193 protein-coding genes, 2 tRNA genes and 7 pseudogenes (2 of these 202 only partly in view) are annotated in these 230,686 nt (G+C 46.4%); 113 read left to right on the plus strand and 89 right to left on the minus strand.

Translation table 11 applies throughout. From position 1 onward, the window contains the following. The 3 genes from D0A37_RS04565 to D0A37_RS04575 form a co-directional block, all read left to right on the plus strand. Window positions 1–399, plus strand: partial view of a class I SAM-dependent methyltransferase gene (locus D0A37_RS04565; RefSeq protein ID WP_242721654.1) — the 3' portion only. It extends 501 nt beyond the left edge of the window; 399 of the gene's 900 nt are visible here — the last part of the coding sequence; the start codon falls outside the window, past its left edge; the stop codon is at window positions 397–399. A 113-nt stretch (window positions 400–512) separates the two neighbouring features. After that, window positions 513–1,241 (plus strand): HAD family hydrolase, encoded by a 729-nt coding sequence (locus D0A37_RS04570; protein WP_242721657.1) that lies wholly within the window; start codon window positions 513–515, stop codon window positions 1,239–1,241. A gap of 120 nt (window positions 1,242–1,361) precedes the next feature. Further along, a tRNA-Ala gene (locus D0A37_RS04575) sits at window positions 1,362–1,434 on the plus strand. A gap of 68 nt (window positions 1,435–1,502) precedes the next feature. Here the strand turns inward: D0A37_RS04575 and D0A37_RS04580 are convergent. From D0A37_RS04580 to D0A37_RS29300, 3 genes are all read right to left on the minus strand, one after another. Further along, a complete protein-coding gene (locus D0A37_RS04580) occupies window positions 1,503–3,410 on the minus strand; it encodes a sensor histidine kinase (RefSeq protein ID WP_242721660.1) in 1,908 nt (635 codons plus the stop codon). A gap of 148 nt (window positions 3,411–3,558) precedes the next feature. After that, window positions 3,559–4,449: a phosphate/phosphite/phosphonate ABC transporter substrate-binding protein gene (locus tag D0A37_RS04585; RefSeq protein WP_242721664.1), complete on the minus strand. Its 891-nt coding sequence runs from the start codon at window positions 4,447–4,449 to the stop codon at window positions 3,559–3,561. A 255-nt stretch (window positions 4,450–4,704) separates the two neighbouring features. Further along, on the minus strand, window positions 4,705–4,965 hold the full coding sequence (locus D0A37_RS29300; RefSeq protein WP_445242535.1) for a 7-cyano-7-deazaguanine synthase: 261 nt from the start codon (window positions 4,963–4,965) through the stop codon (window positions 4,705–4,707). Between D0A37_RS29300 and D0A37_RS29305 the strand changes: the two genes are divergently transcribed. The 8 genes from D0A37_RS29305 to urtE all read left to right on the plus strand — a co-directional run bounded on the left by D0A37_RS29305 (window position 4,898) and on the right by urtE (window position 12,338). Beyond that, window positions 4,898–5,053, plus strand: a complete 156-nt coding sequence (locus tag D0A37_RS29305) for a hypothetical protein (protein ID WP_445242479.1) — start codon at window positions 4,898–4,900, stop codon at window positions 5,051–5,053. The genes D0A37_RS29300 and D0A37_RS29305 overlap by 68 nt on opposite strands. A gap of 572 nt (window positions 5,054–5,625) precedes the next feature. After that, window positions 5,626–6,945, plus strand: coding sequence for an urea ABC transporter substrate-binding protein (gene urtA / locus D0A37_RS04595; protein WP_242721667.1), 1,320 nt, complete (start codon window positions 5,626–5,628; stop codon window positions 6,943–6,945). Window positions 6,946–6,964: 19 nt separating this feature from the next. Further along, the gene (locus tag D0A37_RS04600) at window positions 6,965–7,102 is read left to right on the plus strand and encodes a hypothetical protein (protein WP_242721670.1); all 138 of its coding nucleotides are present in this window, start codon (window positions 6,965–6,967) and stop codon (window positions 7,100–7,102) included. A gap of 265 nt (window positions 7,103–7,367) precedes the next feature. After that, a complete protein-coding gene (locus D0A37_RS04605) occupies window positions 7,368–8,522 on the plus strand; it encodes an ABC transporter permease subunit (protein ID WP_242721673.1) in 1,155 nt (384 codons plus the stop codon). 27 nt (window positions 8,523–8,549) lie between these two features. After that, window positions 8,550–9,692 (plus strand): urea ABC transporter permease subunit UrtC, encoded by a 1,143-nt coding sequence (urtC, locus tag D0A37_RS04610; protein ID WP_242721676.1) that lies wholly within the window; start codon window positions 8,550–8,552, stop codon window positions 9,690–9,692. A 186-nt stretch (window positions 9,693–9,878) separates the two neighbouring features. Then, on the plus strand, window positions 9,879–10,598 hold the full coding sequence (locus D0A37_RS04615; RefSeq protein WP_242721679.1) for a TIGR00266 family protein: 720 nt from the start codon (window positions 9,879–9,881) through the stop codon (window positions 10,596–10,598). Window positions 10,599–10,783: 185 nt separating this feature from the next. Further along, on the plus strand, window positions 10,784–11,530 hold the full coding sequence (urtD, locus tag D0A37_RS04620; protein WP_242721682.1) for an urea ABC transporter ATP-binding protein UrtD: 747 nt from the start codon (window positions 10,784–10,786) through the stop codon (window positions 11,528–11,530). A 109-nt stretch (window positions 11,531–11,639) separates the two neighbouring features. Further along, entirely contained in the window at window positions 11,640–12,338 is a 699-nt protein-coding gene (gene urtE, locus D0A37_RS04625; protein ID WP_242721685.1) for an urea ABC transporter ATP-binding subunit UrtE, read from the plus strand. A 241-nt stretch (window positions 12,339–12,579) separates the two neighbouring features. On the opposite strand, the gene D0A37_RS04630 is transcribed toward urtE, so the two are convergent. From D0A37_RS04630 to D0A37_RS04660, 7 genes are all read right to left on the minus strand, one after another. Further along, window positions 12,580–13,353 carry a pentapeptide repeat-containing protein gene (locus tag D0A37_RS04630; RefSeq protein ID WP_242721688.1) on the minus strand — a complete coding sequence of 258 codons (774 nt, stop codon included), beginning with the start codon at window positions 13,351–13,353 and terminating at the stop codon, window positions 12,580–12,582. 66 nt (window positions 13,354–13,419) lie between these two features. After that, window positions 13,420–13,896 (minus strand): chemotaxis protein CheW, encoded by a 477-nt coding sequence (locus D0A37_RS04635; RefSeq protein ID WP_242721691.1) that lies wholly within the window; start codon window positions 13,894–13,896, stop codon window positions 13,420–13,422. Between the two features lie 259 nt (window positions 13,897–14,155). Next, window positions 14,156–16,033, minus strand: coding sequence for a hybrid sensor histidine kinase/response regulator (locus D0A37_RS04640; RefSeq protein ID WP_242725357.1), 1,878 nt, complete (start codon window positions 16,031–16,033; stop codon window positions 14,156–14,158). A gap of 23 nt (window positions 16,034–16,056) precedes the next feature. Continuing rightward, window positions 16,057–17,052, minus strand: a complete 996-nt coding sequence (locus D0A37_RS04645) for an Hpt domain-containing protein (protein WP_242721694.1) — start codon at window positions 17,050–17,052, stop codon at window positions 16,057–16,059. 273 nt (window positions 17,053–17,325) lie between these two features. Next, window positions 17,326–23,118, minus strand: coding sequence for a methyl-accepting chemotaxis protein (locus D0A37_RS04650; protein WP_242721697.1), 5,793 nt, complete (start codon window positions 23,116–23,118; stop codon window positions 17,326–17,328). Window positions 23,119–23,208: 90 nt separating this feature from the next. Continuing rightward, entirely contained in the window at window positions 23,209–23,712 is a 504-nt protein-coding gene (locus D0A37_RS04655) for a chemotaxis protein CheW (protein WP_242721699.1), read from the minus strand. Between the two features lie 258 nt (window positions 23,713–23,970). Next, entirely contained in the window at window positions 23,971–24,336 is a 366-nt protein-coding gene (locus tag D0A37_RS04660) for a response regulator transcription factor (protein ID WP_242721701.1), read from the minus strand. A gap of 925 nt (window positions 24,337–25,261) precedes the next feature. Here D0A37_RS04660 and D0A37_RS04665 point away from each other — a divergent pair. Beyond that, entirely contained in the window at window positions 25,262–25,996 is a 735-nt protein-coding gene (locus tag D0A37_RS04665; protein ID WP_242721703.1) for a phosphoadenylyl-sulfate reductase, read from the plus strand. Between the two features lie 294 nt (window positions 25,997–26,290). After that, window positions 26,291–27,268 carry a class II fructose-bisphosphate aldolase gene (locus tag D0A37_RS04670; protein ID WP_242721705.1) on the plus strand — a complete coding sequence of 326 codons (978 nt, stop codon included), beginning with the start codon at window positions 26,291–26,293 and terminating at the stop codon, window positions 27,266–27,268. Window positions 27,269–27,323: 55 nt separating this feature from the next. On the opposite strand, the gene D0A37_RS04675 is transcribed toward D0A37_RS04670, so the two are convergent. After that, the gene (locus D0A37_RS04675; RefSeq protein ID WP_242721707.1) at window positions 27,324–28,184 is read right to left on the minus strand and encodes a Uma2 family endonuclease; all 861 of its coding nucleotides are present in this window, start codon (window positions 28,182–28,184) and stop codon (window positions 27,324–27,326) included. Window positions 28,185–28,429: 245 nt separating this feature from the next. On the opposite strand from D0A37_RS04675, the gene D0A37_RS04680 reads away from it, so the two are divergent. Both D0A37_RS04680 and D0A37_RS04685 read left to right on the plus strand, forming a co-directional pair. Further along, a complete protein-coding gene (locus tag D0A37_RS04680; protein ID WP_242721709.1) occupies window positions 28,430–30,640 on the plus strand; it encodes a Tex family protein in 2,211 nt (736 codons plus the stop codon). Window positions 30,641–30,730: 90 nt separating this feature from the next. Beyond that, window positions 30,731–31,303 carry a Uma2 family endonuclease gene (locus tag D0A37_RS04685; protein ID WP_242721711.1) on the plus strand — a complete coding sequence of 191 codons (573 nt, stop codon included), beginning with the start codon at window positions 30,731–30,733 and terminating at the stop codon, window positions 31,301–31,303. A 95-nt stretch (window positions 31,304–31,398) separates the two neighbouring features. Here the strand turns inward: D0A37_RS04685 and D0A37_RS04690 are convergent, their stop codons facing one another. Both D0A37_RS04690 and D0A37_RS04695 read right to left on the minus strand, forming a co-directional pair. Continuing rightward, entirely contained in the window at window positions 31,399–31,584 is a 186-nt protein-coding gene (locus D0A37_RS04690; RefSeq protein WP_242721714.1) for a DUF8622 domain-containing protein, read from the minus strand. Between the two features lie 12 nt (window positions 31,585–31,596). After that, window positions 31,597–32,676 (minus strand): PIN/TRAM domain-containing protein, encoded by a 1,080-nt coding sequence (locus D0A37_RS04695; protein ID WP_242721717.1) that lies wholly within the window; start codon window positions 32,674–32,676, stop codon window positions 31,597–31,599. Between the two features lie 375 nt (window positions 32,677–33,051). Here D0A37_RS04695 and hemW point away from each other — a divergent pair, with 375 nt between their 5' ends. The 4 genes from hemW (at window position 33,052) to D0A37_RS04715 (ending at window position 37,018) form a co-directional block, all read left to right on the plus strand. Further along, on the plus strand, window positions 33,052–34,395 hold the full coding sequence (hemW, locus tag D0A37_RS04700; RefSeq protein WP_242721719.1) for a radical SAM family heme chaperone HemW: 1,344 nt from the start codon (window positions 33,052–33,054) through the stop codon (window positions 34,393–34,395). A 226-nt stretch (window positions 34,396–34,621) separates the two neighbouring features. After that, the gene (locus tag D0A37_RS04705; protein WP_242721722.1) at window positions 34,622–34,882 is read left to right on the plus strand and encodes a hypothetical protein; all 261 of its coding nucleotides are present in this window, start codon (window positions 34,622–34,624) and stop codon (window positions 34,880–34,882) included. A gap of 113 nt (window positions 34,883–34,995) precedes the next feature. Next, the gene (locus tag D0A37_RS04710) at window positions 34,996–35,268 is read left to right on the plus strand and encodes a DUF1830 domain-containing protein (protein WP_242721726.1); all 273 of its coding nucleotides are present in this window, start codon (window positions 34,996–34,998) and stop codon (window positions 35,266–35,268) included. Between the two features lie 184 nt (window positions 35,269–35,452). Next, window positions 35,453–37,018: an FAD-dependent oxidoreductase gene (locus D0A37_RS04715; RefSeq protein ID WP_242721729.1), complete on the plus strand. Its 1,566-nt coding sequence runs from the start codon at window positions 35,453–35,455 to the stop codon at window positions 37,016–37,018. A 173-nt stretch (window positions 37,019–37,191) separates the two neighbouring features. Here the strand turns inward: D0A37_RS04715 and D0A37_RS04720 are convergent, their stop codons facing one another. Beyond that, window positions 37,192–38,061, minus strand: coding sequence for a lipid kinase (locus tag D0A37_RS04720; RefSeq protein WP_242721732.1), 870 nt, complete (start codon window positions 38,059–38,061; stop codon window positions 37,192–37,194). Window positions 38,062–38,285: 224 nt separating this feature from the next. On the opposite strand from D0A37_RS04720, the gene D0A37_RS04725 reads away from it, so the two are divergent. Then, window positions 38,286–39,584, plus strand: coding sequence for a HEAT repeat domain-containing protein (locus D0A37_RS04725; protein WP_242721735.1), 1,299 nt, complete (start codon window positions 38,286–38,288; stop codon window positions 39,582–39,584). 106 nt (window positions 39,585–39,690) lie between these two features. Here D0A37_RS04725 and D0A37_RS04730 read toward each other — a convergent pair whose 3' ends face one another. After that, window positions 39,691–43,092, minus strand: coding sequence for a PAS domain S-box protein (locus D0A37_RS04730; RefSeq protein WP_445242536.1), 3,402 nt, complete (start codon window positions 43,090–43,092; stop codon window positions 39,691–39,693). Between the two features lie 611 nt (window positions 43,093–43,703). Here D0A37_RS04730 and D0A37_RS04735 point away from each other — a divergent pair. The 7 genes from D0A37_RS04735 (at window position 43,704) to D0A37_RS04765 (ending at window position 50,637) form a co-directional block, all read left to right on the plus strand. Next, complete coding sequence (locus D0A37_RS04735) at window positions 43,704–44,678, plus strand: LysR family transcriptional regulator (protein ID WP_242721741.1); 975 nt, start codon at window positions 43,704–43,706, stop codon at window positions 44,676–44,678. 121 nt (window positions 44,679–44,799) lie between these two features. After that, window positions 44,800–45,864: an anthranilate phosphoribosyltransferase family protein gene (locus D0A37_RS04740; protein WP_242721744.1), complete on the plus strand. Its 1,065-nt coding sequence runs from the start codon at window positions 44,800–44,802 to the stop codon at window positions 45,862–45,864. Window positions 45,865–46,058: 194 nt separating this feature from the next. Continuing rightward, on the plus strand, window positions 46,059–46,664 hold the full coding sequence (locus D0A37_RS04745) for a molybdenum cofactor guanylyltransferase (RefSeq protein ID WP_242721747.1): 606 nt from the start codon (window positions 46,059–46,061) through the stop codon (window positions 46,662–46,664). Between the two features lie 56 nt (window positions 46,665–46,720). After that, window positions 46,721–47,896 carry an aminotransferase class V-fold PLP-dependent enzyme gene (locus tag D0A37_RS04750; protein WP_242721750.1) on the plus strand — a complete coding sequence of 392 codons (1,176 nt, stop codon included), beginning with the start codon at window positions 46,721–46,723 and terminating at the stop codon, window positions 47,894–47,896. Between the two features lie 427 nt (window positions 47,897–48,323). Next, window positions 48,324–48,671, plus strand: a complete 348-nt coding sequence (locus D0A37_RS04755; RefSeq protein WP_190661090.1) for a DUF6717 family protein — start codon at window positions 48,324–48,326, stop codon at window positions 48,669–48,671. A gap of 14 nt (window positions 48,672–48,685) precedes the next feature. Continuing rightward, window positions 48,686–50,035, plus strand: a complete 1,350-nt coding sequence (locus D0A37_RS04760; protein WP_242721753.1) for an LCP family protein — start codon at window positions 48,686–48,688, stop codon at window positions 50,033–50,035. Between the two features lie 92 nt (window positions 50,036–50,127). Beyond that, window positions 50,128–50,637: a pentapeptide repeat-containing protein gene (locus D0A37_RS04765; RefSeq protein WP_242721756.1), complete on the plus strand. Its 510-nt coding sequence runs from the start codon at window positions 50,128–50,130 to the stop codon at window positions 50,635–50,637. A 127-nt stretch (window positions 50,638–50,764) separates the two neighbouring features. On the opposite strand, the gene D0A37_RS04770 is transcribed toward D0A37_RS04765, so the two are convergent. Next, window positions 50,765–52,018: an S-layer homology domain-containing protein gene (locus D0A37_RS04770; protein WP_242721758.1), complete on the minus strand. Its 1,254-nt coding sequence runs from the start codon at window positions 52,016–52,018 to the stop codon at window positions 50,765–50,767. Between the two features lie 337 nt (window positions 52,019–52,355). Between D0A37_RS04770 and D0A37_RS04775 the strand changes: the two genes are divergently transcribed. Then, complete coding sequence (locus D0A37_RS04775; protein ID WP_242721761.1) at window positions 52,356–53,843, plus strand: amidase; 1,488 nt, start codon at window positions 52,356–52,358, stop codon at window positions 53,841–53,843. A 207-nt stretch (window positions 53,844–54,050) separates the two neighbouring features. Here the strand turns inward: D0A37_RS04775 and D0A37_RS04780 are convergent, their stop codons facing one another. Both D0A37_RS04780 and D0A37_RS04785 read right to left on the minus strand, forming a co-directional pair. Continuing rightward, the gene (locus tag D0A37_RS04780; protein ID WP_242721763.1) at window positions 54,051–54,743 is read right to left on the minus strand and encodes a GDSL-type esterase/lipase family protein; all 693 of its coding nucleotides are present in this window, start codon (window positions 54,741–54,743) and stop codon (window positions 54,051–54,053) included. A 46-nt stretch (window positions 54,744–54,789) separates the two neighbouring features. Beyond that, window positions 54,790–56,016 (minus strand): RNA-guided endonuclease InsQ/TnpB family protein, encoded by a 1,227-nt coding sequence (locus D0A37_RS04785; RefSeq protein ID WP_242721765.1) that lies wholly within the window; start codon window positions 56,014–56,016, stop codon window positions 54,790–54,792. A 198-nt stretch (window positions 56,017–56,214) separates the two neighbouring features. On the opposite strand from D0A37_RS04785, the gene D0A37_RS04790 reads away from it, so the two are divergent. The 4 genes from D0A37_RS04790 (at window position 56,215) to D0A37_RS04805 (ending at window position 57,965) form a co-directional block, all read left to right on the plus strand. Continuing rightward, entirely contained in the window at window positions 56,215–56,445 is a 231-nt protein-coding gene (locus D0A37_RS04790) for a DNA-directed RNA polymerase subunit omega (protein WP_242721767.1), read from the plus strand. Between the two features lie 251 nt (window positions 56,446–56,696). Then, window positions 56,697–57,344: a hypothetical protein gene (locus D0A37_RS04795; RefSeq protein WP_242721769.1), complete on the plus strand. Its 648-nt coding sequence runs from the start codon at window positions 56,697–56,699 to the stop codon at window positions 57,342–57,344. 141 nt (window positions 57,345–57,485) lie between these two features. After that, on the plus strand, window positions 57,486–57,854 hold the full coding sequence (locus tag D0A37_RS04800) for a DUF1818 family protein (RefSeq protein ID WP_242721772.1): 369 nt from the start codon (window positions 57,486–57,488) through the stop codon (window positions 57,852–57,854). 37 nt (window positions 57,855–57,891) lie between these two features. Continuing rightward, window positions 57,892–57,965 (plus strand) — tRNA-Pro (locus D0A37_RS04805). A gap of 230 nt (window positions 57,966–58,195) precedes the next feature. Here the strand turns inward: D0A37_RS04805 and D0A37_RS04810 are convergent. After that, window positions 58,196–59,872 carry a mechanosensitive ion channel gene (locus tag D0A37_RS04810; protein ID WP_242721774.1) on the minus strand — a complete coding sequence of 559 codons (1,677 nt, stop codon included), beginning with the start codon at window positions 59,870–59,872 and terminating at the stop codon, window positions 58,196–58,198. A gap of 372 nt (window positions 59,873–60,244) precedes the next feature. Next, on the minus strand, window positions 60,245–61,204 hold the full coding sequence (locus tag D0A37_RS04815; protein ID WP_242721776.1) for an RNA-guided endonuclease InsQ/TnpB family protein: 960 nt from the start codon (window positions 61,202–61,204) through the stop codon (window positions 60,245–60,247). 147 nt (window positions 61,205–61,351) lie between these two features. On the opposite strand from D0A37_RS04815, the gene D0A37_RS04820 reads away from it, so the two are divergent. Continuing rightward, window positions 61,352–61,816, plus strand: coding sequence for an SRPBCC family protein (locus tag D0A37_RS04820; protein WP_242721778.1), 465 nt, complete (start codon window positions 61,352–61,354; stop codon window positions 61,814–61,816). A gap of 100 nt (window positions 61,817–61,916) precedes the next feature. Here the strand turns inward: D0A37_RS04820 and D0A37_RS04825 are convergent, their stop codons facing one another. The 7 genes from D0A37_RS04825 to D0A37_RS04855 all read right to left on the minus strand — a co-directional run bounded on the left by D0A37_RS04825 (window position 61,917) and on the right by D0A37_RS04855 (window position 70,759). Beyond that, window positions 61,917–62,603 (minus strand): alpha/beta hydrolase, encoded by a 687-nt coding sequence (locus tag D0A37_RS04825; RefSeq protein WP_242721779.1) that lies wholly within the window; start codon window positions 62,601–62,603, stop codon window positions 61,917–61,919. A 277-nt stretch (window positions 62,604–62,880) separates the two neighbouring features. Beyond that, complete coding sequence (locus D0A37_RS04830; RefSeq protein ID WP_242725358.1) at window positions 62,881–63,705, minus strand: SirB1 family protein; 825 nt, start codon at window positions 63,703–63,705, stop codon at window positions 62,881–62,883. Window positions 63,706–64,100: 395 nt separating this feature from the next. Further along, window positions 64,101–65,978 (minus strand): DNA mismatch repair endonuclease MutL, encoded by a 1,878-nt coding sequence (gene mutL, locus D0A37_RS04835; RefSeq protein WP_242721782.1) that lies wholly within the window; start codon window positions 65,976–65,978, stop codon window positions 64,101–64,103. A gap of 182 nt (window positions 65,979–66,160) precedes the next feature. Continuing rightward, window positions 66,161–67,270, minus strand: a complete 1,110-nt coding sequence (locus D0A37_RS04840; RefSeq protein WP_242721784.1) for an ATP-binding protein — start codon at window positions 67,268–67,270, stop codon at window positions 66,161–66,163. A gap of 336 nt (window positions 67,271–67,606) precedes the next feature. Continuing rightward, entirely contained in the window at window positions 67,607–68,779 is a 1,173-nt protein-coding gene (locus tag D0A37_RS04845; protein ID WP_242721786.1) for a beta-ketoacyl-ACP synthase, read from the minus strand. Window positions 68,780–68,988: 209 nt separating this feature from the next. Next, the gene (locus D0A37_RS04850; RefSeq protein ID WP_445242480.1) at window positions 68,989–69,774 is read right to left on the minus strand and encodes a peptidylprolyl isomerase; all 786 of its coding nucleotides are present in this window, start codon (window positions 69,772–69,774) and stop codon (window positions 68,989–68,991) included. 418 nt (window positions 69,775–70,192) lie between these two features. Continuing rightward, the gene (locus D0A37_RS04855) at window positions 70,193–70,759 is read right to left on the minus strand and encodes a photosystem I assembly protein Ycf4 (RefSeq protein ID WP_242721790.1); all 567 of its coding nucleotides are present in this window, start codon (window positions 70,757–70,759) and stop codon (window positions 70,193–70,195) included. A 203-nt stretch (window positions 70,760–70,962) separates the two neighbouring features. Here D0A37_RS04855 and psbD point away from each other — a divergent pair, with 203 nt between their 5' ends. The 3 genes from psbD to D0A37_RS04870 all read left to right on the plus strand — a co-directional run bounded on the left by psbD (window position 70,963) and on the right by D0A37_RS04870 (window position 77,969). Further along, a complete protein-coding gene (psbD, locus tag D0A37_RS04860) occupies window positions 70,963–72,021 on the plus strand; it encodes a photosystem II D2 protein (photosystem q(a) protein) (protein WP_006635450.1) in 1,059 nt (352 codons plus the stop codon). 157 nt (window positions 72,022–72,178) lie between these two features. After that, the gene (psbC, locus tag D0A37_RS04865; protein ID WP_242721792.1) at window positions 72,179–73,558 is read left to right on the plus strand and encodes a photosystem II reaction center protein CP43; all 1,380 of its coding nucleotides are present in this window, start codon (window positions 72,179–72,181) and stop codon (window positions 73,556–73,558) included. Window positions 73,559–74,111: 553 nt separating this feature from the next. Next, window positions 74,112–77,969: a GAF domain-containing protein gene (locus D0A37_RS04870; RefSeq protein WP_242721795.1), complete on the plus strand. Its 3,858-nt coding sequence runs from the start codon at window positions 74,112–74,114 to the stop codon at window positions 77,967–77,969. A 97-nt stretch (window positions 77,970–78,066) separates the two neighbouring features. Here the strand turns inward: D0A37_RS04870 and D0A37_RS04875 are convergent, their stop codons facing one another. The 3 genes from D0A37_RS04875 to D0A37_RS04885 form a co-directional block, all read right to left on the minus strand. Continuing rightward, window positions 78,067–78,387: a hypothetical protein gene (locus tag D0A37_RS04875; RefSeq protein WP_242721798.1), complete on the minus strand. Its 321-nt coding sequence runs from the start codon at window positions 78,385–78,387 to the stop codon at window positions 78,067–78,069. A 24-nt stretch (window positions 78,388–78,411) separates the two neighbouring features. Next, complete coding sequence (locus D0A37_RS04880) at window positions 78,412–84,435, minus strand: response regulator (RefSeq protein ID WP_445242481.1); 6,024 nt, start codon at window positions 84,433–84,435, stop codon at window positions 78,412–78,414. 232 nt (window positions 84,436–84,667) lie between these two features. Continuing rightward, entirely contained in the window at window positions 84,668–85,681 is a 1,014-nt protein-coding gene (locus D0A37_RS04885) for a GGDEF domain-containing response regulator (RefSeq protein WP_242721804.1), read from the minus strand. 242 nt (window positions 85,682–85,923) lie between these two features. On the opposite strand from D0A37_RS04885, the gene D0A37_RS04890 reads away from it, so the two are divergent. Then, window positions 85,924–86,145, plus strand: a complete 222-nt coding sequence (locus tag D0A37_RS04890; protein WP_242721807.1) for a hypothetical protein — start codon at window positions 85,924–85,926, stop codon at window positions 86,143–86,145. A gap of 52 nt (window positions 86,146–86,197) precedes the next feature. On the opposite strand, the pseudogene D0A37_RS04895 reads toward D0A37_RS04890, so the two are convergent. After that, window positions 86,198–86,352: pseudogene (locus D0A37_RS04895) on the minus strand (IS701 family transposase); the annotation flags it as partial. 194 nt (window positions 86,353–86,546) lie between these two features. On the opposite strand from D0A37_RS04895, the gene D0A37_RS04900 reads away from it, so the two are divergent. The 5 genes from D0A37_RS04900 to folP all read left to right on the plus strand — a co-directional run bounded on the left by D0A37_RS04900 (window position 86,547) and on the right by folP (window position 90,204). Beyond that, window positions 86,547–87,488 (plus strand): hypothetical protein, encoded by a 942-nt coding sequence (locus D0A37_RS04900; protein ID WP_242721810.1) that lies wholly within the window; start codon window positions 86,547–86,549, stop codon window positions 87,486–87,488. 100 nt (window positions 87,489–87,588) lie between these two features. Beyond that, entirely contained in the window at window positions 87,589–87,774 is a 186-nt protein-coding gene (locus D0A37_RS04905; RefSeq protein WP_242721813.1) for a PCP reductase family protein, read from the plus strand. Window positions 87,775–87,849: 75 nt separating this feature from the next. Then, window positions 87,850–88,575, plus strand: coding sequence for a triose-phosphate isomerase (tpiA, locus tag D0A37_RS04910; protein ID WP_242725361.1), 726 nt, complete (start codon window positions 87,850–87,852; stop codon window positions 88,573–88,575). A gap of 108 nt (window positions 88,576–88,683) precedes the next feature. After that, a complete protein-coding gene (locus tag D0A37_RS04915; RefSeq protein ID WP_242721816.1) occupies window positions 88,684–89,202 on the plus strand; it encodes a Uma2 family endonuclease in 519 nt (172 codons plus the stop codon). Between the two features lie 135 nt (window positions 89,203–89,337). Next, entirely contained in the window at window positions 89,338–90,204 is an 867-nt protein-coding gene (folP, locus tag D0A37_RS04920; RefSeq protein WP_242721819.1) for a dihydropteroate synthase, read from the plus strand. Here the strand turns inward: folP and D0A37_RS04925 are convergent. Then, window positions 90,195–91,037 carry an SPFH domain-containing protein gene (locus D0A37_RS04925; protein ID WP_242721822.1) on the minus strand — a complete coding sequence of 281 codons (843 nt, stop codon included), beginning with the start codon at window positions 91,035–91,037 and terminating at the stop codon, window positions 90,195–90,197. The genes folP and D0A37_RS04925 overlap by 10 nt on opposite strands. A 191-nt stretch (window positions 91,038–91,228) precedes the next feature. Between D0A37_RS04925 and D0A37_RS04930 the strand changes: the two genes are divergently transcribed. Continuing rightward, a complete protein-coding gene (locus tag D0A37_RS04930; RefSeq protein ID WP_242721824.1) occupies window positions 91,229–91,984 on the plus strand; it encodes a tetratricopeptide repeat protein in 756 nt (251 codons plus the stop codon). A gap of 96 nt (window positions 91,985–92,080) precedes the next feature. On the opposite strand, the gene aroB is transcribed toward D0A37_RS04930, so the two are convergent. After that, window positions 92,081–93,175, minus strand: a complete 1,095-nt coding sequence (gene aroB / locus D0A37_RS04935; RefSeq protein ID WP_242721827.1) for a 3-dehydroquinate synthase — start codon at window positions 93,173–93,175, stop codon at window positions 92,081–92,083. A gap of 517 nt (window positions 93,176–93,692) precedes the next feature. On the opposite strand from aroB, the gene petL reads away from it, so the two are divergent. The 13 genes and pseudogenes from petL (at window position 93,693) to D0A37_RS05000 (ending at window position 106,796) form a co-directional block, all read left to right on the plus strand. Then, window positions 93,693–93,794: a cytochrome b6-f complex subunit PetL gene (petL, locus tag D0A37_RS04940; protein WP_006633742.1), complete on the plus strand. Its 102-nt coding sequence runs from the start codon at window positions 93,693–93,695 to the stop codon at window positions 93,792–93,794. Window positions 93,795–94,153: 359 nt separating this feature from the next. Beyond that, entirely contained in the window at window positions 94,154–94,423 is a 270-nt protein-coding gene (locus D0A37_RS29310; RefSeq protein ID WP_445242482.1) for a hypothetical protein, read from the plus strand. 167 nt (window positions 94,424–94,590) lie between these two features. After that, entirely contained in the window at window positions 94,591–94,803 is a 213-nt protein-coding gene (locus D0A37_RS04950; protein WP_106148990.1) for a helix-turn-helix domain-containing protein, read from the plus strand. Between the two features lie 125 nt (window positions 94,804–94,928). After that, window positions 94,929–95,465, plus strand: coding sequence for a Uma2 family endonuclease (locus D0A37_RS04955; protein ID WP_242721833.1), 537 nt, complete (start codon window positions 94,929–94,931; stop codon window positions 95,463–95,465). A 123-nt stretch (window positions 95,466–95,588) separates the two neighbouring features. After that, entirely contained in the window at window positions 95,589–96,179 is a 591-nt protein-coding gene (locus D0A37_RS04960; protein WP_242721836.1) for a chromophore lyase CpcT/CpeT, read from the plus strand. A gap of 111 nt (window positions 96,180–96,290) precedes the next feature. Then, window positions 96,291–97,439 (plus strand): NAD-dependent epimerase/dehydratase family protein, encoded by a 1,149-nt coding sequence (locus D0A37_RS04965; RefSeq protein ID WP_242721838.1) that lies wholly within the window; start codon window positions 96,291–96,293, stop codon window positions 97,437–97,439. Between the two features lie 490 nt (window positions 97,440–97,929). Continuing rightward, the gene (locus tag D0A37_RS04970) at window positions 97,930–98,094 is read left to right on the plus strand and encodes a hypothetical protein (protein ID WP_242721841.1); all 165 of its coding nucleotides are present in this window, start codon (window positions 97,930–97,932) and stop codon (window positions 98,092–98,094) included. Between the two features lie 28 nt (window positions 98,095–98,122). Then, entirely contained in the window at window positions 98,123–99,256 is a 1,134-nt protein-coding gene (locus tag D0A37_RS04975; RefSeq protein WP_242721844.1) for a glycosyltransferase, read from the plus strand. 582 nt (window positions 99,257–99,838) lie between these two features. Further along, a pseudogene (locus D0A37_RS04980) lies at window positions 99,839–102,483 on the plus strand (GAF domain-containing protein). A 151-nt stretch (window positions 102,484–102,634) separates the two neighbouring features. Then, window positions 102,635–103,777, plus strand: coding sequence for a hybrid sensor histidine kinase/response regulator (locus D0A37_RS04985; RefSeq protein ID WP_242721847.1), 1,143 nt, complete (start codon window positions 102,635–102,637; stop codon window positions 103,775–103,777). Between the two features lie 150 nt (window positions 103,778–103,927). Further along, window positions 103,928–104,758 (plus strand): GUN4 domain-containing protein, encoded by an 831-nt coding sequence (locus tag D0A37_RS04990; protein WP_242721850.1) that lies wholly within the window; start codon window positions 103,928–103,930, stop codon window positions 104,756–104,758. 736 nt (window positions 104,759–105,494) lie between these two features. Further along, entirely contained in the window at window positions 105,495–106,085 is a 591-nt protein-coding gene (locus D0A37_RS04995) for a YdcF family protein (protein WP_242721853.1), read from the plus strand. 165 nt (window positions 106,086–106,250) lie between these two features. Next, window positions 106,251–106,796, plus strand: a complete 546-nt coding sequence (locus D0A37_RS05000) for a GAF domain-containing protein (protein ID WP_242721855.1) — start codon at window positions 106,251–106,253, stop codon at window positions 106,794–106,796. Window positions 106,797–107,063: 267 nt separating this feature from the next. Here D0A37_RS05000 and D0A37_RS05005 read toward each other — a convergent pair whose 3' ends face one another. The 8 genes from D0A37_RS05005 to plsX all read right to left on the minus strand — a co-directional run bounded on the left by D0A37_RS05005 (window position 107,064) and on the right by plsX (window position 113,989). Then, window positions 107,064–107,597 (minus strand): general stress protein, encoded by a 534-nt coding sequence (locus D0A37_RS05005; protein ID WP_242721858.1) that lies wholly within the window; start codon window positions 107,595–107,597, stop codon window positions 107,064–107,066. 154 nt (window positions 107,598–107,751) lie between these two features. Next, the gene (locus tag D0A37_RS05010; RefSeq protein WP_242721861.1) at window positions 107,752–108,390 is read right to left on the minus strand and encodes a lysophospholipid acyltransferase family protein; all 639 of its coding nucleotides are present in this window, start codon (window positions 108,388–108,390) and stop codon (window positions 107,752–107,754) included. 203 nt (window positions 108,391–108,593) lie between these two features. After that, window positions 108,594–109,535: a phosphate ABC transporter substrate-binding protein gene (locus D0A37_RS05015; RefSeq protein ID WP_242721864.1), complete on the minus strand. Its 942-nt coding sequence runs from the start codon at window positions 109,533–109,535 to the stop codon at window positions 108,594–108,596. A gap of 100 nt (window positions 109,536–109,635) precedes the next feature. Then, entirely contained in the window at window positions 109,636–110,025 is a 390-nt protein-coding gene (locus D0A37_RS05020) for a PspA/IM30 family protein (RefSeq protein ID WP_242721867.1), read from the minus strand. Continuing rightward, on the minus strand, window positions 110,026–110,235 hold the full coding sequence (locus D0A37_RS05025; protein ID WP_242721870.1) for a hypothetical protein: 210 nt from the start codon (window positions 110,233–110,235) through the stop codon (window positions 110,026–110,028). Window positions 110,236–110,501: 266 nt separating this feature from the next. Then, on the minus strand, window positions 110,502–111,383 hold the full coding sequence (gene fabD / locus D0A37_RS05030) for an ACP S-malonyltransferase (protein WP_190733372.1): 882 nt from the start codon (window positions 111,381–111,383) through the stop codon (window positions 110,502–110,504). Window positions 111,384–111,774: 391 nt separating this feature from the next. Continuing rightward, window positions 111,775–112,776: a beta-ketoacyl-ACP synthase III gene (locus tag D0A37_RS05035; protein WP_242721873.1), complete on the minus strand. Its 1,002-nt coding sequence runs from the start codon at window positions 112,774–112,776 to the stop codon at window positions 111,775–111,777. Window positions 112,777–112,939: 163 nt separating this feature from the next. Beyond that, on the minus strand, window positions 112,940–113,989 hold the full coding sequence (gene plsX, locus D0A37_RS05040) for a phosphate acyltransferase PlsX (protein WP_190663641.1): 1,050 nt from the start codon (window positions 113,987–113,989) through the stop codon (window positions 112,940–112,942). A gap of 351 nt (window positions 113,990–114,340) precedes the next feature. On the opposite strand from plsX, the gene D0A37_RS05045 reads away from it, so the two are divergent. The 7 genes and pseudogenes from D0A37_RS05045 to D0A37_RS05075 form a co-directional block, all read left to right on the plus strand. Continuing rightward, complete coding sequence (locus D0A37_RS05045; protein ID WP_242721876.1) at window positions 114,341–115,675, plus strand: D-alanyl-D-alanine carboxypeptidase; 1,335 nt, start codon at window positions 114,341–114,343, stop codon at window positions 115,673–115,675. A gap of 81 nt (window positions 115,676–115,756) precedes the next feature. Then, window positions 115,757–116,041, plus strand: coding sequence for a 30S ribosomal protein S16 (rpsP, locus tag D0A37_RS05050; RefSeq protein WP_242721878.1), 285 nt, complete (start codon window positions 115,757–115,759; stop codon window positions 116,039–116,041). Further along, window positions 116,013–116,540: a KH domain-containing protein gene (locus tag D0A37_RS05055; protein ID WP_242721881.1), complete on the plus strand. Its 528-nt coding sequence runs from the start codon at window positions 116,013–116,015 to the stop codon at window positions 116,538–116,540. The genes rpsP and D0A37_RS05055 overlap by 29 nt, the downstream gene beginning before the upstream one ends. A 374-nt stretch (window positions 116,541–116,914) precedes the next feature. Beyond that, window positions 116,915–117,868 (plus strand): PhoH family protein, encoded by a 954-nt coding sequence (locus D0A37_RS05060; RefSeq protein ID WP_242721883.1) that lies wholly within the window; start codon window positions 116,915–116,917, stop codon window positions 117,866–117,868. Between the two features lie 154 nt (window positions 117,869–118,022). After that, window positions 118,023–118,430, plus strand: coding sequence for a ChuX/HutX family heme-like substrate-binding protein (locus D0A37_RS05065; protein ID WP_242721886.1), 408 nt, complete (start codon window positions 118,023–118,025; stop codon window positions 118,428–118,430). A 247-nt stretch (window positions 118,431–118,677) separates the two neighbouring features. Then, a complete protein-coding gene (locus D0A37_RS05070; RefSeq protein WP_242721888.1) occupies window positions 118,678–119,454 on the plus strand; it encodes a DUF6816 family protein in 777 nt (258 codons plus the stop codon). 24 nt (window positions 119,455–119,478) lie between these two features. Next, window positions 119,479–119,669 (plus strand): annotated as a pseudogene (locus D0A37_RS05075) (photosystem II q(b) protein); the annotation flags it as partial. A gap of 83 nt (window positions 119,670–119,752) precedes the next feature. Here D0A37_RS05075 and D0A37_RS05080 read toward each other — a convergent pair. From D0A37_RS05080 to D0A37_RS05090, 3 genes are all read right to left on the minus strand, one after another. After that, complete coding sequence (locus D0A37_RS05080; RefSeq protein WP_242721890.1) at window positions 119,753–120,646, minus strand: hypothetical protein; 894 nt, start codon at window positions 120,644–120,646, stop codon at window positions 119,753–119,755. A gap of 76 nt (window positions 120,647–120,722) precedes the next feature. Beyond that, complete coding sequence (locus D0A37_RS05085) at window positions 120,723–121,022, minus strand: Uma2 family endonuclease (protein WP_242721892.1); 300 nt, start codon at window positions 121,020–121,022, stop codon at window positions 120,723–120,725. 617 nt (window positions 121,023–121,639) lie between these two features. Then, window positions 121,640–121,819, minus strand: a complete 180-nt coding sequence (locus D0A37_RS05090) for a hypothetical protein (protein WP_242721894.1) — start codon at window positions 121,817–121,819, stop codon at window positions 121,640–121,642. A 141-nt stretch (window positions 121,820–121,960) separates the two neighbouring features. Here D0A37_RS05090 and D0A37_RS28900 point away from each other — a divergent pair, with 141 nt between their 5' ends. After that, on the plus strand, window positions 121,961–122,089 hold the full coding sequence (locus tag D0A37_RS28900; protein ID WP_278187155.1) for a hypothetical protein: 129 nt from the start codon (window positions 121,961–121,963) through the stop codon (window positions 122,087–122,089). Between the two features lie 27 nt (window positions 122,090–122,116). On the opposite strand, the gene D0A37_RS05095 is transcribed toward D0A37_RS28900, so the two are convergent. The 7 genes from D0A37_RS05095 to D0A37_RS05125 all read right to left on the minus strand — a co-directional run bounded on the left by D0A37_RS05095 (window position 122,117) and on the right by D0A37_RS05125 (window position 129,114). Next, window positions 122,117–122,254, minus strand: a complete 138-nt coding sequence (locus D0A37_RS05095; RefSeq protein WP_242721896.1) for a hypothetical protein — start codon at window positions 122,252–122,254, stop codon at window positions 122,117–122,119. Between the two features lie 130 nt (window positions 122,255–122,384). Next, window positions 122,385–122,795, minus strand: a complete 411-nt coding sequence (locus D0A37_RS05100) for a hypothetical protein (RefSeq protein WP_242721898.1) — start codon at window positions 122,793–122,795, stop codon at window positions 122,385–122,387. Window positions 122,796–123,187: 392 nt separating this feature from the next. Continuing rightward, window positions 123,188–123,973 (minus strand): PspA/IM30 family protein, encoded by a 786-nt coding sequence (locus D0A37_RS05105; RefSeq protein WP_006635936.1) that lies wholly within the window; start codon window positions 123,971–123,973, stop codon window positions 123,188–123,190. 199 nt (window positions 123,974–124,172) lie between these two features. Then, window positions 124,173–125,375, minus strand: coding sequence for an RNA-guided endonuclease InsQ/TnpB family protein (locus tag D0A37_RS05110; protein ID WP_242721900.1), 1,203 nt, complete (start codon window positions 125,373–125,375; stop codon window positions 124,173–124,175). Window positions 125,376–125,609: 234 nt separating this feature from the next. Then, window positions 125,610–126,314, minus strand: a complete 705-nt coding sequence (locus D0A37_RS05115) for a PspA/IM30 family protein (protein WP_242721903.1) — start codon at window positions 126,312–126,314, stop codon at window positions 125,610–125,612. A 268-nt stretch (window positions 126,315–126,582) separates the two neighbouring features. Beyond that, window positions 126,583–127,839, minus strand: coding sequence for an SPOR domain-containing protein (locus D0A37_RS05120; RefSeq protein WP_242721905.1), 1,257 nt, complete (start codon window positions 127,837–127,839; stop codon window positions 126,583–126,585). Window positions 127,840–127,899: 60 nt separating this feature from the next. After that, complete coding sequence (locus D0A37_RS05125; RefSeq protein ID WP_242721907.1) at window positions 127,900–129,114, minus strand: RNA-guided endonuclease InsQ/TnpB family protein; 1,215 nt, start codon at window positions 129,112–129,114, stop codon at window positions 127,900–127,902. Between the two features lie 551 nt (window positions 129,115–129,665). Between D0A37_RS05125 and D0A37_RS05130 the strand changes: the two genes are divergently transcribed. After that, entirely contained in the window at window positions 129,666–129,995 is a 330-nt protein-coding gene (locus D0A37_RS05130) for a hypothetical protein (RefSeq protein ID WP_242721909.1), read from the plus strand. 50 nt (window positions 129,996–130,045) lie between these two features. On the opposite strand, the gene D0A37_RS05135 is transcribed toward D0A37_RS05130, so the two are convergent. From D0A37_RS05135 to D0A37_RS05145, 3 genes are all read right to left on the minus strand, one after another. After that, a complete protein-coding gene (locus D0A37_RS05135) occupies window positions 130,046–130,231 on the minus strand; it encodes a hypothetical protein (protein ID WP_242721911.1) in 186 nt (61 codons plus the stop codon). Beyond that, entirely contained in the window at window positions 130,219–131,052 is an 834-nt protein-coding gene (menB, locus tag D0A37_RS05140) for a 1,4-dihydroxy-2-naphthoyl-CoA synthase (RefSeq protein ID WP_242721913.1), read from the minus strand. Before menB ends, D0A37_RS05135 begins: the two co-directional genes overlap by 13 nt. 308 nt (window positions 131,053–131,360) lie before the next feature. After that, complete coding sequence (locus tag D0A37_RS05145) at window positions 131,361–131,957, minus strand: TerB family tellurite resistance protein (RefSeq protein WP_242721915.1); 597 nt, start codon at window positions 131,955–131,957, stop codon at window positions 131,361–131,363. A gap of 78 nt (window positions 131,958–132,035) precedes the next feature. On the opposite strand from D0A37_RS05145, the gene tadA reads away from it, so the two are divergent. The 4 genes from tadA to D0A37_RS05165 all read left to right on the plus strand — a co-directional run bounded on the left by tadA (window position 132,036) and on the right by D0A37_RS05165 (window position 134,273). Next, the gene (gene tadA, locus D0A37_RS05150) at window positions 132,036–132,536 is read left to right on the plus strand and encodes a tRNA adenosine(34) deaminase TadA (protein ID WP_445242483.1); all 501 of its coding nucleotides are present in this window, start codon (window positions 132,036–132,038) and stop codon (window positions 132,534–132,536) included. Between the two features lie 340 nt (window positions 132,537–132,876). Further along, window positions 132,877–133,548, plus strand: coding sequence for a lysophospholipid acyltransferase family protein (locus tag D0A37_RS05155; protein ID WP_242721917.1), 672 nt, complete (start codon window positions 132,877–132,879; stop codon window positions 133,546–133,548). Further along, window positions 133,545–133,892, plus strand: coding sequence for a hypothetical protein (locus D0A37_RS05160; RefSeq protein ID WP_242721920.1), 348 nt, complete (start codon window positions 133,545–133,547; stop codon window positions 133,890–133,892). The genes D0A37_RS05155 and D0A37_RS05160 overlap by 4 nt, the downstream gene beginning before the upstream one ends. A 24-nt stretch (window positions 133,893–133,916) precedes the next feature. Beyond that, window positions 133,917–134,273 (plus strand): hypothetical protein, encoded by a 357-nt coding sequence (locus tag D0A37_RS05165; protein WP_445242484.1) that lies wholly within the window; start codon window positions 133,917–133,919, stop codon window positions 134,271–134,273. A 171-nt stretch (window positions 134,274–134,444) separates the two neighbouring features. Here the strand turns inward: D0A37_RS05165 and D0A37_RS05170 are convergent, their stop codons facing one another. The 3 genes from D0A37_RS05170 to D0A37_RS05180 all read right to left on the minus strand — a co-directional run bounded on the left by D0A37_RS05170 (window position 134,445) and on the right by D0A37_RS05180 (window position 140,631). Next, the gene (locus D0A37_RS05170; RefSeq protein ID WP_242721926.1) at window positions 134,445–135,209 is read right to left on the minus strand and encodes an ABC transporter ATP-binding protein; all 765 of its coding nucleotides are present in this window, start codon (window positions 135,207–135,209) and stop codon (window positions 134,445–134,447) included. 323 nt (window positions 135,210–135,532) lie between these two features. Next, complete coding sequence (locus D0A37_RS05175; protein WP_242721928.1) at window positions 135,533–136,234, minus strand: Uma2 family endonuclease; 702 nt, start codon at window positions 136,232–136,234, stop codon at window positions 135,533–135,535. 113 nt (window positions 136,235–136,347) lie between these two features. Further along, a complete protein-coding gene (locus D0A37_RS05180) occupies window positions 136,348–140,631 on the minus strand; it encodes a HEAT repeat domain-containing protein (protein ID WP_242721931.1) in 4,284 nt (1,427 codons plus the stop codon). 525 nt (window positions 140,632–141,156) lie between these two features. Between D0A37_RS05180 and gor the strand changes: the two genes are divergently transcribed. From gor to D0A37_RS05215, 7 genes are all read left to right on the plus strand, one after another. Further along, a complete protein-coding gene (gor, locus tag D0A37_RS05185) occupies window positions 141,157–142,500 on the plus strand; it encodes a glutathione-disulfide reductase (protein ID WP_242721934.1) in 1,344 nt (447 codons plus the stop codon). A 184-nt stretch (window positions 142,501–142,684) separates the two neighbouring features. Further along, window positions 142,685–143,221, plus strand: a complete 537-nt coding sequence (locus D0A37_RS05190; protein ID WP_242721938.1) for an opioid growth factor receptor-related protein — start codon at window positions 142,685–142,687, stop codon at window positions 143,219–143,221. Between the two features lie 295 nt (window positions 143,222–143,516). Then, on the plus strand, window positions 143,517–144,107 hold the full coding sequence (locus tag D0A37_RS05195; RefSeq protein WP_242721941.1) for a sigma-70 family RNA polymerase sigma factor: 591 nt from the start codon (window positions 143,517–143,519) through the stop codon (window positions 144,105–144,107). Continuing rightward, window positions 144,104–144,550 carry a hypothetical protein gene (locus D0A37_RS05200; protein WP_242721944.1) on the plus strand — a complete coding sequence of 149 codons (447 nt, stop codon included), beginning with the start codon at window positions 144,104–144,106 and terminating at the stop codon, window positions 144,548–144,550. Before D0A37_RS05195 ends, D0A37_RS05200 begins: the two co-directional genes overlap by 4 nt. A 19-nt stretch (window positions 144,551–144,569) precedes the next feature. Continuing rightward, entirely contained in the window at window positions 144,570–145,055 is a 486-nt protein-coding gene (locus D0A37_RS05205; RefSeq protein WP_242721947.1) for a Spy/CpxP family protein refolding chaperone, read from the plus strand. A 345-nt stretch (window positions 145,056–145,400) separates the two neighbouring features. Further along, the gene (locus D0A37_RS05210; protein ID WP_242721950.1) at window positions 145,401–146,093 is read left to right on the plus strand and encodes a YqiA/YcfP family alpha/beta fold hydrolase; all 693 of its coding nucleotides are present in this window, start codon (window positions 145,401–145,403) and stop codon (window positions 146,091–146,093) included. Between the two features lie 32 nt (window positions 146,094–146,125). Continuing rightward, the gene (locus tag D0A37_RS05215; protein ID WP_242721952.1) at window positions 146,126–146,833 is read left to right on the plus strand and encodes an ROK family protein; all 708 of its coding nucleotides are present in this window, start codon (window positions 146,126–146,128) and stop codon (window positions 146,831–146,833) included. 175 nt (window positions 146,834–147,008) lie between these two features. On the opposite strand, the gene D0A37_RS05220 is transcribed toward D0A37_RS05215, so the two are convergent. Next, window positions 147,009–147,296, minus strand: a complete 288-nt coding sequence (locus D0A37_RS05220) for a WGxxGxxG family protein (protein WP_242721954.1) — start codon at window positions 147,294–147,296, stop codon at window positions 147,009–147,011. Between the two features lie 183 nt (window positions 147,297–147,479). Here D0A37_RS05220 and D0A37_RS29315 point away from each other — a divergent pair, with 183 nt between their 5' ends. Together D0A37_RS29315 and D0A37_RS05225 are read left to right on the plus strand one after the other, a co-directional pair. Further along, entirely contained in the window at window positions 147,480–147,827 is a 348-nt protein-coding gene (locus tag D0A37_RS29315) for a hypothetical protein (RefSeq protein ID WP_445242485.1), read from the plus strand. Further along, window positions 147,803–148,669, plus strand: a complete 867-nt coding sequence (locus D0A37_RS05225; protein ID WP_445242486.1) for a histidinol-phosphate transaminase — start codon at window positions 147,803–147,805, stop codon at window positions 148,667–148,669. The genes D0A37_RS29315 and D0A37_RS05225 overlap by 25 nt, the downstream gene beginning before the upstream one ends. A gap of 49 nt (window positions 148,670–148,718) precedes the next feature. Here the strand turns inward: D0A37_RS05225 and D0A37_RS05230 are convergent, their stop codons facing one another. Then, window positions 148,719–149,291 (minus strand): hypothetical protein, encoded by a 573-nt coding sequence (locus D0A37_RS05230; protein WP_242721956.1) that lies wholly within the window; start codon window positions 149,289–149,291, stop codon window positions 148,719–148,721. 58 nt (window positions 149,292–149,349) lie between these two features. On the opposite strand from D0A37_RS05230, the gene D0A37_RS05235 reads away from it, so the two are divergent. Next, window positions 149,350–149,775, plus strand: a complete 426-nt coding sequence (locus tag D0A37_RS05235) for a C6orf136 family protein (protein WP_242725365.1) — start codon at window positions 149,350–149,352, stop codon at window positions 149,773–149,775. A gap of 165 nt (window positions 149,776–149,940) precedes the next feature. Then, window positions 149,941–150,354, plus strand: coding sequence for a fasciclin domain-containing protein (locus tag D0A37_RS05240; RefSeq protein WP_242725368.1), 414 nt, complete (start codon window positions 149,941–149,943; stop codon window positions 150,352–150,354). A gap of 189 nt (window positions 150,355–150,543) precedes the next feature. On the opposite strand, the gene D0A37_RS05245 is transcribed toward D0A37_RS05240, so the two are convergent. Continuing rightward, complete coding sequence (locus tag D0A37_RS05245) at window positions 150,544–152,010, minus strand: glycoside hydrolase family 13 protein (RefSeq protein WP_242721958.1); 1,467 nt, start codon at window positions 152,008–152,010, stop codon at window positions 150,544–150,546. A 764-nt stretch (window positions 152,011–152,774) separates the two neighbouring features. Here D0A37_RS05245 and D0A37_RS05250 point away from each other — a divergent pair. Together D0A37_RS05250 and D0A37_RS05255 are read left to right on the plus strand one after the other, a co-directional pair. After that, window positions 152,775–154,064, plus strand: a complete 1,290-nt coding sequence (locus tag D0A37_RS05250; RefSeq protein WP_242721960.1) for a glucose-1-phosphate adenylyltransferase — start codon at window positions 152,775–152,777, stop codon at window positions 154,062–154,064. A gap of 1,324 nt (window positions 154,065–155,388) precedes the next feature. Continuing rightward, a complete protein-coding gene (locus tag D0A37_RS05255) occupies window positions 155,389–156,393 on the plus strand; it encodes a DnaJ C-terminal domain-containing protein (RefSeq protein WP_242721961.1) in 1,005 nt (334 codons plus the stop codon). A 172-nt stretch (window positions 156,394–156,565) separates the two neighbouring features. On the opposite strand, the gene D0A37_RS05260 is transcribed toward D0A37_RS05255, so the two are convergent. The 5 genes from D0A37_RS05260 to D0A37_RS05280 form a co-directional block, all read right to left on the minus strand. Next, on the minus strand, window positions 156,566–156,841 hold the full coding sequence (locus D0A37_RS05260; RefSeq protein WP_242721964.1) for a DUF1816 domain-containing protein: 276 nt from the start codon (window positions 156,839–156,841) through the stop codon (window positions 156,566–156,568). A gap of 278 nt (window positions 156,842–157,119) precedes the next feature. Further along, a complete protein-coding gene (locus D0A37_RS05265) occupies window positions 157,120–157,410 on the minus strand; it encodes a DUF1816 domain-containing protein (protein ID WP_242721966.1) in 291 nt (96 codons plus the stop codon). Window positions 157,411–157,649: 239 nt separating this feature from the next. After that, window positions 157,650–158,405, minus strand: a complete 756-nt coding sequence (locus D0A37_RS05270) for an LmeA family phospholipid-binding protein (RefSeq protein ID WP_242721969.1) — start codon at window positions 158,403–158,405, stop codon at window positions 157,650–157,652. A gap of 130 nt (window positions 158,406–158,535) precedes the next feature. After that, window positions 158,536–159,126 carry a pentapeptide repeat-containing protein gene (locus D0A37_RS05275; protein ID WP_242721972.1) on the minus strand — a complete coding sequence of 197 codons (591 nt, stop codon included), beginning with the start codon at window positions 159,124–159,126 and terminating at the stop codon, window positions 158,536–158,538. A 94-nt stretch (window positions 159,127–159,220) separates the two neighbouring features. Next, window positions 159,221–160,633, minus strand: coding sequence for an HD domain-containing phosphohydrolase (locus D0A37_RS05280; protein WP_242721975.1), 1,413 nt, complete (start codon window positions 160,631–160,633; stop codon window positions 159,221–159,223). Window positions 160,634–160,908: 275 nt separating this feature from the next. On the opposite strand from D0A37_RS05280, the gene D0A37_RS05285 reads away from it, so the two are divergent. From D0A37_RS05285 to D0A37_RS05310, 6 genes and pseudogenes are all read left to right on the plus strand, one after another. Further along, the gene (locus D0A37_RS05285) at window positions 160,909–161,646 is read left to right on the plus strand and encodes an LmeA family phospholipid-binding protein (protein WP_242721978.1); all 738 of its coding nucleotides are present in this window, start codon (window positions 160,909–160,911) and stop codon (window positions 161,644–161,646) included. 479 nt (window positions 161,647–162,125) lie between these two features. After that, window positions 162,126–162,698 (plus strand): DUF6658 family protein, encoded by a 573-nt coding sequence (locus D0A37_RS05290; RefSeq protein ID WP_242721980.1) that lies wholly within the window; start codon window positions 162,126–162,128, stop codon window positions 162,696–162,698. A 285-nt stretch (window positions 162,699–162,983) separates the two neighbouring features. Beyond that, a pseudogene (locus D0A37_RS05295) lies at window positions 162,984–163,939 on the plus strand (IS630 family transposase). A gap of 922 nt (window positions 163,940–164,861) precedes the next feature. After that, a complete protein-coding gene (locus tag D0A37_RS05300; RefSeq protein ID WP_445242487.1) occupies window positions 164,862–167,051 on the plus strand; it encodes a SpoIIE family protein phosphatase in 2,190 nt (729 codons plus the stop codon). Between the two features lie 284 nt (window positions 167,052–167,335). After that, entirely contained in the window at window positions 167,336–167,800 is a 465-nt protein-coding gene (locus tag D0A37_RS05305; RefSeq protein WP_242721983.1) for an MHYT domain-containing protein, read from the plus strand. A 4-nt stretch (window positions 167,801–167,804) separates the two neighbouring features. Then, window positions 167,805–169,460, plus strand: coding sequence for a PP2C family protein-serine/threonine phosphatase (locus D0A37_RS05310; protein ID WP_242721987.1), 1,656 nt, complete (start codon window positions 167,805–167,807; stop codon window positions 169,458–169,460). A 405-nt stretch (window positions 169,461–169,865) separates the two neighbouring features. Here the strand turns inward: D0A37_RS05310 and psb35 are convergent, their stop codons facing one another. Beyond that, window positions 169,866–170,078 (minus strand): photosystem II assembly protein Psb35, encoded by a 213-nt coding sequence (gene psb35, locus D0A37_RS05315; protein ID WP_242725373.1) that lies wholly within the window; start codon window positions 170,076–170,078, stop codon window positions 169,866–169,868. Between the two features lie 211 nt (window positions 170,079–170,289). On the opposite strand from psb35, the gene D0A37_RS05320 reads away from it, so the two are divergent. Then, window positions 170,290–173,271, plus strand: a complete 2,982-nt coding sequence (locus D0A37_RS05320; RefSeq protein WP_242721992.1) for a glycerol-3-phosphate acyltransferase — start codon at window positions 170,290–170,292, stop codon at window positions 173,269–173,271. 188 nt (window positions 173,272–173,459) lie between these two features. Here the strand turns inward: D0A37_RS05320 and D0A37_RS05325 are convergent, their stop codons facing one another. From D0A37_RS05325 to D0A37_RS05335, 3 genes are all read right to left on the minus strand, one after another. Continuing rightward, window positions 173,460–175,190: a phosphatase PAP2 family protein gene (locus tag D0A37_RS05325; protein ID WP_242721994.1), complete on the minus strand. Its 1,731-nt coding sequence runs from the start codon at window positions 175,188–175,190 to the stop codon at window positions 173,460–173,462. Between the two features lie 326 nt (window positions 175,191–175,516). Then, complete coding sequence (locus D0A37_RS05330) at window positions 175,517–176,737, minus strand: ABC transporter permease (RefSeq protein ID WP_242721995.1); 1,221 nt, start codon at window positions 176,735–176,737, stop codon at window positions 175,517–175,519. Window positions 176,738–176,902: 165 nt separating this feature from the next. Then, window positions 176,903–178,120 (minus strand): ABC transporter permease, encoded by a 1,218-nt coding sequence (locus D0A37_RS05335; RefSeq protein WP_242721997.1) that lies wholly within the window; start codon window positions 178,118–178,120, stop codon window positions 176,903–176,905. A gap of 102 nt (window positions 178,121–178,222) precedes the next feature. Between D0A37_RS05335 and D0A37_RS05340 the strand changes: the two genes are divergently transcribed. Next, window positions 178,223–178,411 carry a hypothetical protein gene (locus D0A37_RS05340; RefSeq protein ID WP_242721999.1) on the plus strand — a complete coding sequence of 63 codons (189 nt, stop codon included), beginning with the start codon at window positions 178,223–178,225 and terminating at the stop codon, window positions 178,409–178,411. Here the strand turns inward: D0A37_RS05340 and D0A37_RS05345 are convergent. Beyond that, window positions 178,395–180,263 carry an efflux RND transporter periplasmic adaptor subunit gene (locus D0A37_RS05345; RefSeq protein WP_242722001.1) on the minus strand — a complete coding sequence of 623 codons (1,869 nt, stop codon included), beginning with the start codon at window positions 180,261–180,263 and terminating at the stop codon, window positions 178,395–178,397. The genes D0A37_RS05340 and D0A37_RS05345 overlap by 17 nt on opposite strands. A gap of 584 nt (window positions 180,264–180,847) precedes the next feature. On the opposite strand from D0A37_RS05345, the gene D0A37_RS05350 reads away from it, so the two are divergent. Then, the gene (locus tag D0A37_RS05350) at window positions 180,848–181,258 is read left to right on the plus strand and encodes a hypothetical protein (RefSeq protein WP_242722004.1); all 411 of its coding nucleotides are present in this window, start codon (window positions 180,848–180,850) and stop codon (window positions 181,256–181,258) included. A gap of 11 nt (window positions 181,259–181,269) precedes the next feature. Here the strand turns inward: D0A37_RS05350 and D0A37_RS05355 are convergent, their stop codons facing one another. The 3 genes from D0A37_RS05355 to D0A37_RS05365 form a co-directional block, all read right to left on the minus strand. Beyond that, window positions 181,270–182,280: an ABC transporter permease gene (locus D0A37_RS05355; RefSeq protein ID WP_242722006.1), complete on the minus strand. Its 1,011-nt coding sequence runs from the start codon at window positions 182,278–182,280 to the stop codon at window positions 181,270–181,272. 334 nt (window positions 182,281–182,614) lie between these two features. Continuing rightward, window positions 182,615–184,273 carry an ABC transporter substrate-binding protein gene (locus tag D0A37_RS05360; RefSeq protein WP_242722008.1) on the minus strand — a complete coding sequence of 553 codons (1,659 nt, stop codon included), beginning with the start codon at window positions 184,271–184,273 and terminating at the stop codon, window positions 182,615–182,617. Between the two features lie 602 nt (window positions 184,274–184,875). Then, window positions 184,876–185,490, minus strand: coding sequence for a hypothetical protein (locus D0A37_RS05365; RefSeq protein WP_242722010.1), 615 nt, complete (start codon window positions 185,488–185,490; stop codon window positions 184,876–184,878). 585 nt (window positions 185,491–186,075) lie between these two features. On the opposite strand from D0A37_RS05365, the gene D0A37_RS05370 reads away from it, so the two are divergent. Continuing rightward, window positions 186,076–186,270, plus strand: a complete 195-nt coding sequence (locus D0A37_RS05370; protein WP_242722012.1) for a hypothetical protein — start codon at window positions 186,076–186,078, stop codon at window positions 186,268–186,270. A gap of 469 nt (window positions 186,271–186,739) precedes the next feature. Then, the gene (locus tag D0A37_RS05375) at window positions 186,740–188,311 is read left to right on the plus strand and encodes a serine/threonine protein kinase (protein WP_242722014.1); all 1,572 of its coding nucleotides are present in this window, start codon (window positions 186,740–186,742) and stop codon (window positions 188,309–188,311) included. Window positions 188,312–188,592: 281 nt separating this feature from the next. On the opposite strand, the gene D0A37_RS05380 is transcribed toward D0A37_RS05375, so the two are convergent. Further along, a complete protein-coding gene (locus tag D0A37_RS05380) occupies window positions 188,593–188,778 on the minus strand; it encodes a hypothetical protein (protein ID WP_242722016.1) in 186 nt (61 codons plus the stop codon). Between the two features lie 52 nt (window positions 188,779–188,830). On the opposite strand from D0A37_RS05380, the gene D0A37_RS05385 reads away from it, so the two are divergent. The 5 genes from D0A37_RS05385 (at window position 188,831) to D0A37_RS05405 (ending at window position 193,978) form a co-directional block, all read left to right on the plus strand. Continuing rightward, window positions 188,831–189,163: a DUF6825 family protein gene (locus D0A37_RS05385; RefSeq protein WP_190660406.1), complete on the plus strand. Its 333-nt coding sequence runs from the start codon at window positions 188,831–188,833 to the stop codon at window positions 189,161–189,163. A gap of 111 nt (window positions 189,164–189,274) precedes the next feature. Beyond that, the gene (locus D0A37_RS05390) at window positions 189,275–191,041 is read left to right on the plus strand and encodes an ABC1 kinase family protein (RefSeq protein ID WP_242722018.1); all 1,767 of its coding nucleotides are present in this window, start codon (window positions 189,275–189,277) and stop codon (window positions 191,039–191,041) included. Between the two features lie 419 nt (window positions 191,042–191,460). Further along, window positions 191,461–192,192, plus strand: coding sequence for a PP2C family protein-serine/threonine phosphatase (locus D0A37_RS05395; RefSeq protein ID WP_242722021.1), 732 nt, complete (start codon window positions 191,461–191,463; stop codon window positions 192,190–192,192). A gap of 53 nt (window positions 192,193–192,245) precedes the next feature. Then, window positions 192,246–193,448 carry an anhydro-N-acetylmuramic acid kinase gene (locus tag D0A37_RS05400; protein ID WP_242722023.1) on the plus strand — a complete coding sequence of 401 codons (1,203 nt, stop codon included), beginning with the start codon at window positions 192,246–192,248 and terminating at the stop codon, window positions 193,446–193,448. A gap of 80 nt (window positions 193,449–193,528) precedes the next feature. Then, window positions 193,529–193,978 carry a hypothetical protein gene (locus D0A37_RS05405; protein ID WP_242722026.1) on the plus strand — a complete coding sequence of 150 codons (450 nt, stop codon included), beginning with the start codon at window positions 193,529–193,531 and terminating at the stop codon, window positions 193,976–193,978. A 433-nt stretch (window positions 193,979–194,411) separates the two neighbouring features. Here the strand turns inward: D0A37_RS05405 and D0A37_RS05410 are convergent, their stop codons facing one another. The 9 genes from D0A37_RS05410 to D0A37_RS28905 all read right to left on the minus strand — a co-directional run bounded on the left by D0A37_RS05410 (window position 194,412) and on the right by D0A37_RS28905 (window position 203,941). Continuing rightward, on the minus strand, window positions 194,412–194,609 hold the full coding sequence (locus tag D0A37_RS05410; RefSeq protein WP_006635253.1) for an NblA/ycf18 family protein: 198 nt from the start codon (window positions 194,607–194,609) through the stop codon (window positions 194,412–194,414). 452 nt (window positions 194,610–195,061) lie between these two features. Next, window positions 195,062–195,787: an ExbD/TolR family protein gene (locus D0A37_RS05415; RefSeq protein ID WP_242722030.1), complete on the minus strand. Its 726-nt coding sequence runs from the start codon at window positions 195,785–195,787 to the stop codon at window positions 195,062–195,064. A 15-nt stretch (window positions 195,788–195,802) separates the two neighbouring features. Further along, a complete protein-coding gene (locus tag D0A37_RS05420; RefSeq protein WP_242722033.1) occupies window positions 195,803–196,588 on the minus strand; it encodes a MotA/TolQ/ExbB proton channel family protein in 786 nt (261 codons plus the stop codon). Between the two features lie 135 nt (window positions 196,589–196,723). Next, window positions 196,724–197,977 (minus strand): ribosome small subunit-dependent GTPase A, encoded by a 1,254-nt coding sequence (gene rsgA / locus D0A37_RS05425; RefSeq protein ID WP_242722036.1) that lies wholly within the window; start codon window positions 197,975–197,977, stop codon window positions 196,724–196,726. Further along, window positions 197,974–198,264, minus strand: coding sequence for a sulfurtransferase TusA family protein (locus D0A37_RS05430; protein ID WP_242722038.1), 291 nt, complete (start codon window positions 198,262–198,264; stop codon window positions 197,974–197,976). Before D0A37_RS05430 ends, rsgA begins: the two co-directional genes overlap by 4 nt. 295 nt (window positions 198,265–198,559) lie before the next feature. Then, a complete protein-coding gene (dnaJ, locus tag D0A37_RS05435; protein WP_242722040.1) occupies window positions 198,560–199,690 on the minus strand; it encodes a molecular chaperone DnaJ in 1,131 nt (376 codons plus the stop codon). A 132-nt stretch (window positions 199,691–199,822) separates the two neighbouring features. Then, window positions 199,823–202,000, minus strand: coding sequence for a molecular chaperone DnaK (gene dnaK, locus D0A37_RS05440; protein WP_242722042.1), 2,178 nt, complete (start codon window positions 201,998–202,000; stop codon window positions 199,823–199,825). 290 nt (window positions 202,001–202,290) lie between these two features. Beyond that, the gene (gene grpE / locus D0A37_RS05445) at window positions 202,291–203,085 is read right to left on the minus strand and encodes a nucleotide exchange factor GrpE (protein ID WP_242722044.1); all 795 of its coding nucleotides are present in this window, start codon (window positions 203,083–203,085) and stop codon (window positions 202,291–202,293) included. Between the two features lie 733 nt (window positions 203,086–203,818). Beyond that, complete coding sequence (locus D0A37_RS28905) at window positions 203,819–203,941, minus strand: hypothetical protein (protein ID WP_278187157.1); 123 nt, start codon at window positions 203,939–203,941, stop codon at window positions 203,819–203,821. Window positions 203,942–204,390: 449 nt separating this feature from the next. Here D0A37_RS28905 and D0A37_RS05450 point away from each other — a divergent pair, with 449 nt between their 5' ends. From D0A37_RS05450 to D0A37_RS05465, 4 genes and pseudogenes are all read left to right on the plus strand, one after another. Beyond that, entirely contained in the window at window positions 204,391–206,397 is a 2,007-nt protein-coding gene (locus tag D0A37_RS05450; RefSeq protein ID WP_242722046.1) for a GspE/PulE family protein, read from the plus strand. A 75-nt stretch (window positions 206,398–206,472) separates the two neighbouring features. Then, complete coding sequence (locus D0A37_RS05455; protein ID WP_242722048.1) at window positions 206,473–207,570, plus strand: type IV pilus twitching motility protein PilT; 1,098 nt, start codon at window positions 206,473–206,475, stop codon at window positions 207,568–207,570. Between the two features lie 226 nt (window positions 207,571–207,796). After that, window positions 207,797–208,086 (plus strand): annotated as a pseudogene (locus tag D0A37_RS05460) (type II secretion system F family protein); the annotation flags it as partial. A gap of 210 nt (window positions 208,087–208,296) precedes the next feature. Next, complete coding sequence (locus tag D0A37_RS05465) at window positions 208,297–208,791, plus strand: type II secretion system F family protein (RefSeq protein ID WP_242725375.1); 495 nt, start codon at window positions 208,297–208,299, stop codon at window positions 208,789–208,791. A 705-nt stretch (window positions 208,792–209,496) separates the two neighbouring features. On the opposite strand, the gene D0A37_RS29320 is transcribed toward D0A37_RS05465, so the two are convergent. Next, window positions 209,497–209,583 (minus strand): hypothetical protein, encoded by an 87-nt coding sequence (locus tag D0A37_RS29320; RefSeq protein WP_445242537.1) that lies wholly within the window; start codon window positions 209,581–209,583, stop codon window positions 209,497–209,499. A 174-nt stretch (window positions 209,584–209,757) separates the two neighbouring features. After that, window positions 209,758–210,821 (minus strand): annotated as a pseudogene (locus D0A37_RS05470) (IS630 family transposase). A gap of 533 nt (window positions 210,822–211,354) precedes the next feature. Here D0A37_RS05470 and D0A37_RS05475 point away from each other — a divergent pair. Beyond that, window positions 211,355–212,476 (plus strand): glycosyltransferase family 4 protein, encoded by a 1,122-nt coding sequence (locus D0A37_RS05475; protein ID WP_242722051.1) that lies wholly within the window; start codon window positions 211,355–211,357, stop codon window positions 212,474–212,476. An 11-nt stretch (window positions 212,477–212,487) separates the two neighbouring features. Beyond that, window positions 212,488–212,721: a hypothetical protein gene (locus D0A37_RS05480; protein ID WP_006635293.1), complete on the plus strand. Its 234-nt coding sequence runs from the start codon at window positions 212,488–212,490 to the stop codon at window positions 212,719–212,721. 123 nt (window positions 212,722–212,844) lie between these two features. Here D0A37_RS05480 and D0A37_RS05485 read toward each other — a convergent pair whose 3' ends face one another. Beyond that, a complete protein-coding gene (locus tag D0A37_RS05485) occupies window positions 212,845–213,780 on the minus strand; it encodes a DHH family phosphoesterase (RefSeq protein WP_242722054.1) in 936 nt (311 codons plus the stop codon). Between the two features lie 66 nt (window positions 213,781–213,846). Between D0A37_RS05485 and bioF the strand changes: the two genes are divergently transcribed. After that, on the plus strand, window positions 213,847–215,019 hold the full coding sequence (gene bioF / locus D0A37_RS05490; RefSeq protein ID WP_242722057.1) for an 8-amino-7-oxononanoate synthase: 1,173 nt from the start codon (window positions 213,847–213,849) through the stop codon (window positions 215,017–215,019). Between the two features lie 23 nt (window positions 215,020–215,042). Here the strand turns inward: bioF and D0A37_RS28910 are convergent, their stop codons facing one another. Further along, window positions 215,043–215,168 (minus strand): hypothetical protein, encoded by a 126-nt coding sequence (locus D0A37_RS28910; RefSeq protein ID WP_278187158.1) that lies wholly within the window; start codon window positions 215,166–215,168, stop codon window positions 215,043–215,045. Window positions 215,169–215,338: 170 nt separating this feature from the next. Here D0A37_RS28910 and pirA point away from each other — a divergent pair, with 170 nt between their 5' ends. After that, window positions 215,339–215,488 carry an arginine synthesis PII-interacting regulator PirA gene (pirA, locus tag D0A37_RS05495; RefSeq protein WP_242722060.1) on the plus strand — a complete coding sequence of 50 codons (150 nt, stop codon included), beginning with the start codon at window positions 215,339–215,341 and terminating at the stop codon, window positions 215,486–215,488. Window positions 215,489–216,192: 704 nt separating this feature from the next. Here pirA and D0A37_RS05500 read toward each other — a convergent pair. Next, window positions 216,193–216,486 (minus strand): hypothetical protein, encoded by a 294-nt coding sequence (locus D0A37_RS05500; RefSeq protein WP_242722063.1) that lies wholly within the window; start codon window positions 216,484–216,486, stop codon window positions 216,193–216,195. Between D0A37_RS05500 and D0A37_RS05505 the strand changes: the two genes are divergently transcribed. The 4 genes from D0A37_RS05505 to D0A37_RS05520 all read left to right on the plus strand — a co-directional run bounded on the left by D0A37_RS05505 (window position 216,473) and on the right by D0A37_RS05520 (window position 222,834). Beyond that, entirely contained in the window at window positions 216,473–219,430 is a 2,958-nt protein-coding gene (locus D0A37_RS05505) for an ATP-binding protein (RefSeq protein WP_242722066.1), read from the plus strand. The two genes, D0A37_RS05500 and D0A37_RS05505, sit on opposite strands and share 14 nt — an antisense overlap. Before the next feature lie 5 nt (window positions 219,431–219,435). Beyond that, window positions 219,436–219,807 (plus strand): response regulator, encoded by a 372-nt coding sequence (locus D0A37_RS05510; protein WP_242722069.1) that lies wholly within the window; start codon window positions 219,436–219,438, stop codon window positions 219,805–219,807. Between the two features lie 143 nt (window positions 219,808–219,950). Beyond that, window positions 219,951–221,285: a hybrid sensor histidine kinase/response regulator gene (locus D0A37_RS05515; RefSeq protein WP_242722073.1), complete on the plus strand. Its 1,335-nt coding sequence runs from the start codon at window positions 219,951–219,953 to the stop codon at window positions 221,283–221,285. 157 nt (window positions 221,286–221,442) lie between these two features. Next, the gene (locus D0A37_RS05520) at window positions 221,443–222,834 is read left to right on the plus strand and encodes a sensor histidine kinase (protein ID WP_242722076.1); all 1,392 of its coding nucleotides are present in this window, start codon (window positions 221,443–221,445) and stop codon (window positions 222,832–222,834) included. Between the two features lie 255 nt (window positions 222,835–223,089). Here D0A37_RS05520 and D0A37_RS05525 read toward each other — a convergent pair. Continuing rightward, window positions 223,090–224,456, minus strand: a pseudogene (locus D0A37_RS05525) (TldD/PmbA family protein). Window positions 224,457–224,909: 453 nt separating this feature from the next. Here D0A37_RS05525 and D0A37_RS05530 point away from each other — a divergent pair. The 3 genes from D0A37_RS05530 to D0A37_RS05540 form a co-directional block, all read left to right on the plus strand. Continuing rightward, on the plus strand, window positions 224,910–229,187 hold the full coding sequence (locus D0A37_RS05530; protein ID WP_242722079.1) for a PAS domain S-box protein: 4,278 nt from the start codon (window positions 224,910–224,912) through the stop codon (window positions 229,185–229,187). A gap of 394 nt (window positions 229,188–229,581) precedes the next feature. Next, window positions 229,582–230,421 carry a DUF1361 domain-containing protein gene (locus tag D0A37_RS05535; RefSeq protein WP_242722082.1) on the plus strand — a complete coding sequence of 280 codons (840 nt, stop codon included), beginning with the start codon at window positions 229,582–229,584 and terminating at the stop codon, window positions 230,419–230,421. A gap of 221 nt (window positions 230,422–230,642) precedes the next feature. Then, a protein-coding gene (locus D0A37_RS05540) for an ABC transporter ATP-binding protein/permease (RefSeq protein ID WP_242722085.1) crosses the window boundary here: on the plus strand, window positions 230,643–230,686 show its 5' portion. The gene runs 1,921 nt beyond the window's last position; 44 of the gene's 1,965 nt are visible here — the first part of the coding sequence; it begins with the start codon at window positions 230,643–230,645; its stop codon lies off the right edge, out of view.

Consider the following 230,686-nt stretch of genomic DNA (forward strand, 5'->3'; position numbering starts at 1 on the left):
TTCGATTTAGTCGCAGCTTCCTTGCTGTTTCACGAGACGCCGCCTGCTGTATCGCGGGCAATTTTGCGAGAAAGCTTCCGACTGCTGAAGGTTGGGGGACAAGTGGCAATTTTGGACGGAAATCAAAAAACTTTGCGCCAGACAGAGTGGCTGACTGATATCTTTGAGGAGCCTTATATTAAGTCTTACGCCGCCGGTAGCCTCGATGCTTGGGCGGGGGCGGCTGGATTCGCGGCGGTGCAAACTCACGAACACTGGTGGGTGAATCAGGTGACGCAGGGGGTGAAACCTTTGCCGGGGGAAGATTTGGAACAGATGCGAGTGGCAAGGGGGTGGAATTTGGGCGATCGAACTCCTGATTTTGATGGCGATTTACCAGGCATTCCAGCTCCTGCTTGATCTATTAACTGTTGATTGTTGACGGTTGACTGTTGACTGTTGACTGTTGACTGACTAATGACTAATGACTAATGACTAATGACTAATGACTCATGACTAATGACTCATGACTAATGACTCTAAAAGCAGTTTTATTTGATTTTAATGGCGTGATTGTTAATGACGAGCCACTTCACGAGAAAATAATCGATCAATTGATGCTCGATGAAAATCTCCAGCTCAAACGTGGGGAGTTTCGAGAAGTTTGTTTGGGAAGGAGCGATCGCGCTTGCATTACCGCACTGCTGGAGCGCCGAGGACGATATCTAACAGAAACATATCTCGATCGGCTGCTGCGGCACAAGGCCCAAGCTTACAAAGCCCAAATAGATACTTTGGAGAAACTGCCGATTTATCCGGGTTTGGCAGAATTTATTGACAAAATTCGGGTCGCTGGACTGAAAATGGCCGTAGTTAGCGGGGCAATGCGATCGGAGATAGAATTGGTGTTAGATCGGGCCGGTTTGGCAGCAAACTTTGAGTTCATTGTCGCAGGCGACGACTTGACGGCGAGCAAACCAGCACCCGACGGCTATCTATTGGCTGTGGAACTTCTCAACCAGAAATATCCCGACTTTAACCTGCAACCGATCGAGTGTTTGGCCGTGGAAGATACTTTTGCGGGGATTGAAGCGGCGAAAAAAGCGGGGATTCAGGTAGCGGGTGTGACTCACACTTACCCGTTTCACATGATCCAGCGCCAAGCTAATTGGACGGTGGACTATTTTGCGGATGTAGAGTTGGACAGAGTGGCGCAAGTTTGCTCGATCGCTCCCACTGAGTCGCCTGCGGAAAAAACTTGACCTTTTTAGCAGTTACGTGCTAGTGTAGGTGACGGTCTGCGAACGTGAGAGCAAGCAAGACCTGTAAGCCTTTTAGATTCGGCAATCCCGCATCTAAAATGCTAAATTAAAACTTAATCAGGGGAATTAGCTCAGTTGGTAGAGCGCTGCGATCGCACCGCAGAGGCCAGCGGTTCGAGTCCGCTATTCTCCATAGGTCAAATAACAAATTATGTGTCATCGTTACCACATTAATGTGGTCATAATAAACAATATCTAGCTTCAAGTTTGAGAGGAGGCAGGAAGTGTGATCGCAAACTCTGCTCCCCCTCCCAAAGATGAAATTACCTCTATTTTCCCCCGATGTTTTTCCACAATCTGGTAGCAAATCGCCAGACCAATACCAGTGCCCTTTCCTGGTGCTTTAGTTGTAAAAAATGGGTCAAATAGCTTGTTTTGGATTGCGAGTGAAATGCCCGGGCCGTTATCGCTAATTCGCACCCGAATTTGGCTACTGTCTAACTTTTGCGTCTGAATTAAAATCTGAGGAATTTTACTTTTTTTAGAGTTATCCCCTGACTCTTCGAGTGCATCTATCGCATTTACTATAATATTCATAAATACTTGATTTAGCTGCGCTGGATAACACTCTATTTCTGGCAATTCTCCATAGTTTTTGATAACTTCAATTCCCTGCTTGAGGCGACTGCTCAAAATCAATAGTGTATTGTCAATGCCTTCATGGATATCAACTAATTTCATTTGAGCTTCATCTAACCGAGAGAAGTTTCGCAAAGACAAAACTATTTGCCGGATGCGTTCTGAACCTATTTTCATAGATTCAAGCAGTTTTAGTAAATCCTCTGTGATAAAGTCTAGTTCGATCTCGGCGATTTCTTCTGCGATCGCCTCTGTGGGTTGCGGGTATTCCTGCTGATAGAGACGAATTAACTTTAGCAAATCTATAATATACTGGTGGGCGTATTCTAGGTTGCCGTGAATAAAGTTAACCGGGTTGTTTATTTCATGGGCTACCCCTGCCACCATCTGCCCTAAACTGGACATTTTTTCGGTTTGAATTAACTGGGTTTGGGTGTGCTTAAGTTGGTAAAGTGCTGCTGTAAGTTCTTCGGTTCTTTCTTCTACTCGCTCTTCCAAAGTTTGGCGAGCCAGCTCTAATTCATGGGTGTATTCTGCTACCCATTGAACTAATTGATTAATGGATTTTGCTAAGGTTCCTACGTCATCTTCTGTAGTGACAGGTACTTGCAAATCAAAATTTGCTTGTTGAGTAATAGTTTTAGCAACCCTGGTTACCGCTTGGAGAGGAAGGGCGATCGCGCGGCTGGTACAGATGGCTAGAAAAATAGCGATCGCGACTGACACTAACATACTCACTACGATGATTTGCACTCGCAAGTCCTCAGCTTTATTAAAATTAATGTAAGCTTCTCTCTGCTGTGCCTTAGCTACTTGTGTCATCAAGCTCAAACTCTCTGACAGCCGCTCAAACTTCACATCGAGCTTAACTGCTTTATTCCCTCTAATTAAATCCAATACTTGCTGCTGTGCATCTTTAACTTCCGCTGGTTTTAGTGAGGAGGTATCTAGTTGTTGCCAAAAAGATTTGAGCAATTGAGAATACGAATCTGTCGCAGTCGTGTAACCGTTTAACAGTTCCTTTAATTCAGCAGAATTTACTGCTAGTTCTGTGGAATGTTCTTCCGTAAAAAAAGCTAGTTCTGCAATATTTGTGTTGACTACATCCACATCTTTCAAGAACTTAGCAGTTTCATATTCAAACCAGATTGAATCTCCCAAAACAGAGATTAAGCGTTTGGGATGTGACTGCACTGTCTGCACGGAATATTCTAAATCCCTGAGCAAATGTTGTTGCTCATCAGCGAAGGTTAGAGCTTGGAAAGCTTGCTTTTGATAATAGTCTCCAAAGAGCATTCCCCCTGTGGTTCCTAGTACGGCTATTCCAATTGCTAGCGAGTAGCCATAAGTAATTTTTTTGGCAATGCTTAAGCGAGAAATTAAGCGGTTAATGGCAGTCAAGGGAGTTTTTCGGATATAATTTTTGATGTCGCGATCGCCTGCCGTGACAGCGGCTTTATTTTTCCGTCTATTTAGGGTAAGATTGTGGAATTTTACGGCCCCATTTTCTCCCTGTTCAAATTTTTGCATATTGGCAACCTGAGCTAAATTTTAACAAATTTATTAGTAAATGCACATAAATAAAGTCTCTTATTCCTGGTAGAACCAATATTCCCTAGATTTTATGGATTAAGAGCTAAATCCCTACTACAAAGTCGGCATTAGATAAAATTTAACCTTAAAAAACATTCCCCTGACCAATGGCTTTATAAACTTCGCGAATCATGTTATAATCACTGTCCCGTACTGGCACCAGTTTAGCTCCTTTATAGGCATTTACATTGCTGACCAAAAGGGCTTCAATCAGTTTATCTTCATTTTTTTCCAGGCGCTCGCGCATTTTTTCAACAAGGGTATTAGGCAGATTGCTACTAGCAACAAATAGGTCATTAGGCAAGGGTTGCCCTGTTGCAATTAGCCGCCACTCACCAGTGTCTGATAAACCCTCGCTATTGAGCAAGTCTTCGTATCTTCTAGTGCCTAATCCTAAGGCATCAACTTCACCATTTTTGAGAGCTTGTAAACCATTTTTACCCAACATTGAGATTTTGATGTCAGTTTGGGGATTTAATCCAGCGTCGAGTAGAATTTTAGTAGGCCCTAAATGACCGCTGGTGGAACCTGCTTCCCACATAGCTATTTTTTTACCTTTCAACTGTGCTGCTGACTTAATCTCGCTATTAGCACGAACAAGAATAAGCGAGTGATAGTTGGGGCGGGTGATGGCAATGATGGGAACAGCATTTGTCCGCGCCCGCATAATCACATATTCAGATGGCCCTGTTAGAGCTAATTTTAGCTGACCGGACTGGAGAGCTACGGCTGCTGCTATATAGTTATCTACTGGGAACAATTCAATTTTTTTCTCCAAAACTTCCCCAAGAACAGTCCGAAATGCTTGATAATTTTGCTGCAAATCTTCTGCTCCCTGAATATCAGTTACGGCAAATTCAAGGGTTTCTGGTTCACTGACGCCCAAATTAGAAAAACTGCGATTAGATTGATTTACTGTTGTAGAACAGCTTGCTACAAACAATAGGGAGAATCCAACAAAATGCCGCCTCTTCATAATTTTTAGGAATTTTAGTGGCAGTTAAAAATTTCATAACTATTATAAGCTATTTGGAATAAGCTTTGATTAAAAGAGATTATCCATTGGTTAAACTTCTCTGCGGAAAAGTCTTTAAGAAAATTTTTATCGACCGGTGTTCGGGTTAGTAGCGTAAGGCAGCGGATATTGTAAACCTAACTCCTTAAACGCTGCCCGTGGTAAGTGACAGGAATCGCAAACGCCACAAGCAACCTCACCGTCGGTGTCACAAGACTAAGTTTTTTCCGAAGGCACTCTCCAATTATTACCTAATTTAATGATTTCTGTCTTGTTTAGCTCAATCAGCGGTGTTGAGATAGAAATTGCTTCGCCTTCTCTTCCTTGTCTTGTCCCTAGCCGCAATACTTCTTGTATGGCTTGAATATAATCGGGGCGACAGTCTCGATAGCGGGAATAGTCTAAAGCGTTGACACAAATGCAAATGCGATCGGGGTTGAGAGTTGCAGCCTTGGCGACGCCAAAACTTAGGAGAATTCTACGGCGGGAGGTAGGTTATCGGGATGCTTTCGGAGATTTGATCGAGGGTGCTCGCGCCAAAAAGCGTCTGGCTTTCCTGCAATGACTTTGAAGGGAGCGATCGCCTTAACGGAGCTCGATCGAGTACAATCTCTTATTACCAGCACACCTGAAAAGGAGTTTGATTCTCTAATCAACATTTTAAGCTGTTTTTTCAAACAATCAAGCTTAATTTGTTAGACGCTGCCGTAATTTTTGCAAGTCTCGTTTTTTAAGAAGCGACACAGAAGTTGTCCAAAGTTTAAATAGCGACAACGAGCCTGTTCAAGTGACTGCTGTAATTTCGGTGTGAGAAAAGCTGCTCTAATCCTTATAGAGCAAGGACTTCAGCTCAGCGTAGTCAGACGACATTAATTTGTTAAAGCGACAAATAATTTGTTATTCGACAATCCGGGTGATTTACACAAGTGCGATCGTACTCAAAGCGCAGTGCGATCGCCACCATTTTGAGAGACTGTACTGTAAATTGTTAAAAATTATCCTTAAACATTAATTTACTTAATAATAAATTTTGTATCCAAAAATACAACTATCTTATTAAGGGAGTCTTAATATCAAGTCGCTATGTGTTATTATTCTCAATCATCTGACTCATCTATTCAAGAGTAACCAGAAAAAATGACAAAGCGATTCGATCGGCGGAAATTTCTTTTATACAGTTCTGCTACCCTCACATCAAGTTTATTTCTCAAAGCTTGTAGAACTCCCACTCCAACAGCAACTCCAGCAGCTTCTCCCACAGCAACAGGAACTACACCAGCCGCAGCCGGGGGCGGAAACACGATCAAAGTAGGAATTTTGCATTCCTTGAGCGGCACGATGTCAATCAGCGAAAAAAGCGTTGTCGATGCCGAACAATTAGCGATCGAAGAAATCAATAAAGCTGGTGGCGTCCTCGGAAGACAAATCGAAGCAGTAATAGAAGATGGCAACTCGGACTGGCCGACTTTTGCCGAAAAAGCCAAAAAATTGATCGATCAAGATAAAGTTGTCGCCGTCTTCGGCTGCTGGACATCCGCCAGTCGCAAAGCAGTATTGCCGGTATTTGAAGAAAAAAATCATATGCTCTGGTATCCCGTACAATACGAGGGTCAAGAGTGTTCCAAAAATATCTTTTATACCGGGGCGGCACCGAACCAACAAATCGAACCAGCAGTTGACTGGCTGCTAGAAAATAAAGGAAAAAGATTCTTCTTAGTCGGGTCTGACTACGTTTTCCCCCGGACGGCAAATACCATTATCAAGGCACAGCTAGCAGCCAAAGGCGGCGAAGTAGTTGGAGAAGATTACATTCCTTTGGGCGGTACAGAAGTCACGCCAATTATTACTAAAATTAAGGCAGCGTTGCCAGACGGGGGCGTCATTTTCAATTCCCTCAACGGCGACAGCAACGTAGCATTTTTCAAACAGTTGCAGGGTGCAGGTTTGGGGCCGGACAGGTATCCGTCAATGTCTGTCAGTATTGCAGAAGAAGAAGTAAAGGCGATCGGCGTAGAATATCTTAAAGGCCATTACGCCGCCTGGAATTACTTCATGACTGTGGATTCTCCGGCTAATACAAAGTTTGTGGAAGCTTTCAAGGCAAAATACGGCAACGATAGAGTCACTAACGACCCGATGGAAGCAGCTTATATCATGGTTTACCTGTGGAAGCAAGCCGTCGAAAAAGCAGGGACAGCCGACGATTTGGAAAAAGTGCGGGCAGCAGCTTTGGGTCAAACCTTTGACGCCCCAGGGGGAACAGTAACGATGGATGTTAACCATCACCTTTCTAAATTTGTGCGGTTGGGCGAAGTGAGAGAAGACGGTTTGTTTAACATCGCTTTTGCTACACCAGCAGCAGTGAAGCCGGTGCCTTGGAATCAGTTTGTCGCTGAAACAAAAGGCTTGGCTTGCGATTGGTCAGACCCCGCAAAAGGTGGAAAATTCAAAGCTTGATAAGTAGGTAATACCAATTTTGTTAACGTTAACAAGGGAGCATCTCACTTTTGCAGCCAAGCTAGAAAGTGGAGTTAGGAGTCAGGAGTCAGGAGCCAGGAGAAAAGAGGAAGAAGTAAGAAGGAAGGAGCCAGAAGAAGTGTTTTTACAAATATGAGATGCTCCCGTTAACAACGTATCTTTTATCCCCCCTTAATAAGGGGGGACAAGAGCGTTATTGCGTCACCCCCTACTCCCTTAATAAGGGGGAACGGGAGTCTTCAAAGTCCCCCTTATTAAGGGGGATTTGGGGGAATCTAAATACTGAATATAAGCATTTTTTATAGAAAAGTTGACGCTTAAGTTGACACCAATGGGGTAAAATCTGCCCCTAATTATCGGCGAACAAAGTTAACCGACTTAATGCAGGAGTAACAACAACAGTGGCGATATTAGACGGTTTATTTAATGGCATTAGCATCGGCGCTGTTTTACTAATTGCTGCCCTGGGATTAGCGATTATTTTCGGGCTGATGGGCGTGATTAATATGGCTCATGGCGAGTTGATGATGCTGGGGGCTTATACAACTTTCGTGGTGCAAAATGTCTTCAAAGGTATGGGAGGATTCGCTTTTGAAACCTATATTTTATTTGCGATTCCCCTAGCTTTTTTAGTAGCTGCATTGGTAGGATTAATTCTCGAACGCGGAGTGATTCGCTATCTTTACGGGCGGCCGCTAGAAACTCTGCTGGCAACTTGGGGCGTAAGTTTAATTTTGCAGCAGTTTGTCCGCAGCGTTAGTTGGGTGCTGGTAATTGGGCTTGCGGTGTTTTGTTTGCTGTTTTTTGGGGGTTTGCGGGTGCTGAAATCTCGCCTGGATTTCGATCGCATTCGTAGCAAAATTATCGCCCTCCTTTTGCCTTTATCTTTGGGTATTTCCTGGGCGGTGAGCGCCTTTTTAGGACAAACTTACAAATTGGCAGTAACTCAACCTTGGTTTGGCGCTCAAAATGTGGACGTAACGGCACCGACATGGTTGCGGGGTGGCATACCGCTGGGCAATTTTCAATTGCCCTATGCCCGAATTTTTATTATTGTGCTGACCGGAATTTGTTTGGCGGGAATTTACCTATTTTTGCAGCGTTCTGTGTGGGGACTTCGCATTCGCGCTGTGACGCAAAATCGCAGCATGAGTGCGTGTTTGGGAATTCCTACCGAACAAGTAGACGCGCTGACTTTTGCTTTGGGTTCAGGGTTGGCCGGTGTCGCTGGGTGCGCGATTAGTTTGATCGGTTCGGTAGGGTCAAACACGGGACAAAATTATATAGTCGATACCTTTATGGTGGTGGTTGTGGGCGGTGTAGGCAAGATTGTGGGGAGTGTAGTTGCTGCGATCGCGATCGGCACTGCCAATTACCTGATTGGTTCGGGAACATTAGCAATAATGTTCGCTCCTGTCAAGCCTTTAGCCGACTTCTTCACATTTTTCGCCACAACCAGTATGGCAAAAGTAATGGTATTCGCTTTAATTATGGCTTTTCTGCAAGTGAAGCCGGGAGGGATTTTCCCGCAAAAAGGACGGACTGTAGAAAATTAAAAATTACAACTGCGAGTGTAGCGAAAAATGCAGAACAAACATCAAAAACCCTGGCTAAAAGAAGCGGTAATTGTCAGCGCGATCGCCCTCACATTCATATTGCTGATCCCAGGAATACTCCCCGACGTTCGGCTCAATCAATTGGGGCGATTTTTAGCACTAGCAATTGCCGCCCTCGGCATAGACTTGATTTGGGGATACACGGGTTTGCTTAGTTTAGGGCATGGGGTGTTTTTTGCGATCGGTGGCTACGCCTTAGCCATGCACCTAAAACTGCAAATTCCCCCAACCGCCAGCAGTCAATTGCCAGAATTTATGAACCTCTACGGCGTTACCGAACTCCCCTGGTTTTGGCAACCATTTTATTCATTTCCCTTCTCAGCATTAGCAGTAGTTCTCATCCCCGCCATCTTGGGCGCACTTTTAGGTTATTTAGTATTCCGCAATCGAATTCGAGGCGTTTACTTTTCAATTCTCACCCAAGCAGCAACCATTGTATTTTTCAACTTCTTTAACGGTCAGCAAAAACTGATTAACGGCACCAACGGACTCACCGACTTTAAAACCCTGTTCGGAGCCCCAGTCAATGACCGAGATACTCAATATATTTTCTACATTCTCACCATCTTATTTTTAGCAGCAACTTATGCCCTCTGCCGCTGGTTGACCAGCGGGCGTTTCGGTCGGCTGCTAGTAGCAATTCGCGACGACGAAGTGCGGCTGCGTTTCTCAGGTTATAATCCCACAGGCTACAAAGTTTTAGTCTTTGCAATTTCCGCCGGTTTAGCCGGGATTGCAGGCGCATTATTTACAGTACAAACCGGAATTATTTCGCCAAAAGCAATGGATATTGCCTTTTCCATTGAAATGGTAATCTGGGTTGCAGTGGGAGGTCGCGCCACATTATCGGGAGCAATATTGGGAACACTGCTAGTCAACTTTGGCAAGAGTTTCTTGAGCGAACAATTCCCCGAAGTTTGGCTGTTTTTCCAAGGTGCGCTATTCCTAATAGTAGTCACAGTGCTACCCGACGGCTTAGTCGGATGGCTGCAACATCAAGGTTTCGGCCAAATCCGCACTCTGTTCAGAAGACCGAAGTACGCATCTACTTACCCCAGCCTGGAACAAGACCCCCAAGTGCAGCTCGAAAAAGAAGAACTTGAACTTTGAGTGCAAAAATATCGTGTAATTTATAAGTAGGTGGAAATAAATCAATTTCACTTGCAAGAGACAAACAAAGCAATCCCAATAGACTTGGGAAAAGCTGTGTTTCTCTCGGAGGAGACGCAATATATATGTCCACCTACTTAGATATCCCTAGCAAACAGCTTCGTTTTTGAACTTGAGGGGAAACATATGGCAGATATTATTGACTACAAAATTTACGGCGACGATTTGCAACTCATCGAAATTGAACTCGACCCCAGAGAAGGCGTCAGGGCTGAAGCTGGAACCATGACATACATGGAAGGCGACATCCAAATGCAAACATCCACAGGCGGTGGCTTATTTCAAGGTTTCAAACGGATGCTGACAGGAGAGGGTTTTTTCATTACCACCTTTGTCAACGCTGGAAATCGTAAGGCCCGCGTCGCTTTTGCCGCCCCCTATCCGGGTAAAGTAATTCCCCTAGATTTAGGCCAACTTGGCGGTAAATTTTTGTGTCAAAAAGACTCATTTCTCTGTGCGGCCAACGGCATTGACATTGAGGTAGCATTCACCAAGCGGCTGGGTGCCGGTTTCTTTGGCGGAGAAGGTTTTATTCTGCAAAAATTGCAGGGTGACGGGCTAGCTTTTGTTCATGCGGGAGGAACAATAGTTGAGAAAAATTTGGGAGTTGGCGAAGTGTTGCGAGTAGACACCGGGTGTTTAGTAGCTTTTGCAGCGAGTGTAGATTACGATATTCAGTTTGTTGGCGGGTTTAAAAATGCTTTATTTGGAGGTGAAGGCTTGTTTTTGGCAAAGATGACTGGGCCGGGAAAAGTATATGTGCAAAGTTTGCCACTCTCGAAGTTAGCTGAACGGATTTTAGCTGCTCCACCTCCTATTCCGAGCAGTTCTAGCAGTTTTAGTTGAGAGTAAAATAACCATTTATGTGCTTGTGTAGGGTGCGTCAACCAGCAGATTTTCCGGCTTACCCAGAGACTGTTAACTGACGCACCTTCTCAGAGAAAATCAGCGCTGTCAGGTGCGTCAGCCAGCAGATTTTCCGGCTTACCCAGAGACTGTTAACTGACGCACCCTACCTGGAAAAATCAGCTATGAATGGCAAAGTATTAGAAATAGAAAACTTGACTGTTAGTTTTGATGGTTTTAAAGCCATTAACGGTTTAAATTTCAGCATGGATGCGGGCGAACTGCGAGTTATCATTGGCCCCAACGGTGCCGGGAAAACCACTTTTCTCGATTCGATTACCGGGAAGGTGCAGCCGACAGAGGGCAGGGTGTTATTTAAGGGACAGAATTTACGCAAGTTGTCGGAAGATAGGATTTCGCGCTTGGGAATTGGCCGCAAGTTTCAGACGCCGCGAGTTTACTTGAATTTAACGCCACGCGAAAATTTGGAATTGTCTTGCAGCCGCCATAAAAATGTTTTTTCTACTTTGTTTAAGCCTGCTTCTGCTGCGGAAAAACGCACGGTTTCCGGTTTGTTAGAAACAATTGGTTTAGTTGCTAAGGCTGATATTTCGGCTGGTTTGCTTTCTCACGGGGAAAAGCAATGGTTGGAAATTGGAATGTTGGTGGCTCAATCTCCTGATTTGTTGTTGGTAGATGAACCTGTGGCGGGTTTGACGGATGAGGAAACGGTGTTAACTGGAGAGTTGCTGATTTCGTTGGCGGAAAGTCATTCGGTGTTGGTAATTGAACACGATATGGAGTTTGTGCGGCAAATTGCGCGGCAGGTTACGGTGTTGCATCAGGGTGCGGTTTTGTGTGAGGGGACTATGGATGAGGTGCAAAATGACGATCGGGTAATTGAGGTATATTTGGGAAAACCGGAAGACTAAGAAGTCATTAGTCATTAGTCATTAGTCATTGGTCAGTTAACTGTTTCCGATTACCAATTACCGATTACTGATTGCCAATTACCAATTATCCATTATCAATCTAAAGAATATGCTGCAAGTTTCTAATTTGAATGTTTATTACGGCGAAAGTCACATTTTGCGCGATGTGGATTTAAGCGTCAGGGCGGGGCAAATGGTTTGCTTAATCGGCCGCAATGGTGTGGGCAAAACTACTATGCTAAAAACCATTATGGGGTTGTTGCAACCGCGCAGTGGGACTATTGCTTTTGGCGGAGAATCTATTGCTTCTAAGTTGACTCACCAGCGGGCTAGATTAGGAATTGGTTATGTGCCTCAAGGACGTGAAATTATTCCACGTTTGACGGTAAAAGAAAATCTATTGTTAGGTTTGGAAGCGAAACCAACCAAAATCAAAAATCCTGAAGTTCCTGATGAAATTTTTGAGTTATTTCCGGTTTTGAAAACTATGCTCGATCGCCTGGGAGGTGATTTGAGCGGGGGACAGCAGCAGCAGTTAGCTATTGCTAGGGCTTTGATGGGTGAGCCGCAGTTGCTGGTTTTGGATGAACCTACGGAGGGGATTCAGCCGTCGATTATTTTAGATATTGAAGCTGCGGTGCGCCGTGTGGTTGCGACTAGGGGAATTTCTGTTTTGTTGGTGGAGCAACATTTGCATTTTGTGCGGCAAGCTGACTGGTATTATGCTATGCAAAAAGGCGGGATTGTGGCTTCGGGAAGCACTAGCGAATTAAGTGATGAGGTGATTCAGAGGTTTTTGGCTGTTTGATTCAGAAGGAAGAGGGAAGAAGGAAGAGGGAAGAGGGAAGAAGGAAGAGGGAAGAGGGAAGAGGGAAACGAGGAAACGAGGCAGAGCCTCTAGATATTTATTCCCAGGCCGAGCCTGGGAACAAGGAATCAAAAAACTTGTATTCAGTCCCCGTAGGCGGACAAAAGTTTGACAATAAGCGATCTCAATTCCCCAGGAAACGAGGCATTTTCCTTCTTCCTTCTTCCTTCCTTCTGCTATATTATTGATTTTTTCGGCCGTCGGGCATTGTGGTGCCGGCCATACTTGCTCGATCGATACTAGCGCCATCTATATTAGCATTGCGGAGGTTGGCATCGGAAAGATTGGCATCTCTCAAGTCGGAAAATCGCAGGTCTGCACCGTCGAGATTGGTCTTTGTCAAGTTAGCTTTTCTGAGGTTAGCGTTGCTGATTCTCGCTCCTACTAATTCGGCTCCGCTTAAGTTTGTGCGAGCTAGATTCGTGTTGACAAAATCTGATATCTCGAAGCGACTACCGCTGAGGTTGGCATCTGATAAATCTGCTCCTGTAAGGATGGGATTTTTTAAGTTAATGTTAACTAAGTTTACGGCTCGGAGGTCGCAGCGGGAGCAGCTTTGAGTTAGCAGCAGCGTTTCGACGTTGGTGTTGATTAGGTCGATTTGTTGCTGGGAGAAATTTTCGGCAAATTCTGGGGAGACGTAGCCGAGGTTTTTGGGGTCTTCTGCTTTTGGTTGGGGTGTTTGTATTGGGGGTGTTTGGATTTGTTGGGGTGTTTGGATGGGTTGGGGTGTTTGTGGTTGGGGCGTTTGTGGTTCGGGTGTTGGGATTGGTTGGGGGGTTGGGATTGGTTGGGGCGTTTGGAGGGGTTGGGGTGTTTGGAGGGGTTGGGGTGTTTGGATGGGTTGGGGTGTTTCTATTTGCCCGATCGCACTTAGTTGCAGCCCCACCTTCGGCAGTTCGAGAGTTCCTGCCAAAATTACTAGGGCGATCGACATGATTGTGAGTTTTTTCATAAATCAATAAGTTTTTGTTTGCAAAAATACCATATAAATGGTATAATACCTCGAAAAGTGAACACCCTACATTTCACTAAATAGATCAAAATTCAGATAAAAAACTTCGGAACCATCAGGTGCGCGAATTAACTTTTCTATTACCGGAGGCAGTTGCTGTTGACGGTACAATTCGGGAATCTCGCAGAAACTTTCTTCGGTAATTTCCAAAATTTTTGGCATATCAGGAAGGGGAATCCCCAACCGATCGCTTTTATTTAAGATACAAATAATCAGGTATTTGCACTCACTAATGTTCGGACTGCTGGGAAATATTTTGGATAAATTAATTATGGTAATCAGTTCTTCTTGGTGCCGCAATAAACTATTGCCGCTAGGTAAAGTACCGTAGGCATTAAAGTTTTTAACAATGCGCTCCACTCGTTCAATAGGAACAGCATAGTAAATATTTCCTAGTTCAAAGGAAACAAATTTTTTAGGGGCAATTCTAACAGTGGCTTGTTTGTTGCTGCGGAATCGGCGATTGTAATTAGCGTGAGTCATTCGATTTTAGATTTTAGATTTTAGATTTTAGATTTTAGATTATTTGATTGAATATTGAAGATTATTTGATTGAATATTGAAGATTATTTGATTTGAGATTAATGAATTATTTGATTGAAGATTGAAGATTGAAGATTATTTGATTTTAGTAGGTGCGTCGGCTGGGTAGCTTCCCCCTATAATTCGCGTACTCAATTACTTTTTGCCTAAGTTTTGTTTGAGAGTAGGGATTATTTGAGTGGAGATTTGAGATTTGGGATTAAATTATTGAGTGGTGGAGGAGTTTGGGAATGGCTTGTAAAAGTTGGGCTTCACTGTAAGGTTTGGTGAAGTATTGATTTGCGCCTAATTCCATTGCCATTTGCCGATGTTTTTCTCCGCTACGGGATGTCAGCATGGCTACGGGAATCTTAGCAAACCGCTCCGTCGATCTGATCGATCGCAACAATTCAAATCCATCCATCCGGGGCATTTCAATATCCACGATCGCCAAACTGCAATCAAGACCATTTTGCAACTTTTCCAGGGCATCCACACCGTCTTTAGCCTGTATCACCCGGTAGCGAGCACGAGTCAGCGTCAGAGACAGCAACTGGCGAATTGTATAGGAATCATCCACTACCAAAATCTGCGGTGACTGACTCGAACTCGGCGGTACCTCCTGCACTTTACCGGAGACAGCGCCGATCGAACTATTTACCCCAGGTTGACCCACCAAATCGTCCACATCCAGAATATTCACCACGCGCCCGTCCCCCAAAATAGTAGTCCCCAAAACGCCGCGAGGCTTGGATAGAGGCGGTGGCAAAGGTTTAACCACAATTTCCTGCTGACCGATCAGCCGTTCGACGGCCACCGCCAGCATTCCTTCGGTAGAAGCCAAAACCAGGACAGGAATTTCGTCTTGGGTCAAAGGATCAGGAGAGGGGGCATCCGGCCCGACGACGCTGTATTCGAGCAAATCTTGCATCCTCACCAAACGAATAAATTCCTCCCGCCACCACAGCATCGGCTGATTGCCGGCAATGTGAACTTCCGAGGCTTTAATGTGCAGAATTTCCTCGACTGCATCCAGTGGCACTGCTATTTTATTGTGATCTGTCTTCACCATCAACGCATCAGTAATCGACAGCAGCAGTGGCAGTTTAATGATAAAACTCGTACCTTTTCCGAGGCGAGAGTCTACCTTCACACTCCCCCGCACAGTCCGCAAATTTGTTCGCACCACGTCGAGCCCGACTCCCCGCCCCGAAAGGTCGCTGACGCCTTCTGTAGTGCTGAAACCCGGCCAAAACAGAAAATCGTAGAGTTCGGCAATGGAAAATTCTTGAGCTTGTTCCTCCGTAGCCAAACCCTTTGTGACAATTTTACGGCGAATCATTTCCGGGTCAATGCCTTTGCCGTCATCGGCGACAGTAATAATAGTTTGGCCGCCTTGGTGGCGGGCTTCTATTTCAATTTGACCGCTGGCCGGCTTGCCGCTTGCTTTCCGAACTTCGGGCATTTCGATGCCGTGGTCGAAAGCGTTTCTCACTAAGTGTATTAAGGGGTCGCGCAAAGCGTCGAGCAAACTTTCGTCAATTTTGGTATCTCTTCCCACTAGCAGCAGGTTGACATCTTTATCGTATGTGAGGCACATCTCCCGGAGCGCTCTGGGCAAGTGATCGACGGCGCGACTGAAACTCACGACTCGCAACTGCATGACGCGACTGCGTAGTTGTTCGGTAATGCGGCGCAGTTGGTCGGTACTGCGCTCGAATTTGATCGCTAAGGTGTCTAATTTGGTGGCGGATTGAGAAATTGCTTGGGCCGTTTCGATGACTTCTGTGGCTGTCGAGTGGAACTCTGTATAACGATCCATCTCTAAGATATCGAAATGAGCATGGACAGGAGAGGATTTGCCGTTAGCAATCATTGGGAATTCTGTTTCTGCTGCTGCAAGTTTTCCCAATCCAGAGTGGCCGTTTACCCCTCTCCACTCTGCAAAACTCAGTCTGTCGTATTCTTCTCGCAACTGACCGCCGAATTGGTTCAAATCTACGATACTGCGACGGATGCGCTTGACTTCGCCGCGCAGTTCGGATTCTTGAAGTTCTAAATTTGTACGGTTGATGACTAATTCGCCGACTAGATTCACCAATTCAGTTAAGCGTTCTAAGTCTACCCGGATTGTCGGCCTTTGCGGATTGGAGACTGGGGGAGAGGGGGAGATTTCGGGGAGAGTCGGGGAGGGAGAGGGAGAGGGGAGGAGAGTCGAGGAGGAAGAGGAGGAGATTTCCGGGGAAGTCGGGGAGTCGGGGAGTCGGGGGGAGTCGGGGGAAGTCGGGGAGTCGGGGAGTCGGGGGGAGTCGGGGGAGTCGGGGAGGGGGAGATTTCGGGGATGTCGATCGGCCTTCCTTCCAATATTTGTTGGCGTGCGGTTTGCAAGTTTTGGGCGATCGCCCAACCCTCGGATTGCAACCGTTGTAGAGTCAAGTCGGGAGAGTCGATCAAAGTGCTGAGGGCTGCGGCGACTTTCCCAAAATCCGGCAATAGCAGCATTCCAGCCAAACCGGAAAGTTGGTAGTAAACCTGGTTGAGGGCGGTGATGCTTTTTGCCAAATCTGCCTCGGAAGCTTGGGAAAGTTCGGTTTCTAAGCGATTGAAGAGTGGCGGCACTTCATGTTCAAAAATCAGTTTCAGGGTCTCCGGGGCGGGCGATTGGCTGGCTACGGGGACGGGCGACGGTTCTGACTTGCCGTACTTAGCCTGCAACTGAGCGAAAATTTGGGCGATTTCCTCCAAGTTGGCCGTTTGATCCGGAGTTGTGACATCGGAGTGTTGAACTGATTCGATCGTAATCTTTTTGAGAGCATCCACCCCCTGCAGCAAAACACTCACAGTAGTCGGTTCCAGAGCCGACAAGTCTGTGCGATCGCGCAAAATGACAAAACAGTCCTCCAGCGTGTGAGCCGCCACAGACACGTTTTGAAAGCCCAACATCGAACCCGCACCTTTAATCGAGTGAGCGGCCCGAAACATTTCTTTAACTGCCGCTTGTCGCTCTTTCAAACCCGCAGTTTCCATCGCCAGGAGGTTCGTCTCCATTAACTGGAGAAACTCTTCGCATTCTGCGGTAAAAGCATCTATTAATTCGTTTAAATCGTCATCATTCATATTAGTTTGTTGTCTGTTGACAGTTGTCTGTTGACAGTTGACTGTTAACTGTTGGCAGTTTTTTTATATATATGTCCCGTTATTTAACTGTAATTGTTGTCAGGGTGGATTCACGATTATCTATAAATTCGCATTCAGGATATTCGTCAACCCGCCCCGACAACAACGATAGTTATTAGTGATTCCTATAACAGTCAACAGTCAACTGTCAACTGTCAACTGTCAACAGTTAACACTCAACAGTCAACTGTCAACTGTCAACAGTCACCTGAACTAACTGCGGAAATTCGCCACCGACTTTTGCAACTGGCCCAGAGAACCAGACAACTCGTCCAAAGATGCTTTGACATCCGCACCTTTTTGTGCGGTCGTATTCGCAATCTCGTTGACTTGCTGCATACTGTTAGCAATTGCCTCAGCCGAAACAGTTTGCTTGGCAGATGCGCTAGTAATATTCTGCACCAAAGCATTCATTTCTCGACTAACTTCGATGATGGCATTGAGGTGAGTTTTAGCTTCGCTTGCTAGCTTAGTGCCTTCCACTACCTCCAGCGTCCCGGATTCCATTGCCTTCATCACCCGGCTGATTTCTTCTTGAATTGTACCGACAATTTCCGAGATTTCCTCAGTAGCGCCGGCGGATCTTTCTGCTAATTTCCGCACTTCTTCGGCCACAACTGCAAAGCCTAAACCTTGTTCGCCGGCTCGCGCCGCCTCAATAGTAGCATTCAGAGCTAATAAATTAGTTTGCGAAGCAAGTTGAGAAATCGAAGTCACAATTTTGCCAATTTGCTGCGAAGATTCGCCCAAACGCTTCATCATTTTCGAGGTAGAGGCGATCGTCAACCGCAGCCCGTTAATGCCTTCGACAGCTCGATCGACAGCCATACCGCCGACTTCAGCCGTGTGAGAAGACTGCTGGGCCACTGTTTCGGCGCGTACCGAAACATCTCGCACGTCGCGGATCGAATTCACAATCCGCTCGATTTCGCGCATGATAGCAGATATTTTTGCTGCTTGAATCTCCGCCTGTTGGGTGAGTTGACTGGTATTGTTAATTGACTCGCCCGTGGCAGATGTTACCTGTTCAGCTAAAGTTTGAATTCCCGTTACCACCTTCCGCAGAGAACCGATTAAGAAGTTGAAAGAGTCGGCGACAGCACCTAAAACGTCGTTAGTCACTTCCGCCCTCACTGTCAAGTCGCCCTGAGCCGCGCCTTTAATTTCTCCCAACAATTTAAGGACTTGCTGCGTCAGAGAATCAGCTTCCGCTTTACGTTCTGCTGCCAATTTTTGTAGTCGTTCTTCTGCCTCTTTGCGCTCGGTGATGTCAAAGCGAATGGCGATATATTTGACTATTGTGCCGGTGGTATCAAAAATGGGGGAGATCGTCGAATCTACCCAGTAAAACGAGCCATCTTTGCGTCGGTTTTTGACTTCCCCTTTCCACACCAAACCGCGAGAAAGTGTCACCCACATTTCTTCAAAAAATGATTTGGGATGGTAGCCGGAATTGACGAGGCGGTGGTTGCGGTGCAGGAGTTCTCCTATGCTGTAACCGGAGATGTCAATGAATCTGTCGTTGACGTAGGTAATCATGCCTTGGACATCAGTTTCGCTGACGATCGCAGCTTCGTCTAGGGCATTTTGCCGCGTTTTGAGTTCTTGCAGCAAGCGTTCCTGTGTCTCGGCCAACTGCTGCATTCGCTCCTGCGATGCTCTTTGTTCGGTGACGTTGCGGCAAACGACTACGCCGCCTTTAAGCGCCCCCCTTTCGTCTTTGAGCGGCCGGCCGTTAACTTTCACCCACAGGCCCTCTGGTTTGCCTGCGTGGCGGGTGAAAAGGTCTACGTCGTCAAAGGCTTCTCCTTGAACCGTGCGCGCTAAAGGTATTTCGGCTGGGGGATAGGGAGTTACCGTATCGGGCAAGAATAAACCGTATTTTGCCGACCATTCGTTGGGAAGATAATCTGTCGCACCCATGCCAAAGATGTCTTGGGCGGCGGGGTTGAACAAAAGAAAATTGTTATTTTCGTCGGCAGCAATTATGCCGTCGCCAATGCTATTTATTAGCAGTTCCAAGAGATTGCTTTGCTGCCGAAATTGGTCTTCGGAACTGGCTAATTGGGCTGTTGTTTTTTCCAGTTGCACCATCGCCTGTTTGCTCTCGGTAACGTCGCGAGCGACTGCATACATGAGCTTTAGTTCGGTTACAGGTCGCACTTTCCACGACAGCCACCTGTAGGAACCGTCTTTGCAGCGGTAGCGATTTTCATAAGACTTTAATTCGGCGCCGCTGGCTACTTTTTCCGCTTGTTCTATGGTTGATTCGTGATCGTCTGGATGGACTAAATCGATATATTTTTGGCCTTCGAGTTCAATCGGCGGGTAGCCGAGCGTGTTTTCCCAAGCGGGATTGAGCCGCTTGAATTTGCCTTCAAAATCTATAATACAAACCAAGTCTAGGGAAAGGGTAAAAAATCGATCGCGCTCTAGTTCTGCTTTTTTGCGATCGGTAATATCGATCGCCACAGACCCGATACCGATGGGTTTGCCGTCAGATCCGGGCAAAGGAAAGTGTGACGCCAGCCAATATTGCAGGACGCCCGGTTCGTTCAAGAATGATCCCGATATCTCAACGTTTAACAACGGTTGGTTGGTGGCGAGAATCTGCTGCAACATCGGCACTTGGGTATCGCTCATTTCGGGTATAACTTCCCCCACCGTCTTACCTAAGTGTTCGGCAACTGAGACGCCGGTGGTTGCCGCTAATTTCTCGTTGACTTGCACGAAGCGCAACTGCTCGTCAAAAATACACATTGAGGTGGGGGCGGCTGTGAAAAATGCGTCAAAGCGACTTTGACGCAAAACTAATTCTCGTTCTAGGGCTTTGCGATCGCTGATGTCGCGACCTTCTGGAATTAGCATCAAGACTTTGCCGTTCTCGTCTTTGATGGGTTTGATGGAGAAGTCAACGGTTGCTACTGCACCGCCTGCAACTAGCACATCCACTTCGTAGCGGACTACCTCGCCGGCGGCGGCAGAGACGATCGCTTCTCGTATCTGTTGCTTGGTTTCTGGAGAAATCTGCCACCACAGGGTTTCGGAAAACTGAGCGCCTATTATTTCTTCGCTCTGCAGGCCTGCGGCGGCCAGGGCTGTTTGGTTGGCTTCCAAAACGGTGCCGTCCGGTTTGAGCAGACCTATGAATTGGAACGATTGGTCAAAAATGGCTCGGAACAGTCTTTCGCGATCGCGCAGCATCTCTTGTGCGCGTTTGCGATCGCTGATGTCGCGAGTAACTGTTGCGAACCCGATAGGCTCGCCGGTTTCTGGGTGTTTGACTGTAAATAGGGTGAAGTCAACCGGAAAGTCTTCGCCGGTTTGAAAGTTCCTCAAGCGGAATTCACCCTGCCAAAAACCGTCTCGCACAGTAGCCGGCACGATTTCTTCTTTGAAAATCTTAGCATCTTCTACTGAGAAGAAGTCATACATACTTTTGCTTTTGACTTCTTCAATATTTTGCAATCCTACTTGTTTAAGTCCAGCGGCATTCAGGTATGTTCCCTGTCCCTCCAGGGTTGCCGTGCCGATAAAATCCGAGCTGCTTTCTACGATCGAAATCAATCTTTGCTTTTCGATTTCGGCTTGCTTGCGCTCCGTGATATCGTTGTTAGTTTCTAAAATTGCTTTGGGTTTTCCCTGTTCGTCTCGCTGCAAATTCCAGCGGCTGAATACGGTGATTTTAGTGTCATAATTGGTAGTGTGAATTATTTCTCCTTCCCAATAATCCTGCTCTTCTAACTGTGCCCATATAGCTGCTAAAGGCTGGGAAAAAGTGCTGTGCAATAGAATATGGGTGAGTTTCCCCAAGGCTTCTTTTTTTGTCCAGCCGTACATCCGTTCGGCTCCCTGATTCCAATAATTAATCGTGCCGTCCATATCGCGAACGATCAAGGCGTCGCTTGCCAGGTCAAGCATTTGCAAGTTCTGCTGCAAGGCTTCTTCTGTGCGCTTGCTTTCTGTAATGTTGCGGGCGATAGTTGACAGAAATTCAATTTCTCCATTCTCGGATTTGTGAGCAATAATTACTTGAGAAACTGGTATTTCTTGGCCGTCTAAAGTTCGCCACATTGCCTCGCCGCTCCACGCCCCCTCCCGGCAAGCTGCGGGGATGCCGACGTTGATAAGAGTGTCGATACTTTTGGGCGATGTCAGGTCGGAAATGCTGAATCCGGCTAAATCTGCGTTTGCGCCAACTCTCAACATTTCTCTGGCTGCGCGGTTGAGATAAATGGTGCGCTGTTGGGTGTCGGCGATGCCTACCCAGTCTGTTGTGGTTTCTAAAATTGCTTTGAACCGCAATAGTTCTTGTTCAGATTTGCGGCGCTGTGTGATGTCGCGTGCGAAGCACAGCATTCCTAAAATGTTGCCTTCTGTATCTTGGAGGGGCAATTTCTGGGTGTCGAAGCTATGTACTTTGCCGTCGGCTAAGGTGGCTAAGTAGTTGGAACCGGGCGCGAGGTGGTTGCCGGCCCGGAAGTTTTGGATTTGGTTCTGGGAATCGGTTTCGGCTTGGAAACTGCCAAAGATTTGATCGACCGATATGCCTATTTCTGCGTCGTCTTTGCCGATAATTTCTGCTTGAGTTTTGCCGAAGGCGGTGGCAAAACCTGCATTTACTAGGGTATAGCGCGAGTTTCTATCTTTGACGAAGATGCAGTCTGGGGTAGCGTCAATGACTGTCCGCAGCAAGTTTTGGGAGCTTTCTACTTCTGCGAGTGTCTGGCGCAGTTGTTCTTCCATTTGCACGCGCGTGGTGATATCTCTAATCGCGGAAACGAGAAATTTCCTGCCGTCGCTATCTACAAAAGTAGATTTTTTGGCGGAGACAAAGCGGGTGTTTCCTGCTGGATCTTTGATGGTTTTTTGGACTTCGGTGCTGGTATTTGTCACGAAAACTAATTCGTCTTTTTCTCGATATCTCTCTGCTTCGTCTGGGGGCAAAAACTGGTCGTAGCATTTGCCAAGTAGTTCTTCTCTGCTGTGACCTATGTATTGACAAAAGGCATCGTTTAATGTTATCCAGCGGTGCTGTTGGTCTTTGACGTAAATCGGGTCGGGGATGCTGTTGAGGATGTTGTTTAAGAATTGTTCTGAAGCTTTTAATTGCTCTTGGACTGCGGTGCGATCGAGAATTTCCTGTTCCAATTGTGTGTTAGTTTGCAGGAGCTGCTCGGTTCTTTCATTCACTCGCTGCTCTAGTTCTGCGCTTAGCTGCTGCAAGGCGGCTTCGGCCTGTTTGCGCTTGGTAATCTCCCGGCCTTCTGCGAGGATTTGAAATACTTCTCCTGTTGCATTTAACAGCGGCTTAAACGACAAGTCAATTACTGTTACCTGATTGTTAGCTCCGGTGATTTCGTATTCTTCCCGGACAAAATTACCGACCGCAACTTGTTGAATGTTCGTTTTTAGGCGCTGCTGGTTTGTTGGGGATGATGCCCAGCCTGGTATCAGCCAAAATTTCAGCCCCTGCACTTCTGATGGTGGGAAATCGCCTAATTTTAGCGCTGTCTGATTGGCTTCGATCAGAGTACCGTCTGCCTCCAATAATGCGATCGCTTGAAAAGCTTGGTCGAAGATTGCGTGAAATCGCTGGGTAGTTTCGCTCAGCGCTTGTTCTGTTTCTTTTTTAGCGTTAAGGATGCGGGTGGAACCTACTAAGAAGCCGTAGCGGTTGGACAAACTCAAAAAAGCGATCGCCGCAATTACAGTGATCCAATCGAACACAGTTTGCACCACCGGAGAGTGCGGCAGTCCTAGGTATTCGGCAGCGTGGCCGCTGTGGCCGAAAGCGCAAGTCCAAAATATGCCTGCTGTGACTGTGGCGAAGATGTCGAACCCGAATTGACGGTTTCGCCACAAACCTAAGCTGATTAGCCAGGCGATCGCAAAGTAACATCCAGAAATGATGACATTAGCCGCCCCAGCTACCAGCGATGGGGACAAGTCAGGCAATGTCAAGGTGAAAGTTGTTGCGATCCAAGTATAGAGAAGTTTGATCATAAGATTAAGGATGGGCAAATCGGATGCGGGCGATCGGTAGTTAAATTTATTGATGCAAAGCCATTGCAGACTTATGTGTAGGGTGGATTTTTACCAGCGTTCGGAATGGGCGATCGCTTCTACATCGACAATCATTAACAAGCGTCCTTCGGAATTGTACAGACCTTTTAAGAATGGAGCTAGGTCGGGACTCACATCTAGGGCTGAGACAATGCGATCGGGATGGAGAGGTAACACTCCTTCGACACGGGAGACGGCTAATCCCACTCGCATTTTAGACAACAATCTCACGTCTCGCCGATCGGGCGCTTCTACAACTAAGATGCGGCTGTTTGGGTGGTAGATGTCAACTGGCTCAATACCGACGAACAGTCCGAAGTCTGCTACTGCTAAGATTTCGCCCCGCAAGTTGGTTAATCCCAGCAAAAATGGCAGGGTGTTGGGAACCAGGGAAATCGGTTGTTCCTTGAGGGAAAGGACTTCCCGCACTGCCTCTAATTCTATGCCGAACAGACTGCCTCCTTGACCGAACAGGAGGAATTGCTTTGTTATACTTGTCTGATTCCCCTCAGCGGGGGGAGCCGTTATTTTCATGGCTTATTTTTAGTTTATAGTGTAGCTTACAAATTAGAATTTTGCTGTGACCCTAAAGTCGATCGCCGATCGAGTTTTTCACAATCAGTTTGGGTGCATCAAATGTTTCGGTTAAATAAATTGCGGGTTGGGCAAATAAACAGGTCGCTATCATTAAACATAAAACTTTTATGGGGTTTAAAAACCCTGTTTATTAAAAAAACGGGGTTGATCGGCATAATGTTTTTTTGGGAAGCTGCCGATGACTTTATATTTTGTTTACACAGAAAGCAGACGCTGCACTATGTGAACGAGTTGCTGAGGTTCAAAGGGTTTGCTAACGTAAGCGTCGGCGCCTAAATCGGTTCCCCAAGCTTTATCGATCTCGGTGTTTTTATGAGTACAAAATACTACGGGCAATTTTGCAGTTGCGCGATCGCCCCGCAATTCTCTGATCACTTCAAACCCGTTCATTCGTGGCATCACTACATCTAAAACGACCAAAGCCGGAAGGGTTTTGCGGATCATGGCGATCGCTTCTTCGCCGTCGCCGGCCCGGATCACATCCAGTCCGGCATCTTGAAGAATGCGGCAGATGATTTCTAGTTCGCTCTTAACATCGTCCACTACTAAAATTTTGGACATGATTCTACACTTCCTTGCTGTTGTTGACGACGGACTACGTTTATTCAAAAGCTACCGCGACTGGTGGCGGTGAGACTATACCGCTTTGCTAGCAAATTAATGTACTTCCAAATACAATATAGCCGATCGCATAGCTGAAGGTTGGTTATCAGCGATAAAAAGCGATAAAAATTTACTTGGCTAACGGAATCGCCCTTAATAAATTAATAGGTAAGTGGTAATTAATCAGGAACCGTTCGCTCTTAAAGCAAACAGTTATTAGAAAAAAATAAGAGTAAATCGATCGAAAACAATATTTATAAACTATTGTTTGAGTCTTATTCCAAATCATGCCGTTCAGGGCATGACACACATGAGTATCGCTGAATTATGTAATTAGTACAAGCAAGAGCTAAATAGCAGTTGGAGCCGCTGCTATTACGAATATTAAGTAAAAATTTTTATAGTTAATTGAAACCACAATTTCGCTGACTAAGCCATAGTGTTTTATTAATCAGAGAAGTCAATTTTAGGAATTATAAAAATGGCATTTAAAGAGTTTTATTCTCTGTAATTTATAATTGGGGGCAGGTTCAATTGACCGCATAGTCGAATTTTACCCAGTAGAGGAGTGTTGGGCTAACCCCAACAGTCACAAGCGCGCGATCGCCATCCTTGAGCTTGATTGTGAACCCAGCCGAAAAGACTGCTGCAAAATGCAGTCAATCGATTTTAGATTTTAGATTTGAGATTTGAGATTTGAAGAAGGGCTCCCACTGATAAATCCGGGGGCGGGTGATGAGCAGTCGGAGCTTTTTTCTCGCTTCACGGATGAATCCGGGTGCCCCGGACGACATTGCTTGATTGTCAAATTAGTCGGTGAGGGAGAGACTGCGATCGGCTATAATAAAGGGCTAGAGGAAAAGAACACCGAAAACCCGAAAATATGGTTGCCATCCAAAGAAATCTCAACATTGCCGCCCTAGAAGCAGAATACAGTCAAAAAACCCCGCGAGACATTCTCAAATTTGCCCTAGAAAATTTTGACAATATCTCCATATCTTTCAGCGGGGCTGAAGATGTAGTTCTGATCGATATGGCCTCAAAAATTACCAAGAACTTCCGCGTTTTCACCCTAGACACCGGACGATTGCACTCAGAAACCTATCAGTTTTTGGATGAAGTCAGAAAACATTACGGCATTAAATTAGAAGTAATGTTTCCCGATGCGGCAGAAGTACAAGCCCTAGTAGAAGAAAAGGGATTGTTTAGTTTTTATCAAGACGGTCACAAAGAATGCTGCGGCGTGCGGAAAGTCAAGCCCCTGCGCCGCAAACTGAATACTCTCGATGCTTGGATTACCGGTCAGCGGAAAGACCAAAGTCCCAGTACCCGCAACGGTATTCCGGTCATTGAATTTGACAGTGCATTCTCAACTCCCGACCATGAATTAATTAAATTTAACCCTTTAGCAAACTGGTCTTCGGCAGAGGTTTGGGAATACATTCGCGCTTTGGGAGTGCCTTACAACAAGTTGCACGAACGCGGTTTTGTAAGCATTGGTTGCGAACCTTGTACGAAGCCGGTATTGCCGAACCAACACGAACGCGAAGGTCGCTGGTGGTGGGAAGAAGCCACCGTAAAAGAGTGCGGTTTGCACGCTGGTAACGCCCACAAATAGTAAATCACTGAGTAGGGTGCGCCTAGCGCACCCTAGTATTTGTTTGGTGCGCTAGGCGCACCTTACCCAAGAATAAATGCACTTCACAACATAAATAGTAGCGGAAGAATTCGCAATTAAAATAAACACAAATTACCTTGAGCTTGCCCTTGAACTTTGATAAAATGATCGACAGTCCGAATAAATAGTAGCGGAAGGATTCGCAATTAAAATAAACAGAAATTACGCTGAGCTTGCCCTTGAACTTTGATAGAATGATCAACATTCAGAAAAGTTTTTAAAGCAGGTACTATTATGCTGGTCTCAACTCGCGAATTGCTGAACACGGCCCGGAGAAAGGCTTATGCGATCGGCGCTTTTAACGTCTACAACCTCGAAGGAGTAAAAGCCGTCATCAATGCGGCCGAAGCGCTGGACAGTCCTGCGATACTGCAACTTCACCCCAGCGCCCTCCTATACGGAAAGTCGCCTTTAGTCGCGCTGTGCGTCAAAGCTGCCCGCACATCTTTAGTGCCGATCGCAGTACACTTAGATCACGGCACCTCAGAAAAAGACATTCACATCGGTCTAGCCGCCGGCATTAAATCAGTTATGGCAGACGGTTCTCCTTTGCCCTACGAACAAAACTTAATATTTACCCGGGAAATGGCTAAATTATCCCACGCTAACGGTGCGGCAGTTGAAGCAGAAATGGGCAGAATTAGTGGCAGGGAAGAAGGTTTGACAATCGAGGAGAAAGCCGCAAGGATGACCGATCCCGTAGCAGCAGTAGAGTTTATCAAAGAAACTAAGGTGGATTTTTTAGCCGTAACAATTGGTAACGTTCACGGCAAATATTTAAGCCAACCAAAACTCGATTTTTCGCGTCTGGCCAAAATCCGGGCTGCTGTTTCAGTGCCATTAGTGATGCACGGAGCTAGCGGTTTGCCGAACTCAATGATTCATCAATGTATTAAATTCGGAATATCTAAATTTAATGTGAATACGGAAGTTCGCGAAGCTTATATGGACGTGTTAAAAAGTAACATTTCTGAGCCACATCCGGATTTGTTGGAAATAATGGAAAAAGCTATCGATGCCATGCAATCGGTCATTGCTGACAAACTGCAACTTTTCGGTTCTGTCGGTAAAGCTTATTTGCATCAATCTTCCTACGCGGATGACTTGACTGCCAAGAGTACCAGCAACAAACCAACAAGCCGCAACCAATCAAGTTTTGATCAAAGGTTAAAGCCTGTGTATAGTGAGGCCTTGAGTCTTATGTTGAAGTAAAAAAAAACTAACGTCCTGACGGCGAACCAGTTTTTAGTCAGGACTTCACTCCTCTCTAACCGTTTAAAAATCGATCGGGATCGATGCCAGATTCCCGCAGCCGCCGAATTAAAGATTGCAATTGAGCTTCTGCTTGTTGAGCCCTAGATTCCGCTGACTCAGCCCGCTGCCGTTCCTGTTCCGCTTCAGTCAGAATCCAATTGCCATCAACATCATACCAGCGCAGCCACAGGCGATCGATTCCCTGAAACTCTCCTTGCCACAAACCCAAACCCAAACTTAGGTCAGCAATCCACACTCGCGAGTCGGGCAATTCTAATTCTTGATAGTGTCCGCCCTTCAATTCAAACACTCGCAACCTGTTAGTATAGCGGCTGAAAACGGCATAAATAGGAACCCGCAAAATTTGCTCGTAAACCTCCCATTTTCTGGGCGGTTGCTCCTTCGTCTCCGGCTCCAAAACTTGCCCGTTACCCGCAGTGTTTCCCGACTGAGGTGGCAACTTTTCCTCATCGGTATTGTCGCCTAAATCTTCTTTTTCGGTTCCCGGCGAAAGCAGTTCTACAATTACAAAAGGATTCACGCCTTCCTGCCAAGTAACATAACTCATCCGCAGTTCGGAGCGATCGTAAAGTCGGGGAACTCCCACAACTCCCAACCAATCCGGCCGCTTGTGCCACAGAGTGTGATGCACGTCATAATAAAGGTTCATGTCGGTGCCGCTAAATATCTCAGAAGCTGGATAATTCCGAGGTCGAAACGTCAGGGTCAACAACTGCGGCTGTAAATCGTGAAATTCGTCACGCAAACCAGGTTCCTCCGGGTCTTCGCTGGGTAAATCGTACATCGTCGGCAGCGTTTCTCTGGGCGATCGCGGCGGATCGGTTTGCGGCACAGGATATTTAAAAGGCAACATATAATATTGAGAAATGACTGCATTTATGCTAACATCATGGCAGCATCCCCAGGAGAGCTTTCACCGGAGTGCAAGCCGGAGAGCTAGAAGCGAGATATATAGGCTTTGCTGTGTGGGATGATCGCACTCCTAGAAAGCGATTTTAACAAAAATGGGATGATTCCCTTTTCCCCTTTTCTTCCTCTCTTCTGTGAAGTTAATCTAAAATCTAAAATCTGAAATCGACTGATCCGAACTTCTGCATTATGATCGACATTCCTCAACTGATTGCTCAAGAACTTTCCATTAATCTGTCTCAAGTCAATAATGCTCTGGAACTTTTCGCAGAGGGAGCAACAATTCCGTTTATTGCCCGCTACCGCAAAGAACGCACGGATTTGCTGAATGAAATTCAGTTGCGGGACATCTCCGATCGCTTCACCTATTTGACGGAAATTGAAGAGCGCAAAAAGTCGATTTTAGAGACGATTAGCTCTCAAGGCAAACTCACTGAAGAACTGCAAGCTAAAATCGAATCGTGTTTGCAAAAAAACGAACTCGAAGACCTTTATCTGCCTTACAAACCCAAGCGGCGGACGCGAGCGACAATTGCTAGGGAAAAAGGTTTGGAACCGCTGGCAGAATTTATCAAAACTCTGAACTTACCGACGGCTAAACCAGCAGATTTTGAGGCGGAAGCAGCTAAATACATTTCGGAAGAAAAGGGAGTGAAAACAGCAGAAGAGGCTCTCAAAGGTGCTGCGGATATTTTGGCAGAAGCGGTTTCGGAAAAAGCTGAATTGCGGGCTTATTTGCGAGAGTGGTTGATGAAAACAGGAGTTTTTGTCTCGAAAATTAAAGATGATTTCCCGGAAGGAAGCACTAAATTTGAAATGTACCGCAATTACCAAGTTGCAGCGAGAAGCGTTCAATCGCACAATATGTTAGCGCTGTTTCGCGGGGAAACGGAAGGGGTTTTAGATTTGGAACTGGCTTTTGATGAATCTGCAGTGATGGCTTATTTGGAAGCTCAGGAAATTAGAACTAGGATACCGGAAGTTAAAGAGTTTTATCGATCGACTTTGAAAGATGCCTTCAACCGACTGATGAAGACTTCGTTAATTACTGAAGTACGATCGCACAACAAAGCCGTCGCTGATATCGAGTCGATCACCACTTTTGAAACAAACCTCCGCGAGTTGCTGCTGTCGGCGCCGGCGGGCATGAAACCGACACTGGCGATCGATCCGGGATTTCGCACGGGCTGCAAAGTTTCCGCCCTTGATGAAACCGGGCAATTTTTAGAATATCAAGCAATTTTCCCGCACCAAGCGGCCGCTCAGCGACAGCAAGCTGGTAAAATTGTCAAGCATTTAATTGAAAAATATAAAATTGAATTAATCGCGATCGGCAACGGTACAGCTTCCCGGGAAACAGACGAATTTGTTTCGGAAGTTTTGGCAGAAATGGAAAGAAAACCGATTAAAGTCATGGTGAATGAATCGGGTGCATCGATTTATTCAGCAAGCGAAGTGGCGATCGCCGAATTTCCCGACCTCGACATCACCGTTCGTGGCGCAGTCAGCATCGGGCGGCGCTTGCAAGACCCCCTCGCCGAACTCGTGAAAATCGACCCGAAATCAATAGGAGTCGGTCAATACCAGCACGATGTTGACCAAAAATTGCTCAAAAAGAAACTCGACGAAACAGTCGAAAGCTGCGTCAACTATGTCGGAGTTGACTTAAACACAGCATCGAAAGAACTGCTGACATTTGTATCGGGAATGACGGCAACAGTTGCCAAAAATATCGTCAATTACCGCAACGAAAATGGCGCATTTAAAAATCGCCGCCAACTCTTGAAAGTTCCCAAACTCGGGCCAAAAGCTTTTGAACAAGCAGCCGGATTTCTCCGCATTCGGGGCGGCGAAAACCCCCTGGACAATACCGCAGTTCATCCCGAAAGTTATCCTGTAGTGCAGGCGATCGCCAAGGATTTAGACTTGCCGCTGACTCAAATAACACAAATTTCGGAAAAAATCAAGACGGTAAACATCAAGAAATATGTCACAGAAAAAGTGGGAGAACCCACACTGCGAGACATTATTTCCGAACTAGAAAAACCTGGAAGAGACCCGCGCGCCGAGTTTAAATATGCGACTTTCCAAGCAGGAATCACAGAAATATCCGACTTGCAAGTTGGGATGGAATTAGAAGGCATAATCACGAATGTAGCTAACTTTGGAGCCTTTGTTGATGTGGGAGTCCACCAAGATGGTTTGGTTCACATTTCTCAATTAGCCGATCGCTTCGTAGATGATCCCAAACAGATTGTTAAAGTCGGACAAGTTGTGAAAGTGCGGGTTTTGGAGGTGAATGAGAAGTTAAAGCGGGTTAGTTTGACGATGAAGCTACAAGAAAAACCGCAACCGCAAAATGGCAATAGTGCGAGGCTTCCGGCCCCGCGCCGACGTTAAAACTAGGGCTGAAAGCTGAAAAAGGGCGATGGCGTCCCGCCCCGCAAGCTACGGCTATAATTGTGTAATCCTCACCAACCTCAAAATTATATGGTTGCAAGTAAAAGCGACACCTACGTCTCTCCTGAAGATTATTTAGCAGCCGAGAAAGTCAGTTTGATCAAACATGAGTACAGGCAAGGGAAAATCTATACAAAAGCAGGAAAAAGCAAACCTCATGTCATTATTATGGGGAACGTATCTGTACTTTTGAAAAATCATCTTCGGGGAAGTGGCTGCATACCTTACATGGCAGATATGAAAGTTCGGGAGGAGACATCTAATTTTTTTTACTATCCCGATGTAGCGGTTAGTTGTGATGAACGAGACAAAAATGCTGATGAAGATTTCATTCGCTACCCGCGCTTAATTGTGGAAGTTTTATCGCCGACAACAGCGGCTTTTGACAGAGGCGATAAATTTGCAGATTACCGAACTTCAGAAAGTTTGCAAGAGTATGTATTAATCAATCAAGAAAGAGTTAGTGTAGAGTGTTTTCGCCGGAATGCAGAGGGTTTGTGGGTGCTTTATCCTTACAGTCAAGGACAAGAGGTTCAGTTTGCTAGCGTTAATTTTAGCTGTGCGATAGAGACATTGTATGAAGATGCGATCGAGATTGGTTGATTTTAATTACTCCTGAATCACTGATATTGATATGATTGAACCGCGAAGACGCTAAGGACGCGAAGGAAGAGAAAAGAAGAAGAAGCTGGTAATTGCTATTTTTTCTTGCTAGCTTTCCAAGTGCCGCCGTAGAAGTAAAAAGGATTGTTTGCACTTACCGATTCCCAACATTTAAGACACAAAAAAAACCACTGCCCCGACTCGTCATACCGGGCGCGGTAGAGAGTCGGGGCAGATTGGGAACAGCGATCGCAATATTTGATTCTGATTGCCCTGGCCATTGTTACTCAGTTTCAAACAATAGCGGACTCTTGAGGGCGGGCGAATATCATGCGGCCAGCGCTAGTTTGCAGGGCGCTGGTGACTACGACTCGGGCTTCGCCGCCGACATAGCTGCTTCCTGCTTCTACGACAACCATTGTGCCGTCATCCAAGTAACCGATTCCCTGAGAGGGTTCTTTGCCTTCTTTACGGATTTTTAGTTCGATCGTATCTCCCGGCAAATAAGTGGGGCGCACCGCATGAGTCAAATCGTTGATATTCAAAACCGGCAGTTTTTGGACGGTAGCTACTTTCGATAAGTTGTAATCGTTGGTGAGCAAAATGCCGTCGATATCCAAAGCAAATCGGACTAATTTCGCATCGACTGTGGCTATATCTTCGTAGTCTGCCGAGTGAATTTGAATCCGTTCTGGATATGTTTCTTTGATGCGGTTTAACACATCTAAGCCGCGGCGCCCGCGCACTCGCTTTTGATCGTTGGCGGAATCAGCTACAAGTTGCAGTTCTTGGAGAACGAATTGCGGCACGATAATTTGACCTTCGAGGAAACCTGTTTCTAGGAGGTTTTCAATCCGGCCGTCAATAATGCAGCTAGTATCGACAACTTTGGCAGTTGCGGGTTTGAAAGTACCTTCGGCTAGCAACACCGTGTCAAAGCTTTTGGGGTTGATCAGTCGCAAGAAAGCGCGGCCGTGGGTGTCGGTCAAACTGACGCCTGTGAAGCCAAATATTACGCTTCCCAAGACGGCGACTAGAGGTTTGATGAAGCCGAACTCGCGGGGAATGGGCAGCAGGAAAAGCGGAGCCAACATTAAGTTTGCTACTAGCAGTCCGATGATTAAGCCGATCGCCCGCGTCAGCAGCATCTCCACTGGCATATCGCGGACTTGTTTTTCCAGGCGCCGATAGGTTGTTTGAGCCACTAATCCCATCACGAAGCCGATTAATGCTCCAAAGGAACCTAGTACAGAACTTAAGCCTTGTATATTTGTAACTTGCTCCAGCAGCTCACTCGGCAGGAGTTCGACTCCGTAATAGCCGATGCCTCCGCCTGCGATTATGAATGAGATTATTATGATTGCGTCTAGCATTAGTTCTAGGTTAATGAATTTATTCGTATTATATCTTTCTAGTGCTGATACTTGTTTTCATGCTTTGGTCGGATCTCGCTATATTTACTCAGAGATTTTCATAAACTTATATTTCGCATTTGTACCCTTTAGGGGATGTGCCAGGGAGTCGCTCGGCATTTACCATGCCCCGCCGAAAGCAAGCACGAAGTGCGAATAGACTGCCCTGCGGGCTGTTCGGGAATTTTGGTCTATCAAAATTCGTAGGAGGTTAAATTAAAAGAGCCGCTCGTTCGCAGCGCTTTTTTGGTAAGGAAATGTCATAATATACATAATTATTCATGATTGTTTAATTAAAACTTTAGATTTGAAGTTGCGCTTTCGGCTTGAAATGTAATGCCTCCTACCAAAGATTATTTAACAGTTGAATTAAAAAAAAGTGTGCAAGCGACAAATTCCGGGATTCCTAGTTCGGCTTACTTGCACATACCTTTTTGTCGCCGCCGCTGTTACTACTGCGATTTTCCGGTTTTTGTGGTGGGTGATCGCAAAAATGGCGAGAATTCCGGCACCATCGTCCAATACGTGGCTGTACTGTGTCAAGAAATTGAAGAAACTAAAAATTTAGGCGCATCTCTGAAAACAGTTTTTTTTGGCGGCGGCACACCTTCGCTGCTTTCTGTCAGTCAGTTGAGCAATATTTTAGAGACTCTCGACGGCAAATTTGGGATTGCTGCTGAGGCGGAAATTTCTATAGAAATAGACCCGGGTACGTTTACTTTAGAACAGTTGCGGGGATATGCAGCGGCGGGAGTAAATCGAGTTAGTTTGGGAGTGCAAGCTTTTCAAGATGAATTGCTGCAAGTTTGCGGGCGATCGCACTCTGTCGCTGATATTTTTGAAGCAGTGGAAATAGTGCGATCGGCTGGTATTGTCAATTTTAGTTTAGACCTAATTTCGGGACTGCCGCACCAAACTTTAGAAAACTGGGAAGCTTCTCTGAAATCGGCGGTGGAAATTAGCCCGACTCACCTGTCGAGTTACGACTTAATTGTTGAACAGGGAACTGCTTTCGGGCGCTACTTTGAAGCAGGCGCGCAGCCGCTACCAGCAGATGAAACGGCGGCTGGAATGTACCGTTTAGCAAGGGAAATTCTGACGGGGGCTGGCTACGAACATTACGAAATTTCTAATTACGCTCGATCGGGCTATCAGTGCCGCCACAACCGCGTTTATTGGGAAAATCGCCCTTATTACGGTTTGGGAATGGGGGCGGCGAGTTACGTGGAAGGCCGGAGGTTGACTAGGCCTCGCAAAACTCAAGAATATTATCAGTGGGTGCGATCGATCTCTGGCCTCAACTCCCCAGCTACTCCACAAATTGGGGGGGAAACCCAGCAGGATATTTATCCAGCAACTGAGCAAAATTTTCAAGTCTCAGAAAATGACATTTTGTTAGAAACGCTGATGCTAGGTTTGCGTTTAGCAGAAGGAGTTAGCCTGTCGGCGCTGACTGAAAAGTTTAGTCAGCCAACGGTTGATAAAATTTGGCGTTGTTTGCAGCCCTACTGGCGGCAAGGATGGGTGGAAATTATGACGGAGGATGGGGCGATGGCAACTTTAGGCGAGGGCGCGGAACTGCCACTTGCGGGCAATTTGAGGTTGAGCGATCCCGAAGGTTTTTTATTTTCTAATACAATTTTAGCCGATTTGTTCAGCAAGTTAGGCGAGGATAATTAACTCTGTCTGAGGAAGTATATCTTCAGCAAGCGCGATCGGCTCTAAAGCCGTGTCCGCCAATGCGATCGGAAGGAAATTCAATTGCTCCCTAGCTTGATCCTCTCAAAAATAATATATTTTCTATCGATCCCTAAACAAATCTTAAAGGCGAACTAAGCCTTGGGATAGACGCAACGACGGCACTTCAGCCGTCATACTTAAGACTGAACATTTAAAAAGTAATTTAATGAACACTTTAACTATCGAGCGCAACCAAACCCAAAACCAGCCCTGCGTTGTAATTAGCGAGCGCGGCTGCAATCAGACTTCCAAATGTAATTTTTGCGGTCACTACCAACAGGCAAGAGGTTCCGTTGGTCACTGTCAATTGTTGAACGCACCTGTTAGGGGAGGATGGAAATCTTGCACTTTAGCAATGCCAGCTTTTGCACCTTCTTGGGAATACGTGGAAGGCGGTGATGTTTCCCCGGCGAAATTAATTAATTAACCCAAACAATGTAAAAAAAATGTATAAAAAATTGTTTTTTAACTGGTAATATGCTATATTACTTGTAGGGCCGTCGCCGATCGTTCGCACAATTGCACAAACAAGTTAAAAAGATGAATTTGACACTAAATCAGGTAATTTCCGAAGGTGATACGCGCATTTTGTGTTGGTATCTTAATAATACTGGCACAGTGCAAATCGCTCGCATTACAAATATTCCTAATTGGTATTTTGAGCGCACGGTGTTTCCGGGGGAACGTTTTTTGTTTGAAGCGCTACCGGAAGCTCAGTTAGAAGTTTGCAGAACTGCGGAGACGGGTGGTATAGTGTGCGAGCGAATTTTGTGCGATCGGCTGCGAGTTGAAGAATTAAGCACGGCTGATTGAAGATAACTCCTTATACTTACCAACCAGAGGTAGAAACCCGGTTTTTTTTTCAGAAACCGGGTTTCTCTGTATGATTATAAAAACTCCGTGATTCTCGCCACCCATGCGTCAGCCCTGAAACTGTCGCAAATGTTAATCTAAGCTAAATTATAAAAAATCAAGCACTGTTTAATACTAAAACCCGATGTCCCTCACCGAACAAATCCTCTCCCAACTACCAGGAGACGCCCTCGGAGGCCTGAGAAAAGTCGATCGACTCTGGGAAAACCTCAAACAAAACACCGCACCAGCACCCCAAGCAGTCAAACACAGCCAACAACCCCTGGAAACCCTCGACTTCGACATAGTTATCGGCGGCGGAACCCTAGGAATATTAATCGGTACAGCCTTAGTCCTGCGGGGTTGGCGAGTAGCCCTGCTCGAACGCGGCACCCTGCGAGGCCGCGAGCAAGAATGGAACATTTCTCGCAAAGAATTAGACGCATTCTTAGAACTAAATTTGCTATCAGTTGAAGAGATAGAAAAGGCCATAGCCACCGAATACAACCCCGCCCGCATCAGCTTTGCCAACACCCCCGACATCTGGATTTCTGGCGTACTAAACATCGGAATAGATCCAATTTACCTCCTCGAAACCCTCAAACAGCGATTCCTCCAAGCTGGGGGAAAGCTATTTGAAAATACACCATTTAAAACAGCCACCCTTCACCCGGATGGAGTCTTGGTAGAATCGGCAAATACCGATACACAACCTGCTACAAAAATATTTAAAGCCAGATTATTATTAGACGCAATGGGACATTTTTCGCCCATTGTCCGCCAAGCAAGACAAGGCAAAAAACCCGACGCCGTATGTTTAGTAGTCGGCAGTTGCGCTCAAGGATACCCTAAAAACGACACTGGCGATATATTTGCATCCTTCACCCCAATGCAAAATCAGTGCCAATATTTTTGGGAAGCCTTTCCAGCCAGAGACGGCCGCACAACCTACTTATTTACCTACATAGACGCCGACACAGAAAGATTCAGTTTAGAAACATTATTTGAAGAGTATTTGCGCTTGCTTCCCCAATATCAAAACGTCGAACTCGAACAGTTAAAATTCCAAAGAGCACTCTACGGATTTTTCCCCTGCTATCGCCAAAGTCCTCTAAAAACGCCTTGGAATCGCATACTTCCAGTCGGAGACAGCAGCGGTAGCCAATCTCCCCTCAGCTTCGGCGGTTTCGGCGCCATGGTACGCCACCTCAAACGCTTGACTCTAGGAATTGAGGAAGCTTTGACAAGCGACAGTCTCGACAAAAATGCCCTCGCACTTTTGCAACCCTACCAGCCGAATCTATCAGTTACCTGGTTGTTTCAGCGTTCGATGAGTGCTGCGATTAATCAAAAAATAGATCCCAATCAAATCAATCAACTTTTGGCTACCGTATTTCAGGTAATGGAAGAGTTGGGAGAACCGGTACTCAAACCTTTTCTTCAGGATATTGTGCTGTTTCCGGCTTTGTCAAAAACCTTGTTTAAAACAGCAATTAGCCATCCCGGATTAGTTATGAAAATTATCCCGCAGGTGGGAATAGCTAATTTGCTCGATTGGATGGTTCATTATCTAAATTTATGGATTTATACGGGCTTGCAGCCTTTGGGGAAAGCCCTAGAACCGCAGGTAAAAAATTTAGCACCGGGACAGCAATACTATTTTCACCGATTAGTTGAAGCATGGCAATATGGCGCTGGAGGCGATTATTAAGTGATTAATTGTGGCACGGGCATCTTGCCCGTGGCTAATATATGAACTGGCAAGATGCCTGTTCCACAACACAATATAATTTATTAATGAATTGTGGCACGGGCATCTTGCCCGTGGCTAACAGATGAACAGGCAAGATGCCTGTTCCACAACATAATTATATTAGTTGTAAGTTATGAAGGAGATATAACTGCTAAAGCTTCGGGAATCACTCGGAATTGTGCAGGCGTGTGAGTTGTAATTTCACCGTCGGTATTAATCGGACGGCGTTTGCTAGTATTAACCTCAAATTCTTGAGCGTACAAGACGCGAACTTTAGGCGACTTGGTATAATTTCCTTGCCTCATAGCCGGCAGCAAACCAATGATTTCCCACCAATTTATTGTTTCCAAACTGTACAAATCCAGTCGCCTGTCGTCGATGGTGGCATCCTCGGCAACTGTCATGCCACCTCCGTAATAGCGGCCGTTGCCAATGGCAATTTGAATAGTTTTAACCTTAAAAGATTGGTTGTTTATCTTAATTTCTGCTCGGAACGGTCGCGCTGAAAAAATTGTCTGCAAAGCAGTAAAAGCATAAGCTAAAACTCCCCAGCGCTGCTTCACCTGTTTCGTCAGCCGCTGGGTAATTTCCACGCTTAGTCCCAAACTTGCAACATTAAAAAAATGTTGGCCGTTAACCCAACCCAAGTCTATTAGCCGAACTTTACCGCTGGCAATTACTTGACAAGCTGCGGATAAATCTGTAGGAATTGCCAGAGTCCGGGCTAGGTCGTTAGCAGTTCCCATCGGCAAAATACCCAAGGGTAACTTGGTATCTATCAAACCTTCTATGGCAGCGTTGAGAGTGCCGTCGCCGCCGCCGATTATTACTAATTCGACTCGATTTTGGTAGCGGCGAATAGTGTCGGAAAGTTCGTGGGCGTGGTCAGTAGATTCTATAATTAACTCAAAACCGAGTGCTTCTAATTCTCCACTGGCTTGAGATAATAGCTTTTGCCCTTTTCGGGAGTGCTGGTTTACTAAAAGTAGAGCTTTCTTCATTTGTTAATTTTTCATGAGGAATATTGCGTATTTTAAATTACAAAAAGTATAGCTTGATGCTTTAACTGGATGAAATTAATGCTTTACTTCTATTTTACCAGTTATGATGGATTGACAAAAATGTCAAAAAATGGATAATTGTAGCAAAAGATTCCTAAAAAGTACCTCCTGCTCTGACCTAGCAGCAAAAAACCTCGCTTCTCGATCGAACTTAATTTAAAATCATGTGTAATATTTTAGAAAAAGCGCAAGTCGCTGCCGATCGCCAAAACTGGCCTGGGCTAGTCGAATGCTTGCAGCAAGTGACAGCCAAGGGCAGTAAGCCGCAGGAACAACACATTTTAGAACAATCTGTCAGTTTAGCAATACAAGCCTTGGAATGGGGCGATTTTCAAGACCGTTGGGAAATTGCTAAAGTATTGCCCAATCTGGGAAATGGCGCGATCGCACCTTTAATTGCCGTGCTCGAAGACGAAGACGCAGACACGGAGCCCCGGTGGTTCGCCGCCCGCATTCTCGGAAAGTTCGATCGCCCGGAAGTGATTCAAGCTTTAGTAGAATTGGTCAAAAATTCCGACGAAGAATTGAGCCAAATCGCCGCCGAAACCCTAGGGAATTTGGGCCAAACAGCCATAGAATCCCTAGCAACTCTCTTGCAGCAAAAAGACTCGCGACAGTTTGCAACAGTAGCACTCGCCCAAATTCGGCGCACCGAAACCATCGCACCGCTGTTGAGCGTAGTCGCAGACTCTCAAGTTGCGGTGCGGGCAGCCGCAATCGAGGCCCTGAGCAGCTTTCACGACTCCCGCATCCCGCCGGTACTGGTAGCAGCGCTCAAAGATCCGGCGACAGCAGTCAGAAAAGAAGCCGTGCGAGCTCTTGGCGCGCGTGCCTATTTAGACGCAGAATTAGATTTAGTTAACTTGCTCAAACCTTTACTTTCGGACATTCGATTAGAAGTTTGTCAGCAAGCGGCGATCGCGATCGGGCGAGTGAAAACCGATGCTGCAGCGGCTGCTTTATTTGAATTGCTGCGATCGCCCACAACTCCCGTTGAATTGCAAATTGAAACAGTGCGCGCCCTAAGCTGGATGGAAACTGCAACCGGTTTAGCATATTTGCATCAGACATTACTCCCCGAATTTACTAACATAAATTCTACTGTTTATCAAGAGATAGTCACTGTTTTAGGGCGAGTAGAACAGCCGGAATTAAAAGCTGTAGCTGCTAAAATTCTGATTGATTTGTTGAAAACAAATCATCCGGCCGTGCAGGAGGCAGTTAGCAAAAACTCTTTAGCTTTAGGTTTAGGAAAATTAGGAGATATGAGAGGGCTAGACGCTCTGATTTCAATGTTGGACGACGCAGACAGCAGCGTCAGGCTGCACTGCATGGCAGCGATCAAACAGCTAGGTGCTGCCGAGGCCAGGCAGAAATTAGAAAACTTAGTTAAGCAAGAGAGTCTCGAACCAAGATTGAAACAAGGAATTGCGATCGCCCTGCAAGAATGGCAGGAGAATTAAGAGCGAGCGAATTTGCGGAAAACATTTAAATTTAGGGTGCGCCATAAGCACCTTACGTAGAACTTAAATATTGAATTTTGAACTCGATAACTGAAAAATCCAAACTTTAGGTCTGCTCAATTGGCAGCCGCACTCCGAAAGTCGAGCCGAGTCCTTCCCCAGGACTTTCGGCCCAGACACTGCCGCCGTGGAGTTCCACGAGATGGCGGACGATCGCCAATCCCAGTCCCAGCCCGCCGTAATTGCGCGTAGAAGTGCTGTCAGCTTGGCGGAAGCGATCGAACACAAACGGCAAAAACTCCTTGCTGATGCCAATTCCCGTATCGCTGACAACGATCGAAACAGAGTGAACCGGAGACCGCCCAGACAAGATGGCGCCACCCGCTGCTCCCGGTTCCCCATCCTTCGAGAGCCTTATTTCCACGCGACCCGACGGCGGCGTAAACTTAATAGCATTCGAGAGCAAATTAGACACCACCTGCTGCAAACGAGTAGCATCGCCCCTCACCACGCTCACCCCTTCGTCACAAAAACTCACCAATTCAATACCCCGAGCTTCAGCATCAGGGCTCAGTGCCTTCACGGCCGTTTCTACAATCCGCACCAAATCCACCGGGAACAGCTTCAAACACACTTTGCCGCTGACAATCCGAGAAACGTCCAGTAAATCCTCAATCATCTGAGTCTGCAACCGCGCGTTTCGCTCAATAGTCTCCAAACCCACAGCCGTTTTTTCTGGACTCATCTGGCGCTGCCGCAGCATCTGCGCCCAGCCCAAAATCGCGTTCAGAGGCGTCCGCAACTCGTGAGAAAGCGTTCCCAAAAACTCGTCTTTAATCCGATTGGCCTCGGCTGCTTCCCGGTAAAGTCGCGCATTGTCGATCGCCACCGCCGCATCCCGCGCCAAATCCTCCAGCAAAACCAAATCGCCCTCCCCGCAGCGGCGGCCCGACTCCCCGCACAGCAAGGAAATCGCTCCCAGCGTCCGCCCACGAGCGATCAGCGGCACGCAGATTGCCGACAGTACCTGGGATTGGCCTCGCAGCACCAACTGCAGATCCCTGTCCGGCACAACCGCCTCGATCACCCATTCCGGTATTTCTGGGTAGAGCTTCGACTCACCAGTCCGCAGCACCTTTGCTACTCCGTGCCGTCCTTGGGGATCTAGCGGCATACGCCGATCGATTTGCCACAGCAGAGCGACTTTGCTCGGATCAGAGTGAGCAACTGCTTGCAAGCGGATCGAGCCGTCTGCATCCAGCAAATGCACACAGCACCAATCTCCCAGCCCCGGTACTGTTAAATCTGCCAAACCTTGCAGCGCCTTCTCGTAATCCAGGGAAGCCGACGACAGCAAAGCCAAAGCTTGAGCGCTAAAATAGGCTGTTTGTGCCAATCGCTGGCGATCGTCAATATCAGTACAAGTCCCGAACCATTTGAGAATTTGCCCATCAGCGTCCCGCACGGGCAATGCCCTGCCCAGATGCCAGCGGTAAGCTCCGTCAGATGCCCGTTTAAAGCGGTATTCCACCTCGTAAGTGCTCCCCATCTCCACCGAGGTCTTCCAGCTTTCTACGCAATTTTCCACGTCATCTGGATGCAGGGCTAGCTGCCACCCCCAGCCTTGAGTTTCCTCCAGAGTCAAGCCAGTATATTCAAACCAGCGCTGGTTGTAGTAGTCGAACCAGCCGTCAGCTCTGGCAGTCCAAACTATTTGCGGGATGGCTTCAGCGAGCACGCGGTAAAGCAGTTCGCTGGCTTCGGCTTGGCGACGGGCGGCCTGTTCCCGCGCCAATGCCCAATTCCGCTGTTCTTCGGCCTCTTTGCGATCGCTGATGTCGCTAATCACGCCGATCCATTTGTAGGGATTGCCTTGTTTGTCAAGCACTGCTTTGCCCCGATCGATCCAGTGGAGCAAGCGGCCCCGCTGGCAGTGAACGCGGTATTCCTGAAAAAATGGGGCACCAGAACTGTCTGGAGCACTCAAATACCGATCGACCGCAGCCAAAACTCGATCGCGGTCGATCGGATGCAAGATACTGTTCCAAGCTGCTCTTGTCCTCGGAAATCCACCTTTTTCGTACTCCAAATGTTGGTCTACGTGACCGAACCACAGCACGATGCCGGTCTCGATATCCCATTCATAAATCAAATCGCTAGCGCTTTCTGCAGCAATCCGAAACCGCTCTTCAGACTGTCGCAGCACTTCCATAAATTTAAAGCGTTCCGTCACGTCCAAAACCAGAGATAGCACCGATATCAACTGTCCAGACTCGCTGTAGAAAGCCGAATTGTACCACTCGCAATGCACCAACGAACCACCCTTATGATAATTGCTGTTGCGAACTACATTGCAGCGACGACCTGGTTTTCTTAAACCATAAACTGCCGATTTTACCTCTTCAAAATCACCCTTATCTATAAATTTCCAGTCGCTAAAATGCTTTCCTAAAACTTCTGTTTCCTTCCACCCAAAAATCTTCTCGGCTGCCGGCGACCAGCCGCTAACCCTAAAATTTTCATCCCACTCAATCACCGCTAGGGGACTATTTTCAAAATGAGAAGTGAGTTTTTGCAGCGCCTCGCGCAGGGATGCTTCTACTTGCTTGCGCTTAGTAATATCGCCAAAAGAAATAGCAATACCGTCGCCCAATTTAACGGTCATAATCCGAAACCAGCCGACAATGCCTTCCCTGTTGTAATAAATCTCAGTATCGAGGGTAATTCCTGTTTCTACAACTTCCACGTAACGGTCGAACAAACCGCTCTCTTTATGGCCGGGCAGGACTTGCAGCAATCGCTTGCCGATTAATTCTTCAGGTGTATGTTGTTGAATTTTTGCCGCTGCGGGATTGACGTATTCCCATTCAAAATCCACAATTGTGGATTCGTCACGAAGGCTGCGGAACACGTTAAATCCGTCTAGAGATAATTCCTGAAAAACGCGGAAGCGTTCTTCACTTTCTTGCAGTTTTCCTAAAGCGTCAAGCAGTAGTTCTTCGACTCGCTCGCGCTGGGTTATTTCTGCGAGAAATTGCTCGTTAATTTGCTGGAGTTCGGTTGTGGGGAATGATCCGGAATTTTGAATGGCAGAGTCGGCTTGCAGTCGATCGACCTTTTGGGTTCCCAGTGCCGTATTTGCTGGTAAAGAGGCCGTCCCAGCCACAGCCAACATTTGAGAAACCGAGGGTATCAGGGACGCTACAGCCCACAAAGAGATGATAGCGGTAACGGCGGCGATCGAACTTGACAGCGAGTAGCTGGGATGCACCAGCATCCAAACTTGCATCAAGTGAGTTGTCCCGCCGCAGAAAAACCAGGCTCCCAATAGGAGAAATTCCTTGGTCAAAGGCACGTTCCGGTGCTTCCGGGCAAAGTATGTCAGAATTGCTGGAATTGAGTAATAAGCCAAGGCAATTAACACATCGCTGACCGCGTGCAGTCCCATCAACTGAGGTTGCCACTGGCAACAGTCATCTGGCGAAATAAAATTGTGGTTTAATGACATAATCTTAATAAATGGCGCATTTCGGCTTTCCTGTGCGATCGATCCTAGTTGCACTTGTGTTGCTGACCCGCTAGTTTCTAGTTTATACACAAAAAAACATAAAACAAAAGTGGCTTTAGTCCGGGGAGTAAAGTTCACAGCAGGCTTTAACCTGCCTGCAATATTCGTACATTTATTGAGAGGTTTAGGGAGAGTGAGGTACGATTATTCCCAAGGAGGTACGAAATTTAATGCTATCTTTTGACTTCACAACTTACGGAAAAACAGAGCAATTGAACTCACTAGATGAAGGGATTACTAGAGTGCCGATCATTGAAACGGTTTAGCTAGAAGCTGGCAATATTGGAGAAATTCATCTTTATTGAATCCATTTTTTGAGAAGTTTGCCGAGTCAGAAATCCCTTGAACATAGGAGAATCGACCTCTATTTGGAGGCTCAGAAATTCTGCCGGAGCAGATTGATGCTTGGAGCCAAGCATCCCCGCCTCTGGCCCCGGAATCAAAACAAATCTGTACCTGTATCAAAGTCTACTAAATTCTGCTACTAAATCGGTTAATGTCACAGATTATCTTCCAGTAAAATTTCTGAAACCATCTCGAATTAAACATTCATGCGCTTAGAGCAGCTTCAAGCATTTCTTTCAGTTGCTGAAACCGGTAGCTTTCAGCAAGCGGCCCGGAAGTGTGGCGTTACCCAATCGACTATTAGCCGCCAAGTGCAGGGATTAGAAGCGGAAGTGGGTTTGTCGCTGTTTCACCGCACAGCCCACGCAAAACTGACTGTGGGAGGGGAATGCCTGCTGCCTCACGCTCGCAAAATTTGTCAGAGTTGGCGAAATGCTGCAGAAGAATTGGGAGATTTACGGGCGGGAAAGCAGCCCGAACTCTGCGTGGCTGCGATTCATTCGGTTTGCGCTGCTTATTTGCCGCCTGTGTTGCAAAAGTTTTGCCGCGACTATCCAGACGTGCAGTTGCGGGTGACTTCCCTCGGAAGTGATCGAGCTCTGAAAGTCCTCAAAGACGGTTTGGTGGACATAGCGGTGGTGATGAACAACCGCCATTTTACTCAAGCCCCGGAAATGTTGGTTGAGGTGCTCTACAATGAGCCGATCGAGGTATTGATGGCGGCGGGTCATCCTTTGGCTCAGTACGATCGAGTACCTTGGCCGGAATTGATTTGTTACCCGCAAGTGGTGTTTAAGGATGGGTACGGAATGCAGCGGATGGTGCAAGAACAATTTGGACGCATCGGTGCTAAACTTCATGCTGTTTTGGAACTCAACACTCTTGATGCTTTTCGGGGTGTGGTGCGACAGGGAGAATTGATTGCTTTGCTGCCGCATTCAGCTTTGCTAGAGGCGAAGGGCGATCGCACTTTAGCAATTCGGTCGATCGCCCAAGAGCGGTCAAATTCCAAGGTTTCGGCGATCGGCCAATCGGCGATCGATCCGACTTGGACTCGCGAAGTGGTGTTGGTGACAACTCACGATCGAATGCAAATTCCGCCGATCGCCCATTTCTGGAACCTGGTACGTGAATTTGTACCGCCTTTTGATGTAATCAAGCTAGAAAAATCAGGCAGTTAATTCGATAATTTTGAATTGAATTTTGGGAATTTTAAATTTAAACGGATTCAAATATTACCAATTACTAACTACCAATTACTAACTACCAACTACCAATTACCAATTACCAACTTCAAAAGTTATGAGTGACGCATTTAGAGAATTGCTGCGAAAAATTGGCAGCGGAGTACACACAGGAGAAAACTTAACTCGTTCCGAAGCAGCAGCAGCCACGCGGATGATGCTGCTGGAGGAAGCAACACCGGCTCAAATCGGAGCTTTTATGATTTCCCACCGCATTAAACGGCCCACGGGCGAAGAATTAGCCGGAATGCTCGATGCTTATGAAGAATTGGGGCCTATGCTTGCCCCCCCAAACCGAGAAAAAGGGTTTTCCGTCTCTACCGTGGCCGTGTTTGGGGTTGCTTACGACGGGCGATCGCGCACGGCTCCCATTAGCCCTTTAACAGCCCTAATTTTAGCCTCCTCTGGCGTCCCAACCCTTATGCACGGAGGGGATACAATGCCAACGAAGGAAGGCATTCCCCTGATTGAAATTTGGCGTGGTTTGGGAGTGGACTGGAGAAAACTGAGTTTAGAAAAAGTCCAGCAAGTTTTTGACAGTACGGGTTTAGGTTTTGTTCACCTTCCCAAGCATTTTCCTGAAGCCGCCGCTTTAGTTCCCTACCGCCGTGAAATCGGCAAACGGCCACCTTTTTCAACCATGGAGTTGATGTGGTGTCCCTGTGCCGGCGACGTTAACGTCATCTCCGGCTACGTCCACCCGCCCACAGAAGGTATGTTTCAAAAAGCCTTTGAGTTGCGGGGAATCAAAAATTATACCACTGTCAAGGGATTGGAGGGAAGCTGCGATCTGCCGCGCGATCGTACTGCGATTATCGGCATTGCTAAGCCGGACACTGAGTTCGAGCGACTGCTTTTAGCTCACGGAGATTACGGTTTTAGCAGCACGAATCCTGCCCTTGAATCAGCCTCTGAGTTATTCAAACAAATGCACGAAGTGTTGCTGGGAAAACCATCGGAATTGATGCAGTCCGCTATCTGGAACGGCGGCTTTTATCTGTGGCGCAGCGGAGTTTGTTTAGATATGAACTCGGGTTTGATTGAGGCAGAAACTTTATTAAGTAGCGGTCAAGTCGTGCAAAAACTTGAGGAAGTTAGCCAAGCCGTTAGTGTTTTGAGTTGACAGTTGACAGTTGACAGTTGACAGTTGACAGTTGACAGTTGACAGTTAACTACGGACTACTGACTACTAGACATCTCCAATAATTATTGTGGAACAGGCATCTTGCCTGTTCAAAACAGGCAATTCTTGCGATAACTACTGACTGCTGACTAATGACTAATGACTACTGACTACTGACTACTGACTACTGACTAATGACTAACCATAAAATTGCTGTAATTGTGCTTGCAGGCGGTCAAAGTTCGCGGATGGGTAGGGATAAAGCTCTGCTGGAAATTGAGGGCAAATGCCTATTGCAGCGGGCGTTGGAAGTTGCAACAGTTGTAGGGCCAGAAGTTTATGTTCTGACTGCTTGGCCCGATCGCTATCGATCGACCTTAACCGAAACATCCCAATTTCTGGTAGAGTACAATCCGGGCTCCGGGCCCTTGGTTGCATTGACTCAGGGATTGAAAGAAATAGCCGCCGAGTGGATTTTACTGTTAGCTTGCGATTTGCCTTTGTTGGATGCCCAGATTATTCAAAATTGGGCAAGTCAGTTAACAGAGTTTCCCGCATCAACTTTAGCAGTTGTGCCTTATCAAAATTCGCGCTGGGAGCCTTTGTGCGGCTTCTACCGCCAAAAATCTCTGCTGAGTTTGCAAAGTTTTATTGACAAAGGTGGGCGTTCCTTTCAAGTGTGGTTAAATCAAATCCCCGCAATCCCTCTACCTGTAGGGGAACGAGAAGCAATCATGTTATCGAATTGCAATACATTAGAAGAGTTTGAGCAATTAAAAGGTAAAATGGTTGACGGTTGACAGTTGACAGTTAACTGACTAATGACTAATGACTAATTACTAATTACTAATTACTAATGATTAACGCATATTGGTTGCTCGATCGCAATATAACTTTCCTCAATCACGGCTCTTTTGGCGCCTGTCCGATTCCCGTACTGGAAGCGCAAACCGCTTTTCGGGAACAACTTGAAAGAGAACCTTTGCGCTTTTTAATGCGGGAATTTGAACCCTTGTTGGATAATGCGAGAAATCAGTTAGCAGCATTTCTCGGTGCGAGTGAGGATGACTTGGCTTTTGTGCCGAATGCCACCACGGGAGTAAATGCAGTTTTGCGATCGCTCTGTTTTGCTCCGGGCGACGAATTACTAACTACAAATCAGGAATACAACGCTTGCCGCAACACACTTAATTTTGTAGCCGAGCGGACAGGGGCTAAAGTAATAGTAGCAGAAGTGCCCTTTCCAATTGAGTCACCCGACCAAATTATTGAAGCAATAATTAAGTGCGTTTCACCGCAAACAAAGTTAGCCTTATTAGACCACGTTGTCAGCCAAACAGGTTTAATCTTTCCCATCAAACAATTAGTCGGCGAGTTAGCTAACCGTGGCGTCGATGTATTAGTAGACGGAGCTCACGCGCCGGGAATGCTAGAGCTGAATTTAGATGAAATTGGCGCGGCTTACTATACCGGAAATTGCCACAAATGGCTGTGCGCGCCGAAAGGTGCGGGCTTTTTATACGTGCGGCGCGACAAGCAAAATGCCATTCGACCAACTACGATCAGTCACGGTGCTAACTCGCCCCGCGCTGATAAATCGCGCTTTCAATTAGAATTTGACTGGATGGGAACTGTCGATCCAAGTCCCTATTTGTGCGTGCCTGTAGCTATTGATTTTATGGGTTCTTTGTTGAGCGGCGGCTGGCCGGAATTGAGGGCAAAAAATCATGCTTTGGCGTTGGCGGGGAGAAAAATATTGGCGGACAAATTAGGTTTACCACTGCCTTGTCCTGATGAAATGGTTGGTTCGATGGCTGTTGTGCAACTGGCAGACTCGCAGTCTGATGTGGTTGCAAAGGGAGGAATTCCACCTTTGCAAGAGGCGCTGTGGGAGACTTTTAAAATAGAAGTTCCGGTGATTCCTTGGCCGGATGCTAGCAAGCAGTTGGTGAGGATTTCGGCTCAGTTATATAATACTTTGCCCCAGTATCAATATTTAGCTAAGGCGCTGGTTGAGCTGACGAGAATGTGAGTTGGAGCTTCGCGGAAAGAAACATAACACCCTAACTACAAACAGTTATCGGTTTGTAGTTAGGGTGTCGGTTCTCATAGTGTGGGTGAATACCGATTATTCGTCCTTACTATAAACGTCGTAAAGGTTATACAAATAGGCACAATAAGAGTAAAAATCCGCCAAGTAAGCACCTTTATTCCTCTTTAAGTTTGGTACTATTTACCTCCACTAAAAAATTACACAAAAAACAGATATAAAGCCCCATAGCCCTAAACTTCGCCAATCCGCCCACGCCGCAGAAAAGTTGTAAATAACCCCCGAAAATTCCTAAGTTAAAACAGGGTTGTCAAAGCGGATAGCGCACAACTTCCGCGCAACAGAATATAATGTATCCACACTTGCATTTTTGCAGACAAAACAAAGGAAATTAAAAGAGGCGAATACCATGTCCAATGCCATGATGGTAATTTACCCCTATCGCGAACAGTACACCTGGGTTTTTGACGACGAGCGAGTCGGACTTGTCCGAGAACCATTTGTTCAGGGCGTCCCCGAAATGATTAACGCGCTTGTCGCAGACATTCCCAATGCCGCTCAAGGTTTCCGACTTTTATTTTCAGCCAATCCATTTCCCGGATATCAAGCAGAAATGCTGTGGTTGAAAGCAGAATACGGCGGTAACTGGTATCGCTGGGAATCGAAAAATCTCGAAGGCTGGCTGTGTCCGGCTTTGCTCAAATACTTTCCAGAAGCACCGCCAAAGTTTTACTGCAAAGCTGAAAAACTGCAATAATCAACAGCAAGTCAATGAAAAACTTGTCAATTTTTAAAAGAGACTTTGTTACACCAGTCGATAAAATATCTCGAAAAAAGCCTAAATTTTTCGTGTATGTAGTGGGGGTATTTTTCCTGGTTTTCACAGCGGCCATCTCCGCGACAATGGGGGCAATTACCGCTCTGTTAGCTCCCGTGGAACCGCCAATTATCAATAGAGTATTAGAGGCTACTGGCTTTGACTATCTATCCTCCAACCGCTCTGGATACCGCCTGTCACGCTCAGTTAATATCTTGATATTGGGAATTGACGGGGTGCCGGAATCTGCCGCCAATGGCCCTAAGATATTTAACGGTCGCAGCGATACAATACTCTTATTCCACCTCGATCCTAGAGATAAATCTATTAGTTTGCTTTCAGTTCCGCGAGATACTAAAGTCGAAGTTCCCGGAATTCCCTTCAGCAAAATTAGCGAAGCCAATGCTAGAGGAGGAGCAGCTTTGGCGACGCAATTGGTTAGCAGTATGCTGAACAATACGAAAATAGAACGATACGTGCGAGTCAGCAGCAATGCGTTTCGGGAATTAGTCGATTTAGTGGGCGGAGTTGAGGTATTTGTACCTCGCGCCATGTCGTATACAGATAGCGCCCAAAAGTTAAAAATAAACTTATCCAAGGGATGGCAAACTCTCAACGGAGAACAAGCAGAACAATTTGCTCGATTTCGCAACGATGGTTTAGGAGATATTGGTCGCATTCAGCGGCAGCAATCTTTAATTGAAGCTATTCGGAACCGCCTCACAAGTCCATCAGTATTGGTGCGCTTGCCACAAATTGTTGGATTGATGCAAAAATATGTGGATACAAACCTAAACTATGAGGAAATATTGACGCTGGCAAATTTCGGTTTGCAATTGGAGCGAGAGAATTTTAAAATGGTAATGTTGCCGGGAAGTTCTAGTTCTGAAGAAGGAGATTTGAGGAGTTATTGGATTGTAGATGTGATGGGACTCGATCGCATTATGACGCAATATTTAAACCCGGGCGTGCCGGATTTCGCCCAAGGACGATTTCGCAACCCAACCGAGTCGGTTTTGCCCAAAAACCTCAAAATAGCTGTCCAAAACGCTTCTAGCAAACCGACAACCGCAAAAAACGTTGGTGAGTTTCTCACAAAAAAGGGCTTTTTTAATGTATCTGTAGTGCAGGATTCGCCCCAGAAGGAGCGTCACAGTCAAATTATTGTTCAGCAAGGCGATTTAGAGGCAGCGAATCTACTGCAAAAAGAGTTAGGCGGCGGTAAAATTGAAGCATCTTCTACCGGTGAAATCCATTCTGACTTGACACTTCGCGTTGGCGAAGATTGGGTAAAGCGATTTTAATTAGTCATTAGTTATTAGTCATTAGTCAACAGTCAACAGTCAACAGTCAACAGTCAACAGTCAACTATGCCCCATTCCCCATTCCCATCATCATGAAAAGCGTTTTCCGAATTTTCCTGAGCCTGGTTTTAAGTTTAGTGTTGGCTTTGGGGTGGGTGCTGCTGAGTGCTACTCCGGCATTTGCCCTACCGAAAACAAATATTAATTACACAAATATTAATTTGTCCGATCGCGATTTTTCCAACTCGGATTTAGCAGGGGGAACATTTGTCGCAGCCGAAATGCGGGGAACCAATTTTCAAGGTGCTGATTTAACTAATGCGATTTTGACTAAGGGAGTTTTGCTGAATGCCAACTTGTCAGGTGCCAACCTCTCCGGTGCTTTGGCAGATAGAGTTACATTCGACGGCGCTAATTTGATGAATGCTAATTTTTCCGAGGCAATTATGACTCGAACTCGGTTTTTTGATGCTGCCATTTCCGGCGCTGATTTTACTGACGCGATTATCGACGCTTATCAAGTGACAATCCTGTGCGAGAAAGCAGATGGTGTCAATCCCGTGACAGGAGTTTCTACCCGCGAAAGTTTGGGATGTCCGTAGAAATTTACAAGTTAAAAAATTCCTGAGTAAGTGTTTGATTAGATGCACCTGTAGCGACGTAAAATACACACATTAAAGCCCCTCTCCTGCAAGGCGAGGGGTTTGAGGCAATTTCCAAGTATCGGCTCTATCGAGCGCTACAAATGTCTGTGCTGGCAGTACCAAGTACCAAATCGGAATTCAAAAGCAAATCTAAATCGGTGTCAGGATTAACAGTATACAAATCGACTTTATCTCGGCCCAAAAATACTCCGATCAAAGTCCCGATTCCCGCACCGCCGAGCACCTCTTCAGTCGCGATCGCCCGATCGCCCGTAACACCTGCGATCGCCGCCGCTGCTGCTGCACCCAACGCCGTATTCTTAACCAGATTACCAACATTAACGCCCTTGGTAACAGTTTCTTTCCTAGTAATCACTTGCGAAGTGGCATTGAGAGGCACTCTGCTGCCGTTGAGGATACTTAATTCTTGGGCTACGAATTGAACGCCCGAAGCAGTCGATCGCAATTCGCCACTAATTTTCGAGCCTTCGGGTATCAGCACTTGGCCATTATTACCCGCGATATCCGCAGCTACAGTCAGCGTAATTGGAGACTTGTCATTGGGGCCGAGCAAAATCTTGCCTTTTGTGTACTCGATTGGGATAGTCACCCCCTTGGGAATTTGCAGAGCAACAGATTCGCTAACATCAATCTTAGCAATGTAAGGAGAATTAATTGCTCTTGCTTGATTGCTACTAACTAATGTTTGATAGATAAAAGCAGCTACTTCAGCTCGCGTTGCTGACTTGTTAGGTTTGAGAGATTTAGGACTGGGATAGCTGACAACCAACTGTTTTTCAGTAGCAGCAGCAACGCTTTTGACAGCATAACTTTGAATCTCACCCGCATCATTATAGTAGCTGAGAACATCTTGAAAATCGCACGTAGGCTCATAGCCCATGCCGTTATTTAAAGCGACTACAACTTGAACGCGAGGAATCTGCTGTGTCGGCCTAAAAACATTGCCGGGATAGCCAGACATCCATCCCATTTCGTAAGCTTCGGCGATCGCCCCGCTTGCCCAAAAATTAGACGGAACATCGGCAAACCTTACAGCATCGCGGCTTTTGGCCTTTTTCACAGAACGCACCATTGCCGCGAATTCAGCCCGCGTTACTGGTGCATCCGGCCGGAAACTACCATCGGGAAATCCTTTGATAATGCCTCTTTCCGACAAATCTTGAATAAAGTCTTTTGCCCAGTAGTTATTATTAACATCCGAAAAAGCTGTCTGAGCAAAAGAAGGCGCGGGAGCTAGCATCGGCGCTGCGGTTGCGGCAACTGTTCCCAAGGTTAATAAAACAGATGTACCGGATTTGATGCGATGTAATACAGACATTTTTTGATTCTCCAATTTACACAATTTTTTTATTGAGGAGAACTAAGCTTTTGATAGGCTGATTGATTCCTGTCCAACTTGCTCTTTCCCCCAGTTATGTAATCATTATTGAAAAGTTTTACTTCTTGTGCGGGGAAGATACGGTCTTTTAAAATAAATATTTTTATTCTTAGTGTGGAATTTTAAAAGGCTTAAATTCCTTAAAATCCTTATGTTGCTTATCTCCCTTATCTACCTTGTGTCTGCAATTAACAGGATTTAGGGACAAAGCCGTTTGATATTAGTTAACTATATTAATTAAAAGTGAATATAATTGACTCGATCGAGAAATACCTGTATGTTGCTTATGAGTAGCCTGACGTTTGCCTCTGCCCATCAGCTAGCGCGAATGATTCGCGATCGCCAAGTCTCTGCCGTCGAAGTTCTCGACGCTTACCTTACTCAAATCGCAAAGCACAACTCGAAACTAAACGCCATTTGTACGCTGGATGAAGACAATGCCCGTACTAGAGCAAGACTTGCCGATGAAGCCCTAGCCAGAGGAGAAAACTGGGGTGCTTTACATGGGGTTCCCATCACGATTAAAGACATTTTTGAAACAGCCGGACTCCGCACCACAGCAGGCTATATTCCCCTCAAAGATTATGTGCCTCAACAGGATGCAACTGCTGTTGCGAGATTGCGGGCAGCAGGTGCTGTCATTATGGGAAAAACCAACATGGCGGAACTGGCTGCCGATTATCAAAGCACAAATTCTCTGTTTCCACGGGTGAATAATCCTTGGCATCTAGACTACACACCTGGGGGCAGTTCTGGAGGGAGTGCCGCTGCTGTCGCCGCCGGACTTTCACCGTTGGATTTGGGGAACGATTTCGGGGGTTCAGTGCGTCAACCCGCTCATTTCTGCGGCATATATGGTTTAAAGCCGACAGATCGCCGTATTTCTACAGCAGGGCAGATTCCTGAAGTGCCGGGAATGCCACTATCTATTCGGCAAATGATGACAGTGGGGTGTTTTGCTCGATCGCTCGAAGACATCCGGCTATGTTTTTCGTTAATTGCAGGGGCGGATCTGCGACGCCCTGATGTCCCACCGATTCCGCTCGATCGACCCTCTGGCAAGCCTTTGCAGCATCTCAAAATCGCTTGGAGCGCTGAATGGGCCGAAGTTCCCGTTGCTTCTGAAATTCGAGCAGCTATGGAGTCGATCGTGCAGACACTCTCTCACGCAGGTGTCCAAACCGAACGCTGGCTTCCCAAAGACTTTGACCTTTCCAAAATATTGAATCTCTACGGGCGGATCTCAATGTACCTCACTATCTACGCTCAACCGCAGGATAGATATAACCTGCGTCGTAGTTTAGAGTTAATCTTCCGCACCGCAACCCAAGGCGACAAGGAACTCCGAAAATTGGGAGATTTCAGCAGATTCCTACCTGAGATATTGAATCCAAGTTTGAAAGGATATTTCGAGGCACTCACACAGCGCGATCGCTTCACTGCCGATATGGATGAGGCATTAGAACCGTGGGATGTATGGCTTTGTCCAGTTGCGGCAACCGCTGCGTTTACCCATCGTCCCGCTTGGACTGCCGTTGATGTTAATGGCAGATCCTATCCTCATGCAGTGGCAAACGGAGCTTACACCATGCCTTCTAATCTTAGTGGACATCCTGCCGTGGTAATTCCAATTGGACAAACTCAGAATGGTTTACCGATTGGAATGCAAATTGTTGGTAAGCGCTGGTGCGAAATGGAGTTGTTGGCGATCGCAGAAGCGATCGACAAAGTGGTTGGTAGCTTGCAACACCCACCTGGTTATTGAGCATTTTATAAAGTTTCACTTGATGGTGAAGAATACAATCAGTGTTAGGGTGGGTCAGGTTTGAGATTTTCCATTTGCACCGAAATTCTGACTCGGACGCACCGTTTTTTGCGGGCGTGCGTCAGTTGTGAAATTGTTAGTTTATAGCGAAAATAATGCTAGCTGACGCACCCTACTTCATTTTTACTGATGAGGGGTGACTGATATCTAATGACTAATACTTGCGATCGGCTCCCAACTGGTCACATCTTCAAATAAAGATTGATAGCCCGCTGCATTGGGATGAAGCCCATCGGAAGTTAGACACGAACTACACCAAATATTGCCCCGAGCGAGCCATTTATCAAAAATATCTAAATAGGGAATTCCCCGCAACTCACAAGCTAATTTCGTTGCCTCTTTATACCGATATTGGTCAGCATGACTGTAATACAAACAATCTTGAAAAGGCATTTTACTTTCATCCACCGGCACCATCCCGACAAATATCACCGGACAAAGTTGTTGGGACAGGTTTAACAAATTATCCAAAACAGTTTTAAAATGCTCAAAATCAGTGTAGCTGCGCCCGGTAGGCGACTGCACTCTCGCCGAATCGTTGAGGCCTACGGAAAGAATAATCGCATCCGGGACGCGGTTTCTGAGCTCGCCACGCTGGCGAAACTCGTTTTCGAGCCGCTGGGCGACTTGATAGGTGCGATCGCCCCGAACGCCCAAATTGTATAAAACGTGTCCTGCACTCTCCGGTAACATCCACTGGCGCCGCAATCTTTCCACCCAGCCACCGCCTACACCGTCGCCGAAACCGTAGATTAAGCTGTCACCGAAAGCAACCAATTTGAGGGGATGAGAAGTTCCCCGATGCAAGTGACCAAAGGAATAGGCTGTTGCTACCTGCATAAGCAATGATACTCAGTTAATAAATTATGAATCTTGACATAGTGAATTACCCGACGTTCATCTGAGTACAGATAGAACGCGGGCTTCCCAATTCAACCGCAACAGCCTCTACAGTAGTAGACTTGCGTCCATACCGTTTTGGTCTTACATTGCGTCCAAGGGCAGTAGCGCTGATTCCCAACGCCAAAATCCGTAAGCCTTCATTTCTGATATTGATCGCCGCATTCACATCTCGATCATGTCGCTGATGGCAACGAGGGCAATCAAACGAGCGGACACAGAGATCCATCTTTGGGATTTGTAGCAGCGTATTTGAGCAAAGGTGAGAAGAGGGAAAAAACCTGCCTATTTCTAGATAAGTCTTGCCGTCAAACTCTGCTTTGTATTTGAGCATGGTGCAAAACATTCCCCAACCTGCATCACTAATTGCCTGGGCAAGGTGATGATTTTTGACCATGTTTTTCACTGCTAGATTTTCCACCACGATAACTTGGTTTTCGTTAACTGTCTTACGGGACAGCTTGTGGAGGAAATCCGAGCGCACTCTCGAAATTTTAGAATGCACTTTTGCCACAGCAATACGAGCTTTACGCCGCTTGTTAGTGGTCTTATCCTTTTTGCGAGATAGCTTTCGCTGTTTGCGTTTTAAGTTAAGCTCATGCTTCTTAAGATGCCGTGGGTTTTGGTATTTTGAGCCATCCGAAGTGACGGCAAAATCAATCAGCCCCAAGTCAAGCCCAATCGTCTTGCCTTCACTACTGGGTTCTGGCGAGTCAAGACCATCCTCGACCAATAGCGAAGCATAATAGCGACCATCAGGCATCCTCGACACCGTAACAGTCCTCAACTTTCCTTCTATGTTTCGATGAACCTTAGCTTTTACCGTTCCTAAGTAACCTGGGAATTTAATTTCCCCTTGGCTCAATAGTTTGACATTTGCGGGATATTGAAGGGATTGCCGACCATGGCGATTTTTGAAAAATGGATAACCAGTACGTCCGTCAAAAAAGTTAATGAACGCTTGAGATAGATTTAGCACAGATTGCTGAAGACATTGTGAATAGCAAGTTTTTAGCCATTCGTGTTCAGCTTTCCAAAACGGGATCTGCTTTTTCATCTCAAGAGCAGACAAACCTTTACCCGTCTCTTTGTAAGCTATTGACATAGCCGCAAGTGACTGATTCCAGACCCAACGCGCACACCCAAAAGCTTGAGCCAAATGAGCTTGCTGTGCATTTGTGGGGTAAAGTCTGACCTTGACTGCTTTTAACATTCCATTATGTTAACACGGTTTACAGAACATGATAAATAATAGGGTGGTGGCAGAGATTATTTGCCAAGTCGGCGGGGCATCGAACCCCTTGACTCGCACAGCGAACATCCCGTCGCTCAAGGTCGTACCATGTTTGGCGCGGGGCTTCCCGCGACTAAGCTAAACTAGAATGTAACATTACATAAAGTAGGTAGTCTCATGGTTAAGCGTCCAACCTTCGATTCAACTCAGCTTACCCGTCGGGCGGAAGAGTTGATTAACGGTGCATCCAACCGCTATCGGATTACGGTGCAGGTGGCGAACCGCGCAAAACGCCGTCGCTATGAAGATTTTGACAATATGGACGACCATCAAATGAAACCTGTAATGCGGGCGATATTTGAGATGTCGGACGAACTGAGTCAGCCGGAAATAATCGGAGATATCTAGGCTTCGGGAGTTTTGAGTTTTGAGTGGTGAATTGCCAAAAATTTTTGTCAACTCAAAACTCAAAACTTTGTCAAACTAGACTTGGGTGGGGGGACGAGAAACCCGGTTTATTCCTAGTTCCCTCGTTAAGAAACCTCTGATTTTTCTATCAAACCGGGTTAAGGATCGTAAATCCTAAAATTATAAACTAGGACATCTGCTTGCGACTAAGTTTATGAAATTATTCTATTTCTCAAATTTTTGTCAAAACCGTGAATAGATTAAAGCAGGGCTTAAGTTTTCTGTTGGTTACTTTGAGTGTGGCTATTTTCACGCTTTTGAGTTGGATATTGGAATCCGGGGAACTGAGGATGTCGGCTTTGGAACCTTCGCTGCTGCGGAGTTCTGAGTCTGCCTCAGTGCAGCGGGTGGCTCAACAATCTGCGCCATCGCAAGTGAGGGTGCAAGATGCGTGGAAATTGGTGTACGAAAAATTGCCGGATTTGCCGATCGAGAATAACTACATTTCTAAGGAAACTGGAAAAGTCGATTCTACCAATACTTTAGTCGGGCGGTTGATTCGATATCACGTATTTGTCAAAGGACGGCCGCCCAATTACCGCTTTGATTGGAAGTTGAGTTTAGCTGACTATTTGGGGGCAACTCCCGATTATTTGGTCGAAAGCGTTTATCCGGGAAAGGACGTTTTGCGCTCAAATCCAATGGAACAGGATCGCGCTGCTATTCAGAGGTTAAATAGAGCACAGCGGGATGCTTTAGTTCAAGCTTTGGTTGATGTTTTTACCGAAAATTCCGGGCGTGGGCCCACACCGGCGACTCGGGAAAAACCACAAGGGCGATCGAATTCGCCGGAGATACCGCAGCCGCAGCCGGGAGATGCCAAGTTGCTCATACCCTAATACTCTGGAATGCAGAAACCGGGTTTTTTACGGAAATACTGCATCCCGACCTTTGAAAATGGTAAAAAACCTGGTTTCTTTCGTATTTATGGGTAAGCCCTACTAATCTAAAATCCAAAATCTAAAATCTAAAATCCCTCAATGGTGGAACGTGTAATTAAAACGGGTGTTGGGTGGCGTTTGGGATGGAACCCGGAAGCGGAGGAGTTTAAGGGTTTGGTGGCTGGCGACGGTTGGGCGATCGAACTCACGGAGGCTGAGTTGAACGATTTTTGCCGATTGTTGGGGCAATTAGCCGGCACAATGAGTCAGATGGCCTCTGAGTTAATGGACGAGGAAAAAATCGCCATTGAAGCCGAAAGCGACTTGCTGTGGGTGCAGGTGGAAGGCTATCCCGAAGCTTACAGTGTGCAATTGATCTTGAATGCTGGCCGAAGGTGTGAGGGTTTTTGGCCGGCGGCTGCGGTTCTCACTTTGGTGCAGGCCGCAAAAGTATTAAAAGTTTTTTGACTTTTTCGGGAATTCTATGCTAAGCTATTAAAGCTGTCGGGGCGTAGCGCAGCTTGGTAGCGCACTACTTTGGGGTAGTAGGGGTCGTGGGTTCAAATCCCGCCGCTCCGATTGTGATAAAACCTTCTCTATGAGAAGGTTTTGTTGTTTTAGGGCCGGCGAGGCAGCTCTTACCCTTCTCAATTAGGGGCATCGGCCCAGAAATAAGAATCAATCTTTGCTTCCGAACAGTCTTATAGCTGTATCGTTAAATTCAAAGGCTTTGCGATTGCTTTGGGACCCTGACAATGAAATTAATCATAAAAAAGGCGTTTGTCAAGTACAAACGCCTTTTTAGAGAATTACAAACGTGGCGTCTTATCTTGTTTAAACGACGCTAACAATTCGCGAATTTGGTCGGCCGCAATCTCGCGCCCGCCCAAACCAAAAGCTAGAGCGAGGCCAACTGCGATCGCCCCAAGCAGCAGCCCGAAAGCCAAATTGACAATATCGCTGCCAATGCCCATCTGTTGCAGCGCCAAGGCCGAAACAAAGGCAATAATCGCAATCCGAGCCGCTTGGCCCAAAAGCCGTGCTTGGCGAGTTCCAGAACTGGCAATCAAACTAAACGCCAGATTCGCCAAATACAAGCCGATCGCAAATACCACCAAACCTGCCAGCACCCTACCTGCCACCAGCACAATACCGCTGACAATCGCCGTCAGTGCTGCAATCCCCAGCACATCGGTAGCCGCCACCACAGCAAACAGCATGATGCCCACCTGCACCACGATGCCAACAAATTCTGAAGGCGTGCGGGCCGGAAGTTCCGGTTCTTGAAGAAACGTTGCGTCCGGATCTATCGAACTCGGCGGTAGCCGCAGCCGCTGTTTCGGCTGCTGCACTCCCAACCAAGAAAAGACATTGTTAAAGCCAATTCCCGTCAGGATATTAGTCACCAAATCGCTGATCCAGCGTCCCAACATATAAGCAACCGCCAGAATTAGGGCTGCTGTAAAAATGTTCGGAAGCGCGCCCAGAATCGTGTTGAGCATCGCGATTGCCGGCTGGGAAATCGCCTGAATGTCCAAAGCGTTCAGAGCTGCGATCGCCGTTGGAATCAAAATCAAAACATAGACGATCGTGCCGATAATCCACGACAGCGATTGTCCGCCGGAAGTCCGCGAAATTCCAAACCGAGCGCCCAAACTGTCCGCCCCAGCAGCAGCCAACAGATTCGTGACAATCCGCCGCACCACCATAGCCAGCAGCCAGCCCACAAACCCAATCACCACAGCTTCCAGAATTTTCGGAATTGCCGCCAGAATTTGGTTGAGTAAATTATTAACTGGCAGCAGAGCCTGCTGCATTTCCAGTGAGTCGAGAATCAGCGGCAAAAACAGCAGAAAAACGAACCAGTACAGCGCATTCGCCAGAGTATCGCTCAACAGCAAGGGGCGCTCGCCGGACCCACTACCCACCTCCTGATTCAAGCGCTCGTCCACGCTAAAAGTCCGCATCGCCCGCGATACGGCCATTTTGGCGACAGTTGCCAACACCCAAGCAATCCCCAACCAAATTAGCGCGCCGGCTAACTTCGGCAAGAAACCGGTAATTTGATTGAGAAAAGTATTGAGGGGTTGCGAGACAGCCGTTAGATTCAGGCGGTTGAAAAAGGCAATTAGGAAAAAGATAAAAATGATCCAGAACACCGCTGCGGAAATCCATTTTTCCACTTGCGGGGCTCCAGCTCCTTCCGGCCGGCCGGTAATCCAAGCAGCCAGGCGATTGTCGAGCGTAGTCTTCTTGAGCAATCCCCCCACTACAGATGAGACGACGGCTGATACTATCAAGCCAATGAGCAGGATACCGACGGCCCAGAGGAGATTTTCAATGTTTGAGCCCTGAAGGAAATTGTTAATTCCGCGTTCGGCATCTGTCAGCGGATTTCCGGGCTGAGCCTGGGCCAAAATGCGATCGGACAAATCCGCTATTGGGCCCGATATGGGTCTAGTTATTTCTTGCCAAGTTTCATTCATTTTTTTCTCAGGTTAACGTCACATTTGACAAGGAGAAGACGAAACTTTAAGAATAGTTCCAAAAAATCTAGACATCGCCTAAATTTAATGTTTGTACACTTTTAACCGTACTGGGTTAACTACAAAACCCTCTATCGAATTAGGGAGCAACCCATCTCCGACTGCTTTTGGGCCAATCTTCAAAGAACCGTTTACATCGGCATTTATGAAGCATCCAGTTTAGGTTCTGAACAATCCTCTTTTTACCCTACTGCCAATGTAGTCGGAATGTTGTTGAATTGGTTCCAAATCCAAAGCTGAGCATTTGGAGGTGTAACTCTCCTCAACTAACACACACAACTTGAATTCCTGCAAGTTGTCCTTTGTGTTGTCCTATGTACTGCAACATTTGTACTGCAACATTCGCACGAACCGGCAATGGGGAATACAGGCAAAATTTTGATTATTAATCTTACCAGTATTAATCCCATCTTTAAAATCAGGGCTCCCGCCTATAGCCAGCAAGCCAATTTGATGATTAACGAGTTCTTTAATAATTGCGGAACTCGTCGTGTGGATGTAGTAATCCACTTTACAGTTACGCTTGTGCCACAACTTGGCGAGTTTTCTACTGTTTTTTTGCGCTACGGGCAGCAATGATTTCAATGCCGATGAAACTTGATTGCAGTATTGGTTTGTTGACTTAACAGCCCGTCCGTCGTAGATTGTCGGTACTAACCCAGAAACATTGTAGGTTAATGTTGCCAGATTGTTTAATCCTAAATCTATGGCAGCTACTCTCTGATTAACTTGTAAAGGCTGTTCTAACTTTTTATAGAGCACCTCGACAACATAACAACCTACTTTGGGAACAATCCGGATTTCCAGAATCGAGGTGAATTTTGAGCGCAACCAAATATTAGTGCCCAAGGGACGAGCATATCCTTTTTTTAAGGCTCTTTTGCTGACAGCTTGACAATTAAATACAACTACATAGCGCCCGTCCTCTCTTTTTCGCTCTCTTGAACCTTTATAAGGAGGGATTTTCGGGGCGGTTTTAAATTTAGTGGTGTCTTCCTGATAGTTTCGCACCGCCAGATAATAGCTAGTCAATGCTTTGAGCACTAAGCCGAGGCTGCTTTGCGCTAGCTTTGCGGGCTGTGCTTTGTAATCAGGACTTGTTTTGAGCGCGTGATAAACAGCCAGAGCGTTTGTTTGTTGGCTAGCGAAAAAGTTTTGACGGTAGATGTAGTTAGCGCTATTGTAAAGATTTTTGCACACCAAAGACAGTCTATCGGCTTCTCGATAAAACCTATGATTTGGTTTAATGATGTGCCTTTCGACTAACTCCATAATCGGTATATATACTTTATTTCAAGATGATACACTGTAATTATGAGTGTGTCAATCTTTTAATTTTTGGAAAAATTGACGTTACAAGTAAATAAAGAACTATAAAGTAAGCAAAGTTTTGTAATACCCTCCTTGTTGCAGGTTTCCATGTCAATGCGTCAAGTTTTCGAGCAATCCATTGAAATTCGCGCTGCTGCTACTCTGGTTGAGCGGTGTATAGTCGATCGCACTTTAATGCACAAGTGGCTCAATCCCCTGCTACGCTGCGATCCCCAGGGCGAATGGGATACTGCCGTAGGAAGTCGTAGCTTATTTATCATAAAAATTCCCGTTTTGCAACCCTCTTTAGAGAGTGTTGTGTTGGAGCGACAACCCGGTTTAATTGTTTGGGGGTTTGACGGATTTTTCAAAGGATGCGATCGTTGGGAATGCCAGCCTCAAATCCAAGGGACTCTCTTGATTAACCGCTTTGAATTTCAAATTCCCAATCCTTTAATTAGATTTGGTTTCAATCGCTTTGCAGCCCCTTGGACGGAGAAAGATATGAAAGACCAACTGCGGCGGCTCAAGCGGGTAGCCGAGCAACTATCTCAAAAAATGGGTAAAGTATAATTGGGAATTGGTAATTGGTAGTTGCTAATAGTTAAAAACTCCGACCTAATGGGAAAAAAGCACCTTTTCCCAATTACCAATTCCTTGTAACTTCGGTTATTTACTTGGCACTTCCCGATGGAGTCGGCTGACAAATCATTTCTCTCGCCGAATTCACGGCTTGGTTGGCAGTATTTTGCAAAGCCGGGGAATTCTGATACAAAGCTTGCAAATCTTGCACATCTTTAATCACTCGCTCGTAGATAACTATCGCTTGATTGCCGTCAACTTCTAAGGCAGCGGGGCTGTAATTTTGCATCACTTCAATCAGCGATATTGTACCATCTTTAGAAGCTGAGACTAAAGCATCGCGCAGTGCGGGCACGCTTTGAAGCCTAGCAGTCGGCGCATAAGCAACCTCGCCCAATTGTTTGAAAACAATTTCCCCAAAATAAGTGCTTGCTAGCCGCGCTACTAATTGCGAATCTAAAGGCACTTGTCGCGTTAATATTTCGCGCGCCGACTCGGGAGTTTGTTTCGCAAGATTCAGAACGCTTTGCAGTTGAGATGATGCTTGACCTGTTTGTGCAAAGCTTTGTAAGTCGCTCAGCGGTAATGTTACGTCAACAGCACCGTATTTTACGGTAACATTGTCTAACGCCACAGCTTTGCCACTGCTCAGGAATACTACACTTGTTCCCAGCAAAAGCGCCAAACCTAATGATAAAGACTTTGACATTCTTTGGGTTAAATGGGCTGAAAGCTGTTGCATTCTGTTGAGAGAATCTTGGTGAAACTGAAAGTTCATGAGTGTGTGCCTCTTTAGGTCAAAATACAGGTCAAAATACTTTTTAGATCGCTCGTCAGTGCGGGTATCAGTGCGGGTATCAGTCGAATCGGGACTTCCGTAAATGACCTATGATTCTACAGCCAAGTCAAGCAAATTCAACCTATCAAAAGATAGGTGTTATTTGACAGTTAATATGTTACAATTCGATTTTTGACGATTTTAGATACCTTTGCAAAAATGATAAAAGCGAAAGCTGGTCGTCGGGCAGCCGTTTATTGAGTGTCACTTTTATGTCTTATATATCTAGATTGAGCCGATCGAGCAATTGGCGAATTCTACCAGCATCAGGAGCATTCGGAGCATTTCTCAGGTATAGTTCCAGATCGTGGCGCGCTTCGACAAAGCGTCCTAGTTGATAATAGAGAATTCCGCGATCGCGCCGTTCACCCACCGCATCGGGAAACAGCAGCAAAATCCGTTCGATCGCCAAGAGTACCCTCACAGCATCTCCCTGTTGCAAGTAAATTGCCTTCAGATTTCCCAGCATTCGCCCCAAAAAAGATCGGCGACTTACCGGGGCCAGAAAAGCCGGCTGCAACTCCATAGGTTGACCGTAAATTTGAGAAAGTCTGGCTTGACAATCTTCAGGAAATAATATCTCGCCGCCGTTAAACGCATCAACAAAAATACCAGCATCTTCAAAATCCGGTCTAATTAAAAAATGTCCCGGCATCCCAATTCCCACCATCGGAAAATCAATGCGCTTAGCCACCTCCAAATAAACCAAAGATAAAGAGATCGGAATGCCAGTACGCCGATCGATCACTTCATTCAAAAAGCTATTGCGGGGGTCGTAATAATCAGCATCATTGCCCGAAAACTGCAACTCCCCGTATAAATAGGCGTTAATAGTTTGAATAATCCGCAGCGGATAATTCTGTGCAGGCAGGCGATCGCGCACTTCATCTGCGATCGTGTCGAGAGCATTGAGATACTCCTCAGGCTCTAAATTTGGGTACTCTTCCAAAGCCATGTAAAGAGCAGCTTTCGCCAAATCGATCGAGCCATCCGGCTGATTTATTTCTTGATAAAAGAGTTGTCGGGCGATCGGAAAATCCATATTTATTATTGATGTATGTTTAATTGACATTTTCTACCTATATCATGAACAGGCAAGATGCCTGTTCCACAACAAAGATTATTCGGGTAAACCGACATTTTTTGTAGTATAATTAACCTTTTTCATGGTAAGATAGTTACTTTTTCTTGGGGAACCGACCTCTTGCCTGTTGCAGTTTTTTGTAGTATAATTAATTTTTTTATGGTAATGCAGGCATTTTTTCTGGTGGAACAGGCATCTTGCCTGTTGCCCAAAAGATATTAAAAACAGTGCATTATTTAAATTTTAATATATTCTAAGTTTTTTCCTCTAAAGCAGCCAGTATTTTTAATAAACCTTCACGATTTTTTTTGCATCGAGATTGACGGGAACCCCCTCGGATGTCAAATCAACTTTCAAATCCCGTGACTTTTACCAATCACCCAACTGCGACGAAAAATCCGAGCTAAAGTCGATTCTTCCAAAGCAAAATAGATAGGGCGGCCGTGAGGACAAGTGCGCGGATTACGAGTTTGCTGCCATTCATCCAACAAATTTTGCATTTGGGAAAGACTCAAAGGAGTACCGTTTCGCATAGCACTACGGCAAGCAGTCGCAACTTGAGCCGCTTGTAAATCTGCGACTTTACTAAGTTCAAAAAGCGCATCTGCACAGTCATCTCGATCGGCTAACAATTCAGGAACTTCGCGGGCAGCCCATAGTTGTTCCCCAAATGTTTCTACTTCCAAACCCAACCGGGATAAATTCTCAATTTGCCGTGCAGATAATTGACTGAGAATTATCGGTTTTTCCAGATATTTTAGCTGCCATGCCGCGCACAATTGCTCGTATAAAACGCGCTCGTGAGCAATGTGCTGTTCTATCAACCACATTCCGCTCGGATGTTCCGCAACAATGTAAGTATTGTGAATTTGAGCGATCGCCCTCAATTCCATCAATCCTATTTGATTAGCTTTTTCCTCTTCGCCGCCGTTATCATTCTGTCGAGCCGAAATCCCGACACTGTAAGCACTTTTTTGTTCCGATGCCTTCAGCAATTTTCCTACTCGTTCGGGAATTGGGGGCGCTGGCAACACTTCATCATTCAGGTGCAAAGCGCGAGTAATTGCCACGCTAATTTGTTCTTGCCAAAAACTCGGATCATGCAGATAAATTTCCACCTTAGCCGGGTGGCGGTTCCAATCAATTTCCCAGGGGGAGATTTGCAGGTGAACAAAACACACGGGATAGCGATCGCGCGGACAAGTGCGAGCAAAGGCGCTGAGAATAGTTTGCTCTAATTCGGGCGATCGCACAACTCGCCGATTTACCCCAACTTTCACCCAATCCGGCCGCCTGCGGTGACAACGATCGGGCAAACCAATTACTAACTCCAAACGCTGGGAATTGGGCATTGGGAAATTGGAACTGGCAACTGGTAATTGGTAATTAGGCTTAACTGTAGCGCCAACAAGTTGAGTTTCTACTAATAAATTTTTTGCTTTCTGATTTTGAGGACTCGCAGGCAAATCTAACTTTAAATACTGCAAATCGCTCGATCGCACACCGCGCACGAATTGAGGTAAAAGTTGTTCCGCTGTGCTACCAGGAGTTACGTGCAAACAAGGCGTATTTCCTTGACGCAACTGCCAATTTACGTGGGGGTGACAAATAGCAATTTGCTGAAGAGTTAATTGGATCGATCGCATTTGCTGTGCCGGCGACAAAAAACTGCGGCGCACCGGCCAATTGCCAAACAAATTATCAACAGTCACCACCGTACCCGGAGCGATCGCCGCTGTTTCCACCTCCACAGCAACGCCTGCGTTATTGTAAACCACCCGCCAGCCCGATCGAGCATTTTCAACTCCCCCCTTGTTAAAGGATGATTTGGCCGAGGTTTGCGCCGACTCTCGATTTTCCGAACCATCCCCCAATCCCAAATCATTCGATCGGCTCACAACCTCCAAACAGCCCAACTGAGCCAAACTGTGCAAAGCTTCCCCACGAAATCCCAAAGTATCAATTTTGTAAAGGTCAGCTTCAGTGGTAATTTTGCTCGTACTGTGGGGCGAAGCCGCCTGCTGCAAATTTTCCAGATCCATTCCCGTACCATTATCTGCAACTTGCACCCGCCACTGTTCCGGCCAGACAGAGACAACGATGCGAGTTGCGCCAGCATCCAGAGAATTTTCAACTAATTCTCGTACCGCTGCGGCGATCGAGTCAATCACTTCGCCGGCGGCAATTAAATTGATAACTTCTGTGGGTAAGGTTTGAATAGTAACTGGCATCAAATTTTTAGCATTTCGTTAATTCAATTATACTGGATTCTGCAAGTTGCTACACAGTATTATGACTTACGCTCTTAAACCCAGTTTATTAGGAAAATATTGTTTTATAACAAGATATCTACTCATCAACCAAGTCTCTGAGGCTTAGTGATAAAATCCTAATTATATATCTTCCTACCTACTTAAATTTTATCTGCTACAGCCATGCTTTTGGGCAAGCGGATATAAAAAGTTGTGCCTTTTCCATCCTCTGACTCATAAGTGATTTTCCCTTTGTGAGCCTCAACGATCGACTTAACAATCGCCGTTCCCAACCCAGTACCAGTCCGCTTGCCATAAGTTACAAACGGTTCAAATAACTTTTCCTTAATTGTCGGCGGAATGCCTGGGCCGTTATCGTAAATGCTAATTTCTGCCCACTCCTCACTTTGTGTCACCGCAATCTCCACCAGACCCCCTCTGCCGCCAAAAGCCTCAACAGCATTCCCAACTAAATTTTGTAAAACGCGCAAAATCTTATTTTCATCTGCTTCCACTATTACTTCTGTCACCCGTACTGCTAAATCTACTTTTGCTGCTTCCCAATAAACTCTGTTCAACTTTTCAAACTGCTGCAAGGTCTGGATTAGATTAACGGGTTTTTTATGTAATACAGAATTACCGCGCGAAAATTCTAATACTTCTTCAGCCATCCCCAACATTCGATGAACCTGCAATTGAATAAGTTCACACCACTCCTGAGTTTCCTCATCAGGGTGCATTTCTTTGATCATTTCACTGGAGAGTTTAATTCCGGTAAAAGGACTTTTGAAATCGTGAATAATTGTACTCACCATTTCTCCTACCAATACCATTTTTTGTTTGTGTACCAACTGGCTAACATATTGATCCGTGGTTTCTCGTAAATTTTTAGTAATGAAACTAAACATTTGCAGTACCGAACTGCCTTTAGCAAACTGGAGAGTTGCTATTAGTTCTTCACGGGCTATTTTGGCCAAAGTCGAGCCTGCAACTGCCACAGCTCTAGCACTGCGAGGCTCTCCGTCTAAAACTCCGAGTTCGCCAAAATAATCGTCTGGCTTAGCAACAGCAACAGTTTGATATTTATGATTTTCAAGCTGCTTGCTAAACTCGACTTTACCTTCTAAAACTAGATATAAAAAATCCGCTGTTTCTCCTTCTTCAAAAACCAGCGTTTCCTGAGAAAAACTCTCCAAAACAGCTATTTGGCAAAGGTGAGCAGCTTGCTCGGGTTCAAAATAAGATATAAATCGATGAGAGGCCAGCTCCATGTTAAAATACCTGAGAGTTAATTTAAACAGTTTCTTTTTTCTATTTTCGCTGATCACCATCGGTGCGTTAATAAAATACAATACTGCTTTAATCTGCCTCTCTTTTGTAGCCTCCTAGGCTTTGACGCAAGAATCAGCGTCGGGATGCAGAGCCAGACTAGGACAGCAGAACCAGCAATCTCACCAAAATTCTCAGTTGATTGACTAAAATACATAAATATTGTACTATTTTTGAGATTTAAATTGGATGTGCGGAGGGTTCTCCCGCCACCTCAGAAGATTTTAACTGTAGAGAGATCGTGTAATTTAAATGTCGATAGATCGCCTTTACAAAAATTAACGATCACCTGATAAAACGATCGCAGCATTCTGCCCGCCAAAGCCAAAACTTAAACAAACCGCATTTCTGACAATAGCCGATCGCGCACAGCGAACAAAATCTAATTCAAACCCCGGTTTTTTCATTCCCACGCAAGGCGGCAACATCTGATATTTAATACTCATCAAACAAAAAGCCGCACCCAAAGCTCCCGAAGCTCCCAAAGTATGACCCGTAGCTCCCTTAGTTGAACTAACAGCAACTCCTGGGTGAAATAACTTCTCAATTAACAGTGCTTCGTGTCGGTCATTTAACTCAGTTGCAGTACCGTGAGCGTGAATAAAATCTATATCAATCGCCGCTAAATTACTGCGTTTCAAACATTGATTTACCGCCGCGATCGCACTTTCCCCCCCCAGCTCCGGTGAATTAGCATGGCAAGCATCATTTGTCAAGCCAAAACCGGAAACTCGACCGTAAATTTTAGCGCCACGACGCCTTGCCAACTCGGCAGATTCTAATACAAATAAAGCCCCGCCTTCGCCGAGCACAAAGCCTTCGCGATTTTCATCAAACGGATAGCACCCAGTGTTTGCCAAAGCACCCATCCGGCTAAATCCCGCCAGAGTCAGCGGTGTGATAGGCGCTTCCACAGCACCTGCGATCGCCCGCTGACACTCACCGGTGCGGATTAAATCAACAGCGCGGGCGATCGACCAAATACCCGTCGCACAAGCAGCCATCGGTGCCAGTACCGGCCCCGTCGAACCAATTGCCCTCGCCGCTGCGATCGCCCCCATGTGAGGCAAAAAATTCACGAATTGAGAATCCGTAATCGGTAATTCCCTTCCCTCTTCCTTCTTCCTTCTTCCTTCTTCCTTCTTCCTTCTTCCTTCGCTGGCCAACAGTTCCAAATTTGCCTGGAAGCCGCGGCTAGAGCCAATAACAATCCCGCAATCAGGCAAAGGCAAAGTCAAATTAGCATCTTTCAAAGCATCTGCCAAAACCTGCGGAGTTAAAGTTATTAAGCCCGCAGGTTTTGTACCAATTAAACCCAAAGGTCGCGCTTCAAGTTCTAAAAAAGGTTGATGCCGATCGATTCCCGATTCTCCAGAAAGTAGTCTTTTCCAGCTCGTTTCCAGAGTGCCTAAAGCCGAAACAAGACCAATTCCAGTAACAACAACATCCATAGCTAAGCCGATTTTAGATTTTAGATTTTAGATTAAAAGAAGAATCAGGCTAGACGATTTTAGATTGTGGATTAAAAAGGGATAATCTAAAATCTAAAATCCAATTCCCTTATCTCAAATCCCCAATTTACAAGCCATCGGATCTATCCCGTGGGGATAATCTAAAATCTAAAATCCAAAATCTAAAATCCCAAATCGCTTGACTACCTTCAGCTAGCCGGCTTAAAATTTTCCAAACCCTGAGTAACGGTAGCTTTCTCAATGCGATCGCCCGCTTCAATCTTATCAATCACATCCATGCCTTCCTTGACGTACCCAAAAACCGCATAGCTGCCGTCCAAAAACGGTACATCGGTCAAAGTAAAGTAAAACTGAGAAGAAGCCGAATCAGGACTCTGCGATCGAGCCATAGCAACAGCCCCGCGACTGTGCATCAACACGGGTTTCTCCTTAACTCCAGCTTCTTCTAGCGTTTGGCTGTAAGTCGGATTGGCAGCACCTTTAGCTTTAATTTCCAGAGGAATCCTGCGTTCGGTAGTAGTTTTTGGGTCAATAAAACCCCCAGTTCCCAGTCGCGCTGTAGGAAATTTAGGGTCTTTGCCTTGGGGGTCGCCGCCCTGAACTACAAAAGGCTGAGGTTCCCGGACGACTCGGTGAAAAACCAATCCGTCGTAGACACCTTTCTGAACCAAATCAACAAAATTGCCCGCAGTAATTGGCGCATTTGTGCCGTCGAGTTCGATCGTAATAGGAGCACCTTTAACCGTCATCACCACCGTTGCTTTTCCTTCCAACCGTGGCAAATTGCTAAATTGCGAACTCGTCGCTACAGCAGCAGGAGAAGGAGACGGAGACAAAGAAATATTTTCACCCGACGCCGGATTCGATGTCGGAGTCGAGTTTGCCACAGGGGAATTACTGCATCCTCCGACAAACAGCGCGCCAATTATTAAAAGCGAGAACAACCACCGCTGAATTTTGATTTGCATTTGCATTTGCCTTTGTATTTTCACTTTGAGTCAATTACGGACTTTGCAACTAAAGATTTTAATTCAATAGTTCGGACTGTTTTTAGTTCGTACTCTGAAACCCGCGATTTTCCTTTGGTAGCGAACTTGCCTGGGAGCCTTGAAAGCCTTATTTTACGGTTGGCAATCAAAAACTGTCCGAAGTATTGTTAATTGATATAGCAATCCTCGCATCATTTGTGAAATTCTTACTTTCTCAGAGCCGGTTCGGGGAGGGTTGGGGTGGGGTAAAAAATTTACGACTCCTGCAAGGATTGCTATAGATTCAAAAACTGGTAACGGGCTTAGTCGCCGATCGATTTTTTTCACTTACCAGATAGGTAAGGTGCGCCGCCCGGCGCACCCTACGAGAGATTACCAATCGAAAATCGAAAATCGAAAATCCCTAAAGTCCTTCTAGGGGAACTTGCAAAAATCGAGCCAATTCGGCTGCTTGATTTTCTACTTGCGACAAAGCAATGGGCTGTCCGACTCTAGTCAAGGGAAACTGACGGCGGTCTTTGAGCTTAAGATAAATACTGCGACGGGGGCTAAGACCTTCTTTAATGTCCACCCGCACAGATTGCACGTCCGATGTCTTGCAAGTAAAATCCAGCTTGCGGTTTTTGCCGGGAAAACCCCAGCGAAAGATCCGAATGTTACCAGTTTGCCGATCGAACTCGTTGTAACCGCCGCCGACATCCCACAGAACAGTCAGCCACAGGTAAAGCGCCAACAGCACGCCGCAGACACCGTAGAAACCCATCGCAATGCCTTGGGGGATGAAAACAAGCTGAGTCGGGTCAGCAAAAGGCAGCAGGTTAACGTGCAAGTAGCTGGAAATGCCCGACAGCAGGAAACCAGTCCCTCCAATGCTGACCACCGTCGCCCACCAGTAATTGCTGAAGCGGCGGGAGCCCAAAACCGGGTAGCGCAGGACAGGATCGATCGAGGTCGTTGTTTTTGCAGTCATAAAATTAAACAGCCTTAAAGCCAAATCTTAATTCAATTAGTCCACCGAGCGTCACGCTTCGCTGAGGCGATCGCGATCGACCGATCGGCATTGTGTAACAACTCCTGCTAATTATGTTGAAAAATTATGAACTTCTAATATATAGTTATATTAACTTTAATTAGAAACCTTAGCCTTTTAACAAGCAAAAGGATTTTACCGCAATGACAATCGCAGTCGGACGCGCCCAGACCGAAAGAGGCATCTTTGATGTCCTCGACGACTGGCTCAAACGCGATCGCTTCGTCTTCGTAGGCTGGTCTGGCATCCTGCTATTCCCCTGCGCCTACCTAGCCATCGGTGGCTGGTTAACAGGCACCACCTTCGTCACATCCTGGTACACCCACGGTTTGGCAAGCTCCTACCTCGAAGGAGCCAACTTCCTCACCGTAGCAGTCTCCACCCCAGCCAACAGCCTCGGACACTCCCTGCTGTTCCTGTGGGGCCCCGAAGCACAGTGGGACTTTACCCGCTGGTTCCAACTCGGTGGCCTGTGGACATTCGTAGCCCTCCACGGCGCTTTCGCACTGATCGGCTTTTGCCTGCGTCAGATTGAAATCGCCCGTTTGGTAGGCATCCGTCCCTACAACGCCCTCGCATTCACCGGCCCCATCGCCGTGTTTGTTTCGGTGTTCCTGCTTTACCCCTTGGGTCAATCAGGCTGGTTCTTCGCCCCCAGTTTCGGCGTCGCAGCAATTTTCCGCTTCCTGTTATTCCTGCAAGGCTTCCACAACTGGACGCTCAACCCCTTCCACATGATGGGCGTTGCAGGCATCTTGGGCGGCGCGCTGTTGTGCGCCATCCACGGTGCAACCGTAGAAAACACCTTGTTTGAAGACGGCGAAGGCTCAAACACCTTCCGCGCCTTCAACCCAACTCAGTCAGAAGAAACCTACTCGATGGTTACAGCTAACCGCTTTTGGTCGCAAATCTTCGGAATTGCCTTCTCCAACAAGCGCTGGTTGCACTTCTTCATGCTGTTCGTACCTGTTACAGGCTTGTGGATGAGCTCCATTGGCATCGTCGGTTTAGCATTAAACCTGCGCGCCTATGACTTCGTATCACAAGAATTGCGCGCTGCTGAAGATCCTGAGTTTGAAACGTTCTACACTAAGAACATTCTGCTTAACGAAGGCATTCGTGCTTGGATGGCTCCTACGGATCAACCTCACGAAAACTACATCTTCCCTGAAGAAGTTCTGCCTCGCGGTAACGCACTTTAAAAAAATCTGGATTTGGATTTCAGATTAATTTAATTTTTTTAAACTAATCTGAAATCCAAATCCCTATTCCCTGGCGCAGGCCCGGTACTCCCGTGCCCTACTAGGGAAACAAAAAAACCCAAAATCCAAAATCTAAAATCGTTGGAGGTTCTACCGCGTGGTAACGCTCTCTAATTCCTACGCAAGCGGTCGCGACCAAGAATCCTCCGGGTTCGCTTGGTGGTCTGGCAACGCTCGCTTAATCAATCTCTCTGGCAAACTGCTGGGCGCACACGTCGCTCACCAAGGTTTGATCGTTTTCTGGGCCGGTGCAATGACTTTGTTTGAAGTCGCTCACTTTATCCCAGAAAAGCCCATGTACGAACAGGGCTTAATCTTGATGCCCCACGTCGCTACTTTGGGTTGGGGCGTCGGCCCCGGCGGTGAAGTTACGGATATCTTCCCCTTCTTCGTAGTCGGCGTTCTTCACTTGATTTCATCTGCTGTTCTCGGTTTGGGCGGCATTTATCACGCCGTTCGCGGCCCGGAAATTCTCGAAGAATACTCTTCGTTCTTTGGGTACGACTGGAAAGATAAAAACCAGATGACCAACATCATCGGCTACCACCTGATTCTGTTGGGATGTGGCGCTTTGCTGCTGGTAGCTAAAGCCATGTTCTTCGGCGGTGTCTATGACACTTGGGCTCCGGGCGGCGGCGACGTGCGGGTCATTACTAACCCCACTCTGAATCCGGCTGTGATTTTTGGCTACTTGACTCGCTCTCCTTTTGGTGGCGAAGGCTGGATTGTCAGCGTCAACAACATGGAAGATATCATCGGCGGTCACATCTGGGTTGGCCTGATTTGTATCGCTGGCGGTGTTTGGCACATTTTGACCAAGCCTTTCGGCTGGGCTCGCCGCGCCTTAATCTGGTCTGGCGAAGCTTACCTGTCTTACAGCTTGGGCGCTTTGTCCCTGATGGGATTCATCGCTTGCTGCTTTGTCTGGTTCAACAACACTGCTTACCCCAGCGAATTCTACGGCCCGACGGGCCCGGAAGCTTCTCAAGCGCAAGCTTTGACCTTCCTGATCCGCGACCAACGCTTGGGTGCTAACGTCGGTTCTGCACAAGGCCCCACCGGTCTGGGTAAATACCTGATGCGCTCTCCTACTGGCGAAATCATTTTCGGCGGTGAAACGATGCGTTTCTGGGATTTCCAAGGCCCTTGGTTGGAACCCTTGCGCGGTACTAACGGTTTGGACTTGAACAAAATCAAGAATGACATTCAGCCTTGGCAAGCTCGCCGCGCTGCTGAGTACATGACTCACGCTCCTTTGGGTTCTTTGAACTCTGTGGGTGGTGTGGCGACTGAAGTTAACTCGTTTAACTTCACTTCTCCTCGTTCTTGGCTGTCCTGTTTCCACTTTGTGGTGGGTTTCTTCTTCTTGATCGGCCACTTGTGGCACGCTGGTCGCGCTCGCGCGGCTGTCGCTGGCTTTGAGAAGGGTATCGATCGCGAAAATGAACCAGTGCTGGCTATGCCAGACTTAGACTAATCGATCGAATTTATTTCTGATTTGATTGTCTAATCAAAAAAGGCTCCTGCTTAACGGCAGGAGCTTTTTTTTGATCCCATATCTGGAAAAAGCTGCGGATTGTCGATCGACAGTTTTCCGAGCCCGCTAGCTGCAGATACAATCCTAGACGTAGAAACTTGGTTTCTGAGTTAACCTGTTGAATTCAATGCTGTTTCTTTCCGTCAGCTCGTTACTCAGCGAGCTTTGGCATCCAGGACTGAGATATTTCGGTGCGACCTTCATCGGTGGCGGTGAATGACTCTACAACTCTTGAAACTTGACAAGTTTAATCGGTTCGGGTATAAGGCTTGCAAGGCAGGCTCTACAAAGTTTATATTTAAAGTACCAAAGTTTTAATCCCACACAATTAAAAGTGGTAATTTGAAGGCTGATCGCTACAGGTGCAAAACTAATCGACCATTGCCCTCAGGATATTTATATTTTATTAAATGGCTGTGCTTGTCGATTTTTTTAACAAGCACAAAACTTTTGGGCCACTTATGGTTATTGCTAGGAAAGCAAAAGATTAATAATGGACTCATTAAATATCGAAAATGTCAAGGTAAGGTTTGATCGAGCAAATTTGCTCGATCGCATCGCCAACCGCATTCGCCGCTCTCTAGAACTGCCCGAAATTCTGAGCGCAACAGCAGCGGAAGTTCAATCCTTCTTGGGAACAGACAGAGTAAAAATCTACAAATTTCATAGCGACGGTAGCGGTGAAGTGATTGCCGAATCAATTAACGACAACCGGTTGCCCTCCCTATTGGGACTGCATTTTCCAGCAGACGATATTCCCCCTCACGCCCGCGAACTGTTCGCGCAAGTACAGGTGCGATCGATCGTCGATATAGAGTCGGGGCAGCTAGGGCAAAGTCCCCACCGCGATCCGGTTTCGGGCCAACTGCTGCCCGACGAAGTGCGCTTTCGCCCGATCGACCCCTGCCACGCTGAATACTTAACTGCACTCGGCGTCAAAGCTTCCTTGGTAGTACCAATTCTTCACGGCGAAGAATTCTGGGGGTTGTTGGTATCTCACCATTCCGAGTCCCGGAGTGTGGCAGAACACGAACTCCAGGGCGTTCAGATGGTGGCAGATCAGCTCGGCGTCGCCATAGCCCAATCCACCCTCCTCGCCCGAGCGAGGGCGCAAGCTCAACGGGAAACTGCGGTCAACCTCGTCGCCGCAGCCCTTCACTCCCAGCCGGCGATGGAACTCCAAACAGCTTTGGCAGAATCTGTAGCTGCACTAGACGCAGCCGGCGGCAGGCTGTGCATTTTCGACACACCATTCATTTCCCACAGCAGCCCAGTTACGAGTTTAGTGCCCTACTCGGACAATTCCACTCAGGCACTCAAAGTCTACACTTGCGGCTCAGGGCCGAAGATGCAAAATTCAGCAAAATACCAGCAGGTGGAGCAATACAGCGTCTGGCACGAATATTTTAAATCCGGCGAGCAACAGGTTTGGGCAATTCCCGACTTGTACCAAGTTAGCAGTTTGAGAAGCCTGCAACCTGCCTTTCGATCGACCAAAATTCGCAGCATTTTAATCCTACCGCTCCGAACCCGCCAGCAAATATTCGGTTACTTAAGCATTTTTCGAGAAGAATTTGACACCGAAACTCTCTGGGGTAGACAGTTTGATAGCGACGACCGCCTCGCCCAATCTCGGATATCTTTTGAAGCGTGGAAAGAGTCAAGAACTGCCCAAATTCGCGCATGGAAGGCTGAAGAAATTGAATTATTCCAAATTTTTGGCAGCCACTTTTCTAATGCTATTAACCACTACCAACTCGATCAACAAATAGAAGAACTTAACACAAATTTAGAAAATCAAGTTCAAAAGCGCACCGCTCAACTACAGCAGTTGAGCCAACAGCAGCGAGTGCTGTTTGAAGTGGTGGCAAAAATGCGGCAATCCCTCGACTTAAACAAGATTTTTAGCACGATGTCCCAGGAAGTGCGGCGGGCTTTAAATGCCGATAGAGTGGCAGTTTACCGCTTCGATCACGCATCAGAATTTAACGACGGCGAATTCGTTTCCGAAGATGTTTTGCCAGATTTTGTGTCAACAATGGCAGTCAAAGTGCACGATCGCTGCTTTGGAGAAAACTACGCCAATCTCTACTCTCAAGGGCGAGTTCACGCAATGTCCGACATCAGACAGGCCGGACTGCAAGATTGCTTTCGGCAAGTATTGGAGCAATTTCAGGTCAAAGCTACTTTAGTGGCACCGGTGATGAAAGGCAACGACCTTTGGGGGTTGCTGTGCGTACACCAGTGTTCGGCTCCTCGCAACTGGGAATCTTCCGAAATTAAGTTTGCTACTCAAATTTCCGCTCAGCTCAGCATCGCCTTAGAACAAGCAGATCTGCTCGGTCAAACTCAGCAGCAAGCAGTGGAGTTGCAGCGGGCAGCAGAGCAGGAGCGAATACTGTTTGAGGTAGTTGCTAAGATTCGACACTCTCTCGATTTAGATACAATTTTTCACACGACAACTACAGAACTGCGGCGGATTTTAAAGGCAGATAGAGTTGGCATTTATCGCTTCGATACGGACTCAAAGTTTAATGAAGGCCAATTTATTACTGAAGATGTTTTGCCAGGTTTTTGTTCGGCAATGGATGTTAAAGTTCGCGATCAATGTTTTGGGGAAAACTATGCGAATAAATACAGTCAGGGACGCATTCAAGTGTTGCCAGATATCGAAAGTGCGGGACTCTCCGACTGCCACGCTGCTATTTTAGCTCAATTTCAAATTAGATCTCAGGTGATTATGCCGCTGATGAATGGCAGCGAGCTTTGGGGCTTGCTGTGCGTCCACCAGTGCGAGGGTTCGCGCAATTGGAAAACTTCGGAAATCCAGTTTGCTACGCAAGTCGCAACTCAGTTGAGCGTAGCATTAGAACAAGCAGATTTGCTCGCTAAAACGCGGCAGCAAACGATTGAATTGCAGGGGGCAGCCGAGCAACAGCGGATACTATTTGAAGTGGTGGCAAAGATTCGAGAATCTCTCGATATCAACGCAATTTTTAAGACTGCAACCCAAGAAGTTTGTCAGTTTATGCAAGTCGATAGAATTGCTGTCTATCGCTTTACTCCTGATTGGGGTGGTCAATATGTAGCAGAGTTTGTGAAAGATGGCTGGATAAAATTGATAGGGGAAGGTATCAGTACGGTTTGGCAAGATACTTATTTGCAGGAAACCCGAGGCGGCAGATATCTTAATAATGAAAGTCTAGCCGTTGACGATATCTATCAAGTTAGCCACTCGGAGTGTGTTGTGGCTATTTTAGAGCAATTTCAGGTGAAGGCTTATGCGATAACGCCGATTTTTGTAGGACAAGAACTTTGGGGTTTGCTGACAGCGTATCAACATTCTGGAACCCGCAGTTGGGAAAGTTCAGAAGTTAACTTTTTAGCTCAGATTGCTAATCAATTAGGCGTAGCTATCCAACAAGCCGATTTGCTGGCTCAAACCAGACGCCAAGCAGAACAAATCGCTCAAAGTTTAAAGGAGTTGCAGCAAACTCAAGCTCAATTGATTCAAACTGAAAAAATGTCTGGTTTGGGGCAACTGGTAGCCGGGATTGCTCACGAAATTAACAATCCGGTTAATTTTATTTACGGCAATCTCAATCACGCTAGTGAATATACTGCTAGTTTATTGAGTTTGCTGGAACTTTACCAGCAGCAATATCCCGATTCTAGTCCTGAAATTGACGAATTGAGCGAAGATGTTGACTTGGAATTTCTGCTAGAAGATTTGCCCAAATTGCTATCGTCAATGAAGGTGGGAGCCGATCGCATCCGTCAAATAGTTCTATCTTTAAGGAATTTCTCTCGTCTTGACGAAAGTCAAATGAAGGCGGTTGATATTCACGAAGGGATTGACAGCACGCTGTTAATTTTACAGCACAGGCTGAAATCTAATGCGGACAGTGCAAACATTGTGCTAGTGAAAGAATACGGCATTTTGCCTTTGGTTGAGTGTTATGCTGGACAGTTGAATCAGGTGTTTATGAATGTAATTGGGAATGCGATCGATGCTTTGGAATCGCACAAGTTGCTCGCTGACCAATCTGTGGCTCCTCAAATTAAAATTTCTACTTCTGTCGGTCAACTTAATGGCAATCTTCCTAGCGCGGTGATTCGGATTTCTGACAACGGCACGGGGATTTCGGAATCTATGAGACAACGCATTTTTGACCCTTTTTTCACCACTAAGTCGGTGGGGAAAGGTACAGGATTGGGACTGTCAATTAGTTACCAAATTGTGGTAGAAAAACACGGTGGCGTTTTAAAATGCAATTCGGAATTGGGGAAAGGTACTGAGTTTGTGATCGAGATTCCGCTGCGACAGCAGCCAGTAGTCATTAGTCAGTAGTCATCATCCCTCTTGCTTCATTAGACCTCTTGCAAAAATAATTAGGACGGGATCTCCGGCCCATCAATTGATGATATCAATTCCGGTTGCACCGGAATTATTGTTGACTGTTGACTGTTGACTGTTGACGGGCGGGTCGAAAAACTGAATGGTTGAGTGTTAACTGTTGACTCGATTTTATTATTCCCATGCAACCGGCAACGATCTGAAAAGTATTTGGGCAAGATGTCGAATGTACCATAATATTGATCATGAAAATTGGCAGCCTTTCAAAAGTTTTCATGCCTTGATAAAAAAGAAAACTAAAGCCGTCAAGCGCAGGACGAGGGAGAATCTCATATTTGTAAAAAAACTTCTTCTTCGTTCTTCCTCTTTCCTCCCGCCTCACAACTTCAATTTCTAGCTTGGGTGCTTTCATTGAGATGCTACCAAGGACAAGGCTCTAACTTTTAATCTTTTGTAGTTCTTGTTGGAGAGTATTCTTGACCCGATCGTACTCACCCTCGATTTGAGCTAATAGGGTTGAGGCTCGATCGAGTTCACCAGAGGTACTCATGACTTCTAACCTGCCACAAAGCTGGGCCAGAGGAGCCGCGCTTAGATTCGCACTACTGCCTTTGAGGGTATGAGCCACTCGCTTTAGGGCTTGAGTATCCCCTTGGTCGATCGCTAATTTCATAGCTTGTAGCAACTTTAGAGATTCCTCAAAGTAGCAGTTCGCCAGCAAGCTCAAAATCTTGGTTGAATCTTCATCGATGCTGCTACAGAAGGCTTGCAGTTCTGTGAGGTTAACCGCTGGCACATCAATTTCTGGCTTCTGGCTATCTGATTCCTCCTTTTGGGCTTGCTGCGTTTCCTGGGTGGGTGGACACTGACTCAGCGCTTGGATGAGAGCCTCTACTCGAATTGGTTTACTGATATAGTCATTCATGCCAGCATCAAGACAAAGCTCGCGATCGCCCTGCATGGCATTCGCCGTCATTGCAATAATTCGGGGACGAGCATGAGCCGGCCACTGCTCACAAATACGACGGCTGGCTTCCAGTCCATCCATCTCTGGCATTTGTACATCCATCAACACTAGATCATAAGGCTGGCGATTCAGGGCTTCCAAGACTTCTAATCCATTGGCAGCAACATCGGCTCGGTATCCCAAACGCTCCAGCAGCAGCAGTGCCACCTTCTGATTCACCAAATGATCTTCTGCTAATAGAATTCGCAGTGGAAGTCTCTGGGCCAGTTTAATATCATCCTGGACAGGGGTAGGGGGCCGCTGTTGAACTTTTGTCGGTTGAGCTTGTAGCACCTGAGTCAGGACTTCATAAAGTTGGGATTGCTTGATGGGTTTGCTTAAACAAGCCGCAAAGTGGCTAGAGAGCTCTGAATAACTGGCTTCTGGTTTGCCCATTGAAGTCAGCAGCACCAGGGGTAAACGGTGGCATTTAGGATGCTGGTGGATGGCTGAGGCGAGTGTCAGGCCATCCATTTGTGGCATTTGCATATCTAAAATAGCGACATCAAACGTTTCTCCATTCTCAAGCCAGTTGAGCGCTTCCACAGGCGATTGGGCAGCGCGAATCTGCATCCCCCAAGTCTCGGCTTGCAACGTCAGAATTTGTCGGTTAATGGGCAGGTCATCGACGATTAATAAATGCTTGCCAGATAGTTCTGGTAGCATTTCACTCGGTTCCGCTAACTCAGTAGCAACAGAGGATGCCACAATCGTGAAGTAGAAGGTGGAACCAATTGTGAGTCGATGAGGCTTAGTGGCTTGCCATTTTGGTGAAGGGGTTCCTCCGACGTGGCCGGAGCTCTCAACCCACATCATGCCGTTCATCGTTTCAGTGAGTCGCTTACTAATTGCCAAACCTAAGCCAGTCCCTCCATACTGCCGAGTCGTGGAAGTATCTACTTGGCTAAAAGACTTGAACAGTCGATCGAGCCGGTCTGCTGGAATGCCAATGCCTGTGTCTTGAATGGCAAACTGAATTTCATACAAGCTTTCGGGCAAGTTCCCTGGCTCAGAAATCGTTTTTTCAGAATCAACGAGAGAGGCTTGCACCGAAATGGTAACTTCCCCAGTTTCGGTAAACTTAATCGCATTGTTGAGCAAGTTAACTAGAATCTGACGGAGACGAGTGACATCACCCAAAATGAAATTAGGAGTCTGAGGGTGGATCAGGTAGCCCAACTCAATTCCCTTCTCATCTGCTTTAACTGCAAGTTGGTCGATCGCACCTTCTATGCAATCTCTCAACTTCAAGGGATGCTTTTCTAGCTCCAGCTTGCCCGACTCAATTTTGGAGAAGTCAAGGATGTCGTTGATGATGCTCAGCAGGGTATCCCCACTATTGCGAATCGTCTCGATAAAGTCTCGCTGTTGAGCCTTGAGTTCTGTATCCAGCAGCAGTCCCGTCATGCCAATAACCGCATTCATGGGAGTGCGAATTTCATGGCTCATCATCGCCAGAAACTCACTTTTGGCTCGGCTGGCAGCTTCTGCTTCTCGTCTAGTTTGCTCCAGGGCCAAGTTTTTCAGAGTTAATTCTTCTCGTTGTCGAGTTTCTTGCTCTAGTAATTTGGCTTGAGCTAGGGCAATTCCTACTTGAGCCGCGACAGATTCTAGCAACTCGATTTGATCGGCAGTCCAATGACGGTAGTGATCGCACTGGTACAGACAAATGGCACCATTCGGTTCTCCTTGGTAAGAGGTTCGCACTGCTAATGTCGATCTCAATTTGAGACGGGTAAAAATTGAATGAGCACAGGTGAGCAATGAATCGCAATAGACATCCGGGGAAGCGATAGCTTCATCTTTAGCCATCAACTGTTTTGTATAAGCAGGACTGGCTGCCAAAATGTCATGCGGCCCGCTGGGGGCAGATCCGCGCGCTAGATATTCTGCAACTACAGGAAACTGAGGCTGCGGATTGTCCAGGTATGTGCTAATTAAGCAGCGACTGACCCCAAAAGCTTGCCCAATCTGAATAGCAGCCGTTTCAAATATCTGCTGAGCATTGAGGCTTTGACGAATTTCTTGGGTAATTTGCTTCAGCAGTAGGGCTTTTCGCAACTGTCGTTGTAGTGCTTCTTCTGCCTGCTTGCGATCGCTAATATCCTTCATGAAGCAGTGATACCCCACAAAGACATTTTGCTCGTCATAAGCAGACACCATCACCACTTGTTTATAGAACATAGAGCCATTTTTTCGCATCCCCCTAGCTTCCATTTCGACTCTGCCCTCTCTCAACATCTGTTGATAAGCAGCCCCCATCCTGCCAACATCTTCAGGATGAACGGTTCTTTGCCATTCCATCCCTAGCATTTCCTCTGGCTGATATCCGCAGATGGTGGCATAAGTTTCGTTAACGAAGATATAGCCTCCTTGAGGGTCGATCCGAGAAATGCCTGCCACGGCATTTTCTAGCGCTGCACTCATTTGTTGTAGTTCTGCTTCGGCGCGTTTGCGATCGCTAATTTCAATCAGAATGCAACCCACTGCTACAGGCTGCTCTGCATCCTTGAAAATGGGGAAGTGAGAAGTTAGCCAGTAGCGCTTGGCACCCGTTGGATTGGGTACTTGTCCGCTCATTTCCAAGCTGATGGAAGGTTGTCCTGTCGTTAAAACCTGTTGTAACAGTGCATTTATACCAGGAGCAAATTCCCCCAAAATATCATCGGTTGTCTTAACTAAGTGATCCTCTACAGAGTGACCATTAATTTCAGCTAGTGCCTCATTTATTTGTAAAAATCTCAACTGGCGATCGTATATACACAGCCCCACCCCTGCTAGGGAAGATCCTTTAAAGAAAGCATTCAATAATTGCTCTCTGGCTTTAATTTCCTGCTCTAACTTTTTGCGGTTGGTAATATCGCTGTGAGAACCAGTCATACGCACAACTCTGCCCGCTGCATCCGAAAGTGCTTGCCCTCGAGCCAAAATCCATTTGTACCTCCCATTCTTGCAAAGCACTCGATGTTCTGTAATATAAAAGGGAGTTTTGCGCTGAAAGTGATTTTGAATTGCTTGCATCACCCATCCGATATCGTCGGGATGAACTCGTTTACTCCATTCATCTAAATGATTGGGGATTTCCTGCTCCTGGTAGCCCAACATCTCTTTCCAGCGAGCCGAGAAGAATACTTCATTGGTGTTGACGTTCCAATCCCATACCCCATCATTACTACCACGTAGGGCGAGTTGCCACCTCTCTTCACTGGCTTGTAGAGCGGCTTCTGACTGATGCCCTTCGATTTCACTACCAATCCACTGAGCCATCAGCTTCAGCAATTCCACATGGGCAGATTTAAAGATGTGTGCACGGGGAGAGTTACTAGAAAAGCTGAGGGTACTGTAGACTTTGCCTGCAACTAAAACTCGTGTTCCAATATAAGCTTCCATGCCAAGGGCAAGATAGGCAGGATGGTGACACCATTTTGAGCTGCCTATATGTTGGATGGTTAGGGGTTCATTGGTGTCTAAAACTTCCCTGCACAAAGTTTGGTTAATATCAAAGGCATCACCTGGCTTTAGGACTCCATCAGGCGATCGCACAGCCATCACCTCATAACGATTATCTTGCACACGAGCCAAGATGCCACATTCAAGCCGAAAGGTCTGACATCCCATGTCAATCAACGCTTGGATGCGCTGCTCAAAATTGAGATTTGGGGTAGCAGTGACTTCATATAAAGCTCGTATTGCCACCTCTCTTGTTCTTAGTTCAGCTTCGGCTTGTTTACGTCTCTTAATTTCAGCTTTCAGAGAGCGATTGATTTTGGATAATCTTTGCGTTCGTTCTTGAACCCGCTGTTCTAATGTAGCGTTGACCTGTTTAATCTCGCTAAATTTTTGATTAAGCACGATTGCCATCAATTGAAAATTTATAGCAAGCTCATTGATTTCACTAACAGAGCTCTGTTTCCATTCAAATGTTTCTTCTGAAAGCTTGTTGGGTAAATCAGTAGTCGCAACAGCTAAATAGGATAATGGCTTGACCAGCCGTTCGCTAACCAGCGTTGCAAACAAAAATGCCAACATTGTGATGACGAGTAGAATACTCAAGTCAGCCTTGTAGCGATTTTGTAAATTTTCTACATAGGGAGTGGCTGGAATTTCTAAGCGTAATTTCCAGTCCACATCGGAGCTAATTGTAAATTCCTGTATATACAGAGAGTTTTTCCAACGGATCATCGGATTGTTGCCCTTAGAAGGAACCCACTGCTGCAAGGTTCCCTCTAAGGTGCGAGTGCTGCCGTCCTTTGACTCCTCAAGGCTGGTCAAAAGCTTTTGGTCGGATTGATTACTCGCAATGACTCGGTTGTTTTGATCTAGCAATGTAATGCGTAATTGCTGATTGTTTCTCTGGAAAATGTAGAGAGCTTTGATCTGGCTCAATCCTAATGAACCGTGTATCAGCCCAAGAAAACGACCTTGAACTTGCAGGGGTACATTCACTCCTACATGAGGTTCGTCCATTAATAGGTCTTGGTGGATAGAAGTCATCCAAGGTTTCAACCGCTCTTGAGCCAGGGTAATGAGAGATTTATGTGCCGTGCTTTGTTCGATTAACTGCCGACGGGTTTGAGTAAAAGGAGAAGAAGTAGCTAAAATTGTTCCCGATGAATCGGTCACATAAATTTGGTCGAAATCTGGCAACAACTGATCGATCAGGCTAATGTTTTGTTGTAGCTGAGCGGATGATTGAATCCCTGTATTAGCAGTAACGGCTTCAGGCAGGAGCGATTTTTCAGCTAATGTATTCAAAGCTAAGAGATGTCGCTGATGCCATCTAGATATTGCGCTAGTGAGAGTTTTTGCGTTGGTTTGTAACTCCGTTTGCACCGTCGTTTGGATTTGACCGACAAAGTATCTACCATCAAAAAATAAGAGGAGCAGTCCTGGAAAAAAGACAAAAGCAACCAACAGATGAAAAATAGTTTGTTGTAAAGAGATGGCGAAATGTTTTGAATGAGTAACCCACCGATGAATCGGGGCATAAGAAATGATTAAGCTGGCAACTAAGGCATTAAAAATGCCGTTGACTGCTTGTTTGCACATAACGAGGATGAGCTGAGTCGCCTCCATGTGCATCATTTGACCGTAGAAAAGCCAAACGAGGGGCATTCCAATTAATAACCAGTAAATCCCATCGAATAAAAGGAGGTTCGGATGTTTGCGCTTCTTGCAAAGAAACCCAACAAACACAGCCTCAATTACCAAAATAATCGTGGCGTATGGATGATTCCAAAGGACATAAGTATAGCTGGCTGCTATTAGACCAGCCAAGCCTCCCCAGCCCCAGCCGAAATAGTAAGCAATAATCAGTATTGCAATACTGCCAAAGAGGAAATCAACCCCAAATAAAAGAGACAAATTGAAATAGTTGCCCAGAAAACCCGCACCAGTGAGAAGGGCGATCGCACCAAACCATCTTTGATCACGCACTGAGATCGCTCCTCCCATAAACTTATAGAATCGCTATTTGCTAAATATAAACTGATTTTGATAAAAAATCGTCGTAGAGACAGTCTCGTTCTATCCCTGACAGTTTCCATGAATGTCGCACAACCGATTATTTAGGCTTTAATCTTTAATACTAAAATCAAGGCTTACTCATGCAGGACTTGAGATTTTGCTAAAATTTGAATAAATAATTATTTCCAATTACGAGAGGCATATTTTTTACCCTTATGATTTAACGGGTGAATTTATTAACTGTATGAATCTTGGTACAAAAAGTATTTCGACCTTGGTCTTTAGCTTCATAAAGTGCTGCATCGGCAGCAGTAATTAAATTTTCTGGTCGGATTTCTTGGGTAGGAATCACACTGGTAATACCGAAGCTGAGCGTAATGTAATGATTCGGAGAACTCTTATGTACTATTGCTAAAGCTTGGATACGAGCCTGCATTTGCTTAACGATTTGGACTGCTCCCTCAAGCTCGGTGTCGGATAAAATCACTACAAATTCTTCACCTCCATAACGTGCTACTAAATCTCCAGCTCGATTAATACTGTGATTGAGAGCTGCCGCAACTTGCTGTAAACATAGATCCCCTGCTTGGTGTCCATAAGTATCGTTATAAGGCTTGAACAAATCGATATCACATAAAATCAGTGACAAAGGAGTTTGCTGCCTCGTCATGCGTCGCCACTCCTCGTCTAGCTGTTGGTCAAATTGACGGCGATTGGCAATCTGAGTCAAACCGTCAATTGACGCGAGGTATTTTAATTGTCGATTGGCGGCCTCTAGCTGCTGGTAAAGTAGGGTTTGTTGCTTTTGCAAATGGAATTGCTGAATCAACCGCCGCACTCTCTGTCGCAGAACAGCCCAGTGAATCGGCTTAGTAATATAGTCAGCCGCTCCCGCTGCAAAAGCTCGATCGACAGATTCTTTGTCTTCCAAGCTAGTAATCATCAAAATAGGTGGGCGATCGCTCTGAGGCACTTCAGATAATTTTTGACAACAAGCAAAACCATCCATAGTAGGCATCACTGCATCTAGCAGGATGAGGTCTGGATGTAATTCTTCATAAGCTGCCAGCCCTGTCAACCCATCACTAGCTTCGGCCACTCGGTATTTTTCCTTCTGTAAATACAGTCGAAGTTGCAAACGCATCAAGGCATCGTCATCCACGATGAGAATTAGAGAGGACGGTTCCGTAGATGGGTTAGTCGAAATGGCTGACTCTTCTAATGATTGATACATACGTCATGGTGTATCTTAAGCTGGGGAAACATTCTACCGTAGCATATTTTGAGCTTCGGATGGAAAGTAAAAAATTGACAAATATGTCATAAATTATACACCAGCTAAGCGGCCGCAACAAAATCCTAGGCAGCGTCGGGTTTGTTAAACCAACAGCTACAGTCTACTTAAAATTTCTCGCTTTTTTTCGGGGATATATAGTTTGGTAACTTGCGCTGATTTTTGTAAATATGTAATTATTTTTGGGGGCATTAAACAGTTTTTACAACGCCGAGCAAGCTTTGACGGACGATCGCCCGTTCTCCCGCGATCGTCCGTGGGATAATATGCTATATTTCTCCAGCTCATTGAGGCTTTTTCAGGTGCATCAAATTCCTCCGTTGTCCCACGAGCGATCGTCAGCTTTATTTTGGGGGAATACATCTGATGGTCACACTATCACGTATAGCTTCGCCCTTTGTTGAGCGTTTGTTCGCAACAGGAAGCTCTGATTGCAACCTGGCATAAGCTTTGTTAAGAAACATCTACAGCGTTCTGCGGGAGCTGGGATATATTTTTTCTCTCCTTTCTCCCAGTAATCCCCGCAGATAGTGTCTAAACTCGTTTTTTTGGGCTTGAGTGGGGAACACATCGTCAAAGCGTTAGCACCATCTTTCAAAGCATGGGGGCATGGATGTCCAAACTGTTTATCTCATCCGATTCCATCAGGAAAGAGACTAACCTAAAAAGTTTACTCTATATATCTTAGCTCTATTTCTCGCTCAATTTTTGGCTAAAGTCGCACTCTATAAAAATAGAAGCTATACTATAATCACTGGGCAAAAGTAAATTAACTTGATGAATATCACTTACTATGGAAGTAGCAGTGCCTGATTTTTATCAAAGCGTTCAAAAAACGAAAGAAGTGTGGGCGGAACAAGTCGAAAAAGCAGTGAATTCTGTTTCAAAAGCAACAGCACAAGCTCAATTTTCTCTCTCCGACTCTGCGGAAAAGGCAAAAGAAGCTCTCACTCAAACTACGAATTCTGCCGTGAATGCTGTTAATGAAGCTACGAACAATGCTTTAGGTACTGTAGCGGATAAAACCGAAAAAGCGAGGATTGCTATATCTGAAGTCGCCAATCAAGCAGTTAGTCGCGTCAGTGAAACTACCAACAAAGCTGTTGAGGCTGTTTCTCACTCTGGGGCAACTGCTAAAGAAACTATTAATCAAACTACTAACTCTGCGGTTAATACTTTGAATCAAAGCACTAGCCAAACTGTAGAGAGGGTAAATCAAGTTACAGAAACGGCTAAGGCTTCATTAGAGGATAACATTCAAAAGGCGGGAATTATGAGCGATGCCACTTCCAATGCCCTTCAACGTGCTATCGATGGTACTGTTAAAAATTGGATGGATTCGCACCCTCTAGTCTTCTGGTTGGTGAGTCACCCGCTGATATCTTTAGCAATGTTGCTACTATTTATATTCATTATCTTGGGTTTCTTACAGGCTTTAGGTAACTTTTTTGCAAAAGGATGGTTATTTATTCTGCAAATCCCTTTAAAATTGATGCAAGGGGTTTTGAGTCTCGGCTCTAAATCTGTAAGTAATCTGGGGGGAGTGGTTGTAAACTCCTTGGTTTCAAAGAATCCCGAAGACAAAAATAATTCAGCTTTACAATTGAGGGGAGTTGAATCAAACAGTTTGGAGTCTCAGGAACGACTTGCTAATATTTTGATAAGGTTGGAAGCAATTCAACAAGAGCAGAATCAGCTTTTACAAGAAGCGTCGGCTATTTTAGGCAACAAATTTAAGGCAGAGTGAGAAGGTGTGGCCCGATCGCAAATCGTGGTAAATTTAATACATCCAGGCTTTCCATCAAAGCCTGATCCATAAAGGCTTGTAGTCGATCGCTCAATACGCCATGCCCGATTCCGAATTTTCCGATGATTTAAAATGGACGCCAGAAGCCAAGGCGAAGCTGAAAAATATTCCCTACTTTGTCCGGGGACAAGCTCGCGTCCGCATAGAACACTTGGCGCGCGAAGCCGAAACCCAAGTCATCACCGTTGACTTAGTTGAGCAAGCTCGCATCGAGTTTGGGCAATAAGGGCTCGAAATGTACCCTTAAGCTTTAAACTATAAGTTGCCTGATTTTGATGTTCACAGAGCTACTGAGTCACCCGTGCGGAAAATAGTTATTGCTGGCAACTGGAAAATGTACAAAACTAGGAGTGAATCCCTAGAGTTTCTTCAAGGATTCATGTCCTGCCTGACGGAAACCCCAGAGGAACGGGAAGTCGTGCTTTGCGTTCCCTTCACTTCCTTGGCTGTCCTGTCGAAAAATTTGCACGGCAGCCGGATCAGACTCGGTGCTCAGAACGTCCACTGGCAAGAGTCAGGAGCTTTTACTGGGGAAATTTCCGGGCCAATGCTCAGTGAACTTGGTGTCCGTTATGTCATCATCGGCCACAGCGAGCGACGCCAATATTTTGGGGAAACTGACGAAACGGTTAATTTGCGGCTGAAAGCTGCTCAGAAATACGATTTAATTCCGATTCTGTGCGTTGGGGAAACCAAGCAGCAGCGAGATGCAGGCGAAACTGAAGCTCACATTTTTTCTCAATTGGAAAAAGATTTGGTTGGTGTTGACCAAAATAAGTTGGTAATTGCTTACGAACCGATTTGGGCGATTGGCACTGGCGATACTTGCGAAACGAAGGAAGCTAACCGAGTTATTGGTTTGATTCGCAGTAAATTGACTAATCCTGACGTGCCAATTCAGTACGGCGGCTCCGTCAAACCGGAGAATATTGATGAAGTTATGGCGATGCCTGAGATTGACGGGGTTCTGGTAGGTGGTGCGAGTTTGGAAGCTGCGAGTTTTGCTCGAATTGTCAATTATCAGTAATAGGTAATTGCTAAGTGGTAAGTGGAACAAGGGCAGCGGGAATTAAACAGCTATCGCCTACAATTGTGATGTGCCGTTCAATGTTTCTCGGATCGGGAGAATTAACCTATGACTGCGATCGTTAAACCCAAACCCGCCTTAGACGAGTTCCTCAAACTTCCTGAAACTGAACCGGCCTCAGAATTTCTTGAGGGAGAAATCATTCAGAAGCCCGTGCCTCAAGGTGAACACAGCGTACTTCAAGGTGAGCTCTGCAAGACTATCAATCAAGTAGCGAAAACTCGGAAAATTGCCAATGCTTTTCCCGAGTTGCGCTGCACTTTTGGCGGCGCATCAATCGTGCCAGATGTAGCAGTATTCCGATGGGAAAGAATTCCTTTTTTGCCGTCTGGTAGAATTGCTAACCGCTTTGACATTAATCCCGACTGGTCGATAGAAATTCTCTCACCAAACCAAAGCCAAACAAAAGTGCTGAGTAACTTACTTCACTGTTCGCGAAACGGCACTGAGTTGGGGTGGTTACTAGATCCAGAAGAAGAGAGTATGTTGGCGGTATTTTCCGGACAAAAAGTAGAACTGTACAAAGGTGCAGCTCTGTTGCCCGTAATTGATAAAATTGAATTATAATTGACAGTTGACACTGTTTTTAGCTGGTTAAGTTTTGGTTGAATTAAGAATGGCGTTTCTGCTTTATTCTTGAGTCTTTTAGAGAGGGATTTCGTTTAACAAGAAGCGATTTCAATCGCCGAGTGATGAGGTGATATGATAAATAACAAAAAAATTACAATTAGAAATAAATCTTTCGAGTGGGGAAAACACACTTATTTAATGGGCGTTTTGAATGTTACCCCTGACAGTTTTAGCGACGGCGGAGATTTCTATACCATAGAATCTGCTTTAGTGCAAGCGGAAAATATGGTAAAATCAGGGGTAGATATTATTGATATTGGCGGTCAATCTACTCGGCCTGGTGCAGTGGAAATATCCTCTTCAGAGGAGATCGATCGCGTTATACCTCTCGTACAAATACTGCGACAAAAAGCCGAGATTTTTGGCTCAGTTCCTATTTCTGTCGATACTACCAGAGCGCAGGTTGCGAAAGCTGCGGTTGAGGCGGGAGCGGATATCATCAATGATATTTCGGGAGCCACTTTTGACTCGGAAATGCTGTCAACCGTTGCTAAGTTAAAAGTGCCAATAATTTTGATGCACATTCGGGGTACTCCCCAGACGATGCAACAACTCACAGATTATCGGGATTTAATTGGGGAAATTCGGGAATTTTTAGAGAGTAGAATTGCGGCGGCAGTTGCTGCGGGAATTGATAAATCTCAAATAATTATCGACCCTGGTATTGGCTTTGCTAAGAATTACACTCAAAACTTGGAAATTCTGCGAGAGTTGCCCAAGTTCCGTGTTTTAAACTGTCCGATTTTAGTAGGAGTATCGCGAAAAAGCTTCATCGGTCACATTTTGAATCAGCCAGAAGCGAAACAAAGAATTTGGGGGACAGCGGCGGCTTGTACAGGTGCGATCGCAAATTCGGCAGATATCTTGCGCGTTCACGATGTCAGAGAAATGCACGATGTTTGTCTGGTTGCCGACGCTATCTTCAGAAATCAATCTTGAGAAGTGGGAGTATCGATAACTTTCATTTCCCCGCCGCCGCCAGGTTCCGAAGGGACATCAGGGATAGACTCCATCAAATTGTTGAGCGCCTCTGACATATTTCTCGGGTCCATAAACAGAATTTTGGCGTTGTCGCTTTCGCCCAATTTTTGTTGAGCGTCTAAGTATTTTTCTGTTACTAAGTAATTCAAAACTTGCGTGCTATTGGGATGCGAGTCTAAAGCTTCAACTAAAAGCCTCATATACTCCTTAGTGCCGATCGCCTTATTGACCATTGCTTGCCACTCGCTCTTAGTGGCGCGCTCCAATTCCATAGCTTCTTGCACCCTTTTCGGAGGTGTAATGCTTTGAATTTCTACGCGAATTACTTTGACGCCCCAAGTTTCAGTAGCTTCGTCCAACTTCTTGAGTAACTTTTTATTCATGTCATCTCGGGAAGCCAAGATGTCTTGCATTGGCAATCGACCAATTTCAGCACGAAATGTCGTTAAAACTAAATTGGCGATGGCATTTTCAATTTGATCTATTCCATAATAAGCTTTCTGTAAATTCACAACCCGCCAATACACAACGGCATCGACTTCGAGAGCCACATTATCTCCCGTGATTGCTGACTGAGGTTTAATGTCTAAAACTCTTTCACGGCTTGTGTCCACGCAGACAACTTTTTCGACCAGGGGACTGATAAAGTGGAATCCTGGCTTGAGGGTGCGCTTGTATTTACCCAAACGTTCCACTAAAGCTTCGTCGCCACCGCTGACTATTTTGACGCTTGAGTTAACAGCGTAGCCGAGGATGAGCGCAACGAGCATGGTAAGAATAGACTGCCCCATTTCTATTTTCCTGCTAAGGTTGACTGAGAATCGATCGGAATTCTACTCTAATTTAACTCAAACTCGGCTCCGCAGTGCTAAAATATCTCGACTGTTAATAACTAACTATTTCATCGGGTAGGCCCCATCGGCTCCGACTCTTACGGCGCTAGTGAAACCCAGCATATCAACAACACGCTTCCACAAAAGACATGAAAAACGATCGAGAGTTTCGCTTGTTCAAACCCTTGAGGTGGATCGCCCCAAGCATTTTGGTGGGTGCAGGAATTTGGAATGCCGCAGTGGCCCAACCGGCACAAGCTGAGCCAATCGCCCTGGAACTCTCCCAAAACTTGCAGCCACAGCGCCGAGTACCTGCTGTTCGGGAAGTTATGTCCTACGAGATGAAGGGAGACGAACTCAGGATTTGCAAGCAGGAAGGCAACTCCGAGAAAAAGTGCCAAGTTGTAGGTAAAGGCTACACGATGGGTTTGAGAACTGCCAACGACCTTTACGGTCAAGGAAATGCGGTCAATGCCGAAGCTTTGTACCGGCAACTAATCGCTCGCTATCCCAAACAAGCGGATGCTTATTACAAGTTAGGAACTATGCTGTCGGGGCAAGGTAAAATGAGCGATGCGATCGTTCTATTCCAAAAAGCAATTGAAGTCAACCCGCAGCACGCCAAAGCTCACAACGATTTAGGCGTGGCAATGGCAAGTCAAGGGCAGTTGCCCGAGGCAATTGGTCAGTGGAGACAAGCCATTAAAATTAACGATCGATATCCCGATGCTTTAAACAATTTAGGCGTCGGTTTGTACCAGCAAGGAGAGAAGGAAAACCAAGCGGAGGCGGTAGCCAGCCTCACAAAAGCTAAAGAGTTATTTATCAAGCAAGGCAGAACTCAAGCCGCTAACAGAGTAGATAAAATTTTGGAGGAAATTAATTCGCGATCGAGCGGTTCCTAAACTCAACGGCCGATCGCCGATTGAAAGAAAAAACATCTTTGGCGATCGGCGTTAATGGGCGTTCAGCGGCGGTTAAACAACCCCAAAAACGGGAATCTAAAGCATTTCCTTCAAAACTTGTATAATCAAATCCCCATCCACCCGATCGCTCACAGCAGCCTCACCCAAGCGCACCGGCAGCACAAATCGCACCTTGCCATCCTGCACCTTCTTATCAAGTTGCAAAGTATGCAAAATTTCTTCAACATCCACACCAGCCGGCAATTTGGCAGGTAAACCCGCTTTTTCAATCAAAGCAGACTGGCGGCGATCGCACTCAGCATCCCACATTCCCAACTCCACAGCCAATCGGCTTGATGCAGCCATGCCGATTGCTACTCCTTCCCCGTGATTGATCACCTTGTAATTGGTCAAACTTTCCACAGCATGACCGATTGTGTGTCCGTAATTTAAAATCGCCCGCAAACCCGATTCCTTCTCGTCTTTGCTAACCACCTCAGCCTTAGCTTGGCAAGACCTAATCAAAATTTCTGCCAACAAATCCGCCTTCACATAGCGCATTTGATCCAAACGCTTGCACTTCTCCAACTTCCCGAACAATTCAGCATCCCAAATCACCCCGTACTTGATAACTTCCGCCATCGCCGAACGAAACTCCCTCGCCGGCAGAGTTTTGAGTACATCCGGGTCAATTAACACCAAACGTGGCTGGTGAAAAGCCCCGATTAAATTCTTCCCTAAAGGATGATTTACCCCCGTTTTGCCACCAATAGAAGCATCAACCATCGCCAGCAGCGAAGTCGGAACCTGCACGACATTAATTCCCCGCAGCCAAGTCGCCGCAGCAAAACCCGTCATATCGCCCACAACCCCGCCGCCCAAAGCCACCATTGTCGAGGAACGTTCTAAACGGTTTGCCAAAGCCGCACCATAAATTTTCTGCACCGAATTTAAAGTTTTGTACTGTTCTCCCGGTGGTAAAATGCAGCTACTGACTTCCAGACCGGCCGATTCGAGGGCTGCTGTTGCTCTTTCGCCGTACTGCCGAAAAATGGACTGATTCGACACCAGCAGCACTTTTTTGCCCAAACTTAGATCCCCCATCAGACTGCCGAGTTCGTCTAAACCGCCCGATCGCACGCAAATATTGTAAGATTGTGGCCCCAAGTCAACTTTAATTATCGATTGCATATTTATCTAATTTAGATATTAGATTTTAGATTATCAGAAAATTGGGTTGAAAACCCCGTCACTTCGACGGATTAATGTCGATATAGTGTCGCTCTAGTATGGCATACTAGAGATAGCACAGGCTGAAAAACCGCTATCACAAGACAATATAAATCTGGGGTGTCCCCACTTGACAGGATAGGAAGTAGTAATGCGTAGTGGATGGCGATAACCACGATAAACAGAGCTAGGGTAGCGAATGAGCACCCGTTAAAGGGCAAAATCAAATACTTGATATTCAAGTTGTACCGTAGGGCATACGGAAACAAGGGGAGCAATCCTCTAAAGCTTGCGGAGATAAGCCCGCTGGGACTCCTCTAAATTAGACTCGAAACTTAGTTCTATTGAACGGGTTTTTGGTTTAAGTAGTGCCGAAAGGATAGAGAGTTTTAAGGTGTATCAGTGAACCAAGAATCCCCACCCATTAAGGCAGGGGAGTGTCAAAGGTCTTTTTATTGATTGTTTTGGAGAAATGGCAATGACTCTTAGCGGAGCAATAACTTATTTTGGGATTTTTGGCGGCATGATTGGCTTGGCAACAGTGCTGATGTTTGGTCTGCGGGCTGTCAAACTCATCTAATTTGCTAATTTAGATGTCTGAACCAGAGTATTTAATCTCTGGCAAAAGTATCAGTCCGACAAAGTATTTGCGCCAAAAATCTCTGATTAAATCTGTAGATTGACGGCGTAAATGCTTTGTTTTATAGAACTAGATCCTATAATTCCCTACTTTAATACTTGATACAAAGTAATTTAGTTAATGCTTCAATCTAAAATCTAAAATCTAAAATCTAAAATCCCTCGATTCCCCAATTATTCGTCTTGAGAATGAAGGAGCGATCGCACTTGTTGTAAAACTCGATCGCTCCTGATTAATTACAAGATTCGTTCTAATTGAGTCGATCTGAGATGTTGCACCATTCTCGCTTAACAGGCAAGATGCCTGTTCCACAAGAGATGAATTTTATTGTGGAACAGGCCGGAAAGCCTGTTCCTAAACAAGTAATTAACAATGGTGCAACATCTCAGGTCGATCGAACTTCTGCCAATTTCTCAGCCCCGGTCGTATCAAAAACGATCGCCTGTTTAGCCGCCGGCAACAACCGCCGTAAAATCTGGAGATATCCCTCTGCATCACCTCGACGGTGGAACCTAGCCACAACCAATCGCTGCATATTTGGCAATTGCCGCACGATACACCAGGGATGAGTGTTTAATTGGGGCTTTGATGTTGGTATCATAGGGTAATCCTTCCCCACGTTCGTGGGGTGTGGTAGAAAAAGCGATCGCCCTTAAGTTTTCGAGGCTAGGAGGGCGATCGTTTTCAGTGTACATAGATATCATCTGTTGCATACGCATCAATGTCAAGTTAAAACATGGGATACGTTAGACTGCGGATTCGAGAACTAGCTGAGCAAAAGGGTTGGACACTAAAGCAAGTTGCCGATCGATCCGGAGTTAATTACAACACTGTCAGAAGCTACGTTCAGCGCGATGCTTTGAATACAGTCGATCTTTCTGCTGTCTACAAAATTGCCCGCGCCTTCGACGTGACAATGGAAGATTTGGTCGAGATTTTGGAAGATTGAGGGCGCACCAATGGGGCGAGTTCGACTAAAAATTCGAGCGCTGGTAGAAGAAAAGGCATTGATTTTGCAGTATAATGCAGTAGACTTTTGCGCGTGACAAGCACAGTGAAGTCCGGTTAAAAAACATGGTTCATTCCATTGCAACACATTCACTAGAAGAGTTTCTCGCTCAACCAAATATTGAGTCTTCGCCCGCATGGGAATTGATTGGTGGGCGGGCAGTTCAAAAAACTATGCCAACTCTGTTTCACTCGCGACTGCAAAACAACTTGGTTAACTATATCAACGATCGTACCGATAGATTTGAAGCAGTCCCAGAATTGCGCTGCTTGATACCTCCCCATTCACCTGTGCCAGATATCGCGATCGTAGCGTGCGATCGGCTTCCTGATGAAGACGGGCCGTTTGATGGGGCGCCAGATTGGTTGATTGAAATTCGATCGCCAAATCAAAGCACTTTAGACTTGCAGAATAAGATTCTCCTTTGCCTTAGCAATGGAACGCAATTAGCATGGTTAATAGATTTATCTCGCCAACAAGTTTGGGTATGGCAGGGCGATAACCTACCCCTAGTTTGTTCGGGAGCAGACATTTTGCCAACTTTAAGTATTGTACCAGAACTTACTGTTGATGCTGTGATGGCAATGACGCGGCGACAATAGGGGGTTTTTAACACTGAAACTCTGGATAATTGTCGCAGAATTTCGTCTGACGCGCCCTTTCCCCTAAAATAATTTTTACTAGATCCCCAATCTAAAATCGAAAATCCCAAATCTAAAATCGAAATGACTCATTCCACCGATATCGTCACCCTCGCCCGCTGGATGGCCGCCGATTTCAGCAACCAAGCCCAAGCCTTTGAAAACCCGCCATTCTTCGCCCACATCCGCGTCTGCATGAGGCCTTTACCCGTCGAAGTTCTGGATGGCCTCAGCTTGTACCTAGAACAAGCCTACGATATTGAACTGAATGTACCGTACCGAGTCCGAGTTTTGAAATTAGTCCCGGTGGACGATCGAATCGACATCGAAAATTATGCCATAGAAAACGAAGAACAATTCTACGGCGCTGCCCGCGACCCGCAACGGCTGCAAGAAATCAAAAAAGCACAACTGACACTGCTTCCCGGCTGCACCTTTATTACGCAGTGGACGGGCAACAGCTTCAAAGGGTCTGTCGAACCCGGAAAAGGCTGCATGGTGGTCAGAAAGGGCAAAAAAACCTATCTAGACAGCGAATTCGAGATTGACCAAGACAAATTTATTAGCCACGATCGCGGGCGTGACCCAGAAACCGACGCCCACGTCTGGGGAGCTCTCGCCGGCCCTTTTGAATTCACCCGCCGGGCCAGCTTCGCCGACGAAATTCCGGTTTAATCCAAAAAAAACTCAGTCCCTCCTGGGCGAACACGCTTGATTAAAGGTTCAGAATGCACCAATACCTGGTACATTAACCCAGTATTGGCAAGCAAGATTCACCGTTGATTTATGAAAGTCCTGGTTATTGGTGGCGATGGCTATTGCGGTTGGGCAACCGCACTCTACCTTTCTAACAAAGGTTACGAAGTTGGCATCCTCGACAGCTTCGTGCGGCGGCACTGGGATCTGGAACTGTGCAGCGACACCCTCACTCCCATCGCACCGATTCAGCAACGACTCCAGCGATGGCAAGATTTAACGGGCAAGTCGATCGACTTGTTCGTCGGTGACATCACCAACTACGATTTTCTCAGCAAAAGCATGAGAAAATTTGCACCAGAGGCGATCGTCCATTTCGGCGAACAGCGTTCGGCACCTTTCTCAATGATCGATCGCGAACACGCAGTCCTCACTCAAGTCAATAACGTCGTCGGGACACTCAACCTGCTGTACGCCATCCGCGAAGACTTCCCCGATTGTCACCTAGTGAAATTGGGGACAATGGGCGAATATGGCACGCCGAATATTGACATTGAAGAAGGCTACATTACGATCGAACACAACGGGCGCAAGGATACACTACCCTATCCCAAACAACCAGGCAGCTTCTACCACCTGTCAAAAGTCCACGACTCCCACAACATCCATTTTGCTTGCAAAATCTGGGGTTTAAGAGCCACCGACTTAAATCAGGGCGTAGTCTACGGCGTGCTCACAGATGAAACCGGCATGGACGAACTGTTGATCAACCGTTTGGACTATGACGGAGTATTCGGGACAGCATTGAACAGATTTTGCATCCAAGCTGCGATCGGTCATCCTTTGACCGTTTATGGCACTGGCGGACAAACCCGCAGCTTCTTAGACATTCGGGATACCGTGCGGTGCGTGGAATTGGCGATCGCCAACCCCGCCGAAGCCGGACAATTCCGCGTGTTCAACCAATTCACCGAACAATTCAGCGTCGGCGATTTAGCCTCCTTGGTGCAAAAAGCAGGCATGGCAATGGGATTAAAAGTAGAAATCAACCACATCGATAATCCCCGAGTCGAGAAAGAAGAACATTATTTCAATGCCAAAAACACCAATTTGCTAGACCTCGGTTTGCAACCGCACTATCTCTCAGATTCTCTGCTCGATTCTCTGCTGAATTTTGCTACAAAATATCAGCATCGTGTCGATAAAAACCAGATTTTGCCGAAGGTTTCTTGGAAGTAAGTTCTGGTATCTATTTGCGGGTAAGAGATTTTTTAACGAACCGCGAAGGCGCGAAGGGCGCGAAGCAAGAGGAAAGAAGGGAAGAAAGGAGAAGGGTTCGCAAGTTCTGAATGGATTTGGCTGTATATTACGATGATCTCTCTTTTTTATCTCTTGCTCTGTGTTCTCTGTGTCCTCTGCGGTTAATTAAAAGATTGCATCAGGTTTTTACTGCTGGCTGGTTTGGGAAGAAATCCCCTGAAAAGTCGAATTGTCATTCTGTTGCTTTTGGTGGTTCTGCCTGGATTTTCAGCGAGGGCAGTTTGTGCTTATTATTTAATAGGAGAATGAGCCGCTGTAACGCTGAGTGATCTAAATTAGTGGCGAGTTGGCGAAGGCTTATTTGTCACTTAAAAAGCAAGATAAATTGCCGGAACAGCACAGGAAATTCACAGAATTAATTGCTTGGCAGAAAGGGTGGGATGGCTTTGAGGTGGGATAATTATATCAATTGGCATTCAGGGAATTGGCATTTTATCCCAAAAACCTCTCGCTCGGAATTAGCGGTAGTGCAACTGAAAGAAGAAGTGTAGAAAAGCAGCCGATCGCACGCAATGACTTAGCGCCCCGCGAGACAGTGTATCCTGTTACCGATGACCTTGGCCGCAGGCTATGATTATCGGCTCCCTAAATAACTTATTTTTATGAAAATTGCTCTGTTCACTGAAACATTTCTGCCAAAAATAGATGGCATTGTGACGCGCCTGATTCACACTGTAGATCACTTGCAGCGCGCGGGCGAACAAGTTCTGATATTTTCTCCAGATTACGGGATTAAAGAATACAAAGGCGCCCGAGTTTACGGTGTGGAGGGTTTGCCTTTGCCGATGTACCCGGAATTGAAAATGGCACTTCCTTCTCCGGCTGTCGGTCGCCAATTAGAGCAGTTTAAACCGGATATTATTCACGTTGTCAATCCAGCTATTTTGGGATTGGGCGGTATATATTACGGGAAAAAGTTCGATATTCCGATTTTGGCTTCTTACCACACGCATTTGCCCAAATACTTGCACCACTATGGTTTCGGAGTCCTCGAACCTTTATTGTGGGAACTACTCAAAGGAGCGCACAACCAAGCAGAATTGAATCTGTGTACTTCTACAGCAATGGTGGAGGAATTGAGAACCCACGGCATTGAGCGAGTAGATTTGTGGCAGCGGGGCGTAGATACGGAAATGTTTGTCCCGGAATTGGCGAGTCGAGAAATGCGATCGCGCCTTTCTGCAAATAACCCAGACAGTCCCCTGTTGCTGTACGTCGGCCGCCTCGGTGCAGAAAAAGAAATCGAACGCATCAAACCAGTTCTCGCAGCGATTCCCGATGCCCGCCTCGCCTTAGTGGGAGACGGCCCGCATCGGCAAACCCTTGAACAATTTTTTGCCGGTACACCCACCAATTTTGTCGGCTACCTCAAGGGGCAAGAACTCGCAAGAGCTTACGCATCGGCCGACGCCTTCATTTTTCCCTCCCGCACCGAAACCCTGGGCTTAGTGCTCCTAGAAGCAATGGCTGCGGGGACGCCCGTAGTCGCGGCACGCAGCGGCGGAATTCCCGATATCGTCACCGACGGCGTTAACGGATATTTATTTGACCCCGCCGACGAAGAAGGAGCACTCGCCGCCACCAAGCGTCTGTTTGCGAATCCCGAAGAACGGGAAACCATGCGCCACAACGCTCGCCGAGAAGCCGAACGCTGGGGTTGGGCCGCCGCCGCTGCACAACTGCAGCGCTACTATCAATCAGTGGTATTTGCCGAGTCCATGCCCAGAGCGGCCTAAATGTCAGGATCTGTAGCACCTTTAAACATCACCGCCGGCTTAGCTTCGCTGTTCGATCGTCAGTTGGTAATGAGGAGGGATGTTTTCAAAGACCGATCGAACTTTTTTGCTGTATAAATTACCGTCGTTATCCTGCTGTTGCGTTTACCATTAAACTATGAGTAAGCTCTGTAGGAATGCCTTGCGCGCTGCTTTCATAGCGCCCTTTACCTGACCGGATACGGTCGCCGAGTGCGCTAAAACAGTCACACCGCGCGCTGGGGCCGAGGACAGAGCGTCCAATCCACACTGCACTCTCGATCGAACTAAAGCCTGTCACCTAATTTTCAGGCTAGCAGTTTTGCGAAATCAAGTTCAGCTTGAATTGACGAACCCTCATCAGTATCTAGGTTGTAAAGAAGATCGATCGAGCATACATAACAAGCAAACTGAAGTTGCGTGCGCCACTTTTGAACTCACGATTCATTAAAGCGACAAGCGAGTGCCGATGCGCTTGCAAACAAATTCAAGAGTTTGCACGGCTGCCGAATCTAGTGCCGATCGACCTGCGGTCAGTCTACCCCTCTGAGCAAGCAGTTAATCATGACATTCTCCAATACTGGTAGCGTTCTGGCTACACTGACTCAAGTCAATTTTATGGGGGCATTGACCTCCCGTGTTAAGAGCCTGCCAGTTCCTGAATTAGTGTGCCTGCTGGACTTTATCACGGCTGAATTTCAGCAATTTATCCGGGCGATGGACCTGATTAACAATGAAGCACTCGAAAGTCTCTTAGAGCAACTTTTAGATGCCTTCACTGTCAAAATTGGTCAAATTTTGCAAGCAGACCGGACAACAATTTTTTTGGTTGACTGCAACAAAAAACAACTATGGCACAAAACACTCGATCCACTTGGCGAACATTTAGAAGTTCGTTTGCCTATGGATGCAGGCATTTTAGGCTACGTAGCAACAACGGGAAAATCGATCAATGTCGCCGAAGCTCGATCGCACGAGCATTTTAATTCCGAAGTAGACGAACCACCGGGCTACCAGATCGAGACGATGCTCTGTATGCCGATTTTTAGCAGCAAGAGCCAACACGAACCCGTAGCGGTGGTTAGACTGTTAAATAAAGCTGGTAATGTCCCTTTTAGCGAGGAAGACGAACAGCAGTTCCAGGCTTTTGCAGATTCGATCGGGATTATTCTCGAAAGCTGTCAGTCTTTCTACGTCGTCGCCCGCAACCAGCGAGGGGTTGCTGCACTTTTGAGAGCCACCACGACTTTGGGTCAAAGTCTTGACTTGGAAACAACTTTGCGCTCGGTCATGGATCAAGCTCGCGACTTGATGCAGGCCGATCGCAGCACGCTATTTTTGTTAAATCGGGAAACCAACGAACTCTGGACAAAAGTCGCCAAGGCTGACGGCACAACGATGATGGAAATCCGCATTCCTGCTAATAAGGGAATTGCTGGCTACGTAGCTTCGACCGGTCAACCTCTAAACATTACAGATGCTTACGACGATCCCCGCTTTGACCCCTCTACAGACCAGCAAACGGGATACCGCACTCGGACTGTCTTGTGTATGCCCGTGCATAACGCTAAAGGTGAGCTCATCGGGGTGACTCAGCTAATTAATAAGAACCAAGGCACTTTCACCCCTTCCGACGAAGAGTTTTTGCGAGCATTTAATTCCCAAGCGGGAATGGCGTTGCAAAATTCTCAACTGTTTCAGAACGTGATGGTGGAAAAGCAGTATCAAAAAGATATGCTGCAAAGTCTTTCAGATGCAGTGATTTCCACCGATTTACAGGGGCGAGTTGTAACGATTAACGAAGCGGCGCTGGAATTGTTGGGCTGTCCGGTAAATCAAGCTAAAAGCAAACACAATCCCCAGATTTGGGAAGATAAACTGGTGAATCGCTATGTTTGGGAAGTTGTGCCAATCGAAAATTTGCAATTTCGACTCGAAGACAGTCTCAACAATGCTGCCCGACATTACGTTCCCGAACAAACTTTAACTGTGGGACTGTTGGTAGAAAAAACGTTAAATTCCCAACAAAAAGAAGAAGAAAGTTATATTTTGGCCGTGCCCGATCGCACTGACCCGAATTTATATTACGCTTGGGGCGAAAACAGCGCGTGGACTGAGGAAGTAGCGCTGGCAGAATTAGCTAATGCCCAATCTCTATTTTCGCTGCGAAATTCTGCCCTGTATCACCCTTATTGTCCACTGCCCATCCCCGCCTCTAGAATTAAACTAATTGAACGTAGTTTGAATTTGACTGTCAACCCGCTGATCAATCCAGAGGGTGGCGTGCGCGGCGGTTTAGTGGTACTCGAAGACATCAGCCACGAAAAGCGGATGAAAAATACGATGTACCGCTACCTAACTCCTGGAGTCGTAGATAAAGTGATGGCCTTGGGTGAAGGCGCCATGATGGTGGGCGAACGCAAAGAAGTGACTATTTTATTTTCCGACATTCGCGGCTACACCACGCTGACCGAAAATTTGGGAGCATCCGAGGTGGTATCCCTGTTGAACGAATATTTTGAGACGATGGTGGAGGCCGTTTTCCACTACGAAGGCACTTTAGACAAGTTTATCGGCGATGCTTTAATGGCGGTTTTCGGCGCGCCCCTGCCCCTGAATCCTCCGGAAAGTCACGGTTGGATGGCGGTTCAGTCGGCTTTAGATATGCGCCGGCGTTTGAAAGAGTTTAATGATTCTCGCCCCGGTGCAGATCCGTTTCGCTTCGGAATTGGGATTAGTTCGGGAGAGGTAGTTTCGGGAAATATTGGTTCTCAAAAGCGAATGGATTACACGGTAATCGGGGATGCTGTGAATTTGAGTTCGCGATTGGAACAGCTTACCAAGGAGTACGGATGCGATATAATTTTGAGCGAATTTACATACAGTTTGTGTCCCGAAGGGATTTGGGTGCGAGAGTTGGACAAGGTGCGGGTTAAGGGCCAAAATCAGCCAGTGGGTATTTACGAGTTGCTGCAAAATAGTTGTGAACCCATGGATGGGGAAACCCTTCGGTTTTTGGAACTTTACAGCAACGGTAGGGATGCTTATATTGCTAGAAATTTTCGGAAAGCAATTAGTTGTTTTGAAGCGGCTTTAGCAATGCGACCCCGCGATCGAGCTGTGGAAGTGCACCTAGACCGATCCCTGAGCTATGTGGAAGTCCCCCCCCCGATGATTGGGATGGGGTGCATACGATGACCAACAAGTAGTAGATTATATTACATCCGAGTGCTCAAAAGTGAAAAGATTTGATAAAGTTGTGAGATATTCCTTATGATAGAGTTAACAAGTGTAAAAATGTGAAACCATAAATCGGATGCCATAATTAAAGTTAGTATTTATTTCCAGGCTAACAATTAAATGAGTTATTTATCTGTTCCGAATGCCACAAAAGCCGATCGCATTCTGGTGGTAGACGACGCACCAGATAATGTTTTGTTGGTACAAACAATCCTAGAAGAAGAAGGTTACGAAATTAGCACGGCAGAAAACGGCTTTTCTGCCTTGAGTCAAATTGACAAGTCAGCCCCGGATTTGGTACTGCTAGACGTGATGATGCCGGGGATGGACGGTTATGAAGTCACCAAGCGAGTGCGACAAAATAAGGAATTGCCCTTTATCCCGATTTTGCTGATCACGGCTCACGACAGTGCGAGCGTAGTGCAGGGATTGGACATGGGAGCAGACGATTTCATCCGCAAACCAGTCGAAATGGATGAACTGCTGGCGAGGGTACGATCGCTTTTGCGGCTTAAACACAGCGTAGACGAGCGCAATTCGATCGCCCTCCAGCGCGAAGATTTTGTCTCCCGACTCGCTCACGACTTGCGGACGCCCCTGGTAGCAGCCGATCGAATGCTAACTTTAATGCAGCAGGGAGCTTTGGGAGAAATTTCCCTTCCCATGCGCGACGCTTTCGGGACGATGGTTCGCAGCAACAAAAACCTGATCGCGCTGGTAAATATGCTGCTGGAAGTCTACCGCTACGAAGCAGGCGCCAAATCCCTAAGTTTCGCTTCCGTGGACTTGCGCCAGCTTATTACTGAGGTAGCTGAAGAACTAGCTCCCCTAGCGGATGCTAAAGGTTTGTCGGTAAATTTAGACTTGACAGAAAGTGCAGAAAGTGCACCGATTGCGAAGTATCCGGGCGATCGTCTGGAACTGCACCGCTTGCTGACAAATCTCATCGGAAATGCGATTAAATTCACCGACAACGGCTCAATAGATGTCAGCTTAAAAGCTGCCAACTCACCTGCTTATACGAGCTTCAAAAACCAACCGCTGGCATGGGTAATCATAGAAATAAAAGACAGCGGCGCTGGCATTTCTCCCACCGAAAAAGCAAAGTTATTTGAAAGGTTTGGCCCGGGAACTCACAAGAGATCCGCTACAGGTTTGGGACTACACCTCTGTCGGCAAATTGTCGAAGCTCACCGCGGCACGATCGAAGTAAAATCAGATTTGGGAAAAGGTAGTTTGTTTACTATTCGCTTGCCTTGTTAGAGCGGTAGGAATAACTCTAACTTTCGGGTGCGAAAGGCGCACATTACTACAGATAAACTGTAATTGTAGGTTGCAAAGTGCGTACCTAATCGAATGATGGTTAATTTACCGGATGTCATATAATTACTTGGCAACCGAATTTATGGCAATATGTCTAACTGTCCAGTGTGCGGTGCTGAATACATCGAAGAAAAACCAGAGTTGTGCTCGATTTGCGGCTGGGATTTGACTCCCTACCCGCAGCGTGCTAAACCTTCCAAAACTTATTTAAAAAAAGAACAAGTTAGATTGCAGTGGGCAAAACAAATGTGGGAATTGGCCCGCAATCAACAAAATTGGTTAGCTAAATTTGATGAGTTGCAGGGGGAAGTGCAGCAAGGTGCGATCGCCCGCACATACATTCAATCTCAGTTAGAATGGGTTCTGTACCGTCTCGAACAACTAAACCCTGAATTGATTGTCAGCACTCTACTGCGACTGGAAGACAAAATCGGCGCCATACCTGACAAAACTCCCGCTATCTCGGAAGTGGGGATGGACTACCGCCAACTTACAAAGCTATTAGAAAGCGGAAAATGGCGCAAAGCTGATGAACACACTTGGGAAATCTTGCTGCAAATCGCTGTCAGAGAAGACGAAGGCTGGCTGAGTGCAGCCGATATTGACAGTTTTCCTTCTACAGACCTTCGCACGATCGACCAACTTTGGCAACAATACAGCAGCGGGCGGTTCGGGTTGAGCGTGCAGCAGCAGATTTGGGAAAGTACCGAGGCAAATTATACTGAATTTTGCGATCGAGTCGGCTGGCGAGTCAAGGAAAATTGGAAATATTACAGCGAGCTCTCTTTCAACGAAGATGCTCCCCCCGGACATCTCCCCGTCACCGCATGGAGACAGCGCGCCTGTTATGGTGCTGGTAAACTCACCGCAGCCGAAAACTTGGCCCGCATCGCTGCGAAACTGGCAACTGGCGATCGGTAATCCTCCAGAATAAACAAATCAAAATCGACATTAACTGCTATAATCAAAACGGTTCCGCAACTGGGGCTGTGGCTCAGATGGATAGAGCAAGCGCCTCCTGAAGAATCGGGCACCCTGCGAGGAAACTCTAGGAGTGAATGTGGTCAAATTTGGTGAAACCTAAAGAGTTCGTGGGTTCCTATGACTCTAAGGCAATACCAAGCCAAGCCTGAGTTCATTGCGATTAAACAATCGCCTATATTGAAATCAGGAAGGTTTAGAGACTAGACGGTCACCACCTAAAGGCTACAAGCCTATGGTGAAGGTATAGTCCAGAGAGTGGGGAAACTCACACAAATCTGAAGCGCTAGGTCGCCGGTTCGAACCCGGCCAGTCCCGTTAAAAATCAAGAAAAATTAAAAGCAGGAGGGGTAAGCCTAAGTTTTACCCCTCTGTTTTGCATATCTGCTAACGAATTCGCCCACAGACGAATACTTGCTGGAAGACGAGGACTTACACAGAACCTCTCTCTAGAGTCCATCTGAAATCGAAAATCTCAAATCACCTGTTTAAGCCCCACCACAAGCGTAGAGTCAATCTAAAATCTAAAATCTAAAATCTAAAATCTAAAATCTAAAATCTCTGATCCCCCGACCCTTTTTTAATTTTTAATTTTTAATTCCTGTTAGTGGGCTATACGTGCGGTATTTTTTGTTATGGTTCCTTTGTTAGTTACATAAAATTTTTATAGGTTTAGATGTGGTTAAAAATCAACTCAAACACGCAGCGTTACAAGCGTTTGAACACTTCACGCAGTTTTTGGTTCCTAGTAGGGCTTTTGACAGCCTGCTGGTTTGGCTATCAGCAGCTTAAGAGCGAATTTCAGAGACCCCAAGCTGTGTTAGTTCTAGGTGGGGCTACGGAGCGAGAGGTGTTTGCCGCCAAATTTGCTCTGGATCATCCTGAATTGCCGATTTGGGTGTCGTCTGGGAGCAATCCCGAGTTCGCGGAATGGGTGTTTTCAGAAGCGGGAATTGAGTCCGATCGCCTGCACTTAGACTACAGAGCGGTGGATACGGTAACAAATTTTACCACCCTGGTAGATGAATTGAAAGCTCAAGGGATTGAGAGCGTGTATCTGATCACTTCTGACGATCATATGCGGCGAGCTCAGATTATCGGCGAAATCGTACTCGGCAGTCGAGGCATTAGTTTTAAGCCTGTGGCTGTTCCGTCTGGGCGAACCCCCGAACCGATGCAAAAAGCTGTTCGCGACGGCGCTAGGGCTATTCTGTGGCTGACAACCGGTTATACGGGTGCTAACTTCAGCCAAGCCAGAATTGAATAAACACAGGGAAGCATGGAGCAATTGTTAATTTCTTGCCATTGGCTCAGGTTTTAAAACTTGTCTTCTATAGCTATTTAAGGAAGGGGGAAGATGCTGATGATAAATGCGTAACAGAAGAGAACGAGTAGTTTAAAATCAGTATATGAACTTCAAGACCCAAAGTTAATGAGCGACCAAATTCTGCCGCAAGTTCTGGATAAAATTTTGAGTGACACCAAAACGCCGGATGCTGTTTTTTCGGCTTTGGTGCCGGCTTTAGGCGAGGTGTTAAATTGCGATCGCGTCTTTCTCTACCTCCGCAATCCTGAAACGCAAATGGGCAGAGTACCTTACTGCTGGCGTCGCAACTCAAACTATCCCGAGGTTTGGGATGCGGAATGGAAAAAAGAACCAGAATCTTTAGGGGAAGAAGACCCTTTGTTTGCCGCAGCTTTGCGAACTGAACCGTCGATTTTTGTTGAGGATGTTGAAACAGCAAATCCTGAAGTAGTCAACAAAAATTTTGAGGCAAAAGAGTTCGGACATCGAGCTTTGATTCACGCTCACCTTTGTGCTGACGGGTTATTGTGGGGGGTTTTGCAGCCTTGTATGTTCGATCGCCCCAGAGTTTGGACTGACTTCGATCGCCAAGTTATCGCAGCAGTTACAGAAAAAATTTCGCCTTTAGCTGTCGCTTATGTCACCGCCTCAGCATCAAAAGATGAGCGATAAAAATCAATAATTGACTTGTAGAAAGCGGGTGGGCAATGAATGAATGTCCACTTAAGACTAAAACCCCGTCTAGATCGGGGTTTTACCCGAATCTCAATGCCCTTCCCGGAGGATGAAACACCGTTTCCGGTTCCCCCCTTTTTAAGTTAGGGGGGATCGATGGGCTAACTTTCACAGAAAATTCGGGTACTAAATTCGAGCTAAGAGTTATCACCCAGGGTGGAGTGTGCATCGCCCTACAGATAGAGTTTGGTGCACAATTCTTGTTTAAAAAACGCTCCAATTTTGAATGCCCCGACTGCTGAAAATCCCTTGAGCCCGACTAATATCATCCTCAGCGGCATCTACTACCACCAAATAATCGCCGGCCTGCAGGCGATCGGTGTAAATTCTAGCTGTTTCTTCGGGAATTCCCAAGTCAGTCAAGGCCTTCACCACTCCACCGAAAGCCGCCGCCGCGACACCAGTGCTTGCTACGCCAGCCACCAGTGAGGCGCCCAAAGTGCCCGCTGCAATCATCGGCCCGATTCCGGGAATAGCTAAACTTCCGAGACCTACTAGCACGGTGGCTAAAGCACCATTTGTCAGAGTGTCTGCTACCACTCCTGCTCCTGTGTCTAGATTTTTATCGCCTACCTGAGCGATCGTTTGAGTATCGCCTACAGACTCACCTGCATCCCTAGCAACAACCGAAACTTTATCCATTGGAAACCCGGAAGATTTCAATTCTGTCAGAGCTTGCTCGGCATCTTCGCGGTTAGAAAACAATCCCAACGCGCGGGTTTGATTGCTTGTTACCATATCTTTCTTCTTATCTCCTGTCAAATTAAAGTCAAATTCAAGCCTAATTATTGCGCTTGTTTTCAATCACTTATATTGATATTTTTCGATGTTTATCTTCAGCATTCATCTATCTGTAGATATAACCTGAAAAACAGCAACAAAAGTTATAAAATCAGCGACCCAAATCGTGCATGGCATTAATCTCGATCGCACATCTTTGAGTCAGCGCTTCCAACTCCTCGCGATCCGAAGAACCGGGCGCTTCAATTAGCTTGCCAATTCGCACCGTCAGTGGCACCGGACGCGGCACTGCCGAACCTTTCGCCGAAATCGCGTGAGTTCCCCACAAACTAACAGGTAACAGGGGCGCTTTTGCCTTAGCAGCTATCAGCGCCGCACCTAATTTCGGTTCAGTAATTCTGCCGTCTGGGGTGCGAGTTCCCTGCAAAAATACACCCGTCGCCCAGCCATTTTCCAAAGAATTGATAGCGGAGCGAATGGCACTGCGATCGGCACTTTCGCGCTTCACTGGATAAGCACCGTAAAGCGTAATTGCCTGCTTCAAAATAGGAACTTTAAATAACTCTTCCTTTGCCATAAATGCGACAGGTCGCCTCATGCAATTCGACAAAATCGGCGGGTCAAAATCGCTGGCGTGATTGCTGACTACTACCAGCGGCCCTTCTGTCGGAACATTTTCTGCACCGTATATGCGGCCGCGAAAGTACAGGTGCAGCATGGGGCTGACAATTGACCATTTGAATAAATAGTAGAGAAGTAAACTCTCGACTGGTTCGCGACTTTTGCTCACAGAAAACCTTAGATTTTAAATTACATCGAATATTAGCCTATCAGATCGAGTCCGTTTGAGATTATTCGGCGGTTGAAACAGCTTCTTGTCAAACGAAGTCCGCCTGCGCTGACTGAAGAATATAGTCCGCGCAGGCGGACTTTGCTTGGGTAGCGCCTGAATAAATTCTGGCGAATTCCTGAATGTCAAAACTTTGCAAAGGCTCAATTTCCACCCAGCATGGCTTTTTGTCCTTCCGAAGAAGTCGCGTAGCCCAAGAAATCCTTAACTGCTTGGCTAGGAGGATTTTTGTAAGCGTAGTACAACTGCCGCTTGTAAGGATAGTTACCAGCATCCGGCGTCGCACCGTTTATCGGAACAACGCGCACCGTTTTCTGATTGGCTACTTGAGCGAAAGTCGCATAGCCAATGCCGTTGTTGCCTAAAGCTTGCAGCAGGGGAGTTGTCGCATCTCGATCGAGCGTGGTAATATTTGGCGCCCGGCCAAACTCCCCACCTCCAAGCACTTGTTCTTTAAACGTTTGGTGAGTGCCGCTAACTGCCGGTCTGTTAATTACTTTCATCGGGCCCGCTGGGCCGCCGACTTTCGACCAGTCTTGAGTATTTCCCTTGAAGATATCTTGAACTTGAGCGGAGGTTAAACCTCCTTTAAAGGGGTTGTTAATGCCGACTACGAGGGCGATCGTATCTAGGGCAACAGGCACCGCTGCTAAACCCTGACCTTGTTCTTGAGCCGTCAAAGGTCGCGATACCGCTGCCATATCGGCTGTTCCCGCCACCAAATCCTGAATTCCTTTTTCAGAACCGTTCGCTTTGGTATCGACTGTGGTGCCGGAAAACTTGCCTTGAAAGCCGTTCTTGAGGTTCTGATTGATTGTCACCATGCTGGTAGAACCGTCAATTCTCACGGCCGTGCCCGCAGGTACGGAAGCTGGAAGCGCAAAAGAACTAGCTGCAACAGGCGAAGCACCGCCGACTACTGGCGCGACGGGAAGTGGGACGACATCGCCTGCGGGTGTGGGAGTTGGAGGATTGTTACTAACATCTTGCGACGCTGGTTTGTTCAGAAAAAAGAACCAGCCACCACCGGCTAGCAAGAGAAATAACAGGATAAAAACTATGGGGGGAGGCCCGCTCTTAGCCATAAAATACTCCTTAGCTGGGAAGTTCTTTGTTGTTGGAGCCGTCTAACATTTTTAGCCTGCGATTAACTTCATCGTCTAAGGTCATATTTTCTAATTCTGCCTAAAGTCTTTCTTGGGGGTTTTCAGATAGTTCTGCTAAAGCTTGCTGTTTGAGGTTGTGGCCGTGGACGGCGTTTTTGGCTTGCTCAAATTGCGATCGAGCTGAATCGATAGTGAGGTCGTTGTTGACTTTGGATATGGCTTCAAGAGCTTCCTTAATCTCAGCCATATCTTTCATATTTTGCATATCGGTTTTGTAGGCTTCCAGCTTCATCCGCTCTCGATTTAGCTTGTCTTTGGAAGCGTTGACGTACTGTTCGGCTTGTTTTACTTGAGCTTCTAACTGCGGCAGAATTTTTTCTGTCTGAATTACTTTCGACATTGCCAAGCGGGATGCTTCTTCGTTGCCGTTGCGCTGGGCTGTGATGGCTTGGCGCTCTACGGTTTGCATTTACCTAACTTTTTCTTCATATTTCCTTTTGGCGCGCTGGTAGGCTGCAACTTGGGTGGAGACTGCTGCTGCCAATTTTTGTACGGATTCTGGCATCGATCGCAGCGACTCTTCGGCTACCGCCACCGACACCCTGCTGCCGGATTCTACGGGCAGTCCCCACATCCAGTTCCAGGCACCTACTATGGTTCTGCCTGCCTTGCCGCCCATCAACCTGTAAAGAACTTTTTTCCTATAAACACCAGATAAGCTTGGTTTTTACGCTAGTGTATATCAGGATTTGTCGATCGCCCCCTCAGGTCGATCGAGATCTAGATTTTTGATAAAGATTTTCTAGCTGTCTAAATCGTCTATCCCCAATTTGCACAACAGCCAATATTCGGATTTGCCTGTTGTGCGATTCATTTTTGGGCAATCTTAGGGTCTGTTAACTCTCAATTTTACGGCCTGCGATTTGATCACAGGTTAAAAATAGATTAAGCGGGCAAATCTGCAAAACTGCTAACATTTACCAGTGCTAAATCCGGACAAGTCCGTTTGATCAAACCTGTGAGAACTTTGCCGGGGCCAATTTCCACTACCCGATCGATTCCTTGTTGCGGCAGTTGCAGCGAAATTTCTCGCCACCGCACGCCTTTAGTCATCTGCTGAGTCAACCGCTGCTTTAAAGTGGCTGCGCTGGTAGTGGCTGACGGTTCTGCGTTCGAGAGCACCAGCATTTTTGCATCGGAAAATCTTGCAGACTTTAAGGCTAGTTGAAACTCTGCCGCCACCCCGGCCATCAGGGGAGAATGAAACGCACCAGAAACATTCAATTTAACGGCGCGTTTGACTTTGATTTTGGCAAGCAAATCTTCTACTGCTGCGGGCGTTCCAGAAATCACGACTTGTGCTTCGCTGTTGTCGTTTGCCAGCACTACGTCTCGGCTGTATTGAATTTGCAATTCTAGTTCCTGCCTGTCGAACCCGATCAAAGCCACCATTTGCCCGCCAGAGGCAGTGTCCATGAGTTCAGCGCGACGTTTGACTAAGCGCAATCCCGTTTCAAAGTCAAAGACGCCTGCTGCGTAGAGGGCAACATATTCTCCTAAACTGTGACCGGCAACCACTGCTGGTCGATCGCTTTTTTCTCGCATTAAGTCGGTCAAAATACTTTCTACTACGAACAAGCAAGGCTGAGTGTAGAGAGTCCGAGATAGTTTTGCTTCTTCTTTTTGGCAAACTTCCGAGACCGACCAGCCTAAAATTTCTTTAGCTAACTCAAATTTGGCTTTGGCTGTTGGCAAGTTTAATAAGTCTGCACCCATCCCGATCGCCTGGGAACCTTGTCCGGGAAATACCCATGCTGTTTTAGTCATTTTTCCGGTAATCTGCTAATTGGTGGTTGCTAATTGGTGATTGCAAAAATTCTTTCTTTCCCGCTTCTCAGTTCGCTCGCTGGTATCCGCTATCTTTCGGTTAACGAACTATCTACTCGCGACTCATAATTATAACATCTAACTGCGATTTTTACCAGGTTTATTTTTTTTTGCTACTTTAATCGGATTAATAGGCGTAGCACAATTTTCAACCTTCCAGCCGGGGAAAGTCGATCGAAGAATAGACGATTTTCCATTTCAGCACGCGCTTGTCAATAACTGCTGTACGGCTGCGAACCTTGCCCTATGTATGGCGTGTTAAAGGATTTGTATTTTACTCGATCAAACTCCCGACAATAACCGGAGCAAGTTTACAGCCGATCGCCAAATATTACCTTCCCCATTGAAAAATCGCCGCCCCCCAAGTCAAACCTGCACCGAAACCGGCCGCCGCAATAGTATCGCCCGGTTTAACTTTACCCAGACGCACGGCTTCGTCTAAGGCAAGGGGAATTGAAGCCGCTGAGGTATTGCCGTAATTTGCCAAATTGCTGATTACTTTTTCGGGAGGAATCTTTAGCCTTTGGGCCACTGCATCGAGAATCCGCTGATTAGCTTGGTGCAAAAGCAGCCAGTCAATTTCGGCGGGGTTGATATTGGCCCGAAACATAGCTTTTTCTATGACTTCCGGCACTTTTTTCACGGCAAAGCGATAGATTTCTTGACCATTCATTGTGATGGGATGAAATCCACCCACTGCGACGCTGACGCCCTCAATTAATTCTTTTGACTCGGCTTTGTAAGCCAAATTGAGAGACGAATTTTGCGTGCCGTCGCTGCGAATTTCAAATCCCAAAAAGCGATCGACTTCTGAAGCTTGTAATACCACCGCACCTGCACCGTCTCCAAATAGAATGCAAGTACCCCGATCCGACCAATTCACCCAGCGAGATAAAATATCTGCTCCGATCAGCAAGACATTTTGATAAACCCCTGTCCGAATGAACTGTGAGGCTGTAACTAAACCAAAAACAAAGCCGGAACAAGCTGCTGTCAAATCAAAAGCCACAGCTTTTGTTGCGCCCAATTGATACTGAATTTTACTGGCAGTGCCAAACAAATCGTCAGGACTGGAAGTCGCCAAAATAATTAAATCGATATCTGTCGGCGAAATTTCTGCCATTGCGATCGCCTGAAGCGCTGCTTCCGAGGCTAAATCGCACAAAGAAGTGCGATCGTCCGCCAGCCTGCGGGAACGAATGCCCGTCCGCGCCCCAATCCACTCGTCAGAAGTTTCTACTATCTGACTCAAACCGTTATTATCCAGCGAAACCTGCGGTGTACAAGAACCGCTACCCGTGACGGCAATGCCGAACCCTGATTGCTGCAACATTCCTCTCCATTTATGAGCGATCGATCGAGGAATTAAAAATTAAAAACTACCAATTAAAATTATTTTTTAAACTGCTGCAATTACTTTTTTTTAAGCAAAACAGTGGGTTTAAGCTGACATTTTTAATTTTACATTTTTAATTTTCAATTCCTACTTACTGCCTCTAATTCACAGCTTCTTGTTCCATAGCGCTTTGGTGATTGGACGATCGAATTCGCTCCAGCACTTGGTTGTCAATAGCCTCCTTCGCCAAACGAATGGCATTAAAAATCGAGCCAGCTTGAGACGAACCGTGGCTGATAATGCAAACTCCAGCAACGCCCAATAGCAAACCGCCGCCGTGTTCAACGTGGTCTACCCGCTGCTTAAATCCTTGCAAGCTTTTTTGCAGCAGAGGATCGTTAATTTGATGTTGGAGTCCTTTGACTAATTCTTCCTTCAGCACTTGCACGACGACTTCGCCCACCGCTTCGGCAAACTTCAACAACACGTTGCCGACAAACCCGTCGCAGACAATCACGTCGAATTTCCCCGACAGCACGTCGCGGCCTTCGGCATTGCCCACAAAAGGAATGTTCGGATTGTCCACCAATAACTGGTGAGTCCGCACTGCCGCGTCGTTGCCTTTTGAAGGTTCTTCGCCAATGTTGAGCAGGCCGATTTTAGGTTCGGCGACGCCCAGCACGCACTGGCTGTAAATAGTTCCCATAAGAGCGAACTGCTCCAAAAATTTGGGGCGGCAGTCCACATTAGCGCCGACATCGAGAATGAGTACAGAGGTGCCCGCTACCATTGTCGGCAAAACCGCACCGATCGCAGGGCGATCGATTCCGGGGAGCCGCCCCAACCTCAGCAGGGCAGCCGCCATTGCCGCGCCGGAGTGACCGGCGGACACCACAGCATCAGCTTGCTGCTGCTTTACCAAGTTCATCGCTACGTTAATCGAAGCGTTGGGCTTGCGTTTGAGGGCACTCAAAGGTTCTTCGTGCATTTCCACCGCTCCTTCAGAAGGAACGATTTCTAGCTGACCTGTAGAGACGCGGCCGATCGCGTCTTGTTGCCGGAGCGAGTCTTCTATTTGCTGCGGGTCGCCCACGAGCAAAATCTCTACGCCTAATTCTTCTTGTGCCTTAAGCGCTCCAGCTACAACTTCGGCGGGGGCATGATCCCCACCCATAGCGTCTATCGCAATTCTTGCGCGTGTCGATCCCATTGACCAATGTTTGAGAAACACTAAAAATTCTACCAGGAAGTCAGGAGCTTGAATCCACAAGTCTGAATAAAGAACTAAAATCCCCTCGCCCTAGTGATCGGACAATTCTCATTTCCGACTACTCTGATAGAACTTGTTTTGTCACTACTTTACTATTTTTGACGGCATATTGAAAAAATCAATGAAATAGTTTACATGACCGCAAGGACTTTAGTCCGGGAACCCCGGATTCATCCGTGGAGCGAGAAAAAAGCTCCGCATCCTGATCACAAGCCCCCGGATTTATCAGTGGGAGCGCTTTCTTCAATTTAAAATCTAAAATCTCAAATCGATTGACTTTAGGAGTAAAAAATGCTGGATTTATTTAGCTCAGGAATCATATCTCTGTGGCTGGACATGGCTGGGGTAGGCAGTGCCGCGCCTAATGCTGCGTCAGTGCTGGCGTGGCGGGGAGGGATACCCGGGCTAGCGGTGGCAGAAGATTTGGCTTTTGGGGGAATAAATGTGGCAAATCCCGACTTGCCCACAGAAGCGACGGTGCGGGAATATTTAAAAGATTTGAAGGACAAGAACCTGATTGAGGGAAATCAGGGAATTTGGGTGCAGGCGGGAATGGTGCCACTGGTAAGTCAGCAGGGCAAGACGCTGATGCCTGGGGCTTCGCTGACTAAGATTGCGACTTCTCTGGCGTCGCTGGAAACTTGGGGCGCGGATTATCAGTTTGAAACGCGGTTCCGGGGAACGGGGCCGATTAGGAATGGGGTGTTGCAGGGAGATTTGGTGGTCAGTGGCGGGGGCGATCCGCTGTTTGTGTGGGAGGAGGCGATCGCCGTCGGTAATGCTCTCAATCAAATGGGGATCGATCGTGTGGCGGGCAATTTGGTGGTCACTGGCAATTTTCGCATGAATTACGAGTCCGATCCTTGGGTTGCGGGGGAGATACTGCGGCAAGCCCTTGAAGGCCGCAGTTGGCCTCCAGACGTGGTGGCAATGTATTCTAAGATGGCTCCGGGAACTAAAAAGCCGCAAGTAACGGTGGCCGGCAGCGTCATTGCTGAGAAATTTGTGACTTCGGGGCATTTGCTGCTGAAGCGCCGATCGCTTCCTTTAGCGGAAATTCTCAAGCAGATGAACGTCCACAGCGATAATGAAATAGCTCAGATGCTGGCCGACGATTTGGGCGGGGCAAAAATAGTGCAGCAGCAAGCGACTTGGGCTGCGGGGGTGCCGCAGGAGGAAGTTCAATTAGTTAACGGTTCGGGATTGGGAGTGGAAAATCAGATGTCTCCGAGGGCGGCTTGTGGGATGATGCAGGCGATCGCCCGCAACCTTCAGACGACTGGGCTGACAGTTGCTGACTTGTTTCCGGTGTCCGGGCGCGATCGAGGAACTTTGGAAAACCGACACATTCCGCGATCGGCTGTGGTGAAAACTGGTACTTTGGACAGCGTGATTGCTTTGGCTGGAGCCATCCCCACGCGCGATCGGGGTTTAGTTTGGTTTGCAATTATTAATCGCGGTACTGATTGGGACGCTTTGAGGGCGCAGCAGGATATATTTTTGCAAAAATTGGTGCAGCAGTGGGGAAGTGCATCGATTTTGCCACTAGCAATTACACCGCACATTGACGGCGCCAGACCTGCCTTGGGGGCCGCAAATCGTAGTGATATTTTGGTGGGAGGTTAAGAAATAGGGGTTGAGTTGGAGTTCGGGGAAGGAGCGCTGACAAAATAGCTTAGAATTGGAACAAGACTATTGTGCAAGAAGATGATCAAACTGCGATTGAAGAGATACGGGAAAAAACGCGAGACAAGCTACCGGATTGTAGCGATGAACAGTTCTACTCGCCGCGACGGCCGTCCCCTAGAAGAGCTCGGCTATTACAACCCCAGAAATAATGAAACCAGGCTGGATGTTCCAGCGATTGTCAAGCGCCTACAAGAAGGCGCTCAGCCAACTGACACCGTGCGTGACATCCTGAGAAAAGCCCATGTATTTGAACAAGTCGGAGCCGGAGCCAACGTTGAATCCAGCACAGCAGCAGTCAGCTAGTCCCAACTACGCTGGACTGGTTAAATTTTTAATTGGGCCGTTTTTAGAGACCCCCGGATCTTTGCGGGTTGATTGCGAACTGCACCCGCGCCAATCGCGGGTCTGGGTTCGTCTCGCTTTTGAAGATCCGGACAAAGGGCGGGTTTACGGTAGGGGCGGACGCAATATTCAGGCCATTAGAACTACCCTTGAAGCGGTGGCCCAGACGGCGGGTCAGTCACTCTACTTAGATATATACGATGCCGAAGCGGGCGATCGTGGATCTGGCCCGCCCAGGGGCGATCGCCCGGATCGCGACCGCCCAGATCGCGACCGCCCGGATCGCGACCGCCCGGATCGCGACCGCCCAGATCGTGGCTCGCGGGAGCCGCGAGGCGACTTCCGACCCCGGACGCCACCTCCGTCGCCGAGTCCCTTAGCTAGCAGAACTCCGAGAGAACAACCTCGCCGTACTAACACACCTACGTTTAGAACGAGCCGAAATACTCCCGGTTATTAACTAACTGCATAGCCCAGAAAGAATTTTAGATTTTAGATTGCTTGTTGTAGACTGTATGTTACAAGCCCCGTTTGGTTTAAAATTGCCGATTTTGCGATCGGAAACAAATGTAAAATTTTAAATTTCAAACGTCAGCGGCATCAGGTTAATCTAAAATCTAAAATTTCCAATCTAACATCTAAAATTGCCTGACTTAATAGAAGGGAGATTTGATTGGTGCCTCAAGCACCAAACTCATTTGGGAGCTAAATCTAAAAGACGCCTTAGATACTAGGTTAAGCCTAGTAACGGGCGTCTTTTAGTTCCCACATAGTGACTGGTTTAACGTTTATTTGTTAAGTTTTAATTGCTTATTTGGAGGAGCTTATGTGGGCATGAATGAAAAACTAACAATAGAGTTACCGAGCACTCAAAGCGCAATGTCGCTGGCCGGTAATCAAGAAGAAAACCTGAAAATAATCTCTAAGCAAACCGGTGCTACCCTGGTAATGCGAGGGCAAGAACTGCTGATTTCCGGCACAAAAAGTCAAGTAGAATTGTGTCATAAATTAGTGCGATCGCTCTCCGACTATTGGAAATCCGGCAAAAATATCACCGGAGTTGAAATCCAGACGGCGCGCCAAGCTTTGGATAGCAACCGCCAAGGCGATTTACAAGACTTACAGCGAGACGTTCTCGCCAGAACCCGCCGCGGCGAAGAAATTAGAGCCAAAACCTTCAAGCAGCGGCAATACGTCCAAGCAGTACGCACGCACGACCTGACATTTTGCATTGGCCCCGCTGGTACTGGCAAAACATTTCTAGCAGCTATTTTCGCCGTGCAAGCGCTGTTAAGCAAGCAGTACGAACGGCTGATTTTAACCAGACCAGCCGTGGAAGCTGGCGAAAAATTAGGGTTTTTGCCGGGAGATTTGCAGCAAAAAGTCGATCCATATTTGCGCCCGCTTTACGACGCCCTGCAAGAAATGATCGACCCTGAAAAAATGGCCGATTTAATGGAAAGAGGCTTGATCGAAGTAGCTCCTTTAGCTTATATGCGGGGGCGCACTCTCAGCAATGCTTTCGTAATTTTGGACGAAGCTCAAAATACGACGCCAGCTCAGATGAAAATGGTGTTGACTCGTCTGGGCTTTCGATCGCGAATGGTAGTAACGGGCGATATCACTCAAACAGATTTGCCGCCAAACCAACAGTCGGGATTGTCAGTCGCCCAAAACATTCTACGTAATGTTGAGGGCATTGCTTTCTGTGAATTTTCTCAGGCGGATGTGGTGCGACATCCTTTAGTGCAGCGGATTGTCGCTGCTTACGAACTGCACGAAACATGAAGCAAGAGGGAAGAAGGAAGAAGGAAGGCTTTAGTTATCTATGAGAGAAGGAAGAAGGAAAAATTATCTTTTTTTTATCTAATTCCTTTTCCTACTTCCCAACTCCCCTTTGCTTCTTATAGATTTAATCCCAAATCCCAAATCCAAAATTGATATGACTGCGAATCTGAAAGAATTCTTGGAAGCTTGCGAACAATTGGGAACGCTGCGTTTAATCGTGACTAGCAGCGCGGCTGTGCTGGAAGTGCGCGGTTCAATTCGCAAGCTGTTTTATGCGGAGTTGCCGAAGGGAAAGTATGCGAATATGCACGCCGAAATATTTGAGTTTCACCTAAATATGGACAAAATAAAACAGGTGAAGTTTGAAACGGGTGAGGCGAAAAGAGGCAATTTCACTACTTATGCAATCCGTTTTCTGGACGAACAAAATGAGGCTGCTTTGAGCGCGTTTTTGCAGTGGGGAAAGCCGGGGGAATACGAACCCGGACAGGTGGAAAATTGGCATGAGTTGAAGGAAAAATACGGGGAAGTTTGGGAACCCGCACCTGTTGAGGCGCTTTAAAACATAGGTTTTTCCACCTTTGAATTGCAGATAGGGGGCGGGTAGGATGCCCAACCCCTACTCCCCACAAGTAGAACATTTATTTTCATAAACAGGCATCTTGCCTGTTTATGAAAATGGTATAAAATATGATGTTTAACTGATTAGTTGTCTAATTTTTGAATTAATGAACCCCAGAGGGCGCAGAGAACGGCAAGAAGAGAGAAAGAAGAGAAAGAGAAAGTTAGTTGTTTGAATGTAATTGGGTATGAAGGTAATTTGGGGTTTTTGTCTGGTTTTGGCGGTACTGCTGTGGGGTGGCGTTGCGAGAGCGGGGGTTTTGGGCGATCGCCTATCAAGTTTTCCCAATTGGGAAAGCAAGCCTCCTATCGCTGTAGCTAAGGGAGATTTGGTATATCCAGACTGGATGGCGGGGAATTGGAATGTTGCTAGCACTTTGGTAGATTTAGCCGCTCCTTTAGCGCCAAATATTGTCACGCCAGGGTTTGAAAGCAACCGCCAGTATTTGCAGCAGCCGATATTATTTAAAGTGCGATTTCAACCTGAAAAAAATCTCGGGTTGATTTCTAATTATACATTTAAAAACGCTCAAAAGATTGTAGCCGATCGCACTTTTAACGGTTTGAATATTGCCAAGGCTTATTTAGGCGATAGTAGCATAGTTTCAGTGAAAGTCGATCCGACCAATCCCAACCGCCAAATTACTGTTTTGAAAGGGGAACGCCAATTAATTTCGATTGTTACCAGTCGGGGAACTGAGACGCCGAATCCTCGCGAGTTTGTGTCTACAGAGATTTCTCAGCAGATTTTTCGGGGAGAGTCTGATATTTATTTAAACGAGGTGGAGACAACAACGGCTTATCGAGTTGTTGGAGGCGGACAAAATGGCGATTCTGCGAGTAAAAGAATTGAGGCCGATCAGGTAACAGCGATTTATTTGTCGCCGCAAGACCCGGATTATTTTGCTGCTGGGGGGCATCCTGTGGCTTTGTACCGATATCGGTTGGAGTTGGTGCGGGCATAATTAAGCTGTCATCTCGATCGACCTAGCAACTTCAACTTCAACCAATCCATTATCAACTCTCAAGGTCGTGTCATCAATACTTGGCTGATGTGATTAACCGCGCTAACTTGCGTATGGAAGTGATGCACGAGCGCAATGCTCACAACTTCCCGCTTGATTGGGCTGCAAGTGAAGTCACCCCAGTAGCAATGGTTGCTTCTTCTATCAATGGCTAAGTTTTAGCTTTTGATTGACAAAAAACCCTCCTAGTAATAGGGGCGCTTTTTGTTTACAGTAGAGCATATTATCTGTGTTAGCCCTACCTCCTCACTGGTTGAAATCCCTGCACAAAACTTACCCAGCGTGGTACTTTATCACCTGTAATATCTAGGATGGGAATGTTGAAACTTCTGACATCAGGGCGACCAATTTCACCAGCCGAAAAAGTCACATTCGTAGGTTCTGATTTACCTAAACCATAGGCACTAGCTATTTGATTAGCAAGTCGGCAGGTTATTTCAAAACTTCCCATATTAATCCTGCCACCTCCAGCCGCGTAATTCCAAGTAATACCGGGTGTTAAAGTCCCCTCTTGACACATAAAGTGAGTTACTTCAAACATTTTAGCAATGTGAACATCATATCGCCTTAAGCGTCCTCCATACGCCGATGCTGTGGTATCGCTTTCTGGTACTACAATCGATCCAAATCCTTCGTCAAAACCAAGCTTCATCGGCAGCGCTGTGGAACTTGTAAGCGGTTGACTCGCTTGGGGTTGTACGCGAGTCGATGACATCTGTATTGGTTGGACAAATTGACTATTAGCGCGAATAAAACAACCTTGCGCCGCACCAGCAGTGTAGGTTTTTCCTACAAAAAGCCAAGGTAAACCCCTGGTATCACGGAAAGTAACACCAGCATTACCAGGAAAGCTCTCAAAACGCTGTCCCTGTTTTAAAACACCAACTACAGACCAATTAAAAACATCAAATGGAGTGCGGTTGTCAACACGCATAAATTCTTCAAAAGAAGAATTCATGCGACAATTTAACCCCTTTGGGTCTGAGTCTACTACTTCCCAATAAGTATGAGAAGTTCTTCCTATATAATCCCCTTGATTATTAGGACTTGGTAGAGGTGCAGTAGAACCCAGTTTAGCTGTTCCTAATACCAGCAGAGTTGCAAGAGTAATGGTTTTTAATTCTTTTAACATGGGTATCACGTTTTAAACACTACATTTATTGGCAATCAAAGTGCGATCGCACGTCTTCAACAATTTCGACCCCCCCTCATGGGATGAAAAGCCGATTCACACCCATATAGGCATTAATATTAAGCACAATCTCAATTAGACCTTGAACACAAAGTTCTCGATCTTCGGTGTCTCTGAGCAAAAATCCCAAGTAAATTAACAAGTTACAGGCGATCGCACTGTGGACTTCTGAACCACCTGAGATAGCGAGAATCTCTCCGTTACAGTATTCGTGACGTTCTTCAGCAGTTTCCTCGATCGCCCGGTATTCATCTGGAGTAAAGCGAGTCTTTGTCGCATCTGGAAGATTTAGCGGGTTAGTTGAAGCAATAACCACGATCGCACCTCCTAAATAATTAGACTTTAAATAATTATGGCTTACAGCTCGATAGTTTTCCTAACCCCCAGGCGTTTTCTTGGATTTCATTCAAATTTCATACAGAGGTCTTCATGCCTTCGTCCGCTTGTGCTTCACAACCGCTAAATTCGAGCTTTTCTTTTACCCTTAATACTCAATTGCTTGGTAATAGATGTATAATAATGCAAAGCAAAAACCAGATTAATTCCAAAGAATACCAAAGTTAAAACAAAGGTAAAAAAAGACATAAACGACAGTCTGGAAGTCATCGTAAACATCGCCAAAATGATTGAGCAAAGCCCAAAACCGGCAGCAAAAGAACTTAAAAGCAGCAACCGCACCTTAGACATAGTTTTATTGAAAAATTATCAGTAAAATACACTTTTGGCAGCTAACGATGAGTGCCAAATGATACTTATTACTATATAGCTAAATTGCTCAGTTCCGCCAAGGGCAAAACGACTGCTTTCCTCAAAAGGTTTGAATTATATTGAAAAATACAGCCGGCGCTCTTGCCAACTTCGATCGCCCAACTTAATATCAATCCAAGGAATTCCCCAGCCTCCGCAAGTATTCCACCTTTCGCCGTACAGCCATCACAGGCGCAATCCCTCTGACAGCAAAGTATTCGCTTCCAAAACCGCGCTTCCCCGGGGATTCCAAACATTGCCAAAATCCCCAAACGGCGTCACCGGCAAAACTCGTTGTTTGTCGGGGGCGCGCCAAATCGGATACCGCAAATCGGCTGAATCAAAAATCCCGCTATCGCCAAGCATTGCATCCTGACAGTAACCCCGCAAGATATCTCAGCCCCCTCTAGCGAATTGTTCGATCGCCAAAAGCTCTGCCCCAGCCAATTCCACAGTCGATCGCACCCGCAGCAGCGTCTCAGGAGCCAACAAACGCACATACTGCAATTGACCCAGCCAGTTAAAAATCGACTGTCAGGGCTGCTGCTGCTCACCGTAACGCCAAATGCTGCCACTCCCATGAACTGCGATCGCGCCACCAACACATCTCTCTCTCGCCTCTTCGTAAAATCCTGAAACAGCCTCAGCGCCGCAACCCGAGTTCTACCCCCGATCATCTGCTCCCGGCGACAGCGGAAAATCCTTTCCCAGCAAAGATGTATCGCTTTCTCGATTGCGGGTACCGATACCGATCGCGATTTCTCTTCTCGGATTTTGCACGATCGGCTCGCGGTAAATCAACTGCCAACTACTTCCAATCGATCGACTTTGATCGTACCCGGAATGTTAGCAATTCTGCAGGCTCTGCAGGCGCCGCAACAGCGGGCGGCAAAAGTTGTTTAGCTGAAGGCAAAGGTGCTGGCGGCGCGGGTTATGGGAGGGGAGCCGGATTTTGCAACCACGGGTTGAGAATCGGAAATTCGTGTCTATTTTCTCCTCGGTTCGGCAATTGAGGGAGAGTTTCTGAGGCCTCACTTTGGGTCGTTTGATCCAACTCCGGGATGCTATTTTCTTGCCCTTTACTGCCTCTATCTAATTCTGAACCCGAGAATAAATCACGAAGCCGATCGCGCTCTTCTGCTATTTCTTGATTTAGTTTTAATTGAGACGGTAAATTATCATGCCAAATTGGCGCTTGCACCCCTGAGTCGGTACCAACCATCGACTCGCTAACACTTAGAGCCGATAGCAGTGCGGGGTAAATAGCTGCAATTGAAAAACCAAGTGCTAATGCCTTGAAAAACTTGATTTTACAAAAGCCTCTAGAAAATTGCACGGGCATGACAGATTAGCGATATTTGATAGTTATTTACATTTACGCTCAGGCGTGGCCGGCGCAATTGCAAGGAATAAAATTACTTTATCACTTTTTAAAGACTTAATTCCTTAATTCAACATAAAGATAGTTGACAGCAATTCTGTTTTGTGTACTCAATAATTACTGAAAAAAACTCCTCGCTCCCAAGCTAGCTCTCTTGCAAGGAATAAAATTACTCTATCACTTTTTAAAGACTTAATTCCTTAATTCAATATAAAGATAGTTGACAGCAACCCTGTTTTGTGTATTGAACACTTACTGAAAAAAACTCCGACCTCCCAAGCTAGCCCTGTAGGTCGGCGGAGCATTCTATCAAACCTGCGATCTGAGAAATAGGTAAATTTGGATAGAGATTACTACATTTTATTGAGCTGCGATCGCAATTCTTCCAACTCAGCGTCAATCACCGGACTCGACTCCGAGCTACTAGCTGCTGCCGTTTTACCCGCTGCCGGCAATTGACCTTGAGACACAGAACCCCCGGTCAGTTGAGCTTTCATCTGAGCCAACTCGTCGTCAACATCACCGCCGCTTTCGAGCAAGCGGAACTGTTCCTCTAAATTGCTGCCGCCGGCGGCCAATTCTGCCGAAGCTCCCGCGCGAGCTTCAATCTGCAAAACTTTTTCTTCCATGCGATCAAAAGCTGCCATTGAACTGCCAGTATTCAATGTGCCAATGGTATTGTTGAGCTGTTCCTGAGCCTTAGCAGCGGATATCCTCGCTTTGAGCATATCCTTCTTAGTCTTAGCTTCGGAAATTTTGCTCTCCAAACCGATCAAGTTGCGCTTGAGACTTTCAACCTGAGCCGATTGCTGATCCAGACTGGCTTTCAGCGTAGCGGCCGTTTCAGCGTGAGACTTTTTCCGAACTAGCGCTTCCCGGGCCAAAGTCTCGTCTCCTTTTTGCAGGGCTAGCTGAGCGCGCTGCTGCCACTGGTTAGACTGAGATTCAGCTTGATTGTACTGAGTCTGGGTGCGCTTTTGAGTAGCGATCGCGCTGGCAACGGCCTGACGCAACTGCACCAAGTCTTCCTGCATATCCGTAACGGACTGTTCTAAAATCTTTTCCGGGTCTTCAGCTTTATTGACCAGATCGTTAAGATTGGCTTTGACGACTCGGCTAATGCGGTCAAATAATCCCATAATGCTATTTTTCCTGGGTGAGGTGTACGAAGTAGGCGGAAAGCAGGCTTGATAGCCCTAGCCCGCAGTTGTGAAATTCACTGTTGTCAGATTTTTAGTGAGATTTAGTTTTTGGCAATTTTTGCAGACAGATAAATCCAGTTTAAAGCGATCGAGTAATGTGATGCAGGCAAGCTTATTCATGCACCTATCTAGTAAACTACCCGACACTCTTGCTTTGCATAGAGTGCGGGCTTTCAGTAGCCCTCAAGACAACTTCCTGCAAAGAGCAGGACATTATCTCGGAACCTCCGGGCAGGTTTACGATCTGCCCCAAAGTAGCAATATTTCTTGCTCCATTCACATCGGCATCGCCAATCCATCCGCATCGCTCATTCAGGCACTCAAACCGCTTACCTTGGCGATTGCCAATCACCTTGCAACAGTGACAAGTTTTGGAGGTATAGCGCGGATCAACCAGTCTTACATCAACGCCAAATTTCACGCCTTTATAGGTCAGGAATTGGCGCAACTGGTAGAACGCCCAACTATTGCTGCGTCTCCGTTCTGTTTTAGACCGTGGCAGTTCATTGGTACGCTCTCTGATTCCGGTCAAGTCTTCCAGGGTAATAGCCTGATTTGATGTCTTGGCTTGCTGGATCAGTCGATAGCTGATGGTATGGTTCAGCCATGTCTGGAATCTCCGTTCTCGTCCACTCAACCGTTGCAAAATCTGTCTCGCCCTTCTACGAGTAGACCTTGTGCCTTTGGACGCTTTACGCTGTAACGAAGCCCGTAGACGGCTATATCTGTCTCTGGCTTGTGTTACCTGTTTGCCACTGAATTTCTCTCCAGCAGATGTACAAGCAATGTCTGTGCGTCCCAAATCAACACCCAAGACATCATCAGTCTTTTGTTTCTCTGGTGGCTCAGACTCAAGCTGAATGTTCAGATAAAAGCTACCATCGTTGCGCTTTACCAAAGTTGCCGTTTTGGGGTCTTGTCCCTGCAGCAAGTGTTTTTGGTAATTACCAATGTGCAGCTTAAACTTTTCTCTGCCCTTCAGCATGGTCAAGCTGACCAACCAATCCGATTCGCCGAAGGTGAAAGTTCTCGCGTCGTAAGTGGCAGAAGTGGGGGCAAACTTCTTAACGGGCTTACCCTTTTGCTTTGCCGTTTTGCGATTAGCGCAAACTCTACGAATTGCGTGAATCGTCATTTGAGCAGACAGCCCAGAATGCGATCGCGCTTCCTTGTAAATCAAGGACTGAACAGCAATCTGATTCGTCAGCTTTTCGGGTGTATAGGTGTTCACGTACTCACAGCATTTTGCAAAGGCAGTCAGTACCGCATTCAGCTTTTCAACCTGCTGCTGCGATACTTCCAATTTGCAAGAGACTGTAAGAACTTGGGACCTTTTCAAAGCGTGAAGTTTTGCTGTTGCTATTGTAGCGTATTGGCAGCTTTCGGGGTATCGAACCCCTCAATCTGCCGCGCATTCCTCCCGACACTCACCTTTCAGGTAGAGTACGGGACTCCTGCTGTTCTAGTTGAGTTTAACTTCGATCCGGGAATTCCCCAACAGGCTTCGAGCCATCTCTAGCTAGGCTGTTGAGAAGTTTTTGCTTGTCCCGACTATTGTTCTGTTGCCTGGGGTTCAGGATGCGGGCGGCTCGCTCGACGGCAATTTGGGTGTATTCTTGCCCGGAAGCATTTGTGCTTTCATCGCCGCCAACTCGGTATCCACATCGTCGGCACCTTCGAGAGAGAGAAACTTCTTTTCTAAATCATTAGTTCCGAGTTCTGCGATGGCTTCGGAGCGAGCTTCTAGCTGCATGACTTTCTCTTCCATCCGTTCAAAGGCGCTCAAAGCGCTGCCGCTACTGAGATTGCCCATCATTTCTTGCAGCCTTTCCGACGATGCCGCCGATCGAGCTCGGGCAATGTACATATCTTTTTTAGATTTTGCCTCAGAAATTTTACTTTCGAGCGCCCGCATATTTTCTTTAAGTTTAGTCACAACAGCCGATTGCTGATCCAGACTGGCTTTCATCGCCGTGGCCGTTTCTTGATAAGATTTCTTGCGCGTCAGAGCTTCCCGCGCCAAATTTTCCTCGCCTTTTTGCAAAGCTAGCTGGGCCCGCTGATACCATTCTGCTGCTGTAGACTCAGCTTGGGAACACTGGCGTTCAGTGCGTTTTTGAGCTGCAATCGCCCCTGCCACAGCTTGTCTGAGCTGCACTAAATCTTCCTGCATATCCATTACAGCCTGTTCCAGAATTTTTTCTGGGTCTTCGGCCGCCCCGACCAAACTGTTAATATTGGCTCGAATCACTCGCCATAGGCGATCGAATAATCCCATTTTGCCAGTCTCCCGATTTTCAACTTTAGAATTAAGACACAGAAATCAAAATTAAAAACTAAAAATGAAAACTCCTCAATCGTCTTTTTAATTTTTAATTTTGAAATTTTAATTCCCTCTAAGTTAGGTCATCATGATTATTTTTAGGATGGGTAGGGCCCGAGCATTACCCATCAAAACTGAGCAAATGTTGGGTGAAGCGAAACGGAGGGTTCGTGCCTCGGCCCCACCTACTCCCCGATCATCAGTTTAATTGTCTTTGCCTAATTTATGGCTGATAGTATTGTGGCTTCACCCCTTTTTCTTGGAGTTCTTTCACCAAACGTTCTGCTGAAGCAGGATCGTTCAAAGCCCCCATTTGGATCTTGACACCCTTTGAGAAGTTCCGCACGTAGGCATCGGGAACTGCGGTTCTGGCTTGCTGCAGCGATTTTTCGTCGGTGTAATCGGTGACAACGTAATAGAAACCGTCCGCCGCCCGTGTAGGCCTTCCCAGCGGGGATGCGGCGGCTGGGGATGCTGCTGCTGGGGATGCTGCTGCTGGGGATGCTGCTGCTGGGGATGCTGCTGCTGGGGATGTGGCTGTCGGCTGGGCTGGAGAGGGTGTTGGAGGCAGTGTCGGCAGAGTCGGCACAGGCTGGGCGGCGCTGGGGCTGGGACTGGGAAGCAAAGCCGTACTCAGATTATTGAGTCCTTGTTCCCTGCCTCTGGGCGGGTTGCCGTCTTCTGTAGGAATCGGCACAACCCCGCTGGGGCCCGGAGGCGCTGGGGGAGTTGGCGGGATTGAGGCTTTTGGTGACGGGGAAGGAATCGGGCTGACTGTCGGCTGGACATTGCTGAGAGTGCTCAAATCTAGCTCGACAAATTCTTTGGATACCAGATTTGGAGCTTTCGGCAATTCCTTGGTGCTGGTATCTGAGGGGGAAGTAGAGGCGGGACTGTCGCTTGAAGAGGGTGCGTTGCGATCGAGCAAACGGTTCAGGCCGGCCATCTTAACTAGATTTGACGGGTACATAACTGCGTAGCCCAAAGCTGTGCACGATAGCAAAAACAGCAGCATCGAACTCAGTCCCAAGGGAGTTAACAAACTGGCGGCTAAACTGCGTTCTACCGTAGGCTCAGCTTTTGACTCGTCCAAACTTTCGATCAGTTTTTCGCTTGATTCGAGATAATTGTTGGGTGCCAAGGCACTGCTAGATAATTTTGTGCCACCCCTGGTAGTTGCTAGCGGGGCATCGCCCTGAGTGCCCGCAAGGGATAGGGGCAGCGATAGCGGCTGCTGGGTTTCCTCCGCAGTCTCCGGCGCCAAATTTTGGGCTAGCTGTTGCTCGGTTGTGGCTGTTTGCTTGCCGGTACGAACTGAGGGCGACACCCACTGTTCGGCGCGCCTCCTGTGCCTTCTGTATGTTGTCAATTCTGCTTCTAGGTTTACATCTAGACTCCCCAGGACTGCTTGCAAAGCAGGCTTGATTGGGGTTGAAGAGGATTGATGATTTGGGGATTCCACCGAAGAACGCTTACTCATTAGCAAAACTCCTACCGCCTCTGAATTAATTTTAATGTTTTGATTTTGACACTCCCGGGCCTAAAGGCGTGGGGATTCTTGCTTCGCAGGGATTCCAATGAATTTACCCTCGGCAAGCATCTTGACCGTATGTCCTACGGCTGCAAGTCCTCGCTTGAGCACTACTTGTGCGGCTGCGACATCTCTGTCGGTTGTATAGCCGCAATTGTGACACGAGTGAGTTCGTTCTGATAACTCTTTTTTGCCTGTTTCGTTAAGGCAATTGGGACAGATTTGGCTAGTCTTTTTAGCCTCTACTTTCTGGAAATACACGCCGCGCTTAAAGCAAGTTTGCTCCAATATGTTGAAGAATTGCCCAAACCCAGCATCTAAGCAGTGCTTACCTAACGTCCCCGCTTTCAGTTCGACCAGATTAAGGTCTTCGACAAACACCATACCCGCGTCATCACAGATTTGATGTGACAACTTGCGATGCCAATCTTTTCGGCAGTTTCCCACGTATTCATGCAGCAAAGCGACTTTTTTCTGAGCCTTTTTCCAATTATTTGACCCGATTTTTTTTCTAGTAACGCGCTTTTGCAGCAATTTAAGCTTGCGTTCTGCGTCAGCAAAAAACCTCGTTCTTTTAATTAAAAGCCCGTTAGAAGTCGCAAGCAAATTAGTCAACCCTACATCAATTCCTACGGGATTGCCGTGAGGAATGATATCGGGAATTGAGACATCCCATTGCAAAGTCAACATTATATACCAGCCACTAGACCGTCTCACGACGCGAGCTTGTTTGACGCTTGCGCCCTGGGGGATGGGACGCGACTGACAAAATTTTATCGAGCCAATTCCAGGCAATTTAAAGCGGTTGCCTTGATGGAAAGTTGCCCCCAACTGTGGGAAACTCAAAGACCTCAAAGCCCCCTGTTTTTTGAACCGAGGAAACCCGTGATTTTGCTCCCACATACTGACGAAAGCTTTTTCCAATCTCCGCAGCGTTTGTTGCAACACCTGAGCGTTGACTCGCTGCAATGCGGGGCTGGTCTTCCTGTATGCTGTTAAAGCCTTGCACTGACTTGAATATGTTGGTCTAGGCACCTCAGCAGTAATAATATACTCGGAGCGAATGGAGCAAGAGTTGATCTGACATTTGCGTGAGTTGTACCAGTCTTTGCGTTCTCTTAGGGCATAGTTGTACACCTTGCGGCACTGTTCTAGCCAATCTTCAAAAACTGTTATTTGTGTCGCTGTGGGCTTCAACTTAAATTCAAACGTCAAATTAAACACTTGCTTCACCTCTTTGACTTAGTATACAGCAAGTCTACAAATCGTCTAAGGATTTCTTAGAACCCCTTAAAGTCGCCCGCTTATGGGCGAGGCTCCCACCCCAAAATTTTGGTAGATATAAACAAGAAGCTTGAAAAGTTGCCTATTTTATGATTAGCTACTTTTGGCGTCCATGCAACAGGGACACGATCGCCTGCTGTCGATCGTCGGCAGCTATTTTTTATTTTCCTTTGAAAACTTAATTATTTCTGTTTCCCCGAGGCAGCTTACCGAAACTCTCAGCAGGTTTTTGTATCCTGAGCTACCGCTTATTTATAAACTCTCATAGTCGTTCCGCTTTTGTACTTTTTATTGATCCCTGACGGCTTTATAAAGTTTTAACCTTTGTTTTTACCTATACAATGAGCCAGTACCGAGCTAATTGTTTCTATATATAACGAGATTATAAATAAATTATAAAATTTACTTATGCTCCGGGGATCGCTACAAGCCAGACAGAATAAAGGCTGGGGGGCTCTAAGGTAGGCTAGCTCTACAAAGGAGAATTAGAGATGAAAATGATTTCCCTAAGAACTTTTATGCAAACCTCCTTAACTTCACCTTTAACTTCAGCTTGTGGTCACTGCCGTCACTATACACCTGAGGGCAGACGCGGGGGTGTTTGCGCTCTACTAAGCGGGCCGGTTCAAAGTCACTGGAAAGCTTGTGCTTTAGCGGTTTCGCCTTTTAGGTCATCTTGGGAAAACATAGAAGAAATTGGAATGTGGCAAGAATCGACTCGGACGCTGCAGGATGCCACCGTTACTATTTCTGAGCGTCATGCCTGCCAGCTTACAGGCACAACGTTAACCGAAAAATCGGCAGCAGCAGTATCAGTTTAGTTAGTCCGCAGCAGGATAGCTAATACCATTTTCGATTTTCGATTGGGGAATCACTGATCGCTATCATGGTTTGCATCTGACAAAGCAGTTTCGTCCTTTTTGGGAACTGGTATCAATACTGACACTTTTGGACGATCGGGTGCATTTGACTTGACTAACTCATAAAAATCAGCAGCATCTACTTTCATCTGAGCGCACAAAAAAAACTGATTTCTCCATTCCGTTATGGCAGCCAAGGATATTGACTAAAATCAGGTTGCCGTTTTTCCAAAAAGGCTTGTTTGCCTTCGGCGCCTTCCTGGGTCATATAGTACAGCAAAGTGGCATTTCCCGCCAGTTCTTGCAAACCGGCTTGACCGTCGCAGTCGGCATTAAAAGCAGATTTCAAACAGCGAATCGCGATCGGACTTTTTTCTAGAATTTCCGCCGCCCATTGAATCCCTTCTAGTTCTAGTTGTTCGACGGGTACGACGCAGTTGACTAAACCCATTTCTAGGGCTTGCTGTGCGCTGTACTGGCGGCATAAAAACCAAATTTCTCTGGCTTTTTTCTGGCCGACAACTCTGGCGAGATAGCTAGCTCCGAAACCACCGTCGAAACTGCCGACTTTGGGGCCGGTCTGTCCGAAAATAGCATTGTCAGCAGCGATCGTCAAGTCGCAAATTAAGTGCAGAACGTGACCGCCTCCTATTGCGTAGCCTGCAACTAAAGCAATTACAACTTTGGGCATAGATCGAATCAACTTCTGCAAGTCGAGCACGTTCAACCGGGGTATGCCACCTTCATCTACATATCCCGCCGTACCCCGCACGCTTTGGTCGCCACCCGCGCAAAAGGCGTATTTGCCGTCTGTATGAGGCCCCGCACCTGTGAAAAGGACAACGCCGATTTTTGTATCTTCGCGGGCATCAGTAAAGGCATCGCACAGTTCCTGCACGGTTTTGGGACGGAAAGCGTTCCGTTTGTGAGGCCGATTGATGGTAATTTTGGCGGTGCCGCCACTTTTGTGATAGAGAATGTCTTCGTAGGTTTTGGCGGTTTGCCATTCAATTTGCATAATTAATCAATTTTAGATTTGAGACCGATCTGGGTCTATCAAGGCAGCGACAAGTCGCTTTTAGATTTTAGATGGATTAGGTTCAATGAGATACAAGGGTCGATCGACTCTTGCAAAAAAAATAAAGCGGGACTGAGGCAGAAACCTGGTTTTTCACCAACATACTCCGTGCCGCACTCTTGGTAGGGGTTAAAGAACCCGGTTTTTGAGGGTAAGAGCGCCCAATTCCCATCTCAATTGGAAACAGCGTCAAATCCTCGAAATCCTCTCTCACTACTTTTACTGGCCCAAAATTTATATGCCCTGGATTATTTGCGGACTAAAATACTCAGCAAGTGCTTTGCTGCTTTGCCAAATACCGGATCGCGGGACTCGAATTCGCTGGGATCGAGTAAAGCTTGAACTTCGCTAAAAGCTTCTGAGTCGAGGGTTCCTTCTTTAGTAAATAAAGTGTCTATGACTGCAATGTGTCTGGAGTCGAGGCCGAGCCGATTGGCGATCGACTGTAAGTACATTTGCTCCCGCATATCGATGTGTCCGTCGGCCGCTGACATTTCATAGCCGGAACCGATAAGCAACAGTTTTTCTGATTCTGAGAAGAAAGCTGTCAGGGTTAGTAATTCCGTGGGGTTGAAGTAAACCTGCTGTTTGGAGACTCCTTTGACAAGGCGCTGAATTAGTTCTACCCGATCGCGGTCGCCGCTGGCAAAGGCTTTGAGAGTCTTTTGCAGCCGTTCTTCTTCTTCAACTGCGATCGTCCTGTCAATAATCATCACTCCGCGCAGGATGGAAATTAGAGCAGTCAGAAACACTACCAAAGGAGTGATATCTTGTTCGCGCAGCTTTTGCCGAGTAATGCGGCACAACAGCTCAACAATTTCAGTGGTGATCGTGGTGGTGTCCATAATTAAAAATGACTTTCTATTAAGCTGTAATGTAACTTTCTTTCTCGATCTTAAGTTTTTCTGTGACGTAGGTATGACGTGAATTCCAAAACTGAGCCGTTGTCTATTAGTGATACTACTTATTTTATTCACAAACGCTGGATGGCTAGGGCTGTGGAATTGGCGCAAGCAGCCGGTGATGCTGGTGAAGTACCTGTTGGTGCTACCATTGTTGACCGTACTGGCAAATTGATTGCCGAAGCGCAAAATCGGCGAGAGCGAGACTGCGATCCGACTGCTCACGCTGAAATCTTGGCTTTGCGGGCTGCCGGCCAAGTTTTGCAAGACTGGCATCTTAACCAATGCACGCTCTATGTAACCCTGGAGCCTTGCCCGATGTGTGCTGGTGCGATCGTCCAAGCTCGGATTGGTCTGCTGGTATACGGAGCAGATGACCCGAAAACTGGCACGATTCGGACTGCAGCTAATATTCCCGATAGCGCGCATTCGTGTCACCGCTTAGAGGTGCTCGGCGGTATTATGGAGTCTGTTTGCCGCGATCAGTTGCTTTCTTGGTTTGAAGCACGCCGCAAAATTTAACAGGTAAAATTTTTTACTCTCTTCTAGGCGAGGTTTAATCGAAATTGACCCTTTAACTGAAATAATAGATCCGTAATTGCCCCCTCCAGCTTTCCAGGCGGCCGACTGCTCTGTATTAGTGCTGTCCGGTTGGCTGAGGTTTTACCTGTTAGAGATGATCTCTTGCGGGCGCGATCGCTCGATCGGTACAAGGCCAATAGCAAAACTGTCCCGACCCAAAAACTAAAGATTTGTCCAATCACTTACTTTAGATTTTAGATCTCGAGAAAGCAGCTTAATTGCTATGCCCCACACCGCCAGGATCGCCGTTGAGTCCAGTAAATTATCTCTAGTGAAGCCAATGCCTGCCAAGGTAGCATCTAATACCTCTCGCGTTTCTCCTTGGTTAACCTCCTTGCTCTATCCGCTAGGTCACTATGTTGTCCTACCGTTTCATTTTGGCAAGATTGAGATAACCGGACAGGAGCACTTGCCCAAAGACGGGCCTGTCATCTTAGCCCCTACGCACCGCTCCCGGTGGGATGCCCTGATGATGCCTTATTCAACTGGACAGAAGGTGACTGGACGCGATTTGCGGTTTATGGTAACTGCTGATGAGGTCAAAGGACTGCAAGGTTGGTTCATCAGAAATTTGGGAGGGTTTCCTGTGGATCTCAAGCATCCGGCAATTGGCACTCTCCGTTATGGGGTGGAACTACTCCTCGACAGGGAAATGTTGGTGATTTTTCCCGAAGGTGGCATTTTTCAGGATGGCGAAGTTCATCCGATTAAGCCGGGATTGGCTCGTTTGGCAATGCAAGCAGAGTTGAGCAAACCGGGTTTGGGGGTAAAAATTGTACCGATGAGTATCCGCTATCGCCCCCGTATTCCTCAATGGGGTGCTCAGGTAAAAATTGCGATCGGTGCTCCGATTTCCGTGGCGGATTATGCCAATGGTGGCGGTGGTAAAAAAGAAGCACGATTGTTGAGTGCCCAGCTCGAAATGGATCTTAAAAAGCTGGATGAAAGTTGAGGAGAAGAAGGAAGTTCGGCAACGGATTATGTAACGGATGTAACGGATGTCAGGAAGAAGGAAGTTCGGCAACGGATTATGTAACGGATGTAACGGATGTCAGTCCGATGTCAGTCCGATGGCAGTCGGAAGAAGGAAGGAGGAAGAAGGAAGAAGGAAGAAGGAAGAAGGAAGAAGGAAGAAGGAAGAAGGAAGAAGGAAGAAGGAAGAAGGAAGAGGGAAGAAGGAAGAAGGAAGAAGGAAGAAGGAAGAGGGAAGAAGGAAGAAGGAATTATGATATAATGTTTTCGGGTGCTGTGGAGAGATGCAGCACTTATTTGGCTGCTTTGTTATGTCTGTATTAAGTGTGAGCATTAATGGATTGTGCTTTGAACTTTAAGCCTGGTCAAATTGTTAGTTTAGAATGTGGAGATGCGTGCCTGCATTCCGAGGTGATCCAAGTGGTTGAGGCACGTCAAGTTTGTTGGGTGCGCCCTTTGATGTTAGTTGTATCGGCGTCGGGGAAGGATTTATCGGCAGAATACACTTTATCCGATTTGCGAAATGGTGCTGATTTGCTTTGGCCGCTGAGCTTGTTTCGGGAGGCTTTTGATACTGAGGTAATTTCACTGTTGACTGAGTTGCACTCTCTGGATGCTGAGAAAAAGGATGGTGCGATCGCATCTCGGCAACTTAGAGATTTTGTCGATCGAGTTTGGGAAGCTTTTCCGAGTGCTTTTCATTAATCACATATCTGGCGTTTTGTCTATTAGTCCGCCAGGGGTTGAAAACCCCTGTCTAATAGCTAAATCCCTCGCTATGAGGACTGATATATTATCTATTCTTCACAGTCCGCGCAGGTGGGCTTTGTTTGTCTGGAAGCGATTTCAATCGCCGAATTTTTGCAGACTCTTATACTAAAATACGGCCTGTGAAAGCTCTTCGGGGTTGAGATTGTTATGAATAACTTTCCCATCGCGGAACCAGACAACGCGGCGAGTTTGGCGTGCTACTTCGGGTTCGTGCGTTACCATAACAACAGTCATGCCGCTTTCGTTGAATTCTGTAAAAATATCCATTACTTCTTGAGTTGTTTTTGTATCCAATGCACCTGTAGGTTCATCAGCCAGCAGCAATACAGGACGGTTGACAATAGCCCTGGCGATGGCTACGCGCTGCTGCTGTCCTCCTGATAGTTGATTCGGTCTGTTTTGCAGCCGACTTTCCAAGCCTACTTTTGTTAAAGCATCTACTCCCCGTTCGCGTCTTTCTGCTGCGGGAATGCCGGCATATACCATCGGTAACATGACATTTTCTAACGCGGTCAATTGAGGTAACAGGTGAAATTGTTGGAATACAAAACCTAATTTTAAATTGCGAATTCCGGCTAATTCTTCTTCGGGCATTTGGGCGACATCTACGCCGTCTAAGTAGTAACTGCCGCTCGTAGGTCGATCGAGACAGCCGATAATATTCATAGCTGTAGATTTGCCGGAACCCGACGCGCCCATAATCGAGCAATATTCTCCTTGTCTTACGGTCAAGCTGACGCCGTTTAAGGCGCGAACTTCCAGGTCGCCAATCCCGTAAACTTTTGTTACCTCTTCCAGACCGACAACAACGGGCTTTGAGAGGACTTGCGGGTCGAGGTCTTGGTATGTATCGGTTTGTAGTTCAGGCATTTTTTTTCTGTGCGATCGACACAACTAACTACTAAGTTAACACTTCTTATCGATTTTGGCGGGTGGAAGGGCGATCGTTTGGACGCTAATTTCAGTATCAGGCGTCATTGCAAATGCAGCGGATTGGAGTGAACCAATCCCGAAGAATGGAGATTGCTTCGCGACTTTAAACAAGTCGGACAAGTTGTAATTATGGGACTTACACAAGGGTGGTGAGAAACCGGGTTTTTTCACGAAAATCATTCGCTACAGCGCGCATAAACCATAAAAAACGCGGTTTCTGTGGTCTTGATGCGTAAGCCCTAAATTAAACTATTTGTCGCTTAAATGCTCTCAGGATCGATGTTCAATTCGCGCAGTTTTGCTGCCAAACGTTCTGCCCTTTGAGCTTCTTGTTCGGCTCTTTGAGCTTCTTGTTCGGCTCTTTGAGCTTCTTGTTCGGCACGCTGGCGGTTTAATTCCCCCTGTTCCTCCAATTCCGCATAGGAAAGAAACCTTTGTCCATCGGGTCGATATATTTCTAACCCAGCTTCGCCCAAATCAAATCGCACTCCCAATCTCGGACTTACCCAGCCCTCCATCGGCTCAATTAATTCTAAGTTTCCTTCAATTCTTTGCCAACCGCTCAAATCGTTGTTTTCGGGATCGTAAAGGTAATATTCATCGACTCCATAGCGATTGTAAAATGAAAGTTTTTTGTACATCTTGGTTTGTCTATCGTTGTGAGAGCGAATCTCAAACGCAACTTGGGGAGCAATATTATCTTCGTTAAATTGCAGGTAGGAACGTCGATCGCCCTTTGGTCTGCCAAATATTACCATGACATCGGGTGCTTGAGAAATGTCTGGTCTACCTTCAACTGGATACCACAGTAAATCGGCTGCTACAAACACGTTTGGGTGGTTTTTAAACAGCGATTCGCAACCTTCTTTGATTTTGACAATTAATTTGTATTGAATTGTGCTATCTGCCATTGGTTGACCGTCGCTGCATGGATAAATAATTTCTTCGGTCGTGACTTGCATAGTGGTTGTCTCCGAGAACTATCTGATATTAATTATACTATTTTTTGAACTAGCATAATTTGTAGATACTTTTTTTGTTGAGATTACAGCTTCTCTAATTCGGTCAACTTTTCCTAGGAAAACAGGGAGAGTTGTTTACCTTGAGTATCATCTGATTGAGGGCATTGTTTGAGGATAGGTAAGAGTTCTGGGTCATCTTTCCACCCCCGTACTAATTCTTGGACTGCTGTTTGTCGCACAACAGAATTATCGTCAGATTGAGCCAGTTGTTTGAGCAAAGGTAAGGTTTCTGGGTCATTTTTCCACTCCCGTACTAATTCTTGAACTGCTGTTTGTCGCACAACAGAATTCTCGTCAAATTGAGCGCGTTGTTTGAGCCAAGATAAGGTTGTGGGGTCATTTTTCCACCCCCGTACTAATTCTTGAACTGCTGTTTTTCGCACAGCAGAATCATAGTGTGATTGAGCGCGTTGTTTGATCCGAGGTAAGGTTTTGAGGGGATCTTTCCACCCCCATGCTAATTCTGGGACTGCTGAAGAGCGCACAGCAGGATTATCATCAGATTGAGCCACTTGTGTGAAGAGAGGTAAGGTTTCGGGGTCATCTTTCCACCCCCGTGCTAATTCTTGGACTGCTGAAGAGCGCACAACCGAATTATGGTCTGATTGAGTCAGTTGTTTGAGCCAAGGTAAGGTTTCGGGGTCATCTTTCCACCTCCGTGCTACTTCTTGGACTGCTGAAGAGCGCACAACCGAATTATGGTCTGATTGAGCCAGTTGTTTGAGCCAAGGTAAGGTTTCGGGGTCATCTTTCCACCCCCGTGCTATTTCTTGGAATGCTGCACGTCGCCCATCCGAATCATCGTCAGATTGAGCGAATTGTTTGAGGATAGGTAAGGTTTCGGGGTCATCTTTCCACTCCCGTGCTATTTCTTGGACTGCGCCACGTCGCACAACCGAATTATGGTCTGATTGAGCCAGTTGTTTGAGGATAGGTAAGGTTTCGGGGTCATCTTTCCACCCCCGTACTAATTCTTGGACTGCTGCACGTCGCACATCCGAATTATGGTCAGATTGAGCGAATTGTTTGAGGATAGGTAAGGTTTCGGGGTCATCTTTCCAACCCCGTACTAATTCTTGGACTGCTGAATAGCGCACAGCCAAATTCTCGTCAAATTGAGCCAGTTGTTTGAGGATAGGTAAGGTTTCGGGGTCATCTTTCCACCCCCGTACTAATTCTTGGACTGCTGTTTTTCGCAGATTTGAATTATGGTCAGATTGAGCGCCTTGTTTGAGGATAGGTAAGGTTTCGGGGTCATCTTTCCACCCCCGTACTAATTCTTGGACTGCTGTTTGTCGCACATCCCAATTATCGTCAGATTGAGCGCGTTGTTGGAGCCAAGGTAAGGTTTCTGCATCATCTTTCCACCGCCGTGCTATTTCTTGGACTGCGCCACGTCGCACAACCGAATTATGGTCTGATTGAGCCAGTTGTTTGAGCCAAGTTAAGGTTTCGGGGTCATCTTTCCACCCCCGTACTAATTCTTGGACTGCTGCACGTCGCACATCCGAATTATGGTCAGATTGAGCGAATTGTTTGAGGATAGGTAAGGTTTCGGGGTCATCTTTCCAACCCCGTACTAATTCTTGGACTGCTGAATAGCGCACAGCCAAATTCTCGTCAAATTGAGCCAGTTGTTTGACGATAGGTAAGGTTTCAGGGTCATCTTTCCACCCCCGTGCTAATTCTTGGACTGCTGCACGTCGCACATCCCAATTATCGTCAGATTGAGCGCGTTGTTTGAGCCAAGGTAAGGTTTCCGGGTCATCTTTCCACCCCCGTGCTATTTCTTGGACTGCTGAAGAGCGCACATCCCCCTTAGCGTCAGATTGAGCGCGTTGTTTGAGCCAAGGTAAGGTTTCCGAGTCATCTTTCCACCCCCGTACTAATTCTTGGACTGCTGAAGAGCGCACATACCAATTAGCGTCAGATTGAGCGCATTGTTTGAGGATAGGTAAGGTTTCGGAGTCATTTTTCCACCCCCGTACTAATTTTTGGACTGCGCCACGTCGCACATCCCAATTATCGTCTAATTGAGCGCGTTGCTTGAGCCAAGGTAAGGTTTCCGGGTCATCTTTCCAAGTTGCTGCTACTGCTGCTACTGCTTGAGTGCGAATTTTCCTAACTAGATTGATATTTTTTGTATCACGAAAATGATAGTCATTGAGGTCATACTTTGTTAACTCTTTTAAGCGTTCCAGCAATTGACTCTCAACCGCAGCAATCACATTTCTATCCCTCACCTCATCCAAACACTTCGCCGCCAAAAACAGATTGCGGAACTTTTGCCCTTCCCCATCCTGCTCACTCAAAAACTTAATCAATTTCCCTGTAAACTTTCCATCAATCAATCCCGCAATCAAGCACAAAACTTCCTGCCAAGATTCATCATCCCAGTGCTTGCCAAAAACTTCGGTTTTCAACTCATCTAAACAAAGTGGGCGCGTTTTTTTAAATCGATATACCACCTCCGACGCACAGAAATATTCCAAAAAAGTTCGATGCACAAATCCGTAACTATCCGCACCCAAATAACATAAAATAAAGTTGCGAGTTCGCAGTTGATAAATTATCAACCTTGCCCGATCTTTCGGTTTGTCGAAATCTTTATTCTTTAGATATGCTGTCAGGGTATTCTCCAAATCTCCCGCACTAATAATATTGCCAGCTAAGCCTTCAGGTGCGGCTTGCATTTCGTAAGCGACTCGCCGCAGCATTTCTTGCTTATCTTTAGCATCAATAGTTTTCGGATCGAGCCTGCTATCCTCTACTAAAGACCTTTCTACATCCCATTCATACAGCAATACCCGCGAAGCTTGATTGTAAAGTTCCGCCCTGTCTCTCGGCAATTCTTGCCCGCGATTTAAAATCGCCATAATCGTTAACAATAAAGGATTTCCAGCTAAATCTCGAATCGTTGATGAATACGCTAATGCTCTTTTCATGCGATCGCGAATTCGCGCTTTTTCCCCAACATCAGTAAAAGTTAATTCGTGCCAGCGGCCAACAAAATCCTGAATTTGTTCCGCGTTCAAATCTTGGAGAATAAAGTGATGAAACTCTGCATCTTGCAACCGTTGAGGTTTGTAACCAATAATCCGAGACGTGACAATCACTCGCACGCGGGGATACTCATTGGTAAACCGATGAATCGCCGTAATTACATCTTCTCGTTTCCCGGCATCGAAAATTTCATCTAACCCGTCGAACATCACCACAGCATCGCCTGCTTTAAGCTGTTCCTGCAATTGATGCTGATTCAAGTGACAAATTGAACCGGGACTTTGATGGAAAAATTCCAGGAAGTTCTTGCAATGTCCTGATTCCCCGCTGCGAATGTAAGTCCGCAATTCTATTAGCAGCGGAATCGGCAGAGATGTCACGCTATTTAAGGGCGATCTCGCCCAGTTTAATGCTAAATATTGTAACAGAGTAGACTTGCCAGAACCCGGATCGCCTAAAATAACAATGTAGGGATACTTTTGCTTGTCATTGATAATATCTAACACGGGTACGATCGGCTGAGAAAAATAACCGCGCCGATATTTCTCTAAATTTTCTAGATCGATCGCGTCTAATTGATTGCTGTCTTGCAGCCGCCGTTGATGTTCTTTAGGAATTTCGTAAGCTTGGGGCACAAATGATTCGTAAATCGATCGCACATCTTGGAAAATAAAGATTTGCCAAACCTTCAGTTTTTCCCGATAATCGTAGGTATTGGGATCGACGCTGCTTAAATTGAGATTGCTGTAACGCTCGCACAGAGCTTCTTGATATTGCCTCAAGTCAAATTCGGGGATAATCCCCGCCGTTTCTTGAGTATTTTTCTGAATTCTCTCCAGATTTTGAGCATTCAAGATATCGCGCAAGTCTTTTGAGTCAAAGAGAATTCCTTGAACTTCTTCGAGATACTGATTAGCGATTCTTTCCCACTTAAATCTTCCTGGTAAAGGAGTTAAATCTAGTTGATTCCAGGTTTGTTCCAGAAGTTCTGCATCGAGAGATTCGCGATCGCTCTCAAAAGCCTTGCCCAAAATTTCCTTAACAGACTTGTTATTGATAAACTGTTTAACATCTTGAATATACCCCTTACTTTCCTCGGGGGAAAGGCTGCCGTTTTTTAACTGCCGTTGCACCAACTCCAGAAACTTTTTGATCGCTTGGCCCGCTGCGACTTTTCGCGGGTCTTTTTCGCCTAATAAGACGTTTTTCAGGGAATCTTTAAAAAAATCTTTAGCAAAATCCTTCGCGCCGTCTTTGACTAAATCTTCTAATATGGGTTTAACGAGAATGCCTACTGCTTCCGTTGCTCCCCAGAGTACCAGCCACTCGATCATAAAGCTAGCCCGAGAATTAATTTATCTTTATAATATAGCAATTATCAAGGATTGATGAAATTCTCCAAAACTGTAGGGTAATAATCTCCCCTGATTGGCCCGATAGGTTAGGGTAGTATCAGTTTTCTATCGCTGCGCTGCGATTAGCCCCGATCCCCCCTGATTGTTGCCCCCTACTACCCCTTAAAAATCGGGAAGAGCATCAAAGTTGCGCTTTTTTACAGGGATTTACGGGAGTTCGACTCGGCTATAACGAGCGATCGACAATTAGGTCTTTCCTTCTTGGTAGCGCTCTCAAAAGAGTAAAATTTTTATATTTTTTTTGTCGTTTGCTTGTGTTATACTCTAATAATGGGAGTGTGAGCAATTTTATATTAAGGCACAGATTCCTATTGTTTAATAGTACCTGGTAAATGGCAAAAAGTAAAGTAGTTGACCCCAAAAAAAACAAAAAATTTTTGAGATATCATTAAGAAAAGTAAAGCGTAAAATTGGTAAGTTGGCGATAAAAAGGTACAGACAATTATGACATACGACTACGACTTGTTTGTGATAGGTGCGGGTTCCGGCGGATTAGCGAGTTCCAAGCGAGCAGCATCCTACGGCGCAAAAGTGGCGATCGCCGAAAATGACTTAGTAGGCGGAACCTGCGTAATTCGCGGCTGTGTCCCCAAAAAACTGATGGTGTACGCCTCAACATTTTCGCACCTTTATGAAGATGCGGTGGGCTACGGTTGGAGTCCAGTAGAAAGCAGCTTCGATTGGGAAAAACTCATCACCACAGTAGATGCAGAAGTGCGGCGGCTGAGCAAACTGCACATCAGCTTCCTCGAAAAAGCCGGAGTCGAATTAATCTCAGGATACGCCAAATTTATTGACCCCCATACCGTCGAAGTTGGTGACAAAAAATTTACCGCAGCCAAAATCTTAATAGCAGTCGGCGGAGAAGCCAGAAGAGTCCCAATTCCCGGCATCGAACACGCGATTACCTCCCGCGAAATCTTCCTCCAAAAAGAGCAGCCAAAACGGTTTGCCATTTGGGGGGGCGGCTACATCGGCGTCGAATTTGCTTGCATTATGAATGGGTTGGGAAGCCAAGTAACTCAAATCATCCGCAGCGAGTTAATTTTGAACGACTTCGACACAGAAATTAGCACCAACGTGCAAGAAGGAATGATTAAGCACGGAATAAACATTTTGACCGAAAGCTCGATCAACCACATTGAGAAAACTCCAGAAGGCTTAAAAATAACTTTGTCGGGAAAATCCGAAGGAACGCTAGTAGTAGACGCGCTGTTGTGCGCTACCGGGCGCTTGCCCAACTTGGACAAATTGGCTTTAGAAAATGCGGGGGTAGAAATCGATAATTGTGCGATCGCAGTTACCAAAGACAGCCGCACCAGTCAGCCGCACATTTTTGCTGTCGGAGATTGCACCAACCGCATCAATTTAACGCCAATTGCGATCGCCGAAGGACGCGCTTTTGCAGATACTGAATTTGGCAACAATCCGAGAGCAATCAGTTACGAAAATGTACCCTCAGCGGTATTTTCGCAGCCGGAAGCGGGTAGCGTCGGCTTAAACGAAGTGCAGGCTAGAGCAAAGTTTCCCGACTCAATTAAGTGCTACACAGCCAAGTTTCGGCCGATGTTTCACGCTTTGACAGGTGCAGACGAGAAAACTTTTGTCAAGTTAATCGTTGAAACTAATACTGACAGAGTTTTGGGCGTGCACATGGTTGGGAAAGACGCGGGCGAGATTATTCAAGGAATGGCGATCGCTGTTAATATGGGAGCTACGAAGAAAGACTTCGACGCGACTATTGGCATTCACCCATCGACTGCTGAAGAGTTTGTTACTTTGCGGTAAAGCGGGCGAAGCAGCCAGGGGTTTAAACCCCTGGCTAATAGCTAAAGTCGGTTAAAACTGACTCAAGAAAACTATTTTGAAGAACAGGCAGGATGCCTGTTCCACAAAACAATTTAATTTTCTGGTTGTGGGGTGGGCGTCCCGCCCGCCCAAAAATACAATTTAGATACAAAACAGCTTATTAATGAGTAATTCAACCAAACAAAACAAAATTTTAGCATTCTATCTCGGTCAGCAGCCTGATTCACAAGGTCGGGCGCTCGACCATATTTGGTCGTGGGATTACCAGAAGCTGGAATCCGTGCACAATTACATTCAATGGCTGTTTCCGCTGAGAGAAAAGAGCCGCTTTAATTCCACTGCTCCTACTTTAAATGATGAGGTAATTCAAGCTTTTAGAACAAGTGAAGAGTTGAGAAGTCGCTTAGTCAAATCTCTAAAAGTCATGCTGGCATTTTACGGGCTGGAATGCCGCGAAGGGGAAAACGCAGAAATAGTAATTGCCAAATCAGACGAATATTTGTCAAGAAAAAGAGAGTGGATTGAACCCTTTAATCACAACTACCTGCGGCTGACTAGGATTCTTACAAGTTTGACAGAGTTGGGATTGAAGAATTATGCTTTGGCTCTTTTTAGATGTTTGGATGAGATATATAATGAAAATCAAGAAATTATTGGTTTAAAAACTTATACATATTGGAAAAATGCTGTAAATAGTTAGAATCGATATTTGGGACTTGCCGCCATAGCCAACCCTACTCCCCACAAAAAAATTAAATTTTTGTGGAACAGACATCTTGCCTGTTAGGGGCAGGCTAGAAGCCCAACCCCTACTCCCCACAAGAAAATTTATTTAATTTTTGTGGAACAGGCATCTTGCCTGTTACTGACATTGGTGCAGTTTTCCACTCCAAGCGGATTCATGCTCAAAATATTATTTTAAGTAATTTGAACCTTTTTCGAGATCGCCCTGTCTAAACACTTCAGATAACGAACTGGTGGGGGAGACTTCACAGGTGTTAGGTGTGTCAGCCAATGTTTTAACCGATGACTGTTCCGACTCGGACTTAGTTGCTCAATGTTTAAAGGGCGATCGCACTTGCTTTCGCTACCTTTACCAACGCTACCAACACAAAGTCAGGTCAACCCTTTACCAACTCTGCGGCCCCTCGCTTCTTGACGATTTAGCACAAGAAGTATTCCTGCGAGTCTGGAAAGGATTGCCCCAACTCAAGCACCAGGAAAACTTTTCTACTTGGCTTTATCGAATCACTTGGAATGTGGCTTCCGACCAAAGACAAGCATTTGCTAAACAGCATTCTTTTGACTCCCAACTCAAAAATCAAGAAACAATGGAGCGGGTTATTCTCAAAGATAATACATCGGACTTGATGCAGTTGCACTATCAAGATTTAGTGCAGCGAGGATTGGAGCAATTGAGCTTTGAACACCGCAGCGTTTTGGTGCTGCACGACCTAGAAGACATCCCGCAAAAAGAAGTAGCCCAAATTTTGGGACTGCCGGCGGGTACTGTCAAATCTCGCGTGTTTTATGCCCGAAATGCTGTGCGGCAATTTTTGCAAAAAGAAGGTGTCAGCGAGCTATGAATAACCCCAGCAGCGACCAAGAGTTAGTAAATTTCTTGAAGCAACATCGCCCAAATATTCCTGAAGCTGCACCAGATTTAGAGCAAAAAATTCTAGCAGCAATAGAAAGTAATCAGGCGAGTGTTTTCCATGAAACCTACCGGGAAAAAACGCGATTAAGTGGCTCAGCTAAGTCTGGTGACAGGTTAAAAATATCCTCTGTTTCTAAGTGGGCTTTCTCGTCTGCGATTGCTGCTAGCCTGCTATTTTTTTGGTCGGGCTACCGTCCGTTTCAGACTGCACAATTGCCAGATGAGGAAATAGCTAAGTTAGAAGCATTTTTAGTTACTAACTGGGAGGGTGTTCTCCATGACTCTCCCCAAGAAACTATGACGGATAGCTCACAAACAGACTGGTTGACTTTCAGCCCTGGTGCTGACAGTGAACCGCCAACAAATAAGTAATATCAAAGAGGTAATTTTCATGTCAATTCGTCGTATTTCTGCCCTAGCCGTTTTAATGCTGACTCTCGGCAGCACAGTCGCAGCAATAGCAGTTCCTAATCCGCTAGAAGCGGAAACAATTGCCCAAAACCAGCGTCCCAATCGACCCGCTGGCAGGGAAGGTGGGATGTTCGAGAAACTTAATTTAAGCGCAGACCAACAGCAGCAAATGCAGGCAGTTCGCGAGCGGTACAAAGACCAAGTTTCCCAGCGGATGCAAGCAGTCCGCCAAGCCAGACAAGAATTGGACACGATGATGTCCGGCACGGCAAATGCCAGCGAAATTCGTGAAAAACACCGTCAAATCATCGGATTGAGGCAGCAGTTGGAAGAGGTTCGATTTGAAAGTACACTCGCAATGCGAGAACTGCTCACAGCCGAACAGCGCAGCCAATTAGCTCAAATGATGCAGCAGCGCCGACAAAATGCTAAAAACCGGATGCAAAACCGTCAAAAAGCGCAGTAATTGACGAGTAGTTTTGAGCGAATCGCAGGGTGCGCCTATCACACTCTGCGATTCATTGTACGCAGGTAAATGTTAATAAATTCAGGCTTCGATAAAGGCAGGTTTTATGTAATCTATGCGATAGTTGAGTCTCTCCGAAAAAGCAATTCAAAAGCACAAAAATTTTAAGTCGAGGCGATTGCTTTATCTTTTTATAACCAGTCTAAAAAAAACAATTTAAATGCGTGCGAGTGCTTGATATATTCCGAATATCAGTATATATTTTCTTGGAGTTAGTGTCGGATTTTTTTTATAACTCATTTTAAGTTACAGTAATTAGTTGAGAAGTCTCATAAAAATTTCTGGATGAATCTACATAACGATTCGAGTTACATTTATTTACATGGATTTGCTTCAAGTCCCGATTCCCTTAAGGCTAAATATTTCCGCGATCGCTTTTCTTACCTAGGAATTGACCTAAAGACTCCTGATCTCAATCAAAAGGATTTTTCGGGGCTCACTCTCAGCCGCCAATTAAACCAAATAGAAACAGAATTTTTGCCAACCAAATCCTCTCAATCTCTCACAGAAAATGTAAAAAATATCGGGGAAGTCACCATAATAGGGTCGAGTTTTGGGGGGCTGACAGCGGCTTGGTTGGCCCAGCGACAATTGTCAGTACAGCAAATAGTTTTGTTAGCGCCGGCTTTTGAATTTATCTCCCACTGGCTGCCACTGTTGGGACAGCAACAGTTAGAAAAGTGGCAGTCTGAGAAATATCTGCCCGTTTACCACTACGGCGAACAGGGTTATCTGCCACTGCATTATCAGTTTTTGGCAGATATGGCTCAATACCCTGAACAAAAATTAATGCGTTCCGTGCCTACGTTAATTCTTCACGGCAAGCATGATACAATAATACCGATTCAAGCTAGCAGAAATTTTGCCGCTAACCGTCCCTGGGTGCAATTAATCGAATTAGAAGATGATCATTCTTTGGGAAATGTCCTAGCGGAAATGTGGGAAGCGATTCAAAAGTTTTGCCAATTCAAAAATTAAAATTTGACCAACTTGCAAGTCTTAACAATCAAATGACTGAACAAGATCGATCGACTCGCACCTTAGCCGTTGACATTGGCGGAAGTGGCATCAAAGTTATGGTGTTGGACAATGAAGGCCAACCCCAAACGGAACGCAGCCGTTTAGAAACGCCTCAACCACCGAAACCGGAACCGATACTAGAGGCGATCGCCTCTTTAGCAAGCGGACAAGGGGAATTTGACCGAGTATCCGTCGGTTTCCCAGGCGTCGTGCGTCTAGGCGTCATCAAAACCGCAGTGAATTTAGAGCCCTCTTGGATAGATTTTGACCTAGAAACTACCCTCAAAGATCGCTTGGGAAAACCTGTGCGAGTGGCTAACGATGCCGATATTCAAGGATTGGGAGCAATTGCTGGGACGGGGGTAGAATTAGTAATTACCCTGGGCACAGGTTTCGGTTCTGCCTTATTTGTCGATGGTATCTTGGTGCCCAATTTAGAATTAGGACATCACCCGTTTCGCAAAGGGGAAACTTACGAACAGCAATTAGGGCGATCGGCATTAGATACAGTCGGTTCCAAACGATGGAATCGCCGTCTAGAAAAAGCGCTCACCTCTGTGCAAAATCTCTTTAACTGCGATCGCATTTACATCGGCGGCGGCAATACTAAAAAGATTGCTTTTGAGTTACCGCCACAGGTTAAAATAGTACCAAATGTGAGCGGTTTATTGGGCGGGATTGCTTTGTGGCGCGATTGAATAAACGGTGTGGTCAAAATGCCCATCAATAATCAAAGAAACCGGATTTTTTGCTGGGATTAAAGGCAATAATCCCGTCTTTCGGTAAAAACCCGGTTTCTGAATCCACCACTGTTGATTGGGTTTTTGGCTTGTGGGGTAGCTGAACCCCCGAAAAGGATCGTCGTTTAAAAAATTATTCGTTCATCGGATCGCGGTAGCGTTTGGGTTCATCCTTGCGAAACAGATTCGCTAAACCGAGGACGCCCAATAAACCCAAAGCACCCCAATGATTGTTGTCTTCCTTGCTTTCTTGAAGGGGAGTTCTGTCTAAAACAACTCCATTAGAAGAATCAGTATTATTCTGTGCCGGAGCTGACTGCGTTTGAGCTGAGGCAGGCATAGCTGAAGGGAGAACAGCCAAACTCAAAGCTATTAGGGTAGCAGCGGTATTTTTAGATAGAGCGGAAGGCTTGACTTTCATACTGGGTCTCCAAATATCAGCAGTTACTTTATTAAAAGTATCAATTTGCCACAGCCGACGCATCAATCGATCGACAGAAACTAAATCCCGCCTCTCCTCTTGCTTTCGAGATAGAACAAGCTCTATGCTAAGTTCAGATGCTTGTAAGCAAATTATCTAAAATAAAAAGTAGTAAATTATACCATGCTTCCATTTATCCGAAAAGACTTAGCCGAACTTACCGCATACACTCCCCATCCGGGCGGCACATCAGGAGAACCAGCGCACTCGGAAAGTGCGATCGATCGCCTCGACACCAACGAATGCCCCTACGACTTGCCAGAGGAATTAAAAAAAAAGCTAGCTTGGACTTACCAGCAGTTAATTGAGACAAATCGCTATCCCGACGGAGGCCACGCAGCGCTCAAAGAGGATCTCGCCGAATACGTCAATGAATCCCTAAATGTCCCCCCCGGGCTAGGGGGGTTACACTGCCCAAAACCGCCATTACAGCCGACAATATTTCTGTGGGCAACGGTTCCGACGAACTAATTAGATCCATCTTAATAGCTACTTGTTTAGGCGGTACCGGCTCTATTTTGGTAGCGAATCCCACCTTTTCGATGTATGGAATAATCGCCCAAGCCCTCGGCATTCCCGTTGTGAGTGTTGGGCGGAAAGAGGAGAATTTTGAAATCGATATCGAGGCGGCTAAAAGGGCGATCCTCTCCGAGGGCTGCGCTAACGACCAAAATCAAAATCCCCCCGTGCGCGCCGTCTTTGTCGTTCATCCCAATTCCCCTACAGCCAATGCTTTGACAACCGATGAAATAGAATGGTTGTCAACTTTACCCGAAGAGATATTAGTAGTAATTGACGAAGCCTATTTTGAATTCAGCCAAAATACTTTAGCCGACCAATTGCACAACCACCCGAATTGGATAATTTTACGCACATTTTCCAAGGCATTTCGACTGGCCTCAATGAGAGTCGGATATGCGATCGCCCATCCCGAACTCGCCACCGCCTTAGAAAAAATCCGCCTCCCCTACAACCTCCCCAGTTTTTCGCAAACCGCAGCCGAGTTGGCTCTAGCCCAACGGCAGTTATTGCTAGCAACCATTCCCGAAACTCTATCAGAAAGAGCCAAATTAATTGCAGCGCTAACTCAGCATCAAAAATTGCAAGTTTGGCCGAGTGCGGCTAACTTCGTTTACCTGCGGGTGAAAGCTAGTGAGGGCGAATCTGCCGAACAGGAACACCAACAAATCATGCAGCAGCTAAAAGAGCGAGGTACTTTAATTCGCCATACTGGGGGAGGTTTGCGAATTACGGTGGGCAGTCCCGAGGAAAATCAGCGCACAGTCGATCGAATCGCAGCGATTTTGAATTGACAAAATTCCTTAAAAAGGGGATGATTTCAAGCAAATTACCATGCCATTTTTAATTATCAATCTGTCGGGCCGATCGAATAGTCTGGGGAAATACGCCTACTAAAAGTGCCAAAGCTTCATCGGGAATTTCTGTCACCGTTTCCGAATCCAAATATTGTTCAAACTGAGTTAAAACCATTTGTGCCCGTTCCAAAGCTGTCGGCTTTGCCGTTAACTGTTCCATTAACCGTACCCACTGTCGCCGAATTCCCAAAGCTTTCTGTCTTTCTTCGGGAGATTGAGGGCAAACCAAACAAAAATCCCCCACGGGAATCGCCTGCTGAGAGTCAACATCAAAAGCACCCCCAACGGCAGCCCCAGGCCCAGCAAACTCCGCGTGGAAGCGTTTAATCAAAATTAGACCGTTCCGGCGACGGCTATCTACCATCAACAGCTTGCCGCTGTTGATTTCTACGAGAATGTCAGAGGAGTGGGGGTGTTTTGTCAAATCTGTGCCAAGGTTTCGATGTCGCAAGCCCAGGTCAGCATAAAGGCCGGCGCGGACAATATAATTAGAGGTAAGATTAGAGCTGGATGAAGTATCAATTTTTGGCTCATCCCGCTGCAGATCTAGATTATTCATTTAAAGTTATAAATTAATACTGTCACAAGGTGGTAGCTTGAGCGCGATCGAATATCAAATGCAGGTAGAACAAGCAGTAGACACCCTGAAATCGGATCTGCCGACCCTGTTTGAGAAAGACATCTCCTATGACATCTACACAAAAGATGTTTATTTTCAAGATCCTGTTAACAAATTTAAAGGAAAAATCAACTATCGCATTATCTTTTGGACTCTGCGATTTCACGGGCAGTTATTCTTTAACGAGATTTACTTCGACCTGCACGACGTAAGTCAAACAGCCCCTGATACTATTGTGGCAAATTGGACTGTTCGCGGCGTCCTACGGGTTCCCTGGAAAGCTCGCATCTTCTTCAACGGCTACTCTACTTATAAACTGGATAAAGACGGCTTAATTTACGAACATATCGACACCTGGGACAGAAAACCCGGAGAGATTTTAAAGCAGTTTTTCCGCAAGGGGGAGGAGGCGAGCCAAGTATAAGCTAAAAAGGTCGATCGCCCCAGGCCCTGAGCGCCTGCAACCCAATTAACTTATAATGGCTCAAATAATCATCATCCCTCCGATTCATTTTCTGCTATTTGTAAATTGCTAAAATGATTGTCGCCTCTGATTCATTTTCTGCTATTTGCACTCCTGAAAAACATCATGGCTGATATTGTCGAGACTGCCACCCATGCCGGTTCTTTCAAAACACTCGTGACTGTTATTGAAGCGGCTGGTTTGTTAGATTTATTGCAAAGTCCGGGCCCCTACACCGTCTTAGCACCCACTGACGAGGCATTTGCCAAAATTCCTACGAACACTATTACGTCTTGGTTGGAAGACATACCCAAGCTCAAGAAAATTCTGACTTATCACATTCTGTTTGGCGAGGTACTAACTGAGAACTTGCTTGAGTTAAGTTCTGCAGAAACAGTTGAAGGTTCGGTGGTAGGAATTGATACTTCTGAGGGCCTTAAAGTGAATGATGCTAAAGTTCTCACTTCCAATATTCTTGCTGACAATGGCGTCATCCATATCATTGATGCGGTGCTAATACCAGCATTGGTTGCAGCATAATAAAACTTGAGGCATCTCTAAATTTAGTAGGGTGCTAATGGGCGCACCTTACACTTTAAACTAGAGAACTTACGCAAGTGTCACAATTAGTAAGGTGCCTCAGAACCAAAACCATCGATCATCCGTCCCTAACTCGGTCTGACGCACCCTACAAGTCTATTAAAGCGTGACACTTGCGTAATTGCTGAACTACTTATCCGAACCTAAAATCAAGCCAGAGCGTGCCGGCAGCATCAATTCTAACTGCCGAGTTTCCCCTTCACCTTTCCAAACAAACTCGCCTTTACCATACAGCAATTTATCGTGAGGAGATTTCAAATTAGCTGGCTCAAAGCTAATATTAGCTGCTTCTGTCGCGACATTGACAGCAACAACTATTTCCTCATCTCCCAAAATTCGGGCAAAAACGTAAACCGTTCCTTCAGCAAACAGAACTTGGTACGATCCAGTGCGGAGGGCAGCGTATTTGTGCCGCAAAGCTATCAACTGCTTGTGGTAATCTAAAACATCAAGTTCCCAGCTAGCTTGTAAGGGAAAACCGCGGCGAGAATCGGGATCGAGAGCACCGGGCAAACCAACTTCATCGCCGTAGTAAATGCTAGGAGCTCCGGGAAAAGTTAACAGCAGCAAATTAGCGAGTTCGACGCTAGCTTTATCGCCTCCAGCAATTGTTAACAACCTCGCGGTATCGTGACTGGCTAACAAGTTGAGTTGAGTTAGCTGTATTTCCCAAGGATATAATTCCAAAACCTGCTGAATTTTGTCGCCGTACTCTTTAGCCAAAAGCGCCGGATAGGGATAGTAAGAACGGCCTTCAAGTTGAGCTAAATCAACCCTGTCGCCCGCTGCAAAAGCAATAGTCGGCGCAGCAAACAAATAATTCATCACCCCGTCAAATTGAGTACCGTCGAGCCATTCTCTCGCATCTTCCCAAACTTCGCCGACAATGTAAGCTTCGGGGTTAACTGCTTTCACTCGATCTCGAAATTCCTGCCAAAATCCCGGGGTTTTAATTTCAAAAGGAACGTCCAGTCGCCAGCCATCAATGCCGAATTTAATCCAATATTCGGCGATTTCCATGATGTATTCTCGCACTTCTGGATTGTCGTGATTGAATTCAGGAAGTGCTCGATTGCCGTCCCAACCGGCATAGTTAGCAGGAAAATTGCCGTCGTAGGCGGATAGCGGCCAGCCTTCAATTTTAAACCAATCCACCCAAGGAGAATTGGGGCCGTTTTCGAGGATGTCGTGAAAGAAGAAAAAGCCGCGGCTGGCGTGGTTGAATACGCCGTCGAGGACAACTTTGATATTGCGATCATGGGCGGCGTCTAGAAGCTCTTTAAAAGCTGGATTGCCACCCAACATCGGATCGACTTGATAGTAGTCGTGGGTATGGTAGCGGTGATTGCAGGCAGACTGAAATATGGGGGTGAAATAAATTGCGTTAATGCCTATGTCTTGCAAGTAGTCTAGCTGTTCCATCACGCCCCACAAGTCGCCGCCTTTGTAGCCTTGCAGGGTGGGGATTGCGTGCCATTCTTCCCACATGAAGTTTTGCAGCATACGTTTGCGGGGCTGTTTGCTTTTGGCGAAGCGATCGGGGAATATTTGGTAGAAGACCGCGTGTTTAACCCAGTCCGGCGTTTGAATTTGCATACACTTTTTCTAGCTTTTAGGGGTTAGGCTACAGTAGCAGAGGTTTCTAGGGTATCTAACTTTTGGTAGAGAATAGACATTTTATCCCATTTTATCGATCGACAAATTGTAAAATATTACACAAATGTGCAGTCAATTTAAGGTTGAAAACTGACTCTACCTAGAAATTTATCGTCCCGGCGGCCTACGCTTCCTGAGTGCTGTGGAGTCGCACAAACTCACATAACAGGAACGCCAATAAAAAGAACCGACTCCCACTCAAGCACAACCAGAGCGCGCTTTAGAGGCCAATAGAGCGTCAGCGGGCGTGGCGGTGCGATCGCGACCTGCCTTGAAAAAGAACAACAGCGCCATGAGCCGGGAGCGATAAATTGCCAAAACGGGGAATTTACCCAAAAAACTTGTTATTAACAGCCCAAACCCCGAACCTTATTCTTTTGTTAAACTGCCCTTATTTATTGAGGGTTATTTTAACTCACAACTCCCAACTTTTTTAAATATCCATTATGGATTGAGGGATATTTTAACTCACAAATCAAAAGCCATAACTCCAGCCCCGGAAACACTCCTACTCTTCTAAACCGGGTTTTTTAACTCTTATTGAGGGTCTGAAAAAGTATTTGGATTAAACAACCCGGTTTCTGTGTAAGCGACTCAACTCAAAACTCAAAACTCAAAACTTCCTTGCTCCCCCCCCTTGTCAAGAAGCCCTCACCGTCCGACACTGTACTTGGAGAGTTAACCGACCCTACGGAGAAAGTTCCTTGAAAAAAGTTTTAGCCATCATCCTCGGTGGCGGTGTAGGCACCCGCCTTTACCCCCTAACCAAACTGCGAGCCAAACCCGCAGTTCCCCTCGCAGGCAAATATCGCCTCATCGATATTCCTGTCAGCAACTGCATCAACTCGGAAATAGTCAAAATCTACGTCCTCACCCAATTCAACTCGGCATCCCTCAACCGTCACATCTCTCGCACCTACCAGTTTTCCGGCTTCACCGAGGGATTTGTCGAGGTGCTCGCCGCCCAGCAAACTCAGGAAAACCCCAACTGGTTTCAAGGGACAGCCGACGCAGTTCGCCAATATCTCTCGCTGCTAGAACAGTGGGACGTTGACGAATACTTGATTCTTTCGGGCGACCACCTCTACCGCATGGACTACCAGAAGTTTGTGCACAGACACCGCGAAACCAACGCCGATATCACCCTCTCGGTTTTGCCAATGGACGAGAAGCGGGCCTCGGATTTTGGTTTGACGAAAATCGACGACAACGGCCGCATTATTTCTTTCAGTGAAAAGCCAAAAGGCGATGCGCTCAAACAAATGCAGGTGGATACTACAAAACTGGGACTGACACCGCAGCAGGCTCAGGAAAGTCCTTACATTGCTTCGATGGGGATTTACGTCTTCAAAAGAGAAGTTCTGATTAAACTCCTGAAAGAATCTCCAAACCAAACAGATTTTGGTAAAGAGATTATTCCGAATAATGCAAAAGACCACAACGTTCAAGCTTATTTGTTTGACGATTACTGGGAAGATATTGGAACCATTGAGGCTTTTTACGACGCTAACATGGCTCTGACAAAACAGCCTAAGCCGCCTTTCAGTTTCTACGATGAAAATGCGCCGATTTACACTCGCCCGCGTTTCTTGCCGCCGACTAAGCTTTTAGATACTCACGTGACTGAATCGATTATTGCTGAAGGCTGCATTCTCAAACAGTGCCGGATCGACCATTCTGTGTTGGGAGTTCGATCGCGCATTGAAGCTGGATGTACGATTCAAGACACTCTGGTCATGGGTGCTGACTTCTACGAACCCGACGCCGAACGGCATTCGAGTTTGGACAACGGAGGCGTCGCCCTCGGTATCGGTGCAGATACTACAATTCGCCGCGCGATTGTAGATAAAAATGCCCGCATCGGCCGCAATGTTCAAATAATTAATAAAGAGGGAGTGGAAGAAGCCAACCGCGAAAACCAAGGTTTTTACATCCGCAGCGGCATTATCGTAGTTCTGAAAAATGCCACGATTCCTGATGGAACTATCATTTAGTTATTAGTCATTAGTCATTAGTCGTCAGTCATTAGTTTTTTAAGTTAAAATCTGTTACCTCTCACCAAGTGAATGATGATAAATAAGTAAATTAGTGACAGATTACCAATGACCGATGACTGATGACTGATGACGAAAATCCTTCTTTTTTTTGTTGATTATTAATTCCCACCGCTGATGCGAGGTTTTCCACATACTTTGCTTTATTCAAAGGCTCGCGCATTATTAATAAGCGACAGTCTCTGTTACTGTCTGCCGTGATACAGATATGCCCGATCGCCTGCGTCTGGCGAATAACTTCTGATTCTGGTATTTGCGCTGGTAGCACGACTGACAAATACGCTGCCCGTTTCTGAGTACAACACAACTCTCGGAACTATCTTTCCAATCGTCGCAGCAGCCGCAAGGCCAACTTAGCAAATAATTCATAACGTTAGCACCCTCGTGGCGTTAAAACCTGATCCTCTATTATCCTATCTTAATGTTTTAGACAAGTGTGTGATTTAGCTAACAGACAGGGAAGAGATTATGTTATATTAGTTTGATTTAAATCTCTTCAGAGGTTGTAAAAATAAGCTTCTATAGCACTGGTCTGGGGTGAGGAAAAAAAATATCGCAATTTTGTGGAAGAACAGCGCTCTTTAGGGTATAATCTAGTCACAATTCAGACACCAGATTCGACCGGAGTTACTGCTGAGAACCTGTTAAGATTTGCATAGGGTGAAAACCTCATATCGAGACGTTTGCTCGCACCGCGCACCGCAAAAAAAGAGCAAAAAAAGCAAAAAAAGATCGATCGTCCGCGACATTCAACCCCAGGGGTACTCGCGCCAGCAACAGCAGCAGCTTTCCCGGGATCGCTTCAACCGGGCTGCACCCTAAAGCTATCGCTGCCTCCCGAAAGCCCCCAAGGCGCAAAACTCCTAAAAATTTATGGTGGCAAGAGTTTCACCGTCTAAAAGCTCAAAGGTGTAGCAACGGCCCAGGGTAAGGGCGTTGTTCATTGATTGATGAAAGCATTGTTTTTGTTGTCGAATGCCAAAAGGATTTCTAGACCCGGCTGCTCCGGCCCCCTTCAGCGCGAGAGAGCCGAATGCTATAAAATATCAAACAGCAGCGGAGTGCGGAAATTGCGATCGTCCAGCAAGAAACAACCGAACTCGATCGAGTCCAAACCTTTGATAACCTATAATTTGAATGAGATGCCGCAGGCACTTCGGCTCCTGGCATTATACTAATGCGCCATCCTGCGGCTAATTTGGGATTTATTCTTTCTAACAACTAACAACTAACAAATAACAACTAATAAAGAGGGGATGGCTTAATGGCTGCAACAGATTTTAAAGACTATTACGCTATTTTGGGACTCAACAAAACTGCCACTTCTGACGAAATAAAAAAAACTTTCCGCAAACTAGCCCGCAAATATCACCCAGACATGAACCCTGGGAACAAAGAAGCCGAAGCTCGTTTTAAAGAAGTAAACGAAGCTTACGAAGTGCTATCAGACCCTGAAAAACGCAAAAAATACGACCAATACGGTCAATACTGGAAGCAAGCTGCCACGACTCCAGGCGGATGGCCGGGCGGGGGCACTACAAATGTAGACTTTGGCGGGGTTGACTTCAGCGAGTACGGCAGTTTTGACGAATTTATCAATGCCTTGCTAGGCCGCGCAGGTAGCAGTGCGGGTAGTGGGCGCAACGCCAAGTGGAATTACAGCAACTACCGCAGCGGCGGGCCCACCGGTTTTGGCGGATTTGAAGATTTTGCGGGGTACGAAAACCGCAGCGCAGGAGGCTCTCTCGACACCGAGGTGGTGATTTCCCTGACTTTGGGGGAAGCATTTCGGGGAACTTCTAAGCGAGTCGCCACGGGCGAAGTTTCGATTCCAGCAGGAGTAAAAACTGGCAGCAAAATTCGGATAAAAGGCAAAGGTCAAGTTGACCCATACACCAAGCAACAGGGAGATTTGTACCTAAAATTAGAAGTTTTGCCTCACGCTTTCTTCCAGTTTGAGGGAGAGAATTTGGTCTGCGAAGTGCCGATAAGTCCCGACGAAGCGGTGTTGGGAGCTTCAATTGAAGTGCCAGCGCCTGAAGGTATGATAACTGTAAAATTTCCCGCCGGGATTCGTTCGGGTCAGTCTTTACGGTTGCGGGGTAAAGGATGGCCAAAACCGAAGAAAAACGAGCGGACTGATTTGTTGGTAAAAATTGCGATCGTGCCACCGAAAGAAATTAGCACTGTAGAACGCGAATGCTATGAAAAAATCAAAGCAATTAGCACTTTTAATCCCCGGAGCAATTTAAACCAAGCGCTACTTTGAAAAAACTTGCATTCATTGCCCGTCTCCAACAAAATTAGGAAGAGGAGCGAATCATCCCTCGGGTTTAGGCGGGTGTACAAATATCCTGGCTCTGAACTCATCGATATTGGTCTACCCGCGCCCAAACGGATTTAGCTTAATCAACCTATTCATACTGGAGCCTTCCACCTTCTCAAGACTCTTCGCTAGCTTTGAGCTGACTGGGTTGGCGACCTTGCTTGATGTGGATGCTAATGTTTTTAGCTCCTTTCTTTTCCAAGTCTGTGATGTAGGCGTTAGTGTTATTAGAAGCTTCATCTTTGCTGTCGTAGGGGCCAAAGTAATAGGTGTGCTGCGGCGAATCTGTGTCAACTTCTACCCACCACTGGCGACCTCTACCGCTGGTCATCGGTTGAGTCAGTATCGAAACCGCCGCAAGGAACATACCGAACATATAAAGTTCAAACATAATTCACCTCTGCAACAAGTTAAGTAGTGTTTACTCTTCTCAACTTATCAGCGCAAATATCTTGATCGGCTCATCCTCAGTGCTGATTTGACGCAGGTAATTTTTGAGAGTTGGTGCTGGCTAAAATCAGCATTTCGGTGGAGAAGAGTTTTAGGCGGAGCGAATCTAAGTCGCTGCTACACATACAAAGTCGGCTAGGTAAGGACTAGAAAAAGAGCCTTTTTATCTTATTGTTGAGATTTTTGTTGAGATTTGAGTTAACTCAAAACTCAACATCATTAAATCGCTACACTTTCTGAGACTTCCTCTTCGCAAATGGTCAAATGGGAAGGCTGACACCGTTTAATGCGGATGCTAAGCCTTTTGGCTCCCTCGCTTTCCAAGTCTTCTATGTAGCCGGGAGTATTGCTGGAAGCTTCTTTGTCGGTATCAAAGGGGCCAAAATAGTAGGTACAGTGGGGCAAATCGGTGACAATTTCTACCCACCATTTCTCAGACCGGCGGTCGCTGGGCCCGGCAAGCAGGGACAAGACTGCGACGTAGATACAAAATAAATAAAATCCGAGCATCTTGATTATTGAGGGGTGATTTAATTTATTATTTAAATGTATCAAAATAATTGGCCCCCTGGAATCAACCTCAGTGCTGATTGTGAGGCGATCGAACAGAGATGTTAGATGTTATATCTTAGATTTTCCTCCCCTCTAAAAAAAATCTAAAGCAAAACCCGCCGGTGCGGGTTGTTTGCTAACTGAAAAATCCTCTTTTTCCCAACCAGATGGCTGGGCCAACCTCAGCCTGCTGAGGTTTAGCGCTTGCCTTGGGGAAACTGTTCGATACCAGCCCAACCGTAGAAAACCAGCTCGTCGTTCTGAACTCGGCAGCGGTCTACTCGCAGTTGAGTGCCCTCTAGGGCAAATTTGTCTAAGTCGAGCAAGTTATTTACGTGGGCAATTATAGCTTGAGCCAAGTCTACTGCTTGCCCGTCACCGCCGTAAGTAACGCTGACAAATTGGATTTTGCGTCGGTCTTCTACTTGCAACTGAGCTGTAATATCTATCTTGACAGGTTCGCTAGCATCGCCTACGGTAATTTCGGACTGAAGGCGAATTGATTTGTCGGCTCCGAAGCTGACTTCAGTGTTGTGAAAGTGCAGAGATTGCTCTTGGTACTTCAGCTTCTGGAGTTTTTCAACTACAAAAGGTGTATTGAATGAGGTGGTTAAATCCGATCGACTTAAGACTACTCGCATATTTGCCTGGGTAGGCTGCCGCAATTTTACTTGACCTGCAAAAATCGCCCCAAAATCTATGGAGAGTGCTTGCAGATAGAGTTCCATCACTTCTATACGCAGGCCGTTGTACATCAACATACCTTTGCCAACGAAGTCGAAACCGTCGATGCTTCCCTGCAAGAGTTTGGCTACTGGTTCGACTCGGATGTTGGCTTCGGCCTTTTCAGAACGTTTGAATAAGGCCGCGATCGCAGCTCCTGCTACTTTGCTGACAAGGCGATCGCCACTTTGACCTTGAAAGGATGTACCGCTAAACAAAGCTGCTACCATTTATTCGTTTGCTCATTTACAGTCGCCATTATAACGTCCTATTAAGAAATGTTAAAATAGCTTGTGCTTATTCACATCATAAGCACGGATTGTTTAGTTGGTTTGCATGGAAAATCACATTTTTGATTTTTTAATTGCTCAGGGGGGTGCCTTGGAGACAAGCGCGATCGAGCAACGCTCCATCCCAAAGGGTTTGTTCGATCATGGCACAAAGCAAATTAGCCCCCGTCAGGTTAGCGCCGCGCAGTACGGCTCCATTCAAGATCGCTTCTTCCAAGTCAGCTCCCGACAAATCAGCGCCAGACAAATTGGCATTGCTCAAATCGGCGGAGTGCAAAATTGCCCGAGCCAAAGCAGCGCCCCGCAAATCGGCGCCCCGCAAATCGACACCGCTCAAATCCAAATTGCCGATCGAGGCCCCCGTCAAAAAAGCACCCCCAAAACTTGCGTCGCGCACTAAAGCGTTAGCGAAAGAAGCTCCCCGCAAATCGGCATTCCGAAAATCTGCGCCTCGCAAGTCAGCGCCGCTCAAGTCAGCGCCACGGAGGTTGGCTCGCAAATTGGCCCGTTGCAAGTTAGCGCCGGCGAGATTAGCTCCACTCAAGTTGGCTTGAGACAAGTCGGCACCGGCGAGCTCGGCTCCTGCTAAGTCTGTACCGGCTAAATCAGTGCCGGCCAACATGAGAATTTTGCCTTTGCGTATGGCTTCTATGTTAGTCATTAGTCAGTTGTCAGTTGTTGGTTGTCAGTTGTTGGTTAACAGTCAACAGTCAACCGTCAACAGTCAACCGTCAACCGTCAACAGTCCAGTTATTTTATAATGCCGGAGCGGCTGCGGTCGTGCGATCGCCCAAATCCTCCAACCACACATTCGGCAGTTGGCTGGGGCGGTTCGGTAACTGCATCAAACCTATTTCTGCCAGCCTGACGACGTTACCGAGAGTTTCCACCAAAGCCGGATCGAAGCGAGTGCCAGACAGTTCGCGGCACTGTTCCAAAGCTTCGCTCAAACTCAAGGCCGGACGATCGCCACGCGGTTGAGTCATTTCTTGAAAATCAGCGACCAACCCCAAAATCCGCGAAGCAACGGGTATGGTTTCGGCTCGCAAACCCTCTGGCCTGCCGCTGCCGTCCCAATATTCTAGGTAGTGCTTGACAATTTCCGCGACAGGTGATAGCTCAGGCATTGCTTGCAGCAGTTGGGAACCAATGAAACTGCGATCGCGCCAAAATGAGAAAGTTGCTTGGTCAAAAGCATCGGGAGTGCGATCGAACACCTCATTCGGGGCAGAAATTAAGCCGACTCGAAATAGCAATCCAGCCAGCCGCAGCCTCCGCAACTGCAAAGCCGGCAAATCCAGCAGTTGACCCAAAGTTTCCGACAAAGCCGCCACCTGCAAGGACGCTGTAGGGTTTGAGGTATCGCGTTCGTCCACGCGCTGGGCCATCCGCAGAAAAGCTTGAAGTTTGTTAGCGTTCAAATTGCGGCTGACGCGCAAAGCTTGACCTTCCAATTCCCACAACTCGCGGGTTTGGCGGTTAATTGCTACCATTTGCTGCTGAGAACTTTGCAGGTAAGTGACTATCCGCGATACCACGCCACTAATGTCGGCCAAGGGCGGGCCAATGGTAGCCCGGATTTCGTGGTACATTTCCAGCAAACTGTCGGCCAGGGGAGAGTTGTAATGTCGCGTCTGTTCTATAAAAATTTCTGCAGCAGCCGACACCAAAGACTGGTCAAACGACCACAAACCGTAGAACTTTCGTTCTGTATCTACTTCGGGCTTGCCCTCGGGCAAGTATTCCTGGGCGGAAAGTTCGCGGCAAAGCACCATTGCTTTGTATGTGGGGGCGAGGATGATTAAATTCCATTCTTCGATGATGGGGTCGTTTTCATCGAGATTTATTAAAGATACATTTTCTAATTGACCGGTTTTGTGGGTAGCGAAACCGCTGTCGGCTACTGCACCTATAACAACGCGCCGAGAGGCCTTAGCAATATCGAGGTAGCGATCGGCTTCCTGTAAATACCATTTACCCTGCTGAAACGTTACCAAAACTAAGGGTTGGAGTTCGCTCTTGTCCCCGCCACTGGTTTGCAAAATGTGGTCTTCTAGGGCGTGACATAGGGCTACGAGGGTGTTTTTGAAGTATACCCCGTAGCTAGAAGGCAGTTTTCCGTCGGGAAGCGTAGCTTGTAGTCGGGCGAGAGTTGATTCTGGATTCATTACAAAAGGCTGTGCCGGCTTTTATTTATTGTAGCGGGCGATCGAACTTCTAGAAAAGACTTTGGGCAAAAATCCAAGTTTTTGAGTTTTCACCGCTTCGCAACCGAGTCAATGTAGACTGCGCCGAAGAGTACCTGATTAATTTTAGGAATTTTCTGAAAACCCTCTGTCTTTGGCTGAGTTTTTTTCAAACGATAAACCTGCCGAGAGGAAGACGGTAAATGACTTAGGTATTAACTACTATTTTTACAACAATATTATTAGGAAGTCTGAGCGTGCTTCAACAAAATAGAAGTTTAGGGGAACAGGCGATCGACAAAGTTGCCGAGATTGCTATTGCTAGCAAATTAGACGAATCGGAAACTTTGTCTGTCACAGTTAACACCGATCCTGGCCAGCTAGCCCAGGGAGAAGTAGAGGCCGTTGCCGTTGAGGGCAAAGGATTGGTAATGCAAAAAGATTTGCGCGTGGAAGAATTGCAAATTCACGTCAAGGATATTGCTGTCAATCCCCTGAGCGCTATGTTTGGGAAAATTGAAATGAACGGGCCTGCCTTCGGTGGGGCGCGCGCAGTTTTAACAGAAAGCGATATCAACCGCGCTTTTAATTCCGAATACATCAGCAGGAAACTGAAAAACTTAAAAGTTACTGTTGACGGACAACTGCAGACAATAGACGTTAAAACTATTGAGTGCCAATTGCTAGCCGGAAAAATCGCTTTAAATGCTGAGGTATTGCTGCGGGAAACTGCCTCGACTGAAAAAATTTATTTTACAGCAAAACCTCAGATCGCAGATGGCGGTTGGGCAATTTCTCTTGAGGATGTCGAGTATCCCGAAAACAAGGAATTTTCGCCTGAGTTAACAGCAGCTTTGGCGGAGAAAGCTGGTGAAGTTTTAAACTTGCGAAATTTTGAACTTGAGGGAATGTCCCTGCGAATTCAAAAACTAGATGTGGAAGCTGGTGTTCTCACTTTGCAAGCTGAAGCGAAAGTCGAACAATTTCCAAATTAGTAGCTGGTAGGGTGGGTCAAGGGAGTTGAGATTTTAGATGCTAGATTTACTCCACAGATGACTCTGGGAGTTTGAACAAGAGTCTAAAATTTTACTCTTTCCACGACAACAGTCGTTCGCGAGTATCCGTTGTTGGGTGGGGTCAAAAACACAAAAGATTTTGACATCAAGCAATTATTGGAACTGACGCACCCGAACACTATGCTTTGAAACCACCTCTGCCCTTTGCTTGTCCGTCGGGTACGAGTGTCTCAACCGAACTTATTCTAGAAACCCGGTTTTTTACCGGGTTTCTAGATACCCGTGAGTTAGTCATACCGAAAATAATCTCTCGAAGGCGATCGCACTTTTTAAATCCCTCTAAAGTTATAAAAAAAATTGCTAGCAATCGGTGGCAAAGTATCACCGCCGTTAGAGGCAGGCAGAGAGAGTTTATTTTTAATCTATGACAAGTAGTAGTAAAAAAATGGAAACCTTTTGTGAACACTGTAACTTCTTTTTTTAAAAGACTGCGTATCGGTCAATTTTTGACTGTATTGATGGCAGGTTTGCTGCTGTTTACCAGCACCGCTTGCAATGCGGGCGATGTTCGAGGTGCTCGGCCTGAGAATCCTCCCGTTCAAATGGGAGGAATGAATAACCCCCACAAGGCCGGTGGAGATGGATACACGAATTATCAAATGTCTACCGACCCTAAAGTCAATCAATCGCCTGCTAAAGCAGAAAAAAATCGGGCTGATTTGTCGATCTTGGGCGATCGTCTCCTGGCCGCGACTACCGGTGAATCTAATTCCTCAAAGCTGCTTTATCCGGGCTCTGCACCCATGGAAACTGACAAGTTCGACCTCGAACTCGGCGGAGATAAAACTCTGTTACAAGCGCCAGACGGACAGCCGGCTAAGGCTCAACCCGTATTGGATCGCAGTGATCCCGATGCCAATATTTTAGAGAAAGTAGGCGCCGCCTTTAAGGATGCTTCTGGTTTCCTCAAAGATAGCGCTGAAGATGCCAAGGAAAGCTCGGTTACGAAACTCAATCCGCTGCAAAAATAAGCTAGTCGTAGCAAAGATGATGTAGGGGCTGTCTGAAATTAGCCCCTACATAAATAATATAATTTATTGAAACTAGATATAGCCTTTCTCAGAAAGATGAGGTATGATGTTACTGACACTCACTCGTGAGGGTCAAACAGAGAAGATAAGATCAAATGAACTATAATTACATGGTTGAGTAAAGCCACGCGAAAGGGATACCACACATAATAGCATTTTTTTGAAAGCACACGATGCTTGACTCACAACACGTTTACTTGTACCAAACTTCATACATTGTTAAAAATGAAAGCTTATTCGATTGATTTTAGGCAAAAAATCCTTGATACTTATCATACTGAACCCATTTCACAAAAAGCAATAGCTAAGCGTTTTTCTGTAGCCCTGAGTTTTGTACAAAAATTGCTTAAACAATATCGTGAAACAAAAAACATTACTCCGAGAACTGACCGATGTGGAGTCAAAGGCAAACTGAATGCGGAGCAACTACTCATCTTGGCGGAATTGATTGAAGGAAATAATGATGCAACTCTTGAAGAACTCCGTTATTTACTTTATGGGAGAATTGGATTTTCTGTTAGTAGAGCAACAATAGGAAGAATGATAAAACTCTTAGACATTACTGTCAAAAAAAACTCTCTTCCCTTGAGGGAAAGGGACAGAGCGAGTTCAAATCCTGCGATGTGAGTTCTGGAAAACAATTAAAGAGATTAGTTTGAAAGACTTAATATTCATTGACGAATCGGGAGTTAATTTGGCAATGGTTAGGTTATATGCTAGGTATGCAAAAAGGTGAAAGAGCCAAGGGGTCAAAACCAACTAAACGTGGCAAAAATGTCTCAATAATTGGAGCAAGGTCAGTCAATGAGATTTTGACATCGGTTAATCTAATAGGCGGAACTGATGCAATTACATTTGAAGCTTTTATTATCAGAAAACTTGTGCCAAAACTCTGGAAAGGTGCTTGTGTAGTGATGGATAATTGTCCCATTCACTTGGGAGAAGAAGTGAAAAAAGCGATCGAAAAAACAGGGGCAAAATTAATATACTTATCACCTTATTCACCAGATTTTTCACCAATTGAAAATCTGTGGTCAAAACTTAAAATCATTCTCCGTTCTATCAAGACTACTAATTATCAAGAATTAGGAAAAGCCATAGATTTTGCGTTCGGACAAGTTACATCGTCAAATATTTTTAACTGGTTTACACACTGCTGTTATTGTACCTCATCTTTTTGAGAAAGGCTATAAACGCTTGTAGAGCTGCTATCTCCTCCACCATATTTACGCTGTTTCTGGATTTTTGATAAAATCCCGATTAAGAGGCTTTAAATTTTAGGGAATTTATGGTGTGAATACGGGAGAGTATTTAGCGTAAATTTTAATCAGGTTGGATAAATATAAAACAGATGGATTAAAATGAATTATTTGGCTGTAAATAAAACTGACTGGATTCTTAATTGCGTGAACGACTTCTGCCACCAACTGTCCTAAACTCGACTATTTTTAATAAATTATCTCAAAATTCCCAGGCAAGTTTCGTTACTAAACTTAAATTTTTGGGTCGTTCTGCATAGCCAGGAAAAATCCTAAACAATTTTAGGCCTAAAGAAGCCTTGTAATGATGGATAAAATACCAGATAGCTCCCAGATGATTGGAGAGCTTTTTATAAAATAACGGAGTTTTTATTAGAATAGCGAGAGATCCTGGGTATCAGGGTGTTATTGAATCTTTCTATAGCAGGAGAAGTTGGGTCCCTATCTCTCCCGCCAGATTGGTATCGCTGGCGAGGGAAAACTTTTTCAGAGATGACCCAAAGATTTGTATAATACAGGGCATATTGCCTGTAAACTGCTGAGAGCGAATCCCACAAATCTGCTGGGTACAAGAAAACAGGGATGTCTACAGCTTCATATAAAGCCTGTGTAGCCTTTGTTTGGGTTTAAAACGCAGTTTTTGTCCCGCTAAGCCAGTGATGATATAGCAATCCTTGCAGGAGTCGTAAATTTTTTACCCCACCCCAACCCTCCCCGAACCCGCGGGGAGAAAGTAAGAAATTCACAACTTATGCGAGGATTGCTATATTACAGGGCGGGTTTTGAAGCAACAGGTAGAAACTCCTAATAACGCACGGAAACAACGGAAAGCGAGGCTGAAAGGGTGAGTTATTCTGAGTTAACCCCTATCGCCGTCACATCTTTTATGAATAACAGCTATCTTAAATTCCGCCTCCACACTGCCCTCATAGTACCCTTTATCCTGCAAATTGTTGCAGCAGTTGGATTAGTCGGCTATCTTTCATTACGCAACGGACAAGAAGCCGTCACTGATCTTGCCAACCAGTTAATGACTCAGGTAACCAAGAGAACCGAGCAGCAACTAAATGACTATCTTTCAATGCCTCATCGAATTAATCAGATCAATATTGATGCGATCGAGACAGGATTACTAAATCTAGATAACTTTGACCGGGCGGGACGTTATTTTTGGAAGCAGATGCAAGCCTTTAATAATGTTGGCTTTATCTCATATGGATTAGCAGATGGACGCTTTATTGGGGCGGGCAAATACATTCCAGGGGAAGGAATAATCATTGAGGAAGTCTCTGCAAGAACAAACGGAGATTTAGCTACCTATGCCGTGAACAAGCAGGGCGATCGGGGTAAAGTGCTACGACGGATTAATGCCAAGAAGGTGACACCCGGCCAGGTGGCGCCCGCATGGTATATTCAGGGGGTTAAAGCAGGTAAACCAACCTGGACTTCGGTGTACTCTCTTGACCCAATCAACTTCATTGCTGTAGAGGCAGTGCGTCCCATTTATGCAAAAAACGGCAAAATACTTGGGGTGATTGGGGTTGATTTACAACTATCAAATATTACAAACTTTTTGCGCGACTTAAACATTAGCTCATCAGGGCGTGTCTTTGTCATGGAACGAGATGGGCAGTTAATAGCCAATTCTAGTTCTCAAGCCTCTTTTGGCAAAGTAAATGGTAAGACGCAACGCTTTAGTGCCTTAAACATTAATGATCCGTTAATTCAAAGGACAGCTCAAACTCTAAAAAATCGGTTTAGTAATTTTCAGGGAATTAGAGAAAGGCAAACGTTGAGCTTTCAAATTAAAGGAAAATCTTACTTTGTCCTTGTTCATCCTTGGCAAGACCAGTTTGGGTTGAACTGGCTAATCGTGACGGTAGTTCCAGAATCCGACTTCATGGGTCAAATCAATGCTCATACTCGTACCACAATAGGGTTGTGTGTGGTAGCGTTGACGATAGCGCTCCTCATCGGTATTCTTACCGCTGGTTGGATTACCCGCCCCATAGAGCTGATTACCGAAGCCTCAGAAGACATGGCAGATGGCAACTTGAAGCAATACGTTAAACACAGTCGCCTAGTTGAACTTGATAAGTTGGGAAAATCCTTCAACCGTATGGCAGGCCAACTCAAGGAATTGTTTGAAACGTTAGAAGATAAAGTCAAAGAACGCACGGCAGAACTAGCAAGTGCTAACGACGAAATCATTAGCCTCAATGAGAGACTCAAGGAAGACAATCTTCGCATGGGTGCGGAATTGGATATCGTGCGTCAAATGCAGCAAATGATTCTGCCCAATGCTGAGGAGCTGAAAATTGAAGGACTCGATATTGCCGCATACATGGAGGCTGCCGAGGAAGTCGGCGGCGACTACTATGATGTTTTAAACACCGATGGCGTTGTCACTCTTGGCATCGGCGATGTCACGGGACATGGACTAGAAAGCGGTATCTTGATGCTGATGGCGCAAACGGCAGTCCGTACCCTCAAGGAAATCCGCGAAACTGATCCGGTTCGGTTCCTAGATGCGCTCAACCGCACTCTGTATAAAAACGTGCAGCGCATGAAATCTGAGAAAAGTCTCACCCTAGCGATTTTAAATTATTCCGAAGGACGGGTCAGCATTAGCGGTCAGCATGAAGAAACAATCATTGTGCGCCTTGGCGGACAGGTTGAGCGCATCGACACGATGGATTTAGGTTTTCCGATCGCTCTTGACGATGACATTGCTGAGTTCATCAATCAAATTTCAATTGAGCTACAGTTAGGAGATGGTATAGTGCTCTATACCGATGGTATTCCCGAAGCACAAGACGTTAACAAAAAACAGTATGGCGTGGAGCAGATGTGTGAAGTCATTAGCCAAAACTGGCATTTATCGGCTGGGGAAATTAAGCAAGCGGTGATTGACGATTTACGGCGACATATCGGCACTCAAAAAGTGTTTGATGATATTACGCTGTTGGTTTTGAAGCGGACGGAATTAGGTGTAGAAAACAAGTCACAGCCTCAAGCAGCCGCATTGGTTTAGAGCGATCGCCCATACCTCGAAAAAACCCACTTCTGACATTAAACTGGAAAATCATCGTCGGGGCGATCGCCTTAGCAGCCACATTTACGAGGAGGTGGTACGATACCTCAAATGCAGCACCACGCAAGAGGCTAAATCTCCTGAGAACTTCCAAGCGATAGTCAAAGTCTAAAATTCTCTGAAACTAATCTATTAATCGTTGTTCAATACGATTTTTTTATTGTCATCTTTTCCATCATTATTGCCGTTTTTGCCTCCTATAAGCCTGAGAATTAACCGGGAGAATGAATCCAAAAAACGGTGAAAATATTCGCTGTTGTTGGTTAATTGGTGGTTCTTTGACAATGGGAACGGGCATCTGGGCAATGCACTTTATAGGAATGCTGGCTTATTACTTGCCAGTATTGCTCGCCTACAATTTACCTATTGTGATTCTCTCTTGGCTTGCCGTAGTCATTGCATCGGGTATCGCCTTCTACAGCTTGCATCGAGGTTTTGCACAAAGGTTCTCATTGTTAATCCCCGGTATTCTCATGGGATCTGGCATTAGAAGTAAGCATTATATTGGCAGGGCTGCGATGCGAGTACCTGCCGAAATGCACCATAATTACTGGATTGTGGCACTGTCTGTCTTCGTTGCCATTATTTCCAAATTGATGAGGAAGTCCGATGTACGACTTGACGAGATTCACTTTAAGGGACATGGCGGAATGCGGGTTGGCTCTACGCCAGTTCGGCTTGGGGGTTGAAAGTATGGAAGAGGCGAGTAACAGAATTGTTAGGTATCTTTACGAAAATTTCTGTACTAAGCCAACTGGTGAGAAATCCTGCGCCCTCGTCCGTTTGTTAAAAACTCACCCTTATGAAGACTTAGAAGTCGAACTTGCCGAGTATGCCCGTAGTATCTTGAACCACTATCCCCCTTTGCCTGCCATGAAGTGCATGACTCTACTGGCAACGGTAGGAGAACAAACGGAATGGAACTCAAGACACACATCCGTTGGACACAAGACTCTTCCACTGGCGAGCGAATCTGTAGTCGCTCAGATGCCAATGATCTCACAACTCATCAGACAGCTCGGCTTAGATATAAAAACTGTTATCAACCCTGACCCGAATCTTTTGGTAGAAATCGAGCAGAGGAAATACAACGTCTTCTATGTACCTGAAGCGATTGGCAGCCCCTATATTCCCGCTCAGGACTCCTTTGTGATTCCCTTCGGAATCAAGTCTGTGTTGGGGTTTGGTGGTCTATTACCTTCAGGCAATATGTTTGCAATTATCATGTTCTTGAAAGTCCAGATTCCTATTAGCACGGTTCAGATGTTCAGCACTCTGGCGCTGAACGTAAAGACAGCACTGCTGCCCTTCGATCGAGGAGCTGTCTTCGCTCAAAAAAAAGATGAATCTGCTACAGCCTCTAAGCAAATATTTACAAGAAACACTGAGCAGGAGATAGGGCAGCTTAGATCCCAGGTAGCGACTTTGAGGCAGTTGCTTGATGTTTTTGACCAATCGATCTTGGTACAATCGGATCGACTCGAACAAGCCATAGAGCAACTGGCCGACTCCGCGCAAAAGTTAGATACCCTCAACCAGAGACTCAAGGAAGACAATCTTCGCATGGGTGCGGAATTGGATATCGTGCGTCAAATGCAGCAAATGATTTTGCCAAACGCTGAGGAGCTGAAAATTGAAGGACTCGATATTGCCGCATATATGGAGGCTGCCGAGGAAGTCGGAGGCGACTACTATGATGTCTTAAACACCGATGGCGTTGTCACTCTTGGCATCGGCGATGTCACGGGACATGGACTAGAAAGCGGTATCTTGATGCTGATGGCGCAAACGGCAGTCCGTACCCTCAAGGAAATCCACGAAACTGATCCGGTTGGGTTCCTAGATGCGCTCAACCGCACCCTTTACAAAAACGTGCAACGCATGAATTCTGAGAAAAGTCTCACCCTAGCGATTTTAAATTACTCCGAAGGACGGGTCAGCATCAGCGGTCAGCATGAAGAAACAATCATTGTGCGCCTTGGCGGACAAATTGAACGTATCGACACAATGGATTTAGGCTTCCCCATTGCCCTCCACGATGACATTGCTGAGTTCATCAGTCATATTTCAATTGAGCTACAGCTAGGAGATGGTATAGTGCTATATACTGATGGTATTCCCGAAGCAAAAGACATTAAGAAAAAACAGTATGGCGTTGAGCAGATGTGTGAAGTCATTAGCCAAAACTGGCATTTGTCTGCTGGGGAAATTAAGCAAGCGGTGATTGACGATTTACGGCGCCATATAGGTCGTCAAAAAGTATTTGATGATATTACGCTGTTGGTTTTGAAGCGGACGGAATTGGGTGTAGAAAACAAGTCACAGCCTCAAGCAGCCGCATTGGTTTAGAGCGATCGCCCATACCTCGAAAAAACCAACTTCTGACATGAAACTGGAAAATAATCGTCGGGGCGATCGCCTTAGCAGTCAAATTTACGAATAGGGGGTGAGATTTCTCAAACGCCAGCTCTCGAAAGAGGCTGAATCTCCTGAGAACTCTAAAGCTGTAGTCAACGTCTAAATTTCTATGATTAAATCTATCTAATGTTCTCTTGCATCAAGGTCAATAAAGGGTTCGATCGCTCGTCCCGCGCTCGCTTTATTGACATTAGTGCTTTCGGTCAATTAAAACTCTTCACTCAAAGCTTTTATACATAGCAGCGTAAGGCGCGCCGAGGCGCACCCTACCTGATAGATAAGCAAGGGTAATTTCTATTCCTCTCAAAGCTTTTTTTGATCTCAAACAGCTTTGTTCTATTTTTTCTTTGAATCCGAAACCTCAGCAATCAAATCATCTTTATCAACTTTCGGTACAAAATCAGGGCGTTCTTTGGCTTCCCAACCGGGGGGACGCTTGGAGTTATACCAGGCGACTGAGCCGATCGTAGTTGCGGCAATAAAGCCAGCAACAAGAACTGCTATTGGAGTGTTCAAGCTGACACTTGATTCCGGCACTGGCTGCTGCATCAGCAGATCAATCATTACTTGCCTGATGGGTGCAACAACTACTGCTATGGGAGTGGTCAAGCTGATATCTATCATTAGGCTAAATCCTTATCTACTCTACTTTTACATTATCTTAAGTGCTAATGCCGTTTGGTTGATATATCGGAAGACAGAAAAATTGACAGAATTGCCGTCATAATGTTGAGAGGTTGAAAATAGGAGAGCTGATTTTATGCCGTTGCCGACAATAGCATTGCTGTTGGCTGCTAGTTTCACCCTGGGTGCTCTACCGCTAACGGGATGGGCGGTGCGAGTGTTTAGCCGCCGAGATTTGAGGGCGCTGGGCACGGGAAATGTTGGCGTGTCGGCAGCTTTCATTCACGGGGGGAAATTAGCGGGAATTGCGGCGGTGTTGGCGGAAATTGCCAGGGGTATTGTACCGGTTTTGGCAGGGCGATTTTGCTTCCCGGATGCACCTGCGATCGCGATCGCCCTGTTAATTCCGCTAGTTGCGGGCAGATATGCGATCGCCCGAGGTGGAGGGGTGACAAACGCTGTTTGGGGTCTTTTGGTATTTTCGCCGCCAGTGGCTGTTTCATCGGGCATTTGGGGGCTGCTGGTGTGGGGTTTGGCACAGCGGTGGTGGGGTGAGGGCGATCGGGCGAGACTATTTGCTTCCCGTTGCGGATGTCTGTGCACGCCAATTTGGGTTTGGGTGTGGCGACAATCAATGCCGGAATTTTTAGCAGCAACAGGATTAGCTTTGTTGTTAGCAGCAATTAATTTCAGTCAGGGTGATGATATGGCTTTATCTAAATCAGAGCAATTGTTTTCTCTTGATGACTCCTTAGATGTTGCAATCTGCGGCGATAAAGCTGCTAAATTGTCTCAACTAAAACGCGCAGGTTTTAACGTGCCTGCTGGCTTTATATTGCCATCGAAGGAAGAAGGAAGAGGGAAGAAGGAAGAGGGAAGAGGGGATGAGGAAAATGCCGATCGACTGTTAATCAGTAATTCTGTAATCCAAAATCTAAAATCCAAAATCCAAAATCCAATGATTGTGCGTTCTTCTGCTGCAGGAGAAGACGGGGATCTTAGTTCCGCCGCCGGACAATATCAAACTATTGGCCCTGTTTTCACTGAAGCAGAATTGCTCGATGCAATTAATCGCTGTCGCCAGTCTTATTGGACTGCCGAAGCTGTGGCTTACCGCCGACAGCGACAACTGCCAGACACGCAAATGGCTGTATTAATTCAGCCTTACATTGACAGCGAGTTTGCGGGAGTCATGTTTAGTCGCAATCCTTTAGATGGCGGTTCCCAGGTAATTATAGAAGCTTTACCGGGAGGCGCCGAAGCTGTTGTCGGCGGACAATCTACTCCGGTTCATTTAGAAATTGATTTTAGTACACCTGAATCCTTAGAAAAAAATTTAACTGAAATCCAAAAAAATTCAATTATTTCTCAACCCATTTTAGCAGAATTGGTGAAACAAGGGCAAGGAATTGAAGCATTTTTTCACGGAATTCCGCAGGATATTGAATGGAGTTGGGATGGCGAAAAAGTCTGGATTTTGCAAAGTCGCCCGATTACTAATTTGCAGCCATTCTGGACACGAACTATTGCATCCGAGGTGATTCCCGGTGCAATTCGTCCCCTAACTTGGTCGATTAATCGGCCGCTGACTTGCGGGGTTTGGGGAGAGATTTTTAAGGTGGTTTTGGGCGATCGCGCCAGTGGCTTAAACTTTAATGAAACGGCAACTTTGCTGGGATCTCACGCCTATTTTAATGCGACTTTGTTGGGCGAAATCTTTCGGATGATGGGATTGCCGGAGCAGGGTTTGGAATTTTTGCTGAGAGGGCAAAAAATGGGCAAGCCACCTTTGGGGAAGATTTTGCCTTCTTTGCCTGGTTTGTGGCGTCTGGTGCAGCGGGAGAGGGCGCTGAATGCAGAATTTAAGGGCGATCGTACTTCTATTTTCCTCCCGGCACTGCAAAGTCTGGAGAAGGAAGAAGGAAGAGGGAAGAAGGAAGAAGGAAGAGGTTCGAGCGAAGAAATATTAATGCCCAATGCCCCAGGCCCAATGCCCACTTATCAATATTTGTCGGAATTGTTGGAGAAAGCCGAGCAAATTCAGGAGTGGCTGAAACCGATTACTTACTACAATATATTAGGGCCGATCGGGCTGGCTATTCGCAAGGCAATTTTTCGCATTGAGGATGACTGGCTGGACAATGACAGCGCTCCTGAAATTGCTTCTGTGCGAGCTTTGCAGCAGTTGGCTCAGAAATTGCGGCAAGCTGCTGTTTCGCAGTCTGACGAAACTGTTTCAGTCGCACATTTAGCCCAGACATTTGCGGAAACTCCGGCTTTACAAGCAGATTTTGAAAAGTGGCTTGATATTTACGGATATTTGAGCGAAGTGGGAACGGATATCGCTGTTCCTACTTGGCGAGAACAACCGGAAGTTTACCAAAAACTGCTAATAAGTATGGCTCAAAAAGCCGAAACTAATTTAGGCGAAAAGCGGAAATTAGGCTTGAGTTTTGGGCAGAAGTGGCGATTAGATAAATGTCAGGAAAGAGCGATCGTCAAAAACGAAATTAGCGAAATTTACGCGCGGTTGTTGGCTCATTTACGCTGGACTTTTTTGGATATTGAAGCGGGTGGATTGGCAATGCAGGTGTTTCAGGAAAGCGGGGATATTTTTTATCTGGAATTTGGGGAAATTCAGCAGTGGATTCGTAGCGGTGCGAGTGTTTCGTTTAAGGATACAATTAGGGAAAGGCGCGATCGCCTGGTAGCCGATCGCGATCGTCCGATTCCCGCTGTAGTCTACGGCAATTTGCTGCCAAATTCTCAGACAAGGGCGATCGAACTTGCAACATCCGCAACTAATATCATGCAGGGAATTCCGGCAAGTATCGGCCGTGTCGAAGGCTTTGTCAAGATTTGCCGCACAGCGAGCACTGATTTAGGAGAAAATGCGATCGCAGTAGTTCCTTACACCGATGCAGGTTGGGCACCGCTGCTATTAGGAGCAACAGCAATTATCGCCGAAGTTGGCGGCCAACTATCTCACGGAGCAATTATCGCTCGCGAGTACAAAATTCCCGCAGTCATGAATATTGCTGAAGCCACAACTCGCTTGCGAGACGGTCAAAAAGTCCGAGTAGACGGGTATCTCGGCACTGTAGAATTGTTGGAATAATTAGCAACAGGCAAGATGCCTGTTCCACAAAGAGTTGATTTCTTGTGGAACAGGCATCTTGCGGAACGGGCTCTCCGACCCATTCCACAATAAAATTGAGTTTTGTGGAACGGCCATCTTGCCCGTTCTTGAAAATGGTGAAAGATGTAAGCTCAAACCAATAATCTCCTAAACCCGCCCCGACTTTCCTAAGCCTTTAAGAAATTCTGGAGAACATGGTTCCCCACATTTCTACCCGCACTCAAACCATCTACGTTAGCACTCATGAAATGAATGCCTCCGTAAATGCGACTCATGCCCGATTCATCAGCGGCTTCTTTGAAGTTTCCATAGGTTCGCAAAGTGTTGATACTCCTGTCTCCCCGATCTGCAAAGCCGTAATCCGAACCAAATACAGAACTCATAACGACATCGGCTGCACCGCTAAAGGTACTGTGGCCCGACGTGTACTCAGGGAACGGCGGAGTAGTTACCAGTGGAGTCCACAGGGGGTCGGCTGTCGTGTCGGGGTTATTGTCCGTATCAGCTTGACGGATAGCTGTCACCGGCCGCCATAAATTGTACTGGTACTTGGCATCCCAGCAGCTAATAGCTGCATCGGCCAGAGCAATATTCAGCAGGGCGAACAAGCGGGCGCTATCTTCTAAGGATTGACCAGTTAGAGTCGCTGTTTCTTCGGCGATTTGGTTCCAGTGGCCCGGAGGCGTAAACGTCCCAGCGCCGTTGGCCCAGAATTTAGCGATGATTGTTTGGTCTGGGGTGCGGGTAAGACTGTCACTTTTGCCGATTTCTTTGACGTAGTTCAATTCCTCTGCGTACTTGGCGCTGTCGAGGTCGGGGGGGCCCTCGGGGCGGAACTGGGAACCGCTAGTCATCGCAAAGGGAGTAACTTGTGCCCACCCTGGCGCCAGCGCGGCGGCAAGGGCGGGGGGAGTCGGCACCCAACTGCCAAGATTGGTTGAGGGGGTGTACTCCACTACATTCGTGATGCCGTCTGTACTCCGCGAACTGATAATTTGGTCGGCAACTTGCTGTCCGAGGGCAACCCCGTCTTGTTTGGCTTGGCCGTCGGTAATTTTAGCTAGAGACGATGCGTATGCTTCGTCAAATGTGGCTGCTTGCGCTGGGTAGAGGTTGACTAAGACGCGGTGGGCGGCTGCGGCGGTGGCTGCTTCTGCTGATGTACCTGCGGGTGGGTCTATTTCCACGAGGTAAGGGGTGTATTTTTTGCTGATGGAGTTAACAGCATCGTAAATGGCTGCGTGAACCATTGCCATGTTGCGGGAAGCGAGGGGAGGCGCGGTGTTGCCTGTCCGCACTGCATTCAGCATGACTCCGTTCCACTCGATGACAGGGTTTGCCGATAGCTGATTTGTGAATTGGTCACGGTTGATTGTGTTGCTGTTGACTCCTTGCAAGACTGCTAAATACTCGCCCGTGAGTTTGTCTTGAATTACGGTGCTGTTGCTGTTGGCACCTGTGCCTTGCTGGATGTTTAAATCTTCAAAGGTGAGGCCGTTTAGCAATCGAATTTGGTCATTGCCGTTGCCGAAGTCGGCGATGTAGTCGGCTGTAGCTACAGTTGGGCCACCGCTGCCTTTAGCAATGGCAAATATATCATCGCCTGTGCCGCCGCTCATGGTATCGCTACCTGCGCCCGCGTAGATGATGTCGTTGCCGGAATCGCCACCAATTAGGTCGAAGCCTTTGCCTCCCCAGAGGATGTCATCGTCCCCACCGCCAACAATCGTATCGTTGCCTTGGTCGCCGCAGATTTTGTCTTTGCCGACATCGCCTTCGAGATAGTCGTCTCCGCTGTTGGCATAAATGATGTCGTTGCCATCCAAGGCGTTAAATCTGTCTGGTTCGGTGGTTCCTTGGAGATAGTCAAAGTTAGAACTGGGGGTCAGGGATGCCATGTTTATTTATGGGATATTTTGATTAAATCGCAAAGGTTTCGTAAACTCTATAGATGCTTAAGTGTGTTTACCCCTAGTTTAATATTATTAAACTTTCTGGCGGAGATGTAAACACCACCACGCCGCTTTATTGAATCTTTAATATTTAATGGGGTTTTTATGAAGTTTTGCGATCTGAATGTGCGTAAAAATACAGTCCTTAAAACTGCCTCCCATACTGCAACTTAGTTAAAATTTTACAAAAAAACATTTTTTTTAATGTATAGCCATCTAATTTTTATCTTCATAAAAGGTGCGGATTGTGTAACTGAGTAAGTATATATTGATTAAGCACTTCTCAAGGCTGTGATTGGGTCTAGTTTGGCGGCCTGGCGGGCGGGAACAACGCCGAAGAAGAGGCCAACTGCACCGGATACACTGACAGCAAGGGCGATCGCCACGGGCGAAATACCAGCTTGCAAGGGCGTGAAATTACCTACAAGCAAGATACCGCCCACACCTACGCAAGTACCGACTATCCCTCCGGCAGCCGACAAAATTACAGCTTCTACAATAAATTGAAACAAGATATCTTGTTGGGATGCGCCGATCGCCTTTCTGAGCCCAATTTCCTGAGTGCGTTCGCTAACAGACACAAGCATAATGTTCATAATCCCAATGCCGCCGACTAATAGGGAAATGCTGGCAACGGCAGTTAACATCAGAGTCAAAGTGCCGGAAATTGCCCCCATTCTTGCCATTAAATCTTTCTGATTTCTGACAGTAAAATCATCTTCGCTGGTAATTTTGTGCCGCAATCTCAGCAGGTTTTCCACCTGAAATTGCGCCGCATCCATTTGCGATTCATCTTTAATTGAAATAAATATCGACGTGACAGCCAAACCGTAGGGAGATTTGCGCCCGACTATGCGATTGGCCATTGTGGCGATCGGTACAACCGCCGAGTTATCGTAATTCGTACCAAAAGATGTGCCTTTGGGCGCCAATACTCCAATTACTTTGACGCTGACATTTTTGATCCGCACTTGTTCACCCAAGGGATTTGTATTGCCAAAAAGTTTCTCCGCTAATTCGGAACCGAGAACCACAACTTGGTTACTTTGCTTAACATCTAGTTCGGTCAAAAACCGCCCTTTTGCCATTTCAAAGCTTCTAACTTCTAGAAATTCTGGAATCGTGCCAAAAATTAGAGATGAGACATTTTTGTTGCTGTAGCGAACAATTTCCGAACTGTTGAGTTCTGGTGACACGCCTTGAACGGAGGGGACTTGAGTTGCGATCGCATTAGCATCTTCTACTATCAGTGTTTGAGGCGCATTTGCGATCGAACTTCGCCTCGCATTGGGTAGTCCCGGCGTCACGGTTAATACGTTTGTACCCAGGGATTGAACTTGTCCTGCTACAAATTTTTGAGCTCCTTGTCCAATTCCAATCATTGCAATTACTGAGGCATTGCCGACAATCATCCCGATCATGGTTAAACTGCTGCGAGTTTTGTTTGCTAGCAGTGTTTGACCTGCCATTTTGACGCTTTCAATAAAATTCATATTTTCTTTAAATGAACAAGAAGGAAGAAGAAAAACAGGCCAATGCCATAGTTTGCTGTGCGTCAAAATCCCAGGGTATTGGGATTGCGACGCACAGCAAACCATGACACACTTAATAATGAATTACTACAGTCAACAGTCAACAGTCAACCGTCAACAAACTAATTAAGCACTTCTCAATGCCACAATCGGGTCTAATTTAGCAGCTTGTTTTGCAGGTACGATGCCGAAAAATAAGCCGATGCTGCCGGAAACACCGACGGCAAGTGCGATCGCCACTGGGGAAACACTAGCTTGCAGGGGAGTAAAAGCAGCTACTAAAAGCACGCCGCCGATACCGAATCCAGTGCCGATCGCCCCGCCTGCCGCCGACAAAATCACAGACTCGATCATAAACTGAATTAAGATATCTTGCGGAGAAGCTCCGATCGCCTTTCTCAGCCCAATTTCCTTCGTGCGTTCGGTAACAGAAACCAGCATGATATTCATAATCCCGATGCCGCCGACGAACAGCGAAATTGCCGCCACGAAAGCCAACATCAAGGTCAAACCACCAGTAATGTTGCCCAAAGTTTTCATTAAATCTTTCTGATTTCTGACCGTAAAATCATCTTCTTTAGTGATTTTATGACGCAATCTGAGCAGATTTTCTATTTGAAATTGGGCCGCTTGCATCATAGTTTCATCTTTGATCGCAACCGAAATAAATGTTACTTTTGTACCGTAGGGAGACGAGCGACCAACAATTCGATTGGCCATTGTTGTCAGGGGCAAATAAACGTTCATATCTTGATTGTCGCCAAAGGTGGAACCTTTTGCCTGCATGACTCCAATCACTTGAAATGTGGAGTTTTTGATACGAATGTATTGACCAACTGGCTGTGTATTGCCAAATAATTGTTCGGCTGCTTCCGATCCTAAAGCAACCACATTTTCTTGTCTTTCTAAATCTAATTTGCTTAAAAAACGACCTTGACCAACATCAAAGCTTCTGACTGTCAGAAATTCTGGGGTAGTTCCGACAATGGAAGATGAGACATTTTTGTTGCGGTAGGTAACGAGTTGACTGTCATTGAGAGTTGGTGCGACTTCTTGGACAGAAGCAACTTGAGATGCGATCGCCTCTGCATCTTCCACTACTAAAGTCTGTGGCGGAACCACCGGCCGGCTTTGGGCTTCAGGACTTCCGGGAATAATAAATAGCAAGTTTGAACCCAGAGAGTTAACTTGTCCCTCGATAAATGTTTGAGCTCCTTCCCCGATCCCGATCATCGAAATGACAGAAGCATTACCGATGATAATTCCTAACATCGTCAAGGTGCTGCGAAGCTTGTTTGCCATCAAAGTTGTGACGGCCATTTTGACGCTTTCAACAATATCCATAATTCGATTTTAGATTTGGGATTTTGGATTCGATTTTGGTTATTGGAGGGCGGGCAGGATGCCCACCCCACAATCAAATTCACTCTTTGTGGAACAGGCATCTTGCCTGTTCTTAAGAATCAAATTCACTCTTTGTGGAATTCACTCTTTGTGGAACAGGCATCTTGCCTGTTCTTAAGAATCAAATTCACTCTTTGTGGAACAGGCATCTTGCCTGTTCTTAAGAATGGTGCAAAATGTGAGTTATTAGGCTCTTCCTCCCATGCCCAATTCCCTACTTTTGATTCTTGATAATATCCTCTAATTTTTTACCTTGAGGAAGTTCGGTAAAAACGCGATCGCCGGCTGCGGCACCCTCTAAAATCTGAATCTTGTTGCCAATAGTCGATCCAACCGTAACAGGCTTAAACTTCGGCTGCTGTTTCTCATCGGGAACTAGCACACCCGTTTGACCTTTATTAGTCACAATTGCCACCGTCGGCACAACTAAAGCATTGCTCAACTTTTGACCGACAAATCTCAAATCTACATTCATCCCCGATTGCAGCGAGTCTTTGCCCGTATCAATGGCAACTCGCACTTGAAATAGCGTCACATCCCGTTCCTTAACAGCTTCCGGCGCAATTAATTTAACGCGGCCTTTAAACACTTTATCTGGATAAGCATCGGCGACTATTTCAACTTCTTGGCCCGGTTTAATTTGACTGATATCAGCCTCCGGGACTTTCGCTAAAACTTCCACATCTCTAGCCAAAGCGACAATCGATGTCGAAGTTGCCGAAGTAGCTTCCGATGCCGAAGTTGCGGGAGTTACAAAAGCTCCTTGGATGGCATATCTTTGGGTAATAACTCCAGCAAAAGGAGCGCGAACTTTCGTATCTTCTAACTGCACTTCTTGAAAGCGGACTTGAGCTTGAGCTTCCTCTAATTCAGCTTGAGCTTGAGCTATTTCTTCCGGGCGAGAACCGTTTTCTTGTGCGGCCAATTGGCTTTTTGCTTCAGCAACTGCTGCTTCGGCTTTGGCGATTTCTTCTGGACGGTTGCCGTTTTCTACTTGCGCTAATTTGCTTTTTGCTTCGGCAACTTCTGCTTCGGCTTGGGCAATTTCTTCGGATCGCGTGCCGTTTTGTAACTGCTTCAATGCTTGCTGCTCGACTTGCACAGCAGCTTGCAGTTGCTGAATTTGCGACTCCCGACTTTCTTGCAGTTGTTGGAGGCGTCTTTGGGATTCTATTAATCTAGCTTGGGCCGTGCGATTTTCTTTAATTAATTCATCGAGTTTATCTTTAGCCAGAGCACCTTCTTCCACTAGCGGTCGATTGCGTTCCACCCGTTGAGCGGTTAGTTCGGCTTGGGCTTTACTCGAATCAATTTGCGTTTGTGCTTGGGCAATTTCTTGTTTGACACTACCAGTTTGAGCGTCGGCTAAACGAGCTTGAGCTTGGGCTAAACGAGCTCGCGCTTGGCTGACTTCTTCTACGCGGCTGCCGGCTCGCAGTCGCTGCAAGCCAGCTTGAGTTTGCTGCAAGCGGGCTCTGGCTCCTGCAACTTCTTCCACGCGACTGCCCGCTTGGACTTGCGCGAGACTGGCCTCGGCTTGCTCTAAGCGCGCTCGGGCGCTGGCGATGTCTTCCGATCTATTTCCTGCTTCGATTTTGGCAAGTTTTGCTCGGACGCTGGCTTCGCGGGCTTTAGCTTGAGCTAGTTGAGCTTCTACATCGCGGCTTTCCATGCGGGCCACAATCTGTCCTGCTTCGACTTTATCGCCCTGTTCGACAAATAATTCTGCGATCCGGCCGGATCCTTTGGGGCTGAGATTCACGCGCTGTACGGGCTGCACCGTGCCGCTCGATGTGATCCGCACCGTGAGGTTTTGCGCTTCCACCGGCACTGTCATACTGGCGATCGCATCTACTTTCGGCTGCGATCGACTTTTTGCTATATATATGGTGGTCGGTACAGCTAGCAACCCGGCTGCAACCAACCCAATCGCCCACCGCTGCGGTTTGCGCGCGGGTTTCTTCGGAGACTGCTTTTGGGCGGTTTTGTTATCTGCAATTTTAGTCTCTGCGGCCTTGGTGTCTACAGTCTGAGTATCTTCCACCTTGACCTGAGCAGTTTCCTTTTTAGGGCTAACGATCATACCGACTCACCTAATTTAATCTCAGGATTACCTTTAAAGGTAAAATTTTTGCTGATGCTTGGCATCGTCTATCAGACTCATCCGATCGGGTGATTTATAAAAAGTTCCCCAACCAGCACCTATAAGCAATTATAGCTAATCTTTGCAATTTATTAATAAATGTTAAGTTTTTTCATCCCAAAGAGGTGCACCCAAACAGAATCGCTACCGGCTGCTGGCAAATAAAAATATATTTTAGCAGATAATATTGTTTTTGGGATCTAGGAGCGCGCTTCTCACCAGCAACAAAGGCGGAGTGGGCAGGGGGCGATCGACCGTCACTAGGTCATTGCGGACTCCTGTTCGCGATCGCAACAGGATCGGCCAGTGCTAAGCTCGTACCGACACAATATACCGACACAATATTAAGACGCTTACTCTCATAAACCCAGTTTCTGGGAAAAATAACAGGTTTGTCCGCGAAAAATCCGCGCAGAAACTCAGTTTCACAGGTAGCGGTACCTAAATCCTGAATACATATCCGCCCGGTGTCCACAACAGGTTAAAATATTTTTCAAATTCGTTAAAAATGGAAAATCAAAATAATGAATCGTCCTCAAAGCGTTACAGTTCTGGCGATATTGCAGCTAATTAGCGGCTTCTTCAGCCTCCTTGACGGCTTGTTCATCTTACTTTTTGCCGGCATTTTTGGCGGTCTCGGTGCCGCTGTTGGCGGGGCGAAAGTTGGCACTGTAATCGGCAGCTTCATTGCAATTTTTGCTGGACTCAGTTTTATTTTAGGTTTCCTCTCCTTACTCTTAACTTGGGGTTTGTTTCAACTAAAAAATTGGGCTTGGGCGGGAACGTTAATTGTCCATATCATCGCCATCCTCGCGCAACTCGTCAAAATGTTTGGCAGCGGCGGTACAGCAGTCAATTTTTTAACTCTGGGTTTTGCCGTAGCTAGCATTTACTACCTGCAGCAGCCGGAGGTTAAACAAGCATTTCGTGTCTAATTTCCTTTTAATTAACGGTACTTAATTCTCGGATCGAAAAAAGCATAGGAAAGATCAACCGCCAGATTAATCAGTACAAAAGTTACAGCCACAAAAATTACTCCGCCTTGGACAATGGGGTAATCCCGCGTCAGAATACCAGTGTAAATCCAAGAACCAATTCCCGGCCACGAGAAAATCGTTTCCGTCAGAATAGCGCCGCTTAAAAGAGTGCCAAACTGCAAACCGATAGTTGTGACGATCGGCAAAAACGCATTTTTTAAAGCGTGTTTCAAAATCACCCAATATTCCGGCAATCCCTTCGCCCTCGCAGTGCGGATGTAATCTTGAGAAAGAACTTCCAGCATTGCAGAACGAGTGATGCGAGCTATAATCGCCAGAGGAATAGTTCCTAAAGTCAAAGCTGGCAGGATTAAATGGGCGATCGCATCCCGCAAAGCCACCAAATCCCACCTCAGCAAAGAATCCAAAACATAAACACCCGTAATCGACTTAAAACCCAACCCCAAATCTACACTAATCCGCCCGCTAGGGGGCAGCCATTTCAAATAAACAGCAAACAAATAAATCAACATCAATCCCAACCAATACACTGGCAAAGATACGCCAATTAACGAACCGCTCATCGCGAGATTGTCCAGCCAGCTATTTTTCCGAACAGCAGCCAAAATTCCCGCCGGAATTCCGATAAAAAGTGCCACCAACATCGCCACCACAGAGAGTTCAAAAGTAGCAGGCCAGCGACTTCTAATTTCATCAATTATCGGAATACCGCTAATAATACTATTTCCCAAATCAAAGCGCAGCAAACTCCATAAAAAAGCCAAATATTGCAAAGGTAAAGGCTGATTTAAACCTAATCTCGCTTTCAAAATTTCCACCTGTTCGGGAGTTCCCCGTTCTCCCAAAAGCACTGTAGCTGGGTCTCCCGGTATCAAATGCAAAAAAATAAATACTAGCAGAGTGATTCCGAAAAGGACTGGCAATAGTCCCAGCAAACGTTTAAGAATATAATTAATCATATTTTTAATAAATATTCAATCGGCTCGATTTTTGCGGCGTTTTTACATATCATTATATGGTTAATACGGGCGGATTTTACGGCAAAAATTTGAGTGCCAAAGGATATAGATAAACCCGCCCTTTATTTGGGAACTATGAATAGAAGAGGGCGGATTTATTCATCCTCTAAATTATCTCATGTATTTCTCGTGAAACCAGTCCCTTGTATTTTGAAAGAGGTAAATAGCGATTTACCGTTGAGCGGGGGCGGGTTTATGAAATTATCTATCTTAGGCTGCTATTGTTGGAAAAACCCGCAGCTACATAATTATATGCAGGTAAAACCCGCCCTTTTCAAGGCTTACTAACTTCCTCAAAAGACTCAGAACCCAAAGGGCTCGGAATCCAACCTTGAATACTCTTGCGTTTCCCTAAAAGGGGCTGCGAATGTACGATCGGCAAACGCACAGCTTCCCCATGCAAAATCTCACTAACTTCCGCATAAATTTTCGCCCTAGCTGCTTTATCGCCACTCGCCCTCCCCCGATCCAAAAGTTCCAGAACTTTGGGATTTTTCCAATTTCCCAAATCCCCCGTGGAACCAGGCCCGAAGTGAGGATAATAAAAATTGTCTGGATCGCCGTAATCTCCAATCCAACCCATCATAAAAGCTTGAAATCCGGGAGGTTTTACCCGATCGGCTAAATAAGCAGACCAATCCTTTGTCAGCAATTTTACCCGAATCCCGATCGCGCTCAAATCCGCCGCCAAAGCCTCAGCAATCGGCTTCGGCGTGGGGAAATAGGGACGGCTAACGGGCATATACCACAAATCCAAATCAAAACCGTTCGGATAACCGGCTTTCGCCAGCATTGCTTTAGCTTGCTGCGGGTTAAATTCATAATCTTTAACTTGATCAGACGCCGCCCAATTCAGCGCAGGCGGGAGAAATTGCGAATCATGTTTTCCGAGTTCTCCCCAGAAAGCTTGGACTATTGCTGGCTTGTTAATTGTTTGGGCGATCGCCCGCCTGACTTCTGGTTTTGACAAAGGTTCGTAACTCGGATTTAACCCTAAATAACCGACATTAAAAGAAGGTCGCACAACAGCTTCTAAATTAGGATCTCCCTGAACTTCTTTTAATTGATCCGGGGTTAAATCCACAGTAAAATCAACTTGTCCAGCTCGCAACTGAGCCAGTCTCGCCGCCGGATCATCAACAAAACGAATTACCAATTGATTGACTTTTGGCGTACCCGTTTTCCAATAATTCGGATTTTTCTCCAAAACAATGCGATCGCCCGATCGCCATTCTTGAAACACAAAAGGCCCCGTACCCACCGCCAGCGACCCCGGAGTGCCGTATTTAGCACCCGCTTTTTTCACCGCCGCCGGACTCGCCATCCCGAAATAAGCGGAACCTATCGCCGACGGAAAAGCAGCAAAAGGTCGATTCAAAACAAACTTAATTGTAGACTTATCAACAACTGCCACATCTTTTACTAAAGAATCTTTTTCTCCCTTAAACCCGCCAAAAAAATCTTTCCAAATCGGATAATTCTTGCCTGCTTCTCGAAAACCGTTAGGATTTTTGGCATCCCACCAGCGATCTACATTAAACTTAACAGCTTCCGCATCAAAATCCGTGCCGTCGTGAAACTTTACCCCGGAACGCAACTTAAAAGTCCAAGTTTTACCATCTTTAGAACTTGACCATTCAGTAGCCAGACTCGGTTCAAGTTCCACAGTTCCCGGTTTGAAATCAGTCAAGCGATTGTAAATTTGGTCGATAACAACCACCGAATTGCCATCAGTAATATTTCCCGGTTCCAAATTGACCGGCGGCCCGCCCGCACCGTAAACTAAAGCCCCAGCCGGAACCGCAGCAGGAGTTGTCGGAGTTGGAGAATTATTGCTAACCGTGTTTGAAGGACTGCCGCAATTTGATAAAATTACAGCCATCCCAAAAACTAGACCTAATAAAACTAAACGCCAGGATTTTAACAATCTCATTTCCATAACTCCTGTTTAATAAAAAATTGTACTCATATAAATTTATAATTGGCTCATTCTCCCGCCTTTGCGCTCTCTGCGGTTCATTGAGTTAAGTTTATATTAAAAATTTTAAATCTAATTAATAAACAAAATAGAACATGGCGATGATATCATGTTCCCGGGCGAAATTTCCACCCACACCTTTACTTTAGGCGACGCAACCAGCATAAAAGCCAACGTTTGCGGTCTATCTAGAGGAATCATTATATTTGAGATTTTAGATTTACTCCCCAGATGAATCTGAGAGTTGAACTTTCTTCTAAAATTATCTCTCCACCACGTCGGGGGATTGTCTGGGTTCTCGATTGACTCAAAAATGGCAAAGCGATCGATTAATTCGATTGTTTGAAATACGCTCTACATCTGGAGCATAAACATTCCTTTCCCCCACCAAAAATAATATCTTTTAACCTCTGCATATAACAACCAGATTCGGGATTCGCAAACATCAATATTTGTCTCTTTTCTCTTTCTCAGCGCCCTCCGCGCCCTCTGCGGTTCGTTGAAAAAAATCTACTTTACATCAAGCAATAGGATGGCTATAGGCGATCGCACCTACCCTACAAATCAAAATTCTCTTCACCGATACTTCCGAGTTCCGCGCTACCGAGAAACTCTTCCTCCTCTACTTCCTCAATCCCAGACTCGAAACTTTCCACCACAAACGGCAAACCAGCCGCCATCAAACCCCGTTGAATCAGTTCCGGCGTTTCGTCAAACAAAACAAATAGCGGATGAACAGCCTCAGCTTCATCGCTGTAAATATGTCTGTAGCGGTGCGGCATCACCCATTCGTAACCTTTATCCAGCCAAACCTGAGACTGCCGCCAGCGGCCGAGCAACTCAGAAAACTCTTCGCCCGGACGATGAATGAAAATCAAAATTTCCACACCAATTTTAACTTTCCATTCAGGATCACACATCAAAATCGCCAAATCGCAGGGCAAACAAACTGCCTGTCCGGGCGATATGCTAGTGCCGCTGCTTCCGGCATAAGAAACCCCGTCCCGCAAGCGGGCAATGGGCAAAGGAATTGTGATTAAACTATCATGGGCGCGGCGGATACTCGGAATCATTTCCATGTAAACCCGATATTTTTTCAGCAGGGCGATCGCGGCCGAAGATTCGGTGTACTCTGCTAGTAAAGTCTCGTAATGTGATTGTTTAACAGACATTTTCAAACCAAAGAATAAGTAATTACTAATTGCTGCTAATTGCTAATCGATCGCTTCTCGTTACCAGGAAGACCCAATTGGTGACAACTTAAGCTCAACTTCTCCGAACGGGGGAACTTGAGCTTGCCTCCTGGCCTTGGTGTGTAACGCGAACAGCGATTGAAGCATTGATGCCTATGAGCTACCAATGTCTGGAGAATGCTACAGCCTTTTTATTTACAAGGTTTGAGCCATTTGCCGTCTCAAGATTAAGCCCGAGACGATGCCTCTCTGTCATTTTATGCCGCTCGCCTGAACTTCATCGGAGTCAAAAAGGTAATCTCGTCTGTAAGGTGTGACTTTGGGAGCAACATGGGAAAACGACGTACTATAAAATCCAGATCATATTCGCCATCGGAATGTAGCAGTTCGCCTCAACTGAAGTGATCGCACCCAGATTGCAAGAATTGCTCTCTCCCCTAGTCTATAACCAACTAGGCTCCTACCAGTTGGGATTAAGGTCGCCGATACTCGGTTTACCTTTGAGGAGGGCTGCTGTGTTAACCTTGCATAACTTTGGGGTGGAACTTTTGTGGGCAATCCTTTATGGACTACGCGGCCAAGCCAGAAGCTTACCAGACCAGCTTAGGTGAAGTATTGCCCACAAACCCAGAATTCACCGGGTTTGTGTTCAAGCTTCAGGCAAACATGAACCCGAAACACCGCGGCATCGCCTTTGTGCAGGTGTGTTCTGGTAAGTTTGAACACAAACCTGGTGGTGAAACACGCTCTCACGGGTAAAAGCATCTGCGACAATGCCTTTGAAGGTCAGATTCTCGTCTATTTAAGAATCCAGCGAGTCTTCAGACCTGAGAGGGTCAATTCCCCAAGCTCAAGATCGCCATCCGGCAATGTTAAAGTTCATAAGATTGATCATAAGTCAACATTAAAACCTAACTCTTTACAAAATTCGGCTAATTTTAAAGACTTGCTAAAGGAATGAGGGGTTGCACCCCCCATAAGTTAGAGTCACATATTATAGATGCACCCTGATGGCTTTCCCGTTCCACAAGAGCGGGATTTTTATTGGAAAGCCGGAGCGTTAAGTTTCACAATACCTACTACAGATAAAATGACGTGGGGATGCAAAGATTAAAGATATAGCAGAGCTAAAGCTGAAATGAGGGCGCCGATCGATCAAACCTCACCCTTAACTCTGCGAAATAACCCAAAGGCGGTAGCATAGTTTGGGAAACGGCATCAACTGAAGATGAACTTAGCGCCAGCAACAGTCCTGCAACAGGGCAAATACAAAATTAACGCGACTTTAGGCATAGGAGGGTTCGGCATCACTTACCGAGCTATCGACACTCATTTAAACCAAACCGTCGTACTCAAAACTCTCAACGAAAGTCTGCGCCAACACCCAGAATCTGCTCAATTTCAGCAGCAGTTTATTGCCGAAGCCCAACGCCTGTCGCGGTGTCAGCATTCCAACATAGTCAGAGTAATCGACTTTTTTGAAGAAGCCGGACAGTCTTTTGTCGCAATGGACTACATTCCGGGGCAAACTCTCGCCCAAATAGTCGAAACCGATCAGCCGCTGCCAGAAGCCCAAGCCCTGCACTATATTCGGCAGATAGCCTCAGCCGTAAGTACAGTTCACCACAGCGGATTGCTGCACGGAGATATCAAGCCAGAAAATATTATCCGGCGAGCCGATTCTCACGTCGTAATGTTAATAGATTTCGGAATTGCCCGCGGCTTTACCGCCGGCACCAAACAAACCCACACAAACTTGCTCTCCCCCGGGTACGCGCCGATCGAACAATACCTCTATGACGGTAAATGTACACCGGCCACTGACATCTACGCGATCGCAGCCACCCTCTACTACTTACTCTCCGGCGTGGCGCCCGTAGCAGCACCCCTGCGCGATCGCATTCCCTTGACTGAGTTACGGCGATTTCAGCCTAACCTCAGCCCAGGAATCGAGCGAGCCATCCTTCAGGGACTCGAAATCGACCCCCACAACCGCCCTCAAACAGTGGAAAATTGGCTCACCATGCTGCAAGAAACAGAGCGAGTATCAGTAAAAAGAAAAGGCAAGCAAAGTCTAAAATTGCCCGCACCTCCCCCGCCACAGTTGACTTTTGTGGCGTTTGTGGTAACGGCTGCAATTGCAGGCTGGATGGGTTTTGACCTAGCATCGCACTACAACAGCACCACTCTCAGTAATCGACCGCAAATTGAGTCCTTCCCATCTCTCGAAGATTTGCTCAAATCCCGCGATTTGTCAGGGCCGATGTTCGGGCAGCCATCTGTCGAAAGCAGCCCTCTCTACCCGATCGAACTCAACAAGCGTCCCAAACCCCCCTTAGAAAACAGCAACCTTTCCGAACAGATCGACGATCCCTCAGAAACTAGCGCCGAACCTTCTGAGTCTCCAAGCGAGGAAACTCCCGCCCCAGAAGCCGAAGCGGAACCTGAGCCAGAGCCCACGCCCGAACAGGCAGAGGAGCCTTCTGAGTCCCCCATTCCAGAGCCTCCAACCGAAATCGAGCCAGAGCCTCAATCAGAAGCCGCACCAGTACCGGAAGTTGCGCCCCTGCCTGCTGAACCGCCCGCCGCACCCGCACCGCCTGTCTCTGGGAGTGCTAGCGCTGAAACCTGGCCGTCGTCGGAATCCGCGCCGCCAGTAATAGCATCGCCGATCGAGCCATCGCCTGAGCCTGCGATACCCAGCAGCAGTGGCAACAATTCAGATAGTTCGATCGCACCTGATTCACCACCCCCTGTGGCAGCTCCCCCGGTGCCTTTTCCCGAACCTGTGACAAATTAGTAGGGTTTTTGTTGGTTAAAAGTAGGGACAAATAGGTGGTTTTATGAGTCAGCAAATATCCGCTCAGTAGTTGAGATAATAATGCCCTACCTAGCCCACGACTATCTTCCAAAAACTTCTGTCGAATCTGAAAATCCCAACTGTCACCGTCTGAGTTTATCGAATATTTCCTATTCCCTCTACAATCCAAATCCCAGCAAAAAAATGCAGGACGGTTTTCTATTTTGATTTAAATTATGTTAGAATATATGCGCGGCGCTGAGGTGGTGGGATGTTGCGGATTAATACTGCCAAGCTGCAAACATTTTGGTACAAAGCAACCCCAACCTCGAATTTGAGCCAGTGTAAGCGAGGGTTTTGGGGTAAGCCGTGGCGCGGTAGACTGTTCTAACTCTCAACAATCTCATCCCCGACAAAGGGGTGGGAGTGTCAATTCCCCCAAACTTCCTTCCTTTGGGAGCAAGCACTATCGGGGATAAGCAAGTTATAATTTGTTGCGGAAGCGCACAGAGATTTTTTATGAGTAAACCCCCAGTTCATGCTTTTTTTGTAGGCAGAGCACTTGCCGAAGCACTGTACGAGCAATTAGAAAGCGCGGCAACCAACGCTTTCTCTGAACTCGGCAAATTTGACGCAGAACAAAGAGAACGCCTGCGACAGTTCACCGATCGAGTTGTGGAACGAGCAAATCGAGCTTCGGATGAGGCGATGCAGACCAGAACTGGCACTGCAAGCACCACGACTATTCAAGACATCCATCCGGCAGATTTGCAAGCGACTATTGATGAGCTGCGCGCCGAAGTGGCTCTGGTGCGATCGGAATTGCAGCGTTACCGCAGCAGTTTGCCCTAGCGCTCGACTCGACCACAACTATTATTTACTACGTGAGCGCATTGCTTTGCGCTCCTGCGCTCCTACTTTCAATCAAAGCAAAAACATAAAATAAGCAATTTGGGAACCCAAGTGTCTGCTCTCCTTGATGACTCTGTTAATCGCCAGCGCTCCCCCAAGCACACTGGCGAAACCGATGAGCGAAAAACTGCTAGTAAATCCTACAAAAGTAAAGCTTATCGCTGGAATCGCGAAAAATACTCCCGGAAGCGGCGCTTCTTCGACATTTGGGCCTTTGTCTTGCTCTGGCTGGCTTCCCTGTGGCTCGACAGCAAAAACTGGAGCTACTGGGGAGGCGTGACTGAAGAAAAGAAAGTTGCCAGACGCCGCTTTCAAGCTATCTGGGTTCGAGAAACACTCTTGGATTTGGGACCAACTTTCATTAAAGTTGGGCAGTTATTTTCCACCCGCGCCGACTTGTTCCCAGCAGAGTTTGTGGAGGAACTTTCTAAGCTGCAAGATAAAGTCCCTGCTTTCAGCTACGAGCAGTTAGAGGTAATTGTTGAACAAGATTTGGGCAAGACAGTTCAAGAACTCTACCGCAGCTTTGACCCAGTACCCCTGGCTGCTGCAAGTCTGGGTCAGGTACACAAAGCTCAACTGCATTCGGGCCCGGAAGTGGTGGTCAAGGTACAGCGACCGGGACTGCGGAAGCTGTTCGAGATCGATTTGCAAATTCTTAAGGGAATTGCCCGATACTTTCAAAACCATCCTAAGTGGGGTCGCGGCCGCGATTGGATGGGGATTTATGAGGAATGCTGTCGCATTCTGTGGCTGGAAATTGACTATCTCCATGAAGGCCGCAATGCTGATACTTTTCGCCGCAATTTTAGCAACTGTGACTGGGTGCGGGTGCCGAGGGTTTATTGGCGGTATGCGGCTCCGCGAGTGCTGACTTTGGAATACCTGCCGGGGATTAAAATCAGCCACTACGAAGCTTTGGAAGCGGCCGGTATCGATCGTAAATTAATCGCTCAGTTGGGGGCCAAAGCTTATTTGCGGCAGTTGCTCAACGACGGCTTTTTCCACGCTGACCCACACCCCGGCAACATCGCTGTTAGTGCTGACGGTTGTCTGATTTTCTACGATTTTGGCATGATGGGGCAAATCCAGTCGAACGTTCGCGAAGGACTGATGGAGACGCTCTACGGCATTGCTTCCAAGGATGGACAGCGGATTATGGATTCTCTGATCAATTTGGGAGCTTTGGTGCCTACGGGTGATATGAGTCCGGTGCGCCGCAGCATCCAGTATATGCTCGACCATTTCATGGACAAGCCTTTTGAAAATCAGTCTGTGAGCGCAATTACCGACGACCTTTACGATATCGCCTACAACCAACCTTTTCGCTTCCCAGCTACTTTTACTTTTGTAATGCGAGCTTTTTCCACCATCGAAGGGGTGGGCCGAGGCTTAGATCCCGAGTTCAACTTTATGGAGGTGGCACAACCTTTTGCCATGCAGCTTATGACTAATGGAAATGGCCATGATACAAGTAGCAGCATTTTTAACGAAATCGGCCGTCAGGCAGCTCAGGTGAGTTCGAGTGCTTTGGGTTTGCCCCGCCGGATTGAGGAGACTATTGACAAACTCGAACAGGGAGATTTGCGGATTCGCGTCCGTTCTGCCGAAACAGAGCGGTTGCTACGTCGCATGAGCAGCGCTCAAATGGGCACGAATTATGCTTTGCTGATGAGTGCTTTTACTTTGTCGGCAACAATTTTGTTTGTCAGCAATCAAGTCTGGCCGGCTGTCGCTGTGGCTTTGCTCGCGGCGGGTGCAGGGTTTGCTATGCTGCGTTTGTTCAAGCGGATCGATCGTTTAGACAGAATGTCATAATGGTGCAATTTAGGATTTGAAATTTCAGGTTTGAGATTTCTCGCCAGCCAAAATTTAACCGAGAAAGTTAAGTTTTGGCTGGCTGACAACTGATTGCTAAAATTTACCGCACTTACACGCTTTGACGCTAAAAACCCCGTTGCTTCCTAGATTTCTCGCCAGCTAAACCTCTGATTTTGGGTATAAATCCTGTTTTTTTTTTGCAGGTGCTGCTTAATTTACGGGATTTACCGAAATTTTAAGACGGGATTACGATCATATCGATCTACAATATGAGGTCAAGGTAGTGCAATTTTTCCAAAACTCGCGATCGCGGGGTGCAGAAATTTCAACTCCCGTTCGGGATTTAAGTTTTGGAAGAAAACATCGCACCCAATTAAATCAAGCTTTCAACTTCGATGAGTCCAATCACCCAATCTATGAAACGCTCTTTCGCAGGTAAGACAGACACAGGGCTAGTTCGTTCCGTAAATCAGGATGCGTACTACATAGACTCTGACGGGCGATTTTTCATAGTGGCCGATGGAATGGGAGGACACGCCGGAGGTCAAGAAGCCAGCCGGATTGCGACTCAGGCGATTCAATCTTATTTGGTCGAACATTGGGAAGGGCCTGAGGATTCTCCGCTGTTGTTGGAAAAGGCTTTTTTAATTGCCAATCAAGCAATTTTGACGGATCAGCTCGACCACCCCGAACGTGCCGATATGGGTACTACGGCTGTGGTTCTAATGTTTAGGGATGAGGGCAGACCCTGGTGCGCTAATATCGGTGACTCTCGCTTGTATCGGCTACACGGCTCTCGCTTGGAGCAGATTACTGAAGACCAGACTTGGGTGGCTCAGGCTGTGAAAAGAAAGGCCCTAACTCCCGACCAGGCTCGCAGTCATCCTTGGCGTCACGTTTTGTCCCAGTGTTTGGGCCGCGATGATTTGCGGGAAATAGATATTTTGCCGGTGGAGGTGCAGCCAGGGGATCGCTTGCTGCTCTGCAGCGATGGCTTGACTGAAGAACTTTCCGATCCTTTGATTGCTTCGCCTCTGAAGTCGATTCGCGCTGGTGAGGGCGCTGCAAATGCTTTAATTCAAGCAGCTAAGGATAAAGGTGGACGCGATAATATTACTGTGGTGATCGTGACGATCGACCTCAAATAAATCGGCCAACCCCCCGGACAATCTAAAATCTAAAATCTAAAATCTAAAATTGAATGACCCGCGTTATCGGTTTGATCAGCGGCACGTCGGTGGATGGCATTGATGCTGCTTTGGTGGATGTTGTCGGTTCCCAAACAGACTTGAAAGTGCAATTGGTCGTCGGCAAGACTTTCCCTTATCCTGCTAATTTGCGATCGCAAATTCTCTCGGTTTGCAGTGGCTCAGCTTTGTCAATGGCTGAACTAGCCCAATTAGATGATGCCATCGCCCAAGAATTTGCCACGGCGGCATTGACAATTCAAGCAGAATATGATAAAGCCGAATTAATCGGCTCTCACGGTCAAACCGTCTACCACCGACCTCCTGGGAAAGCCCCGAAAGACAGCGCCGATGCGTTAATGGGCTACAGCTTGCAACTCGGGCGGGGTGCGCTAATTGCGGAATTGACCGGAATTACTACGGTGAGTAACTTTCGCTCGGCAGACATTGCTGCTGGGGGTCAAGGAGCACCCTTAGTGTCAATAGTTGATGCCTGTCTGCTGGCGGAACCCAACATCAGCCTCTGCATCCAAAATCTGGGGGGAATTGGCAATGTTACCTATCTTCCGGCAAGAGGAAAAGGGGAAAACAATGACGAGTCTGAGATTTTCAGTCTTGGGGATGGCATATCGGGCTGGGATACAGGCCCGGCGAATTCCCTGTTAGATTTGGCAGTACAGCACTTCTCAGGTGGCACTAAGACGATCGATGAAGGTGGAGCTTGGGCGGCCTCGGGCACTCCCTGTCAAGCTTTAGTTGAGGATTGGCTCGCATCAGAGTTCTTCCGCCAAGCACCGCCGAAATCAACGGGGCGAGAGTTATTTGGTGTAGACTATTTTGACAGGTGTTTGGTCGAAGCCCAAGGTTACAACCTCAGTCCTGCTGACGTGCTGGCTACTCTGACAGAACTGACTGTTGCCTCGATCGTTCACAGTTACCAAACTTTTTTACCGGCTATGCCCGATCGAGTTTTACTATGCGGGGGCGGCAGCCACAATCTCTACTTAAAACGCCGATTGCAATCTCAATTGCATCCAGTGCAAGTGTTGACTACTTCTGAGGCAGGCTTGAATGTAGATTTTAAAGAGGCGATCGCTTTCGCGGTTTTAGCCGCATGGCGGGTTCGGGGCATTCCCGGCAATCTACCTCAAGTTACTGGTGCCCGGGCACCGGTACTTTTAGGGGAAATTAACTCTTGTTGGCACAGTTGGGCGTGATAGCATAGAGTCTGAGGGACAACGGCTGTGCGTTGTTGCACCAGCATTGTAGCCAGCAGCAAAAGCATAGGAACAGCACTGTGGCTCACACGTTTTTAATGGAATCTGGCCAATGGACGCTCGAAGGAAGCTGGATTGAGCGCAATGGCGTGCCAATTACGGTTAAAGGCAAAACTTTAGTGAGCTGGAACCGAACAGATTGGTTCAGTATGGTGACAAAGCTTGTATTTCCTGGAGGCGATCGCGAAGAGATTATTTTGCAGTACCGAGGACACCTCAACAGCGATGAACGGCAGTATACTTTTGTACTCCAACACAGCGAACTCGCCCGCGTCGAGGGCGAAGGTTGGATTGCTCCGCAGTCGATCGTCCAGCGTTATTGGGTATTGGGAGACGAACGCCAGCGCCGGACGGGTTTTGATACCCTTCACCGGGTTGATGACAACCGCTACTACCAATCTAGCGGCATCATGTCTGGTCATTACTTGACGAGTACAATGGAAGCGACTCTCGAACGTCAGGGGGAATAACTCTTTCTAGAGTCCACATTTGCGAGTTCTAGGGTTTGATGTGAAAATTGAAGGTTTTGCTAGTCGGAGGTCGCGCTCAGATGTCCGACTAGCGCCATTGCTGTCAAACCTCATCCGCTGCAACTAAAGACAAATATATTGAATTGTTAAAAATTTTAATGCGTTAAAAAATTAACACTTATTATCAAGAGTTATCCAATTTTCGAGGCGAGGCGCGATAAATTATCTTTGCGCTCTCCTGTGGTGTCGATCGACAAACTGCTTAGCTCGACTCCCCAAACAGAGTGAAATCCACAAAGAAACTGTCAAATTTTCCTCAAGTCTGTACAGAGGCCTTCTACCTTCTGCTTTCGAGTGACGCCCCATCACCCCCAACTCCTTTCCGCCTGAGGGAAGAGAGTAAGAGACGGAGGTCGCCGACTGCGACTCTTTGTTACTCAACGCCTGGGTTAGGTTCTAAACCCCAGTGGTGTTTCAGAAAATGGCGGTACATGGTTTCGCGTAGCATCATTTGCTCGTAAAGCTTGACCAAAAACTCCTGAGCTTGTTCACGGCTCATGTCACTTACCTGTGTTTTGAAGGAACACAGGCTAAATTGCTGTTCCAAAGACAATTCTGCTGGTTGGCTCATGACTTTGACTCCTCTGTAAGTAAAGGTGACTTAAAAGTAAACACCTGGATTAACCAGATTTGTAAGTTGTTTCAGCGATTGACCGTGGGTTTCGGGATGCCCGATTGCCCATCTGGCTTTAGTCTATATTACAAAAGGTAACAATCATTTGACAAAATCACCCTCTGTCCTAAGAAATAACTTACCTAGGGAGAGAGATGGCGAAATGCCTGCAAAAGTTCCTTCCGCAGGCATATACAAGTGTATCTACTGGTCAAGAGAAAAAAGGCTCAGTACGAACCAAAAGAATTGAAGCGCTTTATACCAAATCGGGTGGAGCTTCTCTCTGCCAGGGGATAGGGGGAGAGCGGAAGATGAGGAGAGGGGCAGAGCTAGAGAGTTGGAGAGCGGAACAGGGGTAGAGTGGGAGAATTTCTTTTTCTTTGTTCTCCCCTCTCCCTTGTTCCTTCTAACTAATTCGAGGGCCCGACATTCTGCGGTGGAGTGGCCGCTCCGGGTCTTAAATTCGGAGCAGTGGGTGCAGGCGAAACAGGAGGAATACCCAAATTGGCCCCAGAGTTGCTAGGCTGCCCTGGAGCTGGGAGAGGGGATTGAAACTGATTCGGATTGAACTGCTGCTGCCCCGGAGCCGGGAGAGGAGATTGAAACTGATTTGGATTGAGCTGCTGCCCTGGAGCAAAAGGAGACTGCTGGGGTTGACCGGAATTGCCGATCGCAGGTGCCGCAGGAATGCCAGAATTGGGAAGCGAGGGATTGGGCAATGGGGAGGGAGCCGAACTAGGAAGAGTTGCCAGGGCAACTCGATCGCCCCCTACCTCTCTCAATTTGTCTAAAACCTCCACAACTTTGGCATATCTCGCATTTTGAGGAGCGTAGAGCACCATCAACCCCGTAGGATTTTTGCTTTGGAAACTCTTTAAAACTCGATCAAGCTGTTGGTAATTAACAGGCAATTGATCGATATAAGTTTGCCCGAAATCGTCAATGCTGACAATCAGCATCTCTCGCATCTGCGTTTGTCCCGTTTTCGCTTTAGGCAAATCGACATTAATGGCTTGCTGGCGAGTCAGTTGCAAAGCCGCCAGCAGAAAAAACGTCAGAATGCAAAATATCACGTCAATTAAAGGCACCAGTTCTATCCGAGCCTCTTCAGCAGGAGTATCTAAGTGAAGCTTCATCAGTTCTCCTTGGTTCTAATTATTAGAAGGTGAATCTTCAGCCGGATCGGAACCTTTCAATTTCGGTTCCCGATTCCGTTCTCGCTCCTCTTGAGAATTGAGAGAACGCCTGTTCAAACTATCTACACCATAAGAAGAATTGCTGTATTCTGCACCGGGCAATCGACCCTTAGCATTAGCTGCAGGCCAGTATTGCCTGTAAAGCAATTCCAGTTCATTTCCAGCTTTGCGAAATATTTTTGCCTGATTGAACAAAAAAGCTTGAAATATCCGATAAAACACCAAGGTAAAAATTGCTACTACCATCCCAGTAGCAGTCGTGATCAGCGCCTCGCTAATCCCCAAAGTTACGCCAGTTGTTGCCGCCGTGCCGATGTCGCCCAGACGGATAGAACTGAGCGAGTTAATCAAGCCCAAAACTGTTCCCAGCAAGCCCAGCAAAGGTGCCAGAGCGATCGTAGCTTCTAAGATTTTGTCACCGCGACGCATTGAAGCCAACTCTTCATCGGCTGCCGCTTCTAGTGCGAGTCGAAATAAATCTGGTTCGGGATTGTAGAGCCGCAGGGGTGCAGAAAGAAATCGCCCGATCGGCTGTCGGTTAGCTTGTCTGGCCATCTCGTTAGCCGCCCCCCAATCGCTGCGAGCCGCTTCTAGAATGCGGCTAACTATCTGCTTTTCTTTGCTCAGGAGGCTTGCCCAAAACCACAAGCGCTCGATAATTGTACTCAAAGATAAAATGGATAACACCAACAGGGGCCACATGGCGGGGCCGCCTTTTTGAAACAGTTCTTGAATATTCACAATATTTTTGCTCCTGCAGTACCCGCTAACTTTTGCTTCTGTTCTACTTTTTTTAACAAATCTAAGGCCATTTAATTTTAGCTATTAATGTACTGTCTTCCGGGGCCGATCGACCGATCGCGATCGACTCTTTCCTCAAACCTCTTCTAAGTCGTCTTGACACCTATCTTGCAGGGACTGGTGTTGAAGGCGGCGGGAAGAGCGGCGATACTTTTTAGTTTGCAACTTCGGTTCGTATTGCTGCGTACCATCCGACTTAGTTTGCTGCTTCAAACTCGCCTCAGCACTACTAGAGTTTTGCTCTTGTTGCTGGCGGACGATCGCCTCTTCGAGAAACTGCAAGTAATACTCATAGCGCTCCCAATCGCCCCGCACGACACAGTTAGGCTCACTTCGGTGCGAACAGTCGCTAAACTGGCAGCTACCCAAAGCCAGCCTCTGGCGCGCTTCTGGGAAATATTCAGCTAACTCGGACGGATCGCATTCTAGAGCTGGTTGATTGAACCCCGGAGTATCTGCCAATAGTCCGCCGCCGGGGAGTTCAAATAATTCTACGTGGCGAGTCGTGTGGCGCCCGCGGCCGAGTTTGCCGGAAACAGCGTTCACTCGCAGATTCAAGGCCGGAATCAGTTGGTTGATCAAGCTGGACTTGCCGACCCCAGAAGGGCCGCAAATTATCGTTATTTTCCCTTGGATGTGACCCTGAAGCAAGTTCGGCAACGGACTTTGTACAGGATTTAACGGATGTAATGGATAGACCGAATTTGCCAGCAGGGGTTTATCCTCAGAAGGCAAGAGAGAACTATCTATTTTGTCGGATAAAGGTTGGGAAGCTACTTTCTCGACAGAAACTTTATTTTGAAAATTAGCCGCAGCTTCCTGGACTCCTAAGCCGCTACGGACGCTAATAAACATTGGTTCGTAGCCCCAGCCTGAAAGCCGATCGCGCCATTGTTCCAACTCCTGGGGCGTGACCAAATCGCATTTGTTCAGGCACAAACTCACCTCTAAACCTGTAGATTCGGCCTTGACTAAAAACCGAGTTAATGATGCGGGATCTAAGTCTGGTTCAGCAAGGGCAAAAACGAGGAGAATGCGATCGGCATTAGCTACAGGCGGGCGGTTGAGTTCTGTTTGGCGCGGGAAGACTTCAGAAATTGCTCCCCGGCGGTCAGTCCAGTCCGGTTCGTCTACCACCACGCGATCGCCCACCATCACCTGTTGACCAATTTTTTTCAGCCGAGTGCGGCGAGTGCACAGGAGAATTGGAGAATCAGCAAGGGGGGCATTTTTCCCGTCAATGGAGACTGCAGGATCTAACCTCACTTGGTAGAAGTTAGCCTGAACAGCAATTACAGTACCCACGATCGAGGGTGAATTCAGGCTCATCCTGCTTCCTTGTGTTCGGGGCGCTGCACTTTCATCGCAAAAAATCCAGAATCTGGCTCATCTGCGACAAATTGGGTTTCGAGAATGTGATAGCCTTCCATTTTGAGACTATCAGGTACTTGTTCGATCGGCTCCCCAGCGTCCAGCCACACCTCCAAAACTGCTCCCGGGGCCATTTGCTCCAAGCGCAGTTTAGTGCGGACAAAATTCAGAGGACATGGAGTACCCCGCAGATCAATTTTGGCATCTGGGGATTTGGGATTTTCAATTTTCGATGTTGAAGTCATAATGATTTTTGCAATCTCCAATCCTGAAAGCCTTAGTTTTTTAAACAAGTTGTCTGGAAACTGGAGAATCTAAAATTTTGTGTCCAATTGGACACAGACTATTATTCTTTCTGAAAAAAGTGAGCGCAATTGCGCTCACTTTCTTTTTTGAGCGCTGCTGAAACCGAATGCCCAGGAAGCGTCCCACCTGAGATTTTTGTGAGCAATTGCACACAATTTTTTGACAGATACTAAAACCAATTGCCGGGGAATCCTGAAACAGGAAAATTTGACACCAATTGGTGTCAAAAATTGCTTATTTCTGAAACAAATTACCCAGAAACCCTTCTATACCGCCTTTACCGGTACGATCGCCCTTCAGCTTAGCAAGCTGCATCAGCAATTCCCGTTCCTCAGCCGTCACCTTAGTCGGAATGTCAATAGACACCGTAATCAAATGATCGCCACGACTGACTGGATTTCCCAATCGAGGCACCCCTTTTTTCTCCAAAGTCAAAACCGTATTTGCCTGAGTTCCCGTAGGAATCAACAATTCCGTCGGCCCGTCTACGGTTTCGACTTCCAACCGGCACCCTAAAATTGCTTGCAAATAACTAATCTTAACTTCCGAGCTAACGTTAGTGCCGTCGCGCTTAAATAGCGGGTCTTCATTCACCGCCAAGAACACGTAAAGATCCCCGGGCGGCCCGCCCAGTTTCCCCGCATCCCCTTCATTGGAAACGCGCAAGCGAGTACCGTTGTCAACCCCAGCCGGAATTGTGATTTTCAGCTTTTTCATCACTTCTTTCTGGCCTCGGCCGCCACAAGTTTCGCACTTGTCCTCAATCACTTGCCCGGTGCCGTTGCAAGTGGGGCAAACTGAAACTTGAGTAAAGCTGCCGAAAGGAGTGCGGGTAGCGCGTCGGACTTGACCACTGCCGGTACAAGTCGAGCAAGTTTGGGGTCGGGTTCCCGGTTTCGCGCCTGTCCCGGTGCAAGTTTCGCAGGTTTCTAGATGCTTGATGCGGAGTTCTTTTTCCCCACCAAACACTGCTTCCCGAAAATCCAGCCGCAAATCGAGGCGCAAATCGTCTCCGCGCACCGGCCCGCTGCGCCTGCGACCTTGCTGTTGTTGGCCACCGACGCCTCCCTGAAAGCCCTGAAAAAAGCTTTCAAAAATATCGGCAAAGCTGTCACCAAAGTCTTGGAACCCAGGTGCACCTGCACCGCTCACGCCTGCTTCGCCGAAACGGTCGAAACGGGCGCGGGTTTCGGGTTCTGAAAGTACCTCGTAGGCGCGGTTAATTTCTTTAAACCGCTCCTCGGCACCGGGTTCTTTGTTGACATCTGGATGGTACTTGCGAGCTAGGCGACGGTAAGCACGCTTTATTTCTTCTTTGTCTGCGCTACGAGAAACGCCTAATATTTCATAGTAATCACCGGCCATAGAGCTGCTTGCCTGGAGGTAAATAACAAAAAGTGTACGAAAAAGAAACGGGCGACCTTTCCTGAAATTACCGATTAAAAATCAAAAATTCTCATTGTTAATTTTTAACTTTTAACTTTTAGCTTTTCAGTTTTAAAGGAAAGGATTCATATCATCAACTTCTGGTTCGGGAACCTTCTGTTTTTGTTTTGACGGTGGATTTGACGGTGGACTTGACTGTGGATTTGACTGTCGTTTTGACTGTCGTTCCGGCTTTGGTTCCGGCTTTGGTTCCGGCTTTGGTTCCGGCTTTGGTTCCGGCTTTGATGCCGCCTTTGATTCCGGCTTTGGTTCCGGCTTTGGTTCCGGCTTTGGTTCCGGCGGAGCTTGGGGCGCCACCAGCAGCTCTTCTTCCAGCACAATACTGTCGTCGTCCGCTTTAACCTCTTCTGGTTCTGATGATTCTACTTCTGACATCATCTCGCTTTCACCAACAGATCCTGACGGGGCTACCCCGCTGCGGGCTTGGTCGTAGACTGCTGTCCCCAGCGAGTATAGCAGTTGCTTGAAAGATTCGATTGCGGGCGTGAGTTCCTCGACTGTGATGTCGGGGTTAGTCATCGCTGCCCGCAAGGCTGCTGCGGCTGTTTCCGCTTCGGCCTTGAGGTCGTCGCTCAGCAGTTGCGCGTTGGTTTTTAAAGTTACACCACAATTATAGACGAGGGAGTCAGCTTGATTTTTGAGTTCGACGAGTAGAGCGCGCTTGATGTCTTCGTCGGCGTAAAGTTCGGCTTCTTGTCGCATCCGCTCGACTTCGGTTTCGCTCAATCCCCCTGTATTGGAAATTTGGATGCTTTGTTCTTTTCCGGTTCCCTTGTCTTCAGCAGCCACTTTGAGAATGCCATTGGCATCGATTTCAAAGGTAACTTCGATTTGAGGTACGCCACGGGGGGCTGGGGGAATGCCTTTGAGCAGGAACTTGCCGAGACTTTTATTGTCTTTAACCAATGCCCGCTCGCCTTGGAGCACGTGAATTTCTACCGAGGTTTGCCCGTCTGCCGCCGTGCTGTACATTTGCGATCGGCTGGTGGGAATAGTTGTATTGCGCTCGATTACTTTGGTGAACACCCCGCCCAAGGTTTCGAGTCCCAGTGAGAGCGGCGTCACATCGAGCAGCAGCAAGTCTTTGACTTCACCACCCAACACCCCGGCTTGAATTGCCGCGCCTACCGCTACAGCTTCGTCGGGATTGACGGATTTATCAGGAGAAACGCCCCCAAAATACTTGCTAATTGCCTTTTGAACTGCCGGAATCCGGGTTGAGCCTCCCACTAAAATAATTCTGTCTATGTCTTTGGGGGTCAAACTTGCGTCTTTGAGGGCTTGAGTCACCGGATCGATCGTCGCTTGCACCAAATGAGCCACCAGTTTTTCAAACTGAGCTTTGGATAGTTCCATTTCCAAATGCTTGGGCCCTTTCTCGTCAGAAGAGATGAAGGGCAGATTGATTGAGGTGGATTCCCGGTTGGAGAGTTCGATTTTCGCTTTTTCCGCCGCTTCTCGGAGGCGCTGCAAGGCCATTTTGTCTTGTGAGAGGTCACTGCCTTCTTGAGTCCGGAAAGCTTCTACCAGCCACTGGACTATGCAGTCGTCAAAGTCATCTCCTCCGAGATGGTTGTTACCGGAGGTAGCGTTGACTTCAAAAATTCCGTCTCCCAGTTGCAGGATAGAAACGTCGAAAGTACCGCCACCCAGGTCAAAGACCAAGATTTTCTGTTCTATATTTTGCTTGTCCAGCCCGTAGGAAAGGGCTGCAGCCGTCGGTTCGTTGACGATCCGCAGGACTTCTAGGCCCGCGATCGTACCAGCGTCTTTAGTAGCTTGCCGCTGGGCGTCTGTGAAGTAGGCTGGCACTGTAATCACGGCTTGGGTAACAGTTTGTCCCAAATAAGCTTCAGCATCTTGCTTGAGCTTTTGGAGTACCATTGCCGAGATTTCCTGGGGAGTGTGAACCTTGTTCCGAATTTGGACGTTAACGGTGTCGTCTTTGCCTTTTATGCAGGTATAGGGAGTTCGGGATCGTTCTTCTTCCGTGTCGTCCCACCGCCGTCCGATAAATCGTTTGATGCTGTAGACAGTATTTACAGCATTAGTTACAGCTTGCCGCTTGGCTAGTTGACCTACTAAGCGATCGCCCGCCTTGCCAAATCCTACTATACTCGGAGTTGTGCGCCCGCCCTCGGAATTGGCGATCACGACGGGTTTACCGCCCTCTAACACAGCTACGCAACTGTTAGTCGTGCCTAAGTCAATTCCAATAATTTTTCCCATAGCGCCTCATAAAACTTTGTGGGATGTTTGGAAATCTCCAACTACAGGTTGGGAGATGAAAAACGACTCAGCTTGTTTAAACAAGCATTCCCAGACTAGATTTGTAGGAAATAAACTTGATGTCCTAAAGCAATATCAAAGACTGGTAAAAACATTTTTCAGAATTTTTGGATCAAGCGCTGACCTGCTTTTAGTCATCTTTAATTAATTTGGTGAGTCTGCCACCTTGGAACCCCCGAATTCTATTCGGGGGTCAGTGACTTTGAGGAATGCAGTAGCTTGTATCCCGATTAACCTTCTGAACTATCGGGATTTTCATCTGAGGCTACCACAGATAGCCCAGCCGCTGCAACTTTCACTTTGGCGTGCCGCAAGACGCGCTCGCCCAGAATGTAGCCGCGTTCTAGTTCTTGGATAATTGTTCCTTCCTCGTGTTCGTCCGTTGGCTCACTCAGCAGAGCTTCGTGGAGGTTGGGGTCAAACTGTTCGCCTTCGGGGCGCATCGGAGAAACCCCGATTTGCTTGAGGCCGTCTACCATTTGCTTGTAAACGCTTTGGTAGCTTTTGTGAATGTTCATTTCGCCATCGGTTTGCGGCTTGATGTGCGATCGAGCGCGCTCGAAATTGTCAATTACCGGCAACAGGGGTTTGATCGTGAGACACCTTGCCTGTAAATCTAGCTCTTCTTTTTCCTTTTGGGTACGCCTGCGGAAGTTTTCAAAATCTGCTGCTAAGCGGAGATTTTGATTTTTCAGTTCTTCTAGTTGAGCGGATGCGGCTTGCAACTGAGTTTTTAAAGCCTCTTTTTCCTCGGTTACCTGCGCCAGTTCCTTCTTCCAAGGCTCCGCCGCGTCTGCAGTCGGACTGTTGGTTGAACTGCCGGTGACGGTAGGCCCCGATGCGTTTGCTGGGGTGCGATCGCCCTGAGCACTTTGATAAGCTCGAGCAAGTTCGAGCTCCCAATCCGCCGATCCGTTCGAGTTTCCTGATGCCGCCGGATTTTCGCTTCCCATTGGCGAACCCTCTGAGGTGGTTTCCCCAGTTGAGCTAGGATCTTGATCTTGCTGTTTTTCCTCGTCAATCATAAAAGCTGCGCGACAGAACCCTATCAATTCTAGCAGATGCAGTTAACGCGGTAAATCTAGAGGACTCGAATTTACTGTGTATGGCACAATGTGAAAAGAGGAAATGTTGCCTGCTCTGGATACATTGCTCAAAGCTTTCCATAAAATATTCAAAGAGCCGCTGAGATATTTAGGTATAATATTGCCGCAATGGGGGCAACCCAACGTTTGTTGGTTCCTCATTTTTAATTAACGCGATCGCCTTGACAACACTTTTTCTAAGTTTATTTTTCTATTAAGTCTACTACAAAAAAATTCCCACTTAGGAGGCTGGATATTTCTAGGTTTGCTTAAAACGATAGGGGCTTAATTTTATCATCGGTCAGGCTGTTTTAGTCGCAAGCTGACGCTGGCTTTTTTTACCCTTTGGTGAGTTTCCCAAGTGGGGAGAAAGAGGAATTTGTATTGATTGACTAAGTAGTGATATGTGTGCTTGTGTAACTCAAGCACTAGGTTTTTAATCTTGATGCAAATTGGGGCTGTGGTTTGGCTGATTCGATAACGCCGAAGTTGCTTGAAGTCTCGAATTTTTGCCCGTTACAATGATAGAAATTAGTGGGTATCGCGGAGGTGCTCATCTGTAGATTAGATTGAGATCTAATTTGCTTCTTTCAAACCTTTCTGAACCATTAAGCTTAGGTGACAAAGGTTCAGACACCAAAGTATAATCAAAGTAATATTTACTGATCGAAAACTAGAGTTGCTCAAAATTTGCCGTGGGGACTGATGCAGCCGACGACCGGGCGGTGACCGATCGCAGATAATTAATCAAAATATATTTCAAAAGGGCGATCGAAGCTTTCGTAAAAGCTATCATCACAGAACAGAGTTCATCTTTAATTGAGTAGAGCTAACCGCGCCACCACGGGCGCTGTAATTTGACCAAACAATTTGGGAAAATATAACAGCGTGGGAAGGCCACCCACCCTGCCCCGCTTTTATCTCCCGGTACGGGGAATCCCCAAATGATGTGCCCTGACGCTATAACGAGAGTATAACGAGAGTATCCCGCGAGTTAATCAGGTAAGTAAGCAACTTAGCACTCAACGAACAAGATTTGATGGCAAGAATCGGCAAACCCCTCCAACGTCTCGTCAATTTGTGGACGAAGCTTAGAGGTGACTGCGAGTTTACACTTGAGAGATAGGGATTGAGCAACAACATGATAGCTGATCCATAAGCAAAGAATACGGGGGTTAAAACCCCGCGTTGGTTTTCCTCTCAGCACTCTTTGTGACTGAGTTTCCCACCTATTGAGTGTTTTTTATGACTAGCACATCCCCGCTTCGCTCCACATCCATAGTTTCTGTGAGCCAATTTCCTCCGGCTCTCACCAAGATGATTCTGTCGGGTTACGTCAACGGCGAGCAAGTGAAGCAAGCTCAAATTGAAAGCCAGAAGTCGGGCAAGCGTTTGACGGAGGTATTAGAAGCACTTACCGGGCAGCCGTTACCCCCAGAATTGCTGCGACTTTACAAGAAGCAGCAGATGTTTGAACGGAAGATAGTCTACGGGGTTGAAGCATTTGACCCGGAGATGAGCGAAATGTCTAACGAGCAACTCGGAGTTATGCTCGACGCATTGAAGATTTCGATCGACATTTGTCACCAAGGTCGGTTTTTACCCGTAGCGAAGACTGAAACTGAGCCGGCGGCCGTTTTAGTAGCCATGGTAGATCCCGACAACCTCAATGCCATAGAAGATTTGCGGCGGATTTTACAGCCTCACGGCTTGGCTTTGCAGCGACGGGTGATTACGCCAGACGACTATCAGGACATAACTTCTGCCTATCAAGAGGACCAAGTTAAGGTAGCAGCCAAAATGGCAGCAGCCGAAAAGCAGAGAAAGATGGATTTAGGGGAGGGAGATTTTGGCGAACTCTCGCTAGAAGAGGAGAGTGCCGACCAAGAAGACCTAGCTAACACCTTGGACGATGCTGAGGCCGCTCCGGTAATTAAGGCGGTCAATATCATTTTGGCTAAAGCTCTGTCGGAAAAGGTGTCTGACATCCACGTAGAACCTCAAGAAGAGTTCATGCGGATTCGGATGCGGAAAGACGGGGTGCTGCAAGAGTATTTCCGGTTTCCCAAGCAGGTAGTCGCATCGATTACCGCTCGTTTCAAGATTATTGCCAACCTGGATATTGCCGAACGCCGACAAGCTCAAGACGGCCGCATCCGCCGGGTATTTGAGGGACGCACGGTCGATTTCCGGGTGAACAGCTTACCTTCGCGGTACGGCGAAAAAATCGTGCTGCGGATTTTGGACAGTTCCAGCACTCAGTTGGGCTTGGGTTTGTTAATCTCCGACCAGGAAACTCTGGCTTTAGTCCGAGAGAGTGCTAGCCGTCCGTTCGGACTGATTTTGGTGACGGGGCCGACGGGTTCGGGCAAGTCAACTACTCTCTACTCGATTCTGGCGGAACGGAACGATCCGGGGGTTAATATCAGTACGGCGGAAGACCCGATCGAATATGCTTTGCCAGGAATTACCCAATGTCAAGTAATTCGGGAAAAAGACTTGACTTTTTCCAACATTCTGCGGGCATTTTTGCGACAAGACCCTGACGTGATGCTGGTGGGGGAAACGCGGGACAAGGAAACGGCAAAAACGGCTTTGGAAGCTGCTTTGACGGGACACTTGGTGCTGACTACGCTGCACACGAACGACGCGGCCGGGGCGGTCGCGCGTTTGGCCGAAATGGGCGTAGAACCGTTCATGGTTTCGGCCGCTCTGTTGGGTGTGTTGGCTCAGCGTCTGATGCGGCGCGTTTGCGACAAATGCTGCATTCCTTACCAGCCTACTGCCGCAGAACTCGGCAAGTACGGTCTGTCGGCTTCTCAAGAAATTGATCTAACTGTTTACAAAGCCAACACTGTACCGGTGGAGGAAAGGAAGGAACTGGCAGAACGCGAGCAACTTTGTACCAAGTGCGGCGGCCTAGGCTACAAAGGACGGGTAGGGGTTTACGAGTTCCTGAAAAATACTGAGCGGCTTCAAACTCTGATCACTCAAGGCGCTCCTACAGAGCAAATTAAGGAAGCAGCAGTAGAAGAAGGGATGAAAACGTTGTTGGCTTACAGCTTGCAGTTAGTGCGGGAAGGCGCGACTACTTTTGAAGAAGTCGAGCGGGTGACGTTTACTGACTCGGGCCTGGAGGCTGAACTGAAAGCCAAACGCAAGCAGGGACTTACCTGCAAAAGTTGTCGGGCGGAATTGAAGCCGGAGATGCTGGATTGTCCGTACTGCTTGACACCACGCTTTTTGGATTGATTCAGCAGTTAACTGTTGACTGTTAACTGAGCTAGATTGGTCAATAACTATCAATTTGATCGAGGAGAGGTATCTATGGGTCTGATGATTGAAGACGTACTGGAGTCCCTGGTAGAGCAAGGGGGTTCGGACATACACATCCAAGCGGGCGCGCCTATATTCTTCCGAGTCAGCGGTAAACTAACTCCTCAGACGCAATACGGCGACATTCTGTCTGCTGAGGAAGTGCAAATCCTAATTTTCCAAATGCTCAACAATATGCAGCGCAAGCAGTTGGAAATGGAGTGGGAACTCGACTGCGCTTATGGTGTTCGGGGATTGGCTCGGTTCCGCGTTAATGTCTACCGGGAGCGGGGTGCTTGGGCTGCTTGTATGCGGGCTCTGGCTTCTAAGATTCCTAACGCAGATGCTTTAGGCGTGCCGCAGATTTTGCGGGATCTGACGGAAAGACCAAGGGGTATGCTGTTGGTGACGGGACAAACAGGTTCCGGGAAAACTACTACGATGGCGGCTTTGTTGGATCTGGTCAACCGGACGCGGGCGGAACACATTCTAACAGTTGAAGATCCGATCGAATACGTGTTTCCTAATATCAAGAGTTTGTTTCACCAGCGCCAAAAGGGCGAAGATACTAAGAGCTTTGCTAATGCGCTGAGAGCAGCTTTGCGCGAAGATCCTGATGTGATTCTGGTGGGGGAAATGCGGGACTTGGAAACGATCGGTCTGGCAATTTCGGCTGCAGAAACGGGTCACATGGTGATGGGAACGCTGCACACTAATTCGGCGGCTGCAACGATCGATCGGATTTTGGACGTGTTCCCGCCAATTCAACAACCCCAAGTTCGCGCCCAAGTGTCTAACTCTTTGGTGGGAATTTGCAGCCAAAATTTGGTAGTGAAAGTTGGGGGCGGCCGCTGCTGCGCTATGGAAATCATGGTAAATACTCCAGCTATGGCTAACTTGATCCGGGAGGGCAAAACTCCGATGATTTACTCCCAAATCCAAATGGGGGCGAAATTGGGCATGAGGACGATGGAAATGGCTCTCGCTGAACTTTACAAGAGCGGTAAAGTCACTTGGGAAGCGGCAATGAGCAAGGCTTCTAAGGCTGACGAACTCGAACGCTTGATCGGCCCAGCACCTGTTGGTGGCGCCAAGGTAGGAGCTCATTAATTCAGTCAGCAGTCATTAGTCCGGAGTCTGCCAACTGCATTAATGACTGATGATTGATGAGTCATAACATTTAATAAATTTTCAGAGGTGAGCTGTGGCTACCAACGTTATCCGCGAAAAACCGAAAGGTGGCTTTGATTTCAGTAAAGTTCAGGAGCAAATTGAGTATAGCCTTACCAGCCTTACTGTTAAGGATATGGCTATTTTTGCTCGTCAGTTTGCGGCTATGTTTAATGCAGGGGTGGCGATCGTTAGATGCCTTTCCGTGCTGCACGAGCAGTGTTCTAATGCTAAGCTGAAGCGAGCGCTCAGGAGCATGAATGCTGACGTGCAGGAGGGGATAAACTTGGCAGAGGCGATGGCTAAGTTTCCTGATGTTTTTGACCAACTGTTTATCAGTATGGTGGCAGCGGGAGAAGTCGGGGGGTGCTAGATGAAACTCTAGACCGTCTGGCGGTGATGATGGAAAAAAATCACAAGACGGAGGCTGAAATTAATTCGGCGATGTCTTATCCGAAAACTGTGTTCTTTATTGCGATCGTGATTTTTTTCGCAATGACCATATTCTTACTGCCAACTTTCGCTAAAATCTTTAAGGATATTGGTGCAGAGTTGCCGGCTTTTACATTGTTTATGTTGGCAATTAGTGCATTTTGTACGGCTTGGCCTCCCATCCAACAGATAACAGTTATTGGGGTAATTATAGCGCTAAAAATTGCCTTCGATATGTACTACAAAACTCCAATAGGTCACCTCCAAATTGATAGGATTGCCCTGAAGTTGCCGATTTTTGGAGATTTGATCGAAAAATCTGCTGTGGCTCGGTTTTGCGTGATATTTGGGTCACTGACGCGATCGGGCGTGCCGATTCTCAATTCTTTGGAAATTGTGCGAGATGTGGCTGGAAATCAAGCCATATCTAATGCGATCGAATATGCCAGACAGGAAATTCAAAGCGGCGGCATGATCAGTATTGCTTTGCAAGAACAAGCTGTTTTTCCGTCTTTGGCCATTCAAATGATGGCAATTGGCGAGGAGACAGGGGAACTTGACAAGATGCTGATGAAAGTGGGCGCTTTCTACGAAACGGAAGTGGAAGAAGCAGTAAAAGGACTTACGAGTATGCTAGAACCTCTGATGATTGTTGTCGTCGGTGGTATCGTAGGTTCGATTTTGCTGTCGATGTATCTGCCAATGTTCTCTGTGTTCGAGAAGCTGTAAAAAAGAGCTAATTAGTTATTAGTTATGAGTTAGTAGCAATCAACGCATGACCAATGACTATTTCAATCGTCCCCAGGCTCTGCCTGGGCCGACCTTTGGAGGAGGCACATCCTCGATTAAAAGGAGAAAACAATTTGGAGGCCGAGCCTCCAAATCTTCATTACCAGGGTCTTCCCATGGGTGACAACTTACGAAAACGTCACAAAAGTCAAGTAGGCTAGGTAGAGAGATTTAACTGCTGCCTAATCCTGGCTTTAAGCTCCAGGGTAAACGCCTCTTAATTTAAACCCAAAATATGCTACAGTTAAATCCGAATAAATTTCAATGTAGTGATTGTACTTTATGGGTGCTATCAATGGCAAAAGGTTTTACTCAAACTTTAAATCACCACCAAAACCAACAGATTCATTGCCTTTGGTGAATATATTAAATGCCAGTTTTTTAGAATATTTTGCCAATGTGAACGACCCCAGAAGAGAAAGAATAAAAAAAATACCCAGAGATATTACAGGGTAATCGCATATTAATTAAGGAATAATGGCGAGAGAAATTTTTCAAATATTTGACAGCATCATTCAAGCGCAGCTCGTAAATTAAGGAATAAAAATTGAGTGTGATACTGATAGCCAGCTAAGCACGCTCGCTGGGGTTCCACCTAGTTGATTTATCTCCATCACCTGCTCTTGCCTAGGGCGTATTTTCAAACTATAACCACAACAGAATGCAGGCGATCGTAATCATGGCTGTATAATTGGCAGCCAGCTTATCATATCGAATAGCGCTCCGACTCAATTGCTTGAGTCGGTTGATAGCACGTTCAACAGTGTTGCGTTGTCGGTAGATTTCACGGCTAAAAGGATCGCGACGTGGTTCATTTTACAGTCGTGGGGTGGTAATATCAATTCCGGTTACACTCCTTAGGATGGCGAGTGGGGAGTGATATCATGTCCGGTCGATCAACCATGATTAAACTTTTGCCTCCGGCCACCAATAGAAATGAGTCAAACCACTGATTAACTGTTTGAGATTTAACAGTTTTCGACACCGCTCAAATAAAACTGCTTCTAATTCATCTAAGTTTTTAAAACAGCGATTGGCTATCGGTTCATTTGTCAATGGCCACAGTCTTTCTGCAGGTTGCAGTTCAGGTGAATGTGAAGGCAGACAATATAAATGTATCCCCAAGGGGATTTTCACGCTTTCACTCAAATGCCATCCGGCTCCATCCACTACTAAAACCACTCTTTTTTTCGCTCCGACTTTCCAATGTCGGGCAAAATCTTTTAAAACTCGATCAAAAAGCTGGCTATTGACAAATGGCAGTATCCACCAGTATGTTTCTCCCGTACTCGGATGTACAAAACCGTATAGCCATAACCATTGAAACCGCCAGTTAACAACAGCAGTAGCATTACTAAACTCATCCACCCATTCTCGTCTTAGAATAGGTTTCAACCCGAGCCGATGTTCGTCCATTGACCATACTTCTACGTCGCTTTCTGGGTTCTCTTTCTTGATTTTCAAGACAAACCGACGCAGATTTTTTTTTCCATTCCTCTTGTTCGAGGATATCTGATTCCTGGTGTTCTGGACGAGGAACTCTCAATCGAAACTTCATGGACTTGAGATATTCCCAGCCTCGTTGACGACCGATCTTTTTACCCTTGAGTTCACTCATCCAGTCGGCCACTTTACGACCATTCCACAGCCCGCCATCGGGGGGTGGCTGCTGTAAGACTTGCCACAATTGAGCTTGTTCCACATCATTTAGCAGAGGGTCAGCATCGGTATTTTTGCAACGTTGATCTCCAAGGGATTCAGGTCCTAAATGGTTGTAGCCCCAGACTAATTCATAAATCCAACCACGACTATAACCTGTCACTGCCATCACTTCTGCGGTGGTTTTTCCAATGGCTAACAGCCAAATAATCTGGTAATGATGAGCCTGACTGGTTGTTTTAGCTTGACGGAAACGAGCTTGGAGCTTCGTCTGGACTCAGATGAGGTGCGATCGTAATTCGTTTTGGCATTCTTTATTTGATGGGGGTAGTGTTCCTTCTAATTATATCATGGTCAATCGACCGGACATGATATGATCCGTGATCCGTGGGGGAATATGGAATTATTGACCTTGACTTTATCATTCCCATCCAACCGGAAACGATATAAAACGGATACCTCGACGACGTAGATCACTAAGGATACGACGACGTGCGATTGATCGCCCTTGTCCGCTACGACTGTGTGAGGACTGATACGGGGACGACCTCGCGCAGAACGTTTGACGACCCCTTGTTCCATCAATTGTTCTAAAAAAATTGACTCGTTCGTTGACTAGGACTCAGCAGAAAAGTTATGAGTTCAGAACAACTTTACCCAAGCTTTTTTCCATCTGCCTGAGTGAGGGATACCTGCGGGGAGCCCATTCCCAGTTTAACTGCTTGTTGGTCGCCGATCCCCTCTCCACCGCTGGCCTGCCTCTGGCGGGTGCATTTTATGTCATTTGTCAAGTACAATTTATATCAAATTAGATGCGATTACCCTGCACTAATAACCAATAAATATGGTTCACTTTAACGTTGGTTTTCAACACTTTAACTCCTTCGCTGATATTACGCTATCCCTGGCGCAAACTTTAGACAAAATGGGAATTCCAATTTCTGTCGAACCTTCAACAATTGCTTCTCAGATCAGCGACAATTCCACAACAGAAGAAAACCACCTGCTAGAAAAGTGGATGAACACCGCACCATCAGACTTATTTCAGATAAAATGGTCTCATTACTGGAAACCTTGTTTTTTAAAAGAACTCAAGGGACATCTCAATTTAGAACTTTTTGCTATCAATTACGAATTCGCCAAAAACACTGATGATTATGATTACTGGATTTACGATGCTGTCAATAACTTATCCCACAAACTAGCCGTCAGCCAATATTCTAAAAACGTCTTAATCCAAGCTGGATGTCCGTCTGACAAAGTATCAGTCATGCCTCTAGGTTTCAATCCTTTAATCTCGCAACTTTATTTTTCCAGATCGCAAAAAAACCCAAAAGATGTAAAGTATATTCTCCACATGACCAATTCTTTTGATTTGTATAGATTTGGCACGGATATTGCCATTCAAGCTTTTTGGGAAGAGTTTAGAAATGATTCTAAGGTAGAGTTAGTAATCAAAGATGGCGGCAAACATCCAGATGTTATAGTGGAATATCTCGTAAATATCGAAAAACAATTCGGCAAGTTCAAGTCAAGAATTCGGATAATGCCTAAATTTTGTAATAAAGCAGAACTAGCTGATTTATACTTGTCAGCCGATGCTTTTTTAGCTCCGTTTCGCGGCGAGGGTTTTGCGATTAAAATTTTGGATGCCTTTGCAGCAGGTTTGCCGGTCGCTATGACTATGTACGGCGGCCCGACTGAGTACGCCAATGCTGATAACTGCTATCCCATTGCTTACGATCTAATTCCCGTCGGAAAGTGTTACGATACTCAGAATCTAAACCTCAGAAATGATCCTCATTGGGCAGAACCCAATGTTCAGTCTGTTCGCGAACAGTTGCGAAAAATTGTGGAAGATCCGATGCGTTTTCAGGTAGCTCAAAAAGCTAGAGAGACGGCGAATTTATTTAATTGGGAAGCTGCCGCTCAAAAATTGCTAAGATTAATGCGAGAATTGTTTTAGGAGCGTAAATTATGGGACTCGAACGCAAAATGTTTAGGGGAATGTTTTCACCGGGGGAAGTGGTACGATTGAAACAGCCTTGTTTTACTCCCGGGCGATTGTTTGAGCCAGGAAAATATAACGCTGATGAGTTGCCGGATATCGCTTTTGATATGGGTTTGGTAGACCATTTGCCACCAGTCAAAGGCAATAGTTCCGAAAATCTCAATACCCAGAACCCGCCAGCTCAAAACCTTGAGGACTAAACTCCCGTTTGCAGTAAGGACTTCAGTCCTAAAAATCCCCGTTTGTAGTAAGGACTTTAGTGCTGAAAATTAAAATAAATAATCAAAGACTCAAGTCCTGACTGCAAAAAAGATAAAGCCAATTTAACCATTTTGCTCTATCTGGGCAATTAACTCTTTCAAAACTTGACTAGCTTTATCGTTCTCAATCTGACAAGTTCCGGCATTCTGGTGCCCACCGCCGCCATATCTTAACATTAACTCCCCAATATTAGTTTTAGAAGTTTTGTTAAAGATTGACTTGCCAACTGCGAAAACAGTATTTTGTTGTTTCAGTCCCCACAGTACGTGAATCGATATATTGCACTCAGGGAACAAAGCATAAATTACAAAACGATTGCCGGCATAAATCACCTCTTCGTTACGCAAATCCAAAACAACTAAATTATTATAAACTTGGGCGCATCGCTGTATTTGCTCTTTAAATTTTTCTTCTTGCTCGAAGTAGAGGTCTACTCTTTCTTTTACATCAGGAAGCTGCAAAATTTCATCGATGGTATGATTTTTGCAGTAATCGATTAACTGCATCATTAACTGATAATTGGAAACCGTAAATTCTTTAAACCTTCCTAAGCCGGTTCGGGCGTCCATTATGAAGTTTAATAGCACCCATTCTTGCGGATGCAGAACCTCTTCTTTGGCAAATTGAGCGGAATCTGATTTGTCAACTGCCGCCATCATCGCCTCCGAAATATCAGGAAACTTTGCTTTGCCTCCATAATATTTGTACAGTACCCTAGCTGCAGAAGCTGCATAGGGATCGATGATGTGGTTGATTTTGATTTTCTCGTGTCTGAGAGTTTCGCTGAAGTGGTGATCGAAAGCTAGATGAACTCCCTCAACATAGGGTAAATTGGTGCTAATATCGTTATTTGTTATTTCGATTTTCCCATCCTGCATATCTTTAGGATGCACGAATTTAATCTCGTCGATCATATCGAGTTCTTTGAGCAAAACGGCACAGACAAGACCGTCAAAATCGCTGCGGGTGACTAATCTGTATTTTTTAGTGAGTGGCATATGCTTATGTGATGCGGAGGAACTGATCACCAGCTAATATAACGTATTACCCGATCGCTTTCCAATATGAACGCAGACCCTTACGCTTGGATAGAGAAAGCCCTGGACACAGTTCGCCGTGCCGATTGGTATCGATCGCCACAATCGATCGATAGTTGCCCCGGGTCTGTGGTAAAGTTAGCAGGCCACAGGCTGATTAACTTTGCCAGCAACGATTATCTGGGACTTGCCGGCGATGACAGGTTAATTCAAGCTGCTATGGCTGCAACTAAGGAATTTGGTACGGGTGCGACGGGTTCGAGGTTGGTCAGCGGACACCGCAATTTGCACCGACAGCTAGAACAAGCTATTGCTAACTTAAAACAAACTGAAGATGCTTTAGTATTCAGTTCGGGATATTTGGCGAATCTAGGGGCGATCGCATCCGTTGTCGGCAAGCGCGATTTGATATTATCTGACAAGTACAACCATTCGAGCCTCAAAAATGGAGCCGCACTCAGCGGTGCCACTTCCCTAGAGTACAGTCACTGCAATCTTGAGGATTTAAAGGCAAAGCTAGAGCAAAATCGCGCCCGGTACCGCAAGTGTTTAATTATTACCGATAGTGTCTTTAGCATGGATGGGGACTTGTGTCCCCTACCACAGTTGTTGGCTGTGGCCGAAACCTTTAACTGCATGGTATTAGTAGATGAAGCTCACGCTACAGGAGTTTTCGGTGCTAGCGGTGCCGGTTGTGCAGAACATTTCGAGTGTACGGGAACACCGCTGATTCAAGTGGGAACACTCAGCAAAGCTTTGGGAAGTTTAGGTGGTTACGTTGCGGGCTCTGCTGCTTTAATTGATTTTCTGCGTAATCGAGCTGCGAGTTGGATTTATACTACAGCATTGACGCCTGCTGACACGGCGGCTGCTTTGGAAGCTGTGAGGATTGTACAGCAAGAACCAGAACGCCGAGTTCGGTTGCGACAAAATATCGAAACTTTCAAATATTGCGCGATTACCAATCACCAATTACCAATTAGCAATTCCATCTCCCCAATTTTCAGTCTTCCGTTAAAAGATGCAGCGGCAGCTTTAACAGTAGGCAGCAAACTCAAGGACCTGGGTATTTTTGCTCCGGCGATTCGGCCTCCGACTGTAAGCGTGAGTCGAATTCGGATTTCGCTGATGGCAACTCACGAGCTCGCACACCTTCAGCAGTTGGTAGAGGCGCTGAAGCAAGTTGTGAGTTTTGAGTAAATGTTGGGTACGTCATAAATACCTTACCCTTTGAGTAAATGTTGGGAGATGGGGAGAATTTCTACTTCTGCCTTCTGCCTTCTGCCGTCTGGAACTCTAGGCTTCTCCAGCTCTAGCTTTCGTCCTTTGGCAGCTCTAGCGTTCGGCATTTTTTTTTGATTGTCAAGATATCGCTATTGACTTATGGCCAATGTTATACAGGAGTTTGGTCGATCGGTCAATAACTGTAAATTTTTTGTAAATTTAGATACTTTTTGAAATTTAACGCTATATTAGAGAAGTAGCAGGTACACCAAATTTAATATAAGGAACGTCCACCATGAACACAAATCGTCAAAGCGTAAAAAAAGTAGCAGAAACCCACCGCGCTAACATTCACAAGCAACTGATGCACCGCATAGAAGTAGCGAGATCCAGTGGGAACCAAGATTTGGTTCGGGTGCTTGAAGAGGAAATGAGACAGCTTTAAAGAAGTTGCAACTAGAAGTTGCCCGTAGTTTGGTTTAGAGGGTTGTGCGAGAAATGCAGAATTCCGGCAACCGCTACCTGTTAAGTTTTGACTCCTCTCTTAGTTGGTAGGAAAAACCCCGGTTTCTTGAAGAAATCGGGGTTTTTTATTGAGAACGAAGAAGAAAGAAGGAAGAAAGAACACTCCTAAACGTACAAACTCTATTTGTAGGGTGCGCCTCGGCCCACAGAGCCTCTACGAATAGCCGATTGAAGCATTTTTTGCGTAAGTTCTGAAGTGAGAACGAAGAAGGAAGAGGAAAGAACAAGACTTAAGCTGCATTCCTTCTATTTTTACACTATCTGTAGTAGTAAGTTGCGCCGAGGCGCACCCTACTAATAACTACAGGACTAAAGCCCCTGACACATGGTGAGGCCGTTCTCACGCCCTCACCCATCACCTTAACCAGTCCGGATCACTGACAAGTTGACAGTCGCGACTAACGACAAAACTCAATAATAAGTGCACGAATAACGTACACTCATGTGTGTGCTATTGGTTGGAAAATTGAGCAATTTCCTAGGGAACTCAAGCAATTAACAGGGAGAGAATCTTGCCACTCCCGTCAAGCTAGAATTTAAACAAATCCTATTGCTTGTCATTAACTTGTGTGGCTTAGACTCTCAAAAGTTTAGCCGATAAAAATGGTAAAACAATAGATAAAATTAAACACGGGCTGCTATTAAGTTATTTAATTGAGCAACTAAAACTTCTTGTTCGATGTTTATTGTATAATTTTTTGGTGCTGGTACACCGATCTGTGACAGTTGCGTAAGTCCTGGTAATATTGAAGATCCATTGAGATAGATTTTCATGGTGGATTGGGAAAGGCAGCTTTGCCAAAATTTAAAACTAGCAAAAATGCTTAACAGAAATAAGTTAAAAGCTATAAAGCTGAACCTCAGGGTCGCGACAGCAAAATCCCCAAAATAATAGGTAAAATTGATGGCGACAGACATCCGACACCAGCCGGAAAACGGCTACCATTCAGAACCAACTCAGCCTTCCCCAACAGAAAATCTTAGTAGCCGATCGCTCATGCGCCTGCCGAGAACCCTGAGTCCCCTTGAAACTGGGGGCTTGGGGATGACAGGTCTGATCGCAGGCGTTGCCATTGCACCGGCAATGCACGCGGCTCTTGGGCCCAATGCCTTTATCGTGTGGCTGCCCGCCGTATTGATGGGGGTGATGCTTAACCTGCAAGTGAAACGCTTAGGGGAACACTGGCCAGAAATGTCAGGCGGAACGCCTAACTATATCACCAGGCTACTGAGCAACTATCCGCTTCTGGGCAGCTATGCCGCGATCGGCTACTTCTTCGGCTGGGCAGTATATCCGTCAGTAAACGCGATCATAATTACGACCCTAATCAAAGCTAACCTAGAACCCTTGGGCATTGCCTGTCCAGAAACGGTGCTAAGAATTGGATTCACAATAATCGCTTATATAGTGGCGTTTAGCGGCACCCGCGCCTTGGGAATACTGCACTCATTTTTCATTTTCCCGGCAGTGGGATTCCTACTGGTGTTTAGCATTCAAGGCGTCGGATGGTTAGCCTTCTCCCCAGATAGCCCCGGATTTTTCCCCACCAGTTGGCCAACTTTAACCTTTGTTGACTGGGCCAAATGGTCATTCTTAGCACTCTACATTACTTGCGGCTGTGAAACGGCTTCCTCGTTTGTCGCCGACAGCCGCCGTCCTACAGAAACTTTGCGGGTTCTGAACTTAGTCGCTTGGCTGATTCCACCCGTGTATCTGGGGAGTGCCTGGGTACTGATGCGCTTAGCAACCTCCTCAGGACTGGGCGAGGACTCGTTTAAGAACCTATTAGCTGCCGCCTCACCATTTTGGGGTCAGTCAGCTTCATTGATCGTCACACTCCTGCTGGCCTCAAGCTGCCTTCTTTCTTCCGCCACTGGCGTTTCCAACTCCCCCCGCATCTTGTACCAACTCGCTTTAGACGGACACCTTTCACCCGTCTTCGCTTTCATCTCCCGACGAGGCGTTCTGGAACCGGCCCTGGTATTTTGCCTTTTACTCAATTTGCTCGGTCTGCTTTGGGGAGATGTAACCAGGATCTCGGTGGTCGGTAGTGCTAGTTACCTGATAATGCTGATGGCATTTTATCTAGGACTGTGGCTGCGGCGAGGATCGCCAGAAGTGCGATGGCCTTGGTGGGGGGCAGGCTTATTCTTTTTAGTTGCAGTTGTTCTGGCGGTCGGAGGCTTGAACTGGAGTTGGGAAGACGTGACGATCGGCTTGCTGTTGCCTCTGGCTATTTTGGCAGTGGATGCGGTTATCCGTCGCCTTTCCTTTGCGCCCTTCCATCGAGCCTGGTGGATTCGGCATTACAGAACCCGGCGCAAGAGCCAGATCGTAGATTTTGTGGCGTTTCAGGTTATAGTTCTGATTTTGCTAGTATGTAGCGCCGTCAGTATTGGCTGGGTTTTTAGATCCCAATTAGATGCCAACTCTAGTGTTGGCTCTAATCTTTTGGTAGTGCTGATCTTGACAGTCACTTTTATCGGGGTGGCCATTGCCTGCTGGACGAGCTTACCCCAAGTCGTCTCGATGGACGAGGCACGAGAGGCCGCGGAACAACTTTTTGTAATTGCCATAGACGCGATTGTAGTGCTCGATGAAAATGGCATGATTCGTCAGGCTAACCCAGCATCTGAGCGTCTATTTGAGTTAAGCAGAGGTGAATTGAGCGGGAGTCACTTGAACAAATTACTCCCCGGATTGGCTTTTCAGCCAGAACGGTGGCCCATCCGCAGCGAACACACTCTTAACCTGCCCGTAGGCGTCCTCGCCGAGCCGCTTCGGCATCGCGACTCGCGCATCCTGGAAGTTGCCATCTCAAACCGATTCTCCCAAGAGGCTTCGCTATCCAATCAAGAGCTACAAGAATATGTCGCGATCGTGCGCGACATCACAGAGCGCAAACAAGCCCAAGAATCCCTACAAAAAGCTAATGAGGAACTAGAAATTAAAGTCAAGGAGCGTACATCTGAACTCAGCCATACTGTGGAACAATTGCAGAATGAAGTTGAAGAGCGCCAGCGGATAGAAGAAAATCTCAAGGCTATGCAAAATCAGATTATTGTTCAAGAAAAACTAGCTTCTCTGGGCAGTTTAACCGCAGGGATTGCCCACGAAATCAGAAACCCATTAAACTTTGTCAACAATTTCTCAGAACTTTCTGCTGAATTAACCGAAGAACTGTTTGAAAAAATTGAAAATCAAGCAGAACGTTTAGATCCTGAAACCAGTCAGGATATTGCCGAGATCTTAACCGACCTCACAGCTAATCTTAAAAAAATTAATCAACACGGTCAAAGAGCAGACAAAATCGTTGGCAATATGCTTTTGCATTCTCGCGGACAAAGCGGCCAGTGGGAACCTACAGATATAAATAGTTTATTGGCTGAATATATCAATCTAGCCTATCACGGGATGCGAGCCAAGGAAGCTGGTTTTAACATTACCATAGAAACCGAATACGACAATGATATTGGCGAAGTAAATGTGGTGCCACAAGACATCGGCAGGGTTTTTCTTAACATTATTAGCAATGCTTGTTATGCAGCCTATAAAAAGAAACAAGAAATGGGAGAAGTATTTTCACCGCTGCTTGACGTGAGAACTCGAAATCTTGGTGAGGCGATTGAAATCCGCATTCGCGATAATGGCTCAGGTATAAAACCAGAGGTACTCGATAAAATTTTCAATCCGTTTTTTACTACAAAGCCACCAGCCGAAGGTACTGGTCTAGGTCTTTCTATCAGCCAGGATGTTATAGTCCAGCAACATCGCGGAGAACTAAAAGTCGAAACAGAGGTAGGAGATTACACAGAGTTTATAATCATATTGCCCAAAAAAGTAGGCGAAATTAAGGAGTAAAAAAAATGAAAGTAATGGTGGTAGACGACGAGGAAGATATTCAGTCACTGTTCAAGCAGAAATTCAGGAAAGAAATCAAAGCAGGGCAAATTCAATTTCATTTTTGTCTGTCAGCAGAGGCAGCTTTGAACTACTTAGAAAACCAGGAAGAAGCGTCTATTGTCTTGATTTTATCAGATATTAATATGCCAGGAATGAATGGGTTGGAACTGCTCAGGATTCTCAAAGAAAAGTTTCCCGATTTAAAAGTTTTTATGATCACCGCTTATGGAGATGAGAAAAATTATCAAACAGCAATAGCTTACGGAGCTGATGACTATATTACTAAGCCGGTAAATTTTGATTCCCTCAAAATTAAAATAATCAACTTGCAGTAAATTCACAAGGAAACATATTTGCTAATTGCTAAGTGCTAAGTGAAAGCAGTCCCTCACTCGATTGAAAACTACTCGATTGCATTTTACTTCTGTCCTTCTAGAGCGCTAAATTTGTATTTTTTTATTGGAACTAAAAAATTAATATGTCAGCAAAAATACTGTTTGTGGATGATGAACCCGATTTAGAATCTCTAATTTCTCAGAAATTTAGAAAAAAGATCAGGGCGGAAGAATGGCAGCTTTTTTTTGCCCACAATGGCGTACAAGCGCTGGAAAAATTGAAAGAACACCCGGATCTAGATATAGTAGTGACCGACCTTAATATGCCTGAAATGGATGGTCTGACTTTACTCTCTAAAATTAATCAGATAAACGTCTCCCTCAAAACAATAGTTATATCAGCCTATAGCGACATGAAAAATATAAGAAATGCGATGAACTTCGGTGCCTTTGACTTTCTAACCAAGCCGATAGACTTTCAGGATCTAGAAATTACCCTCAACAAAACGCTGCGCGAGGTGCAACAGTTAAAAGAAAATCAGCGCTTGCGGGAGTCAGAAGCTCGCGCTAGAGAAGAAGCTCAGCATTTACAGAACTGTATGCAAGACCTAAAAAAGACCCAAGCTCAACTGATTCAGACCGCAAAAATGTCTTCTTTGGGTCAAGTGGTTGCGGGGATTGCCCATGAAATCAACAACCCCGTCAACTTTATCTACGGCAATATCAGCCACGTCAGTGATTATATTCAAGACCTACTGCACCTGCTGCATCTCTATCAGCAGTACACCCCTCCCAATTATGAGATTCAAGCTGAAATCGAAGCCATAGATTTGGAATTTATGATAGTAGATTTACCTCAAATTATGGTGTCGATGAAAGGGGGTGTTGACCGCATTCAGAAGATTATTTTGTCTTTGCGTAACTTCTCAAGACTGGATGAAGCTAACATAAAGTCGGTTGACATTCACGAGGGTATAAAAAGCAGCCTGCTGATTTTGCATAATCGATTTCAAGCAAGGGCAGCGCGTCCAGAGATTCAAGTGATCGAGGAGTACAGCAATCTGCCTTTAGTGGAATGCTATGCTGGAGAACTCAACCAGGTGTTTATCAACATCATTTCTAATGCGATTGATGCTTTGAATGAGTACAACAAACAACGGTCACTAGATGACATCCTCGCTGGCCCGCTCGCCATTACTATTCGCACTTTTCTGCTAGAGGACAAATCCCGTGTCGTCATTCAAATTCGGGACAATGGGCCGGGAATAACGGCAGACGTGAAAGACCGTATTTTTGAACCATTTTTTACTACTAAGCCTGTAGGTGAGGGTACTGGTTTGGGCCTCTATATAAGCTACCAAATTGTACTGGAGAAGCATGGGGGCGCATTGAAGTGTTTTTCAGAGGTGGGGCAGGGAACAGAGTTCTGGATTGAAATTCCAATCAGACCAACTAGGGGGAAACTCCACCTTAGCTAATCCATCGACTTTTCCCCAACTCAAAGCCTATTCCAGCCATCCGGTTTGCCATTGCAGAAATTAACTTTTTATTACTATTCCTGAAATAATCTATAATTGAATTTAAACTATATAAATATTACTCCGAATAAGTTAATCAATCAAGGGGGTAAAAAAAATGTTGCCTACGACCGAAAAAACTTGCAATATGTCAGGAAAAATATTATTTGTGGATGACGAGCCAGATTTAGAATCTTTAATTTGCCAGAAATTTAGAAAAAAGATCCGCACAGGAGAATACCAAGTTTTTTTTGCACACAATGGCGTAGAAGCACTTTCAACGTTGCGAGAGCAGCCGGATATAGATATTATCCTGACAGACATTAATATGCCCGTCATGGATGGTATGGCTTTGCTAGCGGAACTTAACGAGCTAGTTACTCTGGTCAAAACAGTAGTTATATCTGCCTATGGCGACTTGGGAAATATCAGAAAGGCAATGAATGGCGGGGCATTTGACTTTCTAATTAAGCCTATAAATTTTCAGGATTTAGAAATTACAATTAACAAAACTTTATGCCATGTGCAACAGCTAAAGGACAACGAGCGCTCCCGCAATGAAAGAGAGGAGAAATTGCGGCAATCGGAGGCGCGAGAGCGAGAAAAAGCCATCCAACTAGAACTGGCACTGCAAAATTTACAGCGCACCCAATCTCAGCTTATTCAGACTGAGAAAATGTCTAGCTTAGGACAACTAATTTCCGGTATTGCCCACGAAATCAATAATCCCGTTAACTTCATCTATGGTAACTTAACTTATGTCACGGATTACACTCATCAGCTATTGAGTTTAATCACGCTTTACCAGCAGCACGATGCCCATAAATACCCGGAAATCGAAGCTTTAATTGAGCAAATAGAGCTGGAATTTATCAAAGAGGATATGCCTAAAATGCTGTCTTCGATGAAATTGGGGGCAGAACGTATCCGTCAGATTGTGCTGACGTTGCGGAACTTTTCGCGCCTCGACGAAGCTGAGATGAAACCCGTTAATATTCATGAGGGAATCGACAGCTCTCTAGTAATTTTGCAGAGTCAGCTCAAGGCTAAGCCGAATTCTTCGTCTATTCAAGTTATTAAAGAATACGGAGATTTGCCACAAATAGAATGTTATGCCTGTCAGTTGAATCAGGTATTTATGAACCTCCTGAGCAATGGCATTTATGCCTTGAATCACTATGATAAAAAAGGCAGCCCGGAGCCAATTAAAATAGAGCCTAGGACGATTACGATTCGTACTTCTATGCTGAATCGCGATTGGGTAAGAATTAGTTTTAAAGATAATGGGCCAGGGATGACGAGCGATGTGGAAACACGGCTGTTTAATCCTTTCTTCACAACTAAACCTGTGGGTGATGGCACTGGCTTGGGATTATCGATCAGCTATCAGATTGTGGTGGAGAAGCACGGCGGAGATTTGAAGTGTTTTTCGCAGCCAGATCAAGGTGCAGAATTTGTGATTGAGATTCCGATTACGCAGAATAATCGGATAGAGATGAAGGCAACTTAAGGGGAATTAAAAAAAAATCCACAAAGTCTGGTAAAGTCTATAATCGCGATCGCACTTCCCCAATTTCTCTGTAATTTCTGAATTCTCCCAAACACCGAAGGACCTAGCTGAAGCCCTTGATAGTAGATTTTGAGTCGTTGGTCAACTTGTCAGTGTCCCGGACTGGTTAAGGTGAGGGGTGAGGGCATGAACACGCCTTCACCTTAACCAGTTGCGTAAGTTTTGAACTAATAATTAATGACTAATGACTAATAATTATCTTCCTCCGACGACGACATTTTTAATCCGCAAATGGGGGCCGCCGACACTTACGGGTAAACCGCTCTGACCGCCTTTACCACAACCGCCGTAGGCATAAAGCGAGTCGTTTCCTATCGACTCAATATCCTTTAACGTCTGAAATACATTGCCACTTAAAGTGACATCGCTGACCGGTTCGGCCAATTTGCCGTCGCGAATCATGAACCCTTGAGCCGCCGCAAAGGTAAACATTTCGCCGTTGGTTTGTCCTCCCAACATCCGCACTGCATACACTCCTTCGTCAATGTCGGCAACCATTTCGTCAAAAGAATGTTCGCCAGACTCGATCGCAGTATTAGTCATCCGCACCAAAGGCATAAAAGTAGCGCTCAGAGCTCGGGCATTTCCCGTCGGACTTTCGCCCATTTTGCCCGCCGTCTCGCGATTGTGCATCCGAGCCGCTAAAACTCCATTTTTAATTAAATGCTTGCACTGAGCCGGCACACCTTCGTCGTCGTATTTCAAAGTTCCCGGCAATCCCGGCACAGTTGCGTCGTCTATTACATTCAATTGTTCGATCGCCACCGGCTTGCCCAAAGTCAACAATTCCTGCATTTTCGGGTTTTCGTAAATACCATCTGCTTCCGACAAATGACCGAAAGCTTCGTGAATAAATACCCCGACAAATAAGGGTCTAAAATCACCGGATACTGACCGCCTTTCACCGATTTTGCCTCTAGTTGGCCTACAGCTCGAACGGCCGCACTTTTAACACGATCTTCAATATTTGTCAACACATCGTAATCCGATCGCGAGTGAATCGACTCAAACCCTTGGCGGACGACACCGCCCTCGCCGCGGGCGATCGCCCCGAAACGCCCCGTCACGTCCAAGCGCTCTTGAGCGATGCAAGTACCTTGAGAATTCACAAAATAAGTAATCCCAAATCTGTCACTGTAACCGGCCATTGTCGTCTGAATTCGCGGGTCATAATCTAACAGCAACTGGTTGTAAGATTCGAGCAATTTCCGCTTTTCGGCTAGAGTAATAGAGCGCGGGTCACGGCCCAATTCCACCGCTACATAATCTTGAATCGGGGTGACATCTGCTAGTAAAGTTTTTTCGCTGCCAACCAAACGAGACTGAACGACAGCTTCTTCAATGCGGTCTTTTAACTCAGCTAAACCGTTAAAAGTTACAAAACTCCAGCCGCCTTTGTGACAGGCGCGGATGCCGCCGGCGAGACTAAAACTGCGGTTGACAGCATCTAACTGAGGGCCGCGAAAACTAATCGCAGTTGACTCGCTTTGTTCGAGGCGAACTTCCAGATAATCCACACGATCGCGGTAAGGTGCGATCGCTTCCATCAACTGTTCTTGCATCAAATTGCCCCTATGAATGATTAACCGTAGCGCTGAAAAAAATTATTGCTAACCTTATTTTAGCTAATAACTCCCGTCTTTCGGGTGCGCGCTGCCCCACCGCTGTGGTGCCGCAGCATGGCCCGCCCTACCCGATCAATGGCGAGTCAACCCATTTTAGATTTTAGATTTTAGATTTTAGATTGATTGCGTCCTGAGTGTGCGAAGGAATGAATCCGGGGGCTTATGACCACATTACTTTCGGTCAGTCGATTGTAGATTTAAAACTTTTTCCATAGAATTCAATGATGAGAGGCTTGCCGATCGCCCGCGTTCGGCGGGCGCCCTAGAACACAACAAACTCGCGCCCGCTTGCGAAAAGAGCGGTATGCCGAAAATCTTGGGTTTGCTGAAAGAAATCGAACTAAACTAAATCTATCTAAAGACGTAAAAAAATACCTTAACCCCCGGCAGATGGAATACTTTAAGGTTAAAAAATTCCAAATTTCACCGTATTTAGCAGCTATTTCGGCATCAATAGCAATTTTGGTCGGAGTTGGCATTTTAGATCGCTCAGAACAGCGGCGGTTTTTTCACTACAACCGCGCTAGCACCCTCGATCAACTCAGCACAGTCCGTTCTAAGCTGGAAGGATCTTTGAATTCCCGCCTGTTTTTGATGCGGGGTTTGGGGGCTTACCTTTCCAACAACCCAAACATCACCGAAGCTGAGTTTACAGCGACGGCGAGAATTCTGGTATCACAGCAACCGGGCATTCGCGCCATAACTTTAGTTAAAGGCACGACGGTCGCTTACATTTATCCACGGGAGGGAAATGAAGCGGTGATCGGGGTTGACTTGACGGCGCTACCCGAACAGCGGCAAATGGTGCAAGAGGTCATCCGAACCAGAAAAACTTTGCTTGCCGGGCCCGTGAAATTATTGGAGGGGGACGAGACTTTCATCAGCCGATCGCCCATTTTTCTCACACCCTCGGGTGCCGAACCCGAAACAGGAGTTTACTGGGGCTTGACAGGTCTGATCATCGACAAAAATTCCCTGATTGAGGAAGCAGGACTCAACGACTCCTCAGCGAAGCTGCAATACGCTCTGCGGGGCAAAGACGGGACTGGAGCATCCGGCACCGTGTTTTTCGGTGATGGCTCAATTTTTCAGCACAATCCCGTGATGCTGGAAGTGACTGTGCCCAACGGTTCCTGGCAGTTGGCAGCAATTCCGGCGGGAGGATGGCCTGCCAATTCGCCATTTCGGGGGTGGCTGCTCTTTGGAGGCGACTTGCTGGCACTTTTGAGCGGGGTGGCGGTTTTTAGCTGGGTGTACGGTCGTGTGGAACTGCGTTCCAGCGAAGTTAAGTATCGGCAATTAGTTGAGAATGCTAACAGCATGATTGTGCAGTTAGACAGTGAAGGCAAGATTACTTTTTTTAACGAGTTTGCTGAAGCTTTTTTCGGGTATTCAGAAGCAGAAATCATCGGCAAAAGTGCGATCGGCACAATTATACCGAAAACAGATTTATTTGAAAGTGACCTCGCGACAAAGATTCGAGACTGTTTGGCACAGTCGCAAAAATACTTCCAAAACGAAAATGAAAACATCCGCAGCAATGGAGAAAGGGTGTGGATAGCGTGGACAAATAAACCTTTACTAGATGCGAAGGGAAATGTAGCAGGACTGCTTTGTATCGGGACGGATATTAGCGATCGCAAACAAGCTGAAATCGCCCTGCAAGCTTCAGAAGCGGAACTTCGAGCTTTGTTCGCTGCCATGAACGACGTAATTTTGGTGATTGATATTGAGGGACGCTACCTAAAAATTGCCCCGACAAATCCCGGACTTTTATCCAAACCGCCTGCAGAACTTGTCGGTCAAAAAATCAGCGATTTATTCTATCCAGAAATGGCAGAATCTTTTCTGGAGCAAATTCGCCTCGCCCTCGCTACAAATCAAACCTGTACTTTTGAATATAACTTGGAAATTGGCAGCGTACAAACGTGGTTTGCCGCTACCATTTCGCCAATGAAAGAAAACACGGTTCTGTGGGTTGCCCGCGACATTACGGAGCGCAAGCAAGCTGAAAATTGGTTGAGCGGTCAAAAACAAATTTTAGAAATGATTGCTAAGGGCGCTCCTCTTGGCAATACTTTAAATACCTTAGTTGAAATTATCGAGCAGCAATCTAGAGATGTCCTCGGTTCGATATTGCTTCTAGCTCCAGATGGCGAACATTTACTACACGGAGCCGGGCCCAGTTTGCCCGACAGTTACAATGCTGCTATTCATGGCATAGCCATCGGCCCGGATGTCGGTTCCTGTGGCACTGCTGCCTTTAGTCGCCAACAGGTGATCGTTACAGATATTGCCAGCGATCCTTTGTGGGAAAATTTTCGAGATTTAGCCTTGAGTTTTGGACTGAGAGCTTGCTTGTCTACTCCTATTTTCTCATCTCAGGGTCAAGTTTTGGGAACTTTTGGAATGTATTATTCCCAACCGCGCAGCCCCCAAAGTTTTGAGCTGCAATTGATAGAAGCGATTATTAATTTAGCCGGAATTGCGATCGAACGCAACCAGGCAGAAGAAAGTCTCAAACAGCTCAATCAAGAACTAGAAAATAGAGTCAAACAGAGAACTGCTCAATTGATGCAAACTGAAGAACGCTGGCAGTTAGCACTCAAAGGCAACAATGACGGTATTTGGGACTGGAACTTGCAAACAGGGGAACTTTTTGTGTCGGAGCGCTTTAAGGAAATCACTGGTTACGAAGATAGTGACATTAGCGATTACAATAACAAATGGAATACGAGTTTACATCCCGATGATTTAGCGATTTCTCAGCAAATTCTTCAAGAACACTTGGAGAGAAAAACGCCGCATTACATCACCGAATACCGCTTGTGGTGCTACAACAGCGCCTACAAATGGATATTGAGTCGGGGACAAGCTTTGTGGGACGCATCTGGAAAAGCCGTCCGCATGGTTGGTTCAATTACTGACATTACGGAGCGCAAACAAGCAGAGGAAGCACTACGGGAAAGCGAGGCAAGATTCCAAAAGCTGTCGGGTAATGTACCGGGAGTAATTTATCAATTTGTATTGCGTACAGATAGCTCTTTCAGTTTCCCTTACATTAGTCCGGCTTGCCGAGAAATGTTTGAGCGAGAAGCAGAAGCTGTTCTGCAAAATGCGGCTTTAATAACAGATTTAATTCATTCCGATGACCGCCAAAATCATGACGAATCTGTTGCTATTTCAGCCCAAACTTTGCAACCTTGGCACTGGGAAGGACGGTTCGTGCTACCTTCCGGCAAAATTCGATGGTTTCAGATAATTTCGCGTCCTGAAGCTAAAGAAAACGGCGATATTACTTGGGACGGAATCGCGGTTGATGTTACCGATCGCAAACAAGCTGAATTAGCGTTGCAAGAAAGCCAGCAGTTTATTCAAAAAGTAGCCGATGCTACTCCCGGTATTTTGTATCTCTACGACTTGGAAGAACAGCGAAATATCTACGCTAATACTTCACTTCTCGGACTTTTGGGCTATACATCTGAAGACATTAAAGCGATGGATTCGTCAGTGATGCCTCAGTTAATACACGCCGAAGATTTGCCGAGAATTATAAAACATCACGCGAGCTTTGTAGGAGTTGAAGATGGCGAAATTAGAGAAATTGATTACCGGATGCGGGCAATAAATGGTGAATTTTTGTGGCTGCAAAGTCGGGATAGTATTTTTAGCAGGAATGCTGAGGGTCAGGCTAAGGTAATAATTGGATTTTGCCAGGATATTACGACTCGCAAGCAAGCAGAAGAAGCACTGCAGCAAAGCGAGGGAAGAGAAAGAGAAAAAGCTCAAGATTTAGAGTCAGCGCTGCGGGAATTGCGCTCTACTCAAACTCAGCTCATTCAAACTGAAAAAATGTCTTCTTTGGGGCAATTAGTTGCCGGGATTGCTCACGAGATTAATAATCCAGTTAACTTCATTTATGCTAATATTGATTATCTCAACCAGTATACAAAACAGTTGCTTGATCTGGTGAGTCTTTACGAACACGAGTATCCCGAACCTAATTCAAAAATTGTCGATCGCATTCAAGAGATAGAGTTGGATTTCATGGCTGGGGATTTAAGAAAAGTTGTGGGATCGATGCAGGTAGGAACCGAGCGCATCCGGCAAATTGTGTTGTCCCTCAGAAATTTCTCGCGACTGGACGAATCGGCAATGAAGCCGGTCGATATTCACGCGGGAATTGACAGCACTTTGTTAATTTTGCAGCACCGCTTGAAGAGTCACGACAGCCGCCCGGAAATTGAAGTAATTAAGGAGTTTGGGAAACTGCCGCTGGTGGAGTGCTATGCGAGCCAACTGAATCAGGTGTTTATGAATATCCTTGCTAATGGAATTGATGCTATTGAAGAACGATATCAAAAGTTATCCGTTCCGGAAGCCGATACAAAGAGTGGCCGGATTGTTATTTGCACTGGTGTAACGGCCCATAACACAGTGATGGTGGAAATTTCGGACAACGGTACGGGCATTCCGCAGGGGATAGTCGATCGAATTTTTAATCCGTTTTTTACTACAAAAGCTGTGGGGAAAGGTACGGGGTTGGGAATGTCGATCGCGCACTCGATTGTGGTGGAAAAGCACAACGGCAAGATTGAGTGTATTTCGTCCATAGGATGCGGAACGACTTTTAAGATTGAGATTCCGATCCACAAACTGTCTAAATAGTAGAGTGCGACAGTCGATTTTAGATTTTAGATTTTAGATTTTAGATTTTAGAATTGACTCCACAGTGGTAGAGTGCGTCAGTCGATTTTAGATTTTAGATTTTATATTAAAGAATTCACTCCACACCGCTAGAGTGCCTCAGTCGGTTTTAGATTTTAGATTTTAGATTAAAGAATTAACTCCATAGTGGTAGAGTGCGTCAGTCGATTTTAGATTTTCAGGCGGGGGCGTGGAGTCATAAGCTGACGCACCCTACAAGTATTAGCAGTTTCTGATTTTCAGGCGTGGCGTCTGGAGTCATAAGCTGACGCACCCTACAAGTTAACGACTAAGATAGATTGAAGCTGCGAATTAAGCGGTGCTGCATCAAACCTTTAACTGTATAAAAATTGACATGATGGGATTAATCCTGGAAGCGCTGCAAGCAATGGGACATAATGTCCGGTGGATGTCTTGGAATTTGTTTTTGGCTTTAGTACCGCTGGGCCTGAGTTTTTGGCTATTCCGCAAACCTCGATCGCGCTGGCTGCTGTGGGGTACGGGCTTTCTCCTGGGCGCTACTTTTTTGTCCAGTACGCGCCCTGTTTTTGCCTATCTGAAGCACATAGTGCAAGATGTGGGCAAAACTTACGTTTTGGGGGCGATCGCGATTACGCTGGCACTGATGGCTTTAGACATCTGGGTACTGCGGCAGCGCGGAGTTCGCTCTCTCCGGTGGTGGGTCGGCTTTTTCTGGTTTATCGCATTTTTACCCAATGCGCCCTACGTTTTAACTGATATCATTCACCTGATTCGCCAGATTAAAGAGGGGCACTCGGTGTGGATTGTGACTCTAGCTTTGATCCCGCAGTATCTGACGTTTATGCTAGCCGGGTTTGGGGCTTACGTGCTGTCGGTGATGAATGTGGGTTACTATTTGAAGCAACAGGGTTTGAGTAAATTTATCCTGGCAACGGAGATAACTATACACGCACTTTCGGCGATCGGAATTTATTTAGGGCGATTTATCCGCTTCAACACTTGGGACATTCTGACTAACCCCGATGCGCTGGTTAACACAGTAATGAACGATTTAATTGGCAAGCGTCCGGTTTTAGTAATGGCTGTAACCTTTGTAGTAATTGCTGTTTTGTATTGGGTAATGAAACAAGTAATTTTAGGAATTAGCCAGCGGTTTTACAGCAGCAAATCGCAGTCGGAATTGGCCGGCGATAGCGCAACTTCTTCGAGCTAGAGCGCTTTGAAATTTGAGATTAAAGAATTGATTCAACAGAGGAATCTAAGAGCTTGAACTAAGCTCCCCAATTTTTTATCTCCACCAGTTAACTCGGAAAACAAGTTTCCGTCTGTGGGAGAGAATTTTTTTTTAGGTCAACTCCGAAATAAATTACTGCTGCAGTTGGTCACAAGACTTGATATGTTAGAACAGTCGAAGTAGTTCTGTAAAAAGCAAAGATGAATCGATTTGACCGTCAGTTGTGGGAGAGATTTATTGCGAT

Origin of the sequence: Microcoleus vaginatus HSN003 (genome assembly GCF_022701255.1) — a bacterium.
GTDB classification, from domain to species: domain Bacteria; phylum Cyanobacteriota; class Cyanobacteriia; order Cyanobacteriales; family Microcoleaceae; genus Microcoleus; species Microcoleus vaginatus_B.

Excerpts from the sequence above, each read along its gene's own strand:
- D0A37_RS04855 (WP_242721790.1), bottom strand. The coding sequence starts at position 70,759 with ATGACTGCAAAAACAACGACCTCGATCGATCCTGTCCTGCGCTACCCG.
- D0A37_RS04655 (WP_242721699.1), bottom strand. The coding sequence starts at position 23,712 with ATGAAAATAACGGCTCCCCCCGCTGAGGGGAATCAGACAAGTATAACA.
- D0A37_RS05205 (WP_242721947.1), top strand. The coding sequence starts at position 144,570 with ATGTCAATTCGTCGTATTTCTGCCCTAGCCGTTTTAATGCTGACTCTC.
- D0A37_RS05260 (WP_242721964.1), bottom strand. The coding sequence starts at position 156,841 with ATGTTTGAACTTTATATGTTCGGTATGTTCCTTGCGGCGGTTTCGATA.
- D0A37_RS04630 (WP_242721688.1), bottom strand. The coding sequence starts at position 13,353 with ATGAAAAAACTCACAATCATGTCGATCGCCCTAGTAATTTTGGCAGGA.
- dnaJ (WP_242722040.1), bottom strand. The coding sequence starts at position 199,690 with ATGGCCGGTGATTACTATGAAATATTAGGCGTTTCTCGTAGCGCAGAC.
- rsgA (WP_242722036.1), bottom strand. The coding sequence starts at position 197,977 with ATGAGCCTGAATTCACCCTCGATCGTGGGTACTGTAATTGCTGTTCAG.
- D0A37_RS04820 (WP_242721778.1), top strand. The coding sequence starts at position 61,352 with ATGTCAATGCGTCAAGTTTTCGAGCAATCCATTGAAATTCGCGCTGCT.
- D0A37_RS04810 (WP_242721774.1), bottom strand. The coding sequence starts at position 59,872 with ATGAATGAAACTTGGCAAGAAATAACTAGACCCATATCGGGCCCAATA.
- D0A37_RS05255 (WP_242721961.1), top strand. The coding sequence starts at position 155,389 with ATGGCTGCAACAGATTTTAAAGACTATTACGCTATTTTGGGACTCAAC.
- D0A37_RS04635 (WP_242721691.1), bottom strand. The coding sequence starts at position 13,896 with ATGACTCACGCTAATTACAATCGCCGATTCCGCAGCAACAAACAAGCC.
- D0A37_RS04965 (WP_242721838.1), top strand. The coding sequence starts at position 96,291 with ATGAAAGTCCTGGTTATTGGTGGCGATGGCTATTGCGGTTGGGCAACC.
- D0A37_RS04685 (WP_242721711.1), top strand. The coding sequence starts at position 30,731 with ATGGTTGCAAGTAAAAGCGACACCTACGTCTCTCCTGAAGATTATTTA.
- D0A37_RS04745 (WP_242721747.1), top strand. The coding sequence starts at position 46,059 with ATGACTAACCATAAAATTGCTGTAATTGTGCTTGCAGGCGGTCAAAGT.
- D0A37_RS04840 (WP_242721784.1), bottom strand. The coding sequence starts at position 67,270 with ATGGAGCTGGCCTCTCATCGATTTATATCTTATTTTGAACCCGAGCAA.
- D0A37_RS05395 (WP_242722021.1), top strand. The coding sequence starts at position 191,461 with ATGAAACGCTCTTTCGCAGGTAAGACAGACACAGGGCTAGTTCGTTCC.
- D0A37_RS04770 (WP_242721758.1), bottom strand. The coding sequence starts at position 52,018 with ATGTCTGTATTACATCGCATCAAATCCGGTACATCTGTTTTATTAACC.
- D0A37_RS04665 (WP_242721703.1), top strand. The coding sequence starts at position 25,262 with ATGGTTGCCATCCAAAGAAATCTCAACATTGCCGCCCTAGAAGCAGAA.
- D0A37_RS05115 (WP_242721903.1), bottom strand. The coding sequence starts at position 126,314 with ATGGGATTATTCGATCGCCTATGGCGAGTGATTCGAGCCAATATTAAC.
- D0A37_RS04765 (WP_242721756.1), top strand. The coding sequence starts at position 50,128 with ATGAAAAGCGTTTTCCGAATTTTCCTGAGCCTGGTTTTAAGTTTAGTG.
- D0A37_RS05170 (WP_242721926.1), bottom strand. The coding sequence starts at position 135,209 with ATGCCTGAACTACAAACCGATACATACCAAGACCTCGACCCGCAAGTC.
- aroB (WP_242721827.1), bottom strand. The coding sequence starts at position 93,175 with ATGCAATCGATAATTAAAGTTGACTTGGGGCCACAATCTTACAATATT.
- D0A37_RS05355 (WP_242722006.1), bottom strand. The coding sequence starts at position 182,280 with ATGATTAATTATATTCTTAAACGTTTGCTGGGACTATTGCCAGTCCTT.
- D0A37_RS04615 (WP_242721679.1), top strand. The coding sequence starts at position 9,879 with ATGGCAGATATTATTGACTACAAAATTTACGGCGACGATTTGCAACTC.
- D0A37_RS04570 (WP_242721657.1), top strand. The coding sequence starts at position 513 with ATGACTCTAAAAGCAGTTTTATTTGATTTTAATGGCGTGATTGTTAAT.
- D0A37_RS05535 (WP_242722082.1), top strand. The coding sequence starts at position 229,582 with ATGATGGGATTAATCCTGGAAGCGCTGCAAGCAATGGGACATAATGTC.
- psbD (WP_006635450.1), top strand. The coding sequence starts at position 70,963 with ATGACAATCGCAGTCGGACGCGCCCAGACCGAAAGAGGCATCTTTGAT.
- D0A37_RS28905 (WP_278187157.1), bottom strand. The coding sequence starts at position 203,941 with ATGATAGCTTTTACGAAAGCTTCGATCGCCCTTTTGAAATATATTTTG.
- bioF (WP_242722057.1), top strand. The coding sequence starts at position 213,847 with ATGAACGCAGACCCTTACGCTTGGATAGAGAAAGCCCTGGACACAGTT.
- urtE (WP_242721685.1), top strand. The coding sequence starts at position 11,640 with ATGCTGCAAGTTTCTAATTTGAATGTTTATTACGGCGAAAGTCACATT.
- D0A37_RS05400 (WP_242722023.1), top strand. The coding sequence starts at position 192,246 with ATGACCCGCGTTATCGGTTTGATCAGCGGCACGTCGGTGGATGGCATT.
- D0A37_RS05310 (WP_242721987.1), top strand. The coding sequence starts at position 167,805 with ATGGAAGAGGCGAGTAACAGAATTGTTAGGTATCTTTACGAAAATTTC.
- D0A37_RS05365 (WP_242722010.1), bottom strand. The coding sequence starts at position 185,490 with ATGTCTGTTAAACAATCACATTACGAGACTTTACTAGCAGAGTACACC.
- D0A37_RS05190 (WP_242721938.1), top strand. The coding sequence starts at position 142,685 with ATGAGTAATTCAACCAAACAAAACAAAATTTTAGCATTCTATCTCGGT.
- D0A37_RS05415 (WP_242722030.1), bottom strand. The coding sequence starts at position 195,787 with ATGAAGCTTCACTTAGATACTCCTGCTGAAGAGGCTCGGATAGAACTG.
- D0A37_RS04670 (WP_242721705.1), top strand. The coding sequence starts at position 26,291 with ATGCTGGTCTCAACTCGCGAATTGCTGAACACGGCCCGGAGAAAGGCT.
- D0A37_RS05475 (WP_242722051.1), top strand. The coding sequence starts at position 211,355 with ATGGTTCACTTTAACGTTGGTTTTCAACACTTTAACTCCTTCGCTGAT.
- D0A37_RS04755 (WP_190661090.1), top strand. The coding sequence starts at position 48,324 with ATGTCCAATGCCATGATGGTAATTTACCCCTATCGCGAACAGTACACC.
- D0A37_RS05530 (WP_242722079.1), top strand. The coding sequence starts at position 224,910 with ATGGAATACTTTAAGGTTAAAAAATTCCAAATTTCACCGTATTTAGCA.
- D0A37_RS05500 (WP_242722063.1), bottom strand. The coding sequence starts at position 216,486 with ATGTCTGTCGCCATCAATTTTACCTATTATTTTGGGGATTTTGCTGTC.
- D0A37_RS29315 (WP_445242485.1), top strand. The coding sequence starts at position 147,480 with ATGCTTCCATTTATCCGAAAAGACTTAGCCGAACTTACCGCATACACT.
- D0A37_RS04585 (WP_242721664.1), bottom strand. The coding sequence starts at position 4,449 with ATGAAGAGGCGGCATTTTGTTGGATTCTCCCTATTGTTTGTAGCAAGC.
- D0A37_RS05515 (WP_242722073.1), top strand. The coding sequence starts at position 219,951 with ATGTCAGCAAAAATACTGTTTGTGGATGATGAACCCGATTTAGAATCT.
- D0A37_RS05200 (WP_242721944.1), top strand. The coding sequence starts at position 144,104 with ATGAATAACCCCAGCAGCGACCAAGAGTTAGTAAATTTCTTGAAGCAA.
- D0A37_RS04660 (WP_242721701.1), bottom strand. The coding sequence starts at position 24,336 with ATGTCCAAAATTTTAGTAGTGGACGATGTTAAGAGCGAACTAGAAATC.
- D0A37_RS05100 (WP_242721898.1), bottom strand. The coding sequence starts at position 122,795 with ATGCCCGTGCAATTTTCTAGAGGCTTTTGTAAAATCAAGTTTTTCAAG.
- D0A37_RS04845 (WP_242721786.1), bottom strand. The coding sequence starts at position 68,779 with ATGGATGTTGTTGTTACTGGAATTGGTCTTGTTTCGGCTTTAGGCACT.
- D0A37_RS04975 (WP_242721844.1), top strand. The coding sequence starts at position 98,123 with ATGAAAATTGCTCTGTTCACTGAAACATTTCTGCCAAAAATAGATGGC.
- D0A37_RS05060 (WP_242721883.1), top strand. The coding sequence starts at position 116,915 with ATGAATGAAAAACTAACAATAGAGTTACCGAGCACTCAAAGCGCAATG.
- D0A37_RS04875 (WP_242721798.1), bottom strand. The coding sequence starts at position 78,387 with ATGAAAGCACCCAAGCTAGAAATTGAAGTTGTGAGGCGGGAGGAAAGA.
- D0A37_RS05345 (WP_242722001.1), bottom strand. The coding sequence starts at position 180,263 with ATGATCGTTAGCCCTAAAAAGGAAACTGCTCAGGTCAAGGTGGAAGAT.
- D0A37_RS05045 (WP_242721876.1), top strand. The coding sequence starts at position 114,341 with ATGCTGGATTTATTTAGCTCAGGAATCATATCTCTGTGGCTGGACATG.
- D0A37_RS04885 (WP_242721804.1), bottom strand. The coding sequence starts at position 85,681 with ATGTATCAATCATTAGAAGAGTCAGCCATTTCGACTAACCCATCTACG.
- D0A37_RS04680 (WP_242721709.1), top strand. The coding sequence starts at position 28,430 with ATGATCGACATTCCTCAACTGATTGCTCAAGAACTTTCCATTAATCTG.
- D0A37_RS04705 (WP_242721722.1), top strand. The coding sequence starts at position 34,622 with ATGAACACTTTAACTATCGAGCGCAACCAAACCCAAAACCAGCCCTGC.
- D0A37_RS05510 (WP_242722069.1), top strand. The coding sequence starts at position 219,436 with ATGAAAGTAATGGTGGTAGACGACGAGGAAGATATTCAGTCACTGTTC.
- D0A37_RS04695 (WP_242721717.1), bottom strand. The coding sequence starts at position 32,676 with ATGCTAGACGCAATCATAATAATCTCATTCATAATCGCAGGCGGAGGC.
- D0A37_RS05080 (WP_242721890.1), bottom strand. The coding sequence starts at position 120,646 with ATGTTAAAAGAATTAAAAACCATTACTCTTGCAACTCTGCTGGTATTA.
- petL (WP_006633742.1), top strand. The coding sequence starts at position 93,693 with ATGACTCTTAGCGGAGCAATAACTTATTTTGGGATTTTTGGCGGCATG.
- D0A37_RS05455 (WP_242722048.1), top strand. The coding sequence starts at position 206,473 with ATGGGTCTGATGATTGAAGACGTACTGGAGTCCCTGGTAGAGCAAGGG.
- D0A37_RS04905 (WP_242721813.1), top strand. The coding sequence starts at position 87,589 with ATGCCCGATTCCGAATTTTCCGATGATTTAAAATGGACGCCAGAAGCC.
- D0A37_RS05070 (WP_242721888.1), top strand. The coding sequence starts at position 118,678 with ATGAAGGTAATTTGGGGTTTTTGTCTGGTTTTGGCGGTACTGCTGTGG.
- D0A37_RS04950 (WP_106148990.1), top strand. The coding sequence starts at position 94,591 with ATGGGATACGTTAGACTGCGGATTCGAGAACTAGCTGAGCAAAAGGGT.
- grpE (WP_242722044.1), bottom strand. The coding sequence starts at position 203,085 with ATGATTGACGAGGAAAAACAGCAAGATCAAGATCCTAGCTCAACTGGG.
- D0A37_RS04790 (WP_242721767.1), top strand. The coding sequence starts at position 56,215 with ATGGTTAAGCGTCCAACCTTCGATTCAACTCAGCTTACCCGTCGGGCG.
- D0A37_RS05385 (WP_190660406.1), top strand. The coding sequence starts at position 188,831 with ATGAGTAAACCCCCAGTTCATGCTTTTTTTGTAGGCAGAGCACTTGCC.
- rpsP (WP_242721878.1), top strand. The coding sequence starts at position 115,757 with ATGATCAAACTGCGATTGAAGAGATACGGGAAAAAACGCGAGACAAGC.
- D0A37_RS04715 (WP_242721729.1), top strand. The coding sequence starts at position 35,453 with ATGTCCCTCACCGAACAAATCCTCTCCCAACTACCAGGAGACGCCCTC.
- D0A37_RS05215 (WP_242721952.1), top strand. The coding sequence starts at position 146,126 with ATGACTGAACAAGATCGATCGACTCGCACCTTAGCCGTTGACATTGGC.
- pirA (WP_242722060.1), top strand. The coding sequence starts at position 215,339 with ATGAACACAAATCGTCAAAGCGTAAAAAAAGTAGCAGAAACCCACCGC.
- D0A37_RS04730 (WP_445242536.1), bottom strand. The coding sequence starts at position 43,092 with ATGTCATTAAACCACAATTTTATTTCGCCAGATGACTGTTGCCAGTGG.
- plsX (WP_190663641.1), bottom strand. The coding sequence starts at position 113,989 with ATGGGATCGACACGCGCAAGAATTGCGATAGACGCTATGGGTGGGGAT.
- D0A37_RS04690 (WP_242721714.1), bottom strand. The coding sequence starts at position 31,584 with ATGGCCAGGGCAATCAGAATCAAATATTGCGATCGCTGTTCCCAATCT.
- mutL (WP_242721782.1), bottom strand. The coding sequence starts at position 65,978 with ATGCCAGTTACTATTCAAACCTTACCCACAGAAGTTATCAATTTAATT.
- D0A37_RS04850 (WP_445242480.1), bottom strand. The coding sequence starts at position 69,774 with ATGCAAATGCAAATCAAAATTCAGCGGTGGTTGTTCTCGCTTTTAATA.
- D0A37_RS05330 (WP_242721995.1), bottom strand. The coding sequence starts at position 176,737 with ATGAATTTTATTGAAAGCGTCAAAATGGCAGGTCAAACACTGCTAGCA.
- D0A37_RS04785 (WP_242721765.1), bottom strand. The coding sequence starts at position 56,016 with ATGTTAAAAGCAGTCAAGGTCAGACTTTACCCCACAAATGCACAGCAA.
- D0A37_RS05130 (WP_242721909.1), top strand. The coding sequence starts at position 129,666 with ATGAAAATGATTTCCCTAAGAACTTTTATGCAAACCTCCTTAACTTCA.
- D0A37_RS05275 (WP_242721972.1), bottom strand. The coding sequence starts at position 159,126 with ATGACTAACATAGAAGCCATACGCAAAGGCAAAATTCTCATGTTGGCC.
- D0A37_RS04675 (WP_242721707.1), bottom strand. The coding sequence starts at position 28,184 with ATGTTGCCTTTTAAATATCCTGTGCCGCAAACCGATCCGCCGCGATCG.
- D0A37_RS04995 (WP_242721853.1), top strand. The coding sequence starts at position 105,495 with ATGTGGTTAAAAATCAACTCAAACACGCAGCGTTACAAGCGTTTGAAC.
- D0A37_RS05015 (WP_242721864.1), bottom strand. The coding sequence starts at position 109,535 with ATGGCTAAGAGCGGGCCTCCCCCCATAGTTTTTATCCTGTTATTTCTC.
- D0A37_RS05155 (WP_242721917.1), top strand. The coding sequence starts at position 132,877 with ATGCCTGCCAAGGTAGCATCTAATACCTCTCGCGTTTCTCCTTGGTTA.
- D0A37_RS05020 (WP_242721867.1), bottom strand. The coding sequence starts at position 110,025 with ATGCAAACCGTAGAGCGCCAAGCCATCACAGCCCAGCGCAACGGCAAC.
- D0A37_RS04930 (WP_242721824.1), top strand. The coding sequence starts at position 91,229 with ATGAAAAACGATCGAGAGTTTCGCTTGTTCAAACCCTTGAGGTGGATC.
- D0A37_RS05410 (WP_006635253.1), bottom strand. The coding sequence starts at position 194,609 with ATGAGCCAACCAGCAGAATTGTCTTTGGAACAGCAATTTAGCCTGTGT.
- D0A37_RS05035 (WP_242721873.1), bottom strand. The coding sequence starts at position 112,776 with ATGTTGCAGCAATCAGGGTTCGGCATTGCCGTCACGGGTAGCGGTTCT.
- D0A37_RS04870 (WP_242721795.1), top strand. The coding sequence starts at position 74,112 with ATGGACTCATTAAATATCGAAAATGTCAAGGTAAGGTTTGATCGAGCA.
- D0A37_RS05245 (WP_242721958.1), bottom strand. The coding sequence starts at position 152,010 with ATGCAAATTCAAACGCCGGACTGGGTTAAACACGCGGTCTTCTACCAA.
- D0A37_RS04750 (WP_242721750.1), top strand. The coding sequence starts at position 46,721 with ATGATTAACGCATATTGGTTGCTCGATCGCAATATAACTTTCCTCAAT.
- menB (WP_242721913.1), bottom strand. The coding sequence starts at position 131,052 with ATGCAAATTGAATGGCAAACCGCCAAAACCTACGAAGACATTCTCTAT.
- D0A37_RS05235 (WP_242725365.1), top strand. The coding sequence starts at position 149,350 with ATGCAGGTAGAACAAGCAGTAGACACCCTGAAATCGGATCTGCCGACC.
- D0A37_RS05265 (WP_242721966.1), bottom strand. The coding sequence starts at position 157,410 with ATGCTCGGATTTTATTTATTTTGTATCTACGTCGCAGTCTTGTCCCTG.
- D0A37_RS05280 (WP_242721975.1), bottom strand. The coding sequence starts at position 160,633 with ATGAATCCAGAATCAACTCTCGCCCGACTACAAGCTACGCTTCCCGAC.
- fabD (WP_190733372.1), bottom strand. The coding sequence starts at position 111,383 with ATGACTAAAACAGCATGGGTATTTCCCGGACAAGGTTCCCAGGCGATC.
- D0A37_RS04710 (WP_242721726.1), top strand. The coding sequence starts at position 34,996 with ATGAATTTGACACTAAATCAGGTAATTTCCGAAGGTGATACGCGCATT.
- D0A37_RS05320 (WP_242721992.1), top strand. The coding sequence starts at position 170,290 with ATGCCGTTGCCGACAATAGCATTGCTGTTGGCTGCTAGTTTCACCCTG.
- D0A37_RS04645 (WP_242721694.1), bottom strand. The coding sequence starts at position 17,052 with ATGAATGATGACGATTTAAACGAATTAATAGATGCTTTTACCGCAGAA.
- D0A37_RS05305 (WP_242721983.1), top strand. The coding sequence starts at position 167,336 with ATGAATCCAAAAAACGGTGAAAATATTCGCTGTTGTTGGTTAATTGGT.
- D0A37_RS05000 (WP_242721855.1), top strand. The coding sequence starts at position 106,251 with ATGAGCGACCAAATTCTGCCGCAAGTTCTGGATAAAATTTTGAGTGAC.
- D0A37_RS05350 (WP_242722004.1), top strand. The coding sequence starts at position 180,848 with ATGAATCGTCCTCAAAGCGTTACAGTTCTGGCGATATTGCAGCTAATT.
- D0A37_RS05520 (WP_242722076.1), top strand. The coding sequence starts at position 221,443 with ATGTTGCCTACGACCGAAAAAACTTGCAATATGTCAGGAAAAATATTA.
- D0A37_RS05375 (WP_242722014.1), top strand. The coding sequence starts at position 186,740 with ATGAACTTAGCGCCAGCAACAGTCCTGCAACAGGGCAAATACAAAATT.
- D0A37_RS05025 (WP_242721870.1), bottom strand. The coding sequence starts at position 110,235 with ATGGGCGGCAAGGCAGGCAGAACCATAGTAGGTGCCTGGAACTGGATG.
- D0A37_RS05505 (WP_242722066.1), top strand. The coding sequence starts at position 216,473 with ATGGCGACAGACATCCGACACCAGCCGGAAAACGGCTACCATTCAGAA.
- D0A37_RS05120 (WP_242721905.1), bottom strand. The coding sequence starts at position 127,839 with ATGAGTAAGCGTTCTTCGGTGGAATCCCCAAATCATCAATCCTCTTCA.
- D0A37_RS05005 (WP_242721858.1), bottom strand. The coding sequence starts at position 107,597 with ATGGTAACAAGCAATCAAACCCGCGCGTTGGGATTGTTTTCTAACCGC.
- D0A37_RS04985 (WP_242721847.1), top strand. The coding sequence starts at position 102,635 with ATGAGTTATTTATCTGTTCCGAATGCCACAAAAGCCGATCGCATTCTG.
- D0A37_RS05335 (WP_242721997.1), bottom strand. The coding sequence starts at position 178,120 with ATGGATATTGTTGAAAGCGTCAAAATGGCCGTCACAACTTTGATGGCA.
- D0A37_RS05230 (WP_242721956.1), bottom strand. The coding sequence starts at position 149,291 with ATGAATAATCTAGATCTGCAGCGGGATGAGCCAAAAATTGATACTTCA.
- D0A37_RS04915 (WP_242721816.1), top strand. The coding sequence starts at position 88,684 with ATGACTGCGATCGTTAAACCCAAACCCGCCTTAGACGAGTTCCTCAAA.
- D0A37_RS04815 (WP_242721776.1), bottom strand. The coding sequence starts at position 61,204 with ATGGAGTTAGTCGAAAGGCACATCATTAAACCAAATCATAGGTTTTAT.
- D0A37_RS04800 (WP_242721772.1), top strand. The coding sequence starts at position 57,486 with ATGGTGGAACGTGTAATTAAAACGGGTGTTGGGTGGCGTTTGGGATGG.
- D0A37_RS04725 (WP_242721735.1), top strand. The coding sequence starts at position 38,286 with ATGTGTAATATTTTAGAAAAAGCGCAAGTCGCTGCCGATCGCCAAAAC.
- hemW (WP_242721719.1), top strand. The coding sequence starts at position 33,052 with ATGCCTCCTACCAAAGATTATTTAACAGTTGAATTAAAAAAAAGTGTG.
- D0A37_RS04775 (WP_242721761.1), top strand. The coding sequence starts at position 52,356 with ATGTTGCTTATGAGTAGCCTGACGTTTGCCTCTGCCCATCAGCTAGCG.
- urtD (WP_242721682.1), top strand. The coding sequence starts at position 10,784 with ATGAATGGCAAAGTATTAGAAATAGAAAACTTGACTGTTAGTTTTGAT.
- D0A37_RS05370 (WP_242722012.1), top strand. The coding sequence starts at position 186,076 with ATGGACTACGCGGCCAAGCCAGAAGCTTACCAGACCAGCTTAGGTGAA.
- D0A37_RS05465 (WP_242725375.1), top strand. The coding sequence starts at position 208,297 with ATGTACTACAAAACTCCAATAGGTCACCTCCAAATTGATAGGATTGCC.
- urtA (WP_242721667.1), top strand. The coding sequence starts at position 5,626 with ATGACAAAGCGATTCGATCGGCGGAAATTTCTTTTATACAGTTCTGCT.
- D0A37_RS04780 (WP_242721763.1), bottom strand. The coding sequence starts at position 54,743 with ATGCAGGTAGCAACAGCCTATTCCTTTGGTCACTTGCATCGGGGAACT.
- D0A37_RS05180 (WP_242721931.1), bottom strand. The coding sequence starts at position 140,631 with ATGATCGAGTGGCTGGTACTCTGGGGAGCAACGGAAGCAGTAGGCATT.
- D0A37_RS04880 (WP_445242481.1), bottom strand. The coding sequence starts at position 84,435 with ATGGGAGGAGCGATCTCAGTGCGTGATCAAAGATGGTTTGGTGCGATC.
- D0A37_RS05065 (WP_242721886.1), top strand. The coding sequence starts at position 118,023 with ATGACTGCGAATCTGAAAGAATTCTTGGAAGCTTGCGAACAATTGGGA.
- D0A37_RS04830 (WP_242725358.1), bottom strand. The coding sequence starts at position 63,705 with ATGGATTTTCCGATCGCCCGACAACTCTTTTATCAAGAAATAAATCAG.
- D0A37_RS05360 (WP_242722008.1), bottom strand. The coding sequence starts at position 184,273 with ATGAGATTGTTAAAATCCTGGCGTTTAGTTTTATTAGGTCTAGTTTTT.
- D0A37_RS05485 (WP_242722054.1), bottom strand. The coding sequence starts at position 213,780 with ATGCCACTCACTAAAAAATACAGATTAGTCACCCGCAGCGATTTTGAC.
- D0A37_RS28910 (WP_278187158.1), bottom strand. The coding sequence starts at position 215,168 with ATGCCGAACGCTAGAGCTGCCAAAGGACGAAAGCTAGAGCTGGAGAAG.
- folP (WP_242721819.1), top strand. The coding sequence starts at position 89,338 with ATGATAAATAACAAAAAAATTACAATTAGAAATAAATCTTTCGAGTGG.
- D0A37_RS05325 (WP_242721994.1), bottom strand. The coding sequence starts at position 175,190 with ATGGCATCCCTGACCCCCAGTTCTAACTTTGACTATCTCCAAGGAACC.
- D0A37_RS05220 (WP_242721954.1), bottom strand. The coding sequence starts at position 147,296 with ATGAAAGTCAAGCCTTCCGCTCTATCTAAAAATACCGCTGCTACCCTA.
- urtC (WP_242721676.1), top strand. The coding sequence starts at position 8,550 with ATGCAGAACAAACATCAAAAACCCTGGCTAAAAGAAGCGGTAATTGTC.
- D0A37_RS04735 (WP_242721741.1), top strand. The coding sequence starts at position 43,704 with ATGCGCTTAGAGCAGCTTCAAGCATTTCTTTCAGTTGCTGAAACCGGT.
- D0A37_RS05145 (WP_242721915.1), bottom strand. The coding sequence starts at position 131,957 with ATGGACACCACCACGATCACCACTGAAATTGTTGAGCTGTTGTGCCGC.
- D0A37_RS05175 (WP_242721928.1), bottom strand. The coding sequence starts at position 136,234 with ATGCAAGTCACGACCGAAGAAATTATTTATCCATGCAGCGACGGTCAA.
- D0A37_RS05090 (WP_242721894.1), bottom strand. The coding sequence starts at position 121,819 with ATGCTTGGCGATAGCGGGATTTTTGATTCAGCCGATTTGCGGTATCCG.
- D0A37_RS05450 (WP_242722046.1), top strand. The coding sequence starts at position 204,391 with ATGACTAGCACATCCCCGCTTCGCTCCACATCCATAGTTTCTGTGAGC.
- D0A37_RS04650 (WP_242721697.1), bottom strand. The coding sequence starts at position 23,118 with ATGATCAAACTTCTCTATACTTGGATCGCAACAACTTTCACCTTGACA.
- D0A37_RS04990 (WP_242721850.1), top strand. The coding sequence starts at position 103,928 with ATGTCTAACTGTCCAGTGTGCGGTGCTGAATACATCGAAGAAAAACCA.
- D0A37_RS29310 (WP_445242482.1), top strand. The coding sequence starts at position 94,154 with ATGCCTGTTCCACAAGAGATGAATTTTATTGTGGAACAGGCCGGAAAG.
- D0A37_RS04720 (WP_242721732.1), bottom strand. The coding sequence starts at position 38,061 with ATGAAGAAAGCTCTACTTTTAGTAAACCAGCACTCCCGAAAAGGGCAA.
- D0A37_RS04760 (WP_242721753.1), top strand. The coding sequence starts at position 48,686 with ATGAAAAACTTGTCAATTTTTAAAAGAGACTTTGTTACACCAGTCGAT.
- D0A37_RS05210 (WP_242721950.1), top strand. The coding sequence starts at position 145,401 with ATGAATCTACATAACGATTCGAGTTACATTTATTTACATGGATTTGCT.
- D0A37_RS04960 (WP_242721836.1), top strand. The coding sequence starts at position 95,589 with ATGACTCATTCCACCGATATCGTCACCCTCGCCCGCTGGATGGCCGCC.
- D0A37_RS04740 (WP_242721744.1), top strand. The coding sequence starts at position 44,800 with ATGAGTGACGCATTTAGAGAATTGCTGCGAAAAATTGGCAGCGGAGTA.
- D0A37_RS04580 (WP_242721660.1), bottom strand. The coding sequence starts at position 3,410 with ATGCAAAAATTTGAACAGGGAGAAAATGGGGCCGTAAAATTCCACAAT.
- D0A37_RS04955 (WP_242721833.1), top strand. The coding sequence starts at position 94,929 with ATGGTTCATTCCATTGCAACACATTCACTAGAAGAGTTTCTCGCTCAA.
- D0A37_RS04925 (WP_242721822.1), bottom strand. The coding sequence starts at position 91,037 with ATGGGGCAGTCTATTCTTACCATGCTCGTTGCGCTCATCCTCGGCTAC.
- D0A37_RS05240 (WP_242725368.1), top strand. The coding sequence starts at position 149,941 with ATGGCTGATATTGTCGAGACTGCCACCCATGCCGGTTCTTTCAAAACA.
- D0A37_RS05430 (WP_242722038.1), bottom strand. The coding sequence starts at position 198,264 with ATGACTTCAACATCGAAAATTGAAAATCCCAAATCCCCAGATGCCAAA.
- gor (WP_242721934.1), top strand. The coding sequence starts at position 141,157 with ATGACATACGACTACGACTTGTTTGTGATAGGTGCGGGTTCCGGCGGA.
- psb35 (WP_242725373.1), bottom strand. The coding sequence starts at position 170,078 with ATGCAGCAGCCAGTGCCGGAATCAAGTGTCAGCTTGAACACTCCAATA.
- D0A37_RS05270 (WP_242721969.1), bottom strand. The coding sequence starts at position 158,405 with ATGGTAGCAGCTTTGTTTAGCGGTACATCCTTTCAAGGTCAAAGTGGC.
- dnaK (WP_242722042.1), bottom strand. The coding sequence starts at position 202,000 with ATGGGAAAAATTATTGGAATTGACTTAGGCACGACTAACAGTTGCGTA.
- D0A37_RS05105 (WP_006635936.1), bottom strand. The coding sequence starts at position 123,973 with ATGGGATTATTTGACCGCATTAGCCGAGTCGTCAAAGCCAATCTTAAC.
- D0A37_RS05480 (WP_006635293.1), top strand. The coding sequence starts at position 212,488 with ATGGGACTCGAACGCAAAATGTTTAGGGGAATGTTTTCACCGGGGGAA.
- D0A37_RS04825 (WP_242721779.1), bottom strand. The coding sequence starts at position 62,603 with ATGAACTTTCAGTTTCACCAAGATTCTCTCAACAGAATGCAACAGCTT.